206 protein-coding genes, 2 tRNA genes and 1 other RNA gene (1 of these 209 running past the window's edge) are annotated in these 229001 nt (G+C 68.4%); 85 read left to right on the top strand and 124 right to left on the bottom strand.

The genetic code is table 11. The annotated features are described in order from the left end of the window. The 3 genes from ED92_RS35705 to ED92_RS35695 form a co-directional block, all read right to left on the bottom strand. Nucleotides 1-1160 carry the 5' portion of a hypothetical protein gene (locus tag ED92_RS35705; RefSeq protein WP_037346288.1) on the bottom strand. Its footprint begins 634 nt before the window's first position, so only the first 1160 of its 1794 coding nucleotides appear in the window; it begins with the start codon at nucleotides 1158-1160; its stop codon lies off the left edge, out of view. 170 nt (nucleotides 1161-1330) lie between these two features. Continuing rightward, entirely contained in the window at nucleotides 1331-2047 is a 717-nt protein-coding gene (locus ED92_RS35700; protein WP_037346286.1) for a trypsin-like serine protease, read from the bottom strand. 149 nt (nucleotides 2048-2196) lie between these two features. Further along, a complete protein-coding gene (locus ED92_RS35695) occupies nucleotides 2197-3231 on the bottom strand; it encodes a CdaR family transcriptional regulator (protein ID WP_037346283.1) in 1035 nt (344 codons plus the stop codon). 96 nt (nucleotides 3232-3327) lie between these two features. On the opposite strand from ED92_RS35695, the gene ED92_RS35690 reads away from it, so the two are divergent. From ED92_RS35690 to ED92_RS35670, 5 genes are all read left to right on the top strand, one after another. Continuing rightward, nucleotides 3328-4230 (top strand): alpha/beta hydrolase, encoded by a 903-nt coding sequence (locus tag ED92_RS35690; RefSeq protein WP_052121086.1) that lies wholly within the window; start codon nucleotides 3328-3330, stop codon nucleotides 4228-4230. Then, complete coding sequence (locus tag ED92_RS35685) at nucleotides 4227-5969, top strand: ABC transporter ATP-binding protein (protein WP_037346281.1); 1743 nt, start codon at nucleotides 4227-4229, stop codon at nucleotides 5967-5969. The genes ED92_RS35690 and ED92_RS35685 overlap by 4 nt, the downstream gene beginning before the upstream one ends. Further along, nucleotides 5966-7666, top strand: a complete 1701-nt coding sequence (locus tag ED92_RS35680) for an ABC transporter ATP-binding protein (protein WP_037346280.1) — start codon at nucleotides 5966-5968, stop codon at nucleotides 7664-7666. Before ED92_RS35685 ends, ED92_RS35680 begins: the two co-directional genes overlap by 4 nt. A 31-nt stretch (nucleotides 7667-7697) precedes the next feature. Further along, nucleotides 7698-8894, top strand: coding sequence for a GNAT family N-acetyltransferase (locus ED92_RS35675; RefSeq protein WP_037346279.1), 1197 nt, complete (start codon nucleotides 7698-7700; stop codon nucleotides 8892-8894). Between the two features lie 188 nt (nucleotides 8895-9082). Then, entirely contained in the window at nucleotides 9083-10288 is a 1206-nt protein-coding gene (locus tag ED92_RS35670) for an acyl-CoA dehydrogenase family protein (RefSeq protein WP_037346277.1), read from the top strand. Nucleotides 10289-10345: 57 nt separating this feature from the next. Here ED92_RS35670 and ED92_RS35665 read toward each other — a convergent pair whose 3' ends face one another. The 4 genes from ED92_RS35665 to ED92_RS35650 all read right to left on the bottom strand — a co-directional run bounded on the left by ED92_RS35665 (nucleotide 10346) and on the right by ED92_RS35650 (nucleotide 14794). After that, nucleotides 10346-11311, bottom strand: coding sequence for a sporulation protein (locus ED92_RS35665; RefSeq protein WP_037346276.1), 966 nt, complete (start codon nucleotides 11309-11311; stop codon nucleotides 10346-10348). A 120-nt stretch (nucleotides 11312-11431) separates the two neighbouring features. Beyond that, entirely contained in the window at nucleotides 11432-12775 is a 1344-nt protein-coding gene (locus ED92_RS35660) for an erythromycin esterase family protein (protein ID WP_052121085.1), read from the bottom strand. A 192-nt stretch (nucleotides 12776-12967) separates the two neighbouring features. Then, a complete protein-coding gene (locus tag ED92_RS35655) occupies nucleotides 12968-13810 on the bottom strand; it encodes a carbohydrate-binding protein (protein ID WP_037346274.1) in 843 nt (280 codons plus the stop codon). 78 nt (nucleotides 13811-13888) lie between these two features. Further along, on the bottom strand, nucleotides 13889-14794 hold the full coding sequence (locus tag ED92_RS35650; RefSeq protein ID WP_037346272.1) for an AraC family transcriptional regulator: 906 nt from the start codon (nucleotides 14792-14794) through the stop codon (nucleotides 13889-13891). A 134-nt stretch (nucleotides 14795-14928) separates the two neighbouring features. On the opposite strand from ED92_RS35650, the gene ED92_RS35645 reads away from it, so the two are divergent. From ED92_RS35645 to ED92_RS35615, 7 genes are all read left to right on the top strand, one after another. Next, nucleotides 14929-16107 (top strand): glycosyltransferase 87 family protein, encoded by a 1179-nt coding sequence (locus ED92_RS35645; RefSeq protein ID WP_052121083.1) that lies wholly within the window; start codon nucleotides 14929-14931, stop codon nucleotides 16105-16107. Between the two features lie 72 nt (nucleotides 16108-16179). Then, complete coding sequence (locus tag ED92_RS35640) at nucleotides 16180-16572, top strand: GntR family transcriptional regulator (RefSeq protein ID WP_037346270.1); 393 nt, start codon at nucleotides 16180-16182, stop codon at nucleotides 16570-16572. After that, entirely contained in the window at nucleotides 16569-17456 is an 888-nt protein-coding gene (locus tag ED92_RS35635) for an ABC transporter ATP-binding protein (protein ID WP_037346268.1), read from the top strand. Before ED92_RS35640 ends, ED92_RS35635 begins: the two co-directional genes overlap by 4 nt. Further along, complete coding sequence (locus tag ED92_RS35630) at nucleotides 17453-18499, top strand: ABC transporter permease subunit (protein WP_037346267.1); 1047 nt, start codon at nucleotides 17453-17455, stop codon at nucleotides 18497-18499. The genes ED92_RS35635 and ED92_RS35630 overlap by 4 nt, the downstream gene beginning before the upstream one ends. A gap of 10 nt (nucleotides 18500-18509) precedes the next feature. Next, entirely contained in the window at nucleotides 18510-19259 is a 750-nt protein-coding gene (locus ED92_RS35625; RefSeq protein WP_037346266.1) for an SDR family NAD(P)-dependent oxidoreductase, read from the top strand. Between the two features lie 49 nt (nucleotides 19260-19308). Then, the gene (locus ED92_RS35620) at nucleotides 19309-19758 is read left to right on the top strand and encodes a hypothetical protein (RefSeq protein ID WP_200882789.1); all 450 of its coding nucleotides are present in this window, start codon (nucleotides 19309-19311) and stop codon (nucleotides 19756-19758) included. A 44-nt stretch (nucleotides 19759-19802) separates the two neighbouring features. Further along, complete coding sequence (locus ED92_RS35615) at nucleotides 19803-21059, top strand: HNH endonuclease signature motif containing protein (protein WP_037346265.1); 1257 nt, start codon at nucleotides 19803-19805, stop codon at nucleotides 21057-21059. A 20-nt stretch (nucleotides 21060-21079) separates the two neighbouring features. Here ED92_RS35615 and ED92_RS35610 read toward each other — a convergent pair whose 3' ends face one another. Beyond that, entirely contained in the window at nucleotides 21080-22276 is a 1197-nt protein-coding gene (locus ED92_RS35610) for an FAD-dependent monooxygenase (protein ID WP_037346263.1), read from the bottom strand. A gap of 19 nt (nucleotides 22277-22295) precedes the next feature. Then, the gene (locus ED92_RS35605) at nucleotides 22296-22865 is read right to left on the bottom strand and encodes a TetR/AcrR family transcriptional regulator (RefSeq protein WP_037346261.1); all 570 of its coding nucleotides are present in this window, start codon (nucleotides 22863-22865) and stop codon (nucleotides 22296-22298) included. A gap of 189 nt (nucleotides 22866-23054) precedes the next feature. On the opposite strand from ED92_RS35605, the gene ED92_RS35600 reads away from it, so the two are divergent. Further along, the gene (locus ED92_RS35600) at nucleotides 23055-23243 is read left to right on the top strand and encodes a hypothetical protein (RefSeq protein WP_037346258.1); all 189 of its coding nucleotides are present in this window, start codon (nucleotides 23055-23057) and stop codon (nucleotides 23241-23243) included. Between the two features lie 9 nt (nucleotides 23244-23252). Here the strand turns inward: ED92_RS35600 and ED92_RS35595 are convergent, their stop codons facing one another. Next, nucleotides 23253-24209: a GlxA family transcriptional regulator gene (locus ED92_RS35595; RefSeq protein WP_037346256.1), complete on the bottom strand. Its 957-nt coding sequence runs from the start codon at nucleotides 24207-24209 to the stop codon at nucleotides 23253-23255. 86 nt (nucleotides 24210-24295) lie between these two features. Here ED92_RS35595 and ED92_RS43095 point away from each other — a divergent pair, with 86 nt between their 5' ends. Beyond that, on the top strand, nucleotides 24296-24439 hold the full coding sequence (locus tag ED92_RS43095; RefSeq protein WP_162836913.1) for a hypothetical protein: 144 nt from the start codon (nucleotides 24296-24298) through the stop codon (nucleotides 24437-24439). 269 nt (nucleotides 24440-24708) lie between these two features. Then, the gene (locus ED92_RS35590) at nucleotides 24709-26454 is read left to right on the top strand and encodes a BCCT family transporter (RefSeq protein ID WP_037346253.1); all 1746 of its coding nucleotides are present in this window, start codon (nucleotides 24709-24711) and stop codon (nucleotides 26452-26454) included. Between the two features lie 63 nt (nucleotides 26455-26517). On the opposite strand, the gene ED92_RS35585 is transcribed toward ED92_RS35590, so the two are convergent. The 23 genes from ED92_RS35585 to ED92_RS35480 all read right to left on the bottom strand — a co-directional run bounded on the left by ED92_RS35585 (nucleotide 26518) and on the right by ED92_RS35480 (nucleotide 56122). After that, nucleotides 26518-26883 (bottom strand): DoxX family protein, encoded by a 366-nt coding sequence (locus tag ED92_RS35585; RefSeq protein WP_037346251.1) that lies wholly within the window; start codon nucleotides 26881-26883, stop codon nucleotides 26518-26520. Continuing rightward, the gene (locus tag ED92_RS35580) at nucleotides 26883-27359 is read right to left on the bottom strand and encodes a carboxymuconolactone decarboxylase family protein (protein WP_037346248.1); all 477 of its coding nucleotides are present in this window, start codon (nucleotides 27357-27359) and stop codon (nucleotides 26883-26885) included. Before ED92_RS35580 ends, ED92_RS35585 begins: the two co-directional genes overlap by 1 nt. 29 nt (nucleotides 27360-27388) lie before the next feature. Then, on the bottom strand, nucleotides 27389-28252 hold the full coding sequence (locus ED92_RS35575) for a sigma-70 family RNA polymerase sigma factor (RefSeq protein WP_037346246.1): 864 nt from the start codon (nucleotides 28250-28252) through the stop codon (nucleotides 27389-27391). A gap of 72 nt (nucleotides 28253-28324) precedes the next feature. After that, nucleotides 28325-30217 (bottom strand): copper-binding protein, encoded by a 1893-nt coding sequence (locus ED92_RS35570; protein ID WP_037346241.1) that lies wholly within the window; start codon nucleotides 30215-30217, stop codon nucleotides 28325-28327. Between the two features lie 72 nt (nucleotides 30218-30289). After that, nucleotides 30290-34255: a ThuA domain-containing protein gene (locus tag ED92_RS35565; RefSeq protein ID WP_037346239.1), complete on the bottom strand. Its 3966-nt coding sequence runs from the start codon at nucleotides 34253-34255 to the stop codon at nucleotides 30290-30292. 19 nt (nucleotides 34256-34274) lie between these two features. After that, the gene (locus ED92_RS35560) at nucleotides 34275-35291 is read right to left on the bottom strand and encodes a multicopper oxidase domain-containing protein (protein ID WP_037346237.1); all 1017 of its coding nucleotides are present in this window, start codon (nucleotides 35289-35291) and stop codon (nucleotides 34275-34277) included. A 14-nt stretch (nucleotides 35292-35305) separates the two neighbouring features. Then, the gene (locus tag ED92_RS35555) at nucleotides 35306-36193 is read right to left on the bottom strand and encodes a sugar phosphate isomerase/epimerase (RefSeq protein ID WP_037346233.1); all 888 of its coding nucleotides are present in this window, start codon (nucleotides 36191-36193) and stop codon (nucleotides 35306-35308) included. 10 nt (nucleotides 36194-36203) lie between these two features. Beyond that, nucleotides 36204-37208 (bottom strand): sugar phosphate isomerase/epimerase, encoded by a 1005-nt coding sequence (locus ED92_RS35550; RefSeq protein ID WP_037346231.1) that lies wholly within the window; start codon nucleotides 37206-37208, stop codon nucleotides 36204-36206. Beyond that, complete coding sequence (locus ED92_RS35545; RefSeq protein WP_235213458.1) at nucleotides 37205-40264, bottom strand: ThuA domain-containing protein; 3060 nt, start codon at nucleotides 40262-40264, stop codon at nucleotides 37205-37207. Before ED92_RS35545 ends, ED92_RS35550 begins: the two co-directional genes overlap by 4 nt. Nucleotides 40265-40456: 192 nt before the next feature. After that, nucleotides 40457-41830 (bottom strand): alkaline phosphatase family protein, encoded by a 1374-nt coding sequence (locus ED92_RS35540; RefSeq protein ID WP_037346229.1) that lies wholly within the window; start codon nucleotides 41828-41830, stop codon nucleotides 40457-40459. Next, nucleotides 41827-42897 (bottom strand): metabolite traffic protein EboE, encoded by a 1071-nt coding sequence (gene eboE, locus ED92_RS35535; protein ID WP_037346226.1) that lies wholly within the window; start codon nucleotides 42895-42897, stop codon nucleotides 41827-41829. The genes ED92_RS35540 and eboE overlap by 4 nt, the downstream gene beginning before the upstream one ends. After that, nucleotides 42894-43757, bottom strand: a complete 864-nt coding sequence (locus tag ED92_RS35530) for a TatD family hydrolase (protein ID WP_037346221.1) — start codon at nucleotides 43755-43757, stop codon at nucleotides 42894-42896. The genes eboE and ED92_RS35530 overlap by 4 nt, the downstream gene beginning before the upstream one ends. A gap of 4 nt (nucleotides 43758-43761) precedes the next feature. Then, a complete protein-coding gene (locus tag ED92_RS35525) occupies nucleotides 43762-45174 on the bottom strand; it encodes an EboA domain-containing protein (protein ID WP_037346218.1) in 1413 nt (470 codons plus the stop codon). Next, a complete protein-coding gene (locus ED92_RS35520) occupies nucleotides 45171-46019 on the bottom strand; it encodes an SCO3242 family prenyltransferase (RefSeq protein WP_037346214.1) in 849 nt (282 codons plus the stop codon). Before ED92_RS35520 ends, ED92_RS35525 begins: the two co-directional genes overlap by 4 nt. After that, complete coding sequence (locus tag ED92_RS35515) at nucleotides 46016-47173, bottom strand: inositol-3-phosphate synthase (protein ID WP_037346212.1); 1158 nt, start codon at nucleotides 47171-47173, stop codon at nucleotides 46016-46018. Before ED92_RS35515 ends, ED92_RS35520 begins: the two co-directional genes overlap by 4 nt. Before the next feature lie 109 nt (nucleotides 47174-47282). Then, nucleotides 47283-48452, bottom strand: coding sequence for a Gfo/Idh/MocA family protein (locus ED92_RS35510; RefSeq protein WP_037346209.1), 1170 nt, complete (start codon nucleotides 48450-48452; stop codon nucleotides 47283-47285). A 42-nt stretch (nucleotides 48453-48494) separates the two neighbouring features. Continuing rightward, a complete protein-coding gene (locus ED92_RS35505) occupies nucleotides 48495-49547 on the bottom strand; it encodes a substrate-binding domain-containing protein (RefSeq protein ID WP_016331780.1) in 1053 nt (350 codons plus the stop codon). Between the two features lie 22 nt (nucleotides 49548-49569). Then, entirely contained in the window at nucleotides 49570-50547 is a 978-nt protein-coding gene (locus ED92_RS35500) for an ABC transporter permease (protein ID WP_235213457.1), read from the bottom strand. A gap of 35 nt (nucleotides 50548-50582) precedes the next feature. Continuing rightward, entirely contained in the window at nucleotides 50583-52085 is a 1503-nt protein-coding gene (locus ED92_RS35495) for a sugar ABC transporter ATP-binding protein (RefSeq protein WP_037346204.1), read from the bottom strand. Beyond that, nucleotides 52082-53299, bottom strand: coding sequence for an ROK family protein (locus tag ED92_RS35490; RefSeq protein ID WP_235213456.1), 1218 nt, complete (start codon nucleotides 53297-53299; stop codon nucleotides 52082-52084). Before ED92_RS35490 ends, ED92_RS35495 begins: the two co-directional genes overlap by 4 nt. A 341-nt stretch (nucleotides 53300-53640) precedes the next feature. After that, nucleotides 53641-54843 carry an ROK family transcriptional regulator gene (locus tag ED92_RS35485; RefSeq protein ID WP_037346199.1) on the bottom strand — a complete coding sequence of 401 codons (1203 nt, stop codon included), beginning with the start codon at nucleotides 54841-54843 and terminating at the stop codon, nucleotides 53641-53643. Between the two features lie 92 nt (nucleotides 54844-54935). Next, complete coding sequence (locus tag ED92_RS43505; RefSeq protein WP_235213455.1) at nucleotides 54936-55325, bottom strand: hypothetical protein; 390 nt, start codon at nucleotides 55323-55325, stop codon at nucleotides 54936-54938. Beyond that, nucleotides 55322-56122, bottom strand: coding sequence for an MFS transporter (locus tag ED92_RS35480; RefSeq protein WP_235213454.1), 801 nt, complete (start codon nucleotides 56120-56122; stop codon nucleotides 55322-55324). The genes ED92_RS43505 and ED92_RS35480 overlap by 4 nt, the downstream gene beginning before the upstream one ends. A 92-nt stretch (nucleotides 56123-56214) precedes the next feature. Between ED92_RS35480 and ED92_RS35475 the strand changes: the two genes are divergently transcribed. Beyond that, nucleotides 56215-56826 (top strand): TetR/AcrR family transcriptional regulator C-terminal domain-containing protein, encoded by a 612-nt coding sequence (locus ED92_RS35475; RefSeq protein ID WP_235213453.1) that lies wholly within the window; start codon nucleotides 56215-56217, stop codon nucleotides 56824-56826. Here the strand turns inward: ED92_RS35475 and ED92_RS35470 are convergent. Continuing rightward, nucleotides 56777-57439 carry a response regulator gene (locus ED92_RS35470; protein ID WP_037346196.1) on the bottom strand — a complete coding sequence of 221 codons (663 nt, stop codon included), beginning with the start codon at nucleotides 57437-57439 and terminating at the stop codon, nucleotides 56777-56779. The two genes, ED92_RS35475 and ED92_RS35470, sit on opposite strands and share 50 nt — an antisense overlap. Then, the gene (locus tag ED92_RS35465; protein WP_037346194.1) at nucleotides 57436-58968 is read right to left on the bottom strand and encodes a sensor histidine kinase; all 1533 of its coding nucleotides are present in this window, start codon (nucleotides 58966-58968) and stop codon (nucleotides 57436-57438) included. Before ED92_RS35465 ends, ED92_RS35470 begins: the two co-directional genes overlap by 4 nt. Before the next feature lie 132 nt (nucleotides 58969-59100). Between ED92_RS35465 and ED92_RS35460 the strand changes: the two genes are divergently transcribed. The 4 genes from ED92_RS35460 to ED92_RS35445 all read left to right on the top strand — a co-directional run bounded on the left by ED92_RS35460 (nucleotide 59101) and on the right by ED92_RS35445 (nucleotide 63755). Continuing rightward, nucleotides 59101-60069 carry a tripartite tricarboxylate transporter substrate binding protein gene (locus ED92_RS35460; RefSeq protein ID WP_081976006.1) on the top strand — a complete coding sequence of 323 codons (969 nt, stop codon included), beginning with the start codon at nucleotides 59101-59103 and terminating at the stop codon, nucleotides 60067-60069. Further along, nucleotides 60066-60560, top strand: a complete 495-nt coding sequence (locus ED92_RS35455) for a tripartite tricarboxylate transporter TctB family protein (RefSeq protein WP_037346191.1) — start codon at nucleotides 60066-60068, stop codon at nucleotides 60558-60560. The genes ED92_RS35460 and ED92_RS35455 overlap by 4 nt, the downstream gene beginning before the upstream one ends. Continuing rightward, nucleotides 60560-62077, top strand: a complete 1518-nt coding sequence (locus tag ED92_RS35450; RefSeq protein ID WP_037346190.1) for a tripartite tricarboxylate transporter permease — start codon at nucleotides 60560-60562, stop codon at nucleotides 62075-62077. The genes ED92_RS35455 and ED92_RS35450 overlap by 1 nt, the downstream gene beginning before the upstream one ends. Nucleotides 62078-62318: 241 nt before the next feature. Further along, nucleotides 62319-63755 (top strand): DUF1996 domain-containing protein, encoded by a 1437-nt coding sequence (locus ED92_RS35445; protein ID WP_152611108.1) that lies wholly within the window; start codon nucleotides 62319-62321, stop codon nucleotides 63753-63755. A gap of 148 nt (nucleotides 63756-63903) precedes the next feature. Here the strand turns inward: ED92_RS35445 and ED92_RS35440 are convergent, their stop codons facing one another. From ED92_RS35440 to ED92_RS35415, 6 genes are all read right to left on the bottom strand, one after another. Beyond that, the gene (locus ED92_RS35440; protein ID WP_037346187.1) at nucleotides 63904-64593 is read right to left on the bottom strand and encodes a hypothetical protein; all 690 of its coding nucleotides are present in this window, start codon (nucleotides 64591-64593) and stop codon (nucleotides 63904-63906) included. A 121-nt stretch (nucleotides 64594-64714) separates the two neighbouring features. Further along, nucleotides 64715-65416: a Crp/Fnr family transcriptional regulator gene (locus ED92_RS35435; RefSeq protein WP_037346186.1), complete on the bottom strand. Its 702-nt coding sequence runs from the start codon at nucleotides 65414-65416 to the stop codon at nucleotides 64715-64717. Between the two features lie 29 nt (nucleotides 65417-65445). Next, on the bottom strand, nucleotides 65446-65811 hold the full coding sequence (locus tag ED92_RS35430; RefSeq protein ID WP_016331763.1) for a hypothetical protein: 366 nt from the start codon (nucleotides 65809-65811) through the stop codon (nucleotides 65446-65448). A 50-nt stretch (nucleotides 65812-65861) separates the two neighbouring features. Further along, nucleotides 65862-66374: a hypothetical protein gene (locus ED92_RS35425; protein ID WP_037346184.1), complete on the bottom strand. Its 513-nt coding sequence runs from the start codon at nucleotides 66372-66374 to the stop codon at nucleotides 65862-65864. 1 nt (nucleotide 66375) lies between these two features. Beyond that, nucleotides 66376-68130, bottom strand: coding sequence for a substrate-binding and VWA domain-containing protein (locus ED92_RS35420; RefSeq protein WP_037346180.1), 1755 nt, complete (start codon nucleotides 68128-68130; stop codon nucleotides 66376-66378). 36 nt (nucleotides 68131-68166) lie between these two features. Further along, complete coding sequence (locus tag ED92_RS35415) at nucleotides 68167-70788, bottom strand: P-loop NTPase fold protein (RefSeq protein ID WP_037346177.1); 2622 nt, start codon at nucleotides 70786-70788, stop codon at nucleotides 68167-68169. 138 nt (nucleotides 70789-70926) lie between these two features. Between ED92_RS35415 and ED92_RS35410 the strand changes: the two genes are divergently transcribed. Continuing rightward, complete coding sequence (locus tag ED92_RS35410) at nucleotides 70927-71478, top strand: snapalysin family zinc-dependent metalloprotease (RefSeq protein ID WP_037346175.1); 552 nt, start codon at nucleotides 70927-70929, stop codon at nucleotides 71476-71478. A 49-nt stretch (nucleotides 71479-71527) separates the two neighbouring features. Here ED92_RS35410 and ED92_RS35405 read toward each other — a convergent pair whose 3' ends face one another. Together ED92_RS35405 and ED92_RS35400 are read right to left on the bottom strand one after the other, a co-directional pair. Then, the gene (locus ED92_RS35405) at nucleotides 71528-71707 is read right to left on the bottom strand and encodes a ferredoxin (RefSeq protein ID WP_037346172.1); all 180 of its coding nucleotides are present in this window, start codon (nucleotides 71705-71707) and stop codon (nucleotides 71528-71530) included. A 5-nt stretch (nucleotides 71708-71712) separates the two neighbouring features. Continuing rightward, entirely contained in the window at nucleotides 71713-72915 is a 1203-nt protein-coding gene (locus ED92_RS35400; RefSeq protein ID WP_037346169.1) for a cytochrome P450, read from the bottom strand. A 162-nt stretch (nucleotides 72916-73077) separates the two neighbouring features. On the opposite strand from ED92_RS35400, the gene ED92_RS35395 reads away from it, so the two are divergent. Beyond that, a complete protein-coding gene (locus ED92_RS35395) occupies nucleotides 73078-74019 on the top strand; it encodes a helix-turn-helix domain-containing protein (RefSeq protein WP_235213452.1) in 942 nt (313 codons plus the stop codon). Between the two features lie 153 nt (nucleotides 74020-74172). Here the strand turns inward: ED92_RS35395 and ED92_RS35390 are convergent, their stop codons facing one another. The 4 genes from ED92_RS35390 to ED92_RS35375 form a co-directional block, all read right to left on the bottom strand. Further along, a complete protein-coding gene (locus ED92_RS35390; protein ID WP_037346164.1) occupies nucleotides 74173-75396 on the bottom strand; it encodes an HNH endonuclease signature motif containing protein in 1224 nt (407 codons plus the stop codon). Between the two features lie 287 nt (nucleotides 75397-75683). Then, nucleotides 75684-80567, bottom strand: a complete 4884-nt coding sequence (locus ED92_RS35385) for a DNA repair ATPase (protein ID WP_037346162.1) — start codon at nucleotides 80565-80567, stop codon at nucleotides 75684-75686. Next, nucleotides 80564-82510, bottom strand: a complete 1947-nt coding sequence (locus tag ED92_RS35380; RefSeq protein WP_235213451.1) for a flotillin family protein — start codon at nucleotides 82508-82510, stop codon at nucleotides 80564-80566. Before ED92_RS35380 ends, ED92_RS35385 begins: the two co-directional genes overlap by 4 nt. Nucleotides 82511-82590: 80 nt before the next feature. Next, on the bottom strand, nucleotides 82591-83175 hold the full coding sequence (locus ED92_RS35375; RefSeq protein WP_037346159.1) for a hypothetical protein: 585 nt from the start codon (nucleotides 83173-83175) through the stop codon (nucleotides 82591-82593). A gap of 278 nt (nucleotides 83176-83453) precedes the next feature. On the opposite strand from ED92_RS35375, the gene ED92_RS35370 reads away from it, so the two are divergent. From ED92_RS35370 to ED92_RS35335, 8 genes are all read left to right on the top strand, one after another. Further along, a complete protein-coding gene (locus ED92_RS35370) occupies nucleotides 83454-83891 on the top strand; it encodes a hypothetical protein (protein WP_037346155.1) in 438 nt (145 codons plus the stop codon). A gap of 23 nt (nucleotides 83892-83914) precedes the next feature. Beyond that, nucleotides 83915-86014: a (Fe-S)-binding protein gene (locus tag ED92_RS35365; protein ID WP_037346153.1), complete on the top strand. Its 2100-nt coding sequence runs from the start codon at nucleotides 83915-83917 to the stop codon at nucleotides 86012-86014. Between the two features lie 48 nt (nucleotides 86015-86062). After that, complete coding sequence (locus tag ED92_RS35360; protein ID WP_037346152.1) at nucleotides 86063-86977, top strand: metal ABC transporter substrate-binding protein; 915 nt, start codon at nucleotides 86063-86065, stop codon at nucleotides 86975-86977. Next, the gene (locus ED92_RS35355) at nucleotides 86974-87717 is read left to right on the top strand and encodes a metal ABC transporter ATP-binding protein (RefSeq protein ID WP_037346151.1); all 744 of its coding nucleotides are present in this window, start codon (nucleotides 86974-86976) and stop codon (nucleotides 87715-87717) included. The genes ED92_RS35360 and ED92_RS35355 overlap by 4 nt, the downstream gene beginning before the upstream one ends. Then, nucleotides 87714-88583, top strand: a complete 870-nt coding sequence (locus ED92_RS35350; RefSeq protein WP_037346150.1) for a metal ABC transporter permease — start codon at nucleotides 87714-87716, stop codon at nucleotides 88581-88583. The genes ED92_RS35355 and ED92_RS35350 overlap by 4 nt, the downstream gene beginning before the upstream one ends. Nucleotides 88584-88655: 72 nt before the next feature. After that, nucleotides 88656-89471 carry an ABC transporter ATP-binding protein gene (locus tag ED92_RS35345; RefSeq protein WP_037346149.1) on the top strand — a complete coding sequence of 272 codons (816 nt, stop codon included), beginning with the start codon at nucleotides 88656-88658 and terminating at the stop codon, nucleotides 89469-89471. A 17-nt stretch (nucleotides 89472-89488) separates the two neighbouring features. After that, a complete protein-coding gene (locus ED92_RS35340) occupies nucleotides 89489-90466 on the top strand; it encodes an iron-siderophore ABC transporter substrate-binding protein (protein ID WP_037346147.1) in 978 nt (325 codons plus the stop codon). Further along, entirely contained in the window at nucleotides 90466-92481 is a 2016-nt protein-coding gene (locus ED92_RS35335; RefSeq protein WP_037346146.1) for an iron ABC transporter permease, read from the top strand. The genes ED92_RS35340 and ED92_RS35335 overlap by 1 nt, the downstream gene beginning before the upstream one ends. A gap of 404 nt (nucleotides 92482-92885) precedes the next feature. Here ED92_RS35335 and htpG read toward each other — a convergent pair whose 3' ends face one another. From htpG to ED92_RS35320, 3 genes are read right to left on the bottom strand one after another with little or no spacing between them, the layout of a single operon-like run. Then, nucleotides 92886-94751: a molecular chaperone HtpG gene (gene htpG / locus ED92_RS35330; RefSeq protein WP_037346144.1), complete on the bottom strand. Its 1866-nt coding sequence runs from the start codon at nucleotides 94749-94751 to the stop codon at nucleotides 92886-92888. 20 nt (nucleotides 94752-94771) lie between these two features. Next, nucleotides 94772-96367, bottom strand: a complete 1596-nt coding sequence (locus ED92_RS35325; protein WP_037346141.1) for an alkaline phosphatase D family protein — start codon at nucleotides 96365-96367, stop codon at nucleotides 94772-94774. A gap of 51 nt (nucleotides 96368-96418) precedes the next feature. Next, on the bottom strand, nucleotides 96419-97654 hold the full coding sequence (locus tag ED92_RS35320) for a YncE family protein (RefSeq protein ID WP_037346138.1): 1236 nt from the start codon (nucleotides 97652-97654) through the stop codon (nucleotides 96419-96421). A 144-nt stretch (nucleotides 97655-97798) separates the two neighbouring features. Here ED92_RS35320 and ED92_RS35315 point away from each other — a divergent pair, with 144 nt between their 5' ends. Both ED92_RS35315 and ED92_RS35310 read left to right on the top strand, forming a co-directional pair. Continuing rightward, a complete protein-coding gene (locus ED92_RS35315; RefSeq protein WP_037346927.1) occupies nucleotides 97799-98938 on the top strand; it encodes a CdaR family transcriptional regulator in 1140 nt (379 codons plus the stop codon). A gap of 62 nt (nucleotides 98939-99000) precedes the next feature. Continuing rightward, a complete protein-coding gene (locus tag ED92_RS35310; protein WP_052121081.1) occupies nucleotides 99001-100662 on the top strand; it encodes a sulfatase-like hydrolase/transferase in 1662 nt (553 codons plus the stop codon). A gap of 18 nt (nucleotides 100663-100680) precedes the next feature. Here ED92_RS35310 and ED92_RS35305 read toward each other — a convergent pair whose 3' ends face one another. Continuing rightward, the gene (locus ED92_RS35305; RefSeq protein WP_037346923.1) at nucleotides 100681-101640 is read right to left on the bottom strand and encodes a YafY family protein; all 960 of its coding nucleotides are present in this window, start codon (nucleotides 101638-101640) and stop codon (nucleotides 100681-100683) included. Nucleotides 101641-101701: 61 nt separating this feature from the next. Here ED92_RS35305 and ED92_RS35300 point away from each other — a divergent pair, with 61 nt between their 5' ends. Beyond that, the gene (locus tag ED92_RS35300) at nucleotides 101702-102859 is read left to right on the top strand and encodes an epoxide hydrolase family protein (RefSeq protein ID WP_037346136.1); all 1158 of its coding nucleotides are present in this window, start codon (nucleotides 101702-101704) and stop codon (nucleotides 102857-102859) included. 71 nt (nucleotides 102860-102930) lie between these two features. On the opposite strand, the gene ED92_RS35295 is transcribed toward ED92_RS35300, so the two are convergent. Continuing rightward, the gene (locus ED92_RS35295; protein ID WP_037346135.1) at nucleotides 102931-103935 is read right to left on the bottom strand and encodes an aldo/keto reductase; all 1005 of its coding nucleotides are present in this window, start codon (nucleotides 103933-103935) and stop codon (nucleotides 102931-102933) included. A gap of 46 nt (nucleotides 103936-103981) precedes the next feature. Here ED92_RS35295 and ED92_RS35290 point away from each other — a divergent pair, with 46 nt between their 5' ends. Continuing rightward, entirely contained in the window at nucleotides 103982-105331 is a 1350-nt protein-coding gene (locus tag ED92_RS35290) for a PLP-dependent aminotransferase family protein (RefSeq protein ID WP_152611091.1), read from the top strand. Nucleotides 105332-106058: 727 nt separating this feature from the next. On the opposite strand, the gene ED92_RS35285 is transcribed toward ED92_RS35290, so the two are convergent. Beyond that, the gene (locus ED92_RS35285; RefSeq protein ID WP_037346133.1) at nucleotides 106059-106418 is read right to left on the bottom strand and encodes an arsenate reductase family protein; all 360 of its coding nucleotides are present in this window, start codon (nucleotides 106416-106418) and stop codon (nucleotides 106059-106061) included. Nucleotides 106419-106508: 90 nt separating this feature from the next. On the opposite strand from ED92_RS35285, the gene ED92_RS35280 reads away from it, so the two are divergent. After that, the gene (locus tag ED92_RS35280; RefSeq protein ID WP_037346131.1) at nucleotides 106509-107078 is read left to right on the top strand and encodes a YdeI family protein; all 570 of its coding nucleotides are present in this window, start codon (nucleotides 106509-106511) and stop codon (nucleotides 107076-107078) included. Between the two features lies 1 nt (nucleotide 107079). Here the strand turns inward: ED92_RS35280 and ED92_RS35275 are convergent, their stop codons facing one another. After that, on the bottom strand, nucleotides 107080-108285 hold the full coding sequence (locus ED92_RS35275; protein ID WP_037346129.1) for a PP2C family protein-serine/threonine phosphatase: 1206 nt from the start codon (nucleotides 108283-108285) through the stop codon (nucleotides 107080-107082). A gap of 9 nt (nucleotides 108286-108294) precedes the next feature. Next, nucleotides 108295-108990 carry a TetR/AcrR family transcriptional regulator gene (locus tag ED92_RS35270; RefSeq protein ID WP_037346128.1) on the bottom strand — a complete coding sequence of 232 codons (696 nt, stop codon included), beginning with the start codon at nucleotides 108988-108990 and terminating at the stop codon, nucleotides 108295-108297. Nucleotides 108991-109048: 58 nt separating this feature from the next. On the opposite strand from ED92_RS35270, the gene ED92_RS35265 reads away from it, so the two are divergent. From ED92_RS35265 to ED92_RS35225, 9 genes are all read left to right on the top strand, one after another. Then, nucleotides 109049-109846: a thioesterase family protein gene (locus ED92_RS35265; protein ID WP_037346127.1), complete on the top strand. Its 798-nt coding sequence runs from the start codon at nucleotides 109049-109051 to the stop codon at nucleotides 109844-109846. 78 nt (nucleotides 109847-109924) lie between these two features. Further along, nucleotides 109925-111973, top strand: coding sequence for a hypothetical protein (locus ED92_RS35260; protein WP_037346126.1), 2049 nt, complete (start codon nucleotides 109925-109927; stop codon nucleotides 111971-111973). A 277-nt stretch (nucleotides 111974-112250) separates the two neighbouring features. Further along, on the top strand, nucleotides 112251-112658 hold the full coding sequence (locus ED92_RS35255; protein WP_037346125.1) for a DoxX family protein: 408 nt from the start codon (nucleotides 112251-112253) through the stop codon (nucleotides 112656-112658). Nucleotides 112659-112956: 298 nt separating this feature from the next. Next, on the top strand, nucleotides 112957-114249 hold the full coding sequence (locus ED92_RS35250; protein WP_037346124.1) for an extracellular solute-binding protein: 1293 nt from the start codon (nucleotides 112957-112959) through the stop codon (nucleotides 114247-114249). Then, the gene (locus tag ED92_RS35245; RefSeq protein ID WP_037346123.1) at nucleotides 114246-115232 is read left to right on the top strand and encodes a carbohydrate ABC transporter permease; all 987 of its coding nucleotides are present in this window, start codon (nucleotides 114246-114248) and stop codon (nucleotides 115230-115232) included. The genes ED92_RS35250 and ED92_RS35245 overlap by 4 nt, the downstream gene beginning before the upstream one ends. Beyond that, the gene (locus tag ED92_RS35240) at nucleotides 115229-116059 is read left to right on the top strand and encodes a carbohydrate ABC transporter permease (RefSeq protein WP_037346122.1); all 831 of its coding nucleotides are present in this window, start codon (nucleotides 115229-115231) and stop codon (nucleotides 116057-116059) included. Before ED92_RS35245 ends, ED92_RS35240 begins: the two co-directional genes overlap by 4 nt. Before the next feature lie 3 nt (nucleotides 116060-116062). After that, on the top strand, nucleotides 116063-117505 hold the full coding sequence (locus tag ED92_RS35235) for a glycoside hydrolase family 3 protein (RefSeq protein WP_037346120.1): 1443 nt from the start codon (nucleotides 116063-116065) through the stop codon (nucleotides 117503-117505). Nucleotides 117506-117715: 210 nt separating this feature from the next. Continuing rightward, complete coding sequence (locus tag ED92_RS35230) at nucleotides 117716-119617, top strand: translation factor GTPase family protein (protein ID WP_037346117.1); 1902 nt, start codon at nucleotides 117716-117718, stop codon at nucleotides 119615-119617. A gap of 15 nt (nucleotides 119618-119632) precedes the next feature. Further along, nucleotides 119633-120595: an LLM class flavin-dependent oxidoreductase gene (locus ED92_RS35225; RefSeq protein ID WP_037346113.1), complete on the top strand. Its 963-nt coding sequence runs from the start codon at nucleotides 119633-119635 to the stop codon at nucleotides 120593-120595. Nucleotides 120596-120650: 55 nt separating this feature from the next. Here the strand turns inward: ED92_RS35225 and ED92_RS35220 are convergent, their stop codons facing one another. Next, entirely contained in the window at nucleotides 120651-121556 is a 906-nt protein-coding gene (locus tag ED92_RS35220) for an NAD(P)-dependent oxidoreductase (RefSeq protein ID WP_255355407.1), read from the bottom strand. 62 nt (nucleotides 121557-121618) lie between these two features. Between ED92_RS35220 and ED92_RS35215 the strand changes: the two genes are divergently transcribed. Further along, entirely contained in the window at nucleotides 121619-121819 is a 201-nt protein-coding gene (locus ED92_RS35215; protein WP_037346106.1) for a hypothetical protein, read from the top strand. A gap of 5 nt (nucleotides 121820-121824) precedes the next feature. Here the strand turns inward: ED92_RS35215 and ED92_RS35210 are convergent, their stop codons facing one another. The 3 genes from ED92_RS35210 to ED92_RS35200 form a co-directional block, all read right to left on the bottom strand. After that, nucleotides 121825-122562 carry a GNAT family N-acetyltransferase gene (locus ED92_RS35210; protein WP_037346103.1) on the bottom strand — a complete coding sequence of 246 codons (738 nt, stop codon included), beginning with the start codon at nucleotides 122560-122562 and terminating at the stop codon, nucleotides 121825-121827. 55 nt (nucleotides 122563-122617) lie between these two features. Further along, a complete protein-coding gene (locus ED92_RS35205) occupies nucleotides 122618-123712 on the bottom strand; it encodes a glycosyltransferase family 4 protein (RefSeq protein WP_037346100.1) in 1095 nt (364 codons plus the stop codon). Between the two features lie 78 nt (nucleotides 123713-123790). Next, entirely contained in the window at nucleotides 123791-124579 is a 789-nt protein-coding gene (locus ED92_RS35200) for an inositol monophosphatase family protein (protein WP_037346098.1), read from the bottom strand. An 18-nt stretch (nucleotides 124580-124597) separates the two neighbouring features. Between ED92_RS35200 and ED92_RS35195 the strand changes: the two genes are divergently transcribed. Beyond that, nucleotides 124598-125293: a creatininase family protein gene (locus ED92_RS35195; RefSeq protein ID WP_081976022.1), complete on the top strand. Its 696-nt coding sequence runs from the start codon at nucleotides 124598-124600 to the stop codon at nucleotides 125291-125293. Here the strand turns inward: ED92_RS35195 and ribA are convergent. From ribA to ED92_RS35165, 5 genes are read right to left on the bottom strand one after another with little or no spacing between them, the layout of a single operon-like run. After that, on the bottom strand, nucleotides 125249-126841 hold the full coding sequence (gene ribA / locus ED92_RS42180; protein ID WP_081976005.1) for a GTP cyclohydrolase II: 1593 nt from the start codon (nucleotides 126839-126841) through the stop codon (nucleotides 125249-125251). The two genes, ED92_RS35195 and ribA, sit on opposite strands and share 45 nt — an antisense overlap. Then, nucleotides 126838-127656 (bottom strand): class I SAM-dependent methyltransferase, encoded by an 819-nt coding sequence (locus ED92_RS35180; RefSeq protein WP_037346092.1) that lies wholly within the window; start codon nucleotides 127654-127656, stop codon nucleotides 126838-126840. Before ED92_RS35180 ends, ribA begins: the two co-directional genes overlap by 4 nt. Further along, nucleotides 127653-128720, bottom strand: a complete 1068-nt coding sequence (locus ED92_RS35175; protein WP_037346090.1) for a glycosyltransferase family 4 protein — start codon at nucleotides 128718-128720, stop codon at nucleotides 127653-127655. The genes ED92_RS35180 and ED92_RS35175 overlap by 4 nt, the downstream gene beginning before the upstream one ends. Beyond that, a complete protein-coding gene (locus ED92_RS35170; protein WP_016331711.1) occupies nucleotides 128717-129115 on the bottom strand; it encodes a 6-carboxytetrahydropterin synthase in 399 nt (132 codons plus the stop codon). The genes ED92_RS35175 and ED92_RS35170 overlap by 4 nt, the downstream gene beginning before the upstream one ends. 21 nt (nucleotides 129116-129136) lie before the next feature. Beyond that, on the bottom strand, nucleotides 129137-130117 hold the full coding sequence (locus tag ED92_RS35165; protein ID WP_037346087.1) for a zinc-binding alcohol dehydrogenase: 981 nt from the start codon (nucleotides 130115-130117) through the stop codon (nucleotides 129137-129139). A 60-nt stretch (nucleotides 130118-130177) separates the two neighbouring features. On the opposite strand from ED92_RS35165, the gene ED92_RS35160 reads away from it, so the two are divergent. Beyond that, nucleotides 130178-130873, top strand: coding sequence for a CDP-alcohol phosphatidyltransferase family protein (locus tag ED92_RS35160; protein ID WP_037346084.1), 696 nt, complete (start codon nucleotides 130178-130180; stop codon nucleotides 130871-130873). Here ED92_RS35160 and ED92_RS35155 read toward each other — a convergent pair whose 3' ends face one another. The 3 genes from ED92_RS35155 to ED92_RS35145 are packed head-to-tail and all read right to left on the bottom strand — an operon-like array spanning nucleotide 130874 to nucleotide 134449. Then, complete coding sequence (locus ED92_RS35155) at nucleotides 130874-131236, bottom strand: tautomerase family protein (RefSeq protein WP_037346081.1); 363 nt, start codon at nucleotides 131234-131236, stop codon at nucleotides 130874-130876. Between the two features lies 1 nt (nucleotide 131237). After that, entirely contained in the window at nucleotides 131238-131801 is a 564-nt protein-coding gene (locus ED92_RS35150; protein WP_200882787.1) for a TetR/AcrR family transcriptional regulator, read from the bottom strand. A gap of 47 nt (nucleotides 131802-131848) precedes the next feature. Next, nucleotides 131849-134449: an EAL domain-containing protein gene (locus ED92_RS35145; protein WP_037346076.1), complete on the bottom strand. Its 2601-nt coding sequence runs from the start codon at nucleotides 134447-134449 to the stop codon at nucleotides 131849-131851. 134 nt (nucleotides 134450-134583) lie between these two features. Between ED92_RS35145 and ED92_RS35140 the strand changes: the two genes are divergently transcribed. The 3 genes from ED92_RS35140 to ED92_RS35130 all read left to right on the top strand — a co-directional run bounded on the left by ED92_RS35140 (nucleotide 134584) and on the right by ED92_RS35130 (nucleotide 137164). After that, nucleotides 134584-135735, top strand: a complete 1152-nt coding sequence (locus ED92_RS35140; protein WP_037346073.1) for a beta-ketoacyl synthase N-terminal-like domain-containing protein — start codon at nucleotides 134584-134586, stop codon at nucleotides 135733-135735. Between the two features lie 81 nt (nucleotides 135736-135816). Beyond that, nucleotides 135817-136482, top strand: coding sequence for a DUF998 domain-containing protein (locus ED92_RS35135; protein ID WP_037346072.1), 666 nt, complete (start codon nucleotides 135817-135819; stop codon nucleotides 136480-136482). 55 nt (nucleotides 136483-136537) lie between these two features. Then, nucleotides 136538-137164, top strand: a complete 627-nt coding sequence (locus tag ED92_RS35130) for an AAA family ATPase (RefSeq protein WP_037346071.1) — start codon at nucleotides 136538-136540, stop codon at nucleotides 137162-137164. A gap of 147 nt (nucleotides 137165-137311) precedes the next feature. On the opposite strand, the gene ED92_RS35125 is transcribed toward ED92_RS35130, so the two are convergent. The 5 genes from ED92_RS35125 to ED92_RS42830 all read right to left on the bottom strand — a co-directional run bounded on the left by ED92_RS35125 (nucleotide 137312) and on the right by ED92_RS42830 (nucleotide 143164). Further along, complete coding sequence (locus ED92_RS35125) at nucleotides 137312-138466, bottom strand: 4-hydroxybenzoate 3-monooxygenase (protein ID WP_037346069.1); 1155 nt, start codon at nucleotides 138464-138466, stop codon at nucleotides 137312-137314. Nucleotides 138467-138538: 72 nt separating this feature from the next. Further along, the gene (locus ED92_RS35120; protein WP_037346067.1) at nucleotides 138539-139480 is read right to left on the bottom strand and encodes a DNA polymerase domain-containing protein; all 942 of its coding nucleotides are present in this window, start codon (nucleotides 139478-139480) and stop codon (nucleotides 138539-138541) included. A 77-nt stretch (nucleotides 139481-139557) separates the two neighbouring features. Further along, nucleotides 139558-140073 (bottom strand): lytic polysaccharide monooxygenase auxiliary activity family 9 protein, encoded by a 516-nt coding sequence (locus ED92_RS35115; RefSeq protein ID WP_016331699.1) that lies wholly within the window; start codon nucleotides 140071-140073, stop codon nucleotides 139558-139560. A 213-nt stretch (nucleotides 140074-140286) separates the two neighbouring features. Then, complete coding sequence (locus tag ED92_RS35110) at nucleotides 140287-142776, bottom strand: CHAT domain-containing protein (protein ID WP_235213450.1); 2490 nt, start codon at nucleotides 142774-142776, stop codon at nucleotides 140287-140289. Nucleotides 142777-142990: 214 nt separating this feature from the next. Beyond that, a complete protein-coding gene (locus ED92_RS42830) occupies nucleotides 142991-143164 on the bottom strand; it encodes a hypothetical protein (protein ID WP_158073312.1) in 174 nt (57 codons plus the stop codon). A gap of 367 nt (nucleotides 143165-143531) precedes the next feature. Here ED92_RS42830 and ED92_RS35105 point away from each other — a divergent pair, with 367 nt between their 5' ends. Together ED92_RS35105 and ED92_RS35100 are read left to right on the top strand one after the other, a co-directional pair. Then, nucleotides 143532-144164, top strand: coding sequence for a hypothetical protein (locus ED92_RS35105; protein WP_037346061.1), 633 nt, complete (start codon nucleotides 143532-143534; stop codon nucleotides 144162-144164). Next, nucleotides 144121-144504: a hypothetical protein gene (locus tag ED92_RS35100; protein ID WP_235213449.1), complete on the top strand. Its 384-nt coding sequence runs from the start codon at nucleotides 144121-144123 to the stop codon at nucleotides 144502-144504. Before ED92_RS35105 ends, ED92_RS35100 begins: the two co-directional genes overlap by 44 nt. A 39-nt stretch (nucleotides 144505-144543) precedes the next feature. On the opposite strand, the gene ED92_RS35095 is transcribed toward ED92_RS35100, so the two are convergent. Further along, nucleotides 144544-145002 (bottom strand): membrane protein, encoded by a 459-nt coding sequence (locus ED92_RS35095; protein WP_037346056.1) that lies wholly within the window; start codon nucleotides 145000-145002, stop codon nucleotides 144544-144546. A gap of 156 nt (nucleotides 145003-145158) precedes the next feature. On the opposite strand from ED92_RS35095, the gene ED92_RS35090 reads away from it, so the two are divergent. Together ED92_RS35090 and ED92_RS35085 are read left to right on the top strand one after the other, a co-directional pair. After that, nucleotides 145159-146055 (top strand): ABC transporter ATP-binding protein, encoded by an 897-nt coding sequence (locus ED92_RS35090; protein WP_037346917.1) that lies wholly within the window; start codon nucleotides 145159-145161, stop codon nucleotides 146053-146055. Beyond that, nucleotides 146045-146869, top strand: coding sequence for an ABC transporter permease (locus ED92_RS35085; protein ID WP_037346050.1), 825 nt, complete (start codon nucleotides 146045-146047; stop codon nucleotides 146867-146869). Before ED92_RS35090 ends, ED92_RS35085 begins: the two co-directional genes overlap by 11 nt. Before the next feature lie 59 nt (nucleotides 146870-146928). Here the strand turns inward: ED92_RS35085 and ED92_RS35080 are convergent, their stop codons facing one another. From ED92_RS35080 to ED92_RS35070, 3 genes are all read right to left on the bottom strand, one after another. Next, a complete protein-coding gene (locus ED92_RS35080) occupies nucleotides 146929-147786 on the bottom strand; it encodes an aldo/keto reductase family oxidoreductase (RefSeq protein ID WP_037346047.1) in 858 nt (285 codons plus the stop codon). Nucleotides 147787-147872: 86 nt separating this feature from the next. Beyond that, nucleotides 147873-148541, bottom strand: a complete 669-nt coding sequence (locus ED92_RS35075) for a TetR/AcrR family transcriptional regulator (protein ID WP_037346045.1) — start codon at nucleotides 148539-148541, stop codon at nucleotides 147873-147875. 29 nt (nucleotides 148542-148570) lie between these two features. After that, a complete protein-coding gene (locus ED92_RS35070) occupies nucleotides 148571-148984 on the bottom strand; it encodes a PGPGW domain-containing protein (RefSeq protein WP_037346915.1) in 414 nt (137 codons plus the stop codon). Nucleotides 148985-149113: 129 nt separating this feature from the next. On the opposite strand from ED92_RS35070, the gene ED92_RS35065 reads away from it, so the two are divergent. Then, the gene (locus ED92_RS35065) at nucleotides 149114-149455 is read left to right on the top strand and encodes a YciI family protein (protein ID WP_037346043.1); all 342 of its coding nucleotides are present in this window, start codon (nucleotides 149114-149116) and stop codon (nucleotides 149453-149455) included. A 215-nt stretch (nucleotides 149456-149670) separates the two neighbouring features. On the opposite strand, the gene ED92_RS35060 is transcribed toward ED92_RS35065, so the two are convergent. Together ED92_RS35060 and ED92_RS35055 are read right to left on the bottom strand one after the other, a co-directional pair. After that, entirely contained in the window at nucleotides 149671-150252 is a 582-nt protein-coding gene (locus tag ED92_RS35060) for an FMN reductase (RefSeq protein ID WP_037346042.1), read from the bottom strand. After that, a complete protein-coding gene (locus ED92_RS35055) occupies nucleotides 150249-151322 on the bottom strand; it encodes an LLM class flavin-dependent oxidoreductase (RefSeq protein ID WP_037346041.1) in 1074 nt (357 codons plus the stop codon). The genes ED92_RS35060 and ED92_RS35055 overlap by 4 nt, the downstream gene beginning before the upstream one ends. Before the next feature lie 135 nt (nucleotides 151323-151457). Here ED92_RS35055 and ED92_RS35050 point away from each other — a divergent pair, with 135 nt between their 5' ends. Then, nucleotides 151458-152879 (top strand): glycoside hydrolase family 76 protein, encoded by a 1422-nt coding sequence (locus ED92_RS35050; RefSeq protein ID WP_037346040.1) that lies wholly within the window; start codon nucleotides 151458-151460, stop codon nucleotides 152877-152879. Here the strand turns inward: ED92_RS35050 and ED92_RS35045 are convergent. Further along, nucleotides 152863-153756: a hypothetical protein gene (locus ED92_RS35045; protein ID WP_235213448.1), complete on the bottom strand. Its 894-nt coding sequence runs from the start codon at nucleotides 153754-153756 to the stop codon at nucleotides 152863-152865. The two genes, ED92_RS35050 and ED92_RS35045, sit on opposite strands and share 17 nt — an antisense overlap. 278 nt (nucleotides 153757-154034) lie before the next feature. Here ED92_RS35045 and ED92_RS35040 point away from each other — a divergent pair, with 278 nt between their 5' ends. Together ED92_RS35040 and ED92_RS35035 are read left to right on the top strand one after the other, a co-directional pair. Next, nucleotides 154035-156086 carry a type IIA DNA topoisomerase subunit B gene (locus tag ED92_RS35040; RefSeq protein ID WP_037346037.1) on the top strand — a complete coding sequence of 684 codons (2052 nt, stop codon included), beginning with the start codon at nucleotides 154035-154037 and terminating at the stop codon, nucleotides 156084-156086. A 29-nt stretch (nucleotides 156087-156115) separates the two neighbouring features. Further along, the gene (locus tag ED92_RS35035; protein WP_037346035.1) at nucleotides 156116-158602 is read left to right on the top strand and encodes a DNA topoisomerase (ATP-hydrolyzing) subunit A; all 2487 of its coding nucleotides are present in this window, start codon (nucleotides 156116-156118) and stop codon (nucleotides 158600-158602) included. Nucleotides 158603-158805: 203 nt separating this feature from the next. On the opposite strand, the gene ED92_RS35030 is transcribed toward ED92_RS35035, so the two are convergent. From ED92_RS35030 to ED92_RS35010, 5 genes are read right to left on the bottom strand one after another with little or no spacing between them, the layout of a single operon-like run. Then, the gene (locus ED92_RS35030) at nucleotides 158806-160017 is read right to left on the bottom strand and encodes an acyl-CoA dehydrogenase family protein (protein WP_037346033.1); all 1212 of its coding nucleotides are present in this window, start codon (nucleotides 160015-160017) and stop codon (nucleotides 158806-158808) included. After that, complete coding sequence (locus tag ED92_RS35025; protein ID WP_037346031.1) at nucleotides 160014-160883, bottom strand: SDR family oxidoreductase; 870 nt, start codon at nucleotides 160881-160883, stop codon at nucleotides 160014-160016. Before ED92_RS35025 ends, ED92_RS35030 begins: the two co-directional genes overlap by 4 nt. Nucleotides 160884-160893: 10 nt before the next feature. After that, nucleotides 160894-161736 (bottom strand): MaoC/PaaZ C-terminal domain-containing protein, encoded by an 843-nt coding sequence (locus ED92_RS35020; protein WP_037346029.1) that lies wholly within the window; start codon nucleotides 161734-161736, stop codon nucleotides 160894-160896. Then, nucleotides 161733-162164 carry an SRPBCC family protein gene (locus ED92_RS35015; protein WP_016331679.1) on the bottom strand — a complete coding sequence of 144 codons (432 nt, stop codon included), beginning with the start codon at nucleotides 162162-162164 and terminating at the stop codon, nucleotides 161733-161735. The genes ED92_RS35020 and ED92_RS35015 overlap by 4 nt, the downstream gene beginning before the upstream one ends. A gap of 17 nt (nucleotides 162165-162181) precedes the next feature. Further along, nucleotides 162182-163375, bottom strand: coding sequence for a lipid-transfer protein (locus tag ED92_RS35010; protein WP_199755096.1), 1194 nt, complete (start codon nucleotides 163373-163375; stop codon nucleotides 162182-162184). A gap of 182 nt (nucleotides 163376-163557) precedes the next feature. On the opposite strand from ED92_RS35010, the gene ED92_RS35005 reads away from it, so the two are divergent. Together ED92_RS35005 and ED92_RS35000 are read left to right on the top strand one after the other, a co-directional pair. Beyond that, nucleotides 163558-164505, top strand: a complete 948-nt coding sequence (locus ED92_RS35005) for a hypothetical protein (protein WP_200882786.1) — start codon at nucleotides 163558-163560, stop codon at nucleotides 164503-164505. Between the two features lie 9 nt (nucleotides 164506-164514). Beyond that, nucleotides 164515-165222 (top strand): RraA family protein, encoded by a 708-nt coding sequence (locus ED92_RS35000; protein ID WP_037346027.1) that lies wholly within the window; start codon nucleotides 164515-164517, stop codon nucleotides 165220-165222. A gap of 168 nt (nucleotides 165223-165390) precedes the next feature. Here ED92_RS35000 and ED92_RS34995 read toward each other — a convergent pair whose 3' ends face one another. Beyond that, on the bottom strand, nucleotides 165391-166212 hold the full coding sequence (locus ED92_RS34995) for a ThuA domain-containing protein (protein ID WP_037346024.1): 822 nt from the start codon (nucleotides 166210-166212) through the stop codon (nucleotides 165391-165393). A 133-nt stretch (nucleotides 166213-166345) separates the two neighbouring features. Here ED92_RS34995 and ED92_RS34990 point away from each other — a divergent pair, with 133 nt between their 5' ends. Then, a complete protein-coding gene (locus tag ED92_RS34990) occupies nucleotides 166346-167230 on the top strand; it encodes a LysR family transcriptional regulator (protein ID WP_037346021.1) in 885 nt (294 codons plus the stop codon). A gap of 72 nt (nucleotides 167231-167302) precedes the next feature. Here ED92_RS34990 and ED92_RS34985 read toward each other — a convergent pair whose 3' ends face one another. After that, on the bottom strand, nucleotides 167303-168097 hold the full coding sequence (locus ED92_RS34985; RefSeq protein ID WP_037346017.1) for a thioredoxin domain-containing protein: 795 nt from the start codon (nucleotides 168095-168097) through the stop codon (nucleotides 167303-167305). A gap of 2 nt (nucleotides 168098-168099) precedes the next feature. Beyond that, a complete protein-coding gene (locus ED92_RS34980) occupies nucleotides 168100-168588 on the bottom strand; it encodes a MauE/DoxX family redox-associated membrane protein (RefSeq protein WP_037346014.1) in 489 nt (162 codons plus the stop codon). A gap of 91 nt (nucleotides 168589-168679) precedes the next feature. Between ED92_RS34980 and ED92_RS34975 the strand changes: the two genes are divergently transcribed. Together ED92_RS34975 and hrpB are read left to right on the top strand one after the other, a co-directional pair. Then, entirely contained in the window at nucleotides 168680-169507 is an 828-nt protein-coding gene (locus ED92_RS34975) for a glutamate ABC transporter substrate-binding protein (protein ID WP_037346010.1), read from the top strand. Further along, nucleotides 169504-171897 carry an ATP-dependent helicase HrpB gene (gene hrpB, locus ED92_RS34970; RefSeq protein WP_037346009.1) on the top strand — a complete coding sequence of 798 codons (2394 nt, stop codon included), beginning with the start codon at nucleotides 169504-169506 and terminating at the stop codon, nucleotides 171895-171897. The genes ED92_RS34975 and hrpB overlap by 4 nt, the downstream gene beginning before the upstream one ends. On the opposite strand, the gene ED92_RS34965 is transcribed toward hrpB, so the two are convergent. Next, nucleotides 171882-172670, bottom strand: coding sequence for an ion transporter (locus ED92_RS34965; protein WP_037346006.1), 789 nt, complete (start codon nucleotides 172668-172670; stop codon nucleotides 171882-171884). The genes hrpB and ED92_RS34965 overlap by 16 nt on opposite strands. Before the next feature lie 135 nt (nucleotides 172671-172805). On the opposite strand from ED92_RS34965, the gene ED92_RS34960 reads away from it, so the two are divergent. The 3 genes from ED92_RS34960 to ED92_RS34950 are packed head-to-tail and all read left to right on the top strand — an operon-like array spanning nucleotide 172806 to nucleotide 175503. Next, a complete protein-coding gene (locus ED92_RS34960) occupies nucleotides 172806-173723 on the top strand; it encodes an ABC transporter ATP-binding protein (RefSeq protein WP_037346005.1) in 918 nt (305 codons plus the stop codon). Next, nucleotides 173720-174760 (top strand): acetylhydrolase, encoded by a 1041-nt coding sequence (locus ED92_RS34955; RefSeq protein WP_037346002.1) that lies wholly within the window; start codon nucleotides 173720-173722, stop codon nucleotides 174758-174760. Before ED92_RS34960 ends, ED92_RS34955 begins: the two co-directional genes overlap by 4 nt. Next, nucleotides 174757-175503, top strand: coding sequence for an ABC transporter permease (locus ED92_RS34950; protein WP_037346000.1), 747 nt, complete (start codon nucleotides 174757-174759; stop codon nucleotides 175501-175503). The genes ED92_RS34955 and ED92_RS34950 overlap by 4 nt, the downstream gene beginning before the upstream one ends. A 187-nt stretch (nucleotides 175504-175690) precedes the next feature. On the opposite strand, the gene ED92_RS34945 is transcribed toward ED92_RS34950, so the two are convergent. Next, complete coding sequence (locus tag ED92_RS34945; RefSeq protein ID WP_037345997.1) at nucleotides 175691-176236, bottom strand: TetR/AcrR family transcriptional regulator; 546 nt, start codon at nucleotides 176234-176236, stop codon at nucleotides 175691-175693. 43 nt (nucleotides 176237-176279) lie between these two features. Here ED92_RS34945 and ED92_RS34940 point away from each other — a divergent pair, with 43 nt between their 5' ends. Beyond that, on the top strand, nucleotides 176280-177401 hold the full coding sequence (locus ED92_RS34940) for an FAD-dependent monooxygenase (protein ID WP_037345994.1): 1122 nt from the start codon (nucleotides 176280-176282) through the stop codon (nucleotides 177399-177401). Here the strand turns inward: ED92_RS34940 and ED92_RS34935 are convergent. Then, nucleotides 177346-178020, bottom strand: coding sequence for a response regulator transcription factor (locus ED92_RS34935; RefSeq protein ID WP_037345991.1), 675 nt, complete (start codon nucleotides 178018-178020; stop codon nucleotides 177346-177348). The genes ED92_RS34940 and ED92_RS34935 overlap by 56 nt on opposite strands. Then, entirely contained in the window at nucleotides 177995-179575 is a 1581-nt protein-coding gene (locus ED92_RS34930; protein ID WP_052121078.1) for a histidine kinase, read from the bottom strand. The genes ED92_RS34935 and ED92_RS34930 overlap by 26 nt, the downstream gene beginning before the upstream one ends. 139 nt (nucleotides 179576-179714) lie before the next feature. Between ED92_RS34930 and ED92_RS34925 the strand changes: the two genes are divergently transcribed. Both ED92_RS34925 and ED92_RS34920 read left to right on the top strand, forming a co-directional pair. After that, nucleotides 179715-179924, top strand: coding sequence for a hypothetical protein (locus ED92_RS34925; RefSeq protein ID WP_016331662.1), 210 nt, complete (start codon nucleotides 179715-179717; stop codon nucleotides 179922-179924). After that, nucleotides 179921-180679, top strand: a complete 759-nt coding sequence (locus tag ED92_RS34920) for a hypothetical protein (protein ID WP_037345986.1) — start codon at nucleotides 179921-179923, stop codon at nucleotides 180677-180679. The genes ED92_RS34925 and ED92_RS34920 overlap by 4 nt, the downstream gene beginning before the upstream one ends. Nucleotides 180680-180704: 25 nt before the next feature. On the opposite strand, the gene hutI is transcribed toward ED92_RS34920, so the two are convergent. Genes hutI through hutH form a run of 5 tightly spaced genes read right to left on the bottom strand, consistent with a single transcriptional unit; the run spans nucleotide 180705 to nucleotide 187536 of the window. Next, nucleotides 180705-181871 carry an imidazolonepropionase gene (hutI, locus tag ED92_RS34915; RefSeq protein ID WP_037345983.1) on the bottom strand — a complete coding sequence of 389 codons (1167 nt, stop codon included), beginning with the start codon at nucleotides 181869-181871 and terminating at the stop codon, nucleotides 180705-180707. Beyond that, nucleotides 181859-183163, bottom strand: a complete 1305-nt coding sequence (locus tag ED92_RS34910; RefSeq protein WP_037345981.1) for a formimidoylglutamate deiminase — start codon at nucleotides 183161-183163, stop codon at nucleotides 181859-181861. The genes hutI and ED92_RS34910 overlap by 13 nt, the downstream gene beginning before the upstream one ends. Beyond that, nucleotides 183160-184356 carry an allantoate amidohydrolase gene (locus ED92_RS34905; protein WP_037345979.1) on the bottom strand — a complete coding sequence of 399 codons (1197 nt, stop codon included), beginning with the start codon at nucleotides 184354-184356 and terminating at the stop codon, nucleotides 183160-183162. Before ED92_RS34905 ends, ED92_RS34910 begins: the two co-directional genes overlap by 4 nt. After that, the gene (gene hutU / locus ED92_RS34900) at nucleotides 184353-186005 is read right to left on the bottom strand and encodes a urocanate hydratase (RefSeq protein ID WP_037345976.1); all 1653 of its coding nucleotides are present in this window, start codon (nucleotides 186003-186005) and stop codon (nucleotides 184353-184355) included. Before hutU ends, ED92_RS34905 begins: the two co-directional genes overlap by 4 nt. Nucleotides 186006-186009: 4 nt before the next feature. Further along, complete coding sequence (hutH, locus tag ED92_RS34895) at nucleotides 186010-187536, bottom strand: histidine ammonia-lyase (RefSeq protein WP_037345975.1); 1527 nt, start codon at nucleotides 187534-187536, stop codon at nucleotides 186010-186012. A 371-nt stretch (nucleotides 187537-187907) separates the two neighbouring features. Between hutH and ED92_RS34890 the strand changes: the two genes are divergently transcribed. Next, nucleotides 187908-188693 carry an IclR family transcriptional regulator gene (locus ED92_RS34890; protein WP_037345972.1) on the top strand — a complete coding sequence of 262 codons (786 nt, stop codon included), beginning with the start codon at nucleotides 187908-187910 and terminating at the stop codon, nucleotides 188691-188693. Here ED92_RS34890 and ED92_RS42930 read toward each other — a convergent pair. The 4 genes from ED92_RS42930 to ssrA all read right to left on the bottom strand — a co-directional run bounded on the left by ED92_RS42930 (nucleotide 188681) and on the right by ssrA (nucleotide 190767). Then, complete coding sequence (locus ED92_RS42930) at nucleotides 188681-188896, bottom strand: hypothetical protein (protein ID WP_037345970.1); 216 nt, start codon at nucleotides 188894-188896, stop codon at nucleotides 188681-188683. The genes ED92_RS34890 and ED92_RS42930 overlap by 13 nt on opposite strands. A gap of 149 nt (nucleotides 188897-189045) precedes the next feature. After that, the gene (locus tag ED92_RS34880) at nucleotides 189046-189612 is read right to left on the bottom strand and encodes an SRPBCC domain-containing protein (RefSeq protein ID WP_037345968.1); all 567 of its coding nucleotides are present in this window, start codon (nucleotides 189610-189612) and stop codon (nucleotides 189046-189048) included. After that, nucleotides 189609-190250: a TetR/AcrR family transcriptional regulator gene (locus ED92_RS34875; RefSeq protein WP_052121075.1), complete on the bottom strand. Its 642-nt coding sequence runs from the start codon at nucleotides 190248-190250 to the stop codon at nucleotides 189609-189611. The genes ED92_RS34880 and ED92_RS34875 overlap by 4 nt, the downstream gene beginning before the upstream one ends. A 144-nt stretch (nucleotides 190251-190394) precedes the next feature. After that, nucleotides 190395-190767, bottom strand: a transfer-messenger RNA (tmRNA) gene (gene ssrA, locus ED92_RS41675). Between the two features lie 155 nt (nucleotides 190768-190922). Between ssrA and ED92_RS34870 the strand changes: the two genes are divergently transcribed. The 5 genes from ED92_RS34870 to ED92_RS34850 all read left to right on the top strand — a co-directional run bounded on the left by ED92_RS34870 (nucleotide 190923) and on the right by ED92_RS34850 (nucleotide 195166). Continuing rightward, on the top strand, nucleotides 190923-191600 hold the full coding sequence (locus ED92_RS34870) for a sensor domain-containing protein (RefSeq protein WP_037345966.1): 678 nt from the start codon (nucleotides 190923-190925) through the stop codon (nucleotides 191598-191600). Further along, nucleotides 191597-192736, top strand: coding sequence for a sensor histidine kinase (locus tag ED92_RS34865; RefSeq protein ID WP_037345963.1), 1140 nt, complete (start codon nucleotides 191597-191599; stop codon nucleotides 192734-192736). Before ED92_RS34870 ends, ED92_RS34865 begins: the two co-directional genes overlap by 4 nt. A 52-nt stretch (nucleotides 192737-192788) precedes the next feature. Next, nucleotides 192789-193430: a response regulator transcription factor gene (locus tag ED92_RS34860; protein WP_037345960.1), complete on the top strand. Its 642-nt coding sequence runs from the start codon at nucleotides 192789-192791 to the stop codon at nucleotides 193428-193430. A gap of 82 nt (nucleotides 193431-193512) precedes the next feature. Then, complete coding sequence (locus ED92_RS34855; protein WP_037345959.1) at nucleotides 193513-193746, top strand: hypothetical protein; 234 nt, start codon at nucleotides 193513-193515, stop codon at nucleotides 193744-193746. 94 nt (nucleotides 193747-193840) lie between these two features. Beyond that, nucleotides 193841-195166 (top strand): acyltransferase, encoded by a 1326-nt coding sequence (locus ED92_RS34850; RefSeq protein WP_037345957.1) that lies wholly within the window; start codon nucleotides 193841-193843, stop codon nucleotides 195164-195166. Here ED92_RS34850 and ED92_RS34845 read toward each other — a convergent pair. The 8 genes from ED92_RS34845 to ED92_RS34810 all read right to left on the bottom strand — a co-directional run bounded on the left by ED92_RS34845 (nucleotide 195156) and on the right by ED92_RS34810 (nucleotide 201054). After that, nucleotides 195156-196052: an amidohydrolase family protein gene (locus ED92_RS34845; RefSeq protein ID WP_037345955.1), complete on the bottom strand. Its 897-nt coding sequence runs from the start codon at nucleotides 196050-196052 to the stop codon at nucleotides 195156-195158. The genes ED92_RS34850 and ED92_RS34845 overlap by 11 nt on opposite strands. Beyond that, nucleotides 196049-196531: an SsrA-binding protein SmpB gene (gene smpB, locus ED92_RS34840; protein WP_037345953.1), complete on the bottom strand. Its 483-nt coding sequence runs from the start codon at nucleotides 196529-196531 to the stop codon at nucleotides 196049-196051. Before smpB ends, ED92_RS34845 begins: the two co-directional genes overlap by 4 nt. 52 nt (nucleotides 196532-196583) lie before the next feature. Beyond that, entirely contained in the window at nucleotides 196584-197477 is an 894-nt protein-coding gene (ftsX, locus tag ED92_RS34835) for a permease-like cell division protein FtsX (RefSeq protein ID WP_037345952.1), read from the bottom strand. 51 nt (nucleotides 197478-197528) lie between these two features. Continuing rightward, nucleotides 197529-198218, bottom strand: a complete 690-nt coding sequence (gene ftsE, locus ED92_RS34830; protein WP_005168409.1) for a cell division ATP-binding protein FtsE — start codon at nucleotides 198216-198218, stop codon at nucleotides 197529-197531. Nucleotides 198219-198353: 135 nt separating this feature from the next. Further along, nucleotides 198354-199457 carry a peptide chain release factor 2 gene (gene prfB, locus ED92_RS34825; protein WP_037345950.1) on the bottom strand — a complete coding sequence of 368 codons (1104 nt, stop codon included), beginning with the start codon at nucleotides 199455-199457 and terminating at the stop codon, nucleotides 198354-198356. 66 nt (nucleotides 199458-199523) lie between these two features. Further along, nucleotides 199524-200024 (bottom strand): PadR family transcriptional regulator, encoded by a 501-nt coding sequence (locus ED92_RS34820; RefSeq protein WP_037345948.1) that lies wholly within the window; start codon nucleotides 200022-200024, stop codon nucleotides 199524-199526. Nucleotides 200025-200303: 279 nt separating this feature from the next. Then, nucleotides 200304-200377: transfer RNA gene (locus tag ED92_RS34815), tRNA-Met, on the bottom strand. An 83-nt stretch (nucleotides 200378-200460) separates the two neighbouring features. Further along, complete coding sequence (locus ED92_RS34810; RefSeq protein ID WP_037345945.1) at nucleotides 200461-201054, bottom strand: TetR/AcrR family transcriptional regulator C-terminal domain-containing protein; 594 nt, start codon at nucleotides 201052-201054, stop codon at nucleotides 200461-200463. A gap of 92 nt (nucleotides 201055-201146) precedes the next feature. Here ED92_RS34810 and ED92_RS34805 point away from each other — a divergent pair, with 92 nt between their 5' ends. Further along, on the top strand, nucleotides 201147-202598 hold the full coding sequence (locus ED92_RS34805; protein ID WP_037345943.1) for an FAD-dependent monooxygenase: 1452 nt from the start codon (nucleotides 201147-201149) through the stop codon (nucleotides 202596-202598). 196 nt (nucleotides 202599-202794) lie between these two features. Here the strand turns inward: ED92_RS34805 and ED92_RS34800 are convergent. After that, nucleotides 202795-202868, bottom strand: a tRNA-Met gene (locus ED92_RS34800). A gap of 67 nt (nucleotides 202869-202935) precedes the next feature. Next, a complete protein-coding gene (locus tag ED92_RS34795; RefSeq protein WP_037345941.1) occupies nucleotides 202936-205929 on the bottom strand; it encodes a UPF0182 family protein in 2994 nt (997 codons plus the stop codon). 156 nt (nucleotides 205930-206085) lie between these two features. On the opposite strand from ED92_RS34795, the gene ED92_RS34790 reads away from it, so the two are divergent. After that, nucleotides 206086-206634, top strand: a complete 549-nt coding sequence (locus ED92_RS34790) for a PPA1309 family protein (RefSeq protein ID WP_037345940.1) — start codon at nucleotides 206086-206088, stop codon at nucleotides 206632-206634. A gap of 131 nt (nucleotides 206635-206765) precedes the next feature. Here ED92_RS34790 and ED92_RS34785 read toward each other — a convergent pair whose 3' ends face one another. Continuing rightward, complete coding sequence (locus ED92_RS34785; RefSeq protein ID WP_199755109.1) at nucleotides 206766-207770, bottom strand: PDZ domain-containing protein; 1005 nt, start codon at nucleotides 207768-207770, stop codon at nucleotides 206766-206768. A 203-nt stretch (nucleotides 207771-207973) separates the two neighbouring features. Between ED92_RS34785 and ED92_RS34780 the strand changes: the two genes are divergently transcribed. After that, on the top strand, nucleotides 207974-209323 hold the full coding sequence (locus tag ED92_RS34780) for a zinc-dependent metalloprotease (RefSeq protein WP_037345938.1): 1350 nt from the start codon (nucleotides 207974-207976) through the stop codon (nucleotides 209321-209323). A 6-nt stretch (nucleotides 209324-209329) separates the two neighbouring features. Here ED92_RS34780 and ED92_RS34775 read toward each other — a convergent pair whose 3' ends face one another. Further along, nucleotides 209330-209893, bottom strand: a complete 564-nt coding sequence (locus ED92_RS34775) for a M48 family metallopeptidase (protein ID WP_016331633.1) — start codon at nucleotides 209891-209893, stop codon at nucleotides 209330-209332. A 163-nt stretch (nucleotides 209894-210056) separates the two neighbouring features. Between ED92_RS34775 and ED92_RS34770 the strand changes: the two genes are divergently transcribed. The 3 genes from ED92_RS34770 to ED92_RS34760 all read left to right on the top strand — a co-directional run bounded on the left by ED92_RS34770 (nucleotide 210057) and on the right by ED92_RS34760 (nucleotide 213563). Continuing rightward, the gene (locus ED92_RS34770) at nucleotides 210057-211091 is read left to right on the top strand and encodes a hypothetical protein (protein WP_037345937.1); all 1035 of its coding nucleotides are present in this window, start codon (nucleotides 210057-210059) and stop codon (nucleotides 211089-211091) included. Between the two features lie 77 nt (nucleotides 211092-211168). Further along, entirely contained in the window at nucleotides 211169-212509 is a 1341-nt protein-coding gene (locus ED92_RS34765) for an AarF/ABC1/UbiB kinase family protein (RefSeq protein ID WP_037345935.1), read from the top strand. Between the two features lie 142 nt (nucleotides 212510-212651). Next, nucleotides 212652-213563 carry a hypothetical protein gene (locus ED92_RS34760; RefSeq protein WP_037345934.1) on the top strand — a complete coding sequence of 304 codons (912 nt, stop codon included), beginning with the start codon at nucleotides 212652-212654 and terminating at the stop codon, nucleotides 213561-213563. A gap of 5 nt (nucleotides 213564-213568) precedes the next feature. Here the strand turns inward: ED92_RS34760 and ED92_RS34755 are convergent, their stop codons facing one another. From ED92_RS34755 to ED92_RS34730, 6 genes are all read right to left on the bottom strand, one after another. Next, on the bottom strand, nucleotides 213569-213748 hold the full coding sequence (locus ED92_RS34755) for a hypothetical protein (RefSeq protein ID WP_037345931.1): 180 nt from the start codon (nucleotides 213746-213748) through the stop codon (nucleotides 213569-213571). Next, the gene (locus tag ED92_RS34750) at nucleotides 213745-214614 is read right to left on the bottom strand and encodes a bifunctional 2-polyprenyl-6-hydroxyphenol methylase/3-demethylubiquinol 3-O-methyltransferase UbiG (RefSeq protein WP_037345929.1); all 870 of its coding nucleotides are present in this window, start codon (nucleotides 214612-214614) and stop codon (nucleotides 213745-213747) included. The genes ED92_RS34755 and ED92_RS34750 overlap by 4 nt, the downstream gene beginning before the upstream one ends. Nucleotides 214615-214720: 106 nt before the next feature. After that, entirely contained in the window at nucleotides 214721-214972 is a 252-nt protein-coding gene (locus tag ED92_RS34745; RefSeq protein WP_037345928.1) for a hypothetical protein, read from the bottom strand. After that, complete coding sequence (locus ED92_RS34740; protein ID WP_007033873.1) at nucleotides 214969-215352, bottom strand: WhiB family transcriptional regulator; 384 nt, start codon at nucleotides 215350-215352, stop codon at nucleotides 214969-214971. Before ED92_RS34740 ends, ED92_RS34745 begins: the two co-directional genes overlap by 4 nt. A 167-nt stretch (nucleotides 215353-215519) precedes the next feature. Then, entirely contained in the window at nucleotides 215520-215786 is a 267-nt protein-coding gene (locus tag ED92_RS34735; protein WP_037345925.1) for a hypothetical protein, read from the bottom strand. Between the two features lie 216 nt (nucleotides 215787-216002). Further along, a complete protein-coding gene (locus ED92_RS34730; protein WP_037345923.1) occupies nucleotides 216003-218090 on the bottom strand; it encodes an ATP-dependent DNA helicase UvrD2 in 2088 nt (695 codons plus the stop codon). 63 nt (nucleotides 218091-218153) lie between these two features. On the opposite strand from ED92_RS34730, the gene ED92_RS34725 reads away from it, so the two are divergent. Together ED92_RS34725 and ED92_RS34720 are read left to right on the top strand one after the other, a co-directional pair. Next, complete coding sequence (locus tag ED92_RS34725) at nucleotides 218154-218882, top strand: DUF4191 domain-containing protein (RefSeq protein ID WP_016331624.1); 729 nt, start codon at nucleotides 218154-218156, stop codon at nucleotides 218880-218882. A 409-nt stretch (nucleotides 218883-219291) separates the two neighbouring features. Further along, nucleotides 219292-219939 carry a hypothetical protein gene (locus ED92_RS34720; protein WP_235213447.1) on the top strand — a complete coding sequence of 216 codons (648 nt, stop codon included), beginning with the start codon at nucleotides 219292-219294 and terminating at the stop codon, nucleotides 219937-219939. Nucleotides 219940-220002: 63 nt separating this feature from the next. Here ED92_RS34720 and ED92_RS34715 read toward each other — a convergent pair whose 3' ends face one another. Beyond that, on the bottom strand, nucleotides 220003-220488 hold the full coding sequence (locus ED92_RS34715; RefSeq protein ID WP_200882785.1) for an RDD family protein: 486 nt from the start codon (nucleotides 220486-220488) through the stop codon (nucleotides 220003-220005). Between the two features lie 172 nt (nucleotides 220489-220660). Between ED92_RS34715 and glnA the strand changes: the two genes are divergently transcribed. Further along, nucleotides 220661-222085 carry a type I glutamate--ammonia ligase gene (glnA, locus tag ED92_RS34710; protein WP_005167524.1) on the top strand — a complete coding sequence of 475 codons (1425 nt, stop codon included), beginning with the start codon at nucleotides 220661-220663 and terminating at the stop codon, nucleotides 222083-222085. A 93-nt stretch (nucleotides 222086-222178) separates the two neighbouring features. On the opposite strand, the gene ED92_RS34705 is transcribed toward glnA, so the two are convergent. From ED92_RS34705 to ED92_RS34685, 5 genes are all read right to left on the bottom strand, one after another. Then, nucleotides 222179-222613, bottom strand: a complete 435-nt coding sequence (locus ED92_RS34705; protein WP_020633826.1) for a thioesterase family protein — start codon at nucleotides 222611-222613, stop codon at nucleotides 222179-222181. 130 nt (nucleotides 222614-222743) lie between these two features. Further along, nucleotides 222744-225716, bottom strand: a complete 2973-nt coding sequence (locus tag ED92_RS34700) for a bifunctional [glutamine synthetase] adenylyltransferase/[glutamine synthetase]-adenylyl-L-tyrosine phosphorylase (RefSeq protein ID WP_037345918.1) — start codon at nucleotides 225714-225716, stop codon at nucleotides 222744-222746. A 111-nt stretch (nucleotides 225717-225827) separates the two neighbouring features. Beyond that, nucleotides 225828-226946: an inorganic phosphate transporter gene (locus ED92_RS34695; RefSeq protein ID WP_081976004.1), complete on the bottom strand. Its 1119-nt coding sequence runs from the start codon at nucleotides 226944-226946 to the stop codon at nucleotides 225828-225830. Nucleotides 226947-227051: 105 nt separating this feature from the next. After that, nucleotides 227052-227807: a type 1 glutamine amidotransferase gene (locus ED92_RS34690; RefSeq protein ID WP_037345915.1), complete on the bottom strand. Its 756-nt coding sequence runs from the start codon at nucleotides 227805-227807 to the stop codon at nucleotides 227052-227054. 89 nt (nucleotides 227808-227896) lie between these two features. Continuing rightward, nucleotides 227897-228349 carry a rhodanese-like domain-containing protein gene (locus ED92_RS34685; RefSeq protein WP_037345913.1) on the bottom strand — a complete coding sequence of 151 codons (453 nt, stop codon included), beginning with the start codon at nucleotides 228347-228349 and terminating at the stop codon, nucleotides 227897-227899. A gap of 107 nt (nucleotides 228350-228456) precedes the next feature. On the opposite strand from ED92_RS34685, the gene ED92_RS34680 reads away from it, so the two are divergent. Further along, nucleotides 228457-228903 carry an Lrp/AsnC family transcriptional regulator gene (locus ED92_RS34680; protein ID WP_037345910.1) on the top strand — a complete coding sequence of 149 codons (447 nt, stop codon included), beginning with the start codon at nucleotides 228457-228459 and terminating at the stop codon, nucleotides 228901-228903. Nucleotides 228904-229001 lie beyond the last annotated feature (98 nt).

Genomic DNA, 229001 nt, shown 5'->3' with positions numbered 1-229001 from the left:
AGGATGACGTCATCGACCCTGAGCTCGGCTTCTTCGATTTCGATTTCACGCACGCCGCCGAGGGGCGGCGGCCAGACGTCCGGATCGTCCTGTCTCCAGAACGCGAGTGTGCACCGCGTCGGATCAGCGGAAACCGGTTCGAGCATGATCATCAGATGCAGATGGGGGCGGTCCGGAATCGGCGGCCTGGTCAGCCGCTGATGCCCGAGCGCCGGAGCGAGCCGCAGGGACCGGGCCTGGTTCGCCAGCCAGCCCTCGATCATCGCGTCCGCTTTGCCTTCCGCGTTTTCGGCCAGCAGCCCGAGAAAGGTCAGCGCGGGCGGGATGCCGTCCGGTCCCGCGTTGAAGTCCGTGAGCAGCTGAAAGGCTTCCCACGCGTCGGTGACGCCGTCCAGCGGCGGCGGCTGGACCGCGGGGCCGAGCGCACGGCTCACCATGATCGCGAGATTCGGGATCCTCATTCCGGTCAGATGGCGACGCAGGCCCACCAGATCCTTGCGGGGGACCAACTCCAGCACCGGACCGGCCACGTCGGCCGGAAAGAGTTCTTCGGCGCGCACCACGACCGAATCCGCGATGGCTTCCCCGTGCAGCCGTAAATAAGCCATTCCGGTGAACGTCTTCACCGAAACAGGTAGCGGACGGTACAACTCGGGCAACAAACCCGGGTCCTTCTCGATGACGTCCGCGAAGAAACGTTCCGATGAGATGAAGGCGATCATCCGATCGGATTCGGCGAAGGCGTCCTTCACCGGTTGCGCGTCGAGAATGCGGAAAGCGATATCGACCGCGTCCCCGACCCAGCCGTTGTCGTCGCCGATCACTTCGCCGGCGTTGAGGCTCACCCTCAGCCGCATCTGCGCCTGCGGTGTCCGCGTGTGGTTGTACCGGCGGAGGGCGACCCCGAGCCGATCCGGCAGCAGGTCCGCGACCAGGCTTTTGGTCGTACCCGGCGGAAGCAGGACCAGGACGCCGTCGCCGCGGTCCTCGTGCGCGCACGAATCGAAGTCGATACCGCTTTCGGCGAACGCGATCTTCAAGACCTCGTACATGCCCTGGTGCACGGCCAGCCGGTCGAGACGGTTGCGGTCCGGCGCGGTGAACCCCACGACGTCCACCACGACGATCGTGCGGTCGAGAGCCCGCGTCGGTCGCGCCACTGGCCCCCTCCCAAGGTCCACGGCGCCGACCCACCGGCGCCGACCGCCACATTATCGCGTCGACCGGCCCGGAGTTGAGTGTCAATTGACAAATAGGAGGCTGCGGTTCGGTGTTAACGCTCGTGAGTGGTGAGGACGGTTGGAACCGTCCTCACCACTCACGAAAGGGGTCAGACTCCGGCGACCTGCTGGATCCAGCTGCGGTAGCGGGTGATGTTGGTGTACGCGGTGTTGTTCGACCGGTCGCTGGTCGAGGCGACGCCGACCTGACGGCCACCGGAGAACATCGGACCGCCCGAGTCACCGCCGGCGGTGATGCCGTCGACGCGGTTCGCGCAGACCGCGACCCCGCCGTTGTAGTCGCTGCAGCTGACCGAGTTGACCCGGACGGTGGCGACCTTCAGGTAACGGGACTGGCAGTTGATCTCCGAACCGCACTGGCTGGTCGCGCCCCAGCCGTAGACCTGGACGTTCTGCCCGACGGCGACGTTGCTCGTGGTGCCGAGCGGCGAGTAGGTGGCGTTGACCGAACTGGTCAGCCGCACGATGGCGAGGTCCGCGCCCGAGTGGCGGGTGATGCTCGCCGCGGTGGCCATGGTGCCGCCGCTCTGCTGGTCGAGGCTGCCGATGCGGAACGTGTAGCTGCCGCTGCTCGCGACGCAGTGCTTGGCGGTGAGGATGTACTGCGGCGCGATGATCGTGGCGGTGCAGTTCTGCTGGCCGTTCACGAACAGCCGGGCCGCCCAGGGAGCGTTCTGCGCGTACTGACCACCGATGATCATCGGCTGCACACCCGAGGGTTCGGCGGCGGTCGCGGCGGGGGCGGTCGAGCCGAGCAGTGCCATGAAGGCGGTGCCGGCGAGCAGGACAAGGGAGCGCAGTCGCATGTTCCGACTCATTTCTGCGGCGGGGATCCCGCCGCTTCAGTGGGGACGAACGCGCTGATTCTGTGTCGTGCCAAGGGAAGCCGGAAACCGACGAAAGTTCGCGTGGGCTACCTATTTATTTCGAGGGCCCGGCGAAGATCACTAGGTAGTCACTCGCCTAGCAGGCGCCAAGCGGTGAGGGCGAGCCTCACCCGCGTCAGGCCGAGCGGATCGGTCAGATCGACGGACAGGCTTTTGCCGATCTGGGTGAGCCGCCGCGCCACACTGCTGTGGTGCAGGTGCAGGGAATCGGCGGCTTGGCGCACGGAACCCGTGGCGCAGTAGGCGTCGAGCGTCCGCAGGTCCTCCGGATCCGCGGCCAGCTTCGTGATCGCGACGACGTCGGCGTTGGCCCGCGTGTCCTCCTCTGGAATCCGCGCGAGCAGCGCGAGGGCTCCGAGGTCGCGATAGTGGATCACCGGACGGCGCGCGGTCGTGAACCGCAGCGCGGTCGTCGCGTCCAGCCAGGACCGGTGCGGGCATTCGGCGTCACCGATCCCCGCGCGGACGTCTTCGGGGAACCGGGCCGGATCCACCGCGGCGGCCAGGATGATGCCGACGTCGCCGAGTGACGCGGCCTTGACCGGGCGCCCGTGGCAGATCAGGCCCCCGATCTTCTCGAGCGGGAGCCCGGACCGGACGGCGATCACGCGGATCGGCGCGTCACCGGGGAAACCCAGCAGCCGCAAGGCCCGGTTCCTGGCGGCGTCGTCACTGGCGGAGCTGATCACGAGTTCCACCAGCGCCGGATCGGCCATGGTGGTGCGGGCCGGGCCGTAGCGTTCGACGACCGTCGCCACTGCGATCGCGAGGCGGTCCAGCACCGCTTCGTCGAGGGCGGCGGTCTCCCCCTCGCGTTCCAGCCAGACCGTGCCGATCTCCTCGTCGTCGAGGGTGACGGCCATCGTGATGGACGCGGGTACGGAGGCCGGGGCGGCTTCGCGTCCGTCGGGGGCCATGCGGATGGTGCGCCCCGTGCTGTGCAGCCGGATACCCGCCGCGCATTCCGCCAATCCCGCGGTGGCGCGGGCGAGCGCGGGAAGGTCGACCCGGCGCCGCATCAGGGTGTCGTAGAACATCACGACCCGGATCGCGCCCTCTACGTCGGGATCCAAATGCGACAACCGCGCGGCCAATGCCTCCATGCCGGCGAGCCTACGCGGCGATCGTCGCACGAAGGGGCGATCACACGCGACGGATGGCGGCCGCCCTCGGGACCGGAAGCGGGAAGGATCGTCGTCATGGACCCCGAACTCGAAGCCTTCATCGCCCTGTTCCCCGCGGCGAACCTCGACGACCCGATCGCGGACCGCGAGAAGCTCGCGAAGCTGGCCATGTCGGTGCCGCGGCCCGACACCTCGGCCATGCAGGTCGAAGATCGGACCGTGCCCGGCGATCCGGGCGTCCCGATCCGGATCTACCGGCCAGGGGAGGCGCGGGGCGCCATCATCTGGCTGCACGGCGGCGGCTGGGTGATGGGCAACCTGGAGACCGAACACCCTTGGGCGGCGCGGCTCGCCGAGGCGTCCGGCGCGACGGTGATCTCGGTCGAGTACCGGCTGGCGCCGGAGAACCCGTTCCCGGCCGCGTTCGACGACGTCTACACCGTGCTGACCTGGACCGCGGACCACGCGGCCGAACTCGGCGTCTCCCCCGACCGGATCGCGATCGGCGGGCACAGCGCGGGTGGCGGGCTCGCGGCGGCGACGGCCTTGCGTGCCCGCGACGAAGACGGCCCGCGGATCTGCTTCCAGCTGCTCAACCAGCCGGGACTCGACGACCGGCAGGAGTCGTGGTCGGCGCGGAACTTCACCGACACGCCGTGGATGAACCGCGCGAAGATCACCGCCGCGTGGGGGCACTACCTGGCCGGAAAGCCCGCGCCTTCGCCGTATGCCGCCCCTTCGCGGGCCACCGATCTCTCCGGGCTGCCGCCCGCGTACGTGGCCTCCGCCGAGCTCTGCCCCAACCGCGACGAGAACATCGAGTACGCGCTTCGTCTGCTTCAGTCGGGGGTTTCGGTCGAGCTGCACCACTGGCCGGGCACCTTCCACGGGTCACAGGCGATCCTGTCCGCCGAGGTGTCCCGCCGCCAGATCGACGAACTGGGCGGCGTCCTGCGCCGCGCGCTGGCCGAGTCATGACGGCGCCTACGACAGCCCGGCTGCTGCGCCCGTTCGCCGGGAGTTTCGCCGCCGTCGTCGTCCTGCAGATCATCGGCGCCATCTCGGGGTTGGCGCCGCTGCTCGCGGTCGTCGAACTGGGCCGGGCGCTGCTGGCGCCCGGCCCGGTCGACGAAGGCCGGGTCTGGACCGCGGTGATCGTGGGCGCGGCCGGATTGTTCGTCCGGCTGGTGCTCACGGCCGCGTCGTCCGGGATCGGGCATCTGCTCGACGGCCGGGTCCAGCTCACCTTCCGCCGTCTGCTCGCCGAACGCCTCGGCCGCGTGCCGATCGGCTGGTTCTCCGGGCGTCGCACCGGGGAGCTGGCCAAGGTCGTCGGCGAGGACGTCGGCGCCGTGCACCCGTTCATCGCCCACACGCCCGGCGAACTCGTCTCCGCCTTCGTCGTCCCGCTGGTGTCGCTGGGCTACCTGCTCACCATCGACTGGCGGCTCACCCTGATCACGCTGATCCCGGTCGTGCTGGCGGTGGCGCTGGTGCCGTTGATGATGACGCCCTCCCGGCTGCGCGAGCAGGAAGAGTTCGACCGCGGTATGGCGGGGATCTCGGATTCGGTCGTCGAATTCGTCCAGGGCATCGCCGTGGTCAAGGCGTTCGGTGGAGCGGGCCGCGCCCACCGCAGGTTCCGCACCGCCGCGGACGATTTCGTCGCGACCTTCACCCGATGGGTACGAGGGATGGCCGGGCCGGCGGCGGGGATGCAGCTGGCCTTGTCGCCGCCGTTCGTCCTGCTGGTGGTCCTGATCGGCGGCACGCTGCTGATCACCGGCGGCGGCCTCGCCCCGGTCGATCTCCTGCCGTTCCTCGTGCTGGGCCTGGGCTTGACCGCCCCCGTGGCCGCACTCGGCCACGGCTTCGACGACCTTCAGGCCGCCCGGCGCGCGACCGGCCGGATCCGCGACGTGCTCGGCGTGCGACCCCTGCCGGAACCGGAGAATCCCCTTGTGCCAGAAGGGCATCGCGTCGAGCTGCGCGACGTCCGGTTCGGCTACGAGGCCGATCGTGAAGTCCTGCGCGGCATCGACCTGGTCCTCGAACCGGGCACCGTCACCGCCCTCGTCGGCCCGTCCGGCGGCGGGAAGTCCACTTTGGTCAGTTTGCTGCCGAGGTTCTTCGACCCCACCGAAGGAAAGATCCTGCTGGGCGGCGTCGATCTGCGCGAGATCAGTGGCGAGGAGCTGTATCGCAAGGTCTCCTTCGTGTTCCAGGACGTCCGTCTGCTGCGCGCGTCGGTCGCGGAGAACATCGCGCTGGCCGTGCCGCACGCCGATCTCGACGACGTCGTGCGCGCCGCCCGCCTGGCGAACATCCACGACCGGATCCTCGAACTGCCGCGCGGCTACGAAACGGTGCTGCACGAGGAAACCGGCTTGTCGGGCGGGGAAGCCCAGCGGATCTCGCTGGCCCGCGCCCTGCTGGCCGACACGCCCGTCCTGGTGCTCGACGAGGCCACCGCGTTCGCCGATCCGCAGACCGAACTGGCCGTGCGCCGGGCTCTCGCGACCGCACGGGCCGACCGGACGATCCTGGTCATCGCGCACCGGCTGGAAACGGTCGTCGACGCCGACACCGTCGTACTACTGGAGAACGGCGTCATCGCCGAACGCGGCAAGCCCGCGGAGCTGCTGACCCGGAACGGGAAATTCGCCGCCTTCTGGCGTTCCCAGCACGCCGCCGAACCACAGGGGGAACCTCGATGATCCGGATGTTGCTGAGCGTCCTCGGCCCCGACCACGCCCCGCCGGTGCGGCGGACCGTGGCGCTGATGACGGTGACCGGGGTCGTCGAAGGGCTGTCCTACGCGCTGCTGGTCCCCTTGCTGCGGGCGTTGCTCGGGAGCACTCCCGGCGACGCCGTCCCGTGGCTGATCGCGTTCGGCGCGGCCTTCTCGGTGTTCGCGATCCTGCGCTACCGCGCCGACCTCTCCGGCTTCCGCACCGGGACGACGTTGCTGCGCGGGATGTACCACCGGCTCGGCGACCATCTCGCCCGCCTGCCGATGGGCTGGTACGGCGGGAACCGGGTCGGCGAGGTGTCGGCGCTGGCCGGACCGGGTGTCCTGCGGGCGATGAGCGTCATCGCGCATCTGCTGGCCCCGTTCGTGGCCGCCTGCGTCACCCCGCTGACGATCGTGTTCGTGATCCTCGCCTTCGACTGGCGGCTGGGGCTGGCCGCGCTGATCGCCGTGCCGGTCGTGGCGGTGATCCAGGTGCGGACGGGCCGTTCGTCGGCCGCGACCGACGAGGAGGCCGCCCGGCGCGGTACCGAGGCGACCAGCCGGGTGATCGAGTACCTGCAGGCCCAGCCGGTGTTGCGCGCCGGAGGGCGGGCCGAGGAACGATTCCGGCTGCTCGACGACTCGCTGCGGGAGGTTCAGCGGGCGAACCGCCGGTCCACCCTGTCCGCGCTGCCCGGGATCGTGGGGCTGACGTTCACGGTGCAGGCGCTGTTCACCGTCCTGCTGACGCTGGGCGCGTTCCTCGCGCTCGGCGGGCAGATCGGGGCCGCCGAGGTCGTGGCGATCCTCGTCCTGGCCACGCGCTGCGCCGATCCGCTGCTCTCGCTGACCGACATCGGCGGCAAACTCCGCGGCGCGCGTTCGGTGCTGGTGCGGCTCGACGCGCTGCTGCGCACCGAACCGCTGCCGGAACCGCCGGAACCGGTCCGGCCGGAGCGGCACGATCTGGAGTTCGAGTCGGCCGCCTTCACCCGCGGCGGCCGCGCGGTGCTCGACGGCCTGTCGCTGACCGTCCACGAAGGACAGAAGCTCGCCCTCGTCGGCCCTTCGGGCGCCGGGAAGAGCACGGTGCTGCAGCTGCTCGCCCGGTTCCACGACGTGGATTCGGGCGCGGTGCGCGTCGGCGGGGTGGACGTCCGCATGATGAGCACCGACGACCTGATGTCCCGCATCGCGATCGTGTTCCAGGACGTCTACCTCTTCGACGGCACGATCGAGGAGAACGTGCGGCTGGGCCGTCCGGACGCCGGCGACGCCGAGGTGCGGGCCGCGGCGTCGGCGGCCCGCCTCGACGAGGTGATCGAACGGCTGCCCGGCGGCTGGTCCGCGAACGTCGGCGAGGGCGGCGCGTCGCTGTCCGGCGGTGAACGCCAGCGGGTGTCGATCGCGCGCGCCCTGCTGAAGGACGCGCCCATCGTGCTGCTCGACGAGGTGACCTCCGCACTCGATCCGGTCAACGAAGCGGCCGTCCACGAGGGGATCGAGCGGCTCATGGCGGGCCGGACCGTGGTGATGGTGGCGCACCGGCTGCGGACCGTCGAACGTGCGGACCACGTGGTCTTCCTGGACGGCGGCCGGATCGCGGAGGAAGGGAGCCACGGCGAACTGGCCAGGCTCGGCGGCCGGTACGCCGGGTTCCTCGAACCGCAAATCGCTTGACGCCGCCGGGCAAGGGCAATGCACTGTGCCCATGAAGATCCGTTCCACCACCGCCGACGACCGCGCCGTCTTCGTCGACACCATGTTCAGCGCTTTCGCCCGGTTCCCGGACACCGCGGGCGAGACCTGGTCCGCGCTCGAAATGGACCGCGGCCTGCTCGCGGTGTCCGAGGACGGGCGACCGGTCGGCACGGCCGCCGCGTACTCCTTCGAGCTGACGCTGCCCGGTGAGGTCGTCGTGCCGGCCGCGGGGGTGACCGCCGTCGGCGTCCTGCCCTCGCATCGTCGGCAAGGCGTGCTCAGCGCGATGATGCGGCACCAGCTCGCCGACTTCCGGGCCAGGGGCGAATTCCTCTCCGTCCTGCTGGCGTCGGAGGCCCTGATCTACCGCCGGTTCGGCTACGGACCGGCCACCTACACCCGGCGCCTGACGGTGCAGCGCCACCGGGCCGCCCTCGCCGTCCCCCGGGCGGCCGAGGTGGCCAGCGGCTCGATCGAACTGCTGCGCCGGGCCGACTGCGGCGATCTCCTGGAAGCGGTCTACGACCGGTATCGCCGCGCCAGGCCCGGCGCGCTGTCGCGCCCGCACGGCTGGTGGGAAGCGGGGGCCGGGCAACCCCCGATCTCCCGGGCTCAGCGTCACGTCGCCGTGCATCGCGACGCCGACGGCGTCCCGGACGGTTACGCCTCCTATTCACTCACCGAACCCGACACCCTGACCGTCGACGAGACCATCGCCACCGACGACGCGGTGTCGACGGCACTGGCCAGGTTCCTGCTCGGGCACGACCTCGTCAGCGAAGTCGTGTTCAAGCACCGTCCGCTCGACGATCCGCTGCGCTGGCAGCTCGAAGACTTCCGCGCGGGCGAACTCGGCGGCGACACGGACTGGCTGTGGGTGCGGCTGCTCGACGTCCCCCGCGCGCTCACCGCCCGCGGCTGGCCGACCGACGGCGAGCTCGTCCTCGACGTCGGCGACCCGGCGCTCGGCGAGCACGGCCGCCATCTGCTCACCGTCCGGGACGGCGAGGCGGCCTGTGTCCCGACGGAGCGGGAACCCGATCTGTCCCTCGACGTGAGCGATCTGGGCTCGATCTATCTCGGCGGTACCACTCCGAGCACACTCGTGCGGGCGGGCCACATCCGCGCCCATCACCCGGAGGCCGCGGCGATGGCCGACGCTCTGTTCCGCACCGAGCGTCCGCCGCACTGCCTGCACTGGTTCTGATCGCGAGAAGGGCGCGGTCTCAGAGCGCGGACGTTCGTTGACACCCCAAAGTGCCACTGCTCTACTCGGACGCATGCGCTGTACGGCCTGAACAAGTGTCGCTCATCTTAGAGAAACACCCGGAAATTCCGGGCGCTCCGCCCTGCCCGGAATTCCCGTTCGCCCTCGCACAGAACGGAATTCACCCCATGACCACGACCGAGCCCCGGATCCGATCCGCCCATGAATGGCTGTCGGCCGCGAAGGAGGTCGCCGCGGAACTCGCGGTGAACGCGGCCGAGCGCGACCGGAAGAACGAAACGCCCTACGCGGAAGTCCGGCTGCTCAAGGAATCCGGCCTGGTGACGCTGCTCGGCCCGGTCGAGCACGGCGGAGGCGGCCAGAGCTGGGAGACCGCCTATCGCGTCATCCGCGAGGTCGCCCGAGGTGACGGCTCGATCGGCCAATTGCTCGGCTACCACTATCTCTGGGCCTGGGCCGCCCGCCTCGTGGCGACCGACGACCAGATCGCCGCCGTCGAAGAACTGTATACGCGAAACGATTTCTTCTTCGGCGGCGCGGTCAACCCCCGCGATTCCGATCTGAAGATCACCGAAGACGGCGACGAGATCGTCTACAATGGACACAAGTCGTTCTCCACCGGGAGCAAAGTCTCGGATCTGACCGTGCTGGAAGGCGTCCTCGAAGGCACCGAGGACCACATTTTCGCGATCGTCCCGTCCGACCAGGACGGAATCGTCTTCCACGACGACTGGGACAACATCGGCCAGCGGCTCACCGAATCGGGCAGCGTGACCATCACCGACGTGCGCGTCCCCTGGACGAGCGCGGCGGGCTACGTCGACAAGAAGTTCCACCCGCTGACCTACAACACGCTCAACGTCCCGGCGATCCAGCTGGTGTTCGCCAACTTCTATCTCGGCATCGCACAGGGCGCCCTCGAGACCGCGCTGGCGTACACGCGCGAGCACACCCGGGCATGGCCGTACGGCGGCGACAACAAGCCATCCGCCGGCGAGGAGTGGTACATCCTCGACGGCTACGGTGATCTCCAGTCGAAGCTCTGGGCCGCCGAGGCGCTGGTGGACAAGGCCGGCACCGCGATCTCCGCCGTTCTGCACGCTCCGCGCGAGGAACTGACCCCCGAGGCACGCGGCGAGATCGCGGTCCTCATCGCCGCCGCCAAACAGCGCGTGATCGACACCGGCCTCGAAATCGGCACGAAGATCTTCGAGCTGACCGGCGCCCGCGCGAGCGCCACGAAATACGGTCTGGACCGGTTCTGGCGGAATCTGCGGACGCACTCCCTGCACGATCCGGTGGCGTACAAACGCCGGGAAGTCGGTGCTTACGCGCTGCTGAACGAACTCCCGGAGCCCACCTGGTACACCTGAGTCCCGGCGAAGTGACTTCTGGGCACACCGGCGAGCCGGTGTGCCCAGAAGGCCGGATCACTCCTCGAAGCCCTCGTCGCCGCCGTCGAAGACGTCCTCCATGACCTCGCCGAGGATCATGCCGCCGACCACACCGGCCGCGGCACCGGCGACCACACCGCCCATCCCCGGACCACGCCTGCCGTGGTGCCCGTGGTGGTCGTACTCGTGGCCGTAGTGCTCCTGGTGCCCGCCGAACATGGCGTGCCCGCCGCCGGATTCGGCGACCTTGGCCAGCCAGCCGTCGATGGCGGCGGCCCAGTCGGTGCGCAGCGCCTCCTCGTGCGAGACGTGGAAGCGGCCGAAGGAGTCGCCGCCGGAGCGGAACATGCCGCCGCGCTTGTCCGCCTCCAGCACCACCACGAGGTCGTCCGGGCTCGCGACGAAGGTCAGCTCCACCTGGCTGACCCGCCCGGCGTAGCGCGACGGCGGGAAGAACTCGATCTCCTGGAAGAACCCGAGCTCCTGCCGCACGCCGTGCAACCGCCCGGCCTCCACGTCGGCACTGCGGAAGGAGAAGCCCAGCTCGCCGAACGCCTCCAGCACCCGGTCCTGCGATTCCAGCGGCCCGACGAGCACCGGGTCGAGGTCGCCCTTGTCCGGCGCGCCGGCGATGACGAGTTCGGTGCGCACGCCGACGACCATGCCCGGCAGCTCACGCCCGCCCACCGCGCTGATCGGCGTCTCCCACGGCAAGGCGATCTGGAAGGGGACGGTCGTCAGCTGCCCCGCCGTCACCCGTACCTTGCGGCCCGCGCTGACCCGCAGGAACTCCGCGGTCCCGGCCCGCTCGTGGTCGCCGTGCTCGACCTCGACCCTGGTGACCAGCGAAAGCAGGATCTCCTCGATCTGGGCGTCGCTCGAACCGCCCTGGATGCGGACCTGGCCGGTGATCACCTCGCCGGGAACGGCGTGCGGCGAGTCGAGCACGGTGTCGACGGACGGGCCGCCGACCCCGAAGGCGCTGAGCATCCGTTTGAACATCAGGGATTTCCTCCGCTGGGTACTGGAACAGGGGGTACCGGAACACTTCGACTACTACCGAGATCCGTCGCGGCACGCCAGGAAAACCGGGTTAAAAACCCCTAAACGGGCGCGACGTCACTACCTTCTCAGATCGGCCTGGCGGACGTCGTGCAGGTGGATGACGACGTCGTAGGAGCGGCCGAGCGAGATGTCCGCCGGGTCGACGGGGAACAGCGTGCCGATGGTGCGGGTGGGCCGGGCGGTGTCCAGCCAGGCGCGGGCGGCGGGCGGCGCGGTGCGCAGGTCCAGGTAGAAGTCGTCGAACCGGACCCGGTCGAGGGTGTCCTCGTTCGTCCCGGACGGCGCGGCCGGGACGGAGAACGGCTTCCACTCGCCACCGACCGCGGTGTCCTTGGACAGGAAGGAACCCCGGTCGAAGCTGAACCCGATCGGCAGATAGCCGCGGCCCAGCGTCTCGCGCAGGAAGGCGCCTTGGGTCTTCGGGTAGATCGACGGCATGTCGGGGATGTACGCGACGTGGGCGTTGTGCGCGGAAAGCAGGATCTTGTGGCCGGTCCGCCGCTGCCACCAGGCCACGTTCTGCGCCATCGCCTGGTCGCGCAGGATCTGGGCCGCGGGCAGCCCCTTCGGATCCGCGAGATCGACGGCGAGGAAGCGGGCGGTCTGCGCGACGAACCGGGCGTGCTGCTCGGTCCAGCCGTGGGCGTCCGCGCCGGTCAGCCCCTTGACCAGCTCGAAGGCCTGCTCCGCCTGTGTGGCGAGCCGCCGTCGCTCGTCGACGGGTTTACGCACGTAGGCGAACGCGTCGTCGATCGGGCGCAGTCCCGTGTACAGCTCGTTGAGCCGGGGCAGCGCCTCCGGATGATGCCTGCCGATGTAGTCGGTGATCCGCGCGAAGAACGCGTCGTTCACCGAAGGCGCGCCGAGGTCGTCACCGACGAAGTGCACCGTGCGATCGGGATGAGCGCGGTTGTGATCGCGCATCCACCGGATCAGGCTGACGAATTCCTCGCGATCCCACGGGGATCCGGCCAGCGTGCGCTTCGCGATTTCTCGGGCGTCGCCGCGCCCGGTCTGGACGTACTCGTCGATCTCCAGGCCGGCGGACCAGCTGAGCTCCAGCGCGAAGGCCCGGAACCCCTTTTCCTCCACGAGGTAGCGGAACACCCGCTCCTTCATGGTGAAGAACTCGTGGGAGCCGTGGGTCGCCTCGCCGAGGCCGACCACCTTCGCGTCGGCGATCATCCCGCCCAGCGCCCGGAGATCGGCATTGTTGCGGCCAGGTTCGGTCGAGCGCAGCGGATGCGCCGCCCGGTCCAGCGACCGCACCGGATCCCGCCAGGTCGTGGTCGTGTCCGCCGCGAGAGCCGGACTCGTCAAGGGAGCGAGCACCGCTCCCGTCACCACCACGGCGGCGGCCACCACTCCCCGTCTCGCCCACCGTTTCCGGCCGTCCTTCATACCGTTCACCCCTTCGTTCGGCTGTCGAAATCGATCATCGTCGACGGAACGGTGGGGGCGCATTGAAGCAAAGCTCCTACTTGGGGTGGGGTTTTCCTCACCCCACGGGAAGCGGGTGGACCCCGCCGCCGGGGTGTGGGACCCGGCGGCGGGAATCCACCCGCGTTTATCTCCCTCCGCAGCGGCTGTCCGTCACTCCGCGCGCCACAACGCGGGTGTGGACGGCGGCTCCCAGCCGGGCTGGGCGGTGTGCGCCTGCAAGCACACGTAACCGCGACCGCTGTAGGTGACCCGGGCGCCCGCGGAATAGCCGGTTCCCGCCGCCCAGGTCGTCCCGCCGGGCGGGTTGGAGGTCGAAGTCGACGTCGTCGGCGTCGTACTGGTCGGCCGCGAGGTCGACGTCGGCGTCTGCGGCACGTTCAACACGAAGTCGAACGCCGCCTCCTTGGCCGTGCCCGCGTCCCGGACGGTCATCAGCAGCCGGGGATCGAAGATCGTGTCGGTGTTGTTGCGCGGCTCGTTCGGGAAGTAGAGCTGCGTGGTCAGCACCGGCCTGCCGGGCGCCTGGACCTTGACGTGGATGTGCCGCGTACGACCGGGGTACAGGCCGGGCACGATGGTGCTCAGCGAGAACGCGCCCTGGTCGTTCGTGAACTGGTGACCGCGGAAGGTGTACCCCACGTTGTCGTAGGCGCCGTTGACGTCCGCCTGCCAGAAGTCCAGCAGTGCCCGCGCGATCGGCAGGCAGCCGAGCCCGAACACGTAGCCGGACACGGTGAGCCGCGTTCCCGGCGTGCCCGCCGTGACGAGCGAGGTGCGCTGCGGGGAATTCGGCTTGAAATAAGGACCTTCGGTCTGCGGAATGGTCGGGTCGTCCCCGTCGTCGCAGTACGGGGTCAGCTCGGGTGCCTGGCCGCTCGCGACGGTGGTGCGTGCGAGAGCGGGGCCGCCGATCAACGCGACCGGAGCCGCCACACCCGCGGCGATCGCGGCCTTCAGCACGGTCTTCCGGCTGAGCTTGTTCTCTTCGTCCATACCTGCTCCTCGTGGGGGCTTCGGGAATCACCCTCGACGGTATGGAGAAGATCAGCTGCGGACGATGGACTGGGTTGGTCAGTCGTGGTGAATCTCCGGGGGCGCGTCTCCGGTCCGGCGGTAATCACCGGGGCTCAACCCCGTTTCCCGCCGGAAGAACCGGCAGAAATACGCGGGATCCGCGAAACCGACCCGGCTGGCGACCTGCCGCACGGTGAGATCCGTGCCGAGCAGGAACCGTTTCGCCTCCCGCGTCCGCGCCTCGCGCATCAGTTGTGCCGCCGTCCGGCCGGTCGCCGTTTTCACCGCGTCCGTGAGGTATCCCGGCGTGACCCCGATACGTTCCGCGAGCGCGCCGACCGACCAGAGCCCGAGGTCGGGTCTGCCGAGCAACCGGGCGAATTCCGTGCCCACCGCCTGCGCCCTGGCCGGCGGTCGCGGATCCGCCAGGCCGGGAAGCCGTCCCGCCCGCACGATCAGCACGTGCATCAGGGCCCGCAGCACCGAATCGGTTCCCTGCCCGCCACAACGGAATTCCTCGTCGAGTTCGGCGACCAGCCGCGCCGTCTCCTCGGCCGCGCGTTCGTCGAGCCGCCACGGCTGCTGGCTGAGCCTTCGCAGGGTTTCGCGATCCGACGGATGTTCGAGCAGGAAATCGTCGGTGAACAACACGACGAATCCGGTGAGATCGCGGGCATCCCAATGATGCACCTGCCCCGGTGTTATGACCGCGAGTTGCGGCGGCCCCAATTCCCACCGGGTGAAATCGATGACGTGGTCACCGGTGCCGCCGGTGACATGGACGATTTCGTAGAAGGTGTGCCGATGCGGGAACGCCGCCCGCGACATCGGCCCGATCGTGTCGAAGGTGCCGACCGTGAACGGCAGGGCGTCCGGCGCGCGGACCTCCAGCCGATGCAGTGGCAATTCCCCCGCCTTCGGTTTCAGGCAAGGCGTCCTCGGCAACACCGTCGTTCCGCGCATGGATCGGTCCCTTTCACCACACTGGGGAATGAAAAGTCTAGACCAATGTTCGCGCCGTGACTGCCGACGGAAGTCGCTTCTCCCCCGCCGGGTACAGTCGGATCATCGACGCACGTCCGAAGGGTCACCACGCGATGTCTCCCACCAAGTCGCGCGGTCGGGCCCGATGGTCGCTCGGCGCGTTCGCCGCCTTGGCGCTGGCGTGCGCCGTGGCCATGGCGACGGCGGGCACTTCCCACAGCGACCTCGAGATCTACCGTTTCGGCGTCGACACGCTGTGGAGCGGCGGCGATCTCTACGGCGCGTTACCGCTTTCCGACGCCGGCATCCCCCTGCTGTTCATCTACCCGCCGTTCGCCGCGTTGGTGCTCACCCCGCTGGCACTGGTGCCGTGGACAGGCGCGGTACTCCTGCTGTTCGCGCTCAGCCTGGCCGCGCTGGGCATCACCTTCTACGGGATCGTCCGCACGCTGTGGCCGTCCGGGGACCGGCGGAAGGCGTTGCTCGTCGCGTCGCTGGCGATCACCCCGGCGCTCTTCCTCGAACCGGTCCGCCAGACACTCGGTTTCGGCCAGATCAACCTGTTGCTGATGGGTCTCGTGGCGGCCGACTGTCTGCTGGCACGGGGCCGTTACCGGGGCATCGGAGTCGGTCTCGCCGCGGCCGTCAAGCTGACGCCGATGGCGTTCCTGCTGTTCTTCCTGGTGCGCAAGGACTTCCGTGGCGCGCTGACCGCGGTGGGCACGTTCGTGGCCGCCTCGTCCGTCGCGTTCGCGGTCGCACCGGAGGCGTCCGCGCGCTACTGGTTCGGCGGGCTCGCCGGGGCGTCCGGGATCAGCGGCACTTCGTTCCACACCAACCAGACCCTGCAAGCGGTGCTGGCGCGCTTCGGCGTCGAGTCCGCCGCGAAGCCGCTCTGGATCGTCCTCACCGGTGTGCTGCTGGTGCTGGTGACGGTGACCATGTACCGCTCGGCGCCCGTGCCGGCGCTGCTGCTGAACGCGACGTTCGCCCTGCTCATCTCGCCGACGTCGTGGTCGCATCACTGGGTGTGGATCGCCCCGGCGCTGTTCACCACCATCGCCTTCGCCGTGCTCAGGCGTCAGGATCGCCGCAAGGCGGCAGCCTGGCTAGCCGTCACCGGCGTCGTCGCCACGATCTTCGTCGCGGCCCCGTTCCGGTACTTCCCGGCCTTCGACCGGCCGGGCCAGACATGGACGACCGCCCAGCAGTGGCTGGGAAACTGCTACGTCCTCGCGGGCCTGGCCTTCCTCGCCGTCGCCGGTGTGCTCGCGCTACGGAAGCGCGTTTAGCGATCCCTCCGTCTTGACACCGCGCTCCTTCATGTCTCTATAGTACTAGGTAACTAGATAAATGGAGTTACCATGATCGAGTTCCACCTCGAGGACCACTCCGGCCTGTCGCCGTACCTGCAGCTCGTCCGCCAGGTGCGGCAGGCGCTGCGGCTCGGCCTGCTCGCCGAGGGCGACCAGCTGCCGACGGTCAAGGAAGTGGTGGCCCGGCTGGCGATCAACCCCAACACCGTGCTCAAGGCGTATCGCGAGCTCGAACACGAGGGCCTCGTCGCCGCGAGGCCGGGCGTCGGCACCTTCGTGACCGCGACGCTCACCGATGGATCCCTCGCCGCGCATGGCCCCCTGCGGATGGATCTGCAGCGCTGGCTGGCGAAGGCGCGCAAGGCCGGGCTCGACGACGAGAGCATCGAGGCGCTGTTCATGACGACCTTTCGGACCGTCGCCGGAGAGGAAATAGCATGACCGCCGTCCTGCGGACAGAGGGTCTCGGCAAGAGATACGGCAAGAACTGGGCGCTTTCCGAGTGCACGCTGGACATCCCGGCCGGGCACGTGGTCGGGCTGGTGGGCCCCAACGGAGCGGGCAAGACCACGCTGCTGAACATGGCCGCCGGCCAGCTGCCGCCGACCACCGGCCGGATCACCGTGCTGGGCGGGCGTCCCGGCGCCAGCCCGGCCCAGCTCGCCAAGGTCGGCTTCGTCGCGCAGGACACCCCGACCTACGCCGGTCTTTCCGTCGCGGACCACCTGCGGCTCGGCGCACGGCTCAACCCCGGCTGGGACGACGCGCTGGCCAGGGACCGCATCGCCCGGCTCGGTCTCGATCCCGCGCGCAAGGCCGGGAAACTCTCCGGCGGTCAACGCGCCCAGCTCGCCCTCACCCTCGGCGTGGCGAAACGGCCGGAACTGCTGCTCCTCGACGAACCGGTCGCCGCGCTCGATCCCTTGGCGCGCCGCGAATTCCTGCAGGGGCTGCTCGAAGCCACCGTCGAGCAGGAACTGAACGTGGTGCTGTCGTCCCATCTGGTCTCGGATCTGGAACGCGCCTGCGATTTCCTGATCGTGCTCATCGATTCCCGCGTGCAGGTGTCCGGCGAGGTCGAGACCCTGCTCGCCACCCACCACCGTCTCACCGGCCCGTGCCGGGACGCCGCCAGGCTCCCGTCGAGCCAGCACGTCGTCTCGGAAAGCCATACGGACGTCCAAAGCACCTTCGTCGTGCGCACCGAGGAACCGATCCACGATCCGGTGTGGACGGTGAGCAAGCTGAGCCTCGAAGATCTCGTCCTGGCCTACCTGACCAAAACCACCGCGAACCACCGGCGGATCCTGGAGGTCCGGAGATGATCTGGCTGACCTGGCGTCAATTCCGGCTCCCGGCCGCGGCCGTGTTCGGGGCCTTGGCGGTACTAGCGCTCGTCCTGGCCGTCACCGGGCCCGCCATCTCCGGCGAATACGCCACCGGGATCGCGACCTGCGCGGGCGACACCGCCGCCTGCGACGACTTCGTCGAGCGCTTCCTCAACGACCACCAGAACACCTTCCTGGCCGTCACCGCGCTCGTACTCCTGCTGCCCGCGCTCATCGGCCTCTTCTGGGGCGCGCCGCTGTTCACCCGCGAACTCGAAGCCGGGACACACCGGCTGATCTGGAACCAGAGCGTCACCAGGACACGGTGGCTGGCGGTGAAACTCGGGATCACCGGCGTGGCCGCGATGCTCGCCGGCGGCGTGGGCAGCCTGGCGGTGACCTGGTGGGCGACCACCTTCGAAACGGCCGCCGTCAAGGATTTCCCACGGCTTTCGGCGATGGTGTTCGACGCGCGCGGTGTCGTCCCCATCGCGTACTCCGCGTTCGCCTTCGCGCTCGGCGTCACCATCGGCATGCTGGTGCGCCGAAGCCTTCCCGCGATGGCCGTCACGCTGGCCGCGTTCGCGGTGATCCAGGTCGCCGTGCCGATCGTCGTGCGGCCCCATCTGCTGCCCTCGATCGACGCGACCCTCGAACTCTCTCCGTCCACTGTGGATGGAATCGGCCGGAACCCGAACACCGGGGTGCTGCATTTCGAAGCCAAGGCACCGGATCCCGGCGGCTGGCTGCTGGCGGGCGAAACCGTCGACGCTTCCGGCAAACCCGTCGAGAACGTCACCATGCCGACGTCGACCGGCCCGTGTTCGCCCTCGGCGCCACCCGGCGGCCGCGGCACCGGAGCCGACCCGATGGACCTGTGCCTGGCCGAAATCAACCGGCTCGGCTACCGACAGCACGTGATCTACCATCCGCCCACGCGATTCTGGCCGTTCCAATGGATCGAAAGCGCGCTGTATCTGGTGCTCGCCCTCGGTCTCGCGGGATTCTGTTTCTGGTGGATCCGCCGCCGTCTCGCCTGAAAGGACCCCGATGCTCGACCTGACCGGTACCACCACGCTCGTCACCGGGGCCAGCGGCGGGATCGGCCGCGGCATCGCGCTGCGGTTCGCCGAGGCGGGCAGCGCCGTCGCCGTGCACTATCACCGTGACGAGGCCTCGGCGCTCACCGTCGTCGAACGGATCCAGGAGGCGGGCGGCACCGCGAAGACGTTCGTCGCCGACCTCACCGACGACGGCGAATGCCGACGGCTCGTGACGGCTGCCGCCGCCTGGACCGGACGGCTGGACACCCTGGTCAACAACGCCGGCGTGCAGCCGATCGAACCCCTGCCGGAGATGTCGGCGGAAAGCTGGCGCGCCGTCCTCGACGCGAACCTCACCAGCGCGTTCTCGTGCACCCAAGCCGCGGCCGCGGTGATGAACGGCGGCAGCGTCATTCATATCGCCTCGATCGAAGCGACCCAGCCCGCGCCGGGACACGCGCACTACAGCAGCGCGAAGGCCGCCCTGGTCATGCACGCCCGCGCCGCCGCGCTCGAATATGGCCCGCGAGGACTGCGCGTCAACGCCGTCTCCCCCGGCCTGATCGAGCGCCCCGGCCTCGACGACGCCTGGCCGGAGGGCGTCCGCCGCTGGCGACAGGCCGCGCCGTTGGGCAGGCTCGGCACTCCTGGCGACGTCGCGAACGCCTGCCTTTTTCTCGCTTCGCCGCTCGCGTCGTGGATCACGGGGCACAACCTGACGGTGGACGGAGGTGTGTCCGCGCGTCCCACTTGGTGATCGCGGCGTTTCTTGCCCAGGTGACGCGGCTGGCAGGCATGATGTACGGGTGGGACACCTTCCTGTCGATGTACGTGTTTCGCTTCGGTTCTTCGCCTTCTACTTGGCCAACGGCACCATCGACGTCGACTTGCTCGACGGTTTCGACTACCGACCTGCCCTCTTCCAGTTCGGTTCGTCGTTGGAGCAGGTCTTCGCGATCTACGGCAATGTGCTGGAAATTGACGAAGAGGGCAACGTGCTGAACGAGGGGACGCGCAGTACCGTGCCGCCCAGTGGATTCGCCGCCTTTGCGACCCGGCTTACGAGGTCGAGCCACCGTTCGAGCCCTGGGAGACCGAACTCCACGGTCCGTAAGTCCTTTCGGGACAGCGCTGCGACGGCCTGGGGCGGGGCACCCGTATCGCTCCATCGGCTCGGTGAAACGGATGTACGGTACGTGCGATCCTTCAGCACCATCCGGTCAGGACGCCGTTTTATTGAGAACGATATAGTCTGAACGTACGATAGCACGGGTGTTCGAACCTGCGTACCGTTGATCTTGTGTCCAGCGACGATGCATCCCCGAAGACGTCCACCGAGTGGTGGCGCGTCGACACGGCGACGCTGCACGCGCGTAAACAGGAACTCGAAGTTCTTAAGCGCCAACTGGATGCCGAGCAGAACGCGATCCTCGCGGAAATCAACTCGCGCGGGATTCGGGGCTGCAGCGGCCATTCGACGCTGGCCGGGTTGATTCTCGAGGATTTCCTGGTGTCGGACAAGGAAGCCGCCGCCCGCGCCGACCGGGTGCTGGCGCTGCATCCCGGCCCGCCGATCGGTGGTGACCCCGAACCACCGTTGGCACCGTTGACAGCCGAGGCCGCAGCGGAGGGCGCGATCGGTGGTGGCCAGATCGACGCGATCATCAAGACTCTCGCCCGGATCCCGTCCAGTGTTCCTGAGGGCGATGTGCGGGCCGGGGAGAAGATCCTGGTCGAGTTGGCCAGACATGCGGGGCCACGGCAAATCGCTCGCGCCGGACGTCGTCTGCTGGACGAGCTCGACCCGGACGGCAAGGAGCCCCGCAACGACGATCCGAAGGAGGCTCGGCCGGAGCTGCGGTTCATCAAACACCGCGATGGCACCTTGGGCCTCAAGGCGCGCCTGGACCTGGAAACCTACGCCCGCCTGAAATCCGACCTCGATCCGATGGCCAAACCCCACAAAGCCATCGACGGAGTCCGCGACTCCCGCAGCCGGGACGAACGCTACGGCGACGCCTTCACCGACTACGTCCGGTTGAAGACCACCAGCCGGAATCTTCCCGGCCAAGCCGGGGAAGCCACTCACATTCTCGTCACCATGTCCTACGACGACCTGATCCGCGACATCGGCGAAGCCCACCTGGATCTGGTCGGACCGATCAGTGCCACCGACGCCCGGATCCTCGCCTGCGACGCCCGCGTCAGACCCGGCGTCCTCGGCACCGCAGGCGAACCCCTCGACATCGGCCGCTCCAAACGCACCGTCTCCCTCGCCCAGAAATACGCACTCACCCTCCGCGACGGCGGCTGCGCCTTCCCCGGCTGCGACATGCCCGTCCCCCGCTGCACCGCCCACCACATCGTTTTCTGGCGACACCACGGCGAAACGAAAATCGACAACCTCGTCCTGCTCTGCACCAAACACCACCGGCTCATCCACCGCAGCGAATGGAAAGTCCAGATCGCCCAAGACGGACTCCCCCAATTCACCCCACCCGCCTACCTCGACCCGACCGGGTCTACAAGGAGAAACACCATGCACCTCAGGACATAGGCCGACCCCAGCCTCGAAAGTCACCGGCTCCGGATCTCGGCCCCACGCTTCAGATTCGTCACCAGCGCCGTCGATTTACCCGTGACGGCGGCCGCGAGTGGTCGTTCGAGTCCCGGGAGCCGGGCCACGTGAAGGAACACCCTGCGCGCCAGGAGCAGGAACCGGTTGGCGGGCAGGAACCATCGCGCGCCTCGCCGGGCGACTTGCTGCTTCTCGGTCACCACCGGGCGGACCAGACGCTCGTACTCCGCGAGCGCGGCCTCGATCGAGTGCGCCCGGGTGAGTCGCTCGGCCAGAACGAACGCGCCCGCGATACCCAGTGAAGCGCCCTGTCCAGCGAGAAGTGAGACGGCGTAACAAGAATCCCCGACGAGCACGACCCGCCCACGGCTCCAGGAAGACATCTCGATCTGCGCGACCTGGTCGTAGTACACCTCGCCCGGCGGCGGGCACAGACCGAGCGCCTTCGGCACCGCCCAGCCGAGCGAACCGTAAGTCGCGCGCAGTGTCGCCCGCGCGTCGTCCGGCAGGGCCGGATCCGTCGTGCGGTGCACGGCGAACGCCGCGAGTTTGCCGTCGCGGAGACCGTAGAAACCCATCTGCATCCCGACCGTGTCGGTCAGACAGAACCGCTCGCCCACCTGCGCGCGAATTTCCTCGTCCTCGAAAACGAAGGCCGCCGTATGAAAACCGAGATGACGCAAGAACCGGCTCTCTTCACCGAAGACCAGCCGCCGCACGGTCGAATGGATCCCGTCGGCCCCGACCAGCAGATCGACTTCGAGAGTGTCGCCGTCCGCCAAAGTGACCCGCACGCGGTCGCCGAGGTCCTCGACGCCAGTGACCCCGGCACCGAATCGTACGTCCACTGTGGATGGAAGACCGGTACGCAGTACCCGTTCCAGATCCGGCCGCATGATGCTGCAGAGCCGTCCCCGCACCGATTTGGCGAACTGGACGTAGTCGATCGCCGCCCGGCGGCGGCCGCGCTCATCCAGCAAGCTCGCTTCGTCCACCTGATACGCCGCTTCCTCGACCTGGGGCAGCAGTCCCATTTCCTCGACGGCGTCGAACCCTGGGCCGAAGAAGTCGATCATGTAGCCCTGTTGCCGCGGCCCCGCGGCCCGTTCCAGCACCACGACTTCGACATCCAGCGCCGCGAGCCGGTGCGCCAGCGCCAGACCGGTGATCCCGGCCCCGCAGATCGCCACCTTCATGGGGGTCCCTCCCTTTCGTTCAGCCGACCAGCCTGCGCAGGACGACCGGGGAGACGATCCGGCCGGACTCCGGTCCGAGCGCCCGATGCAGCAGAAGCCCGTCCACCGCGGCGAGGAGTGCCGCCGCCGTGTCCTCGGCGTCGGCCACTCCCCGCTCCGCCAGCCACCCGCCCAACCTGGTGCGCAAGCCGGCGAGCAGCTCGCGGATGCCTTGGCGCAAGGTGTCATCGCGGGTCGCGGCGAGATAGGCCTCGGCGAACAGCAACGACATCGGGTCGGTGCCGGAGTATTCGCCGACCGACGCCAGCAGCGCGCCCACCGCGTCGGCCGATGTCTCGACGGACTCCAGCGCCGGCTCGAAAGCGACCGCGACCTCACGCATCGCGCCGAGCACCGCCTCGATCATCAAGGCCTGCAGCGACGGGAAGTGGTAGTGCACGACGCTCGGCGTGACACCCGCGCGCTCGGCCAGGATCCGGGTGCTGACCGCGGACCAGCCGAGTTCGGGCACGAGTGCGACGGCCGCTTCGAGCAACCGTTGCCGGACGAGCTTGCCACGCGCCGCGGCCGGGGATCCTGCCACCGTCATCTCCTAGGGCGTTCGTCCTGTACGACTGCACTGATCGTATGCCCGGATCCGGCCGCGGTGCAAACTCATGCCCTCTTCGGCCCACGCCTGGGGCTCACTCTGAAACCCCCGCACGGGGCAAAAATGACCTCTTCCTCCCCCGGAACGGTCGCGAAGCTTGCTCTTCCGAACCCGTTTCCTGGAGGACACATGGTCTCGAAACCCCGCCTCGCCCTGGGAATGCTCGTCTTGGCCGCCTTGGCGGGCGGGCTGCTCGCCTTGCTCATCTCGCTCGACGTCGGCGCGTTCTGGGCCAAGACGCTGCCGCTCGTCTTCCTGGCCGGTGGCGCGGCGTTCGCGCAATCCCTCGGGTTGTTCAACAAGCCATCGAAGGACTGAGACCGAACGTCAAACCCGCTGCGGCGCGAAGGTTCGTCGGTAGTCCTGCGGGGAAACGCCGACGACCTTGTGGAAATGGTGACGCAGCAAGGCTCCTGAGCCGAAGCCGCAGCGACGCGCGACCTCGTCGATGCTCATCGTCGTCTCTTCGAGCAGCGACCTCGCGTGCAGAACCCGTTGCGTCGAAAGCCATCGGTGCGGTGTGGTGCCCGTCTCCGCGACGAACTTGCGAGCGAAGGTGCGCTCGGACATCCGTGCCCGGCGGGCCAGATCGGCGACGGGATGTTCGTGGTCGATGGTGTCGAGCATCCAGGCGAGCACCGGCTGAAGGCTGTCCCCGGTGCATTCCGGGATCGGCACCTCGACGAACTGGCGTTGCCCGCCTTCCCGTTGCGGGGGCACCACCATGCGCCGGGCGATCGCGGTGGCCGCGGCGGAGCCGAGTTCGCGGCGGACCAGATGCAGGCACGCGTCGATGCCGGCGGCCGTTCCGGCGCTGGTGATGATGTCGCCGTCGTCGACGAAGAGGACGTCCGGATCCAGCTTCGCCTCGGGAAAACGCTTCCGGAACCGCTCGCTGTGCCGCCAGTGGTTCGTGCACCGCCGCCCGTCGAGCAGCCCCGCTGCGCCCAGCACGAACGCGCCGGTGCACACCGAAAGCAGCGTGGCCCCTCGCGCCGAAACCGCACGGAGCGCCTCGAGCACCGCGGGTGGGTATTCGTCGCGCACGTCGCAGGCGGGGACGACGACGAGGTCCGCGTCTTCGGTCGCTTCGAGACCGTGTTCCGGGGTGACCTTGACGCCGTGACCGAGGCTCAGCGGCTCTCCGGCCCGCTCCCCGCACACGCGGAAATCGAGCAGCGGCACGCCGTCATCGGTGCGGTCGTAACCGAACACCTCGCAGACGACACCGAACTCGAACGCGGCGAAGTCGTCCAGCAGCACCACGGCGACGCTCTTCAGCATGCCCGAAGCATAGCTGGCAGGATTTTGTCGCACAACGACAGAACTGCCACTTTTGGCAGGATGTCGAGCGGCGCAAACTTACTGCCATGACCGCAATCATCGTCACCCTCGCCCTGATCGCCCTCGTCACCTACCTGCTGGAGCGCAACCACGCGCGGCAGGGCCGCCCGGACACCGCCGGCGGCGACCCGCTCGGCCGGCCCTTCTGGAGAGGAGGCGCCACGGTCTGAAATCCCCGACGCGCCAAGGAACCCCAGTTCAGCAGGGCTCTCTGCGAAAACTCGGCTCGATCCCCTGACCACCGGTGTCACGAGGGACACGTTCCCCGCCGAGACCGTCGAACGAACGCACATCCGCCGAGGTCAGACCCACAATCACCGGTTTAAACCTCTTCGCCCGCATTTTCTGCCGGTTACCAGTTTTCTGGTTAGGGTGCAGTGGTGCAAACGGGTTAACTCGGGCGGAAGGAGATCGCGCCGTCATCGGCGCGTGTCTGAACATGAGTTCGCAGGACGGTAAACAAGCGGAAGAAGAGGTCGTCGCGGAGACCGCGTCGGACCTCGCCCACGCGCCGGACACGACAGGTCCGGGGCACCCGCCCGATGAGCACGTCCCGCTCGACCTCGCCGCCGAACGACCCGCCGAAACCGACCGTACCGTTTTCGGTGTGGCGGCGGCTCTCGCGCTCGCCATCATCATCTGGGGTGTCCTGTCCCCCGAGAGCCTCGCGAGTGTCGCGTCGACCCTCCTCAACGACGCCGTGATCCCTTACGGCGGCTGGGCCTTTGTGCTGACAGCGAGCGGTTTCGTGCTCTTCGCGGTCTGTCTGGCCATAAGCCGCTACGGCCGGATCCCGCTGGGCGGGGACAAGGAACTCCCCGAATTCCGGACGTCGTCGTGGATCGCGATGATGTTCAGCGCCGGCATGGGCATCGGCCTGATGTTCTTCGGGGTGTACGAACCGGTCTCCCACCTCGCGAGCCCGCCCCCGGGCACCGCGGCCCCGAACTCCGACGAAGCCGTCCACACCGCGATGGCGACGACGTTGTTCCACTGGACCGTGCACCCGTGGGCGATCTACGCCGTCGTCGGTCTCGCGATCGCGTACAGCACCTTCCGGAAGGGCCGCAGCCAGCTGATCAGTTCGGTGTTCGCGCCGCTGATCGGCAAGCGGCGCACCGAAGGCCCGCTGGGCAAGGCGATCGACATCATGGCGATCTTCGCGACCCTGTTCGGTTCGGCCGCTTCGCTCGGTCTCGGCGCGCTCCAGGTGGGTGGCGGTATGGGCGCCGTCGGCTGGATCGACGATCCCGGCAAGGGACTCCTGGTCGCGATCATCGCGATCCTCACCATCGCGTTCATCGCTTCGGCGGTGTCCGGGGTGGCCAAGGGGATCCAGTGGCTGTCCAACATCAACATGGTGCTCGCCGCGGTGCTCGCGGTGTTCGTGCTGGTGGTCGGGCCGACCGTGCTGATCCTCAACATCGTGCCCGGCGCGATCGGCGACTACTTCCGCGAACTGGCGGAGATGTCCGGCCGTACCGGGATGACCGGTGGCGAGGAGATGCAGACCTGGCTCGGTGGCTGGACGGTCTTCTACTGGGCGTGGTGGATCTCGTGGACGCCCTTCGTCGGCATGTTCATCGCGCGGATCTCGCGCGGCCGCACCATCCGGCAGTTCATCTTCGGTGTCATCGCGATCCCGAGCATCGTGAGCCTGATCTGGTTCGCGATCTTCGGCGGCGCGGCGATCAGCAGGCAGCGGGCGGGCACGGACATCGCGGGCGCGGGCAGTGCCCAGTCGGCGACGTTCGAACTGCTCGAGACCCTGCCGTGGTTCGTCCCGATCGCGATCCTGGTGATGATCCTGGTGTCCATCTTCTTCGTCTCCGGCGCGGACGCGGCTTCGGTGGTGATGGGCACCTTGTCCCAGCGCGGGAGCGTGCACCCGAAGAAGGGTGTCGTCATCTTCTGGGGCGTGCTGATGGGCGCCGTCGCGGCGGTGATGCTGCTGGTCGGCGGGGACAAGGCGCTGACCGGGTTGCAGAACCTCACCATCCTGATCGCGGTGCCGTTCGTGTTCGTGATGGTCGGGTTGTGCGTGTCGGTCTGGAAGGACCTGCGCAACGACCCGCTGATGAAGCAGGAAGACGCGATGATGTTGTCGCTGAAGGAACTGCACGAGGAACGCACGAACGGCCACGCCCGCCGTCGTCTCCTCGGACGGTCGAAACAGCGCACCTGAGCTGATCCCGCGTGAAGGCCCCCTTTCCTCGACTGAGCCGAGGGAAGGGGGCCTTCACGTACTTCACGCGCGTCCGATGGCGACGAAAGCGCACAACGCGAGGTACCCCAGGTCCAGCAGCGCGATCAGGGGTTCGCGGCGACGCCACCGGACGACCAGCGCGCCCGCCATGACCAGCGCCAGTCCTAGGGCCGCCAGCGGTACCAGCGCCGGTGCGATGTCGAGCAGCGCGGGAACGACCAGGCCCACCGCGCCCAGGATCTCGACCACCCCGATGAACTTCACCGTGCCCGGGCCGAAATCCAGCACCCATCCCGCACCCGAGGCCACTCCGGCGACCGTTTCCCTGCGCAGGAACAGTTTCCCGACACCGGACACGAGATACATCACGGCCAGCAGACCGGCGACGATCCACAGTGCGGTCTCCATCAGTGCGCCGCGAACTGGCCGGGCGTGTAGTCCCCGGCGGGCTGCCGGGTGATGACGTTCAGCCGGTTGAAGGCGTTGATGAGCGCGATCTGGGCCACCAGCGCGACGAGCTGGTCCTCGTCGTAGTGCTTGGCGGCGGCCTCCCACGCCTCGTCGGTGACACCGCTGCCGTCGGCGAGACGGCAACCCTGCTCGGTGAGTTCCAGCGCGGCGCGTTCGGCCTCGGTGAAGACCGTCGCCTCACGCCAGCAGGCGACCAGGTTCAGCCGGGTCGTGGTCTCCCCCGCGTGCGCCGCGTCTTTGGTGTGCATGTCGAGGCAGCCCGAGCAGCCGTTGATCTGGCTGGCGCGGATGTTCACCAGTTCCCTTGTCGCCAAAGGAAGTTCGCTGCCGTCGAGCACCTTCGCGGCCGAGACGAAGTGCTTCACCAGCTTCGGCGCGAGAGCGGTCTTGAGGAATTCGAGCCTTGCCTGCATGGGATTTCTCCTTCTCGTCGGTCTTTCACTTACTTCGACGAGGAGGACTCCCGAGAGGTAACACCCATGGCCGCGAGGCGACGTGGATCACTGACCGAGTCGATTCCGACGATGCGGCCGTCGACGATGGTGCAGGTCATCACGCCCAGCAGTTTGCCCGTCCGGCTCCACGACACGATTCCCGGTTTGCCGTTGACCAGCGCGGGACGGGTCATACCGGCGGCGCGCGCTCCGCGCTGGACCCGGGTGGCGACCTCGGCCGCACCGAGCCGGACGACCTCGCCGTGACGGCTCTGCGAGCGCCACGTCACGTCGGGGTCGAGCATCTCCATCAGCCGGTCGAAGTCCCCTTCGCGCGCGGCGGCGAGGAACGCGTCGACGACGGCGCGTTGCCGCGGCTCGTCGGCCGGACGCTGTCCCCGCACCTTCCGGCGGGCCCGGCTGGCGAGCATCTTCGCCGCGTCCGCGGATTTGCCGAGGATCTCGCCGATCTCGGCGAACGAGACGGCGAACAGGTCGTGCAGCACGAACGCCAGCCGTTCGGCCGGGCCGAGGGTGTCGAGCACCACGACCAGCGCCACCCCGACCGATTCGGCGAGCAGCGCGTCCTCTTCCGGCGAATCGTCGAGCACCAGCAGCTCGGGCGGCTCGTCGTAGGAGTCTTCGGGGCGGGTCTTGCGGGAGCGCAGGGTGTCGATGCAGACGCGGCCGACGACCGTGGTCAGCCAGCCGGACAGGTTGTCGATCGTGTCGGCGTCCTGGCGCGCGAGCCGCAGCCATGCCTCCTGGACCGCGTCCTCGGCGTCCGCGCGGGAGCCGAGCATCCGCTGGGCCACGGCCACCAGACGCCCGCGCTGCTCCTCGAACGCGCTGGCCAGCGCCTCACCGGTCATGTCGTTACCTTTCTCGCGCCGAACCCGTCATGGACATGACGAGCGCGACGCGAGAAAGGTAACCGACTTCGCTCAGACGTCCCGGATCGGCGTCTTCACGGTCTTCTTCATGCCGGGGTTCTTCGTCTCCGGCTTCTTCTTGCCGGGCTCCGGTTCCGGCTCGGTGGCCGTGCCGCCGATACCGGACTCGATCGCCGCGGTGACGATCAGGTTCCGCTCGTCGGACGAGATGACCTCGCCGTCGAGGAGTTCCTGGGTCACGGCCCGCACGTAGGTCACGAACTGGTCGTTCGACGAGTAGTCCGACTCGTCGTCGATCACGTCGTTGATCGTGCAGCCGTCGCCGGTGTCGCGGTTCTCGACCTGGCTGTCCGCCGTCCCGAGGATCACGGTGTCCCGGAGGTCGGAGTCCGGGCACGCGTCCGGGCCCGGTGGCGCGGCGACGATGGTGAACGCGCCGCCCTGTTCCGCCGAGACGTTGCCGGCCTTGTCCGACGCGCGGTAGGCCAGCGTGTGCGTGCCGAGCGCGGTCACCTTCACCGGCGCGGTGTAGACCGTCCAGGCCCCGCCGTCCAGCCGGTACTCGATCTTGTCCACCCCGGACCCGGCGTCCGTCGCGGTCAGGTTGATGGTCGCGTCCTCGATGTACGACCAGCTTCCGTCCAGATCACCGCTCACCACCACCGAGACGACCGGCGCGGTGTTGTCGTCGCCTTCGACGATGGTGAACGTCGCCGTGCCTTCGGCCGAGACGTTGCCCGCCTTGTCGGTGGCGCGGTACTTCACCGTGTGCGCGCCGACCACGGTCAGCGCGAGCGGCGCCGAGTAGGTGAGCCACGGGCCGCCGTTCAGGTTGTACTCGACCTTGCCGACACCCGAGCCGGCGTCGGTGGCCGTGAGGATCACGGTCGCCTTGCCGACGTAGTTCCCGGCGGTGTCCTTGGTCCCGGTCACCTCGGACGTCACGGTCGGCGCGGTGGTGTCACCGCTGACGATCGTGAAGTGCGCCATGCCTTCCGGCGAGACGTTGCCCGCCTTGTCCGAAGCACGGTAGGAGACCATGTGCATCCCCGGCGCGGTGACCGCGACCGGAGCGGTGTACGCGGTCCACGCGCCTTCGTCCACTTTGTACTCGACCTTGTCGACGCCGGAGCCCGCGTCGGTGGCGGTGAGCTTCACGGTGGCGGTGTCGAGGTAGTTGCCCGCGCCGTCCTTGGTGCCCGTCACCTCGGCCGTCACCGTCGGCGGTGTCGTGTCACCGGGCTGTCCGGTGACGACGGTGAAGGACGACATCCCTTCCGGCGAAACGTTTCCGGCCTTGTCGGTAGCGCGGTAGTGGACCATGTGCGATCCGGCCGCGGTGACCGCCACGGGTGCGGTGTACGCGGTCCACGCGCCGCCGTCGAGCTGGTACTCGACCTTGTCCACGCCGGACTGACTGTCCGAAGCGGACAGATTCACCGTCGCGGAACCGACGTAGTTCCCGGCGGTGTCCTTGGTGCCGGTCACGTTCGCGGTCACGGTCGGCGGGGTGGTGTCGGCGCCGCCGCCGTCGGTGACGACGAACTCGCCCATCATCTTGGTGTGGCCCTGGATCGTGCAGTAGTAGCGGTACTTGCCAGGGGTCAGCGTGACCGTGGCCTCGTGCACGCCGCCCTTGTCGTCGTAGGGGTTGGCGAGGATGTTGAGGTTGACGTCGTGGTTGTAGCCCGGCGTCGAGGTGTCGAACGTCAGCGTGTGCGACATCGTCGAGCCGAGCTCTTCGGTGTTCTTGAAGACGATCGTGGTCTCACCGGCCACCGCGGTCGACGGCGCGCTGAGGTAATGGTCGGTGCTGTCGCCCGCGGTCCATTCCAGGGTCTGGACGGGTGCGGCGGAGGCTGGGGCGGACGAGCCCGGTAACACCAGGCCCGCCAGTGCGAGTGTCGCGGCCACCAGGGCCACGACGAGGGTTCTTGGGGACATCGCAGGGAAACCTTCCGTACAAAGGGAGACCGGCCGGGCACACGGAACCCGCGCGCCCGGCCGGTTTTCGCGCTACAGCTGCCGCACCCGGATGTTGCGGAACTCCATCAGGTCGTTGTCACCGTGGTTCTGCAGACCGATGAACCCGCTGACGAACTGCCGGAAGTCGGTGGACGGGTCGCCCGCCCGAGACGACTGGATCCCCGGCGCGTTCTCGAACTCGTTGATCACCACGCCGTTGCGGATGATCGTGTACTTCTGCCCGACGACCTTGATCTCGTACTCGTTCCAGGTCCCCTTCGGCTTCACACCCGCCTGGTCCAGCGGCCGCGGGTCGAAGTTGTAGATCGACCCGGTCTTCTGCGGCTCACCGGTGGCGCCGTCGTACAGCTGGACTTCGTGGCCGCAGTAGATCGCGACCCAGGCCTGCGAGGTCCTCGCCGAACCGACCGTGCCACAGCTGCCCGGCGGACGCTGCTCCAGCGGGGTGCGCGGATCCGGGAACCGGACGAACACACCGCTGTTGGCGCTGCCGGTCGGCGCGATGTCCTTGAACTGCAGCTTCACCGAGAAGTTGCCGAACTGCCGTGCCGAGTACCACAGCATGCCGAGCCCGCCCGACGGTCGCAGTGACCCGTCCGGCTGGATGGCGAACTGCCCGGACGGCGCCTGCGACCAGTTGCGGAACGATTCGGCCGTGCCGTCGTAGATCGCGTCGTAACCGGTGACGCCCTTGTTGCCGATGGGCGACGCGGCGGCCGCGGCGTTGATCTTGTCCGACTCGGCCGCGTTCAGCACGCCGAGGTCGCCCAGCCGGTCCACGGCCTGGGTGACGTGGTTGACGAAACCGGCGTGGGAGGTCCACGTGCTCTCGTCGTCGATCATGTCGTCGACCGTGCAGCCGCCACCGGCGTTGCGGTTGGTCACCCCGGTGTCGGTGTCGCCGATGGTCACCGTGGCACTGGAATCCGCCACGAGACACCCGACGCTGACCGAGTTCCGCGTGGTCACCGTCTCGCCGTCCGCGTAGGTCACGGTCAGCTTGGCGGTGTACAGACCCGTCCGCGGGTAGGTGTGCCGCGGGTCGGGCTGGGTCGAGATCGTGCCGTCGCCGAACTCCCACTTGTAGGAGACGCCGCCGGACTTCGACCCGGTGAAGGCCGCGGTGAGCGGCTTGTTCTGCACCATGGTCGACGCCGCCGCCGCGGACGGCGTGGCCTCTCCGCCGGTGTAGCTGATCTTCAGCAGCTTCTGGTTGTTGGTCAGGGTGAAGAAGCCGCCGCCGTAGTCGAGCACGTACAGCGCGCCGTCCGGCCCGAACTTGGCGTCCATCCACTGGTTGAGCTTGGTGTCGCCACCGCCGGTCGGGATGATCTGCCGCACCGTCTCGGCGAACACCGGCGGATCCTGCTTCGCGACACCGTTCGGGTCGAGGGTGACCGCGATCCGGTTCTGCCCGTTGCTCTGGTCACCGATGAACCATTTGTCGTTCCAGTACGACGGCCACGCGACGCCGCTGTTGGTGTTGACCAGTTCGCGGTGGTACGTCGGCCCGGTCATGACCGCCTGGCCGCCGCCCTTGAGGTAGGGCTGCGTGTAGGTGGCCTCGGCCGCGTTGTACGTCGGGACGGAGCTGTTGGGGCGGTTGGGGAACACCGGCCCGCCACCGTCCGGCGCGTACCAGATCATGTTCTTCTTGATCGGCGGCAGATTCACCAGGCCGGTGTTGCGCGGCGAGGTGTTGACCGGGTTGTCGCAGTCGTACCAGCCGGTGAGCACCGCGGCGTCGGTGCTGCTGCGGTCGCGGTACGGCTGCTTGTTGCCCATGCAGTACGGCCAGCCGTGGTTACCGGCCTCGGTGATCACCGTCGCGGTCTCGTACTTGGCCGGGCCGAGTTCCGGGCTCGGCGAGGTCGCGTCCGGGCCGACCCAGGCCGCGGTCAGCCAGTTGGTCTTCTTGTCGACTTGCAGACGCGAGATGTTCCGCACGCCCATCACGTAGATCTCGGGCCTGGTCTTGTTCCCGGGGTCGTTGGCCTCGGGGAACAGGTTGCCCGACGGGTTGGTGTAGGTACCGTCCGGTTCCGGGTGGATCCGCAGGATCTTGCCGTTGAGGTCGTTGGTGTTGCCGGCGGTGCGGCGCGCGTCCTGGAACGAGACGCCCTTGTAGTCCTGGGTCCAGTTGTTGCCGGAGTACCCGTTGGAACCCTGCGACGAGTTGCTGTCACCGGAACCGATGTAGAGGTTCCCGTCCTTGTCGAAGTCCATGCCGCCGCCGGCGTGGCAGCAGCTGTGGACCTGGACGTCCCACGACAGCAGGTCCTTGCGGGTCGCCTGGTCCAGCGTCTGGTTCTTCAGGTCGTAGGTGAACCGCGAGACCGTACGCTTGCCGATCCGCTTGTCGATGTCGACCGACGAGTGCGGCATCCAGTAGGCGTACATCCAGCCGTTCTCGCTGAACTTCGGGTCCAGCACGAGACCGAGGAGGCCTTCCTCGTTCTTGACCAGTTCGTCGCCGCTGCCGCGGTTGCCCATCACCTTCAGCGTGGTGAGCAGCTTCGGCTTCTTGGTGACCGGGTCCCACTGGTGGATCGTGCCGCAGCCGGCGCCGATCTCGGGGTTGGTCCAGTCGTTCGGCGCGGGCACCGTGTTGCCGGCGCAGGCGGCGCGGCCGATGTAGAACACCCGGCCGTTCGGCGCGATGGTGAGCCCGTGCGGCTCGCCCATCTGGTCGAGCTGGCCGGGCTGGTTGATCCCGGTCAGGCGTTCGACCTTGTAGTTGGCCGCGATACCCGCCTTGCAGTCACCGCGCACCATGCCGGTGGTCCACTTGAGCGCGCCGAGGATGTGGCTGCGGAACTGGGCCTCACCGTAGCTCGCCTCGGTCCGGCCCATGCCGCTGTAGAAGGAGCGGCCGCCGTCGTAGTCACGGCACCACGAGATCGGGTGGAAGGCGCCGTTCGCGCCGACACCCGGTTTGTAGGTCGATTCCTCGACCTGCGCGACCGTGTGCACGGTCCCGACCGGGTTGACCTCCCAGTTGAGCCACCGGTCGGTGCGCACCCACTTCTGCGGCAGGCCCGCGGTGGCCGGGTTGGCCTTGTCGAGGACGTCGACCGTGGCCTGCGCCGGGTCTGGCTCCGGCGGCGGCGGAGTGGTCGAGTTGTCCTTGAACAGCTTGAAATCGGCCAGCTGGATGAGCGGCTCGCCGCCGTTGGCGGTGATGTTCAGCCGGTAGTTCGAGTACGCCGTGGTGTTGGCGAAGGTGAACGTCCGGCTCACGAACCGGTCCGGGAACGTCTCGTTTGCGCGAGTGTCCAGATCGATCCACGTGGTCCCGTCGTTGGATCCCTGCAGGGTCCAGTTCTTGGGGTCACGACCGGCGTAGTCGTTCGCCGAGACGAGCGCGTAGCTGCTCACGGCCACCGGGGCGGCCAGCTTGTAGGCGACCCAGCCGGTCGGCTGGAAGGCCAGCCACTTCGTGTTCTCGTTGTTGTCGGTGAGCTTTTCCTTGGTCTCGTTGGGCGGGTTCTCCGCGCTCGCGGTGACCGACGCGACGGCCTCCGGCGTGGGACGCGCCCCCACCGGACGAGCACCGATCAGCCCCGAGAACCACTGCGAACCGTCCTGGGCCCGCGCGGCGTCGGACAGGCCGAGGAACCCGCCGCCCGCCTTCATGTAGTTCTGCAGCGAGGTTTCCTGGTCGCGGTTGAGCGTGATGCCCTGCGCGGAAAGGAAAACGACGCCGCGGTACTTCGCGAGGTTGGCCGCGGTGAACACCGCGGGGTCCGAAGAGGACGAAACGGAGATGCCGTTCGCCTGGCCCAGGCTCGCGATCGCGTCCGTGGCCCGCAGGACGGGGTCCTTCTGGTCCGCGGCGGCGCCGTGGAAGACCAGGACGTTGACCGGGACGTTCGTCGCGGCTTCGGCGGTCACCGGTGCGATGGCCAGCGGCAGCCCGGAGGTGACGACGGCGCCGACCGCGAGCGCGGCCAGTGACCGTCTGCGGAGCCGGCGTTGCGAAAATACTCGTCTCAAGTTCTCGCTCCTTTCAAGACTAGTGGTGGTGGGCCGAGGCGCCGGTGGCGTTCGGTGTGGACGTGGTGGTGTGCTGGTGCCCCTTGAAGCGGTCGATCGCCTCCTGGGCGCCCGCGGGCATCCCGCCGTCGGCGTTGCGGACCAGGAACACCCCGGACATGCCGTCGTCCGAGTGCTGCTGGACGTGGCAGTGGTACATCCACGCGCCCGGCCCGACGCCGTCACCGGCGATCACCTGGAACCCGAAGGAGTTGCCGGGGTCCAGGGTCTTGTTGTCGAGGATGGGGGCGTTGTCGGTCGCGCTGGTGAGCATGCCGGTGCGGGTGTCCGCCCAGCGGTGCGCGTGCAGGTGGAAGGTGTGCATCAGGTTGCCGTGCCCGATGCAGATGAACTCGACGCGTTCGCCGAGGTTCGCCTCGAAGATCGGGGTGTTCGGGGCGACCTGGTGGTTGATCCACATTTCGGTGAACACCACGGTGAACTGCTTGCTGGGCAGCAGATCGCCACGTTTGCGCACGATCAGGCCGCCGTAGAGACCCTTCATCAGGCCCGCGGTGCCGTGGTCGCCGCCGAACGCGTGGTCGTGGTAGTGCCAGTACCCCGCGCTGCCGGGCATCCAGAAACCGTTGGCCGCCTGATACGCCGTGCGGGTCTTCCAGGTGTAGGTCTTGGTCTCGTAGGGCTTGTTGAAGGAATCGTTGAACGGCGAGCCGTCGGATTTGGTGTCGTAGTTGACACCGTGCGGGTGGATGGAGAGGCGCTGGTCGGTGTTGTTGACCAGCTCGATCACCAGCGTGTCACCCTCGTAGCACTCCAGGAGCGGCCCGGGGATCGTCGGCTTGCCGGGCTCGAGCCCGTAGCCGACCCGGGTCGTGCCGGGAACGTAGTCGGCGTAAATGGTGATGTTGCGGGTCATCCCGGCCGCGGCGGCCGGTGCCGAACCGGCGCTGGCCGACACCACGACCGGGGCGATCACCCCGGCCGCGGTGCCCGCGAGCATCGATCTGCGGGACAGCCCGCGTTTCTTGTTGTCCATTGTGGATTCCCCAGTTAGAAGCGGACGTTGCGGAGATAGGTGAATCCGGTCTGGGCGGTGCTCAGGGGATCCGTGGGGTTGTCGTGCTCGACGATGTATTCGGCGAGGTGGGGACGGGTGTGGCGGAAGATGCGGGGGAAGTCGATGACGCCCTTGCCGGGGTCGACCATCTCGCCCGCCGCGGTCCGGTCCTTGACGTGGTACTGCACCACGCGCGGACAGTGCTGCCGGTACAGGGAAACCGGGTCCATCCCGCCTTCCACCGCCCAGAACAGGTCGATCTCCAGGTGCACGTACCGCGGGTTCGTGTTCCTGGTGAGCACGTCGTACGGGCGCACGCCGTCGATGGGCGCGAACTCGTGCGCGTGGTTGTGGTAGCCGAGCGGGATACCGGCCTGGCGGAACTTCCGTGCCGCCGCGTCCATCCGGCCGGCGAACTGCTTCCAGCCGTCGATGGTGCCGAAATTCGCCCACGGCACGTTGGCGCGGGTGTTCCCGAGGATCTTCGCGTCCGCGATGGTCTTGTCGAGGTCGCCGTCGATGCCGACGTGGGTGGACGTCGCCTTGATGTGGTTCTTGTCCAGCAGACCGCGGAACTCCTCGGCCGAACGGCCGTAGGTGCCCGCCAGTTCGACCTTCCGGTAGCCGATGTCCGCCAGCGCGGACAGGGTTCCCGGCAGATCGGCCTGCAGCGCGGTGCGCAGGGAGTAGAGCTGGATGCTGATCTTCTCCACCGGGACCCGGCCCCGTCCGTGGTGGCCGGATCCCTGGGACTCCGCCTCGGTGGCCGCACTGGCCACGCTCGGCAGGGCTACCGCCGCGCCGACCGCGACCGCCGCCGTCGCCGCGCCGCGCAAGAGCGCCCGTCGAGAGTGGAACTGCTCAGCTTCTTCACCGCACATGAAACCGCCCTCACTTCTGGTTGCTGAAAGCCGCGTCGAAGGCCGCCGACGGCTTGTCGAACAGGAGCCCCCGCAGAAAGGTCACGGCCTCCGCCGCGCCCCGGAGCCGGTCCATGCCGGCGTCCTCCCACTCCACCGAGATCGGACCGGCGTAGCCGATCGAATTCAGTGCGCGGAAACAGTCCTCCCAGGGCACGTCGCCGTGCCCGGTCGAAACGAAGTCCCAGCCGCGTCGGGGATCTCCCCAGGGGAGATGCGAGCCGAGCCGTCCGTTCCGTCCGTCGAACCGTTTCCTGGTGTCCTTGCAGTCCACGTGGTAGATCCGGTCGGCGAAGTCGAGGATGAAGCCGACCGGGTCGAGGTCCTGCCAGATGAAATGCGAAGGATCCCAATTCAGCCCGAATGCCGGACGGTCGCCGACAGCTTCGAGCGCACGTTTCGTGGTCCAGTAGTCGTAAGCGATCTCCGACGGGTGGACCTCGTGGGCGAACCGCACGCCCACCTCGTCGAAGACGTCGAGGATCGGGTTCCACCGGTCCGCGAAGTCCTGGTAGCCGTCGTCGATGACCGCCTGCGAGACCGGCGGGAACATCGCGACGTACTTCCAGGTCTTCGAGCCGGTGAAGCCGATCACCGTGTCCACACCGAGTTTCGCCGCCGCGCGGGCGGTGTCGGCCATCTCCTTCGCCGCCCGCTGCCGGACGCCTTCGGGCTCACCATCGCCCCACACCCTGGCGGGGATGATGGCCTGGTGGCGTTCGTCGATCGGGTCGTCACAGATGGCCTGCCCGACGAGGTGGTTGGAAATCGCCCACACCTTGAGGCCGTGCTCGGCGAGCAGCTTGAGACGGCCGGGGATGTAGTCCTCTTCGGACAGTGCGCGGTCGACCTCGAAGTGGTCGCCGGAACACGCGATTTCGAGGCCGTCGTAGCCCCATTCACTGGCCAGCCTGCACACCTCGGTGAACGGGAGATCCGCCCACTGGCCGGTGAACAGGGTGATCGGACGGCTCATGCTTGCTCCTCGAAAGTGATCGCGTCGACGTCGAACAAGCCGCCGGAACCGCCCTTGAACACGAGGAACAACGGGCCGGTGCCGCCGGGGTCGGTGATGGCGGAAGCCGGGATGTCGGCGTAGGTGTCCCAGCCGCCGGTGCTGGCGACGGTGACCGTCTGGACCAGCGGTCCGTCCACCGCGCCCGAGCGCACCTCGATCGTGCCGCCCGCGCCGCCGGACGAGACCCGGTAGCCGATGCCGCTGACACCCACGAGGTTCACCGGGTCGAATTTGATCCAGTCGCCGGATTCGATGTGACCGACGCGTTTGCCGCCGCTGGCGCCGGCGTGCGCGACGACCTCGATCCCGCTGGACTGGGTGTAGAACTCGGCCTGCTTCAGCTTGGGCTGCAGGATGGATTCCGCCTCGCCGGTGAGCGCGGGCACGCCGTTGCCGCCGTTGTCGGTGTAGCTGGCGTTGATGACGCCGAAGACGTTGGCGTCCGCGCCGTGTCCTTCGTCGGCGGGCGTGGCGATGGTGCCTTCACAACCGGTCGCGCGGCTCAGCGGATGTCCGTGGCCCTCGTGCCCGAGGATGTATTCGACGGTCACCTTGGAGCAGTCGATCGGGTTGTCCTCGGCGTCGGTCACCTCGACCTTGAACGGGACCATGTCGCCGAAGCTGAACACGCTGCCGTTGACCGGTGTCTTCAGCGTGACCACCGGCGCGGTGTTGCCGACGGTGACCACCACGCTCGCCGAACCGGTCAGCCCGGTGGAATCGGTGACCGAGAGCTTCGCGGTGTACTGGCCGTTCGCGGCGTAGGTGTGGGAAACCGGGGTGGCCTCGGTGGAATCGGTCGTGCCGTTCCCGTCGAAGTCCCAGGCGTAGGTGAGCGCACCGCCGTCGGGGTCGTTCGTCCCGGCCGGGTCGAACTTGACGGTCAGCGGCGCCTGGCCGGACGTCTTGTCCGCGGCCACCTGGGCGACCGGCGTGCGGCGGCCCTTGGTGTAATCGATGCGGTAGACGGCGGATTCCTTGGAGCCGCCGAAGTAGCCGGTGCCGTAGTCGAGGACGTAGAGCGCGCCGTCCGGGCCGAACTCGAGGTTCATCGGGCGGACGAGGTCCATCGAGTCGAAGAACGGCTTGATGGCGCCGCGTTCACCGTTCGGGCCGACAGTGATCTCCTTGATCCAGCCGCGTTCCCATTCGTAGGCGAAGGTCTTGCCGTTGAAGTACTCCGGGAACTTAGTCTGCGACGGGTTCTTCGCGTCGAACTGGTAGACCGGGCCACCCATCGGCGACTCGGGGCCGGTGCCGAACTCGGGCAGCGAACCGCCGTCGTAGGGGATCCACGCCTTCTCCACCGGCGGCAGATCGGTCAGGCCGGTGTTGCGCGGGCTGGTGTTCGTCGGTTTGGCGCAGTCGAAGGCGGCGCCGGACTGCTTGGTGGCGAAGTCGTAGTCGATGAACGGCAGGTTGTCGCCGACGCAGTACGGCCAGCCGAAGTTGCCGGGCTTCTTGATCAGGTTGAACTCGACCGTGCCGCCGGGACCGCGCTTCGGGTCGGCCGCGCCGGCGTCGGGACCGTAGTCGGCCAGGTGGATCCAGCCGGTCTTGCGGTCGACGGCGAACCGGAACGGGTTGCGGAAGCCCATCGCGTAGATCTCGGGCTTGGTCTTGGCCGTGCCCTTGGGGAACAGGTTGCCCTTGGGGATCGTGTACTTGCCTCCCGCGCCGACCTTGATCCGCAGCACCTTGCCGCGCAGATCATTGGTGTTGGCCGAGGTGCGCTGCGCGTCGTACACCGGGTTACGGTCGGCGCGTTCGTCGATCGGGGTGAAACCGTCGGAGGCGAACGGGTTGGAATCGTCCCCTGTGGACAGATAGAGATTGCCCTTGGCGTCGAAGTCGATCTCGCCGCCGGCGTGGCAGCAGATGCCGCGTTCGGCCGGGACCTGGAGGATCTTCTGTTCGCTCGCGAGGTCGAGTTTGTTGTCGGTGCCCAGTTTGAACCGCGAGAGCTGGTTGTACCCCTTGAACGGCTCGAAGTCGGCGAGGGTGCCGTTCTCCGGCGCGTCACCGGCCGGGGTGTTCAGCTTGGGCGCGTAGTACAGGTAGACCCAACGGTTCTTGGCGAAATCCGGGTCGATGGCGACACCCTGAAGGCCGTCCTCGTCGTGGTTGTAGACGGGGATCTGCCCGGCCAGCGACGTCGTCGCCGACGAGCTGGTGTACCAGACACGGCCGTCGCGCGAAGTGTGCAGGACGTCGCGGTTCGGCAGTACGGAAAGCGCGATCGGCTCGCCGGTCTTCTCCTCGCCCTTGGCCAGGGTGATCTGGTCGAAGTCCGCGTCGACCGGGTCTTCCTGGGGCTTGGCGCAGCCCGCCTCGCTCAGCTTGGTGGCGTACTTGATGCCGCCCGCCAGATGCTTGAGGAAGGCCGGCTCGGCGTAAGACGCCTTGGTGTGCCCGCCGCCGGTGTACCAGGAGCGGCCGCCGGAGTTCTCGTGGCACCAGGCGATCGGGTGATCGCCCATCGCGCCGTCGCCGGGCTGGTAGCTCTTCTCGTCCAGGCTCGCGAGCACGTGGACGTTGCTCCGCGGGTTCTCGCGGTAGTTGTACCACTCGTCGGTGCGCGGCCAGGTCTCCGGAAGATCCACAGTGGACACGTGTTCGTGGTCTTCGACCTTGACGTTCGCCTGCTGGATCTGCGGGTGGGACTTGAAGTACGCCCCGACCAGCTCGCCGTACCAGGGCCAGTCGTACTCGGTGTCGGAGGCGGCGTGCACGCCGACGTACCCGCCGCCTCCCTTCACGTACCGCTCGAACGCGGCCTGCTGGTCCGCGTTCAGCACGTCACCGGTGGTGGAAAGCCAGACCACCGCGTCGAACCGCTTGAGGTTCGCATCGGTGAAGGCCGCCGCGTCCTCGGTCGCCTCCACCGCGAAGTGGTTCTGCGCCCCCAAATCCTTGATCGCCTTGATGCCGTCGGGGATCGAATCGTGCCGGAAGCCCGCGGTCTTGGAGAACACGAGCACCGTGGCCGCTTCGTGCGCCGATGCGGTCTGCATCGGTAGCGCGACGCCTGTCAGAGCCGTGACCACGGATGTGACGAGCACACCCAATCGTCGTTTCAAAGACATAGCAGTGGCGATCCTTTCGATGAGCGGCGGCGATCAAGGAAGGACTTGCGTTGGTCGTGAGTGGCGTTTCGGGTTCTAACCCGAAACGCCACTCACGACCCACTGGACCGAGGACCTCCTCTACTTCAGTCCCTGCAGCGACAACAGCAGCGGGTGCACGTCGGTGGCCCCCACACGACCGGACGGCTGGAAGGCCGGATCCGAGCACAGCAACACCGGACCGTCCTCTGTGGAATCGGGCAGCCGTCCGTGCGAGCCGCGCACCCAGCGCGGATCGGTCGGGACGACGTCCATCGCGTACCGGAGCCCGGCGAACTTCTTCGCCAGGTTGAGCCCGGCCCGCGCCTTGGCGAACTTGTCCTCCGGGTCGAAGAACAGCTCGGCGGGGTCGTAACCCGGTTTGCGGTGGATCTCGACGCCGCGCGCGAAGTCGGGCTTCCGTGCGTCGTCGAGCCAGTAGTAGTAGGTGAACCACGAGTCCGGCTCGGCGACCGCGACGAGTTCGCCCGCGCGTTCGTGGTCGATCCCGTACTTGGCCTGTGCCTCACGGTCGAGCACCTCGTCGACGCCGGTCAGCTCGCCGACGATCGAACGCACCCGCTCGAGATCGGCGGAGTCGCGGACGTAGACGTGCGCGACCTGGTGGTCGGCGACGGCGAACGCGCGCGACGCCCACGGGTCGAGGTACTCCATGCCCGCCTGGGTGTAGACCTCCAGCAGACCCTCGCGCCGCAGTGCCCGGTTGATGTCGACCGGCCGGTGCACGTTGGTGATCCCGTACTCGCTGAGCGCGACCACGGTCGCCCCGGCGTTGCGGGCGTCGTCGAGCAACGGCGCCAGCGCGTTGTCCAGTTCCCGCGCGGCCTGCCGTGCCTGCGGCGCGTCGGGGCCGAAGCGCTGCAGGTCGTAGTCGAGATGCGGGACGTAGGTCAGCAGCAGATCCGGTCGCTTCTCCCGCAGGATCTGCCGCGACGCGCCGATGACCCACTTGCTCGATTTGAGCGACGCAGTCGGACCCCAGTACTGGAAGAGCGGGAACTCCCCCAGCGCGCCGGTCAGCTGATCGTGCAATTCCGGCGGGCGCACGTAGGCGTCCGGCGATTTGCGGCCGTCGGCGTGGTAGATCGGCCGCGGGGTCACCGTGACGTCGGTGCTCATCCCCATCGCGTACCACCAGCACACGTTCGCCGACGTGTAGCCGGGGTGCGCCGCCCTCGCGGTCTCCCACAGCTTCTCGCCGCCGACGAGCCGGTTGTGCTGGCGCCACAGGAAGATCTCGCCGAGCTCGCGGAAGTACCAGCCGTTGCCGACGATCCCGTGCTGCGCGGGCATGAGCCCGGTGAGGAACGTCGACTGCGCGCTGCAGGTGACCGCGGGCAGCACCGTGCCCAGTTCGGCCTGCCAGCCGTCGCGGGCGACGGCGGACAGTTTCGGCATGTCCCGCAACGCCTTCGGGGTCAGCCCGACGACGTCGATGACGACCAAGGGTTTCACGCGGACGCCCCTTCCTTGACGAGGTTCGCCTGTACCCATTCGAGTTCCGCGGCGATCCCGCCGACGAGGTCGCCCGCGTCCGGGAGCACGCTCCAGGTGTAGGTCTCGACCTCGATATGCGGTTCGCCGGGCAGCCCGGCGGCAACGGTGCGCAGGACGTCGGTCGTGGTGGACAGCGGCGCGGCCGGCGCCTGGTGCAGCGGCATGTGGAAATGCACGCGCCACGGCCCCTCCCCCGGCAGGTCGGTCCACGCCTCGGGCAGGTCGTCGGCCTTGCGCACGACACCACCCGAAAACTCGCGGACCTGGTGCAGGTATCGCGGTTCGGCGAACGCCGCGAGCGCGTCACGGGCTTCGGCGGGATCTTCGACGTGCAACGCGGCGGAAGCCTGCACCTTCACGATGTCCACATCGGACTCGGCGATCGCCTGGAGCGTCTCCGCCGGGTCGGCGAACGACACCGCGAGATGACAGGTGTCCAGGCACAGCCCGACATACTTCGGGTCGACGCGGCCGGACAGCCAGCCCAGCGCGTCGGCCACGGTGTCGAGCACGCAGCCGGGTTCGGGTTCGACGGCCAGTTTGATCGGCCGGTCACCGATCGCGCGGACGACCTCGGCGAAGGCTTCGGTCGCCCGGCGGTCGTCCTGTTCGCCCCACGGTTCACGCCAAGCCAACGGCAGCGTGGATATGCTGCCGTAAGAAGCATCCTCGGCGAGGAGGTCGGAAAGCACGTTCACACAGTCGATCGTGTAGGCGACCCTGTCAGGGTGTGTCCACTCAGGACGGTAGACCGCGTGCTTGACGACGTCATCGTGGAAGCCGCCGTACGGGAAGGCGTTGAGCGTGTACACCGACAGCCCGCGGGCGTCGAGCTCGGCACGGAAACGCTTGCGCGCCTCGGCGTCTTCGGCGAGCCCGCGCGCGACCGGCGCGGAAAGCCACAGCCCGACGCCGAGCCGGTCGGCGCCCAGCCGCTCACGCACCGGGAGCGCGTACCGCTCCAGCTGCGCGACGATGCCGTCGACGTCCTCGGCCGGGTGGACGTTCGTACAGTAGGAGATCATTTGCGGGCACCTCGCAGCACCGAGTTGCCCTCGAACGTCACGGCCTCGCCGGTGAACCCCGGCAGCGGGTCGAGGGTGAGCCTGCCGCTGAGCCCGTAGAAGTCGACCGGGTTCTGCCACAGCACCTTGTCGACGTCGGCCTCGGTGAACCCGCCGTCGAGCATCGCCTGCCCGGTCTTGGCGGTTTTCAGCGGATCGGACCGGCCCCAGTCGGCGGCCGAGTTGACGATCATCTGGTCCAGTCCGTACTGGCGCAGGATCTCGACCATCCGGTGCTCGTCCATCTTGGTGTCCGGGTAGATGGAGAAACCCATCCAGGCGCCGGAATCCTTGACCAGCTTGACGGTGACCTCGTTGAGGTGGTCGACGACCACGCGCTCCGGCGCGACGCCGGCCTCGCGCACGACGTCGAGCGTGCGCTTGGTGCCTTCCAGCTTGTCGCGGTGCGGGGTGTGCACGAGCACCGGAAGGTCGTGTTCCAGCGCCATCGCCAGCTGCTGGGCGAAGACCTCGTCCTCTTCCTTGGTCATCGAGTCGTAACCGACCTCGCCGACCGCGACCACGCCGTCCTTCGCCAGGTACCGCGGGAGCACGTCGAGCACCTCGCGGCAGCGGGGGTCGTTGGCCTCCTTGGGGTTCAGCGCGATCGTGCAGTGGTGCCGGATGCCGAACTGCGCGGCGCGGAACCGTTCCCAGCCGATGAGCGCGTCGAAGTAGTCGGTGTACGAGCCGACGCTGGTACGGGGCTGCCCCAGCCAGAACGCGGGCTCGACCAGCGCGCGGACACCGGCCGCGTACATGGCTTCGTAGTCGTCGGTGGTCCGGGAGGACATGTGGATGTGGGGATCGAAGATACGCACTGGCTCAGTTCTCCTTGAGGAGTTCGAGGGCGTCGGCGGGTACGTCACGTCCGGCCGCCCTGCGTTCGTCGGCGAAATCGGCGAGCATTCTCCGCAGCTCGTCGTCCGCGCGGGAAGTGAGGTCCGCGACGGCGGCCAGCGGCACACCGACGAAGACGCATTTGAGGACGCCGTGGCGCCACGTGTGGTCGTCCAGGAACCGGGCGAAGGCACCCATGGCGGCGGCGACCAGCCTGATGTCGTTGGCGCGCAAGGCGTCCTCGACCAGCTTGATCCCGGCATCGGTGACTTCGGCGCCCGGCGACTCCAGCGCGGAGAGCGCCCGCAGGACCCCGCGCCGCTCGGCGTCGTCGCCGTAGCGGTAGAGATCGCGCAGTTCCGCGGCCAGCGCCGCGTCGTCGAGGACTTCGGCCAGCACCGACACGAGCCGGACCCGTGCCCGGTCGTCGACCGTGCCGTGGACCAGGCCCTGCGGATCGACGTCGGGGCGCAGCGCCTCCCGGCCGACCTCGCGGCCGACGGCCGGGAAGATCGAACCGATCACCGACGGCTTCTCCCGGATCCGGCGTTCCGCCTTGGTCTGCCATGTCTGCGGCATCGCCGCGGTGAGCGCCTCGAAGGCCCGCCGCGCGGTGTCCGGCGCGGCGTGGCTGTGCCGGGGCAGTTCGACCGCGGCCAGCCCGGTGTAGCCGATCTCCGCCAGCGCGGCGAGCGTCCCCGGCAGATCCAGATGCCCGTCGCCGAACTCCAGATGCTCGTGCACCCTCGGCAGCATGTCGTCCAGCTGCACGTTCCACAGCAGTGGGCCGGCGAGGCGGACGCATTCGGCCGCGTTCACCGGCTCGACGGCGACACAGTGCCCGACGTCCAGCGTGACCCCGAAGAGATCCGGTTCGCCGAGTTCCTTGCGCAGGTCCAGGACCTGGCCCAGATGCTGCACGAGGTGGCCGGGCTCGGGTTCCATCGCCAGCCGCACGTTCAGCCGCGCGGCGTGCTCCAGGACCGCCGCGACCCCTTCACGCAACCGCGACCAGGCCAGGTCGTTGTCCACAGTGGACACGCCAGACCAGAACGACACGCAATCCGCACCGAGGTCCCCGGCGATTTGCAAAGCGCGCGCCAGGAAGTCGATCCGCAACGCGGGGTCGTCCGAAAGCAGCGTCGGCGAGTGCTTGCGCCACGGGTCGAGCAGATACCGCGCGCCGGTCTCGATGACGACCCGGTTCAGGCCGAGCGACGAAAGCCGGGAAGCCACGTGGTCGACCTGCCGCGCCAGATCGTCGGCGAACGGGTCGAGGTGATCGTGGTCCAGCGTCAGCGCCACCCCGGTGTACCCGAGGTCGGCGATCACAGCGAGCGCGTCGTCGAGGCGGTGGTTGGAGAAGCCGTTGGTGCCGTATCCGAGCGAGAACGTCATGTGGGGCTCACCTTCCTCGACAGCTTGCGGGCGATCGGCAGCGCGGCCGCGACCAGCGCCGCCCCCAGTACCGAGCCCTTCGCCGTGACCGCCGCCTGCAGCGGGACCATGCCGTGGATGCCGTTCTTGGTCGCCGACCGCACGGATTTCGCCGACGGGTCGCGGACGGCGTCCGCCTGCGCCCGGCCGACCAGGCCCGCGTAGCCCGAACCGGCGGCCATCGAGGCGGCGCGATGCCAGCCCCCACGGGCCGGTCCGGTCAATGCCAACGTTGTCGCCGCGCAGCTGGTGGCCAGCGCCGCCCGGGCGGTCGCCGGGTTCGCCCCGTGGACCTCGCCGGTGGAAAGCGCGGTGACGCCGAGCGTGTGGACGCCCACCGCCGCCGCGGCCGTGGCTGCCTTCTTCGGCGAATCACCGGCACCCAGCAGGACGTCGAGCGTGCGGCACGCCGCCATCGCCACCGGTCCGGCCGGGGTCGGCTTGAGCACGGTGTCGTAGGCCCACACCGACGCCGCGAGCGGGACCGCGACGCGCATCGCCCGGCGTCCGCCACCGAGCGCGGCCAGGCCGAGTCCGGCCGCGGTCAGCGCGGCACCGGTGGTGAGCGCCGCGCCCGCGCTCACCCGCCCGGACGGGATCGGGCGCTCGGGCCGCTCCACGGCGTCGAGCTTCCGGTCCGCCCAGTCGTTGAGGGCCATCCCGGCCCAGTAGAAGGCGACCGAGGACAGCGGCAGCAGCAGCCGTCGTCCGGTCATTCTGAGCCCCGCCGCTGCGGATCCGGCGACCGTGTCGCCGAGCACCGTCAGCGCCGCGGGCGCCCGGACGAGTTCCACATAGGCCTTCACAGGTCGGCCGCCCAGGTGACCAGGCGGGCGGTCTGCTCGGCGAAGCGGTGTTCGTCGCTGCCCAGCGGATCCTTGAAGAAGAAGCCGAGTTCGGTCAGCGCGCCGCTCTGGCCGGCGGCGTGCGCCGCGGTGACGAAGCGGGCCAGATCCAGGATCAGCGGCGCCGCGAGCGCGGAGTCGTAGCCGGTCCAGGTGAACTGCAGGCTCATGCGCGCGCCGAGGAAACCCTCGAACGACACGTGGTCCCACGCGGTCTTGATCTCGCCGAGGTCGGGCACGTTGTCGATGTGCAGCGGCGCGGTGACGTCCTCGCCGAGCAGAGCCGCGAGCCCGCGTGCCTTGGATTCCAGCTTGCTGTTCGCGGTCACCGGGTCGGCGAGGGTCTCACCGTCGCCACCGCCCAGCAGGTTGGTACCCGCCCAGGAGCGGACCTTCAGCGCCCGCGCGCTGAACATCGGCGCGAGGACGGTGCGCAGCAGCGTCTCGCCGGTCTTGCCGTCGCAGCCCGCGTACGGCAGGCCTTCCCGCTCGGCGAGCTTCCGCAGCGCGGGCAGGGTGATCCCCGCGGACGGCGTGAACTCGACGTACGGGCTTCCCGCCTTCAAGGCCGCGTAGGCCGACAGGGAGCTCGACGGGAGCACCGCCCGCGCGGGGTCGGCGAGCGCCGCCTCGAGCGCGTCGAGGTCGTCGTGTTCGGGCAGGTGGGGGCACGGAGCCTCGGTGGAGGACACGTTGACCACCACGACCCGCGCGAGGTCGTGCCGGTCGGCGAAAGACCGGATGTCCGCCGTGAGCCGGGCGGCCGCGTCGGCCTGGGCACCGGTGTGCGTCGCCGGGTGGTAGCCGTCGCGGATCTCGGCGTCCACCTCGGCCAGTCCGGACCGGACCGCGGAGAACACCGAGTGCCCGAAGACACCGGCGTGCGCCAGCTGTTCGGCGCGCTTCTCCAGCGGGGTGTGCACGATGTCGTGCCCGCCGAGGACCAGATCGTCCCAGCCCGGCAACGGAACCCCGGCGAACGCGGGCAGCTCGGTGACACAGCCGCCACCGCCGGCCACCCCCGCACGGAGCGCGAGGAGCCCGACCGCCGCGGTAGTGGCGACAGACCCCCTCGCCCCGATCAACCAGATGCCCGTACGCTCGTGAGCAGGCATTTCTCCACCTTTCAAGAACCCGAGAACCCCAACCTCCGATGGTCGGATGTTTCGGATCGAACCAAGTCGCAGTGATAGCCGTCATGCGACTTTCGGCTGGATCTACTCCTCAGTTACTCCCCTTCACGGTGACTCCGGGCACAGTGGTCCATCGCGCCTCGTCGGACGCGCTGCGCTCGACCGCGTCCAAGACCTGCTGAACCCTCAATCCGTCCTCGAAGGACGGTTCGGGATCCTTGCCTTCGCCGATCGCGGAGAGCAGATCGGCGACCTCGTTGGTGAAGGTGTGCTCGTAGCCGAGCAGATGGCCCGGCGGCCACCACACCCCGACGTACGGGTGCTCGGGTTCGGTGACCAGGATCCGGCGGAACCCGGCCTCGGTGGGCGGCTGGCCACCGTCGAAGAAGGACAGTTCGTTCATCGACTCGAAGTCGAACGCGAGGCTCGCCTTCGACCCGTTGATCTCCAGCCGCATCGCGTTCTTGCGGCCCAGCGCGAACCGGGTCGCCTCGAAACTCGCCACCGCGCCGCCGGTGAACCGGCCGAGGAACAGCGCGGTGTCGTCGACCGTGACCCGCCCGGTGCCGCCGTCGCCGTCCGGCCGCTCCTTGACGAAGGTGTTGGTCAGCGCGGAAACCCCGGTGATCGTGTCGCCGGTGACGAACTGGGCGGCGTCGACGATGTGCGCGCCGAGGTCGCCCAGCGCGCCGGAGCCCGCCTTGTCCTTGTGCAGCCGCCAGGTCATCGGCGCCTGGGCGTCGGACAACCAGTCCTGCAGGTAGACCGACCGCACGTGGCGGATCTCGCCGAGCGCCCCGCTCGCGACCAGTTTCCTGGCGTGCGCGAGCGCGGGCACCCGACGGTAGTTGAACGCCACCATCGACCGGACGCCGTTGGCCCGCGCCTTCGCCGCCGCCTCGGCCATCGCTTCGGCCTCGGCGAGGGTGTTGGCCAGCGGTTTCTCGCACAGCACGTGCTTGCCCGCTTCGAGCGCGGCGATCGCGATCTCGGCGTGGCTGTCGCCCGGTGTGCAGATGTCGACCAGGTCGACGTCGTCGCGGGCGATCAGCGCGCGCCAGTCCGTCTCGACGTCTTCCCAGCCGAACCGTTCCGCCGCGGCCTTCGCCCGCCCCTCGTCACGGCCGCCGAGCACGGCGAGTCGCGGGATCAGCGGTGGCGTGAAGAACCGGTGCACGCTGCGCCACGCGTGCGAATGCACCGCACCCATGAACGCGTGGCCCACCATGCCGATCCCGATCGTTTCCGTTGCCGTGCTCAATACCCCTCCTATGTCTCCGCTTGCGTGTCGGGTACGCGGGTCTTACGAGTCGAAGCCGACGTCCATGTACTTGTCGACGTTCTCCTTGGTGACCACCGCGGAGTACGTGGTGATCTCGGCGGGGATCTCGTGCTCGGCGAAGTCGCCGGCGCCCTTGCCCTGGCCGAGCAGACGGGCGAGCGAGATCGCCGAGGACGCCATCGACGGGCTGTAGAGCACCGTGGCCTTCAGCGGTTCGGCGTCGGACTTGATCAGGTTCATCGCGTTCTTCGACCCCGCGCCGCCGACCATCAGGAAGTTCTTGCGGTTGGCGTTGTTGATCGCCGCGATGACGCCGACGCCCTGGTCGTCGTCGTGGTTCCACAGAGCGTCCAATTTGGACGCCGACTGCAGCAGGTTCGAGGTCTGCTGCTCGCCCGACTCCGGGGTGAACTGCGCCGAGACCCGCGGGCCGACCGTGAAACCCTGGCGGGTCAAGGCGTCCTTGAAGCCCTTGCTGCGTTCCTGGGTCAGCGGCAGCGAGTCGATGCCCGCGACCTCGCCGATGACCGGGTTGGCGATGTTCTTCGCCTTCATCTGCTGGGCGATGTAGTTGCCGGCGTTGACACCCATGCGGTAGTTGTCGCCGCCGATCCAGGTGCGGTACGCCAGCGGGGTGTCGAAGACGCGGTCCAGGTTGATCACCTGGATCCCGGCGTCCATCGCCTGCTGGCCGACCGCGGTCAGCGCCTTGCCGTCGAACGGCAGGATCACCAGGACGTTGACCTTGGCGTTGATCAAGGTCTCCACCTGGGAGATCTGCTGGTTGACGTCGTTGGTGCCCTCGGTCGCGTTGAGCGTGACCTCACTGAACTTCTGCGCCTGCGCGCGGGCGTTCTTGGTGATGGCCGCCATCCAGCCGTGGTCCGCGGCAGGTGCCGAGAAGCCGATGGTGACAGGGGTTCCGGGCTGCGAGTTCGCCCCGGCGTTGGCCACGTTGGCCGCGTTGTTCTGCGCCGGTGCCTCGTTCGAGGTGCACGCGGTCAGCAACGCACCCGCTCCGACGGCCGCGCCTCCCAGCAGGAAACGGCGGCGGTGCAGGGATTGTTCGGTCATGACGACTCTCCATCCACGGTGATCAAGTACTCGTCTTGGTTTTCTTGACGGAGCGGAACTGCAGCAGCGCGGCCAGGACGATGATCACGCCCTTGGCGATGTTCTGGATGTCGGTGTCCAGGTTGTTGAGCGTGAAGATGTTGGACAGCACGGTGAAGATCAGCACGCCGATCAGGGTGCCGATGAGCGAGCCGCGGCCACCGGTGAGCAGGGTGCCGCCGATGACGACCGCCGCGATGGCGTCGAGTTCGTAGAGCATGCCGTTGGTCGAGGCACCCGCGGTGGTGCGGGCGACGACCATCAGCGCGGCGATACCGCAGCACAGCCCGGCGACGCCGTAGACGAGCGCGGTGTGCCGCTTGACGTTGATGCCCGCCAGCCGCGACGCCTCGGCGTTGCCGCCGACGGCGAAGGTGCGGCGGCCGAACGTGGTTCGGTTCAGCACCACCCAGCCGATCGCGAACACCAGCGCGAACATCCAGATCAGCACCGGGATGCCGAGCAGGTCACCCCGGAAGAAGTCCAGGAATCCCGCTTCGGACACCACCTGCGTGCGGCGGCCGCTGATGCGTTCCGCGAGGCCGCGGGCGGAGACGTACATCGCCAGTGTGGCGATGAACGGCACGATCTTCCCGTAGGAGACCAGGATCCCGTTGATCAGCCCGCAGCCGAGGCCGACCAGGAGTCCACAAAGGACCATCACGAACGGGCCGTAGGACTGGGTGGCCAACGTGGTCAGCCAGACACTGGACAGCGCCACGATCGACCCGACCGAGAGGTCGATGCCGCCGGCGATGATCACGAACGTCATCCCGACGCTGACCACCCCGATGGCCGCGGCGAGCCGCAGGATCGTCGAGATGTTGCCGTCGGTGAAGAACTGGTCGGGCCTGGTCACCTGGCCGACGATGCACAGGATCACCAGCACCCCGGTCAGCCCGAGCAGCCGGGGATCGGCGGTGAATTTGAACCCTGTCTTCTTGGGGGGCAAAGGTTCCACGGCGCTCTCCGTACGCACCGATTCGGCTTGGTCGGTCACGCCGCACTCCCTTCGAGAATCACGTCGAGCACTTCCGCCTCTGTCAGCTCCGCGGACGGCTTTTCAGCCAGGACACGTCCTTCACGCAGCACCAGCACCCGGTCGGACAGGCCGAGTACCTCGGGGATCTCGCTGCTGACGAGCACGATCGCGACCCCGGTCGCGGCCAGTTCCTCGATCAGCCGGTACAGCTCCGCCCGCGCGCCGACGTCGACCCCGCGCGTCGGCTCGTCCAGCAGCAGGACCCGGCAGCCGCGGACCAGCCAGCGCGCCAGCACCGCCTTCTGCTGGTTGCCGCCGGACAGCGTGCGGATGATCCGGTGCGGGTCGGCGGGCCGGAGATCGAGACGCCGCAGGCTTTCCCCGGCGTCGTCGAGTTCCCTGCCCCGTTCGGTGAACCCGAACGTCGCGTACTTGCTCAGGCTCGCCAGGGTCACGTTGTGCACGACGGGCAGGTCCAGCAGCAGCCCCTGGCTCTTGCGTTCCTCGGGCGCCAGCCCGATCCCGGCCTTGACCGCCGCGGACACACTGCCCGGCCGGACGGGTTCGCCGTCGACCGACACCGAACCCGTGTCCTGTTTGCGCGCGCCGAAGATCGTCTCCAGCAGCTCGCTGCGGCCCGAACCGACGAGGCCCGCGATCCCCACGACCTCCCCGGCGTGCACGGTGAAGGTCACGTTCTCGAACTCGCCGACGGTGGTCAGGTTCTCCACCTTGAGAACCTCGTTGTCCGGGTCGACGTGTTCCTGGTGGCGCGGGCCGAAGACGGTTTCGACCTTGCGGCCCGCCATCAGCGCGACGAGGTCGGAGGTCGGCGTCTCCTTGGCGTCGAGGCCGGTGGAGACCGTCTTGCCGTCCTTGAGCACGGTGACGCGGTGGCCGATCCGGCGCAGTTCTTCGAGCCGGTGGGAGATGTAGACGATCGCGACACCTTCGGCGGTCAGCTCGCCGACGATGCGGAACAGGTTGTCGACCTCTTCGCCGGCCAGCGCCGCGGTGGGCTCGTCCATCACCAGCAGCTTCGCGTCGTACGCGAGCGCCCGCGCCATCGAGACCAGCTGCTGACCGGCGGCGGACAGCTTGCCGACCTCGGTCGACGGCGCGATCTCGGGATGCCCGAGCCGCGCCATCAGTTTCGCGGCCTTGTTCCGGGACTCGCTGATCCGCGTGAACCCGAACTTCGCCCGTTCGCGGCCGAGGAAGATGTTGTCCGCCACGGAAAGCCCGGGCACCAGGTCGAGTTCCTGGTACATGGTGGCGATGCCGATCTTCAGCGCGGCGACCGGCGAGGGCAGCGTGACCGGCTCGCCCTGCCAGAAGATCTCGCCACCGTCGGGCCGGTGGGCTCCGGCGAGCGTCTTGATCAGCGTGGACTTGCCCGCGCCGTTCTGGCCGAGCAGACAGTGCACCTCGCCGGGTTCGACGTCGAAGTCGACCCCGTCCAGCGCACGCACCCCGGGGAACGTCTTCACGATCCCCCGGACGGATAGCAGGGTCATGCCGGAGCCTCCTCGGCCGTGGTGGGAACTAGCGTCGGATCGGCGAAAAGCCGTTCGGTGGCGAGATGTGCGGCGCCGCGCAGCGGGGCGGTGGTGCCCAGCGGCGACGGCTCGACGCGGCAGGCGGGCTCGTGCCCGAGCGGACGCGCGGACAGTTCGCGGCGCACCGGCTCGACCAGCCACTCACCCAGTTCGGCGAAGTAGCCGCCGAGCACGACGAGGTCCGGATCGAGCACGTCGACCACGGTGGACACCGCGATGCCGAGCGCGACCCCGAGTTCCGAGACGGCCGCGACCGCGCGCTGGTCACCGCGCTGGACGCGGTGCTTGAGCAGCCCGACCCGGCCGTCGACGCCGAGCGCGGGATCGTGCAGCGGGTCGCCCGGCGAGGCGGCGCCGCGCAGGACGGCGTTGAGCCCGGCCTTGGTCTCCAGGCAGCCGACCCGGCCGCAGGGGCACTGCTCGCCCGACAGGTCGACGGTGATGTGCCCGACCTCGCCCGCGAAACCCCTGGCACCGCGCAAAATCGTGCCACCGGACACGAGCCCGCCGCCGACTCCCGTGCCGCCGCTGAGGTAGAAGAGCTCCCGCACGCCTTTCCCGGCTCCGGCGACGGCCTCGCCGACCGCGCCGAGGTTGGCCTCGTTGTCGACCGTGATGGCTTCGACCGGCAGGCCGAGCCGGGCGGCGAGGAGATCGGCGATCTCGGCGTCGCGCCAGCGCAGGGTCGGCGCGAACCGGAGGACGGCGGCTGCCGAATCGACCAGGCCGGGCACCGAAACGGTGACCCCGACCGGCGTGCCATCCAGCAGCACGGCCCTGGCGAGGAAGGCGAGTTCGTCCATGCTCCGGTGCAGCCCGAGCGCGGCGACGTCGGCGGTCTCGGTGCGCTCGGCGACCACGCGGCCGTCGAGGTTCGTGACGACGGCGGCGAACCGGTCGGCCTCGACGCTGAGCGCGAGCCCGCACGCGCTGGCACCGTTCAGCTCGACCAGCTGGCTGGGCCTGCCGTTGCCGCCGCCCTGGAGTCCGGCGGAGCGGACGAGACCGCGTTCGGACAGTTCGGTGATCAACCCGGAGACGGCCGCCTTGGTGAGCCCGCAGCGTGCCGCGAGCTGGGTGCGCGAGAGCGGCCCCTCGCGCAACGCCCGCAGGAGCGCGGCGAGGTTCGCCGTACGGGGGCTGACTGGGTCGAGCCGCCCGGATTCCGTCACCGCCACACAGTCCCCACTTACGAATCGGCCGTAACAAACTTTGTTACTTAGCCAGCGAAAGTAGGGTGGTGCCCGTCACCCGTCAAGGTGACAACAGGACAGAAATGTCGACTAAAGCCCGCCGTCACCCGATTAGCCGTCCCAAACCGCGCATACTTTCGCACTTTTCGAGCGAAAGTCTGTACGATCTTGACGTTACTAATCGGAATCAGGTGAGTGCCCAACGTGCCGCCGGATGCTCACTCGGCGCTCCGGCCCAGATGTCATGAAAGGGCCGTTCAGGACGTAATTTGTCCTGAACGGCCCTTTCATGACATCCGGAACCGCGGCGGCCTGGCTTCTCAGCTACTGAGCGTGAAAGCGCGGTCCGTAGCGGACCACGCAGCCCCGATGACCCCCGCGGTATCCCCCAGCTCGGACAGCACGATCGGCAGGTTCCCGGTCGCGAGCGGCAGCGACCGCCGGTAGACCGAGCTGCGGATCTCGGCGAGCAGCTGATGCCCGAGCTGCGCCACGCCGCCGCCGATCACGACCATGCCGGGGTTCACGAAACTCACCAGCGACGCGACCACCTGGCCGAGCCGCCGCCCGCCGTCGCGGATCAGGTTGACCGCGCCGAAGTCGCCTGACGCGGCCGCGCGGCCGACATCCTGCGCGGTGATCGCGCCGCGGGCCGCGACGACGTCGGCGAGGTACGTCGACCGGCCGCTGCGCGCGAGCGTCAGCCCGTCGCGGGCCAGCGCGGCGCCGCCGAAGTACGCCTCGAGGCAGCCCGTCTCACCGCAGGCGCAGGTCGGCCCGTAGTCGTCGAGGCGGATGTGCCCGATGTCGCCCGCGGTGCCGGCGACGCCGCGGTACACCTTGCCGCCCAGCACGATCCCGCAGCCGATCCCGGTACCGATCTTGACGAACACCAGGTCGTCGATGGAGCGCGCGACCCCGGCGTGCCGCTCCCCGAGCGCCATCGAGTTCACGTCGTTGTCGACCGTCACCGGGCAGCGCAGCAGTCCGCCGAGATGGTCGCGTACGGAGAACCGGTCCCAGCCGGGCATTATCGGCGGCGCGACCGCCATGCCCTCGGCGAAACTCACCGGCCCCGGCAGGCCGATCCCGGCGGCGATCAGTTTGCCCGGCACCTCTTCGCGGATCTTCTCCGCCAGCGCGACGACGCGTTTGAGCACGGCGTGCGGCCCCTGCCGGACGTCGCAGTCCTCGACGGTGTGCACCAGCACCTCGCACGAAGCGTCGGTGAGCGCGACCCCGACCGACGTCGCGCCGACGTCGACCGACAGCACCCGCAGGTCTCCCGCGAGCCGCACCAACGTGGACCGCCTGCCACCGCGGCTCGCCGACGGACCTGCGGTCTCGACAAGGCCGACCTCGGCCAGCCGCGCGACCTCGGCCCCCACCCGGGCACGCGGCAGCTCCAGCCGCTCCCCCAGTTCGACGCGGGACATCGGTCCCTCATCGCGCAACAGGGTGAGCAACTGGGTCTGGTGCCGGGTTTCGACCGTCGGATGCTCCGACGTGGGTGCCGTGCTCATTCACCTGAGCCTACGGCGTTGTCCACCCGCTGTCCCGGATGACACTGGAAACCTTCACGCCCGCCGGACGGGAACAAACCCACCGGCCCGCTTCAGTCCTTTGTGGACATTTCGGCGCGGACGAGGAACCACGACGGGATCAGCACGATCGCCGTGATCACGGCGATCCACCCGTGTGCGCCCGCGACGGCCGCCGCGGACCCGGGAGCGGCGGCGAGCCGCGCGGCGACGACCGCGGTCAGGACCGACGTGCCGAAGGATCCGCCGATGCGTTGCAGCATGGCGAAGAGCGGCATCGCGTGGGAAATTCGCTCTTTGGGCACCGACACCAGTCCGGTGGCGAGCGCCGGGGTCGTGGTCAGCCCGATGCCGCAGCCGCGGACCACCTGGACGGCCGAGAGCCACCAGTAGTCGTCGGATCCGGTGAGCAGCGCGAGCGGCACCGTCCCGATGATCGTGACGATCAGCCCGGCGAAGATCACCCGCGCGCCGAGGAGAACGTCCGGTCGCGGAACAGCCGCAGGTCGAGCAGTGGTGCCGGCGACCTCAGCGCGGTGACCACGAAGACGGCGAGCAGGAGCGCACCGGCGGCCGCCGCGATCGGGGCGGCTTCGGCGAAGCCGTAAACCAGCAAAGGCAATCCGGTCACGGTGAGCGCCAAGCCACGCCAATCCAGCGGACGGGTGTCGGCGGGACCTTCCCTCGGCAACCGTTTCCGGCCCAGCAGCAGGCAGAGCAGCGCGAGCGGCACGTTCACCAGGAACAGCCACGGCACGCCGAACCGCTCGGCGAGCACGCTGCCCGCCAGGGTGCCGAGTACGGGAGCGAGGTAGATCGGGATGCTCAGCACGGCCATCATCCGGCCGAGCCGTTTCGGTCCCGCCATCGTCGCGAACAGGATCTGTCCCGCCGGGACCAGAAGCCCGCCAGCGGCGCCCTGCAGGACATGGAAGACGATCAGCGCCTCGACCGAGGGCGCCGCCGCGCAGAGTGCGGAAAAGACCGCGAACAGGCCGACGCACACCAGCCACACCCGCGTCGTCCCGAACCGACGGCACGCCCAGCCGCTCACCGGCACCATCGCGGCGAGCGCGAGCAGATAGCCCGTCGCGATCCACTGGGTGGTACCGAGCGATGCACGGAATCCGGCCGCGATCGTACCGAGCGCGACGGTGACGACGGTCGACGTGAACATCGACAGGAATCCGCCGATGGTCAGGATCGCGGCCGTCCCCCACAACGCCGGGGCCAACCGCTCCTCGTCGGGACTTCCGATCATCCTACCTGCCCTTCTTATCACTGTTAAGTTCTTAACAGTGATAAGATACTGCCGAGTTGTCAACTTCGATACGGACCGGCGAAGGTGTGCGCATGGTCGTGAGACGGGATGGCTACGTTCGAGCCGCGCTGGAGCTCCTCGACGAGGTCGGGCTGGACGGGTTGAGCCTGCGCAAGCTCGGGGAGAAGCTCGGCGTGCGCGGTCCCGCGCTCTACACGCATTTCAAGAGCAAGCAGGCGTTGCTCGACCAGATGGCCGAAACGATGCTGGACGACCGGCTCGCCCCGCTCGACGATCCCGCGGCGATGGACGACTGGGCCGAGTGGCTGGCCCGGCGCGCCCGCACCATCCGCGCCACGCTGCTGTCCTACCGGGACGGCGCCCGCCTGCACGCCGGCTCCCGTCCGACCGGCCGGTCGGCGATGACACCGCTGATCAAACCGTTGCTGCGGGCCGGTTTCGCCGAGGAGGACGCGACGCACGCGATCCTCGCGATCAGCCGGTACACCCTCGGCTGCGCGATCGACGAACAGCAGCACGCCGAGGGCGGCCACGACGAGGATCCGGCCGCCTCGTTCGAGTACGGCCTCGCCCGCCTGATCGCCGGGCTCCGCGCCGACGTCGCGCATTCAGAGGACGAAATGCGGGGAGGGGTCACGACCAGAGATAACGGCGTTCGGGCCGTCCCGTCCCACCGTACTTGAGCGTCACCTCGGCCTTCCCCGTCGCCACGAAATGCTCCAGGTACCGGCGCGCGCTCACTCGCGCGACACCGGTCGCCTCCGCGCATTGGCTCGCCGACATCCCGCCGTCCGCGCCCCGCAAGGCGTTCTCCACCAGTCGCGCGGTCTCGGCGGTGAGTCCCTTGGGTAGCACGGGTTTCGCGCTCGGCCGCGCGCCGAAGACCTGGTCGACGTCGGCCTGCCCGGCCTCGGCGAGGCGGTCCAGCCGCCGGTGCAACGACGCGAAATGGGTCAGCTGATCGCGCAGCGACGCGTACTCGAACGGTTTGATCAGATAGTGCAGGACCCCGCCCCGCATCGCCTGCCGCACGGTTTCCACGTCGGTCGCGGCGGTGATCAGGATGACGTCGACGTCCTCGGTCGCGCGCAGTTCCCGCAGCACCGAAAGCCCGTCGACATCGGGAAGATAGACGTCCAGCAGCACCAGATCCGGTTTCAGTTCCCGCGCCAGGCGGATCGCGTCGGCGCCGGTGTGCGCGACCCCGACCACGGCGAACCCCTCCGTACGCGTGACGTATCCACTGTGGACCTTCGCGACCATGAAATCGTCGTCGACGACGAGCACCTTGATCATCGCGGCAACCTCGCCGTGAACACCGCGCCGCCGGAGTTGTGCACCTCGACCGAACCGCCTCGCCGCACGCACGCCTGCCGGATCAGCGCGAGCCCGAGACCGCGCTGGCCGTGCGCGGCGGCCTTCGTCGTGAACCCGTGCTCGAACACTTCCTCCGCGATCTCCGGGGCGACTCCCGGCCCGGAATCACGGACCTCCACCCGCACTTCGTCCTCCTCCTGCCACACGCCGACCTCGATCCAGCCCTGTTCACCACCCAGCGCGTCCAGGGCGTTGTCGACGAGATTTCCCAGCACTGTCACCAAATCCGTGGAAAGGGCGTCATCGACGCGGTCCAGTTCGCTGTCCGGGGCCATCCGCAGCCCGACCCCGCGTTCCGCCGCGAGCGACGCCTTCGCGATCAGCAACGCCGCCACCGCCGGGTCGCCGACGCGCGAGCCGACCTCCGCGCGCCACTCCCCTTGCGCCGAGCTGATCCGGCTGACATAGCCGCGAACCTCTTCGTATTCCCCGAGTTCCAGCAGCCCGGAGATGGTGTGCAGCCGGTTGCTGAACTCGTGCGCCTGCGCCCGCAACGTGTCGGTGGCGTGCCTGCTGGCGTCGAGTTCGTCCCGCAGGGTCATCAGATCGGTGCGGTCCCGCAGGGTGACCACGGCTCCCCGCACGTCGATCGGCATCCGGTTCAGCGTGAGCACCTTCCCCTCCCGCAGCACGATCTGGTCGGCGCCGGTCGCGCGGCCGGTGAGCAGGTCGCGGATGCGTTCGTTGAGGTCGAGGTCCTCGACCGACCGGCCGACCGCGTCGTCCGGCAGCGCCAGCAGTGCGCGCGCCTGATCGTTCACCAGGGTGATCCGGTGCTGCGGATCCAGGCCGACGACGCCCTCCTTGATGCCGTGCAGGAGCGCCTCCCGGTTCTCGACCAGCGCGGTGATCTCGTGCGGTTCCAGGCCGAGCGTCTGGTTCTTCACCCGCCGTGCCAGCAGCAGCGAACCGCTCACCCCGATCACCAGCGCGACTCCCAGCACGCGCAGGGCGTTGTCCGGCGACTCGAGCACTCCGGCGAAGAACCCTGGCGACTTCGAGCCCGCCGCGACCATGCGGACCACCTTGCCGCCCTTCTCGTCGAGCACCGGGACGTGCGCCACGATCGAGCCGTCGAGTTCGCCGACCCACGACCGTCCAGAGAGGACGGTGCTGTCGCCGAGGTCGAGCAGCGTGCGCACCTGCCCCGGATCAGGGGACGCGAGCACATAACGGTCCGCTCCCGCGATCACGACGAAATCGACCCCGGAGAGGCTTCGCGCGGTTTCCGCGGGCGCGTTCAGCTCCCACGGGCCGTTGTCGAGGTCACCCACGATGCCCTGCGCGGCGACACTCTCCGCGACCGAAAGCGCCCGGCGTCCCTCGGTCGTGCGGAAGTTGTTCCCCGCCTGGACGACGGCCAGCACGCCGACCGCGCACAGTAGGCAGCTGACGACTACCAGTTGCCACACGAGGAGCTGGCGGGCCAAGGAACCCCGGGCACCCATCGCCACCTCCTCGTGACCACAAAGAACAAAAGAACCCTTAGGCGTCTAAGCGAGACATCTCTGTTTACACGAGTGCAACATGTCCAACCACGCGGCAGAGAGGCGGGGATCACAGTGAAGCCCAGTAGCTGGTTGGCCATCGCGGCGGCGCTCGTCGCCGTTTTGCTGGTGCCACCGTTGCTCACCCCGGGCAGCGAGGCCGACGAGGGCTCGCAGATCCGGTCGTTGCGGGTACTCGTGCCCAACGCGCCCGGCGGCGGTTACGACATCACGGCGCGGACCGCGACCAAGGCCATGGAGGACGCCGACCTGCTCGGCAACGCGGAGGTGTTCAACCTCCCCGGCGCCGGCGGCACGGTCGGTCTCGGCCGCACGGTGGCCGAACGCGGCAACGGCAAACTCGTCATGTCGATGGGGCTCGGTGTCGTCGGCAGCGTGTTCACGAACAAGTCGCCGTCTTCGCTGCTCGACACCACACCGGTGGCGAAGCTGATCGAAGAGTCGGACATCGTCGTGGTCGGCAAGGATTCGCCGTACCAGAACATCGGCCAGCTGCTCGACGCCTGGAAGCGGGACCCGGGCGCGGTCCAGGTCGGCGGCGGCTCGTCCCCCGGCGGGCCGGACCACCTGGCGCCGATGCTGATGGCGAAGGCGATCGGGCTCGCGCCGAAGACGGTCAACTACGTCCAGTACGACGGCGGCGGCGAACTGCTCGCCTCGGTACTCGGCGGCAAGGTCGCGTTCGGCGTCTCCGGTGTCGGCGAGTACCGCGACCAGATCGCGGCGGGCACGCTCCGGGTCCTGGCGGTGACGAGCGAGAAGCGGCTCCCCGGCATCGACGCGCCGACGCTGACGGAGTCCGGGGTGGACGTGAAGTTCACGAACTGGCGCGGCATCGTCGCGCCGCCGGGTATCACCGAGTCGGACCGGGCGAAGCTGGTGAGCCTGTTCGAGCGGTTGCAGAAGACGCCGCAGTGGCAGGAAGCATTGCAGCGCAACGGATGGACCGGCGCGTTCGCGCCAGGTGAGCAGTTCGGTTCGTTTCTCAAAGAGGAGAACACTCGAGTGGCAACGGTGCTGAAAGAGCTGGGTCTGGCATGACCACGTGGCTGAAAGGGCGCTCCGAACTCGGCGTGAGCGTGGTGCTCGTGGTGCTCGGCGTGCTGGTGCTGACCGACGCGCTGAGCATTCCCACCGACTTCGCCCAGCGCGGTCCCGTCGGGCCGAAGGCGGTCCCGGTCCTGGTCGGCTCGCTGCTGCTGATCGTCGCGGTACTGCTGGCGCGCGACGTCCTGCGCGGTGGCAAGGGCGAGGCCGAGGGCGGCGAGGACATCGACCTCACCGCGCCCGCCGACATGCGCACGGTTCTGTTGCTGTGCGGTGCCTTCCTCGCCAACGCGGCGCTGATCGGCCTCGTCGGGTTCCCGATCTCGGGCGCGATCCTGTTCTGGGGCGCGGCGTTCGCCCTCGGCAGCCGCAACCTGGTGCGTGATCCGCTGATCGCGGCGGGTATGTCGGTCGTGACCTTCCTGATCTTCAACAACCTGCTCGGTGTCCCGCTGCCCGGTGGCCCGTTGATGGAGGTGTTCTGATGCTGCAGCAACTCATCGACGGGTTCGGCACCGCGCTGACCCCGACGCACCTCGCGCTCGCCGCGCTCGGTGTGCTGCTGGGCACCGCGATCGGCGTGCTGCCGGGGATCGGCCCCGCGATGGCGGTGGCCCTGTTGCTGCCGGTGACCTACGGCATGGAGCCGACGGCGGCGTTCATCATGTTCGCCGGCATCTACTACGGCGGCATGTTCGGCGGCTCGACGACGTCGATCCTGCTGAACACCCCGGGTGAGAGCTTCTCCGTGGTCGCCGCGATCGACGGAAACCCCATGGCACGCAAGGGCCGCGGCGCCCAGGCGCTGGCGGCGGCCGCGATCGGGCATTTCGTCGGCGGCATCCTCGGCACGATGGCACTGGTGCTGCTGGCGCCGATCATCGCGAAGTACGCGGTCGACATCGGCGCGCCCGACCTGTTCGCGATCATGGTGCTGGCGTTCATCGGGGTCACCTCGGTGCTCGGCAACTCGCGGATCCGCGGTGTCGCGTCGCTGCTGATCGGCCTCACCATCGGGCTCGTCGGCCTGGACGAGATGACCGGCCAGTCGCGCCTGACCTTCGGTTCGCTGCATCTGGCGGACGGGATCGACGTGGTGATCGTGGCGGTCGCGCTGTTCGCCGTCGGCGAGTCGCTGTGGGTGGCCGCGCATCTGCGGCGCAACACCTTCAAGCCGATCCCGGTCGGCAGGCCGTGGCTCTCGCGCGCCGATCTGAAGCGGACCTGGAAGCCGTGGCTGCGCGGTCCGGTCATCGGGTTCCCGTTCGGTGCCATCCCGGCCGGTGGCGCGGAGATCCCGACGTTCCTCTCGTACCTGACCGAAAAGCGGCTGTCGAAGCACAAGGACGAATTCGGCAAGGGCGCCATCGAAGGGGTCGCGGGCCCGGAAGCGGCCGCGTCGTCCTCGGCGGCGGGCACGCTGGTCTCGATGCTGACGCTGGGCCTGCCGACCACCGCGGTCGCGGCCGTGATGCTGGCGGCGTTCCAGCAGTACGGCATCCAGCCGGGGCCGCTGCTGTTCGAACGCGAGTCGAAGCTGGTGTGGGGCCTGATCGCCTCGCTGTTCGTCGGCCTGACGCTGCTGCTGGTGCTGAACCTGCCGCTGGCGCCGCTGTGGGCGAAGCTGCTGCGCATCCCGCGGCCGTACCTCTACGCGGGCATCCTGTTCTTCGCCAGTGTCGGCGCGTACGCGGTCAACGCGGACATCTTCGACCTGCTGGTGATGTTCGTGATCGGCCTGATCGGGTTCGCGATGCGTCGCTACGGATTGCCGGTGCTGCCGGCGATCATCGGCGTGATCCTCGGCCCGGCCGCCGAACAGCAGATGCGGCGCGCGCTGCAGCTCAGTGACGGCTCGCTGACCGGGCTGGTCAACACGCCGTTCGCGATCGTGGTCTACGTGATCATCCTGGTGATCCTGTTCTTCCCGTTGATCAAGCGTTTCCTTCCGGCTCGTCCCACCGCTCCCGAGGCGGAGCCCAAGGACAAGGTCGACGCCTGAGAAGCGGGAACCGGCCCGGCCTCGACTGCCCCGAGGCCGGGCCTTTTCCTTCTCTGAAGGTAACGAAAAGATAACGGCGAGATCGCTTTTTGAACCGCCTCTCGTTCAGAGCCGTTTCAGCCAACACGGAGTCAGTGACGCCGGCACTCCCGGCGACGCATCCCCCGGGCTCCGGGCAACGACACCGAACGAGGTGAACAAGTTCATGCCCCGTAACCAAAGATCCGCCGGCCGCCATCGCATGGCGCGCCGCACCAAGGTCGCCACGGGCGCCATCGCCCTCGCCCTCGCCGTCGGCGGGATCGTCGTGGTCAACACGACCGGAACCCCAGACGCCGCCAGGGCCGACGGAGCGGACAAGTCGTTCTTCATCGACATCACGAAGGTCCCCCGCGGCAACAACGTCAACCTCGACCTCGCGAAACGAGGCGCACGAGGGACGTTCACCGTGGACTGCGGCCGCAACGAGAACGGCCACTTCAACGGCGACAACTTCATCGCGCAGCCCGGCGTCCGCAATGGAGCCGAGCATCTGCACGACTACGTCGGGAATCTTTCGACCAACGCGGATTCGAACAACAAGAGCCTGCTGCGCGCGGGCACCACCTGCAAGAACGGGGACAAGTCGGCCTACTTCTGGCCGGTCGTCCGGATCAACACCGAGGAAGAGGAAGAAAACGAGGCCGCGAACGAGGAGAAACTCGCCGCCGACCGCGTCGATGCCGCGAAGGACGAGGCGGCCGCCCAGGTCGACTGCCCCGACGTCGCCAGCGAGCTCGAAGAGGTTCCCGACCAGGCCATGCCCGCGATCGACGAGAACCTCGACAAACTCGACCGGGAGTCCGAGAACGCGAACAACCAGCTGGCACAAGGAAAACAAGCCGGCCAGGTGCTCGACGAGCTGAAGAACAAACGGAAGCCGTCGATCAAGCAGATCGGCGACACCATGCGGCAGGCGGGCAAGCCGGTCGCCAAGAACGAGGACCAGCTCGCCGGCTGCGCCGTGAAGCAGAACGGCAAGGGCGGTCTCGACAACGGCGGCGACAACAGCAACGTCAACGCCGCCGGTGATGCCGAGAAGAAGAAGTCCGACGGCAAGGCGGCCGACCTGCCCGGCGTCAATGACAACAACGAGATCGGCAACAACGAAGGCGAGATCCAGCGCGCGGAGAAGGTCGACCTGACCTTCACCAGCGGCGGCGCCCGCCGTGTCGTCGCGATGCCGAAGTTCCTGCGCGTGCTTTACGGCGACGCCAAGCAGAGCACCAACGGCCCGGCCAACGCTCGGCCCAGCTGGACCTGCACCGGCTTCGAGGACCGGCTCACCGAGCTGTACCCGATCTGCCCGCGGGGCAGCAAGGTCACCCGCGTCCACTCGTTCCCGAACTGCTGGGACGGGAAGAACACCGACAGCGCGAACCACCGCACGCATATCGTGTTCTCCGACCGCAACGGGAAATGCCCGCGTGGCTTCAAGAACGTGCCGCAGCTGCGGATCACGCTGGTGTACAACATCCCGTCGAACATCCAGGCCGCCGGGCAATACGCGGTCGACGCCTTCGCCCAGGAGAAGCACAACCCGCGCTCCGACCACGACGACTTCGCGAACGTCATGTCGCAGCGGCTGATGAACCAGCTGGTGAAGTGCATCAACAGCGGCAAGAGGTGCCGCCAGTAGCGGAGCAAGTGGGGGCGCGGCGGGGATGACCCGCGCCCCCACCCCCCGCGCCCGGGGTCCGGTTCCCGGCCCGGCGTAGGGGTACCGGGCCGGGAACCGGCGAGCGATACGGTTTTCCCTCCCTGGAAACCGGACCGCCCGGTCTGGGTCAGGCCGTCGTGGACAACCGGCTCACCCGGTCGAACACGAGCGGCACCGCGACGGCGGGGTTCAGTTCGGCGAGGACCGCTTCCGCGTCCAAACCGGGCAAGTGGATCCACGCGCTGTCGGCGAAGTCCGGGGTCGTGACGCTGATCCGGGCGCAGCGGGCCGGCGGGACCAGCGCGACTCCGAACGGCTCGACCACGTTGCGCCACACGGATTGCGAGACGATCATCCCGGCGCCGAACTTGTCGCCCGTCGGATCCGAACGGCACCAGTAGCCCACGGCGTCGTTGAAGGTCGAGGCGCACAGCAGCCGGGTCAGCGTGATGTACGTGCGGTGGTAGCGGTGGTTGTCCGCCATCGGTCCCATGTGGACCGCCACCCGTGCCCGCATCGGGACCCTGGCGTAGCGGTTGCGTGTCCGGAGCAGATGGTCCAGGTGGAACGCGACCTCGCAGAGCTGCCCGACGGCGTGGTCCGGATACGCGACCATCAGCCCGTCCCCGGTCTCCCGGAAGTGACGCGCTTCCCCCGGGGCGAGCCCCACCGCGTTGAACGAGCGGGAAACCAGCGTTTCCATCTCGGTCTTCATCGGGTCCAGCAGGTCGTCACTGGCCTTGGACGAACCGACGATGTCGACGGAAAGCACGGCGTGGGTGTGCGCGTTGTATCGGCCTGAGGTCAGCACCTGCATCTCTGCGACCCCTCCCCTGATCGGTGAAAACTGGCGGCAGGAAGCAGTGTTCCCACTCCTCACCGGAAGTTCTGTTCGGAACCGAACAAAACGTGACCTCGCGATGGTCAACGCCAGTGAGCTAAGTCACACCTTTTTCCGTGATCACCCGCAATGCCTCGCGGTCGATGACGGTGATCGCACGGCGCGAACTGGCCACAACTCCCGCCTTCCGGAGTTTGTCCAGCGCCTGCGCGACCATGGTCCGGCCCATCGGGATGAACTGCGCGAGTTCGTCCTGGCTCAACGGGATCCCGATCCGCCAGCCGGCGGGTGTCCGGATGCCACAGACGTCGACCAGGTAGTCGAGCCGGGTCGCGACCCGCGCCACCGCCTGCGGTTTCCACGACTGGGTCCGCTGACGCTGGGCGAGCACGAACCGGCGGGCGACACTGACGAGCACTTCGCGCATCGCCGCCGGATGATCCAGCAGGAACCGGTTGAACTCGCTCGCCGCGATGCGCCGGACGTGCACCTCTTCGATGGCGACCACGTCGGCCATCCGGATACCGCCCGCGATCACCGCGATCTCGCCGTGCAGATCGCCGGGTACGCCGACGTCGAGGATGACCGTCGCACCCATCCGGTCGGCGCTGGTCACCTTCACGTAGCCGTACCGCAGCAACATGACGAAGTCGCCGGGTTCGCCCGCCCGCATCAGCGCCTGTCTGGCCTCGTAGGTCTGCGGGGTCCCCATCTCCAGCAACCGGGCGCGGACGGGTTCGTCCAGTCGCTCCAGGAACGGACGTTCTCTTTCTTCGGCGGCCTCTTGGCCCAAACCCACGAAACACCCTCCCAGGCAGTCGTGAACACCTATCGCGGAGAGTAACCGAGTCGGCCACCCGATCCGGCGGCGGAACCGTCGTGGGTGGTGAAGATGCCCAGCCGGACCAGTTCCGATCTGATCCACTCGGCCAGCCGGTGCAACGGTCCGTCTTCGGCCTCGACGAAATAGCTGTCCACGATCTGGTGTCGCCTATCGGCGTGCTTCGCCGCGTAAAGCAGCGCTGACCGTACCTCCGACACCTTCAGCGGAGCGACCTTGATCCCCGGAGCGGGCCGCACGGTGCTTTTGGCGGCCATCACCGCCAGCACGGCCTCCTCCAGGCTGAACCGGTGCTCCACCGGCACGACCACATGTTCCACGCCCTCGACAACCCGGCGCCCGATCAACGGCATGCTGTCAGATCAGCATGACGCACGGCCGTAGTCTGTTCGGCACCGAACACTCAACGCGGTTCGACCGCCCGGAGAGCCTCTTCGAGCGTTTCCCGGTACAGCCCCATCCGTTCGACGAGCATCACCGGATCAGGGTTCTCGTCCCCCGCGTGTCGTTCCAGCCGGTCGGTGGTCTGCTTCACCGTCACCCGCAGTTCGACGACTTCGGGGGTGTCCCGGTTCTTGTGTTCTTCGAGCCGGGCCACCGCCCGGCGGAAGGCTCCGGAAAGCTCGGTCTCGCCAGGCCGCACCGTTTCGATGGCCGTCAGCGCCCGGCCGAGCAGGCTGAAGTGGTCGTAGGGCGGGGGTTGCGGCGCCCGCTTCGTCTCCCGCGCCGGCCTCCGCCGCCTGCCGTTCAGCACGAAGAACGCGGTCTCGGCCGGGACCAGCACGGCCAGCGCGGCGACCGCGCCGAAAAGCCAGGCCTGCGGATGCGGATAGGTCACCGCGCGGCCGATCATCCCGGCGATCAGGCCGAGCACCACCGCGACGACGTGGAACGGCCGGTTGTCGTACTCGGCCATGTCAGAAGTTGCTGAAGACGTTGACGAACATCTTGTCGATGCCGTGCGGGTCGACGGCCTGATAGCTGCGGGCCTTGGACTTCTGCGCGATCTCGTCGAGGACGCGGCTGTCGGCCTGCGCGCCGTAGGCCATGGTGAAGATCCGGACGGAGTTGTCCAGCCGGTCGGCGTCGACGTTCTGCAGCACCTGCTCCTTCGTCCCGGCTTCGGTGTTCTCGCCGTCGGTCAGGAAGACGACGGCGTTGATCAGGTTCGGATCGAACTCCCGCCGCATCTTGTCGTTGGCCGCCATCACCGTCTGGTACAGCGCCGTATCCCCTCGCGGGGTCAGGTTCTCGACCAGCCGGAGCATCGGGTCGCGGACGTTCTTGACCTTGCCGATCGGCATCTTTTCCTCGTACCCGTCCGAAAACGTCCACAGCCCGACCTCGTCCTCGGGATGCAGGTACTCGAGTTGTTTCCGGATCGCGGGTTTCAGCAGGGCGATGCGGCTCTCGGAATACGGTTTGTCCTTGCGGTTCTTGTCGAACGGCTCGTTCATCGAACCGGACAGGTCCAGCACCAGCAGGATCCGGCCGCGCCGCTGCGTGTACTCCCAGCCGTCCAGCATCTTCTGGATCTGCTCGCCGGTGGGGACGCCGATCTTCGGGGGTTCCTGGGTCCCCTGGGTGCCCACGACCCCGGCCAGATCCGGCCCCGGCTTGCCATCGGGGTCGCGGAACCCGAGATCGCGGAACCGCTTCTGCTGCCCCTCTTCCCGCAGGAAGGCGTAGAAGTCCTCGGCCGCGGCCTGCTGGTCCGGCGACGCGTTCGCGGTGGTCAGGAAGGGGTGGTCGATCAGCATCGTCCCCTCCTTGGGGTGCACGGCGACCAGCGGGCGCAGCGGGGCGATGGGGTTCGCGTTCAGCTGCGCCGGATCCCCGGTCGGCACGCCGCGGTTGTAGAGGTAGACCATCTGCTCTTGCATCGCCATCGCGCTGATGTAGGGCGTGGGCTTCTTGCGGTCCTCGTCGTACAGCGTTTTGAGGAAGGCCACCGAATCGTCGCTGTAGTAGGCGACCGACGCCTCGATCCCGCGGACGAACTGCACGGTCTCCGCGGTCCCGATCTTGCCGTAGTCGCCGCCGGTCGCGGCGAAGTAGGTCGCGATGGTCGCCGCGAGCCCGGACGTCGACCGCCGCGGATTGTCCTTGCCGAGCGTGAAGTTGCCCCACTTCGCGTACTCCGCGCCCTTCGAGGCCCAACCACCGTCCCGGTTCACCTGCAGGACGTCACCCCAGCCGAGGGTCTTTTCCGGCCAGCCCATCGCCTTGGCCATCGGTTCCGGCATCGCGATCACCATCGGACTGGTCGCGAGCGACGTCTTCGGCCCGGCCTTGATCCGCTCGCCCTTCCCCCGCTGCCGCAGCAGATCGAGCCAGAGCGAGGAACTCGGCATCCAGACTTGGGGCTCGGGCTGGTGATCGTCGACGTCGTTCCAGCCGTCGGCAATGAGGTCGAGTGTGGCGCCCGAGGTCTTCTTGTGCGCCTCGACCTTCGCGCATTTGCCGCCGTCGAACGTCCGGCCGGTCTCGTTGTACCGTCCGGCCAGTTCGGCGATCAGATCGCCCTTCTCCGTCGAGGAACTGGTGACCAGCCGGACACAGTCTGCCCTGGACGCGTTCGACGGTGCGGTGACCGTGGTCGCGAGCAGGACGATCACGAGCGTCCCGACGAGCGCGCCGAAGACGAGCGAAAGCCAGCCTGATCTCCGCATGCGCCGCCCCCTAGCCGTCGTAGCGGGCAAGTGTAGCTACAACGTGGTTTCCGGTTCCGTCTCCTCGGTCACCAGATCGTAGGTTTCGAAACTGAAGCGCGCGAGAGTGCCCACCCAATTCCGGTAAACCTGTAGATCATCGAAGGATTCGACGTCTAGCCGCCATTCAGGTGGAAAGGCGTCGCGTGACGATTCCCCGGCGGAAAGCGCGATGAACGTCGCACGCGCGGCGGCCGGATCGGCGACCAGCAGGGCGAGCAGGACGAGCACCGCGCGATAGGGGCCGGCGACGAACGCCTCCAGCTCCGCGTCGGGGATTCCGATGCGGACGAGCCGGTAGAGATTGACCAGTTTCCGGATCTCGCGCGGGGTGTTCAGCCTTTTCCGCAGCACGTGGACGAAATCGCGTTCGACCTCGGTGAGCCGCAACCGATCCGGCCGCATGTTGTAGAACGTCGGCGGGGCCGTGTCCTGGACCACGACCTCCGCCTGTTCGCCGCGTTCGGGGGAGCTCTCGTCCTCCGGCCATTCTTCGTGCGCGGACGTCCGCGGTTCCCGTCGCTCGATGGGCATCAGAGCGTCGATGAGCTCGTCCGCCGCGCTTCCCATGGGGCGCAGGGCGAACACGATCTGGAAGATCTTGTCGAGGTACTCCGTCCGGCTCGTCTCCCCCGTGCCGAACAGTTCTTCGTGGTGCTGGTCGAGGCATCGCCGCAACCACCGCGGGTCGACGGCCACCACCACGACGAACGCGGGCAGCGCCAGCAGCAGATGGACCGCGGCCAGCACCTCGATGACCTTCGACGGCGGGCAGCGATCGAGGTCGTCGATGTAGAGGACGATCCGTTCCAGCGGCGGTTTGCCCTTCCCGCCAGCCAGCAGCCATTGCTCCCGCGCGTCGGCCAGATCGGCGCTCAGATCCGCGAGATCCTCCCGGACCCGGGCGAAAACCCCTTGGTAGTCCCCGTATCTCCCGGATTTCGCCTCCTCGATCAGATCGCCGAGCCTGCTTGCCGCGTCCAACCGCCGGAGCCGTTCCTCGGTCTCCCGCACCTCGGTCTCGAAGCGTTCCTCGCGTTTGTCGACGTCGTTCCGCAGTTTGTCCAATGTGGACTTGACCGGCGCGAGGGCGGCCCTGGCGGTGGTGAGTGCCGGGGTCAGCACGGCGCCGAGCGCGACGACGGCACCCGCCGCGGCGAGAATCGCGTTGTGCCACAAGGCCCAGCCGGTGATCGCCGCGGCGATGCCGAGCACACCGGCCACGGCGTAACCCGCCACCGCGAGCCGTCGCCGCCGTCGTTCGGCGCGGTCCACCCCGGAAACCAAGAGCCGCCAACGCCAAGTGAGCGGAGAGTCCGCCTTCACGGCCTTCAGCCCCGCGAGCCGGGTCCGCAATGCTTCGCGTTCGGCGTGGACCTCGCCGGCGTCCGCATGCGCCTCGGGCGCGCCGAGGTTGCGGAACAGATGGTCCACCAGCCCGACCCACAGATGGTCGTCGTGATACTGCCAGGCGTTGAACCGGATCTGCCGGATCTCACCGGCGAACACGCTGGTGGCGGCGTCGCCGCGGGACCGGCTGGCCAGTTCGGCCACCCGGTCCGTCACCTGCCGGACGAAACTCGACTTGCCGGACCCCCAAGGGCCCAGCAGCGCGACGCACAGCGGTGGGCTGGTCTCGCGGTCGGCGATGACCGCGGCGAGCGTGCGCACGTCGTCGTGGAAACCGATCAGATCGACCGGGCTTTCGACGTCGGGCGTGATCCGCGGCCGCGCCCGGCCCGGTTTGGGCTCGACGAACCCGGTGCCGTCGATCTGGTTGCCGAACCGGTCCCACACCCGGATCGTGCGGTCGTCCCCGACCGTGACGATCTTCTCGTTGCCCGCGGTGCAGGCGATCGCCCGGACGTTCCCCTGATGCCCCTTGAGGAGGGTGTAGTCCCGTGGATCGTCGACCTCGCGGACGCGGACCTCGCCGTCGGAACCGCCGGAGAGCACCAGTTTCCCGTCCGCGCCGAAGGCCAGCGCCCGCACCACCCCGGTGTGCGCGGGGAAGACGAGGGCGGGATCGCCGTTGCGGCCCCACAACCGGACCGTCTCGCCGTCGGCGGACAGCACCTGCTCGCCGTCGGGCGAGATCGCGATCACATGGATCGTGCCCGCCCCGCCGAACCGGTAGTGGGAAACGACTTCCCGGTTCCACAGCCGCACGCCCCCGGCGTCGTCCCCGGCGACGACGAACCGGCCGTCCGGGGTCACCGCGACCGACTCGATCTCCGGGCCGCCGGTGCGCAGGCCGCGTACCGTCACGCCGTCCAGCCGCCGGACCTCGACGGTGCTCCCCGCGCCGGACACGACGAACTCCTTCGCCACCGCGACCGCCACGGTCCGCTTGGTGGTCTGGACCTCCGGAGGATGCGCCTCGGTGCCGGAGATCCGCCAGCTCCGCACCGTCGCCCCATCGCAACCGACCACGTGCCGACCCGAGATACCCACCGCCAGCACCGGCCGATCATGGCCGCTCAGCGCGAATCGCTGCGCGCCGGTCTCCAGGTCCCAGACCCGGACCGTCCGGTCCGCACCCCCGGTGACCAGCAGGTTCCCCTTCACCGCGACCGCGAGGATCGGTGCTTCGTGTCCGGTGAAACGTGCCGTCGTCATAACGGCACAGTCTTCCGGTCGCGTCAAGATCATGGTTAACGACAGACGACTATCGGCGGGTACCCCGAGCGCTTCGACAGGTTCAGTGTCGACACTGCTCCGAAATTCCAGCACGCCTTCGACGCGAGGAGTTCAAACGTGCTTCGACGTACCTTCGCCGCGGTGCTCACCGGCGCCGCGCTCTCCATCTCGGCGCTCACGGCACCCTCCGCGGGTGCCGCCGAGATCATGGCGACCACTCTGACCTACGACGACAGCCAGGCCGCGGAGTTCAAGGACGCGGTGGCCGCGGGCGTCAACGTCTGGAACACCAACGTCACCAACGTCCGTCTCGTGAAGGCGACGCCGGGCCAGCGGGTCAACATCCGGATCATCGCCGACAACGGCTGGCCGCGCGCCACCCTCGGTCCCGTTCGCCCGAGCGGCACGGTCACCGTGTGGTACGGCAGGCAGGCCGTCCAGCAGGGTTACAACAAGACCCGCATCGCGTCGCACGAACTGGGCCACAGCCTCGGCCTGCCCGACGTGAAGCCCGGGCCGTGCTCGTCGCTGATGTCCGGCTCGACCGGTGGCGTCAGCTGCGCCAACGTGAACCCCAACGCCCAGGAGAAGGCCAGGGTCCAGCAGCTCTACGCCGGCACCGCCGTGCAGAGCGCCGACGCGGGCAAGGTCCTCGCGGAAATCGGCTGATCCCCGCGCCAGGGGGTGCCCGCCCGGCACCCCCTGGCTTGGGTGTTCTTCAGGCGTTCGCCGTGATCGCCGCCGCCGGGCACAACTGCACGGCGTCGCCGATCTCCGCCGGATCGCGGTCCAGCAACCGGACCCGGCCGTCTTCCTCGTCCTGCGCGAACACCTCCGGCGCGGTCAGCACGCACATTCCGGCGCCCACACAGCGTTCCCGGTCCACTTCGAGCCTCATCGCGATCAGCTCCAGGCCACCGGGAGCGCGTACACCCCGTAGATGTCGGAGTCCGTCCGCATCGGGATCTCGTTCGCCGGAACGGCCAGGCGCAGCTTCGGGAACCGCGCGAGCAGCCCGGTGAAAGCGACCTTCATCTGCACCCGCGCGAGCTGCTGACCGAGGCACTGGTGCACCCCGTGCCCGAAAGTGGCGTGCCCGGCGGCGTTCCGCCGGACGTCGAGCCGGTCGGGTTCCGGGAACTTCAGCGGGTCTCGGTTGGCCGCCTGGGCCGAAAGCGCGACCACTTCGCCGGCTTTGACGAGCTGTCCGCCGATCTCGACGTCTTCGAGCGCGGTGCGCGCCCCGGTGTGCGTGATGGTCAGGTAACGCAGCAGTTCCTCGATCGCGCCGTCGATGAGCTCCGGATCCTCGCGCAGGGCGGCGAGCTGCTCCGGGTGCTGCAGAAGGGCGAAAGTGCCCAGCGCGAGCATGTTGGCCGTGGTGTCGAGACCGGCTCCCAGCAAGAGGAACGCGATGCTGGTCAGCTCCTCGTCGGTGAGCTCCGTGGTCGTCAGCTCGCCGAGGATGTCATCGGTCGGCTCTGCCCGCTTCGCCACGATGAGCTTGTAGAGGTACTCCCCCAACGCGTTGATGGCGGCTTCCTGCTCCTCGGCCGAAGCGTCCGGCAGGTTCAGCGGCATGACGTTGCGGCGGAAGAACTCGTGGTCCTCGTAGGGGACGCCGAGCAGCTCGCAGATCATCAGCGCCGGAATGGGCTGCGCGAAGGCGGGTACCAGATCGGCCGTCGTTCCCTCGCGCTCCATCGCGTCGAGGTACTCGGTGGTCACCTGCTCGACCCGCTCGCCGAGCAGCCGCATCCGGCGGACGGTGAACTTGCCGGTGAGCAACTTACGGTAGCGGCCGTGTTCGGGGTCGTCCATTTTGATGAACATCCCCGGTGCCGCGGGCGGCATCTCCACCATCGCGGCCGCGCCGGGCAGCGGCGAATGCATCAGCTCCTGCCGGGCGCTGAACCGGGGATCCGCGAGGACCGCCCGGGCGATCGCGTGGCCCGTCGCGAGCCACCCTTCGTGCCCGTCGGGGAACGTCAGCCGGACCAGTGGGTGCTCGTCGCGCAGCGTGCCGAGCTCGGCGGGCGGGTCGAACGGGCAGCCCTTCGGGCGTTCGAGGGGCAGCTCGGTGAGATGTGGGACCGAGGTGGTCATTTCTGTTCCTCCCAGTTTTTACCGATGCCCAAAGGCTACGTTGCATTCAGGTTTCCTTCAAAGATAGCTGCTGGTCGTTCTGGTGTTTTTGCTGGTAGATTTCCGTAAATCGTTGCAACGATCTTGTCGGTGAATGCAACGACGTGTTGCAATGATCTGCGGGTGAACGCACAGGAGGTGCCCATGCCGGGCGGCAGACTGACCCAGGAGGACCGTCGGCTGATCGCGACCTGGCTCAAGGACGGCCTCGGTTACGCCGAGATCGGCCGTCGGCTCGGGCGTCCGACGTCGACGATCAGCCGCGAGGTCGCGCGCAACAGCGGCCGATCCGGCTACCGCGCCGAAGAAGCGACCCGGGTGACCGGAGAACGCGCGCGGCGCGGCAAACCCCGGCCGCGCGCCGTCCCCGTCGTCGAAAACGGCTACGGCCGCGACCCCGAAGCCGTCCGCGCCTTCGAAACCGAGTTCGCCGAAATGATCGTCGCGACCGGCCTCCCCCGCATGACCGCCCGGCTGCTCGCGTGTTTGTCGGTCAGCGACGACGGTGTGCTCACCGCCGCCGAACTCGCCCAGCGGCTCCAGGTCAGCCCGGCGTCGATCTCGAACGCCGTCGCCTACCTCGAAGCCCAAGCGATGCTCCGGCGGGAACGGGACGGACGGCGCGAGCGCTACGTCATCGACGAGGAAATGCCGCAACGGGTGTGGGACGAAAGCGTCCGGTCGAATCAGGAATGGGTGCGGATCGCGCGCCGGGGTGCCGAAGTCCTCGGGACCTCGACCCCCGCGGGTGCCCGCATGGACGACCTCTCCCGGTTTCACGCGCGTATCAACGAAATCATGCTCGACGACCGGGTCGCGGTTTTCGCCGGTGACGCCTTGACCGTGCTCGCCGCCCTTCTGCATGCCGACCGGGCGCTTTCCGTTTCGGCCCTCGCCGGCGCGCTGGAGTGGGCGCCTGATCGGGTGGCGGCCGCTTTGCTCGTGGTGGAGGAACATCCGCATATCGCCGGGCCGGTGCGGGTGGATTGCCGTGAGGGGTTGTATCGGGCGGTTCCTTTGGTGGAACGGCTTACGGTGGGGCAGTTGGCGGCTTTGGGGTCTTGAGGGTTGGGGTGTTGCTCTGTCGTCGCTTTTCGGCGACGGTGCTTTGTTGGCAGGCTCAGCTGTCGGCGGCTTGCGATCCTCGCTCGTCGCCGCTCTCCGGCAACTTTCAGCCGACTGCAGCCTTCCGCCCGTCGCCGCTTTTCGGCAACGGGTTCAGAACGGTGGCGGCTCGTCGGCCGCCGGGCGGGGTTCGTGCAGCGGCGGAGGAGCGCTGTCGTAGCGCTGCCCGGTGGGGGTGGTGATCATGAGGGTGCCGTCAGGGTCGAGCCGATAGGTCCAGCCGGGTTCGTCTTTCAACCGGTGGTCGCGGCGGCAGAGATCGATGAGGTCGATATCGGAGGTGTGGCCGCCGTGTTGCCACGGCACCGAATGGTCGATGTCGCAGGCTTGGGCGGGTCGGTGACAGCCGGGTCTTCGGCATTCACGGTCCCGCACTCGCACGAACTCGGCCAGACCAGCTGTCGGCCGGTAGCGGTCGCGGCCGAGGTCAAGCACCTGCCCGGAGAGCGGGTCGGTGATGATCCGCCGTAACACAGTGTTCTGACCGGCGGCGATATGCCTGGCCAGTGCGGCGGGGATCGTGCCATGCCCCGCCAGTTCCGCCGGATCGTCGTTCAGGCCGAGATAGGTGAACAAATCCATGTACAGGAACACTTCGCTGCGTTCGCTCGTGCCGCCCTGGCCGCCGAGCAGCAGATCGAGGGCGACATCGGCCCGTAACTGGTCGAGAGTACGGGTTTCACCACCGGTTCTGAGAGCCCGCGCTTCACGATCGATCCGCTGATACGCGGCAGCGACCTTCTCCACCGGCCCATCCTCGACCTCGATCGACGCCACCCCGGTCTCACCATGCCGCAACGTCAGACGCCGCCCCTCACGATGCCGCTCAGCCCGCTTACCGGCGCCCTCGGGATCGATCGTGTTCGCCGCATGGTTGGCCGCCTTCCGGACCTGATCCGGGTTCTTGCCACCAATCCGATCCTCCAACACGGCGTCGACCGCTTGAGCGTCCTCATCGGACAGCCAGGCAGTGGCCGTCGCGACCTTCATCGCGCTGAACCCACCAAGTTTCCCCTCGTCCATCAGATTCAACGTGCGAGGCAGCCGGGTGGTCAGCGCGTCCGCCGCGGCGACCATGGCGCCCGCATGATTGTCCGTGACAGACAATGCGAACGCGACCTCCTGCGCCACACTCCGCGAACCCTCACGATGACGATTCAACTGCGCCAACGCCCGAAACCGCACCGCCTCCAACCGCGCGATCCCCGCCGACGCCGCCTGCGCCAACGCCACGGAATCCTTGTCATCCAACATATTCGCGGCATCGTTCACCGCGGCCAGCACCTCGGGATCGGTGAGGCCTTCCACAAGCGCCACAGGCGCGGAATGAGTATCCACCCCACGAACATACGACCCACCACCGACAATTCCCGACCCCACGAGCGGCAGACGCATTGCCGATTTTCGGCAACGCACACGACATCAGTAATCACCAGCAAATAACGTGAAACCAATTCCAGCAATGGAGAAAAACGCGTAGACGCCGTCGCCGTTTTTCGGCAACGAGCCTCCTCAGCGCGAGGACTGTCCACCATGGCAACAAAACCGGCGGCCCATCACCGTCTCCCGGTAATGGGCCGCCGCAGTCAAAACCCAAGAAAGCCCTACATCACATCCCGCACAACCATCCGCTCCGAAGCCCGCTCGATAGCCGCCTCGACCGCACCCACCCGATCAGCCAGCAGACCCACAGCGCCGACAGCGCGGCTCATCGGGTCCTCATCGTCCCCGCCCAGCGCTTGCGCACGCAGATAAGCAGCCTTCACGTCCGCCCATCGTTGCGCCTGAGGGGCGGTCAGCCGTCCACGTAGCTCGGCCAGCTTCAACAGGTTGGCTTCGGCGCCCGAAGTGAGCGTCTGCGCTTCGCCGGCGTAGTGGTCGTCGATCAGCGCTTCCAGTTCGGCGTCGTTCATCGCGGGCACGATCCGGCCGGCGAGTTTGTTCATGTTGCGGTATGAGCCTTGGAGCTGGAACGGCGGTTCGACCCGGGACGCGTCCGCTTGCGCGGCGGAGGCGATGTACGCCTGGTTGTTCGTCAGGACGATCTGTTGCACCTTGATCAGCTTTCGCAGCACGGCGAGGATCTGCTCCAACTCAGTCGCCGAGTACGCGTGTTTCAGCTGATCCGCCCGCACCGAGCCGTCGCCGCGGGCCAGCCGGACCAGAACGTCCACATCGGACCGTTCCCGCGAAACCAGCGGGGCCAGCACGGTGTTGGCGGTGAGCGAGTTTTCGATGTAGCTCAGTGCGAACAGGTCTTCCTTGCCCGAGAGCACATCGCCGAGGTTCCACACGTCCGCGCGGTTGGCGAGCATGTCCGGGATCCGGAACCGCTTGCCCTGCTCGGTGTACGGGTTACCGGCCATGCAGACGGCGAACCGCTTGCCGCGCAGGTCATACGTCCGCGTCCGGCCCTCCCAGACGCCTTCCATCCGCCGCTGCGCGTCGCACAGCGAGATGAACTTCTGCAGTAGCTCCGGCGACGTGTGCTGGATATCGTCCAGATACAACAACACGTTGTTGCCCTGCTCCAGCGCGAAAGAGATCTTTTCGACCTCTTGCCGCGCCGTCGCGTTGGGCGCGTCCGCCGGATCCACCGACGTGACCTCGTGCCCGAGCGCCGGTCCGTTCACCTTCACGAAAACCAGCCCGAGACGGCTCGCGACGTACTCCATGAGTGTCGTCTTGCCGTAGCCGGGCGGCGAGATGAGCAGCAGCAGACCGGACTGGTCGGTACGCCGCGCGTCGCCTGTCGCGCCGAGCTGTTTCGCGAGGTTGTCGCCGATCAGCGGCAAGTAGACCTCGTCGAGGAGCCTGTTGCGCACGAAGGCGCTCATCACCTTCGGCTTGTACTCGGCCAGCCGCAGCCTGTCGCGCTCGGCCGCCACCAGGTCGTTGCGCAACCGTTGGTACGCCCGGAAACCGGGGACTCGGTCGCGCCGGAATCGCCGGGTCCTGGCGAGCGTCTCGTCGAGCCGCAGGGTCAGTGACCGGTTGACGATCCGCGGATGCGAGCCGAGCAGACCGTCCACAGTGGCCGAAAGTTCAGCCGAAGAGTCGTACCGCGGCAGGTCGGCCAGTTCGATCGCGACGGCCTCCGCGAGTTCGTCACGAGAAAGACCAGCAGAGTCCACAAAGGACGAAAGCCAGGCCTCGGCGAGCTGATGACGATCCACCAGATCTTCGAGCGCACGCAGGTCTTCGGCGAAGCTCCGGCGGTCCAGCCGGAACTTGTCGAGCAGCGTCCGCGCGCCACCACTGGTGACGAACCCGGGCGACGCGTCGGCCAGTTCCTCGAACAGGTACTCGCCGGCGAGTTCGAGATCCAGCGTCAGCCCCGAGGACGTCGCGAACGCGGCCATCGCGTCGGCGAGTTCCCTTGCCAGCGCGTCGATCGCCGTGGTGTGCCCGAACGCTTCCCGCACCCGCGAGAGCGACGCGGCACGCGTGGTCCAGGCGGACTTCGCCGCCTCTTCGGCGCCGAAAGCCCAGAACAGCTGGGCGGCGGCCCGGGCAGCGGGCGGATACCGCAGCAACCCGGCAGCGGACCGCAGGCGCACCAGCACCGCCAGGATGGCGGCGGCGTCGTGGTCGTGCACGCCACGCGCGTAACCCTCGTCGTAACGATCCCCTGCCGCACGCCGGACGACATCCAGCAGATCGCCGTCCTGCAAGTCCGGCTGTTCGGCCAGGATCGACGTCGCCAGGTACTCGGCGCGGTAGACCTCGGCCGACTCCGAGACCAGCAACTGGTCCCAGTACGACCGCGTCTCCTCGAACGCGGGATCCCGCACCGGCGAACGGTAATCGGTGCCGGTGATCGCGAACTTCATCCCGCCGTCGTGCGGCACCAGGGTGAGGTCGATGTCCTGCGTGTTGACCGCGAACGTGTTGCGGCCCAGGCGGATCGTCTCGCCGCCCTCGCCGTAGAGGTCCAGCCTGTCGCGCAGTGCGCGCCCGGCTTCCTGGCGTGCGGCCTTGACCCGGCCTTCGAGCTCCTCGGCGCGCACCTGATCACCTAGGTCACGCAATTCGGTGACGACACTGCGCAGCTTCGCGACCATCGGATCGGAGGCGAAGTAGGTGTTGATCTCGTCGACCGAGCCGAGCGTGCCGACCCGCCGGGTCACGCTCGTGAGGATCCGCTCGGCCGAATCGACCAGCCGGTCCGCCCTGCGCGCCCGCTCGTCGAGCAGTGCCTGCTTGCGCGAGGAGAACGCCTCGTAGACGTCGGTGCGCTTCTCGCCGAGCGACGCCAGGAAGTCGTCGAACTCCCCGAACCGCGACTCGAGGTTTTCCAGCTGCAGCAGCAACCTGCCGAGCTGTTCGTCGCAGCGGTCGGGCGTGTCCGCGACCGCGAGCCCGCCGGTGATGGCCTGCGCGAGCAGCGCGAACTCGGCGGCGAACTCGGCCCGGCCCTCGGTCTCCAGCAGCTCCTTGCGCCGCGCGTCGAGGGTCGCGCGAGCCCGGTTGACCGCGCCGATGACCTCGCCGACGCGTTCGAGGATCTTCGTGCGCACCACGGCGTCCGCGATCTCCAGCCCGCCGACCACGTCGGTGAGGACTTCGAGCCCGCCGGACTGCTCGTCCAGCCGTTCGGCGACCGGGACCGCTTCGGCGACCGTGGAGATCGCGCCCGCCGCCTCGATGAGGCCGTCGACCTCGGCGTGATAGCTCGTGAACGCGTCCTCGCCCTGCAGGAACCGGACGGCGCGCTGCGCCGCTTCGCTGAAATTCCCGTCGAGATCGGCAATCAGCTTGTCGACGCCGTCGGTGTCGACGTACCGCAGCTCCCGCACGGTGACGAGATGCCCGCGCGCACGGTGCATTTCCGCGAGCCTGCGCACCCACGCGTCGGCCGCGTTCAGCGCCTCGCCGCGGACCTTGCGCACCAGCGACGCGGTCTCGGCTGCCGCTTCTTCGACGGCTTCGGCCGCCTGCGCGGTGAGCGAAGTGACCGTCTCGAACTCGTCGAGCACCTGCTCGGCGGTGACCCGGACGTCGGACAGCGGCGACCGCAGATCGCCGAGTTCGGCCTCGCCGAGCCAGTGGTAGTGGTCGAAGACCCGCGAGCACGCGGCGATCAGCGCCTCGAACACCGCCGCCGACGGCGCCATCTCTTCGACCATCCGGCCGATCGAGAGACAGTCGGAGATGCCGCGGACCAGATCGGCGTTGCCGACCCGCTCCAGCGGCCCCGTCCCGGCCGGCTGCGACGCGGCGTACGTGTCCGACTGGAACGGCGTCCGCCACACCTGCATCGGGTGCACGCGGCTCGGCTCGTCGGACAGCGCGCGGAACAGCACCATCGTGCCGTCGTCGAACAGCGAATACCCGTGGCACGGGATCGGGTTCGAGACCTCTTTGCGGATCACGTTGTACGGCAGGAGCAGTGAGCGTCCGTCGGCCCGCGCGTGGAAGACGTAGAGCACGTCCTCCCCGTTGGGCGAACGGATCACGCGCTCGAATTCGAGACCGTCCACTGTGGTGTCGAACGTCTTGCTGACACCCGTGTCGAGATAGTAGCCGCCGGGGAAGATGATCCCGTGGTCCTCGGGCAGCCGCTGGCACGCCTGCCCGATGCCGTCGAGGCGCACCACGTTCCGGGTGCGGGTGTTGAACACCAGGTACCGGTACTCGGTCTCCTTGTACGGCAGCATCCGCAGCAGGATCAGCGGGCCGATCCTGGCGTAGGAGACCTCGGCGTCGGCCAGGCTCTGCAGTGGCTCGTCGACCGGTTCGGAGTAGACGCCTTCACCGGTCTCGGTGTTGTTCTCGACCTTGATCGTCAGGTTGCCGCCGACGGTCTCGACGAACACCTCGTCCTCGATCGAGATATGCGGATGCCGCCCGAGGACGTGCTGCTCGCGGCCGGTCTCGACCCATTCGAAGTCGTGCGACGGCGGGAACACGTGGTCGCGTTCGCCCCGGCTGTCCACATAGGACACCTTGCCGTCGGCGGCCACGCCCCAGCGCAGCACGCGGATGTCCTCGGTCCGCGGGCCGATCTGGAACACCGCGAGCAGTTTGCCCTCGACCCGCCGCAGCTGCAGCAGTTTCGCCTGCCGGTAGTACCGGTACAGCTCGGCGAAATCGCGGACGAACTGCTCGTCGCGCAACAGCTCCGGCAGCTCCTCGGCCGGCACGTCGTCGAAGCGGAACGCCTCGTCGTCATGGCTGAAACCGTGCAGCGAGAAGACGTCGTCGACCGTCGTCTCCGGTTTGAGGCCGATGAAGACGTTGTAGCCGAACAACATCCGGCCGCCGACCGACACGACGTCGCGCGGTACGCAGTTGTTCGCGGTGCGGATCCGCTCCGTGCCGATCAGCGCGAGCTGCGCGCTGCCGAAGACACCGAGCCGCGCGGTGTTGAGCTCGTCCGCGCGTTTCGCCAGTTCGGCGGCCTGTGCGGCGAGCCGGGCGCGGAGCACCTCGTAGGTGCCCGCGTCCAGCTGCTCCGTTCCTGCCGCCGGCTCGGTCGTCGTCACTGCTTCGCGGGGGCGAGAGCGGCGACGGACGTGTCAGCGAGGCCGAGCCGCTGCGCCATGGCCAGCAGCTCCTGCACCTTGCCGCTGTCCGGGCCGCCCGCCTGCAGCTGCTTGGCCAGGAAGGCCGACAGCGTCAGGTTCTTCACGTCCTCCGTGCTCACCGAGCCGACCAGTTTGGTCAGGTCGTCGGTGAAGCTGCCCGTCCCGTCGAGCCACGATTTCCCGAGCGTCTGGACGACGTCCGAGTGCTCGACGAAACCGTCCACGCTCTTGCCGAGGCCGATCGAGCCGATGACCTTCTCGAAGAACATGGTCTCGCCGCCGACGATGTCGATGTCGGCCTTCTCCAGCCCGATGCCCAGCACCGTGGCCTGTGCCTCGGCGACCTCGCGCTGCACGTTGAGCGCGGCGAGCCGGATCTCCTTCTCGGCCTCCAGGCGCAGGCGGTACTCCTCGTGCTGGCGGCTGGCGGAGTCGAGCGCGGCCATCGCGGCGGCCTTCTCGGTGAGACCTTCGGCCTCGCCCTTGAGCTTGTCGCGCATCGCGTCGGCGAGCACGATCGCCTTCTCGCGTTCGACGATGGCCTCGGCGCGGCCGACCTTCTCCAGCGCGTCGGCGTCGCGTTCCTTGACCTGCGCCGCGGCCAGGCCGACCGCGGCCTCCTCGGCCTGGATGCCTTCGGCCAGGCGGATCTTCGCCCTGGTCTCCAGCTCGGCGGCCTGCTGGCGCGCCTCGGCCAGCGTCAGCTCCTCGCGGGCCTTGTGCTTCGACGCGGCCTCGGCGGCTTCCGCGGCCTTGATGTCCTTGACGAGGTTCTCCTGAGCCTCCGCCTCGGCCCGAATGATGATGGCCTCGCGCTGCCGCTGCGCCTCTTCGACGACGCGGAGCTTCTTGATGTTCTCTTCCTGCTCCGCCACGGTCTTCTCGACCGCGATCCGCTCGCGGATCACCTCGGCGATGGACCGCTTCTCGGTCTCGATCTCCTTGTCCTTGGCGATCCGGGACAGCTCGGTCTCGCGTTCGCGGCCGATGACCTCGAGCAGCCTGTCCTTCTCGATGCGCTCGCTCTCGATGGCGATCACGCGTTCGCGGTTCTTGCCCGCGACCTCGATCTCACGCTGCTGGTTCTGGTGCTGGATGCCGAGCTGCTCGTCGGTGCGCAGTCCGGCGGCCTGCGACTTGAGCCGCTCCTCCGCCTGCACCTTGGCGATCTCGGCCTCTTCGCGGGCACGCATGGTCTCGACCTCGCGGCGCTGCTTGATCTCCGCGTCGGCCTGCCGCCGCTCCAGTTCGAGGATCGCCTCCTTGGCGTCCACGTTCTGGCGGGTGATCTCCTTCTCCTCGCTGCGGCGGAACTCGTTGGTGCGCACGTGCTCGATCGCGGTCAGCTCGGTGATCTTGCGGATACCCTGCGCGTCGAGGATGTTCGCGGAGTCGAGCTGCGCCATCGGCGTCTGCTCGAGGTAGTCGATGGCCGCGTCCTCCAGGCTGTACCCGTTGAGGTCGGTGCCGATGACGCGGATGATCTGATCGCGGAATTCGTGGCGTTTGGTGTAGAGATCCACGAAGTCCAGCTGCTTGCCGACGGTTTTCAACGCCTCGGAGAACTTGGCGTTGAACAGTTCCTGCAGGGTCGCCTCGTGGCTCGCGCGTTCGGTGCCGATGGCCTGCGCGACCTTGATCACGTCCTCGACGGTCTTGTTGACCCGCACGAAGAACGAGATCCGGATGTCGGCGCGGATGTTGTCCCGGCAGATCAGGCCCTCGCGGCCAGTCCGGGTGATCTCCATGGCCTTGACCGAGGTGTCCATGATCTCGGCCTTGTGCAGCACCGGCAGGACGATCGCGCCGGTGAACGTCACGTCGACGCGGCGGACCTTCGAGATGATCAGTGCCTTACCCTGCGGCACCTTCTTGAACAACCTGGTGATCGTGAAGAGCAAGACCAGGAGGATGACAACTACCACGGCGATCAGAACGCCGGCCCCCACGCTGATGGCACCCATAGTGTTCCTTTTCTGCTTCAGATGTCCAAAGACTCGACCCAGAAGAACTCGCGTTCGGAGTCGTAGTCATAGAGAACCACGCGGCTGCCCGCCGTCAGGTTGCCTTGGCCCGCCTGCCGAACGTCCACAATGGCCGTCGACCCGTCGGCGGCGGCGACTTCGGCCTGCCCGAAGTCGTGCGTGACCGACGAGGTGCGGATGACCGCCGCCCTGCCGACGAAGTCCTTCCTGCTCGGTTCCCTCGCGGGACCGAACACCCGGCGTAGTGGCACCACGATCACCCTCGTCCCGAGTGTGCCGAGGACGAGCGCGACGGCGAGCACGCCGACCCCGAACCCGATCCTCGATGGTGTCGAAAGCTCAAGGTCATCGAGAAGAACCGTCCCTGCCAGGCTGGCGAACCAGGTGAATGCGATCAGCAAAGAGAGCGAAATGGACAGTGGGACGCCGCCGAAACCGGCCAGGAGCCCGTCGCCGCCGTCGAAGTCGTCGACATCGACCGCGCCGAGCAGTGCCAGCAGCCAGTAGCCGATCACCACGATCAGCAGGAAGCTGAAGAGCACGGCCGGGAACCCCAGAGCCGCGGTGACGAACCCGCCCATCGCCGTCGTTCCCTCCCCCATTACCCCGGGTCAGGACTATAACCAGCGCGTGACGCCGGGCGGGCCGTTTTCGGCTACGACTGGGTCACGGTGTGCGGAAGCGTGCGCGGCCCCCTCCCCGCATTTAGTCCTCTGAATGCGATCTGGCCTGGAAGCGGAGCGTTACGCCGACCGGCCGCCCGGAAGCCATCCGGTTGGACCTGTCGCGCCATCGGGGCGAGCCCTACTCTCCAGTATTGAGAGTGACACAGGACACACCACGGTCTTGGGAGGCTCCATTGGGTTGGCACGTTCGCGAGACGATCGACGAGGATCAGCGCGAACGGCGGATCCGCCACGTCACCCGGTGCCTGAGTTGCACGCTCACCTGCGTCCATTGTGGACTCCCCGCGCGCTTCTCCGTGCCCGCCGGACATCCCGGGCTCGGCGTCGTCGAACACCTCCCCGGCGTGACCTCCCCCGGTCTCCCCGATCTCGCGCTGCTGCACCGATTCTGCCGGGACAACCTCGCCGCGGAGCCGGGGGTCGCGCTCAGGCGCGCCTATCTCGGCCTGGCGACCGAACTCTTCGAAACGGGACGGCGGATCCGCCGTCACCGCAGGCTCGGCGTGCATCCGCCACGGCCGGGCCATCTGGAGGCCTACCGAAAACGGTGGCGAGTGGCCAAAATGCGGTACGCCTGCAAGGCGTGCCGGTACTACACCGGCTCTCACTGAGCCGATTCTCCCCCGGAGGACTCGTGCTCGTTCGTCTCATCCTCGGTCTGCTCATCACCGTCGCCGGCCTCGCCTTCGCCGCCCGTCGCGCCGTCTGGCTCTACAAACTGATCCGCTCCGGCCAGCCGGACGAGAAACGCTCCGACGTCATGGCCGTCCGCGCGAAAACGCATCTGGCCGAGGTCTTCGGGCAGCGCAAACTGCTCAAATGGTCCGTCCCCGGGCTCGCGCACCTGTTCACGTTCTGGGGTTTCGTGATCCTCGGTTCGGTCTACGTCGAGGCTTACGGCGCCTTGTTCGACCACGACTTCCACATCCCGCTCATCGGGCACTGGGCGGTCCTGGGTTTCCTGCAGGATTTCATCGCGGTCGCGGTGCTCGTCTCGCTCGCGGTCTTCGCGGTCATCCGGATCCGCCAAGCGCCCGAACGGAAGGAGCGCGCGTCGCGGTTCTTCGGCTCGCACACCGGCGGCGCCTGGCTGATCCTGTTCATGATCTTCAACGTGATCTGGACGATGTTCCTCTTCCGCGGCGCTTCGGCGGCGGTCGGCGTCTTCCCGTACGAGTCGGGCGCGTGGGTCTCCCTCGGCGTGGGCGAACTCCTGGAGCCGCTGGGCACGTCGGTCACCGAGCCGCTGGAAACCGTCGGGCTGCTGCTGCACATCGGCGTGATGCTGGCGTTCCTGTCGATCGTGCTCTACTCCAAGCACCTGCACATCTTCCTGGCGCCGGTCAACGTCACCGCGAAACGGCTCCCGGACGCGCTCGGCCCGCTGCTGCCGATGGAATCCGGCGGCAAGCCGATCGACTTCGAGGATCCGGGCGAAGACGACACGTTCGGCCGCGGCAAGATCGAGGACTTCACCTGGAAGGGCATGCTCGATTTCGCCACGTGCACCGAATGCGGCCGCTGCCAGTCGCAGTGCCCGGCGTGGAACACCGGGAAACCGTTGTCCCCCAAGCTGTTGATCATGGATCTGCGAGACCATCTCTTCGAGAAGGCGCCGTACATCCTGGACGGGAAGGAAGCCCCCGAAGAGCGTCCGCTGGTCGGTACCAAGGAGGACTTCGGGGTCATCGACCCGGACGTCCTCTGGTCGTGCACCACCTGCGGCGCGTGCGTCGAGCAGTGCCCGGTCGACATCGAGCACGTGGACCACGTCGTGGACATGCGCCGCTACCAGGTGATGATCGAGTCGGCCTTCCCGAGCGAGCTCGGCGTGCTGTTCAAGAACCTCGAGACCAAGGGAAATCCCTGGGGGCAGAACAACTCCGACCGCCTCGCCTGGACGAAGGACCTCGGCTTCGAGGTACCGGTCTTCGACGGCGAACTCGCCGACGACGTCGAGTACGTCTACTGGGTCGGATGCGCGGGCGCGTTCGACGACAACGCCCGCAAGACCGTCCGCGCCACGGCGGAACTCCTGCATCTCGCCGGGGTGAAGTACACGATCCTGGGCACCGACGAATCGTGCACCGGCGACCCGGCGCGCCGCTCCGGCAACGAATTCCTCTTCCAGATGCTCGCGCAGCAGACCGTCGAGACGCTGAACGCGGTGTTCGAAGGCCGCGAACCGGGGACCCGCAAGATCGTCACCACCTGCCCGCACTGCCTGAACACCCTCGGCCGCGAGTACCCGCAACTGGACGGGCACTACGAGGTCCTGCACCACACTCAGCTGCTGAACCGGCTCGTCCGCGCGGGCAAGCTGACGCCGGTGAAACCGGTCGACGCCGGCCCGGTGACCTACCACGACCCGTGCTACCTCGGCCGCCACAACAAGGTCTACGAGCCGCCGCGCGAACTCGTCGGCGCGACCGGCGCGACGCTCAGCGAGATGCCCCGGCACGCGGACCGCTCGCTGTGCTGCGGCGCCGGTGGCGCGCGGATGTGGATGGAGGAGCAGATCGGCAAGCGCATCAACCTCGAACGCGTCGACGAAGCGCTCGGCACCGACGCCGAAACGATCGTCACCGGCTGCCCGTTCTGCCGCGTGATGCTGAACGACGGTCTCGTGCAGCGGCAGAGCGAAAAGCGTGGCGAGAACGTCACCGTGCGCGACGTTTCCCAGCTACTGCTGGAGTCCGTACGGGAGCGGGACCGGACGGCCACGGAGATTTAAGGCACACGTGAGTTGGAAGTTCGGCATACCGAACTCTAGACTCACGGGATGGCGAATCTGCGCAAGACCGTGTGCGCGCTGGCGGCGTCCGCACTCGTCCTGTCCGCGTGCGGCGGGCCCGCCGGCGGCACGGACGACAAGCGGCCCGTGGTGCTGACGACGTTCACGGTCCTGGCGGACATCGCCTCGAACGTCGCGGGCGACAAGCTGAAGGTCGAGTCGATCACCAAACCCGGCGCGGAGATCCACGGCTACGAGCCCACGCCGGACGACATCAAGAAGGCCGCGAAGGCCGACTTGATCCTCGACAACGGGCTGAACCTGGAGGCGTGGTTCGCCCGGTTCGTCAAGGAGAGCGACGCGCCGCACAAGGTGGTCAGCGAAGGCGTCCAGCCCATCGCCATCGGCGAAGACGCCTATCAGGGAAAGCCGAACCCCCATGCGTGGATGTCCCCGAAAAATGTGGGTATCTACGTGGACAACATGGTGAAGGCGTTCAGCGAGCTCTCCTCCGGCGACGCCGCCGTGTTCAAGGCCAACGGCGACGCCTACAAGGCGAAATTGCAAGGGGTGCAGGACGAGATGACGAACGCGCTGAGCGCACTGCCGAAGAACGAGCGCGCGCTGGTCACCTGCGAAGGCGCCTTCTCCTATCTGGCGCGCGACACCGGGCTCACCGAGCGGTACATCTGGGCGGTCAACGCCGAACAGCAGGCGACCCCGCAGCAGATCACCCGCGCGATCGGGTTCGTCAAGGAGAACAAGGTGCCCGCGGTGTTCTGCGAGTCGACCGTCTCCGACGCCCCGATGCGGCAGGTCGTCTCCGCGACCGGGGCCGCGTTCGGCGGCGTGCTCTTCGTCGACTCCCTGTCCGGGCCGGAAGGTCCGGTGCCGACGTACCTCGACCTCATCCGCCACGACTCGAAGACGATCGTCGCCGCGCTCACCGGGGCGAAGCCGTGACGGCCGCGATCCACGTCGAAGGCGTCACCGTCCACTACGGAGACGTCCTCGCGCTCGACGGTGTCGACGTCACGCTCGATCACGGCCGCGTGTGCGGACTGGTCGGGATGAACGGCTCCGGCAAGTCGACGCTGTTCAAGACGATCATGGGGATGGTCCGGCCGGACACCGGCACGGTGTCGATCGACGGCGGCGCCCCCGCCCGCGCCCGCAAGACCGGCGTGATCGGGTACGTGCCGCAGAGCGAGGACGTCGACTGGTCGTTCCCGCTGTCCGTGCGGGACGTCGTGATGACCGGCCGCTACGGGCGGCTCGGCTTCACGCGCCGCCCGCGCCGCGCCGACCACGAAGCCGTCGACCACGCGCTGGAACGGGTCGAGCTGACCGAACTCGCCGGACGCCAGATCGGTCAGTTGTCCGGCGGGCAGCGCAAACGCGCGTTCGTCGCGCGCGGGATCGCCCAGGGTGCCCGTGTCCTGCTGCTGGACGAGCCGTTCGCCGGGGTGGACAAGCGATCCGAGGCCACGATCACCCGGCTGCTCAAGGAACTCGCGGCCGGCGGTGCCGCGGTCCTGATCTCCACCCACGATCTGCACGCGCTGCCCGGCCTGGCCGACGAGGCGATCCTGCTGATGCGCAAGGTGCTCGCGCACGGCTCCCCCGGTGAGGTGCTCCGGCCCGAGAATCTCGCGCTGGCCTTCGGACTCGATGTCCTGCAACGGGAAGAAGAACTCGCGTGAGTCTGTACGACCTGTTCCTCGAACCGCTGAGCTACGACTTCATGGTGCGGGCGCTGGCGTCCACGGTCATCGCGTCCGCGGTCTGCGCGGTGCTCTCGTGCTGGCTGGTGCTGATCGGCTGGTCGCTGATGGGCGACGCGGTCTCGCACGCGGTGCTGCCCGGTGTCGTGCTCGCCTACGTCCTCGGCGCGCCCTTCGCGCTGGGCGCCGTCGTGTTCGGCTTCCTCGCCGTGGCGCTGATCGGCGTCGTCCGGGACACCAGCCGGGTCAAGGAGGACGCCGCGATCGGCATCGTGTTCACCACGTTGTTCGCGCTCGGTCTGGTGCTGATCTCGGTGACCCCGAGCCAGACCGACCTGAACCACATCATCTTCGGCAACCTGCTCGGCGTCGACACCTCGGATCTGATCCAGATCGGCGTCCTCGGCGCGATCACGCTCACCCTGCTCGTGCTCAAACGCCGTGATTTCACCTTGTACGCCTTCGATCCCACGCACGCGCACGCGATCGGCCTCAACCCGCGGGTGCTCGGCGCCGCGCTGCTCGGCCTGCTCGCGCTGACCGCGGTGGTGGCACTGCAGGTGGTCGGCGTGATCCTGGTGGTGGCGATGCTGATCATCCCCGGCGCGACGGCGTACCTGCTGACCGACCGGTTCGGCCGCATGCTCGTGATCGCGCCGTCGTTCTCGGTTCTCGCGGCGGTGGCCGGGCTGTACCTGAGCTACCACCTCGACACCGCGTCCGGCGGGATGATCGTGCTGGTGCAGGGCGCCGGGTTCACGCTGGTGTACCTGTTCGGGCCGCGGCACGGGATCGTCGGGAAGCGGCTGGCCAAGCGGCGGCGGGAAACGGCACGGGCCGCGTAACCGGACAATCACCCCGCGCTCTGTGTCTCTCGTGACATGGGGCTGAGCCTCGCCTTAGGTTAGGCTCCCCTCATGTCTACGGAAGACGCGCTGCTCACCGGCCATGACCTGGTGCTCGCGCACCAAGAGCGGGCCGTGGTGGACGGGGTGTCCCTGTCCCTGCGCGCCGGTACGGTGACCGCGCTGGTCGGGCCGAACGGCTCCGGCAAGTCGACGCTCCTGCGCTCGCTGGCACGGCTGCACAAGCCCCGCGAGGGCGGCGTCCGGCTCGGAGAACGCGCCGTCTGGGGCGGCAACGCGTTGTCCGGCAAGGAATTCGCCCGCCAGGTCACGCTGCTGACCCAGCACCGGCCCACCCCGAGCGGGGTCTCCGTGCGCGACGTCGTCTCCTACGGCCGGTATCCGTACCGCTCCGGCTGGCGCGGGGTCGACGTCGACGGCGCCGCCGCGGTCCGCCGCGCGATGGAGCTCACCGGCGTGACGGCGATGGCCGAACGCGGGGTCGACGAGCTCTCCGGCGGCGAACTCCAGCGCGTCTGGCTCGCCTCCTGTCTCGCCCAGCAGACCTCCGTGCTGCTGCTCGACGAGCCCACCAACCATCTCGACCTGCGCTATCAGGTCGAGATCCTCGACGTCGTCCGCGATCTGGCAGGAGAAGGCGTCGCGGTCGGCGTGGTGCTGCACGACCTCGACCACGCGGCGATCATCGCCGACGAGGTCGTCCTGCTGAGCGAGGGAACCATCGTGGCCACGGGTGACATCGGGCAGGTGCTCACCTCCGAACACCTCTCCCAGGCCTACGGCGTCACCGTCCACGTCGCGAACGACCCGGTGACGGGCGCGATCCACTGCAGGCCACTCGGGCGGTATTCGCCCAGGCCCGCCTGAGAAATCCAGGAAGAACCATGCGTTTGCCGATCCCCGCCGCCCTCGTCGCGGCGACCGCCCTGCTGCTTTCCGCCTGCGGCACCACGGAGAACACCGCGGCCGCGCCGGGCGAATCCGCCGCCGCGAGCGGACCGGTCACCGTGACCGACGCCCGCGGCAAGGCCGTCACCCTCAAGGCCCCGGCGAAGCGCGTCGTCGCGCTGGAGTGGGGCGAGGCCGAAATGGTCGCGTCGCTCGGTGTCATGCCGGTCGGCGCCGCGGACGTCGCGGGCTACAACGTCTGGGACAAGGCCGCTCCCCTGTCCGCCGAGGTCAAGGACGTCGGCAAGCGCAACGAACCCAGCGTCGACGCGATCGTCGGGCTGAACCCCGACGTCGTCATCATCGCCGACGAGCGCGACTCGACCCTGGTCCCGCAGATCGAGAAGTACGTGCCGGTCGTGGTGACCAAGTCCAGCGACGCGAGCCGGAACTTCGACCGTCTGCGCGAGGACTTCAAGCTGATCGCGAAGACGGTCGGCAAGGAGGCCGACGCGGACAGGCAACTGTCCGAAATGGACGCAAAACTCGCCGAGGGCAAGAAGGCCGTCGAGGCCAAGGGCGCCGCGGGCACCCCGTTCCTGATGGCCGACGGCTACCTCGAAGGCAGCACCGTCAGCATCCGCCCGTTCGGCAAGGGTTCGCTGGTCTCCGACACCGCCGAGGCCGTCGGCCTGAAGAACGCCTGGACCGGCAAGGTCGACCCGCAGTGGGGTCTCGGCCAGACCGACGTCGAGGGCCTGACCGCGATCACCGACCCGAAGACCGTGCTGTTCTACAGCGCGTCCGAAGAGGACGTCTTCACCACCGGGCTCGCGCAGAACGCCGTCTACCAGCGGCTGCCGTTCGTGGTGTCGAAGAAGATCCACAAACTCGAGTCGGGCACGTGGACCTTCGGCGGACCGAAGTCGATCACCCTGACCGCCGACCAGATCGTGAAGGCAGTCACGACCTGATGCGTGCCCGCACCATCGCGGTGTCGGCGGGACTGGTGGTGCTCATCGCCGTCCTCGCCGGCATCCACCTGACGCAGGGCACTTCGACGTCCGGTCCGCTGGACGTGGTGAAGGCGATCTTCGGCCAGGGCGACGCGCAGACCCTCGCGGTACTGGAGGGCGCGCGCGTCCCCCGGCTGCTCGCCGCGTTGCTGCTCGGGATCGCGCTCGGCGTCGCGGGCGCGGGAATGCAGTCCGTGGCAAGGAATCCGCTCGCCTCGCCGGATACGCTCGCGGTCAACGCGGGCGCGCATTTCGCCGTGGTCGCCATCTCCGCGTTCGGGCTCTCGCTGCCGCTCGTGCCGGTGGGCGGGGCCGCGTTCGTGGGCGGGCTCGCCGCGGCCGTCGTCGTCCTCGGTCTCGCGGGCGGCGGTGCCGCGAGCCCTCGGCTGGTGCTCGTCGGTTCGGCGATGCTGCTGGCGCTCCAGTCGGTCACCGTCCTGCTGCTGCTCCTGTTCGAGGAGGAGACGAGCGGGTTGTTCGCCTGGGGCAGCGGTTCGCTGACGGTGGCCGATCTGCGCGCGACCGGCCAGATGACGCCGATCGTGGTGATCGCCGTGGCGGCGCTCATCGCGTTGGCCGGCAGACTCGACATCCTCGCCCTCGGCGACGACAACGCGACCGTGCTCGGCCTGCGCGTCCGCCGGACCAGGGTCACCGCGATCGTGCTGACCGTCGCGCTGACCGCGGCGGCGGTGACCGTCGCCGGCCCGGTCGGGTTCGTCGGGCTGAGCGCGCCGGTGATCACGCGACTGCTGCTGCCGATCGCCAAACATCGCGCCCTGCTGCCGGTTTCCGGACTGGTCGGCGTCGTCACGGTGCTCGGCGCCGACGTCGTCCTGCGGGCGATCATGGGTTCGGCCGCCGCCGTGCGGGTGCCGACCGGGGTGGTGACCACGATCGTCGGCGCCGTCGTGATGGTGTGGCTGGCGCGGCGCGGCCGGGGAAGCGGCTCGCGCCGTCCCGCTCCGGCCGGGCGGGTCGGGGTCGCCGGATCGACCCGGCGGCTCGTGCTCATTTCCGTCGTCCTGGTGGCGCTCCTCGCCGTCGTCCCGGTGGCAGGCCTGATGCTGGGCGACCGCATGGTGCTGCTCGGCGACCTCGCGAACTGGGTCACCGGCAACACCGGGACCGCGCTCACCTTCGTGCTGGACCAACGGCTTCCGCGGGTGCTGGCCGCGCTGCTCGCCGGTGCCGCGCTGGCCGTGTCCGGCTGCGGCATCCAGTCGGTCAGCCGCAACCCGCTCGCCGAACCCGGCCTGCTCGGCATCACCGCGGGCGCCGGACTCGGCGCGATCACGCTGATCACCATCGTCCCCGCGGTCGGCGCCTGGTCGATCGCCGGTGCCGCCGGCGTCGGCGCGACCGTGGTGTTCCTGCTGGTCTACGGGCTGGCGTGGCGGTCGGGACTCGATTCGGACCGGCTGGTGATCATCGGCATCGCGGTCTGGTCGGCCGGGATGGCGCTGATCACGCTGCTGATCGTGGTCTCCGACCCGTGGAACTCGGCCAAGGCGCTGACCTGGCTGTCCGGCTCGACCTACGGCCGCACGCTGGAACAGGTCGTGCCGGTGGCGCTCGCGCTCGTCGCGCTGACGCCGTTGCTGTGGATCAAGCACCGCGAACTCGACCTGCACGCCCTCGACGAGGACACCCCGCGCGTGCTCGGGATGCGCATCGAACGGTCACGTCTGGTGGTGCTGGCGGCGTCCGGGATCCTGGCGGCCACCGCGGTGTCCGCCATCGGCGTGGTCGTCTTCGTCGGCCTGGTCGCACCGCATCTGGCGCGCTCGCTGGTCGGGGGGCGGCACGGCCGGATCGTCCCGGTGGCCGCGGCGCTCGGTGCGCTGCTGGTGAGCGTCGCGGACACGCTGGGGCGGACGGTCATCGCGCCCGCCCAGATCCCGGCGGGTCTGGTCATCGCGATGGTCGGGACGCCGTACTTCGTGCTGGTGCTCTGGAAGACCCGGCCGTAATGGGCCTCGTCAGGACGCCGGTGACGGTGAAGGTGCGTGTTCTGGACGGGCTGTCGACCTTGAGTCGGCGGTGCAAGCGGGCTCACCACTGAGGCCTAGCCCTACGACTGTCCAAAAAGGTCACTTTTCGAGGTCAACGCGTCCGATTTAGGCACTTTGCGCAGTATTGCGCGGGGGTCGTGAGTGGCAATGGTCGTTCTAACCCTCTTTGCCACTCACGACTCCCCGCGAAACCGGACTTACCGGCACAAAGCAGGCGTATGCCGCCCGGAAAGTGACCACTGTGGACACCTAGGACCCCAGGCGACACAACGCGTCACCTTTGACTTACTCCTCGGGTCTCCTGGGCTGAAGGGGCCCTTCATGGCGTCCGATGCGGGGAAAGTCCCCTTCAGCCCACGGGACTACAGGGTCTTCTGCAGGTGCGTCGCGAGCAGCTTGGTGAAGCGCGCCGGGTCGGCCAGTTCGCCGCCTTCGGCGAGCAAAGCCATGCCGTACAACAGTTCCGCGGTCTCCGCGAGCCCTTCGGACTCGCCCTTCTCGGTGAACGAGGACCGCAGCCCGGACACCAGCGGGTGCCCCGGGTTCAGTTCCAGGATCCGCTTGATCTGCGGCAGTTCCTGGCCCATCGCGCGGTACATCTTCTCCAGCGTCGGGGTGACGTCGTTCGTGTCGCCGACGATGCAGGCGGGCGACGTCGTCAGCCGCGACGAGAGCCGGACCTCCTTGACCTGCTCCGACAGCGTCGTCGTCAGCCAGGTCAGCAGGCCGGAGAACTCCTCCTTCTGCTCGTCGGTGGTGTCGGAGTCGAGTTCGACCTCGCCCTTCGCGACCGACTGGAACTGCTTCTCCTCGTAGCCCGAGACGGCGTCGACCCACATCTCGTCGATCGGGTCGGTGAGCACGAGCACCTCGTAACCCTTGGCCTGGAAGGCTTCCAGATGCGGGGAGTTCTCGATGCTCTGCCGCGATTCGCCGGTCAGGTAGTAGATGTGCTCCTGGCCGTCCTTCATCCGCTCGACGTACTCACGCAGCGATGTGAGCTTCTCCGGGTCGTTCGTCGAGGCGAACGAGCAGATGTCGAGGATCGCGGTGCGGTTCTCGTGGTCGTCCAGCAGGCCTTCCTTGACGGCCCGGCCGAACTCCTTCCAGAAGGTGTCGTACTTGTAGCGGTTCTCGTCGGCCATCAGGGTCTTGACCGTCGACAGCACCTTCTTGACCAGGCGACGGCGGATCAGCTGGATCTGCCGGTCCTGCTGCAGGATCTCGCGCGAGACGTTGAGCGAGAGGTCCTGCGCGTCGACGACGCCCTTCACGAAGCGCAGGTACTCCGGCATCAGCGCTTCGCAGTCGTCCATGATGAAGACGCGCTTCACGTACAGCTGGACACCGCGTTTGCGCTCCCGCATGAACAGGTCGAGCGGCGCGTGGCCGGGCAGGAACAGCAGCGCCTGGTACTCGAAGGTGCCCTCGGCCTGGAGCCGGATCGTCTCCAGCGGGTCGTTCCAGTCGTGCGCGACGTGCTTGTAGAACTCGTTGTACTCGTCCTCGGTGACGTCGGACGACGGGCGGGCCCACAGCGCCTTCATCGAGTTGACCGTGACGACCTCTTCGCCTTCGGTCATCCGGATGGGCCAGGTGATGAAGTCCGAGTACTTCTTGACGATCTGCTTGATCTTCGTGGCCGAGGTGTAGTCGAAGAGCTGGTCTTCGGCGTCCTCGGGTTTGAGGTGCAGGACGACCGACGTGCCCTGCGGCAGGTCCGGGACCGTCTCGATGGTGTACGTGCCTTCGCCCTCGGATTCCCAGCGGACGCCCTCGTCCGATCCGGCGCGGCGGGTCAGCAGCGTGACCTTGTCGGCCACCATGAAGCTGGCGTAGAAGCCGATGCCGAATTGGCCGATCAGATCCTGCGAGGCCGCGGAATCCTTGGTCTCCTTCAATTTCTTCAGGAATTCGGCGGTGCCGGATTTCGCGATCGTGCCGATCAGCGCCACGACGTCGTCCCGGCTCATCCCGATTCCGTTGTCCCGCACGGTGAGGGTGCGGTTTTCGGGGTCGGTCGCGATCTCGATGTGGAGATCGTCGGTGTCCGCCTGGAGTTCCTTGTCGCGGAACGCTTCGAGGCGGAGTTTGTCCAGTGCGTCGGAGGCGTTGGACACCAGTTCCCGCAGGAAGGTGTCCTTGTTCGAGTAGATCGAGTGGATCATCAGCTGAAGCAGCTGACGTGCCTCCGACTGGAACTCGAGTGTTTCGGCAGAGGTTGTCACGGGCCGATATTACCCAGCGGCTATTCGGCCCGGGTAAGCCTCTGTCGGGCCACTTCGACCAGTCCGTCGCCGGTCGCCTGCTCGATCGTCGTGACGCACGCCCGGCCCTCGGTCTCGACCGTGGCGATGACGTTGCCGAAATGCGGTCCGGACACCTTGGTCCAGGTCAGTGGATCGGGCGCGACGCCGCCCCGGTCGGCCCAGCGGCGCGCGAGGGACGCCAGCGCGGCCGACCACGTGCCGGCGAAAGCCCATCGGAGGAAACGCGGCATGGCGTTGTGGACCGGAGAGCAGGTGAGCTGGAAGACGGTCGAAGTCACCGGCTCGGGGTAGTGCGCCTCGGCGATGTAGGCGTGGTGGACGTCGCCCGAAAGCACCGCGATGGTGGCGGGCGGATCGTCCCGCCGTCCCTCGCGGGCGATCATCGCGGACAACCGCTCGAACGAGGCCCGAAACGCGGCCCAGTGTTCGAGGTCGGCGGCTTGGCGGATCTTCTCCGCGAGCCTGCCGCGCCATCCGGGACGGTCGCAGGCACGTTCGTTCAGCGACTGCAGGTGGGAGATGACCGGCGGCAGCAGCCAGGGCAGCGACGAGCCGATCAGCAGGTGGTCGCACGGCGCGGCGGCGTTCTCCTCGATCCAGTCGAATTCGTCGTCGTCGACCATGGACCGCGCGCCGCCCGCCAGGATCCGCCCCGCCCGGCTGTCGATGACCAGCAACCGCACGCCGCCGAAGTCGCGGCGATAGCTCCACCGCGCGCCTTTGGTGCCGTCGCGCTCGTTGTCGGCTTCATCAGCGAACGCGGAGAGCAGATCGGCGTTGTCACCGCCGGAACCGATCGCCTGCTGGAAGGTGGCGTCTTCGGCGAGTTCCGCGGGGCCGAGATTCCCCAGGTGCTGGTAGACCCAGTAGGACATGATCGCGCCGCGCAGCCGTTCCCGCCACCACGGCTGCGCGCGCATCCGCCGCTGCCAGGCGAGGGAGGTGTTCCAGTCGTCGCGGACGTCGTGGTCGTCGAAGATCATCGACGTCGGCACGGTGGACAGCAGCCAGCGGATCGCCGGTTCGCCCCAGGCCTCGAAGTACAGATGGGTGTATTCCTCGAAGTCCATCACCTCGGTACCCGGTGGGCGGGAGGTGTCCCGGCGCCGTTTCAGCCATTCCTGCGTCTCGTCGGTGGTCTCGTCGGCGTAGACCTGGTCGCCCAGCATCAGCAACGCCTGCGGCCACTCGGTTTCCTCGCCCGCGGCCATCCGGCGGGCGTACGCGGCCAGCGCGTCCGGGCCGTAGGTGTCGCCGTCGTGCGGTTTGCGGCACGAGCCGAAGACGAGCCGGACCCTCGACTCCTCCTCGGGCAGCGTCCGGATCCGGCTCGGCGGGAACTCGGAATCGGCCGGAGGCCACACCTTTTCGCCGTCGACGCGTACTTCGTATTCGACGCACGAGCCGGGTTCGAGACCGGTCAGCACCAGCAGGGCGTAGTGGTGACCCTTGATCTCGAACGTCCTCGCGGTGGTGCCGAGCACCTCGACCTCACCGGCTGTGCCGGTCTCGACCCACACCGTCGCCGACGTTTCGTCGACATGCCGCAGCAAGGGCCCCAGACGCAGACTCATTCCTGAAACGGTGCCACAGCGGAGCCAAGATCGTGCGCTGAGCGGCGCGGGTCACCGGCCGGCGGGCCCCGCCCAGCCCTCGGGCACATGGCCGATCCGGATCCGCTGCGGGTGGTCCCCGACCGGGACGGACTTCACCTTCGCGCCGGTCGCGAAGTCGATCGCGGTCACCTGGTCCGAGCCGCTTTCCGAGATGACGCAATGCCTTCCGTCACCGCTCACGGTCGCCCAGTACGGCTTCGCCGCCGTCACGAGCTGCGCCTCCCGCAGGCTGGCGCGGTCCACAATGGTCGCGTAGTCGTCCATCGTCCCGGCGACGCAGAGCTTGTCACCCGCCGGGCTCATCGAAAGCCCGTGGTGCCGCGAGTCGTTGACCCAGGTGGTGCGGTCCTCACTCGTGTTCGGGTTCTTCGGCAGCGTCTTCGACCGCGTGATCCGGTCGGTGGCGACGTCGTATTCGAGAAGGCCGTTGAAGAACGACACCTGGAAGTACAGCTTCGACTCGTCGGGGGTGAAGGCCACCGGCCGGACGGCGTCGGAGAGATCGCCACGCCCGAAGGCGTCCAAGCGCTCGCGCATGTCGATCACCTTCACCTGCTTGAAGGTGGTCGCGTCGACGACGGTGAGCCGACGGTCGCCCTTGGTGAAGTCCTGCCACGGCGCGTCGAGCGCGGTGTTGACCTCGCCGATCGAGCTGTTCCAGAGGTAGCGGCCGCCGTCGGTGTAGGTGTTCTCGTGCGGTTTGTCGCCGGTCTTGAACGAGCCGAGCTGCCGTCCGGTCTCGATGTCGAGCACGTGGACGGTGTTCGACGTCGAGGCCGACACCGCGATGCTGCGGCCGTCCGGCGAAACGGCCATGTGGTCGGAGCGGAAACCCGACACCGGGAACCGCCAGTTGACGCGGCCGGTGGCGAGGTCGATCGACACGACGTCGGCGAAACTCGGGCGGGACGCGACCACCGCGCGGCCGTCCGGCGTGGTGTAGAGGTCGTCGACGAGCTGGTCGTGTCCCTCGCCGACGCCGTTGCGGATGCCGAGGAAGAAGGCGAGCTTGATCGGGTTCAGGTAGATCTCGGTGAGCCGCTCGGCCTTGTCCGGCACCATGTCGACGCGCGCGATCTTCGCGTAGTCGCCGGAGGGCGCGATGACGTCCGCGGTCCCCTCCCAGTTGTTGCCCACGAACAGCACCTGCCGCAGGCCGTCTTCCGCCGCGGCGGCGGGCGCCGAGCCCAGTGCCGCGGCGAGGCAGGTCACGAGGACGGTGTTCAGCAGCCGGCGTTTCCGCATCACGCGCACCTTTCGGCGAGGGCCTGTTACCTTTCGGTAGCTCACAGGAAACCAACCGGCCGGACACCCTCGGTAGGGGACGGTCGCCAAGGACCGCCGGTTTCGTTGTGCACCGGGCACAATCCGCGCGGGAAGGCGGTGGCGATGGCGCACCGGTCGCTCCACGAGGTGCTGGCCGCGATGGCCGCCGACGCCGATGTCGTCGACGAAGTGGTCCGGGCCGCCCGCACGGAGTCGCCGGAAGTCGCGAGCCTGCCGGTGGACGAGAACCGGCGGCATGTCGCGATCGTGCTCGCCGCCGGGCTCGCCTCGTTCGACCGGCCGGGCGGGACCGGGGAGCAGGACTACGCCGCGGCCGCCGTCCTCGGCGCGGACCGGGCCGCACAGGGGGTCCCGCTCGCCGCGCTGCTGCGCGGGGTGCAGGCCGGCCGCAGCCGCGCGGTCGAGATCGCCGTCGAGCGCGGCAAGGCGGCCGGGGTGCCGGACGACGTCATGCTGGCGGCACTGGTCGACTTCGACCGGAACACGCGGGCGCTCGAACGGCAGGTCATCGCCGGCTATCACGAGGCCGAACTCGAACTCTCCCGCACGGTGCACGACAGCCGGGCCCGGGTGCTGCGGCGGTTGCTGGGCGGCGACACGGCCGCGCCCTCGGCCGAGGAGGTCGCGAACGTCGGGCTGAACCCGGGAGGGCGCTATCACTGTCTGCTCTCCGACGTCGGCGATCCGTATCAAGCGCGGGTCGTCGAGCGACGGCTCGGCACGACGGGTGGTGTCTTCGGCCTGGTCGACGGGCGGCTGACCGGGCTGGCACCGCGGCTTCCCACCCCGTCGGCGCTCGGGGACGACGTCCTGATGGTGGTCTCCCCCGCCGTCCCGCTCGCGGAGATCCGCGGGATGCACGCGCTGTGCGTGATGGCCCTGCCGACGGCCGCGCGATCCCGCGGTCTGCACGCGGTGGCCGATCTGGCCGTCGAGACCGCGCTCGCCGCCCAGCCGGGGCTCGCCGCGCTGCTCGGTGACACCCTGCTGAGCGCGCTGACGCCGGGCGATGACTTCCACGAGCAACTCGTCTCGACCGCGCTGGCCTACCTCGACCACGGGCGGCGGCTCGACCAGACCGCCGCGGCGTTGCACGTCCACGCGAACACCGTGCGGTACCGGCTCGCCCGGCTCGGCGAGATCACCGGGGCGTCGCTCGATCCGCCGGACGACGACGGCGGTACCCATGTGCGGCACACCGTCGGCTGGTGGTGGGCGCTGCGCACCTGGCGCTCGGGCTGAACCGCCGGGGTCCGTCGTCCGTGTAACCCGGTGAAGGCTTCTCCACCCGGAAGGAACCCGCCTTGTCGGTTTTCACGCGCCCCGCCCTCGTGGGCCTGCCCGGCGACCGGACGGCCGCCCGTGAGATCGCGTCCAGCGCGGTGACCCCCCTGTCCGCCGTTCTCGTGCTGTTCGCGCTGCTCGCGCCGGCCGACCTCGACGCGCTGACACCCGAGGCGTTCGTGCGGTTGCCGGTGGAGGCGCTGCTCGGGGTGGCGGTGGTGCTCATGCTGCGCGACGGCGCCCGGCGGATCGTCGCGGTGTCCGCCGGCGCGATCCTCGGGCTGCTGACCGTGTTCAAGGCCATCGACATCGGTTTCGGGCTCGCGCTGAACCGGCGGTTCAATCCGGTTTTCGACTGGGGTGTGCTCGGCAACGGCGTCGACCTGCTCGGCACGTCGATCGGCCGGACCGGCGCGATCGCGTCGTTCATCGGGCTGACGCTGCTCGCGGTGGTGGTGATCGTGCTGATGGCGCTGGCCGTGCTGCGGTTGAGCCGGGTGGTCGCCGGACGGCGCACGGCGTCGACCAGGGTGACGGCCGTGCTCAGCGTGGTCTGGATGGTGTGCGCGGTCTCCGGCGCGCAACTCGCTCCGGGGCAGCCCCTGGCTTCGCGCAGCGCGGTCGCCTTCGCCTACGACGACCTCCGCCAGGTTCGGGCCGGAATCCGGGACAGGCAGGCCTTCGCCGGGGAAGTCGCCGTCGACGCCTTCCGTGACACGCCGTCTTCCGGGCTGCTGAACGCGTTGCGCGGCAAGGACGTCCTGTTCACCTTCATCGAAAGCTACGGCCGGGTGGCCGTCCAGGACTCGGACATCGCCCCCAAGGTCGACGCGGTCCTCGACGCCGGGACCGCGCGGCTGAAGAACGCCGGCTACGGCTCGCGCAGCGCGTTCCTGACGTCGCCGACGACGAGCGCGGGCAGCTGGCTGGCGCACTCGACGTTTCAATCCGGGGTGTGGGTCGACAGCCAGCACCGCTACGACGACTTCGTGAAGACCGACCGGTTCACTCTGGGCGGCGCGTTCAAACGCGCGGGCTGGGAGACCGTCGGTGTCGTCCCGGCGCATACCGAGGACTGGCCGGAGGGCAAGGTCTACGGCTACGACCGCTACTACGACTCGCGAAGCATCGGCTATCACGGCCCGCAGTTCTCCTACGCCACGATGCCGGACCAGTTCACGCTTTCGGCGTTCCAGCGGGCCGAACGCGGGAAGCCGGACCGACCGCCGATGATGGCGGAGATCGACCTCGTCACCAGTCACTGGCCGTGGACGCCGCTGCCCCGCATGGTCGACTGGGCCGCCGTCGGCGACGGATCGATCTACGATCCCATGCCCTCGCAAGGGAAAACGCCCGAAGAGGTCTTCACCGACCCCGCCAAGGTGCGCGGCGCGTACGGCGACTCGATCGCGTATTCGCTGAACTCGCTCATCTCGTACGTGGAGACGTACGGCGACGACGATCTCGTGCTCGTGTTCCTGGGCGACCACCAGCCGAACCCGATCGTCGCCGGTGCGGGCGCGGATCACGACGTCCCGATCACCGTGGTCACGCGGGACAAGGCCGTGCTCGACAAGGTCGCGGCGTGGCACTGGCAGGACGGCCTGCACCCGGACCGGAACGCGCCGGTGTGGCGGATGGACACGTTCCGGGACCGGTTCCTGACCACCTTCGCCCGCTGAAACCCCGCATTCAGAGGACTAAATGCGGGTGGCGTCGCGATACCGGTCGGCGAGCTCGCGCAAGTAGTCGACTAATTGCGGGGGTTCGGTGACGCGGAAGGGGGCGTTGAGGAGTCCTAAGTGGACAGCCATCGTCTCGATGCTGTCCGCGCCGGTGTGCAGGACGCAGGTGTTCGCGTCGACGGCCTCCACCGTCCCGACGGCCGGATTGATCCGCGCGGTCACCTCTTCGGCGGACGCGTGCACGGTGACGTCGGCCCGGTAGCGCCAAGCGGCGGACGACACCCCGCGCCGCACGCGATCGGTGACGTCCTCGGGCAGCTCGCGCGCGGTGAACCGCGGGCCGGTGGGGACGCGCGGGGTCAGCCTGTCGACGCGGAAGGTGCGCCAGTCGCCGCGGTCGAGGTCCCAGGCGACGAGGTACCAACGGCGTCCCCAGTTCACCAGGCGATACGGCTCGACCTTGCGGACGGTTTCCGAACCGTCATGGGTCCGGTAGCCGAACCGCAGCACCTCGCGATCCCGGCAACAGGCCGTCAGCACGGTGAGCGTCTCGGCGGTGACGCGCGGGCCGGGCTCGTCCCTCGGCACCGGGACCGTGTACGCCTGCAAGGCGTTCACGCGGCGGCGCAACCGGGACGGCAGCACCTGCTCCAGTTTGGCGAGCGCGCGCAACGACGTCTCCTCCACACCCGCGATGGTGCCGCCCGCCGCGGTGCGCAGGCCGATGGCGACCGCGACGGCCTCCTCGTCGTCCAGGAGCAACGGCGGCAGGTCGGCCCCCGCGCCGAGCCGGTAACCGCCGACGGAACCGCGGGTCGCGTTCACCGGGTACCCGAGCGCGCGGAGGCGCTCGACGTCGTTGCGGATCGTGCGGGCGCTGACCTCCAGGCGTTCCGCCAGTTCGGTGCCGGTCCAGTCACGGGGAGTCTGCAGAAGGGAGAGCAAACGGAGCAATCTTGCCGAGGTTTCCAACATTTCTTCAGGCTGCTCCTCCATTAGGAACGGGATGTTCCTAATGGCACTCTACCTTGGTCTCATGAGCGAAAACACCGAGATCAAGCCCTTCCGCGTCGAGGTCCCGCAGGCCGAACTGGACGACCTCGCCGACCGGCTGGCCCGCGTCCGCTGGGCGAACGAACTGCCCGCCGACCAGGTGACCGACGGGGTGCAGCGCGGACCGGTCACGCCGGGCTGGGAGTACGGCGTGCCGCTGGAGTACGTGCGACGGCTGGTCTCGTACTGGCGCGAGGGCTACGACTGGCGGAAGTGGGAGGCGAAGCTCAACGAGTACCCGCAGTTCACCACGGAGATCGACGGGCAGAACATCCACTTCCTGCACGTCCGCTCGCCGGAGCCGGACGCGACGCCGCTGATCCTCACGCACGGCTGGCCGAACTCGGTCTTCGAGTACCTCGACCTGATCGACCAGCTGACGGACCCGCGTTCTCACGGGGGCGACGCGGCGGACGCGTTCCACGTGGTGATCCCGTCGCTGCCCGGGTTCGGTTTCTCCGGCCCGACGCGCGAGAAGGGCTGGAACCGGTACCGCACGGCTCAGGCGTGGGCCGAGCTGATGCGCCGCCTCGGCTACGAGCGCTACGGCACGCACGGCAACGACGCCGGTTCGTTCGTCGCCCCCGAGGTCGGCCGGATCGACGCCGAGCACGTGCTCGGTGTGCACGTGACGCAGCTGTTCTCGTTCCCCAGCGGCGACCCGGCGGAGTTCGAGGGCATGACCGAGAAGGAACTGGAGTACCTGCAGTTCCTCCAGTCCTTCAACGACGACATGTCCGGCTACGCGAAACTCCAGGAGAGCGCGCCGCAGAACCTCGCGCACGCGTTGGCCGACTCGCCGACCGGGCAGCTGGCTTGGAGCGCGCAGCTGCTGTCGGCCACGAGCGACGACCACGTGCTCACCAACGCCACGCTGTACTGGCTCACCAACACCGCGGCTTCGGCGGCGCGGTTCTACTACGAGGACAAGCACAGCGAGCACCCGGCCGAGCCGACGACCGCGCCGACCGGGCTGGCCAGTTTCGCCTACGACTTCCGGCCGCTGCGGCGTTTCGCCGAGCGGGACCACGCGAACATCGTTTCGTGGCAGGAATTCGACCGCGGCAGCCACTGGGCGACGCAGGACGCGCCGGACCTTTTGGTGGGGGACATCCGGGCGTTCTTCCGCAAGCTTTCCTGAGCTTCCGAAAGTCCGTGAAGGCCTCCTTCCCTACCCTGAAAGTAGGGAAGGAGGCCTTCACGGACCGGGCCTCAGGCGCCGGCGCCGTCCAGTACCGCCATGGCCTCCGCGCTCAGCTCCAGCGTGAAGGCCGGCCGGATCGCCTCGTAGTGTTCCCAGGTCCGCGGCCCGATCAGCGGCAGCACCCGCGGCGACGTCTGGCGCAGCAGCCACGCCAGCGCGACCTGGTTCCCGGTCGCCCCCACCTCCCGCGCCACGGTCTCGACGGCGGCCATCCGTGCCTCGCCGTCCGCGCCGGCGTAGGTCTGCCAGACGGGATGCGCCAGCCGCCGCGCGGAGTCGTCGTAGATCCCGCGCAGGATCGACGAGTACGCGGCGAGCGCGATGTCTTCGTTGTCCCGCAGGAAGTCGAGCATGTCCCCGGTGGCCAGCGACGCCGAATCGGCCACCGGCCGCAGGTACGAATGCTGCAACTGGACGGCCACCGGCGAGGCCCAGCCGTGCCGCTCCGCGAGCGCGCGGATCCGTTCCAGCCGCCAGGTGCGGACGTTGCTCCAGCCGATCTGCCGCACCTTCCCCGCGCGGACGATCTCGTCGAGCGCGGCCAGCGTCTCCTCCAGCGGGGTCGCCCGGTCGTCGACGTGGACGTAGTACAGGTCGATGTGGTCGGTGCCGAGCCGCCGCAGGCTTTCGTCGACGCCGCGCCGGATCACGTCGCCGCCCGCGCCCTCGAAATGCCGTCCGATGTAGTCCCAGTCCGCGGTGCCGTCGTCGTGGTACCCCTTGCGCGCGCTGTCGGCGTCGGCGACCGCGGCCGACACCTTCGTCGCGAGGAAGACCTTGTCCCGCCTGCCTTTCAGCAGCTTCCCGAGCAGTTCCTCGCTCTCCCCGCCCGTCGCGCCGGGCACCCACCACGAGTAGCAGTTCGCGGTGTCGAGGAAGTCGCCGCCGTCGTCGAGGTACGCGTCCAGGATCCGCGCCGAGGTCCGCTCGTCGGTGGCGGTGCCCATCGTCATGCACCCGAGCGAGACCTGGCTGACCTTCCGGCCGGTCCGGCCGAGTTCCACCTTTTCCATGGTCTGGACCTTATGCGCGATCGGTCCGGTACTACAGTCCGTTCACATGACCGGATCCCGGACCAATCTGGCTTGGGACGTGCTTCTCGACCTCTCCGGGCCGGGCCCCAGGCACGAACGGCTCACCAGGGCCCTGCGCACCGTGATCCGCGACGGCACGCTCGGCTCCGGCGCCGCGCTGCCGCCCAGCCGCACCCTCGCCGCGGATCTGGGTTGCTCCCGCTGGGTGATCACGCAGGCGTACGAGCAACTGATCGCGGAGGGCTACCTCGCCGCGCGCACCGGATCGGGCACCGTCGTGCGCTGGTCCGCGTCGGGCGCCGAGCCCGCGAAACCCGCCGTACGCAAGGTGTCGCCGCCCGAGATCGACCTCGCGCCCGGCCTGCCCGATCTACGGCACTTCCCTCGGACGCGCTGGGCGGAGGCGGTCCGCGAGGTACTCGTGAACGCGCCCCACGGCGAGTTCGGCTATCCCGTCCCCGGCGGGCATCCGCGGCTCCGCGCCGTACTCGCCGACCACCTCCGCCGCTGCCGGGGTGCGGTCGTCGACGACGTGCGGATCGCGTCCGGCGTCACCGACGCGTTCGGCCGCCTGTGCCGGGCGCTGCTCGCGGCCGGGATCACCCGCGTCGCGGCCGAAGACCCCGGCTGGCACACCCTGCGCCGCGTCGCGACCCACGCCGGGCTCGACGTCGTCGGCGTCCCGGTCGACGAAGACGGGCTCCGCGTCGAGGAGATCCCTCCCGGCGTCCGGGCCGTTCTCGTGACCCCGGCGCACCAATTCCCCACCGGCACCGTCTTGTCACCCGCCCGCCGCGCCGGACTGCTGGCCTGGGCGCACGAAGCCGACGGCCTGATCATCGAAGACGATTACGACGCCGAGTTCCGCTACGACCGGCGTCCGGTCGGGACGGTGCAGGGCATGGATCCGGCGAGGGTCGCGCTGCTCGGTTCGGTCAGCAAGACCCTCAGTCCCGCGCTCGGCCTCGGCTGGTACGCCGTCCCTCCACAGTGGACGGATCGGGTCGAGCTCTCGCCCACTCCGCCGGCACTGGACCAGCTGGCGTTCGCGGCCTTCCTCGAACGCGGCTCGTACGACCGGCATCTGCGCGCGGCCCGGCGCCGCTACCGCGCCCGGCGCGACGCCCTGGTCGACGCGCTCGGCCCGGCGCGTCTGTCCGGCGTCGCCGCCGGCCTGCACCTCGTACTGGAACTCCCCGGCGGATCCGCCTCCGCGGTGGTGGAACGGGCGGCGGCCAAAGGCTTGCGCGTGGCCGATCTCGACGACTACCGCGTGGCGCCCGGCGAACCCGGGCTGGTCCTCGGCTACGGCAACCTCGCGGACGGCTCCGTGGGCACCGCGGCCCGCCTGTTGCGGGAAGCCATCGCGCGATGACGGTTCCGGTGAGGGGTAAGTGTCCACAGTGGTCACTTTCGGGCAGCGGGGAGTCGTGAGTGGCAAAGAGGGTTAGAACGACCATTACCACTCACGACCCCCGGCCAATACCGCGCAAAGCACCCAAATCGGGCGCGCTGACCTCAAAGAGTGTCTCTTTGGACAGTCCGAGGAAGGTGTCAGGCATCGGCGGCGAGGACGGTTCCGCTGAGAAGCAAGTCAAAGGTGGCGCATCGTGCCGCCTGAGGACGTTGGTGTCCACAGTGGTCACTTTCCGCGCAGCACGCGCCCGCTTCATGCCGGTAAGTCCGGTTTCACGGGGAGTCGTGAGTGGTAAAGAGGGTTAGAACGACCATTGCCACTCACGACCCCCGGCCAATACTGCACAAAAGCACCCAAATCGGACCCCTCGACCACAAGAAGTGTCCTTTTTGGACAACCTGAGGGGGTTCAGGCCTCGGCGACGAGGAAGGTTCCAGCGAGAAGCAAGTCAAAGGTGGCGCGTTGTGCCACCTGAGGACTTTGGTGTCCACAGTGGTCACTTTCCGCGCAGCGCGCGCCCGCTTTATGCGGGTAAGTCCGGTTTCACAGGGAGTCGTGAGTGGTAAAGAGGGGTTAGAACGACCATTACCACTCACGACCCCCCCGGCCAACACTGCACAAAGACCCCAAATCGGACCCTTGATCCCCAACAGTGTCCTTTTTGGACGTCCAAGGGGCGAGGCGGTCAGTCCGGAAGTACCGACTGAACGGCCTCCGGGGTCCGCCCGACCACGGTCGTGCCGTCGTCGGCGGTGATGATCGGCCGCTGGATCAGCTTCGGATGCGTGGCCAGCGCCTCGATCCACCGTTCACGGTCGGCGGGGGTGCGACCCCAGGTCTTGAGTTCGAGTTCCTTCGCGATCGGCTCGGCGGTGCGGGTGATGTCCCACGGCTCGAGCCCCAGCCGCTTGAGGACGGCCTTCAGTTCCTTCGCCGTCGGCGGCTCCTCGAGGTACTTCCGCACGGTGTACTCGGCCCCAGCCTCGTCCAGCATCGACACCGCGGTCCGGCATTTGGAACACGCCGGGTTCACCCAGATTTCCATCCGGGGCCACCTCCCTTCGAAAAGTGCTCACTCGATGAGCACTTTGCTTCCGATGATGGTCGTAGACGTTACGACGAAAGGAACCCGGCCATGGACGAGACCATCTTCAGCGCCGCCTCCCCCGCCGAGTGGCGCGCCTGGCTGGCCGAGCACGCCGGAACCGAAAAGGAGGTCTGGCTGGTCATCCGGCACAAGGACAGCGGCGTCCCCAGCGTCCGGATCGAAGAGGCGATGGAGCAGGCCCTGTGCTTCGGCTGGATCGACGGGCTGCACCGCAAGAACGACGCCACCAGCTCGCGGCTGCGGTTCACCCCGCGCAATCCCCGGAGCACGTGGAGCCGGGTCAACCGCGAGCGGGCCGCCCGCCTCATCGCCGAAGGACAGATGACCGAACGCGGTCAGGCGATGATCGACCTCGCCAAAGCGAAGGGCCGCTGGCAGGTCGTGCCGGACGGCGACGGTGTCCCGGAGGACCTGCGCGCCCGGCTCGACGCCGACGAGGCCGCCCGCACCCATTTCGAGAAGTTCCCGCCGTCGTCGAAGCGGCTGATCCTGGAATGGATCCTCACGGCGAAGAAGCCGGAGACCCGGGAGCGGCGAATCAGCAAGACCGTCGAACTCGCGGCCGTGAACGTCCGCGCGAATCACCCGGTCCGGTGACTCAGTTCGGTTCGCAACGGGCGACGAGGAGGGCGATGTCGTCCTGAGCCGGGGTGTTGCCGACGAGCGCGGCCATCACGCGTGCGCAGACCACGCCGGGCTGGTCCGCGGAGACCACGCCCGCGAGCCGCTGCAGGCCGACGTCGATCAGCTGGTCCCGGCGCTCGACGAGACCGTCGGTGTAGAAGGCGAGCACGGCGCCGGGCGGCAGTTCGACGACGGTTCTCCGGCGCCGCGGCCCGGTCACCCCGATGGGCGGATCGACCGGCGCGTCGACGAACACCGACGGACCGCCGGGCGTCGCGAGTATCGGTGGCAGATGCCCGGCCAGTGAGATCGCCATGCTGTCGCGCGAAGCCGTCACCAGTCCGTACACGACGGTGGCCAGCGAACCCGGCTCGAAATGCTGCACCTTCCGGTCCAGTTTGGACAGTACTTCCGCCGGGTCGTCCGATTCGAGCGCGTAGGCGCGCAGCGCGCTGCGCAACCGCCCCATGATCACGGCGGCGTTGAGGCCGTGCCCGGCGACGTCGCCCATCACGATGCCGAGCCGGTCGCCCGGCAGTGAGAACAGGTCGTACCAGTCGCCGCCGACCCCGGGTTCGGTACCCGGGACGTATCGCGCGGAGAACTGGATGCCCGGCACGGCGGGCAACCGCGCGGGCACCAGGCTGCGCTGCAGCGCGGCGGCGGCCGCGCGATCGGTCGACGAGAGTTCGATCTGCGCCGCCAGCGCGAGCCGCGCGGCCACCAGCTGCAGCAGGTCGATGTCGGTCTCGGAGAACTCCCTCGGCGTCACCGACCCGACGTGCAGGACGCCGATCAGCTCGTCGCCCGCGAGCATCGGCACGCCGAGCAGCGTGCGCAGCCCCCGTTCCCACAGGAGCGCGTTCACCACCGTGGTCTCGTCGACGTGGTCGATGATCACCGGACGGCGTTGCGCGGCCACCCGGCCCGCGAAGCCAGCGCCGACGGGCACCCGGACGTCCTGGTAGACCTCTTCCTCGATCCCGGAAGCGGCGATCGCCAGCAGTTGCTGGGCCGAGGGGTCGTGCCGCAGCACCGTGGCGGTGTCGACGCCGAGAACCTCGCGCACGCGCGCGAGGATCGTGGCCATCACCTTGTCCTGGCCTAGGTGCCCCAGCGCCGTGTCGGTGATGGCTTCGAGCACCTGGAGCCGATCGGCGGCTGTCGGGGTCTCGGGCATGCGCTGAGCCTAACCAGTCCGGTCGGCGGCCACCTCCCAGCCCGCCACCAGTCCGTCGAGGTCGTCCGCCAGTACGGCACTCGGCGGAATGGCGTCCCTCGGGACGCGGCAGGCGAGCGCCGTGCCGAGCCCGGCCATCCGGATGACGGTGTCGATCAGCGCTTCCGGCTCATCCGGCCAGTCGAACCCCGGCTGGGCGATCAGCAGGCTCACGCAACCGTGCATCGCCGACCAGAGGCCCATCGCGAGGACCTCCGGTTCGCCGCGCAGGATCCCGGCCCGTACGCAGGCGGCGGTCGCGTCGGCGAGGTACCGGAAACAGGCGACCGCGCCGGGCGACGAGCCGCCGGAGGGCCGCATCAGGAGCACGCGGTACTGCACCGGATGGTCGAGGGCGAACCGGGCGTACACCCGTGCGCGACGGCTGAGCGCGCGCATCGGATCGGCGACCTCGACGGCGTGCTCGCGCATACGGCGCGCGAGCTCGCCCCACACCCGAAGGCAGACCGCCTCCAGCAACGCGTCCCGGCTGGGGAAGTGCGCGTAGACCGACGGCGTGGAGACGCCGGTGCGGCGCGCGACGGCTCGCAGCGTCAGCGCCTCGTCGGTACCCGCCTCGCCGAGCAGGGCGTCGGCGGCCGACAAGATCTCGCCGCGCAGCTTGTCCCCTTCACCCGGCCGCGCCTTCGTCCGCTTCGCGCCCATGCCGTGATGCTGCCAGCATTGACTTGACACCGTCAACTTGACGGTGTCAGCTTGAGGCATGGCGCATTTCCGGACCGCGACCGCGCTGGGTCGCCGAGGCGACGACCCGGTCTTCGACATCGAGCTCGATCCACAGTGGACGATCGGGACGAAGCTGCACGGCGGCTATCTCCTCGCCGTACTCGCCAGGGCGGCCGCCGAGGTCTCCTCGCATCCGCATCTGACCGCGATCAGCGGCTCGTTCTCGGTGGCGCCCGAGCCCGGCCCCGCGGTCGTCGAGGTCGAGGTGCTGCGCGAGGGCCGCGGCCTCACCCAGCTGCGCGCGCGGCTGAGCCAGGGCGGCGCGCCCTGCACGGAGGCGCTGATCACCCAAGGCGTCCTGACCGACGGCGACGCGTGGTGGTCCGGAGTGGACCCGGTCGAGCTCCCGCCGGAGCAGGACTGCCTGCCCGTGCCCGCCGACGGTGGTGGCGGATTCCGCATCGGCCTGATGGACGTCGTCGAGCAGCGTCTCGACCCGGCGGCGGCCGGTTTCGCGGTGGGACAGCCGTCCCGGAAGGGCGTCATCTCGTCCTGGCTGCGGCTCGCCGACGGCATCGACTGGGACCCGGTGAGCCTGCTCGTCGCGCTCGATCCGGTGCCGCCGATCTCCTACGACCTGGGCATCGCGGGCTGGGCGCCGACCATCCAGTTCACCGCGTACCTGCGCGGGCTCCCGGCGCCGGGTCCGGTGCGGGTGCGGATGCGCGCGGGCGAACTCGGCGGCGACCGGATGGACGAGGTCGCGGAGCTTTGGGACGAGAAGAACCGGCTGATCGGACAAGCGACCCAGATCGCCGCCTTACGTCTCCCCTGAACCACCCGAAAGCGGGTTCATGACGCGGCGCCGGGAGTTAAGATCCGGCGTCTACGTCATTGTTCTGGGGGCAGGACCATGGAAGCGGAACCACTCCGCGCGGGCGAGAACGATTCCGCCGGCGCCGAGATCACCCGGCTCTGCCGGACCCTGGTACCACTGGCCGCCGCCGGCAAATACGCCGAGGCCGCGTCGACCTATCGCTGGGTGAGCCGGGCTTCGTCCGGCGATCCGATCCGGTACGGCGATCACGCGTCGCGGCTGGAATTCTGCGCCCTCACCGGCAACGAGCACACCGGTCTCGATCTTCTGTCGCTTTTGGACGGTGTCGGCGACCATTCGGACGCCGTCGGCAGGCTCGAGTTCTTCGCCTCGGCGGCGCTGCTCACCCGCCGGTTGACGGAAACCGGATACGGCGAGATCCCGTTCGTTCTCAACGGTCCGTACGACGGCGTCTCCCTGAGCAGGCTGCACGAGCGGATGCGGGCGGCGGCCCTCGTCGAAGCCGAGGAACTCGACGGACGCGAGCACTCCGGATACTTCACCGTCTACGCCGAACGGAAGATGGCCGCGAAACCGGTGGCGGACTTCGTCCCGCTCCTGCCGTCGGCGCTCCCCCGGGTCCCGATCCTGCCGCCGCCGGGGCTGTCCGCCGAGGAACTCATCGTCCGGGCGGAGATCCACAATCACCGGTGCGAACCGGAGGAGGCGCGAGCCTGCCTCGAAGCGATCGACGATGTCCCGGACGAGCTCGCACCGCGGCTGAGCGAGCTGCGCGCGATCTTCTTCCAGGGCGAGGACACCGAGGAACGGCTGCGTCACGCGGCCGCCGGATTCCGGGGCCAGGGCGACGAAATCCGCTTCCTGCTCAACCAATGCTGGCTCGGCCTGTGGCTCGTCTTCGACGATCAGGTCGAGACCGGGGTCGCGCTGACGACGGTGGCCGCGGCCCGCTTGCGCGCCGGGACGGACGAACGCGCGGCCTGCTGGGGCGAATACTGGCTGGCGCACGTGCTTTCCGGGCAGGGCCGTACTGCCGAGGCGTACGAGGCCTTGCGACGGGGTGCCGAGCGAGCCGGTGAGGCGGGTGATCCCTTGCTCCTCGGGACACTTCTGTGTCTCGAAGCGTCGTTGCGGAACGGCGACGGCGAGGATCCGGTGACCACACTGGAACTCGCGCGGTCGGCGACGGACGCCTTCATCGTCGGGAACGTCGGCGAGAAGGCGGTCGAAGCGGTCGAACAGGTCCGGATCGCTTACGAGCGCACGGGATCGCTCGACGAACTGGACGTCTTCGTGGAGCATCTGCTGGCGACGCTGCCCGTAGGCGGTCCGGAACGGTTGCGCGGGCATCTCCGCCACCTTCGGGCGCTGTCGCTGATCGGCACCGGCAGGTTCGCCGAAGCCGTCGACGACGCCTACGCGTCTCTCGGTGTCTCCGCGTCGAAAGGCAAGGACACCGCGGAACATTGGTACGTCCTCGTCACCGCGTTGCACGGCGCCGGCCGCTATGACGAGGTGCTCGACGTCGCGCCCCGCACCATCACCCTGCTCGCCACGTCACCGGACTGGGGCCACCGCTGCCGGTGGATGTACGCCGACAGCTACCGCGCGCTCGGCGAATCTTCGCGTGCCTTCGACGAATACGCCGTCCTCGCCGAAATCCTCCACGACTCGGGCGACACCGGGCATTCGTACATCTCGGTGAGCATGGCCGCCGCCGAACAGCTCGATCTGCTCGGCTACGGCGCGAACGCCGCGGATTTCTACGCGCGGGCCGCCGACGCGGCCTTGGCGATCGGCGGCGGCTACGTGGCCGCCACTTGCCGTAACGCGGCGACGCTTTCCCGGCTGCGGTCCGGCGACGTCGACGCGGCACTGAGCGCGCTCGACGCCGCGGAAACCGCCGTGCACGCGGTGGAAACCGAAACCGCGCCCGCGAGGGAACATCTCGTCGCGCAGCTCGACCACGTCGCCGCCCACGTGCTCAGCGCCGCCGGCCGCGTCCGCGAGGCCGCCCGCCGCGCGCTCCGTGCCGCCGAAACGTTCCACCGGATAGGCGAAGCCGAGTCCGCCCGCGACGTCGACCTGCTGCTCGAACAGATACTCCTCGGCGACCAGAACTGACGTGCCGCCTCGGCGTGATTGGGCGGACGGCACGTGTGATCCGACGGACGACACACGTGATCAGATGGACGACACGCTCGCGGCGAAGCTTTCGCCGTGAGTCGTCCGTCCAGACACGTGTGTCGTCCGTCTGATCACGTGTGCCGTCCATCCAGTCACACAAGACCGCCAGTAGGTACTCAGGAGACGGTTGGTTCTGACCCGAATCGCCACTCACGACCCACTGGACCGACTTCACGCCTTGCCAGCCTCCCTCACCAGGAGAAGGATCCCCGGCATGTCCGGACGAAGCCTGCCCATCGGCTCGATCGTGCTGTGGGTCGTGCGCGTGGCGCTCGCCGCCGAGTTCCTCTACAGCGGCTACCTGCTGTTCTCCGGTGGCCACACCGAACAGGTCTTCGCCGAGATCGGACTCGGGCAGTGGCTGCGGTACGTCACCGGTGTGGTCGAGGTCGCCGGCGCGATCGGCCTGCTGTTCCCCCGCTTCGGCGGCCCGTCGGCACTGCTGCTGGCCGGGGTCATGGTGGGCGCGAGCGCCACGGAGCTGTTCATCCTCGCCAACGGCGGCCCGGTCCTCCCGCTGATCCTGCTGATCGTCTGCGCGACGCTGGCGTGGTTCCTCCAGGATCAGACGCGCGCGGTGCTCGGGATCAAGCCTCCCCAAGACACCGAGGACGACCTCTAGGCGAACGCGCGCCACCCTTACACCGAACGGCGCAAAGATCACCCGCCGAATGCCCCGATCACCGGGACGGACAAAGAAAAACCGCATGTCAGCCCGCCTCGCGAGGCGCTGACGAGCACGCCGAAAACTGATCATCAGCGTGATCGAACGCTCACTCAAGGTGAAAGATTGCGGCTCGTTTACAACGAACCGGCCACCCGCTTGACAGTCGGAGTGGTACGTACCACGCTGCCCGCATTGGTCTACACCATTTTGTGGGAGCTCGGCATGGTGGCCGGGCATCGAAAGGACGGCACGAGTGAAGCGCTGGCTCAAGATGGCTGCGGGCGCCGCCGCCATCACCCTCGCGACGGCGGGCTGCGCCGGTTCCGGCAGTGGCGACAGCACGAATTCGAGCGCTGCGGCCTCGAACGGCTCGCTCACGGTCTGGCTCATGACGGGGACCGCCCCCGAAGCACTGACGAACTCGCTCCACAAGGAATTCGAAGACGCGCACCCCGGCGTCAAGGTCAAGTACGAGATCCAGCAGTGGAACGGCATCCAGCAGAAGCTGACCACCGCGCTGGCGAGTGACAACCCGCCGGACGTGATCGAGCTGGGCAACACCCAGACCCCCGCGTTCGCGAACCAGGGCGTGCTCGCCGACCTCACCTCCAGCGTGAACGACTTCAACGGCGCGCAGTGGCTGCAGGGCCTCAAGGCTTCTGGCGAGTTCGACGGCAAGACCTACGGCGTCCCGTTCTACGCGGCGAACCGTGAGGTCATCTACCGCAAGGACATGTTCGAGCAGGCGGGCATCACCGCGACGCCGAAGACGCGCACGGAGTGGCTCGACGCGATCACCAAGCTCAAGGCGAAGTTCGGCAGCGACCCCGAGTTCCAGGCCCTCTACCACCCCGGCCAGAACTGGTACGAGCTGCTGTCCTACATCTGGGACGAGGGCGGCGACATCGCCCAGGCCAACGGCAAGTCCTTCAAGTCGACCCTGGACACCCCGCAGGCGAAGGCCGGGCTGGAGTTCTACAAGCAGCTCACCGACGCTTCGGGCACCAAGGCCCCGAAGGACGCCGACGAGGCCACGCCGCAGCAGGCGGGCATCTACGGCGCCGGCAAGGTCGCGATGATGATCGGTGTCCCGGGTGAGGTCGACACCGCGGCGAAGACCGACCCGAAGATCAAGGAGAAGTCGGGCGCCTTCGCGATCCCGGGCAAGACCGCCGACAAGTCGGCCCCGGTCTTCCTGGGCGGCTCGAACCTGGTCATCCCGGCCAACAGCAAGAACGCGGCCGCGGCGAAGGACTACGTCAAGCTGTTCTCCACCCCGAAGTACCAGACCGAGCTGGCCAAGGCCGGTTACGTCCCCGGTACCTCGACCGACGTGTCCGCGCTCGACGCGAACCCGCTCACCAAGGTGATGGCCGAGGCTTCCAAGAACGGCCGTGCCGTGCCGACCAGCCCCAAGTGGGGTGACGTCGAGTCCGGTCAGAACCCGATCAAGGACATGCTGACCGCCTACCTGACCGGAACGAAGACGCTCGACCAGGCGACCGCCGACGCCAACGCAGCGCTCGACAAGCTCATCGGCGGATGACCACGACGAAAGATGTGACGATGCCGGCGGGGGCCACCCCGCCGGCATCGCCGCGCATCAAACCCCCGAAATCCAATCGGCGCCTCCGCCTCGGCGAGCGGACGGCGCCGTACCTGCTGATCCTTCCCGCTCTGGTCGCGATCCTGGTCCTGCTGGGCTGGCCGACGATGCAGCTGATCGGGATCAGTCTCCGCAAACTCGACCTCCGTGAGCTGGTCTCCGGGGAGATGGTCTGGGTCGGATTCGAGAACTTCTCCGAGATCCTGTCCGATTCGGAGTTCTGGGAGATCACCGTCCGGACGCTGGTGTTCACCGCGTCGGTCGTGATCCTCACCCTGCTGCTCGCGCTGCTCATGGCGGTGCTGATGCGGCATCTCAACCCGGTGGTCCGGGTGATCGTGCAGGTCGCGCTGATCCTCGCGTGGGCGACGCCGGTGGTCGCGACGACCACGGTGTTCCAGTGGATCTTCGACCAGCAGTACGGCATCTTGAACAAGACGCTCGCGAAGCTCGGTTTCGAGAGCTTCATCGGGCATTCCTGGTTCTCCACCGGCCCGAGCACGCTCACCGTCATCGGGATCCTGGTGGTCTGGCAGGCGGTGCCGTTCGTGGCCTTCACGCTCTACGCGGGGCTCCTGGGCGTCCCGAAGGAGCAGTACGAGGCCGCGGGTATCGACGGCGCCAACGCCTGGCAGGCGTTCTGGGCGGTCAGCTGGCCGGCGATCCGGCCGATCCTGACCATGGTCACGTTCCTGTCGGTGCTGTGGGACTTCAAGTTGTTCGCCCAGGTGTGGGCGATCCGTCAAGGCGGGCCGGACGGCGCCAGCACGACGCTGCCGGTCTACATGTACCTCAAGGGCCTCGCGGGCAACCACTTCGGCCTGGCGGCCACCGCCGCCCTGCTGATGATGCTCGTGCTGATCCTGCTCACCGCCCGGTACGTCCAGCTGCTGGTGCGCACGAAGGAGGCCGACCTGTCATGAGGAAGTCCCTGACCCAGCGGATCGGCCTCGGCACGCTCGGCGTGGTGGTGGCGCTGCTGTTCGTCTTCCCGACGTACTGGATGTTCACCTCCTCGCTGAAGACACCGGGCCAGGTCCTGTCCCCGGACTACGACCTCGTCCCGCTTTCGGTGACGTTCGACAACTTCGTCTCGGCGCTGACGAAACCCGGTTTCACCACGTACCTCACCAACAGCCTGATCGTCACGCTCGGCGCGGTGCTGTGTTCGCTCGTCGCGGGTGTGCTGGCCGCGGTTCCCTTGTCCCGTATGCGTTTCCGCGGGCGCAAGGGATTCCTGCTGCTGGTGCTCGTCGCCCAGCTGGCGCCGTTCGAAGCGCTGCTGATCCCGATGTACCTGCTGATGCGCGACGCCGGGCTGCTCAACCAGCTGCCTTCGCTGCTGCTGGTGTACTTCGCGGCGACGCTGCCCTTCACGTGCTGGATGCTCTACGGCTTCGTCAACGGCATCCCGTACGACCTCGAAGAGGCCGCGATGATCGACGGTTGCAGCCGGGCGGGTGCCTTCCGCCGGGTGACGCTGCCGCTGCTCGCGCCCGGCCTGGTGACCACCTCGGTGTTCAGCTTCATCACCGCGTGGAACGAGTTCCTGTTCGCGTTCGTGTTCATGCGCGACCAGAACAAGCAGACGCTGCCGGTGTGGCTGTCGTCGTTCCGGACGGCGTTCTCCGTGGACTGGGGCGGCATCATGGCGGCGTCGGTCATCTACGCCGTGCCCGCGCTGGTGTTCTTCATCATCGTCCAGCGCAAGCTCGTGTCCAACCTGACCGCAGGCGCAGTGAAGGGGTAATCCTTGTCTTCACCGGAAAAGCTCGCCGCGTCCGTTCTCGTATCGGGCTTCGACGGCACCACCGCGCCGGATTGGCTGCGCCGCAAGGTGGCGGACGGCCTCGGCGGCGCGATCCTGTTCGGCCGCAACGTGGTCGACGACGAGCAGGTGGCCGCGCTGAGCGCGCAGCTGCGGGCGGAACGGCCCGACGTGCTCGTCGGCATCGACGAGGAGGGCGGTGACGTCACGCGGCTCGACGTCGCCACCGGCTCGTTCGTGCCGGGACCACTCGCACTCGGCGCCGCGGACGACGTCGAGCTGACGGCCTCGGTCGCGGCGGCACTCGGCGAGCGGCTGGCCGCGTGCGGGGTGACGATCAGTTTCGCCCCGTGCGCGGATCTCACGCTGGCGGCGGAGGATCCCTCGATCGGGGTCCGGGCGTTCGGTTCGGATCCGGTGAAGGCGTCGCCGCATGTGGCGGCGTTCATCACCGGGCTGCAGAAGTACGGCGTGGCGGCGTCGGCCAAGCATTTCCCCGGGCACGGGGCGGCGACGGACGATTCGCACCACGCGCTGCCGGTGCTGCCCCGGACCGAGGCGGAACTGCACGAGATCGAACTGGTCCCGTTCAAGGCGGCGATCACGGCCGGGGTGCGCGCGGTGATGACCGGGCACCTCGTCGTGCCCGCGTGGGGTGAACTGCCCGCGACGCTCAACCCGAAGGCGCTCACCGACGTGCTGCGCGGCGAGCTCGGCTTCACCGGCGCGGTCATCACCGACGCGCTGGACATGGGCGCCGTCGCGGGCGAACTCGGCAAGACCGAGGGCGTCGGACGGGCGTCGGTACGGGCGCTGATCGCCGGCGCGGACGCGCTCTGCCTCGGCGGGGTGTCGTTCGAAGAGGACGAGCTGAACCGGATCGCGGCGGTCATCGCGGCCGCCGTCGAGTCCGGTGAGCTGCCGATGGAGCGGCTGGTGGAGGCGTCGGAGCGGGTCGCCGCGCTCGGCACTCCCCCGGTGTCGACGCCGATCTCGCCGGTGGATCACCGCCTCGGCCTGGAGGCGGCGCGGAAGGCGTTGCGGATCCAGGGTTCGCCGAAGCTGGGCGGCCCGCCGCTGGTGATCGACATCGAGACCGAGCCGATCATCGCGGCCGGGCCGATGCCGTGGGGGCTCGGCTCGCATCTGACCGAACTCGTGCCCGGCACCCGGGCGCTCAAGGTCGGCGCGGACGGGATCGCGACCGCGATCGAGGCCGTCCACGGCGCCCGTGACCTCGTGGTGGTGACGCGCGAGGCGCACCGGCACCCCGAGGTCCGCGAGTTCCTCAGCTGGCTGCGAGAGTCCACTGTGGACTACATCCGGGTCGAGACCGGCGTTCCGGGCCCGGAGACCGAGGGTCCGCGGATCGACACGTTCAGCGGGTCCTACGTCAGCCTCCGCGCCGCCGCGGAGTACCTGGCCTGACCCACCCCTCTCGCATTTCGTCCTCTGGATGCGGTACTTGCACACGCAACTACCGCATTCAGAGGACGAATTGCGTTATTCGGTTGCGGGGGCCGAGGCGGGGGTGTTGTAGTCGGGAAGATCGGTTCCCGGCCTAGGAGATGATCGTCTTGCGAGTGACCACGTCCTTCCATCAGGTAATTCCCGCCTACCTCGAGGACGAGATCACTCGTGAAGACCCTCAATCTGGGGATTCTGGCGCATGTTGACGCCGGGAAGACGAGCCTGACCGAGCGTCTGTTGCACACCGCCGGGATCATCGGCGAGCTGGGCAGCGTCGACGACGGCAGCACGCAGACCGACACGCTGGCGCTCGAACGCGCCCGCGGCATCACCATCAAGGCGGCCGTGGTGTCGTTCGCCCTCGGCGACGTCACCGTCAACCTGATCGACACCCCCGGCCACCCCGATTTCATCGCCGAGGTCGAACGCGCGCTCGGCGTGCTCGACGGCGCGGTGCTGGTGCTGTCGGCGGTCGAAGGCGTCCAAGCCCAGACCCGTGTCCTCATGCGGACCTTGCGGCGGCTGGGCATCCCGGTGCTGCTGTTCGTGAACAAACTGGATCGCCGCGGCGCCGATCCGGAGCGCGTATTCCGTGAGATCACCGAGAAACTCACGCCGTCGGCGATCACGATGGACCCCGATCGGGTGATCGATCTGCTGGCGACGCTCGACGAGGACTTCCTCACCGGATACCTCACCGAGCCGGACGCGTTCACGCCGTCGCGGCTCCGCGCCGAACTCGCCGCGAAAGTCGCCGAAGGTCGCGCTCATCCGGTCTACTTCGGGTCCGCGATCACTGGCGCCGGGATCGACGCGCTCCGCGACGGCATCGAGAACCTGTTGCCCGCCAAGGAAGCCGACGTCCACGCGCCGCTGTCCGGGACGGTCTTCAAGGTCGAGCGCGCGCCGGGTGGCGAGAAGATCGCGTACGTACGGCTGTTCTCCGGCAGCGTCGCCGTGCGCGACAAGGTCCCGCTCGGCGACGGCGAAGGCAAGGTCACCGCGATCAGCGTTTTCGACAACGGCTCGGCCGTGCCGTCCGCGTCGGCCGAAGCCGGGCGGATCGCGAAGATCTCAGGACTCGACGTCCGGATCGGAGACGTGCTCGGGGCCCGGCCGCGGATGCGGGAGGCGCGGTTCTCGCCGCCGACGCTGGAAACCGTCGTCTCGCCGGTGCGCCCGGCCGATCGCGGACCGCTGCACCAGGCGCTCACCCGGCTGACCGAACAGGATCCGCTGATCGGCCTGCGGCACGACGAGGTCCGCCAGGAGACTTCCGTTTCGCTGTACGGAGAAGTGCAGAAGGAGGTCATACAGGCGACGCTCGCGGACGAGTACGGCATCGACGTCACGTTCAGCGAGACGACCACGATCTGCGTGGAACGCGTCGACGGCACCGGATCGGCCGCCGAACTCATCGGCACGGCGTCGAATCCCTTTCTGGCCACGGTCGGGCTGCGCGTCGAACCCGGGAGCGGGATCTCATTCCGCCTGGAGGTCGAACTCGGCTCGATGCCGTACTCCTTCATCAAGGCCGTGGAGGACACGGTGAAGGAGACGCTGCGCGAAGGCATCCACGGCTGGGAGGTGCGCGACTGTGCGGTGACGATGACGCATTCCGGCTACTACGCCAGGCAAAGCCACGCTCACGGCACGTTCGACAAGAGCATGTCCAGCACCGCGGGCGATTTCCGCGATCTGACGCCGTTGGTGCTGATGGCCGCGCTGCGCGAGGCCGGGACGACCGTGCACGAACCCCTGCACCGGTTCACCCTCCAGACCCCGGCCGACACACTCGGCCCGGTGACCGCGCTGCTGGCGCGGGCTCGCGCCGTCCCGCGGACGACGCTCACGAAGGGCGGGACGGCCGAGCTGGAAGGCGAGATCCCGGCGGCGAAAACCCATGAGGTACACCAGCTCCTGCCCTCGGCGACCCGAGGGGAAGGCGCGCTGGAGACGTCGTTCCACGGCTACCGGCCCGTCCGGGGACCGGCGCCGTCACGATCGAGGACCGATCACAACCCGTCGGACCGCAAGGAATATCTGTTACGCGTGCTGCGGCGCGTTTGAGGAACGGAGGACGTCATGGTTTCACGGCTCGGGGTCAGGATCCCTCGCGAGCTGCCCGCCGCCCGGCTGACCGGCCTCGCCCGGCGCGCGGAGCGGGAGGGGTTGGACGAGGTCTGGATCGTCGAGGACTGTTTCTACGCGGGCGGGATCGCCACGGCGTCGGCGGTGCTGGCGGCGACCGAGAAGATCACGCTCGGCATCGGCATCATGCCCGCCGTGGCGCGGAACCCCGCCATCGCGGCGATGGAGATCGCGGCGCTGGCGGAGCTGTACCCGGGGCGGCTGATCGCCGGGTTCGGGCACGGCGTGCCGAGCTGGATGCGGCAGATCGACGCGTGGCCGAAGTCGGCGCTCGCCGCATTCGAGGAGACGCTGACGGTCATCCGGCGGCTCCTGGCGGGTGAGCGCGTTTCCTTCGAGGGCAAGCACGTCCGGCTCGACGAGGTCGAATTGGAGTTCCCGCCCGCGCTCCCGCCGAAGCTCGTCGCCGGCGTCCGCGGCCCGAAGTCGCTCGCGGCGGCGGGCCGGGTCGCCGACGGGACGCTCCTGGCCGAACCGGCGACCCCGGAGTACGTCCGCGCGACGCGGGACCTGATCGGCGTCGAAAGCCATTCGATCGCCACCTACAACTGGCTGGCCCTCGACGCCGATCCCGAGCGGGCCCGCGAACGCGCGCGGTCCGACGTCGCGTCCGCGATCGGGCCGAACTCCGGTCCGGCGCTGGAGCCGCTGGACTTCGGCGCCGAACTGCTCGCCGAGGTCAAGGCCGCTAGCGACCGCAAGGACCTGTCCCGGCGGTTGCGGCCGGAGTGGATCGACCGGCTGAGCATCAGCGGCCCGCTCGACCGGTGCGTCGAGCAGATCCGCGCGCTGTACGCGGCCGGGACCGAGTCCGTCATCCTGCTCCCCCTGCTCGGCGAGCCGGAAGAGGAGTCCTTCGCCGCGGCGGGCCGGATCGCCTCCGCCCTCCGCGGCTGACCCCCTTCCGCATTTCGTCCTCTAAATGCGGTCCTTGCACACGCAACGATCGCGTTTAGTCCTCTGGATGCGGGTGGGTGTCGAGCGCTTTGACGACGGCGACCATGTCCTCCTCGCCGAGACCGAGCCGCGCGGTCTCGGCGTAGAGGGCACGGGACGCCTCGATCAGCGGCAGCTTCAGGCCCGCGTCCCCGGCCGCCGCCGCGATCAGCTCGACGTTGGCCAGCACGTTCGCGATCGAGGCCTGCGGCGCGAAATCCTCTTCGACCAGCTTGGGCGCCTTGACCCGCAGGATCGGGCTGGCGAGCTGCCCCGCGCCGAGCACGTCGGCAAGCAGACCGAGATCCAGCCCGTGCGCCCGGCCGAAATGCACCGTCTCGGCCAGCGAAGTCACGACCGCGGTCAGGTGCACGTTGACCGCCAGCTTCATCAGGAGCCCGTTGGGAACCGGCCCGCAGTACACGGTTTCCCGGCACATCGGCCCGAACAGCTCCCGGACCTCCTCGACCGCACCGGGGTCGCCCGCGAGCATCGCGACCAGCTCCCCCGCCTCCGCCGGGACCCGCGAACCCGAAACCGGCGCCTCCACGTACTTCGCCCCCGCCGCGACGAGGTCCGCCTCCAGCGCGCGGGAATGCCCTGGTGCCGTCGTTCCCATGTGGACGATCGTGCGGCCCGCCACCCGGTCGGCGAACTCGGGCCCGCCGCGCCCGAGTACCGCATCGACGGCGGCCGCGTCCTTGAGCATCAGGATCACGACGTCGCAGCGCGCGAAGAGTTCGGCGACGTCGGCCACCTGGTCGGCCTTGCCCGGCGTGCGGTTCCAGCGGAGCACCGGGATCCCGGCCCGCACCAGGTTCCGCGCCATCGGCTCGCCCATACTGCCCAGCCCGGCGAAACCGACTCGTTCGAGGTTCATGGGCTTTACTTTGCGGCACCGGCGGGCGACGCCGGACCCGATGCGACGATCGCGGCGGAAATCGCGAGGAATGCCCCGCGACGCGATGACGAGGAGTGAGCACGATGGCCTGGCCTGAGAAGGACACCCGTCGGGTCTCGCTGCGCAACGGGCAGTCGTTCCTCTGGCATCTCGACGCCGACTGGGAACACACGACGCGCGCGATCCGCGTCAAGGAAGACGGCACCGACGGTCAGATTCTCGTCCTGGACCCCTACCACCACGCCTTCCTGCCGACGCAGACGCAGGTCCGCCGCGAAGACTGAGCCGATCAGAACGGGTGCTCCATCCACACGTTCGCCTCCACGTACACCCCGCAGTCCCGCTCGACGTTCGCGTGCACCGGCGCGATCCCGCCGGGGATCACGTTGTCGCCGTCGACGAGGTCGACACCGCTCCACTCCTTCCAGTCCGCGATCGAGCCCGAAATGGTCACCGCGAACGGGCACACCTTGATCATCCGCGCGCCGAGCCGTTCGTGGGTACGCAGCCAGCGGTCGGCGAACAGCCCGTCCTCGCGCCGCCGGAGGGCGTAGTCCTCCATGAGGACGTCGGGTTCGTCCTCCTTGCCGATCGGGCGCACGGAGACGATCAACCGCTTCAGCCCCGTCTCGGCCGCACGCGCTTTCAGCGCCTTGAGCATCGGCGTGGACAGGCCGGTCCCGCGCATTCGCGGCGCCACGACGACTTCGAGCGCGCACAAGGTGTCCGGCGCACGGCCGTCCATGAGATCCTGCGCGGCCCACTGGATCGCCTCGTCCCATCCGTGCGACGGCAGCTCGTGGCGGTCTTCGGCCGGATAGGTCAGCGGGACCGACAGCGCCCGCGCGATCGGTTCACCGTCGTCATCCAAGGCGATCAGGAAATACCGGGACCAGTGGCGCAGGAACCGGTCCGGCGTGATCATCTTGCCGCTGAACCCGGCGTAGATGAACTCACCGCCGACGTCGCCGAGGTTCAGCGCGGCATCGAGGAGATCGGGACGGGACGCAAGATCGACGATTCGCATGCCGCCCAGTCAACCGATCCGGTGATCTCTCCCGATAGCTGCTTCCGGGCGATGATCAAACCGGCTGACGCGGCGCCGCCTGCAGCCGGGAGAGCACGTCGGTGAGCCTGCCCGCGGCGACGTCCCATTCTTCGAGGGCGCTGCTGCGCGCGAGCGCCGACGTCCGCAGGGAATGACGGAGTTCGGCGTCGAGCGACCAGCGCAGCAACGCCGCCGCGAGCGCCGACGGGTTGTTCGGCGGCACCAGCATGCCGGGCACGCCGCCGCCGGGCGCGGTGCCGAGCGCGTCGTGCGCGCCGGCGGTTTCCGTGGCCACCACGGGGATCCCGCGCGCCAGCGCCTCGGCGACGACCAGTCCGGAGGTGCCGCCGCGCGCGGGCAGGACGAGCAGATCCGCGCCGTCGTAGACCAGGTCGAGGTCGTCCGGCGGCTGGATGAGGCTGATCCGGGAGCCGAGCCCGAGCCGTTCGACCGTCCAGCGCAGTTCGTCGACGTACGCGGGGTCGTGGTGCGTCGCGCCGGCGAACACGCATTTGAACGCCAGTTCGTCGACCATCGAAAGCGCCCGGATGAGCACGTCCTGACCGTGGCGCGCGGTCATGGGCGCGAGACACAGCAGCCGCGAGACGCCGTCGGCCCCGGCGGCGAGCGGCGCCGCGTCCGTGCCCGGAGTCGCCACGTACACCCGGGTCGGGTCGAGGTCGTGCCGGTCGATCAGCTGCCGCGCGAGCCACGGCCCGGTGGCGACGATCATCCCGGTCAGCCGCAGGGTCTCCCGTTCGCAGGCGTCGAGTTCGGCGGCCTGCGCCGGGTCGAGCGCGGGATCGTCGGCGAGCGGCCGGTGGACCAGGACGGCCAGCCGGAGCCGCCGCGCGTGCGGGACCACGATCTCCGGGACCCCGCAGGCGACCGTGCCGTCGATCAGGACGACGGTGTCGTCGGGCAGCGCGGCGAGCGAACGGGCCAGTCTCGACCGCGACAGCGGCCCCGGCATCGGCCATTCCCCGGCGATCGGCAGTTCCAGCAGCGGGAGGCCGGTGGCCGGGAGGTTCTGGCACATCCGGCGGTCGTATTCACCGCTGACGTCCTCGGTTTCGCCCGGCAGGACGAAGACGACCGGTTCGGTCACGCGGACATTCGAGGTGAACACGGTTACCTCCAGATGCGGGCGCCTTATCAGGAGACACGGATACGGCGCCCGTCCGGTTCATTTCCCGGGTGACAAAGTTCAGCCCGCCACACGCGCGATCGACGCGACGAGCTCGTCACGCAGCCAGGCGCCGACCGCGATCGTGGCCGCCGAACGCACGGTGTGGTCGCCGCCGTCGAGGTCGACGACCGCTCCCCCGGCCTCGCGCACCAGCAGGACCCCCGCCATCGTGTCCCACGGTTTGTTGGCGAGGATGACGCTCGCGTCGAGTTTGCCGTCCGCGACCCACGCCAGATCGATCGCCGCGGAGCCGAGAAACCGGACCCGCTGCACGCGGCCGCCGAGTTCGGCCAGCAACGCCATCCGGACGCGGTTCTTGACCTCCGCGCCCTCGCCGACCGCGAAGTCGCCGATACTCACGATCGCGTCGGACAACTTCGTCGCTTTCGACGCCGTAAGACGCTCTTCGCCCGCGTACGCGCCCTGGCCCGCCACTGCGGTGTAGGTGACGTCGAGAAACGGCAGGGAGATCACCGCGACCGTGCTGTTCAGCCCGTCGACGAGGCCGAGCGAGACACCGCACAGCGGGATCCCGCGCGCGAAATTCGCCGTACCGTCGACGGGGTCGAGCGCCCACCACAGGTCCTCGTTCCCCTCATGCCCGCGCTCCTCGCCGAGGATGCCGATCTCCGGCGTTTCGCGCGCCAGGAATTCGCGGACGGCGTCCTCGACGGCGAGGTCGACGTCGGTCACCATGTCGCGATCACCTTTGGCGGCAACGGAAAACGACGTCATCGAGCGGATGATCGCGGTCGCCTTGGCGACGGCCTCGCGGGCCACGGACAACAATGCGGCGTGGTCGGTCATATGGGTACCGTAGCCCGCGTGAACCTGTTCCCGACGGCCACGACGGCCGACGAAAGCGCCCGCGGCGCCGAGGTCGCGGTGCTGCCCGTCGGCAGTTTCGAACAGCACGGAGCGCACCTCCCGCTCGCCACCGACGCGGTGATCGCGACGACGATCGCCGACGCCCTCGCCGCGGCGTATCCGGTGCTGCGGCTCCCGCCGATCACGATCGGCTGCTCCCACGAACACGCCGATTGGGCGGGCACGGTCAGCATCTCCGCCGCGACGCTGTACGCCGTGGTGAACGACGTCGCCGCGTCGCTGCGCCGGTCCGGCGTCCCGAAACTGGTGCTGGTGAACGCGCACGGCGGCAACTACGTCCTGTCCAACGTGGTCCAGGAGTCGACGTCGCCGATGGCGCTCTTCCCCGGCGTCGAAGGCTGGCAGGCGGCGCACGCCGCGGCCGGGCTGGAGACGTCGCTGGACAGCGACATGCACGCCGGCGAACTGGAGACCTCCCTGTTGCTGCACGCGCACCCGTCACTGGTCCGGCCCGGGTTCACCGAGGCGGATCACCTCGCCGACGACAGGCGGCACCTGCTGACGGTGGGCCTGCGCCCGTACGCGGAATCCGGCGTGGTCGGGCGGCCTTCGCTGGCGACGGCGGAGAAGGGACGGCTGATGCTGGAGTCACTGGTGGAGAGCTTCGGGGACACCTTGGCCGTGCTCGGCTGACTCGATCAGGTCCAGATGCGGCAGGAAATGGTGCATCCGTTCCTGTTTGGTCCGCAGGTACCGCAGGTTCTCGTCGTTCGGCGTGACCAGCAGCGGCACCCGCTCGCTGATCCGCACACCGTGCCGTTCCAGCTGGTCGACCTTCGCCGGGTTGTTGGACAGCAGCCGCACCGACCGCACGCCGAGATCGTTCAGGATCTCCGCCGCGGCGCGGTAGTCGCGGGCGTCCACCGGCAGCCCGAGCGCGATGTTCGCCTCGACGGTGTCGAGCCCTTCGTCCTGTAGCCGCATCGCCTTCAGCTTCGCGAGCAGGCCGATTCCGCGTCCTTCGTGGCCCTGGGCGTACACGAGGATTCCGGCGCCCTCGTCGACGATCGCCCGCAACGCGGCGGCCAGCTGGTCGCCGCATTCGCAGTGCATCGAGCTGAACACGTCGCCGGTGAGGCATTCCGAATGGACCCGTGCCAGCGTGCCGGAGGTCGCGATGTCGCCGTGCACCAGCGCCATCTGTTCGGTGCCGTCGGCGTCCAGGTAGCCGTACGCGCGGAAAACGCCGTACCGGGTGGGCAGTCTGGTCTCAACGACCCTCTCGACGGTCATCGGGCTTCTCCTGTCTGTTCGGTGACTCTTGACAGAACGCGCGAGCAGGACGCCCGCACCGGGAAGGCTGGAGACGAGCGCGAGCACGCCGTAGACGACGGCCACGGTGACGCCCTGCGCCGAGCCGAGGCCCGCGGCGCCGAACAGCAGCGCGCAAACGCCTTCGCGCGGGCCCCACCCGCCGATGTTCAGCGGCAGCCCCATCGCGAGCAGGGCGAGGATCATCAGCGGCAGCAGGTCGCCGACCGGCGCGGTGACGCCCGCCGCGCGCGCGGCGACGACGAACAGGGCGAGGTGCCCGGCGAGGGTGGCGACCGAGAGCAGGCCCACCCCCGGCCAGGTTTCCTTGGTCAGCAGGCCGAGCCGGACGTCGGCGAGGGACACGGCGAACCCGCGTCGCCATTTCGATCCACTGTGGATCCATCGCCGCCCGGCCGTCATCCCGGTGACGACGGCCGCGAGCGCGAGCCCGACCACGGCGATCCCGGCGGCCGTCACCACGTGGTCGATGGGCGGCGGCACCACGGAAGGCACGCTGAGCACGACGACGACCGAAGCGCCGATCACCACGATCTGCCCGGCCGTGCGCTCCAGCACCACCGCGCGGACGCCGCGCGGCACGTCACCGGCTTCGCGTCCGTGCTGCACGGCGCGGTCGACGTCGCCGAGGACGCCCGCCGGCAGCACACCGTTGAGGAACAACGCGCGGTAGTACTCGCCGATGGCAGTCCCCAACGAGAGCTCGAGACTGAGCCGCCGGGCGATCAGGCGCCAGCGCGAGGCGCTGAGAACCGTGGTGGCGAAACCGATCCCGAGCGCGGCGGCGATCCCGCCCGCGTCGACCTCGCGCAGACCTTCGAGGAACGCGCCGGTACCCAGTTGCCAGACGAGCGCACCGAGGATCGCGAACGCGCCGACGATCCGAAGCCAGGGCCAGAGCCGTTTCACGCGGGCACCACCAGGAGGTCTTCGTGCTGGATCACCGCGTTCAGCTCGCCTGCCGCGCACTGCGCGAGCCGCCATCGCAGGTAGGAGTCGCCGTCCACCGCGAGTTCCGGCCGCTGTTCGCAAGCGGCGCCGACCCAGCCGGTGAGCCATTCCGCGGTCAGCGCGGCCTGATCCGCCCCGAGCCGCCACGGGCTCGGCGCGCGCCGCACGGTGGCGCCGAGGCGTTCGAAGACTCCGAAGGCGACGTCCACCGCGTCCGGTCCGAGCAGCCACCGGCCGCCGGTCACCCGGCGCTGATGCGCGTTGAAGGCGTCGGAGATCTCGATGTCGAACTTGTCCTTGGGCGAAAGCACGACCCGGCCCGAAACGCTCAGCGTGAACAGGACCGCGCAGCGCGCCTCGACGCACGCCTCAGCCAGCCGGGACATCTCCTCGGCGGTGAGCAGGTCGAGCAGTGCCGACGCCGCCACCAGCGAGGTTCCGGCGAGGTCCTCCGCGCGTAACTCGGTGATGTCACGCTGTTCGGTGACGACGGTGATTTCGCTTCCGTCCAAAGCGTGATCCGGACGGCTGGTGCGCGCCAGCGCGTGGGTGAGCAGGTCCGGATCGCGGTCGTGCAGGATCCAGCGCTGGCGTCCCGGCAACCGCCTGGCCAGCCAGCGGCCGAGCGAACCGGTGCCGCAGCCGAGATCCCGGATGACGACCGCGTCCTGTTCCTGCAAGAAGGACCGCACCGGCTCGATCAGCTCGGTCGCACGAGCGGCGGCGTCGGCGTCCTCACGCAGCTGGAGCCAGCTGGGGGCGTACTTCGTCATGCCGCCGTCCGTTCGGTCAGCAGTACGGCGGCGACGCCACGGGCCGTCTCGTCCCAGCCGGTCAGCGTCTCGCGGCGCAGGCGGGCGGAGGCGCGAAGGCGGTCACGCAGGTCGGGTTCGGTGAGCCAGCGGCGCAGGGCCGCGGCCAGCGCGTTGACGTCCTCACCGGGGACGAGCAGCCCGGGCACACTGCCGTCGGACGCCTGGCCGAGCGTGTCCGGCAGGGCGTCGACGGCCGTCGTGAGCACGGGGATGCCGTGCGCGAGCGCCTCGGTGACGACCATGCCGTACGTCTCCGCGCGCGAAGGCAGCACGAGAAGGTCTGCGGCCGCGTACGTCGCTTCGAGTGCTTCGCCGGACCGGGGGCCGGTGAGGGTGAAGCGGTCGCCGAGCGAGTGTCGCCGCAGGCGTTCGACGTAGCGGGTCTCGCGCCGGATCGCGCCGACGCACTCACAGGTCCACGGGAGATCCTTCAGCGACTTCAACGCGTCCGCGAGCAGGCCCTGTCCTTTGCGCGGCGTCACGTTGGCGACGCAGACCAGACGCGTCCCGTCCAGGCTCCCGGACGCGACTTCGGCCTTGTCGACGCCGGGCGGCACCACGTGCACGCGATGCGCGGCGAGGCCGTGGTGCCCGATCAGCCGTCGAGCCGCCCATTCGCTGGTCACGACCACGGCGTCGACCGCGGCCAGCGTCTCGCGTTCCAGCCGGTCCAGTTCGGCGGCGAGCGAAGGCGAAAGTCCCGTTTCGTCGGCCAGCGGCAGATGCACCAGCACCGCGATCGACAGCCGCCGTGCCGCCGGGGCGATCACCTCGGGCACCCCGCAGGCCACCAGCCCGTCGAGCAGCACCGCGGCGCCGTCGGGCAGTTCGGCCAGCTTGCGCGCCAGCACCTTGCGCGCTTCGGTGTCGGGCCGCGGCCAGCTCCCGCGCACGGGGATCTCGTGGACCTCCACCGCCTCGGCGGCGAGGCCGTCACACAGCCGGCGGTCGTAGACGTTGCCGCCGCTCGGCGCGCTCACGTCGTCGATGTCATTGGGCAGGACGACGTGGAGGCGGCTCACAGGGCACGCTCGTAGCTCGCCCACGCGACGTGGGATTCGTGCAGCGAAACGGTGAGCCCTTCGAGGCCGCGCGCCCCTTCACCGAGCGCTCCCGAGTGGACGCGGTCGGCGAGCCGGTCCGCGATGACCTTGGCGAGGAACTCGGTCGAGGTGTTGATCCCGGCGAACTCGGGCACGTCGTCGAGGTTGCGGTAGTTCAGATCGGCGAGCACCGCTTTGAGCTCTTCGGTCGCCTTGCCGATGTCGACGACGATGTTGTCGGCGTCCAGTTCGGACCGGCGGAACGTCGCGTCCACCAGGAAGGTCGCGCCGTGCAGCCGCTGTGCTGGGCCGAAGACCTCGCCGCGGAAGCTGTGGGCGACCATGACGTGGTCGCGGACGGTGATACTGAACAACGGACCTCCCGGGTCGAACCCTTAACGCGTGTCCTCCATCTGATAGGTGACACGGAGGCAGAGCGTTCCTGGTTCATTCGCGGCCAGACGCGGCAAGACATCCGGCAGTTCACGGAACTGACATTCCCCGCTGACCAGCACTTCGAATCCTGGATCGGCGAGAAGACGCAAAGCGAGCGCCAAGCGGTCGGCGTAGGTCCGGTTCAGCCGGCGGGACGGCGAGACCATGCCGACCTGGCTGCTGCGGATCGCCAGCCGCCGGGAGTGGAAGTTCTCGCCGAGCGGGACGCTGATCCGCCGGTCGCCGTACCAGCTCAGCTCGATGACCTCGCCTTCCGGCGCGAGCAGCTCCAGCGAACGGGCGAGCCCCGCTTCGCTCGCGCTGGCGTGCACGACGAGGTCGCAGTCACCCAGGGCGTCCTCGGGTGTCGAGAAGTCGACACTGAGCGCTTCGGCGACCTTCGCGCGCTCCGGATCGACGTCGATCAGCTGCACCCTGGCCGCGGGGAAACCGGCCAGCAGTTTCGCGACGCTGCTGCCGACCATCCCGGCGCCGACCACGGCGATCCGGTCGCCGATTTTCGGCGACGCGTCCCAGACGGCGTTGACCGCGGTCTCGATCGTGCCCGCGAGGATCGCGCGTTCCGGCGGGACCTCGTCCGGTACCGGCGTGACGGCCGACGCCGGGACGACATAGCGCGTCTGATGGGGATACAGGCAGAAGACGACCTGCCCGACGAGGTTCTCCGGACCGCGTTCGACCACGCCGACGTTGAGGTACCCGTACTTCACGGGACCGGGGAAATCGCCTTCCTGGAACGGCGCGCGCATGGCCGCACGTTGACTCGGCGGGACCTCGCCACGGAAGACGAGCGTCTCGGTGCCGCGGCTCACGCCCGTGTACAGGGTGCGGACCAGCACTTCGTCATCGCCGACCGGAGGGAGCGTGACGGGCCGGAGCTCACCGTCGCCGGAACCACTGAACCAGAAGGCGCGTTCCATCGTGTCCTCTCATGTCGGACCCTGGAAGCGGGGTCACCGCCACCATAACGAGGAGGCCTCGTGATCAACCCCGGTATTTTCCTGGGGGTCCTCGTCCAGCTGGCGCTGCTGGGGACGCTGGACGCCGTCACCGGACTGGGCCCGCTGGGCTGGCTCGCCGGAGCGGCCTACGGCCTCGCCGTGGGCGGATTCCTGACCTACGGCCTGAACCGGAGCACCGCGCGCTCCCTGGGCCCCGCCGACGCCGTGACACTCGCCCGGTCCGGGCTGGTCGGCTGCGTGACCGCGCTCGTCGTCGACACCGCGGGCCGGGAGATCGTCGCGATGGTCGTCATCGCGTCGGTCGCGCTCGCCCTGGACGCCGTCGACGGCCAGGTCGCCCGCCGCACCGGGACGGCGTCGCCGTTGGGCGCGCGGTTCGACATGGAGGTCGACGCGTATCTGATCCTGATCCTGAGCGTGGTCGTCGCACAGTCGCTGGGCCCGTGGGTGCTCACGATCGGCGCGATGCGCTACGTCTTCGTCGTGGCGGGCAAGCTGTGGCCGTGGCTGAACACGCCGCTTCCGCCGAGCATGGCGCGCAAGACGGTCGCGGCGGTCCAGGGCATCGCGCTGGTCGTGGTGGCCTCGACGATCCTGCCGCTCTGGGCCGGTTTCGTGGTCACGCTGGGCGCGCTGGCGCTGCTGACCTGGTCGTTCGGACGCGACACGTGGTGGCTGCTGGAGCAGCACGCCTTCACCCCCGCGCCCGCGTGATCACGCGTACTGCGCTTCGCCGTTCCCGATCGACCAGTCGACGGGGTTGTTCTCGGTGATCGTGACGAGCACGTTCCGGGGCTCGGTCCCCGCGTACTCCTCGGCGAGCTCCGCGATCCGCCGGTACAGCGCCTTCTTCTGCTCGTCGGTCCGCCCCTGCCGCATGGTGATCGTGACGAACACGACCCCTTCGTCGCGATGGATCCCCAGGTAGTCGTCGTATTTCAGGATGTTCTGGCCGTTGAGGACCTGGAAGCGGTCGTCGGCCGGGATGCCGATCGTCTCGACCAGCGCGTCGTGGACGGCGTTGCCGAGGGCGTCGAGCTTCTCAGTCCCGATGGTGTCGATGCGGACGAAGGGCATGTCAGTTCTCCTTGGTGGTCAGCAGGCCGAGGGCACCGTCGACGGCTTTCGCGAACACGTCCGGGGAGCCGGCGGCGCGGGCGAGGATGTAGCCGCCCTGCAGCACCGCGACCAGCGCGGTCGCCGTGGTGAGCGGGTCGAGTGCCTGGTCGAGCTCACCGGCCGCGCGGCCCTCTTCGAGCAACTCGGCGAGGCGCCCGGTGAGCCAGCCGAAGTACTCCTCGACCGGCTTTCGCAGCTCCGCGTCGGCCATCACGTCGGGATCCTGGGCGAGCCTGCCGACCGGGCAGCCCTTGAGCACGGTGCGCTCGCGGCGCAGGTAGACGGTGATGCGCTCGACGACCGAACCGGGCCCGGAGAACTCGGCCTCCGCCTTGGCGCGCAGATCGTCGGCGCTGCGGCCGATCGCGGCGAGCGCGAGTTCGGACTTGCCCTGGAAGTGGTGGTACATGCTGCCCTGGCCGGCGCCGGAGCGCTCCTGGATCGCCTTCGGGCTGGTGCCGACGTACCCGCGCTCCCACAGCAGCTCGCGAGTGCTCTCGATGAGCCTTTCCCTCTTGTCCACGTCCTGACCGTACATACTAGTAGGTACAGAGACAAGCTTCCTGTACTTCAAGCATTTAGAGGACTAACTGCGCCCCGCACCACGTGTTCGTACGCGGGCTTCAGGTCTTCGACCCGGCCCGGCGGAGCCACCAGGGGCCCCTTCGCCCAATCGCAGCCGAGTTCGTGCAGCACCTCGAGTTGCCGCGCGGTCTCGACCCCTTCCGCGACGACCATCAGGTCGACGGCGTGCGCCATCGCCATGATCCCGGCGACGATCGGTTCGGCGTCGCTCGATCGCCCGAGGTCGGCCACGAACGACCGGTCGATCTCGATCACGCTGAGATCGAGCCTGCACAGCTGCGCGAGCGAGGAATACCCGGCGCCGAACCGTTCCGCGGTCACCCGCACCCCGGTCTTCCGCAGCGCGTCGACGGCGTCGGCCGCGTCCTTCAGCGCCGTCTCGTCGACATCGAGACTCAGGTCCTGCGGCCCGAGACCGGCGTCCTCCAACGTTGTCTGAACCACTTGCAGCAACGTGGGATCGCCCAGTTGGCGGACCGAAAGGCTCACATTCACATTACAGTGCACACCATGATCGGCACGCCATCGAGCGATCTCGCGGGCGGCCTTGGCGAGAACCTCCGCCCCGATGACCGTCAAAAGATCGCCGTCGTCGGCGAGTTCGGCCAATTCCGCCGGATCGATCGGCCCGCGAACGGGATGGTCCCAACAGGACTTCGCCTTCACCGCGACCATGTCGCCGGTCCGCAAATCGACGACGGGCTGATAAACGGTCTCGACCAGCCCTTCCGCGACGGCGTTCCGCAGATCCTGTTCCAACGCGAAACGGTCTCGTACTCGTTTCCGCATGATCGGCGCATAGAACGCGTAACGACCGGGGCCGAAGGTTTTCGCCTGATACATCGCCAAATCGGCGTCTTCCAGCAATTCGTCGGCGGTGCGCCGGTCGCCCGGTTCGGCGATCACTATTCCAATGCTCGTATTGATATGCAGTTCTCGGCCGTGCACGGTCAGCGATTCGGCGAGCCGCCGCTGGAGATGATCGGCCAGCGCCCGCACCTCGGCGGCTTCGGTATAACCGGTGGTGATGACCAGGAACTCGTCCCCGCCGAGCCGTCCGACCAGGTCGGAAGGCCCGGCGGCGGCCCGCAGCCGGTCGCCGATGATGCGCAGCACCTGGTCGCCGACGGTATGACCGAGCGAATCGTTGATGATCTTGAACTTGTCGAGGTCGATGAACATCACGGTGGTCGTGGCCGCCGGGTCGGCGATCGTCCGGCGCAGGTGGTTCAGCGCGTACGTGCGGTTCGCGAGCCTGGTCAGCGGGTCATGGGTGGCCTCGTAGGCCAGCCGCTCGCTGATCGCCCGTCGTTCGGTGATGTCGGCGAACGACGTCAGCACCGAGGGCACGCTCTGGCCGGGCGCCATCAGCGGCCCGGAGGTCAGCGAAAGCCATCGATGCGCGCCGTCACGCCGCCGCACCTGCACGACCCGCCCGGTCTCGACCTTCCCGGACCGGCGCACCCGCGCGGACGGCAGATCGTCGACGGGCACCGGGACACCTTGTTCGTCGTGCAGCCGCAGGGTCCGGCTCTCCAGGCCGACCAGCGATCCCGGCGGCACGCCGGCGATCCGGTGCGCCGCGGAGTTCGCCAGCTCGATCCGTCCGCCGGGGCCCACCAGCAGCACTCCCTCGTCGAGCGTCTCGACGACGGTGGCGAATTCGGCCTCGGCCCGGCGCTGCGCGGTCTCGTCGGCGCACAGCAGCACGTAGCCGTCGAACATCTCGGCCGCGGAGACGCGCACCGCCAGCGCCGTGCCGTCGGCGCTGTAATGCGTCGCCTGCACGACACCGCCTGCCGCGACGACCTCCCGCGGGCTCATCGGCGCGCCGACCACCTCGGCCACCGGAACCCCGATGACCTGGTCGAGGTCGTGCCCGTAGACGGCCTCGGCCGCCGGGTTCCAGCTCGTCACCAGCCCGTCGGGCGAGGTCGCGATGATCGCGTCGCTCGCGTGGCCGACCAGCGCCGCCTGGAACCGCAGGCCGGCCTCGGCCGCCTTCTGCGTGGTCAGATCGCGCATGATCACCTGGTACGCGGGCTTGCCCTCCCAGGTGGTGAGCACCGCCTGGGATTCGACGGTGACGCTGCGGCCCTGGAGGGTCCTCAGGGTCATCTCCGTCGGTTCGCTGAACGAGCCGGGCGAGGCCAGCGAACCGATCCGCGCCAGCAGCGCGTCCTGCGAACCCGCGTCGACCAGATCCGTGATGTGCATCCCGATGATCTCGGTCGACACCTTCGCGCCGACGAACCGCATGGTGGCCGAGTTCACGAACACGACTTTGCCCCGCTGATGGACACAGATGCCGTACGGGCTCGCCTCCACCATCGTGAGATATTGCGTTCCCAAAGTCCCGCTGTCGGAATTTTGCTCCAAAAGGCGGTACCCCTGGCCGAGAAAAGCGAGCGCGGGTTCGCCGCGCCGATCCCTCTCGGCGGACAACTCGGTCAGCAGACGGACGAGCGACGCGTGCCGGTCGGTTTTTCCCACCGTGCGGGTCGCGGTGCCGTTCGCTGGCGAGGAATCCTGATCCGAGGGCCGGTGGGTGTCGGGAGTCCCACCGTCGAGATCGTCAGGATCCATCTGATCCAAACCCCCTACTCGACTGATGTAGCTTCCGATTAGATCACTAAATCGACGTAGCCGTCCTCCCCGGACAGCTGATCGGTGCGGCTATTCCACCCCAGCGTTGACTGAATGTAGTTGAAGGGAAACACGTGCGGAGCAAAACAGACATCTGCGGCATCGGCGCCGTAACCGCCTACGGCTGGGGGCGCGAATCACTCTGGGAGGGCCTGGCGAGCGGCGTCCCCTGCGCCCAATTCACCGACGGCTTCGGGGAGACCCCGGATCTGCCCGGCTGGGTCGCGCACATCCCCGAGGGCGGCAAGGCGAGGGACGGCAGCCTGCACGCGCGCGCCCTGCTCGCCGCGGCACGGGAGGCGATCGAAGACGCGGGCTCGCGAGGCTGGACGCCAGGACGAAGGGTCGGGGTCATCTCCGGCGGCGTCCGCGAAGACCTGCGCACCTGGGACAGGCTCACCGAACTCGGTGAACAGTTGATGTACCGGCGCGAATTCATCGGCATGATGCCCTCGACCCCGATCGCCACGCTGATGTCGGAGTTCGGCTTCCACGGCCCCTCCATGGCCACCTCCGCGATGTGCGCGACCGGAAGCGCCGCCGTGCTCACCGCGAAGATGTGGCTGGACGCGGACATGGCCGACGACGTCGTCGTGGTCACCACCGATCTGTCCGCCACCAGGCCGATGGTGCGCAACTTCGTGCACTGCGGGGTGGCGATCACCGACGTGCCCCCGCTCGAAGCCTGCCGGCCTTTCCAAGAGGGCACAAAGGGTTTCACCTTCTCCGAGGCCGCGGTCGCGGTCGTGCTGACCCAGCGGAAGACCGATTCGTACGCGACGCTGCGAGGCGGCGCGATGACGCACGAAGCACACAACGCGATGGCGCTCGACCCCGATTCGACGAGCGCGATCGAAGCGGTGACGAGCGCGCTGGAGAACGCGACCGCCGCGCCGTCGGACGTCCGTTACCTGAACGCGCACGGGACGGGCACGAAACTCTGCCACCGCACAGAATCCCAAATCCTCGAAGCGGTCTTCCCACGCGAGACCGGGATCTACTCGATCAAACCGCTGACCGGGCACAGCCAGTCGGGCAGCGCGCTGACCGAGATCGCGGCGATCTGCCTCGCGGCCGAACGGGATCTGGTCCCGGCACCGAAACCGGTGGCGGACGGGCATCCGCAGCTGCTGGACGGACCGTCCCGGCCGGAAAGCGGGCTCACCGTCAAGACGTCGATCGGGATGGGCGGCTACGTCGCGGCTGTCGTACTGGAGACTCCCTAGCGAGCAATTCGATAACACACGGTCCCACTGTCGTCACGAGCTGTCATTATCTAGCGACCAGCTCTGAGCACGGAGGCGACCATGGGCCTGCGAACGGCATCCGACAATCTCGTCCACAACTACCTGTTCTTGCGGCGCGCCATAGGTTTCCTCGGGATCGGGCTGCCTTTCGTACTGGTCTTCGGGAAGATGGTCGTCGACGGTGGCGGCCTGCTCAATTCGATCAGCGGCTACTACTACTCGGGAATGCGTGACGTCTGGGTCGGCGTCATGTGCGCCATCGGCGTCTTCCTGTTGTCGTACCGGGGTTACGGCCGGGTCGACGACATCGCCGGGAACATCGCGGCGGTGGCCGCCGTCGGGGTGGCGCTCTTCCCCACGACACCGGCGAACGGCGACCGCTCGGACGAGATCATCGGGCTGCTGCACCTCGGCTTCGCCGCGGTCTTCTTCCTCACCTTGGCGTTCTTCTGCATCGTGCTGTTCACCAAGTCGGACAAGGAGATCCCCGGCGCCCGCAAACCCGAGCGGAACCGGCTGTACGTCGCGTCGGGCGTGATCATGCTGGTGTGCCTGGCGTTGATCGTGCTCTGCGGGCTGGTGTTCGACGACCTGACGAAGGACCTCTACCCGGCGCTGTGGCTGGAGTCGGTGGCAATCCTCGCGTTCGGTGTCGCGTGGCTCACCAAGGGCGGAACGCTGTTGCCGGACAAGACCGCGCTGCCGGGAACGCGCGTGACGGCCTGACCTGTGCCGATCAAGGTAAAGGAACCTTTATCCTCGGCCGGGTCGTTGAGGCCGTATGACCGATCGCATCGCATTCCGGCTCGGCCGTCGCGACCTGCTGGTGGTGGCGGGGATTCCCGGGGCGGGCAAGACCACCCTGCTGTCCCGGGCGGCGACCGGCGCGCTACCGGTACTCGATTCCGACCAGGTCCGCACGCGGCTGCGGGCACGGCTGCCGCCCGCGCTGCCGTACCGGATCTACCGGCCGCTGGTCCATGTTTGGCATCGCATGCGGGTCGTCCGCTCCGCGCTGGCGGACTGCGGCCCGCTCGTCGTGCACGAACCGTCGACCAGGGCCACCACCCGCGGCCTGCTGGCCCTGCTCGGCCTGCTGAGCCGCCGTCCGGTCCGGTTGCTGTGGCTCGACGTGGCCCCGGAAGACGCCCGCGCGGGCCAAGTCGCGCGCGGGCGGGTCATCCGGCGGCATTCGTTCGCCCGCCACGTCAAACGGGCCGAGAAGGTCCGCCGCGCCCTGCGTGAAGGCTGGGTCCCGGCGGGCTGGCACAGCGCCCGGATGGTGACCCGCGAGGTCACCGGGGCGCTGCGCTTCGTCACCGAGGAGGAGCCGGGGAGACAGCGCTCAGGCGATGTCCGGCTCCTCCGCGTCGAGCGCCCCGCCGCACACACAGTCCGCGCGGGCTAGCGGTTCCGGCTCGGGTTCGTCCGCGGGGCCGGGACGGTTCGGGTGCGGGTTCGACGGCGTCCAGCGGATGCGTACCGGCATCGTCGTTCGTCCTTTCACTCCGCGACATCCTCTTTCCCCGGAGTACGGACGCGACGGACGTCCGGTTCAGATGCCCACGTAGTTTTCGGCGAAGAAGTCTTGGTGCGCACGGGAAACCCGCAGGCTCTCCAACCGCGCGTCCCGCAGTGCCCGCTGGAAGACGGCCTCGTCGTCGTATCCCGCCGGGCCGTGCAGCAGATTGATCATCCAGAGCGAGAACTCCTGCGCCCGCCAGATCCGCGGCAGGCAGTCGGCGGAATAGCGATCGAGCGCCGTCGTGTCGCCCTCGGTATGGGCTTCGATCAACGCGTGCGCGAGGATCTCGGCCTCCATCAGCGCGAGATTCGCGCCCTTCGCGGCGGCGGGACTGATGAGGCTCGCCGCGTCCCCCGCGAGGAACAGGTTCCCCCGCTGGATCGTGTCCATCACCCGCGAGGCCATGTCCACGATCCGGCGCTCGATGATGGCGCCGCGTTTGAGCTCGCCGTAGCGATCGGAGCGCATCCGCACGTGCAGTTCGTCCCAGATCCGGTCGTCTCCCCAGTCTTCCGGATCCTCCCCGCGCGGGACTTCGAGGTAATAGCGCGTCACCGTCGGCGTCCTCGCCATATGCCCGGCGAAACCCCGTTCGTGGATCGCGTACCCGATCGCGGACATGCTCGGCGGCGCCTCGGCGAGGATCGCGAGCCACGAGATGTCGTGATCCCGCCGGAAGACCCGCGCGGGGACGGATTTCAGCGAAACACCGCGCCTGCCGTCGCAGCCGGCGATGTACTTGGCGCGCAACAGAAGATCATCGGCGATGACCGTCGCATCCATGCCCGACACCGACGAGACCTCGGTGCCGAACCTGATCTCCCCGCCGCGGGCGAGGAATTCCGCGATCAGGTCGGTGACCAGGAACTGTTGCGGGTAAACGGTGTGCACCTCACCGTTCCCCCGTTCGCTGTACTTGAGCTCGAATTCGGCCTGATCGTTGCGAAAGGCGCAGGTGTCGTGCCTCGCGCCCTTCTCGATCAGCCCGGCGGCGAGCCCGTTCTCGGTGAGCACGCGGACGCTGTTCGCGGCGAGGAAACCCGCCCTCGCCCGGTTTTCGACATGCTCACGGCTTTGCCGTTCGAGGATCAGGCAGTCGATCCCGGCCGCCCGCAACAGGTTCCCCAGCACGAGCCCCGCCGGACCGGCCCCCACGATCACCACGTCGGCATCGATCTTTCCCACGAAAGCCCCCAGTACCTTCGCCCGCCCCCAGCGCGGTCCAAGGTACACAAAACACCGTGACGCCGTGGGCGTTCAGTCCTTCCGGTCGCGCGCCCGCGCCCGGCGTTTCCCCTCGTGCATCGCCACCACCCGGGCGATCGGGATCGTGTGCCCCTCCTCGACGAGGTCGGCGGGCAAGGTCTGCGGTTCCGGCATCGACTCGGCCCAGGGGTCCTTGCCGCCAAGGAGATCGAGCGCCGTGTGCACGGTGAAATCGGCGGGGACCACGTTCTCGAGGTCGTCCCAGGCCACCGGGAACGACACCGGCAGCCCCGGCCGCAGGCGCGGGCTGTACGCCGCCGCGACCGTGTTGCCGCCCGCCCGCGTCGAATCGAGGTACACCTTGCCCTCGCGGTCTTCCACGATGTACGCGGTCGTCGCGATCGACGGGTCGAGCCGCTCCGCGCGGGCGGCCAGCGCGCGGGTCGCGGCGAAGACGTCTTCGAAGCCTTGTCCCGGCACCAGCGGGACGAAGATGTGCACTCCCTTGGAACCGCTGGTCTTCACCGTCCCGACGAGCCCGGATTCGGCGAGCGCCTGGCGCACCAGCACGGCGGCCTTCACGACATGCGCGAAATCGTCGCCGGCGGGCGGATCCAGGTCCAGCACGAGATGAGTGGGCCCCGCGTCGACGTCCGTGGTCATCAACGTCGGGTGGTATTCGACGGCGCGCTGGTTCGCGAACCACAGCAGCGTGCGGCGGTCGTCGCAAAGCGCGTACGACACCTGCCGCTTCGACGTCTCCGCCCACATCCCGTACCGCTTCACCCAGTCGGGCGTGTACTTGGGCAGGTTCTTCTGCATGAACGGGTCTTGGCCGCGCAGGATCCGGATCACCGAAAGCGGCCTGTTCGCCAGCACCGGGACGAGGCGGTCCGCGACGGCGTCCAGATAATCCACCAGGTCGCGTTTGGTCGCGCCCTCGAACAAGGGCTGGTCGAGATTGGTCAGCTTGACGCCGTCCCGTTCGCACATGGGACGAGCCTGACACAAAAGCCTCGTGAGTGGTAACGACGGTTAGAGCCGTCATTACCACTCACGAGCGCCACTACCTAGCTGATGTTGGCGTCGATGCAGGCGTAGAACGCGTTCGCCGTGTCGTAGACGTTCCAGCGGGCGAGGATCTTGTGCCGCCCGCTCTGCTGCAGGTTCACGCTGTGGGTGACCGTGGCACCCGGCTGCGCGCCACCGTCGTTGAAGCTGGCGACCTTGGCACCGTCGACGAAGTACTCCCAAGTGCTGGTGCGGTGGCGAGCCGTCAGCGTCCACCGGAACGTGGTGGTACGGCCGAGGGAGTGCACCTTCCAGCCCTTGCTGTCATCGTTGAGGTCCGCGAAACGGCCGACCCCGCCGTTACAGCTCATGAGACCCTTGGGGCCTTCGACACTTTGCGGCTCCCATTTGATGGAGCCACAGGAAACGGTGTTCTGCGCGCATTGCGCCTGCCTGCTCGCGGGCGAGGAAACGTAGCCGTGCGCGCTGGCGGTGCCCGCCGGGATCGCGACCAGGGCCGCCGGCACCATCGCCGCACCGGCCGCCAGGGTCAAAAGCCGTCGTTTGAAGCTCATGCCTACCCCTTTCCCAATCTCTACACCCACCGCGGACTCGAGATTCCTGGGTCACAGCGAGCGAAATACCAATGAAGGTGGGGAACACATCCGCCGAAGCGCCGAGCCGGCGAATGTGGTCTAGACCATAATTGGTTCAGACGACTCGGTCAAGAGTAACCAACCGGGCACTTGGAGTCGTGAAGATCGAACAGGGGTTGTCAAGCCGGAGGATCAGCCCGCACCCAAACAGACGAACGGTCGCCGGAACGGATCAACGGCGATGGTGTCCGCCAGCGCGGTCGCCGGTCCGGCCCCGCCCGCGAGACCGCGGTGGTAATCGTCCATCGCGGCCGCCGCGGCCTCGTCACCGACTCGGCTCAACGGCGCGATCACCGTCCGCGAACCGCTCGCGAGCAACGCACTGGCGAAACCGAGGACCTCGTCCCCTGGCCGGATCCGGTTCAGCGCCAGTTCGCACGCCGCGAAGACGACCTGTGTCGGCGGCTGCGCCAGCCCGGCCATCTCGTGGGCGAAGAGCGCGCCGTCGGCCAATTCCAGCCGGGAGAACAAGGCGTTCTCGGGCTCGTGCGCGCCGTGCGCGGCGATGTGCGCGAGCTTCGCCCCGTCCAGCGCGCGCAAAACGGCGGACACGGTCGCCTCGGCGCCGGCCAGCGTCCGCGCGGTCCGGTAATGCACGGCAAGTTTGTCGAGCTCACCACGGGTTCCGACAAGTCCGGGGCCCCGGACGAGAACGACCTTCCGCGCGCGGGACACCGCCGCCCGCGCCGCCCCCAGCCAGGCCGTCGCCGACGGGGCGACGACGATCGGCCGCGACCGCAACGCCGGCAGCACTCCCCACGGCACGGCGAACAACGGGCCGGTCGGCACGACGATCAGGCCGCGGTCGCCGAGCAGCGCTTCGAGCGGCCGGATCAGCTGGGTGTCCAGCCGTTCGGCCTGTTTCCGTGCCGAACCGAGCACCGACTGGACCAGGGGCGCCGGCAGCCGATCCGGCGCGAGGGCGTCGAGGTCGACGTTCAGCATCCGCGCGGATTCCGCCGCCCGCGCGGCCGAACCGAGCCGCACCAGCTCGCATCGGCCCTCGACGACGACCATCGCCACCAGGTCGTCCCCCGACGACGCGAAACTCACCAGCGCGCGTTCGCCCAGCTCGTCGGCGACCTCCGCGAGCCGCGCGACCGGCCGGGGCCTGCCCCAGCGACCCGTATGCCAGCCGAGCCGATGCGCCTCGCGCAACCGCTCGGCGTGCTTCGTCCGCAAGGCCGCCGTCGGATGCCCCTCGTGCTGCGCCTGATGGATCGCCTGATCGAGTCCCCGGACCTCGCCGACCCGCTCGGCGAGCTCCGGATCGGTCGCGACAACCGGTTCGTACCGGTAACTTTGCGCGCGGGTCCGCTCCGTCCAGCCGAACAACCGGGCCGCGTCGGCCCGCTCCAGCACGATCTTGACGGCCAGATCCGCCAGCTCCCTGCCGTGCAGCGCCGTACCGGACACCAGCTCGATGCCGCCCATCCGGTCGCGGACGCGGTCGAGTTCGGTGAGCCCGGCCCGGATCTCCGCCAGCGCCTTGGCCTTGTCCCCCTCGGCCACCGCGAGTTCCGCGCGGCAAAGCCTGCGCAGCATCCGATAATCGACGGAGGTCAGCCGCCCCGGCTGCGGAATCCGCGCGAGCAGCTCGGCGGCGCGTTTGCGTTTCCCCTTCCGCAGCTCGACACGGACCGCCAGCATCCGCGCCAGCGCGGCCTGATCGGCGAGCCGCGGCATCGGCATCCCGTTCGCCGCCCGCAACGCGCGCGAGGTCAGGGAGGGCGGGATTTCGTTGGTGCGCAGGGCTTCCTGCACGTCGGCGCGGAGGCCGACGATGGTCGCGTTGGCGACGCAGGTCTGGCAGCCCCAGCGGAGCGTACGACGCCGGGCCGAAGCGGCGTAGGTCCGCGCGAGCTCCAGATCATCGGTCATCAGCGCCGCGGACGCGCGGAACAATTCCACCCCGCCCAGGTCCCTGGTGATACTCCGCTGTTCCAGCATCACCGGCAGGATCTCGTCGAGATGGGCTCCGGCCTCTTCGGCAAGACCCGCGGTCAACAGCGCTTCGGCCCGCTCCCACCTCAGCAGCGGCGGGATGTCCAGGTCGAGCGAGCGGTAGATCCGCTCGCTCTCCTCGTAGAGCCGCAGCGCGGCGGGTACGTTCCCGACCCGGAGTTCGAGCGTGCCCAGCGGGCGGCGGACGTCCGCGGCCTGAGCCCGCAGACCGTTCCGTTCCGCGAGTTCCACGGCGTTGACGAGGTCTCGCCTGGCCCGCCGCACGTCGCCGAGCCTGGTGTACGCCAGCCCGCGAGTGGTCAACGTGCCCAGGTAAGGGTCGAGCGATGTCGAGGGATCCTTCGACATCGCGAGCGCGGCCTCTTTGTGCGCCAGGGACGAATCGAAATACGCCGTGCTTTCCTCGTTCCGGCCCACCGCCATGAGCAGGAGTCCGTAATTGTGGTCGAGCTGACCGCGTAATTCCGCGTAGAGACGGGGGTCGTCCACCGCTTTCAGCAACAGTCGTACGTCGTCCAGACCGGCGAGCCCGGAAGCGACGCCCCCACTGGTCTCCGACCCCACGGTCGCGATACTGGAAGCCAGCCGGATCCGGGCGGCGAGCCAGTCGTGCCGCATCCGTTCGGCGACCGGATGAATGGAATCGAGCAACGCCATGCCCCGGCGGAGCAGAAGGATTCCTTCGCGTTGACGGGCCGAACACGCGGCATCGATACCGGCACGCTGGAGTTCGCGCGCTTTGCGAATGACCTCGATTTGATCGAGCTGTGTTACCGCCACTGATCTATGACAGCACACTCCGTAGCCGAGAGTCGCCCGCCACCGGTTCGAAACCGGGTGACGGGCGTACCTCTTCGACCAGGAGCATCGCTCAGGGAGTGGGCGGCGGCGTCTGGGCGCATCCGCCGGGGCAGTCGCGGACCCGTTCGTTCTGGTGCTCACAATCGGGACTGTGCCGGTGTTCTCCCTGGTCGGGCTTGGGCTGAGCCGGGTCGACCGGCTCCTCCTCGCCGATGGGGTCCTTGACGTCCGTAGGCGTCGACATTTGACGATCTCCTCCCCTGATGATCTTTTCTGTCGTACCAGGCAGCCCCATTACGGCGGCCCCCTCCGTTCGCAGGCCCTCTTCCTGCGAACGGGGCAATAGTGCCACAACGGAGCAGTGATCGGGAGTTTTTACCTACACTGAGTCATCGGCGGCACCCAATAGGGGGACGCTTGATTAGCGAGCCTCACGATCTCCGCCCAATGGACGCACAGGCGTCCGCGAAGCGGCGTAAAAGAGATCATTTCACTGGGCCATCCGGCCTAAGATCCAAAACTTCTTGCGGCACAAGGGTTTCCGGCCGAAAAAGCGGGGAACTCACCGCCTGTCGGGGGATGACCGGCGAATATCCGGAGGAGAGATAACGATGCCCACGTGGTTGGTCATCATCATCGTCATCGCCGCGATCCTGGTGGTGGGAGCGGCCGCTTGGTTCGTCATCGAAGGACAACGCAGGCGGCGATTGCGCGAGACGTTCGGACCCGAATACGACCGGGCCGTCAAAGAGCACGAAAGCCCGCGAGAAGCCGAACGTGAGCTTTCGTCGCGGATGAAACGACATTCGGATCTCGACATCCGGCCGTTGCCGGAGACCACAAAGGACCGGTACGCGCAGGAATGGGCGCTGATCCAGGAACAGTTCGTCGACCGCCCGTCCGGCGCCGTCGTCGAGGCGGACCGGGTGCTGGTCTCGTTGATGGCCGAGCGCGGCTACCCGACCGAAGGGTACGACCAGCAGCTCGCGGATCTGTCCGTCCGGCACGCCAACGCGTTGCGGCACTACCGCGCCGGGCACGACACGCTGGTGCGCCACCGGGAATCCGAAATGTCCACAGAGGACCTGCGGGAAGCGATGAAGCACTACCGCGAAGTGTTCGAAGATCTGTTGACCGATGCCGGCGAAGGAGCGGAAACCCATGGAAAGCAGGCCACTGGAAACCGAGGGAACGGAACGCGTGGCGGGGACGACGGAACGGCCCGACGAGGATCGGACCACTGACGGCGACGCCGGCCGTCCCCTGGGCACCGAGGACCTGGTGGCCACCGATTCCCAGCGCACCAACGAAGACGACGCGCAGACGCTGTTCGAAAACGTCGACGTCGAGCGGTTCCGCGACAGCTGGCAAGGCATCCAGACGGCCTTTGTGGACGATCCGCGGCGAGCGGTCAAGGAAGCCGACGAACTCGTCGCGGTGGTGATCCAGAACCTGGCGACGACCTTCGCGGACCACAAGAAGGAACTGGAATCCGCGTGGAGCCAGGGCGAACCGGCCACCGAAGACCTCCGGATCGCGCTTCGCCGCTACCGGTCGTTCTTCAACCAGTTGCTGAGCGCCTGACCGAAGCCTCGTGAGTGGCCATCCACTCACGAGGCTTTTTCAGGCCCCGGTGGTCGACCCGGGCCGTACGATCATCAGCACCGTCACCACGGCCCACAGCAGATTGAACATCCCGGTGTACATCGCCACCCGCCCGGCCGTGACCGGCGCCGACGGCGGCTCCGCGTCCAGCGCGGCGAGGATCGCGTTCTGCCCGGGCAGTACCAGCAATGCCAGCACACCGGCGGCCGCGGCGGTCAGCACGATCGACACGATCACCCACGCGTCGCCGAAGACCCGCATGCTTCCCGCCGTCGCCAGCCCGAAGAACGGCACCGCGATACCGAAAATCGCGTAGACGCGGCAGATCCGGTTGAGCGCGCGCAGCACGGACAGCCCGGAACCCGGTTCGGCGAAGGCTTTTCGCGCCGCGGCGGGGAACATGCTCGCCGCGACGGTGACCGGGCCGACCGCGATGACGGCGGCGAGCACGTGGAGGATCAAGAGGATTTTCGACACGCCACCGAGCCTATGATCATCGCCGCGGTGTCCGGTACCGGTGTTTTCGACAGATGTCGCAGGATTCCGGCCATCCGGCTACGTCCGATGACGTACGCGGAGTGCCGCTCGTGAACGGATGTGGTGCAGGCCTCCCCCGCGACACCATTCGTCACCATGAACCTTCCCGTGGACACAGACGAACTCACGAAACGGTACGGCGAACAGCTCGCCGTGGACCGGATGAAACTGACCGTGCTGCCCGGCGAGATCTACGGTTTCCTCGGCCCGAACGGCGCGGGCAAGACGACGACGTTGCGGATGCTGCTGGGCCTCGTCCGGCCGACCTCCGGCAGCGTCCGGCTGTTCGGCAGGCCGCCCGGTGACCTCGCCGGGGTCGGGGCGCTGATCGAATCGCCGGGGTTCTACCCGTACCTCTCCGGCTCGGACAATCTCAAGGTACTGGCCCGCTACAGCGGAACGGATCCGCTCCGCGTCGGCGAAGTGCTCGCGATGGTCGACCTCGCCGATCGAGGCAAGGACCGGTACTCCACCTACTCCCTCGGCATGAAACAGCGGCTCGGTGTCGCGGCCGCGCTGTTGAAGGATCCGAGGTTGCTGATCCTCGACGAGCCGACCAACGGGCTCGACCCGGCCGGGATGGCGGACATGCGGGTGCTGATCCGGCGGCTCGGCGCGGAGGGCTGCACAGTGCTGCTGTCAAGCCACCTGCTGGGCGAGGTCCAGCAGATCTGCGACCGCGTCGGCGTCGTCTCCCGCGGCCGGCTGGTCGCGGAGAACACCGTCGCCGAACTCCGCGGCGGCACGGTGCTGCACATCGAGTCCGACGAGATCACGCGTGCCGCCGATCTGGTGCGGCGCCGGATCGGCGCGGAGAACGTGCGCGAGAGCGGGACCGGGCTCGATCTGACCGTCGACCCGGATCGCGCGTCGTGGCTGAACCGCGAACTCGTCACGGAAGGGATCGCGGTGCGTGAACTGCACGTCCGCGAACGGGATCTGGAACAGGTCTTCTTCGAGCTCACCGGAGAGGTGGCAGGTCATGTGGGGTAGCTGCACCGCCGAGCTGGCGAAACTCGTCCGGCGTCCGGCGAACTGGTTCATGCTGGGGATCGCGGTCGTACTCGGCCTGACGTTCACCTACCTGCTGCCGCTCGCGGGCGCGGCGGGCTCGTCGAGCGGAGCTCCCGGTACCGATCGCGGACTGGCCTCGACCCTGCCGTCCAACCTGGTCGGCAACGCGATCGGCGGACTGCCGGTGTTCCTCGGGGCGATCCTGCTCGTGCTCGGGGTGCTGGCCGTCGGCTCCGAATACGGCTGGAGCACCTGGAAGACCGTTCTGACGCAAGGACCTTCACGGCTGACCGTCTACAGTGGAAAGTTGTTCGCGCTGGCCGTCGCGTCGCTGACCGTCGTGGTGGCGAGCTTCGCGACCGGCGCGATCACGAGCGCGCTCATCGCGTCTTCGGAGGGCGAGCCGATGAACTGGCCGTCGTTCGGATCGCTGCTGACGGGGATCGGCGCCGGTTGGCTGATCGCGATGACCTGGGCGGCACTCGGCGCGGCGCTCGCCATCGCGATGCGCGGGGTCGCGCTGCCGATCGGGCTCGGCCTGGTGTGGCTGCTGGTGGTGCAGAACCTGCTGTTCGGGGTCGCGGCCCCGCTGGTGGACTGGGTCGGCACGCTTCAGCAGGCGCTGCCGGGAGCCAACGCCGGTTCGCTGGCGGCGTCGCTCGGTGCTTCGGGCGCGACGCCGGGCGTCGGGGAACTCGTCAGCGTCTCCCAGGCGACGCTGGTGGTGGCCGGCTACCTGGTGGTCTTCGCCGGTCTCGGCGGCTGGCTGCTGCGGCGCCGGGATGTCCTCTGAAAGTCCGTGAAGGCCTCCTTCCCTACCCTCAAGGTAGTGAAGGAGGCCTTCACGGACGGCTAGGCGAGGGCGTCGAGATCGGCCAGGACGTCCGCGGGCAGCTCCAGGTCCGCGGCTGCGACGTTCTCCCGCAGGTGCGCGGGCGAGGACGTGCCCGGGATCAGCAGGATGTTCGGCGACCGCTGGAGCAGCCACGCGAGCGCGACCTGCATCGGCGTCGCGTCGACCCGGCGGGCGCAGTCGTCGAGCACGCCGGACTGCAGCGGCGTGAACCCGCCGAGCGGGAAGTACGGCACGAACGGGATGTTGATGGCCGCGAGGGCGTCGAGGAGCCCGTCGTTGGCGCGGTTCGCGACGTTGTACTCGTTCTGCACGCAGACGACCGGCGCGATGGCGCGCGCCTCCTTGACCTGTTCCGCCGACACGTGGCTCAGGCCGAGGTGCCGGATCAGGCCCTGCTGCTGAAGCTCGGCGAGCACCTCGAACGGCTCCGTGATCGAGACCGGGATCGGGAAGACGCCGTGCTCCCCCGCGAGCCGCAGGTTGACCACGTCGAGGACGTCGAGGCCGAGGTTGCGCAGGTTGTCGTGGACCGCGGAGGTCAGCTCCTCGCGCGAGAGCGCCGACGGCCAGCCCTTGTCCGGAGACCGCTTCGCGCCGACCTTCGTGACGATGTGCAGCTCGTCCGGGTACGGGTGCAGGGCCTCGCGGATCAGCTCGTTGGTCGTGTGCGGACCGTAGAAGTCGCTCGTGTCGATGTGGGTCACGCCCAGCTCGACCGCCTCGCGGAGGACCGCGATCGCGGCGTCGCGGTCGCTCGGCGGACCCCAGATGCCGGGGCCGGACAGCCGCATGGCGCCGTAGCCCATCCGGCTCACGGTGAGATCGCCGAGGGTGTGGGTGCCGCCTGGGCTCATGATCGCTCCTTGTGCAAGTGGGTTCCGCTCACCTTAGGCAGGTTGTCCCCGACCGGCGCGTGCGGGAAGGGAGCAAGGGACCTTTGCTACCACTCGGGGCGCTGACCTGCGCGAACAGCCAGGCCGACCAGCTGGTTCGCCAGCCCCTCGGTCAACCCGTCGACGAACATCGCGTGGCCGGTGGGCGCTCCGCGCTCGGCCAGGACCGTCGCCACGGCCTCCCCTGGGTTCGCGTAGGGCCACAGTCCAGCGACGAGGATGAAGACGGCCTTCGCGAAGTAGCCTGCCGCTTCGCCGTCCAACGCGACTTGAGTGCGGACGATGTCGGCGAGCCGTTCGGTCCGCTCGCCGGCCCGCGTCTTGAACGTCCGCGCGGTCTCGACGGAGATGTTGCGTTCCAGCACGGCGGCCATCGTGCTGATCAGCTCGCACAGCAGGCGCTGCCGCGAGATCGACGTCGCGATGACGGTGGCGACTCGCTCGTAGCCGGGGCCGTCGAGGGCGCTCAGCTCGCCTTCGAGCTCGTCGAGCCACGAGACCCAGACCGAGTCCAAGACCTCCAGGAAAATCGCCTCCCGGCTGTCGAAGTACCGCAGCACGTTCGACTTCGCCAGGCCCACCCGATCGCTCAGCTCCCGCAGGCTGATCCGGGAGACGGGCCGTTCGGCCAGGAGTTCGCGCGCCACGCCGAGGATCGCCGCGCGCCGGGCCTCGACCTGTTCCGGCCGCCGTGCGCGCTGGAAGTCGGGTGCCACGCGGCGCACGGTACCAGACCACCCGGCTGTTATTCGGCGTTCGCGGACCTCCGCGCCTGCACCCGCTTGTAGCTCCAGATCAGCAACGCGAACAGGATGAGCCCGGAAAGGATCAAGCTCGACCCGGTGCTCCAGCCCGCGAGCGGCAGGCCCGGCACCAGGCCCCAGACGATCCCGGCGGCCAGCAACCCCAGCCCCGCCAGCACCGAACCGGCGATGCGCAGCGGGGACGAAACGCTGTCCTCGGCCGCCTTCATCGCCCTGTCGCGGATCGGATCGACGTACTTCTCCACCGCGGGGAACTCCGAGGCCAGCACGAGCAGACCCGCGAGCACCAGCAGCAACCCCGGCCCGGGCAGCACGAGCAGCGCGATACCGACCGCCAGCAGGATGATGCCCGCGATCAGGATGAGGGCCTGCTTCACGGGTTTTCCGATGCCCACCGTCGTCTCCTCGCCGTCGTCCCTTTCCGTCGATTGTGCCGGTCGGGACGGGAAGGCGCTGGTCATGACGGTCTGTTTCGGAGGAGACCGTTCGTCGGGGTGATGAACTGATCGACCGAAGGAGGACCGATGCGCTACATGTTGCTGATCTGCGGGACGCCGTTCCCCGGCGCGGACGACTGCGAAGACCCGCTGGACGCGCGGACCCAGGAATGGGTCGACGAGATGACCGCTCGCGGAGTGCGGTTGTCCGGCAGCAGGCTCCGGTCGGCGGCCACCGCGACCACCGTGCGCCACCGCGACGGCGAACTGCTCGTCTCGGACGGGCCGTTCGCGGAGACGAAGGAACAGATCCTCGGTTACGACCTGATCGAGTGCGCCGATCTCGACGAGGCGATCGAGGTCGTGGCGAAGCATCCGGTCGCGAAGTTCGCGACCATCGAGATCCGGCCGGTCTGGCCGACCCCCTGAACACGTCTCGTGACGTGGCCGGCGGGTGTGAATGTCACCACGAGTGAGGGGTGTGTGGATATGGGGACATTCAACGTCCCTATCTCCACACACCCCGTCGTGACAGGACCGGTCGCGGAGGGACTGTGTGGATTTCTGGTCATCCAACGCCCCAAAATCCACACAGTCGACCCCTGAACACGCCTTGAGAGCACAAGAGAGCAAAGGTCCCTTGCTCACCCACCGGCCAGCAGCTGCTCGAACGGCACGAACCCACTCTCCGGAGCCCCGGCCGGCGAATCCGAAGACAGCCGCGAAGCGAGCTCCCGCCCGGCCCGCGACGCCCGCTTGTCGAGGTCGCCCGGAGACGCCCAGTCCGACGAAGCCGCGTAAACCGCCGTCGCGACGGGCTCGGCGCGAAGGTAGGCGAAGAGCGGACGCAGCGCGAAGTCGAGCACCAGCGAGTGCCGTTCGGTCCCGCCGGTGGCACCGATCAGCACCGGCTTCCCGTCGAGCGCCTTCTGGTCCAGCACGTCGAAGAACGACTTGAACAGCCCGCTGTACGACGCGGTGAACACCGGTGTCACGGCGATCAGGGCGTCCGCGGTGGTCACCGTGTCGATGGCCGCCCGCAGGGCCGGCGAGGGGAACCCCGTCAGCATGTTCTTCGTGACGTCGACGGCCAGATCGCGGAGTTCGATCACCTCGATCCTCACGTCCGGCAGCGCGACGGAAACCGCCGCGGCGAGTTTGTCGGCGAGCAGCCGCGTCGAGGACGGCTGGCTCAACCCCGCGGTGACGACAGCGATCGTGGTCATGCCAGGACCTCCAAACGAGAAGCGTGCGTAGGGGCCTCGGGCACGTGCGCCGGCCGAAGCGAGTCGAGTTCCTTGCGCAGCACCGGGATCACGTGCTCGCCCAGGAGGTCGAGCTGTTCCAGCACGGTCTTCAGCGGCAAGCCGGCGTGGTCCATCAGGAACAGCTGACGCTGGTAGTCGCCGAAGTGCTCACGGAAGCTCAGCGTCTTGTCGATCACCTCTTGCGGGCTGCCGACGGTCAGCGGCGTCTGCTCGGTGAACTCCTCCAGCGACGGCCCGTGCCCGTACACCGGCGCGTTGTCGAAGTACGGCCGGAACTCCCGCACCGCGTCCTGCGACTTGGGCCGCAGGAACACCTGGCCACCCAGTCCGACGATGGCCTGGTCCGCCTTGCCGTGCCCGTAGTGCTCGTACCGCTCGCGGTACAGGTTGATCAGCGCCTGGAAGTGTTCCTTCGGCCAGAAGATGTGGTTCGCGAAGAACCCGTCGCCGTAGTAGGCGGCCTGTTCCGCGATCTCCGGGCTGCGGATCGAGCCGTGCCAGACGAACGGCGGGACACCGTCGAGCGGCCGCGGGGTCGAGGTGAACTCCTGCAGCGGCGTCCGGAACTTGCCGGACCAGCTGACCACGTCCTCGCGCCACAACCGGTGCAGCAGGTGGTAGTTCTCGATGGCCAGCGGAATGCCCTGGCGGATGTCCTGCCCGAACCACGGGTACACCGGGCCGGTGTTGCCGCGCCCCATCATCAGGTCGACGCGGCCGTCGGCCAGATGCTGCAGCATCGCGAAGTCCTCGGCGATCTTCACCGGGTCGTTCGTGGTGATCAGCGTGGTCGAGGTGGAAAGGATGATCTTCGACGTCTGCGCGGCGATGTAGCCGAGCATCGTCGTCGGCGACGAAGGCACGAAGGGCGGGTTGTGGTGCTCGCCGGTCGCGAAGACGTCGAGGCCGACCTCTTCGGCCTTGAGCGCGATCCGCACCATCGCCTTGATCCGCTCGTACTCGCTGGGCGCCTCCCCGGTGGTCGGGTCGGTCGTCACATCGCCCACCGTGAAGATTCCGAACTGCATGACCTGCTCCCTAGGCCGGGGTTACGTTGCTTGAGCGTTCAACTTCACGCACGCAAGAAGTATTCCAGACCATCGACGCGGGCTGAAAGGGTGACTTGATCGGCCCGGAAAGTGACCGCCCCCACACTCGAATCCATGTGGCTCACCTCCCTGCTTGTGACAACGTTGACATTCGCTCTCACGCCGGCCACCACTCCCGAACCCACCGTCCAGGCGACGATCTGCGCCAAGTACTGCGACAGCCGCGACCCCGCTTTGGCCGTCGGCGAAAGAAGGCCCGGCACGGCCTCCATCTGGGGTCGCGCCATCACGCTGCACCTCTCCGACGGCGACAACATGGGCTGGGGCAGCATCACCAACGGAAACCCGGGCGACGAAGTCTGGCTCGACCGCTCCTTCGACGGCGGCCGCACCTGGGCGGGCGACAGCCGGATCGGCGACACGAAAATCCCGTCCGGTCAACGCGGCTGGCGCACCCTGATGTTCAACGTCGACGACCCCGCCACCCACCGTTTCGGCGCCCTGCGCGCCTGCGGAAAGGCGGGCGACCGGCCGGAAATCGCGTGCACGCCGTGGTTCCGCACCACGGTCGCCGCCAAGGACCGCGCCGAAGCCGCGGCCACCGCGCTCATGCAGTTCTACGACAACGGCACGGGACTCTGGCAGACCACGGGCTGGTGGAACTCGGCGAACGCGCTCACCGCGATCCTCGACTACAGCACGCGAACCGGTTCGCAGAACTACCGCTACGCCATCGGAAACACCTTCGACCGCAACCGCGGCGACAACTTCACGAACGAATACATCGACGACACCGGCTGGTGGGCGCTCGCCTGGATCCGCGCCTACGACCTCACGAAGGACCGCCGCTACCTCGACACCGCCGTCATCGCGGCGGACTACATGTACTCCTACCGCGACGGGACCTGCGGCGGCGGACTCTGGTGGTCGACGGCGAAGACGTACAAGAACGCCGTCACCAACGAGCTGTACGTCAAGGTGGCCGCGTCACTGCACAACCGGATCCCCGGCGACACCCGTCAGCTCGCGCGGGCACGCGAGGTCTGGGACTGGTTCCGCGCGAGCGGCATGATCAACGGAAGCGCCCTGATCAACGACGGACTGAACGCCTCCTGCGCCAACAACGGCCAGGCCGTCTGGAGTTACAACCAGGGCATCGTCCTCGGCGCGCTGGTCGAACTGCGGCGCGCGACCGGTGACGCCGCCCTGCTCACCACGGCCCGGCGGCTCGCGGACGCCTCCACCACGACGTCGCTCCTGCACGCGAACGGGATCCTGCGCGACCCGTGCGAGTCCGGCGACTGCGGGGCCGACGGGCCGTCGTTCAAGGGCGCGTACGCCAGGGGGCTCGGCGAGCTCGACCGGGCGCTGGCGGGCAGGCCGTACCGCGCTTACCTGACGCGCCAAGCGAACTCGACGATCGCGAACAACCGCACGTCGCTCGATCAGCACGGCCTGCGCTGGGCGGGGCCGGTCGACAAGGTCGACGCCGCCCGTCAGCACAGCGCGCTGGAGGTCCTCACGGCAGCTCTCTGAACACCGGATCCGGGACGTGCAGCCAGGCGCGGACCTCGGTCTCCTTCTCGTGCACGAGCACCTGCCGGTAGCTCATCGTGTCGAGACCGGGGCCGCCCTGGTCCTGGACGTCCTCGTGGAACCGGTCCGACACGAGCACCACCACGGGCGACTCGTCCGGCGCTTCGGTGAGCGCGTCCCGCAGCACGCGCGAGTCCAGCAGCCGGGCGAGCAGCACCTTCGGCCGCCCCGTCACGCCGTACTCGTCGAGCGCGATCTCGCCGGCGTGGATCGCCACCCGGACCCGGATCCGCAGGGCGGGCTCGGTGCCGACGTTGTACCTGGCCAGCTCGGCGGCCAGCCGGGACACCAGCGGGTACACCAGGCGGAACTTCGGGAAATGCGGCGGGACCACGACGATCATGCCGTCCCCGGTGTCGCGCTTCAGGCACGCCTCCCAGGCGATCCCGCTGGCCTCGAAGGCGGTGGAGAGAACGCCGAAGAGCATCCGCCGGACCTGGACGAAGATCTCGCTGCTGCGGCCGACCTGGCCGAACCCGGAGATGTCGATCGAGAACAGCCCGCAGTGCATGCCGGACTCGACCCACGCCGTCGGCGGCGGGTAGAGGATCTTCTTCCGCAGCAGCGCGAGATGGACGCAGGACACGGTGATCAACAGGATCGTGCCGAAGAACCACGAGAGGGCCATGACCGTCCCGACCGTGCCCTCCGTCTCCTCGAGGGAGAGCAGATAGAGCAGACCGTAGGAGACCCCGCCGTAGAGGAACACGTACAGCACCACGAACGTGCGGCGCAGCCGGATGGCCGCGTGCACGAACGGCAGCGGCGCGAGCAGGCCGAGCGAGCCGATGACCACCACGAAATACCAGAGACTCACGACGCGTTGTGCGGTCGAGACGCGTGTGGGACCGGTTCCGACGGCCACCTTGTTCCCCCCGTCACCCTGTGACACCGGAAACGATAACGCCTCATCCGAGCCTTGAGGAAGTCGCTTTCCCCAGCCGTGACCCGCCCATCGGGACAGGGTGATGCGCCACACGCGGGGCTCGGGAGAACGAAGCTGTCGGAGGGGACGGATATCCTCCAGTACGGTGTCGCGTTGAACACCACCTCCACGAGCTAGTTCGCGAGCCACGACTCCAGGAGAAGTACCCAGTGACTGCTGAGACCCTGTACGGGGCCGACGACCTGACGCATCTCGAGGGTCTGGAAGCGGTCCGCAAGCGCCCCGGTATGTACATCGGCTCCACCGACAGCCGCGGCATCAACCACCTGTTCTCCGAGGTCGTGGACAACTCGACCGACGAGGGCGTGGCGGGTCACGCCACGAAGATCGTGGTCACCCTGCACGCCGACGGCAGCGTCCAGGTCGACGACGACGGGCGCGGCATCCCCACCGGAACGCACGCCAAATCCGGTTTGTCCGGTGTCGAGCTGGTGCTGACCAGGCTGCACGCGGGCGGCAAGTTCGGCGGCTCGGGCTACAAGACCTCCGGCGGTCTGCACGGTGTCGGCGCCTCGGCGGTGAACGCGCTGTCGCACCGCTTCGACGTCACGGTGAAGCAGAGCGGCAAGGTCCACCAGATGTCGTTCGCGCACGGCGTCCCCGGCGTGTTCGACGGGCCCGGCCCGAAGGCCAAGTTCACCCGCAAGTCCGGGCTGAACGTCACCGGCAAGATGAAGCGCGGCGAGCGCTCCGGCACGTCGATCCGCTACTGGTACGACTCGCGCTACTTCGAGAGCGGAGCCGCGCTCGACGTCGAGGGTGTCCGCGCGAAGATGCGCAACACCGCGTTCCTGGTCCCCGGCGTCACGTACGTGCTGCGCACCGCCGTCGACGACTCGATCAGCGAAGAGACCTTCCACTTCCCCAACGGCCTCGCCGACATGGTCGACTTCCTCGCCCCGGACAGCGAGAAACCCGTCTGCGGCACGTTGATCATCAACGGCGAAGGCACGTACAAGGAGAACGCGGCCGACGCCAGCGGTGTCATGCAGTCCAATGTGGTGCGTCACGCCGAGGTCGAGGTCGCGCTGCGCTGGGGCACCGGCTACGAGCGAACGGTGGAGTGCTTCACCAACACCATCCGCAACGTGCACGGCGGCACCCATCGCCGCGGTTTCGACCGCGCGGTGCTGAAAGCCTTGCAGGACGCCATTTCCAAAACCCGCGGGCTGCTCAAGCCCAAGGAGGACATGCCGACCGTCGAGGACGTGCTCGAAGGGATGACGGCGGTCGTCCACGTCCGGCTGCCGGAGCCGCAGTTCACCTCGCAGACCAAGGACGAGCTGTCCACCGCCGGCATCACCCGCGTCATCCAGGGCATCGTCGACAAGCACATCCGGTCGTGGACCGAAGAGCGCAAGACCAAGTCCGAGGCGAAGATCGTGCTGCAGAAGGTGGTCGACGCGGCACGCGTCCGGCTCACCCAGAAGCAGCAGAAGGACGCGGCCCGGCGCAAGACCGCGCTCGAAGGCGCGGCGATGCCGCCGAAGCTGGTCGACTGCCGCACCACCGGCGTCTCCCGCAGTGAGCTGTTCCTCGTCGAGGGTGACAGCGCCCTCGGTTCGGCGCGGATGGCGCGCGTCTCGGAGTACCAGGCGCTGCTTCCCTTGCGCGGCAAGATCCTCAACGTCCAGAAGGCGTCGCTCGGCGACACCTTGAAGAACGCCGAGATCGCCTCCATCGTGCAGGTGCTCGGCGCGGGCAGCGGGCGCACGTTCGATCTGTCGACCATGCGCTACGGCCGGGTGATCCTGATGGCCGACGCGGACGTCGACGGTTCGCATATCCGCACGCTGCTGATCACGCTGTTCGCCAAGTACATGCGGCCGGTCATCGAGGACGGCAGGCTCTACGCCGCGATGCCGCCGCTGCACAAACTGGTCACCAAGGGCCGCAACCCGGAAACCCACTTCACCTTCACCCAGAAGGAGATGGAGACCAAGTTCGCGGAGCTGGAACGCGCCGGCAAGCAGATCGTCACACCGGTGCCGCGGTTCAAGGGTCTCGGCGAGATGGACGCCGACGAACTGTGGGACACCACGATGAACCCGGCCACCCGCTCGGTCCGCCGCATCACCCTCGACGACGTCGAAGCCGCGGAGAACGCGCTCGAACTGTTGATGGGCGAGAAGGTCGAGCCGCGCCGCAACTGGCTGGTCGAATCCTCCGACCGGGTCGACCGCGAAGCCATCGACGCCTGATTTCGTTGCTATTCAAGGAGCTTTGAGCAATGGCACGCCGTAAGGGCACCACGACCAAGGTCGACCCGTCAGCGTTCGACAAACCAGGCGCGAACGTCTTCGACAACTCGCTGAAGACGGAGATCGAGGATTCGTACCTGGAGTACGCGTATTCGGTCATCCACTCGCGGGCGCTCCCGGACGCGCGGGACGGGCTGAAGCCGGTGCACCGCCGGATCATGTACTCGATGAACGAGAACGGCTACCGGCCGACGCACGCGTACGTGAAGTCGTCCCGCGTGGTCGGCGACGTGATGGGCAAGTACCACCCGCACGGCGACACGGCGATCTACGACGCCATGGTCCGGCTCGCGCAGGACTTCTCGCTCAACGTCCCGCTGGTCGACGGGCACGGCAACTTCGGCTCCCCCGACGACGGCCCGGCCGCCTCGCGGTACACCGAGGCGCGGCTCTCCCCCGAGGCGATGTTGCTGGTCGGTGAGCTCGGTGAGGACACCGTCGACTTCCGGCCGAACTACGACGGCTCGCTCGAAGAGCCGTCCGTGCTGCCCGCGGCGTTCCCGAACCTGCTGGTCAACGGCACGTCCGGGATCGCGGTCGGGATGGCGACCAACATGATCCCGCACAACCTGTCCGAGGTCATCGGCGCGGCGCGGTGGCTGATCAACCACCCGAACGCCACGCTGGACAAGCTGATGGAGTACGTCCCGGGGCCCGACCTGCCGACCGGTGGTTCGCTGCTGGGGCTGGACGAGGTCCGCCGCGCGTACGAGACCGGCCGCGGGGTGGTGCGCATGCGCGCCAGCGCCGAGACCGGGCCGCTGGAGGGCAGCCGCGGCCGTCAGGCCATCACCATCACCGAACTGCCGTACGGCGTCGGCCCGGAGAAGGTGATCGAGAAGATCACCGACGAGGTCAACAAGTCCAAGCGGCTCACCGGTATCGCCGACGTCAAGGACCTCACCGACCGCGAGAACGGCACGCGGCTGGTCATCGAATGCAAGGTCGGCGTGAACCCGCAGGCGCTGCTGGCGGATCTGTACCGGCTCACGCCGCTGGAGCAGTCGTTCGGCATCAACAACCTGGTGCTGGTGGACGGGCAGCCGCAGACGCTGGGGCTCAAGGCGCTGCTGGAGGTCTTCCTCAGCCACCGCTACGAGGTCGTCACCCGCCGCACGCGGTACCGGCGCCGCAAACGCGAAGAGCGGCTGCACCTGGTCGACGGTCTGCTGATCGCCCTGCTCAACATCGACAAGGTGATCAAGCTGATCCGCGAGAGCGAGAACGCCGCGGCCGCGAAGGACGGCCTGATGAAGCGGTTCAAGCTCTCGGAGATCCAGGCGACCTACATCCTGGACACCCCGCTGCGGCGGCTCACGAAGTACGACCGGATCGAGCTCGAATCCGAGCAGGACAAGCTGCGCGAGGAGATCGCCGAGCTGTCGAAGATCCTCGACGACGAGTCGGTGCTGAAGAAGGTCGTCTCGGCCGAGCTGGCCAAGATCGCCAAGGACCACCCGACCGAACGCCGCACCGCGCTGATCGACGGCGACCTCAAAGAGGTCCTCGCCGCGTCGAAGCCGTCGGGTCCGCTGGAGGTCGCCGACGATCCGTGCCAGGTGATCCTGTCGGCCACCGGGCTGGTCGCGCGTACGGCCGCGGAATCGGAGGAGGCGTCGGAGGTGCGGCGCCGCAACGGCCGCGTCAAACACGACTCGGTGGCCGCGGTGGTCCATTCGACCGCCCGCGGGCAGGTGCTGCTGGTGACCAACCGCGGCCGCGCCTTCAAGACCGACGTGCTGCCGCTGCCGGTGCTGCCCGAGCAAGCGGGCACGGTGTCGCTTCGCGGCGGGATGGCCGCGAAGGAACTGGTGCCGCTGGAAAAGGGCGAGCGCGTCATCGGCCTGGCCCCGCTCGGCGAACAGGCCGCCGGCTCCCCCGGCCTCGCGCTCGGCACGAAGCACGGTGTCGTGAAGGTGTGCGCGCCGGAATGGCCGGTCCGTTCCGACGAGTTCGACGTGATCAGCCTGAAGGACGGCGATGAGGTCGTCGGCGCCACCTGGCTCACCGACGGCAACGAGACGCTGGCGTTCCTGTCGTCCGAAGCGTCACTGCTGCGCTACGCCGCTTCGCTCGTGCGGCCGCAGGGTCTCAAGGGTGGTGGCATGGCGGGCATCGCCGTGCGCGGCGAGGCGGAAGTGGTCTTCTTCGGCGCGATCCGCACCGACGACGCCGAACACGGCGAGCCGATGGTCGTCACCGCGACCGGCGCGAGCGTGAAGGTGACCCCGTTCAGCGAGTACCCGGCCAAGGGCCGCGCGACCGGCGGCGTCCGGGCGCAGCGGTTCCTCAAGGGCGAAACGCGGCTGATCGTCGGCTGGATCGGCCCGCGCCCCGCCGGTGCCGCCCGCAACGGCGACCCGGTGGAACTCCCCGAAGTCGACCTCCGTCGCGACGGCTCCGGCCACGCCCACCCCGGCCCGGAGGTCGTCGGTCACCTGATCGAACGCGACTGACCCCGCACTCACGTGATCGGGCGCGGAACTCGCGTGTTTGGAGCCGGAACGCCCCCAAACACGCGAGTTCCGGCCCCGATCACGCGAGTTCCGCCTCCAATCACGCGTGTCGTCCGTCTGATCACGCGTGTCGTCCGCCCAAGCACGGGAGTCGTCCGTCGGGGAGCCGGACCCCTGCGTGGTAGCAAAGGTCCCTTGCTCCCTCAGCGACCCAGCAGGCCCTTCGCGATATGCGTCACCTGGATCTCGTTGCTCCCCGCGTAGATCATCAGCGACTTCGCGTCCCGCGCCAGCTGCTCCACCCGGTACTCCGCCATGTACCCGTTGCCGCCGAAGAGCTGCACGGCCTCCATCGCGACCTCGGTGGCCGCCTCCGACGAGTACAGCTTCATCGCCGAAGCTTCGGCCAGCGTCGGCATCTTGCCCGCGCGCAGGGTCTCGATCAGCTGGAAGACCATGTTCTGCACGTTGATCCGCGCGACCTCCATCTTCGCCAGCTTGAGCTGGATCAGCTGGAACCGTCCGATCTCCTGGCCCCACAGCTTCCGGTTCTTCGCGTAGTCCACGCACAGCCGATGGCATTCGTTGATGATCCCGAGCGCCAGCGCCGCGACCCCGATCCTCTCGACGGCGAACCCGGACTTCACCTCGGCCTTGCTGTCGCCGTCGCGGCCGGTCTCGGACTCGCCGAGCAGCCTGTCCCGCCCGAGCCGGACGTCGCTGAAGAACAGCTCGCCGGTCGGCGACGACATCATGCCCATCTTCTTGAACGGTTTGCCCTGCGTGAGTCCCGGCATGCCCTTGTCCAGCACGAACGTCAGCACCTTGCGGTCCCGGACCTCCGAGCCGTCGTCCAGCTTGGCGTACACGATGATCGTGTCGGCGTAGGGCCCGTTGGTGATGAACGTCTTCTGTCCATTGAGGACGTACTCGTCACCGTCGCGCCGCACCGACGTCTTCATGCCACCGAAAGCGTCCGAACCGGAGTCGGGTTCGGTGATCGCCCACGCCCCGACCTTCTCGAACGTCGCCAGCCCGGGCAGCCAGCGCTCCTTCTGCGCTTGCGTACCCTTCGTCAGGATCGTCTGCGCGGTCAGCCCGATGCTCACGCCGAGCGAAGCGACGATGCCGAGGCTGACCCCCGCCAGCTCGCTCACCGCGATGAGCGCCATCGCCTCCTGCCCACCGAACGCCAGGCCGCCACCCGAACCGGATCCAGGAGACTTCGACAGCAGCTTCGACACCGATTCCCGGGCGAGCGCGTCGATGCCGAAGGACGCGAACATCTTCCGGATGATGTCGTACGGCGGCAGCGTCCCGCTTTCCAGCGCGTCGAGGTGCGGCCGGATCTCCTTGTCGACGAACTCCCGGATCGCGTCCCTGATCAGCAGTTCGGTCTCGGACCACTCGATCACGGGAGCCTCGCGGCGATGTCGTCGATCTCCCAGGCGGCCTCGGTTTCGATCACCTTGACGTCGTGCCAGCCCGCGAGTTCGGAGATCGCGCCGCCCTGGACCGCGAACACCTTGCCGGTGAGCGGGCATTTCTCGGTCGCGAGGTAGGCCACCAGCGGCGAGATGTTCGCCGGGGAGAACGCGTCGAACTCCCCCTCTTCCACCTCTTGGGCGAAGATCGCGCCCATTCCCGGCGTCGCCAGGGTGAGCCGCGTGCGCGCGATCGGCGCGATCGCGTTCACCCGCACGCCATAGCGTTCCAGCTCCTCGGCGGCGACCAGCGTCAGCGCGGCGATTCCCGCCTTCGCCGCGCCATAGTTCGCCTGTCCCGCGTTCGGCAGCGTGGTCCCGGACGCCGAGGCGGTGTTGATCACCGAGCCCGCCACCGGCTCGCCCGCCTTGCTCGTGGCCTTCCAGTAGGCGGCCGCGTGCCGCAGCACCGCCGCGTGCCCCTTCAAATGCACGGCGATCACGGAATCCCATTGGGACTCCTCGAGACCGGCGATGAACGCGTCGCGCAGGATGCCGGCGTTGTTCACGACGACGTCGAGCTTGCCGAATTCCTCCACCGCCTGCGTCACCAGCTCGGCGGCACCCGCCCAGTCGGCGACGTTGGCCGTGTTCGCCACCGCCTTCCCGCCCGCCGCGCGGATCTCGTCGACGACCTCCTGCGCGGGCCCGGCGTCGCTGCCGCTGCCGTCGTTCGCCCCGCCGAGGTCGTTGACCACGACGCTCGCGCCCTCGCGCGCGAACAGCAGCGCGTGCTCGCGGCCGATCCCGCGTCCGGCGCCGGTGATGACGGCGACGCGTCCGTCGAGTGCTCCCATGGCTTTGCTCCTACTCCGCGAATTCCGCGAGACCGTCTTTGATCACGACGGTTTCGCCGACGGTGGTTTCGAACGCGTAGCTCCCGGCGCCCGCGCGCCAGATCCGCGTCGTCAGGTCCTGGCCGGGCAGCACCGGCTTGGCGAACCGGACGGCGAACCGCTTCAGTCTGTCCACATCGGACCCGGCGACCTCGGTCAGCAGCGCCCACGAAGTGAACGCCATCGTGCACAGGCCGTGCGCGATGATCCCCGGCAGCCCCGAATCCTTCGCGACCTCTTCGTCGAGATGGATCGGCATCGGGTCGCCGGCGGCGGGCGCGTACCGATACGTCTGGTCGTCGTCGATGTGCTGATTCACCTTCGCCACCGGCGCCTGCGCACGAAGGCCTTCGTCGAACTTGTGGTCCGGCCCGAGTTCGCCGCGGGTCTCCCCGGTGTCGAACCCGCGCACGAACAGCGTCACGTACTGCTCGTTGACCAGGTCACCCTCGTCGGTCCGGCATTCGAGATGGATCGTGCCGCGGGTGCCGTTCGGCAGGCCCTCGTAACCGGTCATCCGCGCCCGCGACACGAGTTTGTCGCCGGGGCGGATCGGCCGGTGGAACCGGAACTCCTGTTCCCCGTGCACGATCCGGCCGAACAAGCCGACCGGGACGACTTCGAGCGCGGGTTCCATCAGCGACTCGAACACCGGCACGATCGCGAACACGGGGCTCGCGACGTCACCGGCGAGATGCGCCGGGATCGGGTCGTTGGTGGCTTTCGCGTACTCGATCAGCCGCTCGCGCGTGACCTCGAACCGCGACTCGTCGGTCCATTTGCCGAGCCCGCCGGGGTCGAACCGCTCGGTCACGAGACCAGCGCCTTGAAGTTCTCGAGGGAGGCGTCGAGGTTCTTCTTGCCGTCCTTCTCGACGGCCTTGCCGAGCGCGCCGACGATCATCTGACCGGCGAACTCCGCGTCGATGCTGGCGAGCGAACCGTCTCCGGACGCCTCCACCGACAGCTCGAACTTGACCTTCACCCCGGCCATCCCGGTCCCGGAGATCGCCAGCTTCGACGGCGCCTCGAACTCGTCTACGGTCCAGGTGATCGTGTTCGGCATCCCGAGCATCGTGACGACCTCGGAAGCCTGTGCTCCCTTGGAGAATTCGGCCGGGACCTCACCCTTCCACTTGGTGTGGATGGTCAGCCACTTCTCGAAGTTGTTGGGGTTGGAGAACTCCGCCCACACCTTGTCGGGAGCGGCGGGGAGTTCGACGGAGGCACTGATCTTGCCCATGGTTCTTCCTTTCGGGATCAGCGCTCGGCGCGCTGGTAGGCGGTGACGACGGCGGCGCCGCCGAGTCCGATGTTGTGCTGCAGCGCGGCCTGAACGCCGTCGACCTGGCGTTTGTCGGCGGTCCCGCGCAGCTGCCAGGTCAGTTCGGCGCATTGCGCGAGGCCGGTGGCGCCGAGCGGATGTCCCTTGGAGATCAGCCCGCCGGACGGGTTGACGACCCACTTCCCGCCGTAGGTGGTGTCTCCGGAGTCGACGAGCTTCCCGGCCTCCCCTTCGGCGCAGAGTCCGAGCGCTTCGTAGAGCAGGAGTTCGTTGGCGGAGAAGCAATCGTGCAGCTCGATGACCTGGAAGTCCTCCGCGCCGAGCCCGGCCTGGTCGTACACCTGGCGCGCGGCCTGGACGTTCATGTCGTAGCCGATGATGTTCTTCGCGGTCCCGTCGAAGGTGCTGGCGAAGTCGGTGGTCATCGCCTGCCCGACGATCTCCACGGCCTGCCCGGCCAGCCCATGCGAGTCCACAAAGGACTCGCTGGCGAGGATCGCCGCGCCGGAACCGTCCGAGGTCGGCGAGCACTGGAGTTTCGTGAGCGGGTCGTAGATCATCCGCGAGTCGAGGATGTCCTGCAGCGAATAGCTTTCCTGGAACTGCGCGTACGGATTGTTCACCGAATGCCGGTGGTTCTTCTCGCCGATCTTGGCGAAGTGCTCGGCGGTGGTGCCGTAGGTCTTCATGTGTTCACGGCCGGCCGCGCCGAACATCCACGGCGCGGGCGGGAAGAGCACCTCGGAGATTTCGGCGAGCGCCTGGATGTGCCTGCCCATCGGCTGCTCGCGGTCGTCGTAGGTCGAGCCGAGCGATCCGGGCTGCATCTTCTCGAAGCCGAGCGCGAGCGCGCAGTCCGCACGGCCGCCCCGGATCGCTTCCGCGGCCAGGTACAGCGCGGTCGACCCGGTCGAGCAGTTGTTGTTGACGTTGACGACCGGGATCCCGGTCATGCCGAGTTCGTAGACCGCGCGCTGCCCCGAGGTCGACTCGCCGTAGACGTAGCCGACGTAGGCCTGCCGCACCTCGTCGAAGGAGATCCCGGCGTCGGCGAGCGCCTTGGTCCCGGATTCCTTGGCCATCTGCGGGTAGTCCCAGCCCTCACGGCGGCCGGGTTTCTCGAACTTCGTCATGCCCACGCCGACGACGTACACCTTGTTGGCCACCACGACGCTCCTTGTCGTTGCCGGGTCGCTGCTGCCACTGAAGATACAGACAGGTTTGTATTTATCAACCCCTTACATACAGGTCTGAACGGATGTTACTTACGGCACCTTGCGTGTCAGGTGACGCAGACGGGCGAGCCGCACCCCCGTTAAACAGGGAGAACACGACTCACAGGGGGTTAACGATGAAACGGACGAGCTTGGTCTTGGCAGCCACCGTCGCCGCCGGACTGGTGTCGGCGGGCACGGCGTCGGCGAGCGGCTGGACGATGAGCTACCTGCGGCCGCCGGGCGGAGACGCCATCCGGGTGGTGGCCACCGATGGGGCCGGAAGCTACGCGGGGCACTCCGACCGGGGACTGCTCACCTGGTCGGGCTGGAGGGTGCGCAACCACGGCTTCCCGGCGGGCTACGGCTCGGTCGAAGCCGTGGACGAGAACACGTCGAAGGCGATTCTCGCGAACGGATACGCGAGCTCGACGGGGACCAAACGCTCGTTCGTCCACCAGGACGGCGGGTTCCAGCTCCTGGAAACGGTCCCGGGATATGCCCAGACGGTCGTCACCGGGATGAACAACCGCGGCGACATCGTCGGCCGCGTGTACAACGATCCTCGCTATGGCTCATGGGCGGCGTTCTGGCCGGCCGGCGACCGCGCGCACCCGGTCCTCCTGGACTCCCCGCCGCTGCTCAGCCCGGTGGACATCGACCACGACGGCACGATCCTGATGCAGGAACAGTTCGGCGGCGTCTGGCTCTGGAAGGACGGCGCGGCACGGCAACTGGTCCTTCCCGAGGGCGTCCGCGAAGCACGCGCCCTCGCGATCCGGGACGGCAAGGTGCTGGCCGACCTCCAAGGGGGCCAACGGCTTTGGACGGCCCCTGACACCTCCATCCCGGTACCCGAGACCATGACGGTGACCGCGCTCAACGGGTCGGGACTCCTCACCGGCTGCTTGCGGACCATGGGCACCGCCACGATTCCCGCGGCGTGGACGCCGGGCGGCCCGGTCGAGACGCTTCCCGCCCCCTCCAGCGGGTGCGGCGCGATCGTGGGCGACAACGGGGAGATCATGGGAACTCTGCAGGACGACGACTACTACGACAAGCTCGTGGTGTGGCGCCGTGGCTAAAGTCGGGGCATGGATCCCGAAGAGCTTCGGCAGCGGTTCTCCCTGCTGACCACCGCGCATCTGACCGACGGCTGTGTGCGCGCCGGCGTTCAGGTCCGGTGCGCGCCCGCGGGCACGCACTCGGTCGTGCCCGGCGCCCGCGTGGCCGGGCGGGTCACCCCCGCCCGCCACGTCGGCAGCGTCGATGTCTTCCTGGAGGCGTATGAAATCGCGAACCCCGGCGACGTCCTCGTCGTCGACAACGGCGGCAGGCTCGACGAGAGCTGCGTCGGGGACCTCGCGGTCCTCGAAGCGGAGGCGGCCGGGCTGAGCGGTGTGGTGATCTGGGGGCTGCACCGCGACACCGCCGACATCAAGAAGATCGGGCTGCCGGTGTTCAGCCTCGGTTCGATCCCGACCGGCCCGCTCTCGGTCTCCGCCCGCCCGGACGGCGCGCTCGAATCGGCCGTCGTCGGGGACTGGACGGTGACGCGGGAAGACCTCGTGTTCGGCGACGAGGACGGCGTCCTGTTCGTCCCCACCGACCGGGCGGACGAGGTCCTCGACCGCGCCGAAGGCATCCGCGACACCGAGCGGCGCCAGGCCGACCGGATACGCGGCGGAGAGTCCCTTCGCGAACAGGTCCGCTTCGCCGACTTCCTCGCGGAGCGGGCGAAGTCGCCTTCGCTGACGTTCCGGCAGCATCTGCGGGCGGTCGGGGGCGCCATCGAGGAGTAGCAAGGGACCTTTGCTACCACCCGGCTCTGGGCACACCGCGGGCCGTCCGTGAAGGCCTCCTTCACTACCTTCAGGGTAGGCAAGGAGGCCTTCACGGCACCGCGGGAGAGCAAGGGACCTTTGCTACCACCGACGCCTCTGACCTGCGGAAAGAGCGCAGGGCCCGGCTCATCCTCGCGCGGTTTGCCTTCCACCGAGCCACAGCAGACCGTCGACGACGAAGCGGTTCTGCACCTCACTGCCGAAGGTCGACGAAAGCGGCTGGTTCGTCTCGTAGTTCATCTTGTTGTGCCCGAAGTTGGCGTAGAGCATCTTGTACTTGGCGTTGGTCCAGAGGATCGGGTAGTACCCGCTGTACCAGGACTGGTTCGGATCGGTCCCGAGCGGGAAGCTCACCGGGTCCACCGACGCGAGGATCCGGATGTCCGGGTTCTTGCGCAGGTCGCTGGTCCAGGCGTACCACTCGCTCACCGACGAGGTGAACGTCGCGGGCAGCCGCGTGGTCGAGGGATGCGGCCGGTTCTCCACCTTCAGCGTCGCCGTCGTCGGCCCCCAGGTGTTGGATTTGAACGCACCCGTGCCGAGGAATCTGTTGTGGTACCAGTCCCAAGTGGATGGATTGGTGGTGAACGCGGCCACGTGGAAGCCGAAGAACGCGCCGCCCGCGTTCATGTAGCGCTCGAAGCCCGAGCGTTGCGAGGAGGTCTGCGGCAGGTCGTCCAGGAACAGCACGACCTGATACTGCGACGGCTGCAGCGAGCTCAGCCGGTTCCAGTCGTTGGTCGCGGTGTAGCTGAAGTTGTTCTGCCAAGCGGTTTTCGGGAACCACTGGTTGGCTTCCTTGACGAAGCTGATGTGCGCCGCGTCGTAGGTGCCGTTGTAGAACGCGAGCACCTTGAACGCGGGTGCCGCCTGCGCCGCCACCGGCGCCGACGCCAGCGCGAGACACGAAACGAACAGCAGAGCGAGCCGGACCACGAATTTCGTCATACCTCACCACCCATGCCGAGAACGCGTAAATTCATTGCTTGAATTAACACATGACACAGCATCGATGGTCTAGACCTGCGAGAAATACGGTTCCCGGTGACCGGTACCGGCCCTTATCGATAACCTGGAGATTATGGAACTGCGGGATATCGAGATCTTCCTGACGCTGGCCGACGAGCTGCATTTCGGCCGCACCGCGGAGCGTCTGCACGTCTCGCAGGCGAGGGTGAGCCAGTCGATCAAGCAGGTTGAGCGCCGGATCGGGGTACCGCTGTTCGCCCGCACCAGCCGACGGGTCCGGCTCACGCCGATCGGCGAACGGCTTCGGGACGACCTCGGCCCCGCCTACCGCGCGCTGCACGAGGGCGTCGACCGCGCGATCGCGGCCGGCCGCGGGATCGGCGGCGTGCTGCGGCTGGGCTTCGAGGCACCCGGCGTCGCCGACCTGACCGAAGAGCTGCTCGACCGTTTCCGGCAGCGTTACCCGGACACCGAACTGCTCATTCGCGAGGCTGATTTCGCCGACCCGTTCGCGATGCTGCGATCGGGTGAGATCGACGTGCTGGTGACACTGCTTCCAGTCGACGAACCCGATCTTACGACCGGACCGGCCGTGTACACCGAACCGATGGTGCTCGCGGTGTCGTCGAAACACCCTTTCGCGCGACGGAAGTCAGTCACCCTCGATGACCTCGCCCGCGACACCGTCCTTCGCGCGGCTCACCCGCCGGAGCCGTACTGGATCGAAGAACCGCGACAGTGGCTGACGCCCGCCGGGCATCCCGTAAGCCGGGGAACGCCCTTCGCGACGTTTCAAGAGCTACTCGCCGCGATCGCCACCGGTGCCGGTATCTGCCCGCTCGCCGCACACGCGCGGGAGTACTTCAGCCACCCGCGGATCCGCTTCGTGCCCTTCGCCGGCTCACCCGACGTCGAGTGGGGCCTCGTCTGGCCGCGCTCCGCGGAGACAGCGCGCGTACAGGCCTTCGCCGCCGTCGCCGCCGCTTCGCACCCCTGACACGCCCGCAATTAGTCCTCTGAATGCGGTACTTGCACACGCAACCAACGCATTCAGAGGACTAAATGCGAACTAGCTGACGACCTTCTTCACCCAGTCCTGCTCGAGCTTCACGACCTGCCCGTTCGAAGTGACGGTCGGCGTGCCGAAACCGGGGCCGTTGCCGAAGTCCTGCTGCAGCGACGGGTCCGTGGAGATCTTCTTGTACGCGTCCTGGATCTCCTGCTCGTACGCGCCGCTGTTGACCTTGACCACGAAGGTCGGGTCGGTGATGCCGACGTCCTGGCCGAGCTTGATCAGCTGCGCCTTGTCGAACCCGCGACCGCCTTCCTCCGGCTGGTCCTTGAACAGCGCGTCGTGGAAGGCGAGGAACTTGCCGGCGTCGGCCGCAGCGAGGGAGGCGTTGGCGGAGTCCAGCGAGTAGCCGGGCGGGTCGGAACGCTGGTTCAGCATCGGCAGCATGTGGTACCGGACCTGCAGGGTCCCGTTGTTCACCTGCTCCTCGATCTGCCCCTTGAAGGTCTCCTCGAACTGCTTGCAGACCGGGCACAGGAAGTCGGCGTAGACGTCGATGGTCTTCTTCGCCTCGGGCTTGCCGACGGTCACGACGGCCCCGTCGCGTTTCTCGACGACACCGGGCGCCGATGTGCCCGTCTGCGCGCCGATCACCTTGCCCTCGGTGCTGTCCTTGCTGGACGTCGTCCAGATGACGCCACCGATCACCAGCGCGGCGAGGACGACCACCGCGACGGTGATCGCGACGACCTTCTTCTTGTCGCCGCCCGCGACGCCCCTGGCCTGTGCCACCGAACGCGCCGCCGTCTGCTGCTGTTTGCGTTTCCGAGCGTTGCGCTCAGCTCCACCCACGATTATTCGTTCCCTTCAGCGATACCCACATAGTCGTCGTCGGCGGAGGCGCGAGAGTTCCCGAGCCAGCCGTCCACGGAAAGCCAGGTCCGCGGCCGCACGATCAGCCAGACCCCCAGGAGCGCGAATCCGAGGTCCCTGGCGATCTCCTGCGGATACCGCGTCTGGTCCGCGGCGATCTGACCGCCGCCGCCGAAACAGCCGCAATCGATGCTCAGCCCGCGCGCCCAGGATTGGGCGATCGCGGCGATGAGCACCGCGAGCAGCAGCACCGACAGCACCGACACCCACCGGGTGACGAACCCGGCGAGCAGGAACAGGCCGAGCGCCAGTTCGACGAGCGGCATCCCGATCGCGACCGGGCGGACGAGCCCGTCCGGCAGGACATCGAACGCCTGGACCGCGATGTAGGTCTGCCCCGGGGCGCTGATCTTCAGCGCTCCGGAAACCAACCAGACGGCGGCCAGTCCGAGCCGGGCGAGTGTGCCCACGGCGTCGAGTACGACTTGGGGCGGTCTACGCACGGGCCTAGGCTAACCGCCGACCCTGAGAACAACGTGAGGCGGCGGACGGAGGCACCCGATGAGGGGACGCGCCCTGCTGGTGGTCTGCTTGATGCTGGTCACAGCGGCGGCCTGCGGCGAAGAGGCCGGTCCGGCGGATTCCCTCGTCGCGCGCGCCGTCGCGTCCAACAAGCTCACCATCGGCATCCGCTTCGACCAGCCGGGCCTTTCCAAGCGGACGGTCGACGGCCGGTACGTCGGCTTCGACGTCGACGTGGCGAAGTACGTGGCGAGCGAATTGGGCGTCGACGAGGATCACATCACCTGGCACGACAGCAGACCGTCGTCCCGCGAGACGGACATCACCTCGGGGATCACGGATCTGATGGTGGCGACCTACTCGATCACCGAAAAACGCAAACAGGTGGTCGCGTTCGCCGGCCCCTATTTCGACACCGGCCAGGATCTCCTCGTCCGCCTCCGGTCGACCGACATCACCGGCCCCGAGAACCTCAACGGCCGCAAGCTGTGCGCCGTGGGCGGCACCACCTCCGCCGAGCAGGTGCGCGACAAGTTCGCCCAGGCCGTGCAGCTCGTCGAGTACCCGCGCTACCAGGACTGCGTCACGGCGTTGCTCGCCGGGCAGGTGGACGCGGTGACCACCGACGACGTCATCCTCGCCGGTTACGTGGCGCAGAACCCGGAACTGCTGAGGGTCGTCGGCAAGCCCTTCTCGAAGGAGAAGTACGGCGTCGGCCTGCGCAAGGACGACGTCGAGGGCCGCGCGGCGGTGGCCAAGGCGATCCAGAAGATGATTTCGTCCGGGGAATGGCTCGATTCGCTGAACCGCAACATCGGCCCGTCCGGCTACCGGATCCCGCCTCCGCCACAGGTCACCGAGCGGTGACCCTTCCCGATCTGCCGGTTCGCGCCGTCCTGCCCGAACTCGAAGCCGCGCTCGACGCCCACGGCACCGCGGTCCTCGTCGCGCCCCCTGGCACCGGAAAGACCACTTTGGTGCCGCTGGCGCTGGACAACGGTGAAGGCCGGGTGATCGTCGCCGAACCGCGGCGGCTCGCCGCACGGGCCGCGGCGGCGAGGATGGCGTCCCTGCTCGGCGAACGGGTCGGTGAAACGGTCGGCTATTCGGTCCGCGGCGATCGGAAGGTGTCTTCTTCGACGCGGATCGAAGTGGTCACCTCGGGACTGCTGGTCCGGCGGGTGCAGGGCGATCCCGAGCTGGCCGGGGTGTCGACCGTCCTGCTCGACGAATGCCACGAACGCCATCTCGACGCGGACCTCCTGCTCGCGCTGCTGCTGGACGTGCGCGCCGGGCTGCGGGACGACCTGCGGCTGCTCGCGACGTCCGCCACGGTGGCCTCCGGACGGCTGGCGGCCCTGCTCGGCGACGCGCCGGTGATCACCGCGCACGCGAGGACGTATCCGGTCGAGGTCTCGTACTCCCCGCCCGCGCGCGGCGAGCGGATCGAGGCGACCGTGGCCCGCGTGATCCACAAAGCACTGTCCGAAGGGGACGGTGACGTCCTCGCCTTCCTGCCCGGCGCCGGGGAGATCGCCAGAGTGAGCGGACTTCTCAACGGCCTCGACGCCGACGTGCTGCCCTTGCACGGACGGCTTTCGGCGGCGAGCCAGGACGACGCGCTGCGCCCGCGCGACCGTCGCAGGGTGGTGCTCTCGACGTCGGTCGCCGAGTCCAGCCTGACCGTGCCGGGGGTGCGCGCGGTGGTGGACTGCGGACTTTCCCGCGTTCCCCGCGTCGATCACCGGCGCGGCCTGCCCGGATTGGCGACGGTCCGCGTTTCGGCCGCGGTCGCCGAACAGCGAGCCGGTCGCGCCGGACGTGAGGCGCCGGGCCGCGCGTACCGGTGCTGGGCCGCGCACGAGCAGGGTTCGCTGCCCGCCTATCCCGAACCCGAGATCCGGACGGCGGAACTGGCGCGGTTCGCCCTCGAACTCGCCTGCTGGTCCACTCCGGACGGTTCCGGCCTCGCCTGGTGGGACCCGCCCGGCGAAGGCGCGCTGGCCGCCGGGCGCGCGTTGCTGACCACGCTCGGGGCGACCGCGGAGGACGGCACGGTCACCGAGCGCGGCCGGAAGATGGCCGGGCTGGGCCTGCATCCGCGGCTGGCGAGGGCGTTGCTGGACGGCGCGGCGCGGACCAACGCGCGCTCTGCCGCCGAAGTCGTCGCGCTGCTGGACAGCGGCGGCACCCTGACCGACCTCGAAGCCGAGCTGCGCCGGGTGCGTGGTGACGAGCGCTGGAAGCGTGACGTGCGACGGCTTTCCCGGCTGGTGCCCGATGGCGGCAACGCGTCCGATCCGGCGCTGGTGGTGGCGCTGGCGCATCCCGAGCGGCTCGCGCGACGGCGTGCCGCGGGGACGCCGGTGTATCTGATGGCGGGCGGAACCGCGGCCGAACTCCCGCGCGGCAGCGGACTCGCCGACGTCGAATGGCTGGCCGTGGCCGAAGCGACCCGCGATCCCGGCCGCGCACAGGGCGTCATCCGGCTGGCCGCCCCCGCCGACGAGGACCTCGCCGTGCGCGCGGCACCGAATCTGGTGTCCTCAGAGGACGAAGTGCGCTGGTCTTCGGGTGACGTCGTCGCTCGTTCGGTGCGGCGGCTCGGGGCGATCGTGCTCGCGGAGAAACCGTTGCGCTCACCCGCGCCGGACGCGATCCGCGCCGCGCTGCTGGACGGTTTGCGCACCGAAGGACTCGGCCTGCTCCGCTGGTCGGAAGACGGGAAGCGATTACGCGAGCGACTGTCTTTCCTGCATCGAGTACTGGGGCCGCCTTGGCCTTCGGTCGCCGACGCGGACTTGTTGTCCACTGTGGACAGCTGGCTGGACCTCGGCTCGGCTCGCCGCCGATCGGACCTGGCATCGCTGGACGCGGGCGCCGCGCTGCGTGGATTGCTGCCCTGGCCCGAGGCGTCGCGTTTGGACGAACTGGCGCCGGATCGGCTGGAGGTGCCGTCGGGTTCGCGGATCCGGGTCGACTATTCGAGCGAGCAGCCGGTGCTGGCCGTGAAACTGCAGGAGACCTTCGGCTGGCTCGCGACGCCGGAGCTGGCGGGTGTCCCGGTGGTGCTGCACCTGCTCTCCCCCGCCGGACGGCCCGCCGCCGTCACCGCCGATCTGGAATCGTTCTGGCGCAACGGGTACGCGGCCGTGCGCGCCGATCTTCGCGGTCGCTATCCGAAACACCCGTGGCCGGAGGATCCGCTGACCGCCGCGCCCACCCGGCGTACCTCAAGAGGTCAGTCCATCAGCTGATGCTGCGGCCTGGTCGGCAACCGCGCCGCCAGTTCCTCGTCGTCCTCACGCTCGTTCAGCCCCAGCTGCACGGCGCTGCGGATCTGCTCCCGGTTCTCCCGCACCACATGCGCGAAGAATTCGTCGATCCGCGGGTCGGTCAGTACTTCGAGGATCACGCGCATCGCGGTGTCGATCACCGAACGCACCACCTCGTCGTGGAACGGCAGTTTCGAAAGCCGTCCGGCCTGCGGATCGTTCTTGAGCTTCTCCGCGATGATCCCCCGCAGCAGGGTCTGGTTCTCGCCGAGTGAGCGCGCGAGGTTCTGCGGATAGTTCCCGGTCTCCAGCACCTTCACGACCTCGTCGAGCACCGCGATCGTGATCGGCTTCTTGATCGCCAGCACGATCGGCCGCGAAAGCCGTTCGACCAGCCGCTGGGTGAACCGCTCCCCGAACGCCCGGTCCGCCGTACGGGCGAGCCGGACCAGCACCACGATGATCCGCAACAGCCGGAAGCCGCGCAGCGCCGGATGCGCGATGGGGATCATGCCGAGGATTTCGTACCAGTTGCGCAGCGGGAACCGCTTCTCCCAGCCGTTGCGCCGCCACCGCCAGAGGAATTCCAGCGCGAAGATCCCGCACACCGTCGTGTCGATGACGAAGACACGGTGCGCCGTCTCCGCCGAATGCGGGAAGAACGTCACGTAGGCGAGCAGCCCGACCGAGAACACGGCGAGGACGAGCATCACCAGGTCGAGCGGATTCACGCGCCGTTGTTCGCGGGTGGTCATGGCGCCGATTGTGCCTTTCCGCGCTGACTCGTGCCGAGCGGCACCTGCCGAAAGTAAGGGGTGGCCGATGACTTCGGGGCAATGCCCCCGGGTGTCCCCGCGTCGGAGGATTCAGGGACACGAAGGAGGACGCGGATGATCACGCTTCGAGGACTCACGAAGCGCTATGGCGAGAAGACGGTGGTCGATGGGCTCACCTTCGCCGTCGAGCCGGGCAAGGTGACCGGTTTCCTCGGTCCCAACGGCGCGGGTAAGTCGACGACCATGCGGATGACGCTCGGTCTCGACGCGCCGAACGACGGTGAAGTCCGCATCGACGGCAAGAGGTACGAGGACCTGCGCTTCCCGCTGCGCGAGGTCGGCGCGCTGCTGGAGGCGAAGGCGCTGCACCCCGGCCGGAGCGCGGGCAAACACCTTCTGGCGATGGCGCGCAGCAACGGGATCCCGGCGAGCCGGGTCGACGAGGTGCTCGCGACGGTCGGCCTCAGCGACGTCGCGGGCAAACGCGCCGGAACGTTCTCCCTCGGCATGGGGCAACGGCTCGGGATCGCCGGCGCCCTGCTGGGTGACCCCGGCGTGCTGATGTTCGACGAGCCGGTGAACGGCCTCGACCCCGACGGCGTCCGCTGGGTGCGGCACCTGATGCGTTCGCTCGCGGAGGAGGGCCGCACGGTGTTCGTGTCGAGCCACCTGATGAGCGAGATGCAGCTGACCGCGGACCGGCTCGTCGTCATCGGCAAGGGGAAGCTCCTCGCCGACGCGCCGGTCGACGAATTCATCGCGGGCAATTCGCGGACCTCGGTCGTGGTGCGGGTGCCCGCCCCCGCCGATCTGCATGTCCTCGAACAGCGCCTGCACGCGCTCGGCGCGACCACGGAAGCCGATCAGGGCGAACTGGTCGTGCACGACCTGCCCATTCATCTCGTCGGCGACGCGGTGCACGAACTCGGGATCCGCGTGCACGGGCTGACCGAACGGACCGCCTCGCTCGAACAGGCGTACATGGAACTGACCGCGTCGTCGGTCGAATACGGAACGGGAGTCGCGGCATGAAATCACTCGTGGTCATGGTGGCGGTGATCGCCGGCCTGCTGGGGGTGCCGGCGGCCGCGTCGGCGGCACCGGCTCCGGCGCTGTCGCTGCCCGCGCCGGACGGCCCGTTCCCGATCGGGCTGCGCACGCTGCATCTCACCGATCAGCGGAGAGCCGATCCCTGGGTGCCCGAAAAGCGCCGCGAACTGATGGTCAACGTCTGGTACCCGGCCGTCCCGATCGGCCGCGCGCCGCTGTACATGACGAAGGCGGAATCGGCGGCCGCGGTCGCCGGGCGGAAGCTCGACCTGCCGCCGGACGCGCTGAGCAAGGTGCGGGTCCACTCGCGGGAGAACGCGCCCTCCCTGCCGGGACGGCGTCCGCTGGTGGTGCTTTCGCCGGGCGCGGGCAACAACCGGATCACGTTGACCTCGGTGGCCGAACACCTTGCCGCACAAGGTTTCGTGGTCGCCGGGGTGGACCACGCCTACGAAGCCTGGGCGACGGAATTCCCCGACGGGCTGCGCCAGTGTGTCGCTTGTGGACTGTCGGGTGAGCCGTGGCCCTCCGCGATCGCGAACCGTGCCGTGGACACGACGTTCGTCGTCGACACGCTGCTGAAGGACCGGCGCTGGTCGATCGACGCGACGAAGATCGGGATGGCCGGTCACTCCGCCGGGGGTTCGGCGACCGCCGCCGCGATGACCGCCGACCGCCGGATCAAGGCGGGCGTGAACGTCGACGGCCCGTTCTACGGCGACGTCTCGATCGACCGGCCGTTCCTGCTGCTGACCAGCCCGACCGGCGAGAAGTACTTCCGCGCGTCCTGGGACGAGACCTGGCCACGGCTCACCGGCCCGAAGAGGCAGGACCTGGTCGAGAACAGCGGTCATTCGTCGGTGACCGACGCGGCGATCCTGATCGACCAGCTGGGACTGCGCCCGCAGCTGCCGCCGACCGAGATCGAAAACCAGTACGGCTCGATCGACTCGCGGAAGGCGCTGGAGTTCTTCCGTGCCGAGCTGACCGGCTTCTTCAAGCAGTGGAGCACACGATGAACACGATCTCTTCGGAATGGACCAAGTTCTGGTCGGTCCGGTCGACCTGGTGGTGCCTGATCAGCGGGGTCTTCCTGATGCTCGCCTACTCGGCGGCTCTCGGCTTCGCGCTCCAGGACGGCAGCGACCGCCCGATGGCCCCGCACGCCGTGGTGACCGGGGCGGCGTTCTATCTCACGCAGTTCGCCGTCGTCGCGCTGGCGACGCTGTTCATCACGAGCGAATACGCCAGCGGCGGCATCCGTTCGACGCTGCAGTGGGTCCCGGTGCGGAACCGGGTCCTCGCCGCGAAGTCGGCCGTCCTGCTGCCGGTGCTGTTCGGCTACGGCGTGCTGAACACGCTCGCCGGCGTGGCGGTCTCGGCGCCACTGATCCCCGCGCCCGACTCGTCAGTGGGCGAGGTGCTCGCGACCGCGGCCGGCATGGGCGCCTACTTCGCGCTGCTGGGCCTGCTCTGTCTCGGGCTGGGGACGGCGCTGCGCTCGACGGCGGGGACGATCGTGACGGTCTTCGTGCTGCTGGTGATGATCCCGATGTTCGCCGGTTCGCTGGGCTGGGAGGACCTCGTGAACTACTTCCCCGGCTTCGCGGGGGTCAACGCGATGGTCACTCCTGGGCAGCGTAATCCGATCTTCGGCGGCATCGCGCCCTACGCGCCTTGGGTCGGCGTCGCGCTCTGTGCGGCTTGGGCCGCGGCCGGTCTTGCCACCGGTTCCACCGTGCTGCGGCGGCGCGACGCCTGACGGGGAGCAAGGGACCTTTGCTACCACCCGCGCCGGCCGCACGTCGCGAAAGCCACTTTCAGGACGTCAGATGTCCCGAAAGTGGCTTTCGCGACTTCTCGCTCCAGGACCGGCGCCCCAGGTGGTAGCAAAGGTCCCCTGCTCCCTTTCCGCAGGTCAGCGCCCAAGTGGTAGCAAAGGTCCCTTGCTACCCCGCCACCCCGAGCCCCGCCAAAACCTCCCGCGCCCCCCGCGTCAGCTCCTCCAGCCCCGGCGGCCGCAGCGACCCCGTCCCGGCCAGCGCGTCGAAGACCGTCCCCTCCAGCCACGCGACGAGCACCCGCGCGTGCCGCTCGGGCTCCGCCGATCCGCACGCCGTGAGCACCTCCGCGCACCTCCGCCGGATCACCAGCCCACCCCGGTCGTAGGCCTCCCGCAGCTCCGGCCGCCGCGTCGCCTCCAGCGCGAACTCGTACCGCGCGAGCATCCGCGTCCGCCCCTTCGTGATCGCCGCGTGCGCGAACCCCGCCACGTACTCGGCCAGCCGCCCGGGCGGCGGGTCGAGGGTGACCTCGTCGAGTTCGACCATCCGCGAGATCGCCAGCTCCAGCAGCGCCGCCCGCGTCCGCGCGTAGTACGAGGTCGAACCCGGCGGCAGCCCGGCGAACCGGTCGACCGCGCGATGCGTCAGCCCCCGCATCCCCTCGGCCGCGATGACCTCGATGGCCGCGTCCCCGATCGTCGCCTTTCGCACTCTACAAGTGTAGTAGTACTCTACAAGTGTAGAGGAGGTCGACATGCGCGAAGCGATCGTGATCGGCGGGGGCATCGGCGGACTGAGCGCCGCCATCGGGCTGCACGGCATCGGCTGGGAGGTCACCGTCCTCGAACAGGCACCGGCACTCACCGCCGCCGGCGCGGGCATCTCCCTGTGGCCGAACGCGCTGCGGTCACTCGAGACGCTGGGCGTGCACCTCGGCAAGCTGCGGGAACAAGCGTCCGGCGGTCTCCACGACCGCGACGGCCGCCGCATCACCCGTTGGGATGCCGAGGCGTTCCGCCGTCATCACGGCCGCCCGCTCGCCGCCATCCACCGCGCGGATCTCATCGGCGCGCTCCACGACGCCCTTCCCGAAGGTTGCGTCCGCACCGGCGTCGAGGTCACCCGCCTCGACGACCTCGACGCCGACGTCATCGTCGCCGCGGACGGGATCCACAGCATGGCCCGCAAGCAGCTGTGGCCACGACAACCCGAACCGGTCTACAGCGGCAGCACGGCCTTCCGCGCGGTGACCACCCTCCCTCATCCCACAGAACTCAGCACGAGCTGGGACGACGGCGCCGAGATCGGCGTCATCCCGTTGCACGACGACAGCGTCTACTGGTGGGCGAGTTACGTCGCCGAAGCGGGCGTCCGTCACGAGGATCCGAAGGCGTATCTGCGAGACCGCTTCGGCGGCTGGCACGACCCCATTCCCGAACTCATCGAAGCGACCGCGCCCGAGACCCTGCTCCACCACGATCTCTACCTGCTCGGCACTCCCCTGCCCTCATACGTGAAAGGCCGCGTCGCGCTGCTCGGCGACGCGGCCCACGCGATGCCGCCGTTCCTTGGCCAGGGCGGCTGCCAGGCGATCGAAGACGCCGTCGTCCTCGCCGCCGCGCTCAGCACCACCGATGACGTCGACGCGGCATTGAAGAGTTACGACGAGCAGCGCCGTCCGCGCAGCCAAGGCGTCGTGAAAGCCTCGGTCCAGGCGGGAAAAGTCGGGCCGCAGCTGCGCAATCCGCTCGCCGTGGCCGTCCGCAACGGTGTGTTCCGGCTGCTCCCCGGGGCACTCACCGCACGCATCGGCGCCGGCGTCAGCGGCTGGACTCCTCCCGTCCTCCGCCGACGAGCCCCGCCTCGTACGCGGTGATCGCGGCCTGCACCCGGTTCCGCGCGCCGAGCCGGTTGAGGATCGTGCTCACGTAGGCCTTCACTGTGCCCTCGACGACGAACAGTTTCGCGGCGATGTCCGCATTGGACAGTCCTGAACCCAGCAGCGCCAATACTTCCTGCTCACGCGGGGTCAGTTTCTCGATCAGCGCCTTCGCCTCTTCCGCGCGGGACACCTGATTGCCGGAGAAGCGCGCGATGACCCGCTGTGCGACCTTCGGCGAAAGGAACGCCGCCCCACCCGCGACCGCGTGGATACCGCCGAGCAGCTCGCGGGGATCGCCGGACTTCAGCAGGAAACCGCTCGCGCCCAGGCCGAGCGCGCGTTCGATGTAGGCGTCCTCGCCGAACGTCGTCAGCATGATCACGCCGACCTCGGGCAGCAGCCGCCGGATCTCCTCGGCCGCCTTGAGTCCGTCCATGACCGGCATCCGGATGTCGAGGAGCACGACGTCCGGCCTGGTCGCGCGGACCTGCTCGACGGCGGCGCGCCCGTCCTCGGCCTCCGCGACCACCTCGATCCCGGCGTCCGCGGCCAGGATCGCCGACACCCCGGCGCGGATCATCGCCTCGTCATCGGCCAGCACCACCCGGATCATCCGGGTCCCCCTTTTGCTCGTCTTCACTGATCAAGTCCTTCGCCACGAGTTTCCCCTCGGCGAAGCACAGCCTGTAGGCCTCGTAGTTCAAGTTGAACACGCTGCGCTCGGTGCCGTAGTACTCGCATGTCGCCCCCGGCGGCACGGGGGACTCCACCGTGCGCGGTCGCGCGATCCGCTGACCGCTCGGCAAAAGAGAGGCGATCTCCGCGCGGGTCTGTCCGACATGGATGCGGGCGTAGTCCCCACCGGGGAGTTCGGAGCCGTACCACTGCACCAGGAACACGGCCCCGCTGATTCCGACCACCACGCCGAAGAGCCCGATCGGCACGACGATCGCCTGGATCAGGCTGCGCCGGACGTCCCGGCGGGCGCGTTCCAGTTCCCTCGCCGACGTCGACTGCCCCACCTCGGCGTCCATCGCCGCCTGGCTCTCGGGCGATTCCTCCGACGGCGCCGCGTCGTGCGGCAAGGTCGCGCTGACCTCGAATCCGCCGTCACGGGGGCCTGCGCGCAGAGTTCCGCCGACGAGACGGACCCGTTCGCGCAGGCCGATCAGCCCGCGTTTGCCCGATGCCCTGCCCGGCAGCGGTCCCGCGGGCGGCGCGGAGTTGGTGACCACGACGTCCGTCTGCCCTTCGGACCGCACGACCCGGACCGTGACCGCGGCACCCGGCGCGTGTTTCACCACGTTCGTGACCGATTCCTGGACCACGCGGTACGCGGCCCGGTCGACCATCTGCGGCTCGCCCTCGAGCGGTTCGTCCACTGAGGACTCGATCAGCACGCCCGAAGCCCTGGTCCGGTCGAGCAGTTCGTCGATGCTCTCGTGCACCGGCTCGGTCGGCGCGTCGTCCTCACGCAGGACGCCGATGATCTCGCGCAGCCGTTCGGTCGCCGTCGCGGCGCTCTGCCGCAGCTCGCCCGCGGCGCGTCGCTGTGGTTCGTCGAGTCCGCCCGCGACCTCCAGCGCCGCCGCGCGCACCGCGATCAGGCTCAGCTCGTGGCCCAGCGAATCGTGCATGTCACTGGCGATCCGGGTGCGCTCGCGCAACCGCGCGCGATCGGCGACGAGCCGCTGACGGCTCTCCATCTCCTCGGCGCGACGCCAGCCATCGCGCGCCATGTCCTCGCGCTGCCGGACGTACCTGCCCAGCAGCCACGGCGTCACCCCCGCGAAGACGAGGACGCCGAGCAACGCACCCCAGGACGCGAAGCCGTCCTTGCTCCACAGCAGCGCGACAGGGACAGCAAGCACCGAAACGGCGGCGAAGAGGCGCAGCATCGGTTTCGCGACCGGTTGCCGATAGCCGGCGAGGTAACCGACCGCGACGAGGACGAAGCCTTCCCAGATCGGCACCCGGCCGCCGAAGCTCCCCATCACCACGAAACTGGCGACCATCGCGATGGCGAGCGACACGAGCGGATACCGGCGCGCGGTCGCGATCGCGGCGGTGGTCGCGGCGAGCCCGGCGAGCAGCTCCCAGTGCCTCGTGCTGGATCCGGCGTCGATGACCACCCAGCCGCAGAGCCCGAGCCACAAGGCGACGTCCATGACCAGCCGTCGCCCACGCCGTACGGGCTCCTCAGCGTCCTTCACACGACAGGACGCTACAAGCCGCGACGAGCGGTCCGCCATGGACGAAAGTAAAGGTCCCCTGCTTCCCCGGCCTGATGAGGCATGATGATCGACCATGGCCGAGCGCACACTCACCGGTCAGCTAGGCGGTCCTGTCCCGGCAGGCATCGAAGCGCTGGCCGACCACGAGAAACAGGACCTCTCCGACGCGTTGCGGGACGCGCGCCACCGCCAGGCCAAGGCCTTGGCCGAAGCGGGCGAAGAGGGCCTGAAGTACGTACCCGCGCTTCTGCGCGGCGCCGTTCGGAAGGTGGTGGGCCTGTGACCACCGAAAGCTTCGCTTCGCAGGCGGAGATCCTCAAACTCGCCCGCGTCCTCGGCACCACCCCGGAACGGCTCTCGTACCTGGAGAACGTCGACGCCGCCGAGCTCCAGGCGTTCCGCGAGCAGGTCACGGACACGCTGTTCGACGCCAACCTCGCCGCCCTGGAGCGGATGGCGATGGCGAGCAAGCTCGTCCCGAGCCCGATTCTCGCGAAGATCGCCGAGAAGGTCTTCGGCCCGCTTCTGTGCGCGCGGATCGCCGGGCTGGTCGACGTCTCCCGGGGCGTCGATGTCGCGAAGCGGCTGAAGCCGCCGTTCCTGGCCGACGTCGCGGCCGAACTGGACCCGCGCCGGGCGAGCGCGATCATCGCGCGGATCCCGCTCGACACCGTCGTCGAGGTGGCCGGTGAGCTGGTGCGCCGCGAGGACTGGATCACCGTCGGCCGGTTCGTCGGTCACCTGCCCGATCCGACGGTGCGCCGGGCGCTGGCCGTCATCGGTGACGAGGCGCTGATCCGGATCGCGTTCGTCCTCGACGACAAGAGGCGGATCGATCACGTCCTCGGGCTGCTGCCCGAAGCCCGGTTCCGCGGTCTCCTGGGCGTCGCGGCCGCCGACGAGGACCTGTGGGCGCCGGTGCTCGATCTGCTCACGCACCTGAGCGAGAAGCGGGTCGAGCAGTGGGCCCACCTGCTCGACGAACTCCCGCCCGCCTTGCGCGAACGCGTCCAGGAGACCCTCGGCCAAGCCTCCTGACCCGCGGGGGAGCAAGGGACCTTTGCTACCACTTTGAGGCGAAACCGCTGGTCAGACGCCTTCCGCGCCGCCACACCCCGGCCGTCAACGGCACCCCGGGCCGGTACGCGAGGTGCGTCGTCGAAGGTGCCTCCAGCACGTGAAGGTCGGCACGCGCCCCAGGCCGCACGAAGCCCACGTCGTCACGCCGCAGGGCCCGGGCACCGCCCGCCGTCGCCGACCACACCGCCTCGTCGATCGTCATCCGCATCTGCAGCACCGCGGTCGTCACGCAGAACGCCATCGACGTCGTGTACGAGCTGCCCGGATTCGCGTTGCTGGCCAGCGCCACCGTCGCCCCCGCGTCGAGAAGCCGCCTCGCCGGCGCCAGCGGCTGCCGCGTCGAGAGATCGCACGCCGGCAGCAAGGTCGCGACAGTGTCCGAAGCAGCGAGAGCCTCGACGTCCGCTTCGCTCAGGTAGGTGCAGTGGTCGACACTCGCCGCCCCCAGCTCGACGGCGAGCCGCACACCCGGCCCCTCCCCCAGCTGGTTCCCGTGCACCCGCAGCCCGAGCCCGCGCTCCCGCGCCGCCTTGAGCACCCGTCCGGACTGCGCCTCGTCGAACGCGCCGGTCTCGCAGAACACGTCGGCCCACCGCACGAGCGGCGCCACGGCGTCGAGCATGTCACCGCACACCAGGTCCACATAGGACTCCGCGTCCGCACCCGGCGGCACCAGATGCGCACCGAGGAACGTGACCTCGTCGGCCACCTCGGCCGCGATTCGCGCCGAACGAGCCTCGTCTTCGACGTTGAGCCCGTATCCGGTCTTCGTCTCCAGGCAGGTCGTGCCCTGCCTCGCCGCTTCGTCCACGTGACGCCGCAGGTTCGCCGCCAGCTGCTCGTCGGAAGCAGTCCGCGTCGCGTCCACCGTGACCGCGATGCCCCCGGCGCTGTACGCCTTCCCGGCCATCCGCGCCTCGAACTCGGCCGTCCGGTCCCCGGCGAAGACCAAGTGCGTGTGACTGTCCACCCAACCGGGCAGCACCGCACGCCCTTCGACGTCGACCCGCTCGTCCGCGTCGGGCGCGTCCGCCGCCGAACCGACCCACGCGATCGCTTCGTCCTCGATGACGACGGCCGCGTCGCGGAGTTTGCCCAGTTCGGCGTCGTTCGTCGTGAGCTCGCCGATTCCCGTGATCAGGACTGCCACAATGCCTCGATCTCCTTGGCCAAGACCGTTTCCGGCCGGTCGATCAGCTGATGCACGCCGCCGCGGACGATCTCACGCCCGGCGACGACGACGTCCCGTACGTCCGCACCCGAAGCGGCGAAGACCACCCCGGACGGCTCGATCCCCGCGGTCCGCACCGACCCGAACCCGACCGTGACCAGGTCCGCGCCCGCGCCCGGAGCCAGCGCGCCGACCTCGTCCCAGCCGACCGCGCCGTGATCCGTCGCGGCCGCCAGCAGTTCCTCGGCGGTGAACCGGCCACGCCTCTCGCTGGCTAGCCGCTCGTTCAGTTCCAGCGCCCTGGTCTCCTCGAACGCGTCGACCACCGCGTTGCTGTCGCTGCCGATCGACAGCCGCACCCCCGCGTCCAGCAGCGTCCGCGCGGGGCCGATGCCGTCGCCGAGATCCCGTTCGGTCGTCGGGCAGAAACAGGCGCGACTCCCCGCCTCACCGAGCCACTTGATGTCCCCTGGCGTCAGGTGCGTCGCATGCACCGCGGTGAGCCGCTCAGTGAGCACACCGTTGTCCCAGAGCAGCCCTGTCGGAGTCCAGTGATAAGCCGCCATGCACTGCTCGTTCTCGGCCCGCTGCTCGGAAAGATGGATGTGCAGCGGACGATCCTCGGGCGTCCCGTTGTCCACTTCGGACAATTCGTCCTCGGGGACGGCGCGTACCGAGTGAATCGCGCCCCCAACCCGGAACGTCCCGTCCTCACGCAATTCGCCGACTCGTTGCGCCCATTTGGTGGCCGTCCCGTCGGAGAACCGCCGCTGCACCTCATCGGGTTCGATGCCGATCCCGCCCGCGAGGTAACAGGTGTCGAGCAACGTCAGCCGGATCCCGGCGTCCCTGGCGGCCTGCCGCAACGCCTCGCCCATCGCGTTCGGCTCGGCGTAAGGCTTTCCGCCCGGCGCATGGTGCAGGTAGTGGAACTCGCCGACGCTCGTGTACCCGGCCAGCACCATCTCCGCATAGACCCCGCGCGCCAACCGGTAATACGAGTCCGGATCCAGCCGGGACGCGAGCGAGTACATCCGCTCGCGCCACGTCCAGAAGGTGCCGCGGTCGTGGTGCGTCCGCCCGCGCAACGCACGGTGGAACGCGTGCGAGTGCCCGTTCGCGAAACCCGGCAAGGTCAGTCCATTCAGGACAGTCCCTTCACGAGGCGCGTTCGCCGTCACGGACGCGATCTTGCCACCGTCGACCTCGATCCGGACGGCTCCGGCGATCCCGTCCGGCAGCCAGGCACGTTCACACCAATATGTCGTCATGTCGACAGTTTCTCCAGGACGTCCGCGAGCGCGCGGGCACCGTGGTCGACGTCCTCCGCTTCGGAGAATTCCTCCGGGGAATGGCTGATCCCGGTGGGGTTACGCACGTAGAGCATTCCGGACGGGACGAACCCGGCGAGGATCGCCGCGTCGTGTCCGGCGCCGGTCGGCAGTTCCGGCGGCCCGCCCAGCCAGGTGCCCAGATCACGGCGCAGCGCGTCGTCGAAGATCACGTCGTCGGAGTACGACTCCCTGGAGACCTCGACCCGGCATCCTTCCTGTCCGGCCGCCTCTTCCGCCAGCTTCGCGATTTCCGCGACCAGCTCGGGCGTATCCGTGCCCGGCACCCGCGCGTCCAACCACAGGTCCACAGTGGACGCGATGACGTTCGTCCCGCCGGGAACCGGCACGAGCCTGCCGACGGTGGCCCTCGCGTCAGCGGTCGCCTTCGCCAGTTTCCGCACGGCGAGCACGGTCTCCGCCGCCGGGATCATCGGGTCACGACGATCGCCGATCAACGTCGCACCGGCGTGGTTTCCCTGCCCCTGGAAGGAGAACCGCCATCGTCCATGCGCGATCACGGCGTTGCCGACGGCGACCGGCGAGCCGAGGTCGATCAGCCCGCGCCCCTGCTCCACGTGCAGTTCCAGGAACCGCCCGATCAACCCGAGCCGCTCGGAGTCCCGGCCGATCCGCTCGGGATCGAGGCCGGATTTCGCCGCCGCTTCGGCGAACGTGACACCGTCCGGGTCGCGCAGACCGCGTGCCTTGTCCGCGTCGATCGTCCCGGTCAGCAGGCGCGATCCGAGGCACGGCACGCCGAATCGGCCGCCTTCCTCTTCCGCGAACACCACCACCGCGAACGGCTTGGCCGGACGGAATCCCTTGGCCTGCAAGATCTCCACCGCCTCGAGCGCGCTGGCGACACCCAGCGGACCGTCGAAGGCACCGCCGCCGGGCACCGAGTCGAGATGGCTCCCGGTGACGACCGCGTCCGGTCCGGGTGTTCCCCACCAGGCCCAGATGTTGCCGTTGCGGTCGGTCTCGACGCCCAGTCCCAGCCGTCCGGCGCGCTCGACGAACCATGCGCGCAGTTCGGTTTCGGCCGCGTCGAAGGCGTGGCGGGAATAGCCGCCACGCTTCGGGTCGCGGCCGACGTCCGAGATCTCCTCCAGCAGCGAGGACGCGGTCACTCGGCGTCCCGCATCGGCACCCGCACGCCGCGCTCGTCGGCGACGTCGGCGGCACGGTCGTAGCCCGCGTCGACGTGCCGGATGACGCCCATACCCGGGTCGTTGGTGAGCACGCGCTCGAGTTTCTGCGCCGCCAGCGGGGTTCCGTCGGCCACGCTGACCTGGCCGGCGTGGATGGAGCGGCCCATGCCGACGCCGCCGCCGTGGTGGATCGACACCCAACTGGCGCCCGACGAGGTGTTGACCAGCGCGTTCAGCAGCGGCCAGTCGGCGATCGCGTCGGAACCGTCGGCCATGCCCTCGGTCTCGCGGTACGGCGAGGCGACACTGCCCGAGTCGAGGTGGTCGCGGCCGATGACGACCGGCGCCTTCAGCTCGCCGCTGGCGACCATCTCGTTGAACCGCAGCCCCGCGAGGTGCCGCTCGCCGTAGCCGAGCCAGCAGATCCGCGACGGAAGCCCCTGGAAGGCCACGCGTTCCCCGGCGAGCCGGATCCAGCGCGCGAGGGATTCGTTCTCCGGGAACAGTTCCAGCATCGCGCGGTCGGTCGCCGCGATGTCCTCGGGATCGCCGGACAGCGCCGCCCAGCGGAACGGGCCGTTGCCCTCGCAGAACAGCGGGCGGATGTAGGCCGGCACGAATCCCGGGAAGTCGAACGCGCGCTCGCAGCCGCCGAGTTTCGCCTCGCCGCGCAGGGAGTTGCCGTAGTCGAAGACCTCGGCGCCCTTGTCGAGGAAGCCGAGCATCGCGTCGACGTGCTCCGCCATCGACTCGCGGGCGCGTTCGGTGAACTCGTCGGGTTTCTTGTCCGCGTAGTCCTGCCACTCGTCGACGCCGATTCCCTTGGGCAGATAGGAAAGCGGGTCGTGCGCGGAGGTCTGGTCGGTGACGATGTCGACCTCGACACCACGGCGCAGCAGTTCGGGCAGCACCTCGGCGGCGTTGCCGACCACGCCGACCGACAGCGCGCGCTTCTCCTTTTTCGCGGCCTCCACCCGGCGGATCGCGTCGTCGAGGTCGTCGGCGACCTCGTCGAGGTAGCGGGTCTCGACACGGCGGTGCGCGCGCTGCGGGTCGCACTCGATGACGAGCGCGACACCGTCGTTCATCGTGACCGCGAGCGGCTGCGCGCCGCCCATGCCGCCGAGACCGGCGGTGACGGTGAGCGTGCCCTTGAGGCTGCCACCGAACCGCTTCTTCGCGACGGCGGCGAAAGTCTCGTACGTGCCCTGCAGGATTCCCTGGGTGCCGATGTAGATCCAGGACCCCGCGGTCATCTGGCCGTACATGGTCAGGCCCTGGGCCTCCAGCCGGCGGAACTCCGGCCACGTCGCCCAGTCGCCGACGAGGTTGGAGTTCGCGATGAGCACTCGCGGCGCCCATTCGTGCGTGCGGAACACGCCGACCGGCTTGCCGGACTGGACGAGCAGCGTCTCGTCCTGCTCCAAAGCGGTCAGTTCGCGGGTGATCGCGTCGAAGCTGGCCCAGTTGCGGGCGGCCTTGCCGGTGCCGCCGTAGACCACCAGGTCCTCGGGGCGCTCGGCGACCTCGGGGTCGAGGTTGTTGTGGAACATCCGCAGCGCGGCTTCGGTCTGCCAGTTCTTCGCGGTGAGCGTGGTGCCTCGGGCGGCACGGACCGTGCGGGTCATGGGCTCAGACCTCCAGTTGGGCCGCGGCGAGGACGGCACCCGACGCGACGAGTTCTTCGGCGGCGGCGATCTCCGGCGCCAGATGACGGTCGGGGCCGGGGCCCTCGACCTTGGTGCGGACGAGATCCCGGACCCGGCCGGTTACCGGCGACGGGACCAGGGGCGCGCGCATGTCGAGGGCGCGCGCGGCGGTGAGCAGTTCGATGGCGAGGACGGTGTTGAGGCCCTCGACGGCCTTGCGCAGCTTGCGGGCGGCGGACCAGCCCATGGAGACGTGGTCCTCCTGCATGGCGCTGCTCGGGATCGAGTCGACCGACGCCGGCACCGCGAGCCGCTTGAGCTCGCTGACCACGGCCGCCTGCGTGTACTGGGCGATCATGTGGCCGGAATCGACGCCGGGGTCGAACGCAAGGAACGGCGGCAGGCCGTGCGAACGGGCCTTGTCGAGCATGCGGTCCGTGCGGCGCTCGGCGATGCTCGCGACGTCCGCGAGCGGGATGGCGAGGAAGTCGAGCACGTACGCGACCGGGGCGCCGTGGAAGTTGCCGTTGGACTCGACGCGACCGTCGGACAACACGACCGGGTTGTCGACCGCGGACTGGAGCTCACGCCCGGCGACGAGTTCGGCGTGCGTGAGGCTGTCCCGCGCGCCGCCGTGCACCTGGGGCGCGCAGCGAAGCGAGTACGCGTCCTGGACGCGGTTGCAGTCCGGGCCGCGGTGGCTCTCGACGATCTTCGAATCCTGCAGCGCCGTCCACATGCGTAGCGCGCTCCTTGCTTGCCCGGGGTGCGGGCGCAGCGCCTGAAGATCAGCCGCGAAGGCGCGGTCGGTGCCGAGGAGCGCTTCGACGCTCATCGCCGCGGTGATGTCGGCGGTGTCGAGCAGCTTGCGCAGATCGGCGGCGGCCAGGAGGAGCATGCCGAGCATGCCGTCGGTCCCGTTAGTGAGAGCGAGGCCCTCCTTCTCCGCGAGAACGACCGGCTCGATCCCGGCGTGCTTCAGCGCTACGGCGGCCTGGACGACTTCGCCGTTGTACTCGACTTCGCCCTCCCCCATCAGCGCGAGCGCGACAGCGGCGAGGGGCGCGAGGTCGCCGGAGCAGCCGAGGCTGCCGTACTCGTGAACGAGCGGAGTGATCCCGGCGTTGAGCATGGCCGCAAGCGCTTGCGCGGTCTGCGGACGGATGCCGGTGTACCCGCTGGCGAGGGTGCGGAGGCGCAGCAACATCAGCGCGCGGACGACCTCGGTCTCCACGACCGGGCCCGCGCCAGCCGCGTGCGACCGGATCAGCGACCGCTGGAGCGCGGTGCGGCTCTCGAGCGGGATGTGCCTGGTGGCAAGCGCCCCGAAGCCCGTCGAAACGCCGTACGTCGGCGTCTCGGCGTGCGCGAGGTCGTCGATGTGCTGACGCGTCGCGGCAAGGTTCTTCTCGGCCGCTTCGCTGACCGCGACGGGCGAGTGGTCACGGGCGACCGCGACGACCTGTTCGGGCCGAAGCGGTTCGGACCCCAGAAGTACGGTTTCCGGCATGGCCCCATTGGACAACGCCATGCCCGCTGGTGGGCGGCGCCAACCGGTGGTTGTGTCTGGTATCCAAGACACGCACGGTGGGAGCAAGGGACCTTTGCTACCACGGGTCGCCGCCGGACAGGGGGTGTGTGGATATAGAGACGTTGAGTGTCCCTATATCCACACACCCCCTACCCCGCGTAGCGACGACTACCGACTGTGTGGATTTTGGTGCGTCGGACGACCTGAAATCCACACAGTCACCGCTCCCACCTGCGAAAAGGGAGCAAGGGACCTTTGCTACCACTCGTCTCGACATTGCGAGAAGTGGTAGCAAAGGTCCCTTGCTCCCCCGCCGCACGAACAGCCGCACAAACCGAAGGAGGCCGGCCATGGGCGAGAGCAGCGAAGTACCAGCCCTACGCCGCGGCCTCGGCATCCTCCGCGCCCTCGCCGCGCGGCCCGGCCCGGTGTCCGCGGCCGCGATCGCGCGCGAACTCGGCCTCCCGCGCTCGACGACGTATCACCTGCTCGCCGAACTCGAAGCCGCCGGTTTCGTGACGCACCTGCCCGCCGAGCGCCGCTACGGCCTCGGCATCGCCGCGTTCGAACTCGGCTCGGCCTACCTGCGGCACGACCCGCTGGAACGACTAGCGGTCCCGCTGCTGCGCAAACTCGCCGACCGCGTCGGCCACACCGCACATCTCGGCGTGCTGCACGGCAACGAGTCGCTCTACCTGGTCAAAGAACGCCCCACCCGCCCGGAAACCCTGGTGACCGAGGTGGGCGTCCGGCTCCCGGGCCAGCTCACGGCGTCGGGCAGGGCGATCCTGCGGCATCTGCCGTCGCCGCATGTGCGCGCGCTCTTCCCGGCCGCGTCGGCGTTCGTCCTGCGCACCGGTCGCGGTCCGCGCACCCTCGCCGAACTGCGCCGCACGCTGAACGCGGAGGGCAGGCTCGGCTGGGCGGTCGAAGACGGTCACGTCACCGAAGGATTCGCCTCGGTGGCCTGCCCGGTCTTCGACCACGGCGGCCGGCCGATGGCCGCGATCAGCGTGACCCTCCGCCACCTCTGCCCAGGGGCCGGGGGATGCGAGGAGACTTGGCCCGATCTCGCCGAAGAGGTCCGTCTGACCGCGGCCGAATTGACCACCCGGATCGGGGGTCAGGTGCGCTGAGCGTGCTTCTTCTGGACTCCCTCGAGTCCGAGCATCGCCAGCAGTTCCGCGCAGTCGATGGCATCCGAGGCGTGCCCTGCGACGGTTCGAGCTGCTCTGCCGTTCTGCAGGGTGAGGCGGACTTCTTCCTCCGCGCGCACACCTGCCATCCGGCTCTGGTCTTCAGCGGGGTCGGGACGACTGGAATGCCTGGCCCAGGTCATCTGCCACCTTCTTCCGGCCCTCCGGCGACACGGGGTCGTTTCGAAAGAGAGCCATGGTCGGACACACAGCATGACACTTCACCGGAACAAGATCGCCATTGCGGGTGAATCGAGATGGAATCGACCCTGCTTCAGCTACTCTCCGTGATTCAACTGGGGAGAGCCGTCGCCCGCTGAGCCAGCGCCCGGTTCAACGCCTCGAACTGCGGCAACGTGTCTGCCCGCAGGCTGCTCACCACGAACGGCACCAGCGCACCGGTGAACCGCTCGCTCTGCACCAGCAGGGTCCGGCCGGGGCCGAGCGGACGCAGTTCGAACCGGTGCTCGCCGTCGAAGATCAGTCCGGGCCCGATCCGCCCGAGCCAGCGCAGTTCCCGTTCCGGTGTCACCGCGAGCACGGTCGGGGTGAACGTGGTGTCGCCGGTCTTGTCGCGCAGGACATTGCGCAGGGTGGCTCCCTCCTTGAGCGTGCCACCGTCCGAGGTCACCTCCGCCGAGATGACGAACGGGTTCCAGGCCGGATAGGCGCGGAGATCGGTGAGCACCTGCCACACCCTGTCCGCCGGGGCGTCGATCTCGATCGAGGAGTTCAGGTCGACCGGGCGCAGGTTGCTCCAGGTGACATAGCCGGCCAGCACGGCGAGCACGATCCCCCCGATGAGCGCGATCCGGTGACGGCGGGACATCCGGACTCTTGACGAAGACGTGGTGGTCATGACGTGGTCCTTTTCACTGGAAGGGTTGGGGAGATTCCACTGAGCGCGGTACCGACCAACGTGCGCACATACGCCGGTCCGATCGGATTTCCGGTGATCAGCAGCCGGTAATAGAGCGCCCCGGCGAGCTGATCGAACAGCGCCTCCGGGTCGACTTCTTGCGGCAGGTCGCCGCGCTCACGCGCCCGGCGGATGAGGCTGATCGGCAGGGTGTTGCGGCGCGCGAAGAGTTGCCCCACCGCGGCGCCGATGTCCGGATGCCGGGCGGCGGCAGCGGCGATCTCGGCGACCAGCCCGGCGGACCGGTCGCTCGCCTCTTTGGACCTGGCGGCCTTGCGCATCCGGTTCAGTCCGGCGGCGATCTCGGTGAGGTAGCCGACCAGGTCCGCGCGCAGATCGCCGGTGTCGACCACCGGCACCTCGTCCTGCATCTTGGCCACCACCGCCACGATCACGTGGTCTTTGGTCGGCCAACGCCGGTACAGCGTGGTCTTGGCGACCCCGGCCATCGCGGCGACCGTGTCGATGGAGAACCGGTCGTATCCGTTCTCCAGCAACACTTCCAGTGCGGCGTCGAGAATCCGCCCATCGGCCTGCTCGTCCCTCGGCCGCCCCCGGCGCTTCTCCTCGGCTGACATCGCACTCCTTTTCGCTACGGCCGTTTCGCAAATGAACCCTAGCGGTCCCCGAAGTGATTACGCAACTGCCGTAGCGAAACTCGGCTCAGACCTCACATAGAAGAAGCGGCCCCACCCCTGAGGGGTAGGGCCGCTTCGGCGAAACGGTGGAGGTGCCGGGAATTGAACCCGGGTCCTCTGGCGAATCATCAGGGCTTCTCCGTGCGCAGTCCGCTATGTCTCTACTTGGCCCCTTCAGTCACGCGAACAAGCTGAAGTGACGAGCCCAGCCACTGTTTGTTTCCCAATCACACCCCGTAGCCGAGTGTGACGGTAAGCCTCCTAGCTGATGCCGGTGACCGGGTCGGAGGCGACCCCGGACCGACAGAGTTGCTCTACTGCTTAGGCAGCAAGAGCGAACTCGCGCTGGCTCTTAGGCTCGGCGCTTATTGGTTTGCGATGACGCTTACGGTGGTCTCTCGCCTGCACCGGCACGCTTCTCCTGATTCAACGTCCAAAGTCGAAACCGTTCACCCCCTTGGTGGGACACAACCTGTACATCATAACGCGGGCGGCAACCGGGTTAATCCCGCAGGTGGGGCTAGCCCTACCTGGGAGATGCCCGCGAGCACCATGTCAGCGGACGTCCTCGGGCGCGATGCTTGACTCCTCGAACAGGAGAGGAGCACGACCATGAGTTCGCTGGCGGCCGAGCGGGAGCTGAGCAGGTCCGATCCGTCGTTCGGCGGCTCGCTGGTCTACCTGCTGATGAACCTGCCGATGGGCGTACTGGCCTTCGCGCTCCTGACGTCCTTCATCTCGGCGGGCGTCGGCACGGCGGTCGTCTGGATCGGGTTGCCCATCCTCGCGCTGGTGATCCTGACGGTCCGCGGCGCGGCCCGGATGGAGCGCGCCAGGGTGTACGCGCTGCTCGACCGCTACATCGACCTGCCGTACCTCCCGCTGCCCGTCGCCGGCCAGTCCGTGCGCTGGAAGGCGCGCCTGAAGGACGGCTCGACGTGGCGCGACCTCGGCTACTTCTTCCTGCTCTTCCCGCTCGGGATCATCGAGTTCGTCCTGGTCACGGTGTTCTGGTCGACCAGTCTCGGCCTCGCCGGGCTGCCGATCTACTACCGCTTCCTGCCCGGCGGCGAGTACCGCTTCCCGACCTGGGAGAACGCGTGGTTCACCGTCGATTCGACGGTCTCGGCGCTGCCTTGGGCGGCGCTCGGAGTGCTCTGCGTCGCGCTCTCGGTAGCGTTGACGAAGGCGCTGGCCGGGATGCATGCCCGGCTGGCGACGGCGTTGCTCGGGCCGACCTACGCCCAGCGTCGCCGTCTGGAAGATTCTTGGGGCGAGGTTCACGGATGACGATCGACCAGCAGGTACAGCAGGTGGGGATCCCGCGGCCGCGGCCGATGCGAACGATCGCCTACATGTTCGTCAGCTTCTTCTTCCGGCTGCTCCAGTTCATCCTCATCGTCGTCGGGCTGGCGGTCGGCATCGCGACCGCGGTGGTGTGGATCGGCTTCCCGATCCTGATGGCCACGACCAGCTTCATCCGCTGGTCCGCCGACCGGGAGCGGGGCTGGGCGCGGACGATGCTCGAAACCCCGCTGGAGCCGGTCGAGCGGCTCCCCCTCGAAGGACTTTCGCTGGTCAAGCGCTGGCTGACCCGCCTGACCGACGCGACGACCTGGCGCGACCTCGCCTACCTCATGGCGGCGTTCCCCCTGGCCTGCCTGGAGCTGCCGATCGCGATCGCGTCGGTCGTGCTGCTGCCGATGGCGATCTGGGTGACCCCGTGGGTCGGATGGCTGCACGGCAACCTGGCGTACTCGCTGCTCGGCCCGAACCGCGCCGCGAAACTGGAGCAGAAGGCCGAGCGCCTGCAGGCGTCGCGGGCTCGCGGTGTCGACGCCGCCGAGGCCGAACGCCGCCGCATCGAGCGCGACCTGCACGACGGGGCCCAGCAGCGGCTGGTCGCCGTCGCGATGAGCCTCGGCCGCGCGAAGTCGAAGTTCGACCAGGACCCGAACGCCGTGCGCGAGCTGATCGACGAAGCCCATCTCGACGCCAAGCTCGCGGTATCGGAACTGCGCGACCTCGCCCGCGGGATCTACCCGGCCGTCCTCGGCGACCGCGGTCTCGACGCCGCCTTGTCCGCGCAGGCCGCGAAATCGCCGATCCACGTCGACGTCGAGGTGGACGTCGAGCCGCGACCGCCTGCCGCGGTCGAGACGACGGCGTACTTCATCGTCGGCGAGACGCTGACCAACATCGCGAAGCACTCGGGCGCGACCGAAGCGGGCGTGAAGGTGTGGCGCACCGAGTCGATGGTCATCGTCGAGATCACCGACAACGGGCACGGCGGCGCCGAAGTCCGGCCAGGTGGCGGCCTCGCCGGGCTCGCCGACCGCGCGGCCACGATCGACGGCGTGATCACCGTCGTCAGCCCGCCCGGCGGCCCGACGGTGATTCGCGCGGACCTGCCGTGCCAATGGTGACCCGCTCGTGAGTGAATAGGCTCTGCCATTCACTCACGACGCTGGGGGCAGCATGCGGGTTGTCATCGCCGAAGACGCGGTTCTGTTGCGCGCGGGGGTGATCCGACTGCTCGCCGACGAGGACATCGAGACGGTCGCCGCCGTGGACAACGGCGACGACCTGCTGGTCGCGGTCAAGGAGCACCAGCCGGACCTCGCGATCGTCGATGTCCGCATGCCGCCCACCTTCACCGACGAGGGCCTGCGGGCGGCGCTGGGCGCCCGTGAGGCCGTTCCCGGTCTTCCGGTCCTCGTGCTTTCCCAGTACGTCGAAGAGAGCTACGCCGTCGAGCTGCTGTCCGGTGGCGCGGGCGGAGTCGGTTACCTGCTCAAGGAACGCGTCGCCGACGTCGGGGACTTCCTCGACGCGGTCAAGCGGGTCGCCGGCGGCGGCACGGCCATCGATCCGGACGTCATCGCGCAGCTCATGGCTCGGGGCCGCAAGAACCCGCTCGACGCGCTCACCGCCCGCGAGTCCGAGGTGCTGGGGTTGATGGCGCAGGGCCTGTCGAACACCGCGATCGCGAACTCGCTCGTCGTCTCGCACGGAGCGGTCGAGAAGCACATCGGCAACATCTTCTCGAAGCTCGGGCTCGAAGCGAGTTCGGTGGAGCACCGCCGGGTCCGCGCGGTGCTCACTTATTTAGGACGCTGAAGTAGCTCTTGGTGGCGAAGCCGTCACTCACCTAACATGGGCAGACTGTTGGTGGGGAAACGAGCCGAGCCGAGGAGGCCCCATGACCGACCGGACCTCCCGCAGCGTCCGCTTCTTCGGCGGGCCGCTCGACGGTCGCGTCCAAGAGCTCGGTGACACGGAGCCGATCGTGGGCACCGTCCTCAAACACGTCCATCTGCACGACGGGCCCAAAATCGAAACCCGGTACGAACTCGGCCGCGCCGAAGACGACTGCTGGGAGTTCCGGCTGTGCTCCGCCCCGCTCCCGGAGCCCGAGACCGACGGCGTGGGGTAGGGAAAACTCCACCTTCCGGGGGCGAAAACCCCGAAGATCGATACGGCGGCCCGCACCACTGTTTTCGCGGCCCCGAAGCACCAGGCTCTTTTCCATGCACACAAGCGGGAAACAGGGCCGTGACAGGTTCCTGGACATCGTCCGAGCGGTCGCGATCCTCGCGGTCGTCGTCCAGCACTGGGGAATGCCGGTGCTCTCCTACGCCGACGGCCATCTCTCGACCGGGAACGCCCTCGCGACGCCCGGCTGGTGGATCATCACCTGGCTCAGCCAGGTCATGCCGCTCGTCTTCTTCGCCGGCGGCGCGGCGAACCTGATCTCGTTGAGCCGGGCGGAAAGTTCCCGTTCCTGGCTCGCGGCGCGCCTCAAGCGGCTGATGATCCCGGTGCTGCCGCTGGTGGCCGTCTGGCTGTTCGTCCCGGACATCCTGCGCGGTATGGGCGTTCCGGAGCAGCCGTTGCAGGTCGGCGGCGCGATCGCCGCCCAGTTGCTGTGGTTCCTCGCCGTGTACGTGCTCACCGTGCTGCTCACCCCGATGCTCGCCGCGGCCCATCGCCGCTGGGGCCTGAAGGTCCCGCTCGTGATGCTCGCCGCCGCCGTGCTCGTGGACGTCGCCCGCTTCAACGACCTCGGCCTGATCGGGTTCGCGAACGCCGTCTTCGTCTGGATGGCCGTGCACCAGCTCGGTTTCCACTACACGCAGGGACGTCTCGGGTCGCTGAGCCGCAACGCCGCGCTGGGCATGTCCGCAGCCGGTTTCGGCATCACCGCGCTGATGGTCGCCTTCGGCCCGTACCCGGCGAGCATGATCGGCATGCCGGGCGCCCCGGTGTCGAACATGAGCCCGCCGACCGTGCTGCTGGCCTTCCTCGCGATCGGCCAGATTGGACTCCTGCTGGCCTTCAAGCCCCAGCTGAACGCCTTGGCCGCCCGGCCGAACCTCGACGCCGCGCTGAAGTGGATCGGCCCGCGGTTCATGAGCGTCTACCTGTGGCACATGCCGGCGCTGATCGTCGTCTCCGGTGTCGCGGTCTACGGCCTCGGTTACGAAACCCCCGAACCGGGTTCCGTGCTGTGGCTGACGATGCTCCCGGCCTGGCTCGGTGCCTGCGGGCTCGTGCTCCTCGGCCTGCTGCGGATGTTCGCCCGCTTCGAGTCGCAGGGTTCCGGCCCCGCGTCGACCGCGCACACACCTCAGCTCGTGGTGGCCGGGCTGGCGATCGCCGGGGGCCTGCTCGGCCTCGCCGCGCACGGTTTCGCCCCGCTGAGCGATGGTCTGGCGCAGGGCCCGGCGCCGTGGGTGGCGCTGGCGACGGGTGGATTCCTGCTGGCGGGCAAGCAGATCCCGGTCTCGGAGCTGGGGACGCGGCTGCTCGGCCGCGCCGTCTCGGTCACCGAGGTGGCCCAGCTCAAACGCTGAGCAGTTTCGCGGGGGTGTCGTGCAGCACCGCCCGCAGGAACGGCTCACCCAGGCGATCGTCGGCGGCCCAGCCGGCGATCGCCTGCAGCTGTGTGGCGTACGAGTACGGGATGTTGGGGAAATCGGTGCCGAGCACGACGCGATCCGGGAACTCTGCCAGCAGGTCCTGCCAGTCCGGCGGAAGCGGATTGCCGCGCAGGGTGAACTCCACCCCGACCATCGTGGTGTCGAGGTACACGCGCGGATACTTCCCGGCCAGCTCGAAGGCGAAGTCGATCTCGGGCATGCCGGCGTGTGCGAGCACCAGCGTCAGGCTGGGATGCCGCACCAGGATCTCTTCGAACAACCGTAGCCCGGTGTAGGCACCCCTCAACGGACCGTGTCCACAGTGGACGACCACGGGAACGCCCGCGTCCGCCAGCGCTCCCCAGACGCCGTCGAGCAGCTCGTCACGCGGGTCGTAGGCGCCGACCTGGACGTGCGCCTTGAAACACCGGGCGCCCGCGCGCAGCGCACCGTCCACAACGGACAGCGCACCGGGCTCCGGGTAGAACGTGCCGGTCGGCACCGCCTCCGGGACGCGGTCCGCGAACTCCAGCGCCCATGACGTCAGCCATTCGGCCATACCGGGCTTGTGCGGATACACCAGCGGCGCGAACCTGCGCACGCCGAAGGACCGCAGGGTTTCGACGCGCTCTTCTTCGGTGGTGCGGTAATGCACCGGCCAGGCCATGCCGTAGTGCTCCTCGGCCTGGTCGAAATAGGCCCACACCTTGTCCATGACCGGCTTCGGCAGGAAATGCAGGTGAAGGTCCACGAGCCCGTCGATGCCCAGCGCCGAGAGCCAGCCGGGGATCTCGGCGTCCGACGCGGGCCCGTGGATCAATCGGTGTACCGGCCCTTGAGCGCCCGGCCCATGGCCCGGCTGATGGTGCGCTGCGCGTCCCGCTTGGCGATGTCCTGCCGCTTGTCGTAGGACTTCTTGCCCTTCGCCAGCGCGATCTCGACTTTGACCTTGCCGTCCTTGAAGTACATCGACAGCGGGACCAGCGAAAGACCGCTCTCCTTGGTCTTGCCGATGAGCTTCTCGATCTCCTGGCGGTGCAGCAGCAGTTTCCGGGTGCGCCGCGGCGTGTGGTTCGTCCACGTGCCCTGCACGTACTCCGGGATGTGCACGTTGCGGAGCCAGACCTCGCCGTCGTCCACCGTGGCGAACGCGTCGGCCAGCGATGCCCGTCCTTCACGCAGGCTCTTCACCTCGGTACCGACGAGCACGAGACCGGCTTCGTAGGTGTCGAGGATGGAGTAATCGTGGCGAGCCTTGCGGTTCGACACGATCACCTTGTGTCCACGTTCCTTGGGCATAGCGGCGACTCTACGTGAGTTTCTGTGTTCGGGCAGGTGGTTATCGGGGCGGCTAGTGGCGCACGTACAGGCGCAGCGTCACGTAGCCGGTGATCGCCGAGATGACGATCGAGACGGCGAGCAGGATCGGCGCCACCGGGAACAGCAATTCGAGCATGCCGACCGCGGGGAACACGTCACCGGTGAGCACCAAGTCGAGCAACAGCACCTTGGTGAGCACCAGGAAGACGATACCGATGATGGCACCGACCAGGCCGGCGACCACCGCCTCCAGGAGGAACGGCAGCTGCGTGTACCAGCGGGTCGCACCGACGAGCCGCATGATGCCGACCTCGGTGCGCCGGGTGAACGCCGACACCTGGATCGTGTTGGCGATCAGCAACAGCGCGGCGATGGCCATGATCAGCGCGGCGCCGAAGGCCAGGTTCCGCACCCCGTTGAGCGCGTTGAACACGCGGTCCAGCGCCTTCTGCTGGTCGTCGACCTTGGAGACGCCGGGCTTGCCGGTGTACTCCTGGATGATCGCCTGGCTGCGCTCGGGGTTCTTCAGCTTGACGTGCAGCGACGCGGGCAGCGCCTCCGGCCCGGTGAGCGCGAGCAGTTCCGGCTGGCTCTCGAACATCTTCTTGAACCGCTCGTAGGACTGCTCGCGGTTCTCGAAGACGACCGACTCGACGCCTTCGTTGCCCTGCAGTTGCTGACGCAGTGTCTGGCAGGCGGACTGCGAGCAGTTCGGGTCACCCGCGCTGATGTCGTTGACCAGATAGACCGAAACCTCGACGTCGGCGAGGAAGTTGGCCTTCATCTTGTCGATCGTGCCGACGGCCAGCAGGCCGAAGCCGAGCATGGCGAGGGAGACCGCGGTGGTGAGGATCATCGCGATGGTCATCGTGACGTTCCGGCGCAAGCCGGTGACTACCTCGCTGAAGACGAAACTGGCGCGCATCGGGGTTGATGTCCCTTGGAAGTCGTGGGTTACGGAAAAGGGCGGGGCCGGTCAGCGGCCGATGCCGTAGACGCCTCGGGCGTCGTCACGGATGACCTTGCCGAGCTGGAGCTCGACGACCCTTCGCCGCATCGAGTCCACGATCGAATGGTCGTGGGTGGCCATCAGCACCGTCGTGCCGGTGCGGTTGATCCGCTCCAGCAGCAACATGATGTCCTGGCTGGTGTCGGGGTCCAGGTTCCCGGTCGGCTCGTCGGCGAGCAGCACGAGCGGGCGGTTCACGAACGCGCGGGCGATCGCGACGCGCTGCTGCTCACCACCGGAGAGTTCGTTGGGGAGACGGTCGGCCTTGCCGTCGAGGCCGACGAGTTCGAGCACCTCGGGCACGACCTTGCGGATCGTGGGGCGCGGCTTGCCGATGACTTCGAGCGCGAAGGCGACGTTCTCGGCGACGGTCTTGTTCGACAGCAGACGGAAGTCCTGGAAGACGCAGCCGATGGTCTGCCGCAGCCGCGGCACCCGGCGACGGGCGAGCTTGGCGACGTCGAAGTTGGAGACCATGACGCGACCCTTGCTCGGCACCTCTTCGCGCAGCAGGAGACGCAGGAAGGTCGACTTCCCGGATCCCGAGGGACCGATCAGGAAGACGAACTCGCCTTTGTCGATCTCGACCGACACCCGCTCAAGGGCGGGACGGGTCGAGGTCTTGTAGACCTTGGAAACCTCTTCGAGCCGGATCACGGTTCGGCATACTACCCATGCCCGCCGTTAAGCCCGGGTAGCCCGGTACCGGCGGCCAAGCGAGCAAGGGACCTTTGCTATCACTCTCTTTCGGAAAGTGGTAGCAAAGGTCCCTTCCTCTCTCACGCAGGGTTGTTACGCGGCTCCGGACTGCTTGCGCCAGCGGATGCCGGCCTCCAGGAAGCCGTCGATCTCGCCGTCGAGCACGGACGACGGGTTGCCGACCTCGAACTCGGTCCGCAGGTCCTTGACCATCTGGTACGGGTGCAGCACGTAGGAGCGCATCTGGTTGCCCCAGCTGGAGCCGCCGTCCTTGAGCGCGTCCATCTCGGCGCGCTCCTCTTCCTTCTTCCGCTGCAGCAGCCGCGCCTGGAGGACCTTCATCGCGGCCGCCTTGTTCTGCAGCTGCGACTTTTCATTCTGACACGAAACGACCACGCCGGTCGGGATGTGGGTGATCCGCACCGCCGAGTCCGTCGTGTTGACGCTCTGGCCGCCGGGCCCGGACGAGCGGTACACGTCGACGCGGATGTCCTTCTCGGGGATGTCGACGTGGTCGACCTCCTCGACCTCGGGCATCACCTCGACGTGCGCGAAGGAGGTCTGGCGACGGCTCTGGTTGTCGAACGGCGAGATGCGCACCAGCCGGTGCGTGCCCTGCTCGACCGAGAGCGTGCCGTAGACGTACGGGGCGCTCACCTTGAAGGTGGCGGACTTGATACCCGCTTCTTCGGCGTAGGAGATGTCGTAGACGTCCGTCGGGTAGTTGTGGCGTTCCGCCCACCGCAGGTACATCCGGAGCAGCATCTCGGCCCAGTCGGCGGCGTCGACACCGCCCGCTTCGGACCGGATGGTGACCACGGCGTTCCGCGGGTCGTATTCACCCGACAGCAGGGTGCGGACCTCGAGCCCGTCGATGTCCTTGGTGAGCGCCGTGAGCTCGGACTCGGACTCGGCCACACTGGCGGAGTCGCCCTCGGCCTCGGCCAGTTCATAGAGGACGCCCAGGTCGTCGAGCCGCTGCCGCAGCTCGGAAATGCGTCGCAGCTCACTCTGCCGGTGGGACAACTGGCTGGTGACCTTCTGCGCCGCTTCGGGGTCGTCCCAGAGGTTCGGGCTGGATGCCTGTTCCTCCAGCTCGGCCACCTGGGCACGCAGCGCATCCAGGTCCATCACCGACTCGATCTGCGTCAGCTTGCCGGCCAGGTCCTTCAGTGCCGCATCGAACTCATCACTCACGTCGGCCAAGGTTACGGCAAAACCCACGACCGGTTGCGGGGAACCGGCCGTGGGCACCTGTCCGGGTCAGGACTGGGGGATGGAATCCAGCAGTTTCAGTGCGGCTTTGGCCTGCGCCTGAGCGAACTCGGCGACCGCCTTGGCGTACGGGCCGTCGGCGGCCTTGCTGGCGGCCTTGGCCTCGTCGAGCTGCTGCGTGTAGCTCCCGCGGGCCGATTCGAGGAGGGTCGCGCGCTGCTTCACCGTCAACGAACCGGCGTGCACGAGACGGAGGATCAGCGGGCTGCGGAGGTGGTCAGGACCGGCTTCGGAGGACAGCCACGTCTTGAACGCCTTCTTGCCCGCCGCGGTGATGAGGTACTGCTGGCTCGACCGCGGCCCCTGCTTGCCGAGGCGGACGAGGCCCTCCTTCGACAAGGCGGGGAGCTCCCGGTACACCTGGCTGCGAGTCACGCTGAAGAAGGCGCCGAAACGCTCACCCGCCCCCGCGACCAGTTGCCCGCCCGTGGCGGGACCGTCGTGGAGAAGACCGAGCAGTGCGGCGGCTGTTGCATTCAATTCGGACACGTCCTCTACGGTCCCACTTTTCGGAACCTGTGTCCACTGTGGTCAACACATCTGTCCATTGTGGCTAGTGATATGCGCTCATTCGGCCCAACGCACTACGCCTGTCCACAATGGACCGAACACGCTACGCAACCGGCCTTCGCCACGGACAGCGGTACGCGTCCCCCGCCCCGACCAACAACGGGGAGTGATCGCCCCGGAGGGCGCACGGGCGACGGAACCGGAAAACGAAGAAGCGCGGATCTGCGATTTCCGCAGATCCGCGCTTCGTTTTCACAGTAGCGGGGACAGGATTTGAACCTGCGACCTCTGGGTTATGAGCCCAGCGAGCTACCGAGCTGCTCCACCCCGCGTCGTTGTGTTAATAGATTACACGGGGGCGAAACCGGGTTTCAGGCGGGTGCCCTTAACTTCCCAAAGCACCCTTGACCTGCCCTTATGGCGAGACTTTGTCATCCAGCCAGGCGAAGACGCCGTCGAGCACCATGGTCAGCCCGTCACCGAATCTGCCCTCGACGTCCTCGTCGAAGACCCACGCGGTGGGCGTGACGTCGTAGCGCGGGTCCCGCTCGCCCGGAATCGGATAAACGGCCTGTTCTTCGATGGTGAAGCCGACGACGTAGCTGTAAACGGTGAACAACGCTCGTCCAGCCAGGTACGGTTCGAGCCCCGCGTCGACGCGCGCCTGAAGCGGGTTGTCACCGAGCAAGCCGTCGTCCGTCATGAAGGTCCCGGAGAAGACCTTTGCCCCGTCACGGTAAGCGAGCATCATCCGGCGCATAGCCCGTGACGCCACCTCGAGGGATTTCCGCTCCCCCAGGCCTTCCGGCACCCGGCCCGGCATCGCGTCGGCGTACATCTGCGTCGCCATCTCGTCGAGCAGCTCCTGTTTGTTCTTCACGTGCCAGTACAGCGCCGGCGCTTTGACATCGAGTTCCTGCGCGATCAGGCGGAGCGTCAGCCCGTTGAGCCCGACGTCGTTGAGCAGCCGCAGCCCGGCGCGGACGATGTCCTGCCTGGTCAGACCCACTTTTACCTTCTTCCCAGCGGTAACGCCTTGACAATTTAACGATGTTAAGGGCACTCTGTCCACAGGTCAATTTAACGTTGTTAAGGAGTGGTATGGACAACCTGGGGACGGACGTGGTCGTGGCCGGGGCGGGGCCGACCGGGCTGATGCTGGCCAACGAACTCGCACTCGCCGGCGTCGATGTCGTGGTACTGGAACGGCTTCCCGAGCGCACGGGACTGTCGAAAGCGCTGAACCTGCAACCGCGGACAGCGGAAATACTGGAGCTGCGCGGACTTCTGGACGGCGCCGAAGAGCGTTCGTTCACGACGGTGCAGGACGGACACTTCGCGATGATCCCGGTCGACTACCACTGCTGGGACACTCGATTTCCCTTCCAGCTGGGGATTCCGCAGGCCCAGGTCGAGGAGTACCTGGAAGAACGGCTTGCCGCGCAAGGAACGAAGGTAGTGCGAGGAGCCGAAGTAATCGATTTCGTTCAGGACAAAGACTCTGTCTCTGTCCGGTACCGAACAGACGGTGGCGAAACCCGGCTGCGCGCGAAGTACCTCGTCGGCTGCGACGGCTCTCGAAGTGTTGTACGCAAAGGACTGAACGTGGACTTTCCCGGTGTGGACGGTCAAGGCTTCGGCGTGGTCGCGGACGTCCTGTTCGACAGAATCCCTGACGGTGCGCAAAAACAGTGGCGAACGATGCGGAACATCGGCGAGCCGACCGGTGCGACCACGTTCAAAGGCTTGATTCCGTTGGGAGAACCGGGTCTCTACCGTTTCGTCTACGGTGACAGGGCCTCGCGCCCCAAGAACATCCGGTCCGCCATCTCGCACGAGGAGGTCCGGCAGGCACTGCTCGACTCGTACGGTGAGACAGCGACGGTGTCGGAAATCCGGTGGGCGTCACAGTTCTCGGACGCCGCGCGACAGGCGGAGCACTACCGCGTCGGACGGGTGCTACTGGCAGGCGACGCGGCGCACATCCATTTCCCGGCAGGCGGCCAGGGGTTGAACCTGGGTGTGCAGGACGCCATGAACCTGGGCTGGAAGCTCGCCGCGAACGTGCGTGGCTGGGCCGGTGACGCCCTGCTGGACACCTACGAGGCCGAACGGCACCCTGTCGGCGCTCAGGTGCTGCACAACGTCGCGGCTCAGCTGGGGCTGACTCCGCGGTCTCACGAGTCTCGCGCGCTTCGCGACCTTTTCGCCGACCTGGTCACGCTGCCTGAGGTAAATCGGCATTTGGGGGGCATGGTCTCCGGTCTCGGGATCCGCTACATGACCTACGGGACGTCGCACCCGGCGCTGGGCTCGCGACTGAATGACCAGGAACTCGACACCGAAGCCGGCCCGATTCGCCCGAGCACGCTCTTTCACGACGGTGGCTTCGTGCTCCTGACGACCACTCCGGCCCACGTCGACGCCGCCCGGGCCCAGGCCCGCTCGCCGCGCCTGACCACCCAGCTGGTCACGTCCCTGCCGTGGCCCGCCACCGAAGCCGTCCTGTACCGCCCCGATGGCTACGCCTGCTGGACCGCCCCCACGCGGTAGCAAAGGTCCCCCGCTCCCCACCTGGTAGCAAAGGTCCCCCGCTACCACCGTCACCCTGGGCACCGAGGCGACCCACTCACTCCGGGGGTCCAGGGGGCGGAGCCCTCCTGGCGGGGGTCCGGGGGTTCGACCCCCGGGACAAATGCGAAGGAGGCCCGTGTCTGCGCTTTCCGCAGACACGGGCCTCCAACCTCTGTAGCGGGGACAGGATTTGAACCTGCGACCTCTGGGTTATGAGCCCAGCGAGCTACCGAGCTGCTCCACCCCGCGTCGTGACACCTACCTTACGCCTGCGTTTCGAGCAGGCGCAAAGCAGGTGCCCTTTAGGTAAGCGACGTCACCCTCCGGGCTGGCCGGAGGTCGGGGGCGCACCGGACGCCGGCGGGTTGGCCTTGGCCGACTCGTAGGCCTTCGAAGCGGCTTCGAGTGCGGCCAGGGCGGCACCCTGGTCGGCGTAGTTGCCGGATTGCTGGGCGGCGCGGAACTTGACCCAGGCGTCGTGCATGTCGCCCGCGGCCTTGTCGAGCGCCGGGTTGCCGGTGGCAGGCGGCTGCGGCGTCGTGGTGCCCGGGGGCGGTGTGGTCGTTCCGGGCGTGCCTCCGGTCTGCGGCGGCGTGACCCCGGAACCCGTGCCCGGCCCGAAGACCTGATCCAGGGCTTCGTTGAGCGTCGGCGCGAAACCGATCTTGGTGCCGTAGGAGACCAGGACCCGGGCCAGCTGCGGATAGCTCAGCTGGTTCCGCTGCCGGATGTAGACCGGTTCCACGTAAAGGAAGCCGTTCGCGACGGGCAGGGTGATCAGGTTTCCGTACGTGACGGTGACGTTCGGGTTGTTGAACAGGGTCCGGTCCTGCGCGACCCGCGGGTCACTTTGGAATCTGTTCTGGACCTGGACGGGACCGTCCACCTGGGTCGATCCGCTGGCGCCTGTCGGCAGTCTCAGGACGCGCATCTTCCCGTAGTCCTCGGGATCCGAGGACACCGACATCCAGGCCGCCAGGTACTGCCGTTGGAGACCGGTCAGCGAACTGGTGAGCTGGAATCGCGATTTGTTGTCTCCCGGCGCGGTGGCCAGGACGTAGTAGCCGGGCTGGTTCGCGACACCGGAGGCGGACGCGTTCACGCCGCCTTCCTGCGTCGGGTCCTGGGGAACGCTCCAGAAGGCCTGCTGCGCGTAGAACTCCGCCGGGTTGTTCACGTGGTACTTCGACAGGAGTTCCCGCTGCACCTTGAAGAGGTCTTCGGGGTAGCGGAAGTGCGACCGCAGGTCCGGCGAGATCTCGCTGCTCGGCTTGACCAGGCCGGGGAAGACGTTCTTCCAGGCGTTCAACACCGGCTCGTTGTCCTCGACCCCGTACAGGGTCACGGTGCCGTCGAACGCGTCGACGGTGGCCTTGACCGAGTTTCGGATGTAGTTGAGCGAGGAGTTCGCCTGGCGGGTGGTGCCGCTGAGCGAGTCGTTGGTCGCCTGGCCGAGCTGGGTCTGCTGGGCGTACGGGAAGTTGTTCATCGTGGTGTAGCCGTCGACGATCCAGATGATCTTGCCGTTGACGACCGCCGGATACGGGTCACCGTCGAGGGTCAGCCACGGGGCGACCTTGGCGACACGATCCCGAGGCTCACGGTTGAACATGATCTTGGATCCGTCGCCGATGGCGTCGGAGAAGAGGATGTTCCGCTCGCCGTACTCGGCGGCGAAGACGAGCCGGTTGAACCAGTTGTCGATCGGCACGCCGCCGGAGCCCTTGTAGATGTAGCCGCGGTCGACGGCGGTGTCGTACTCGCCGGGCGCCTGTCCCGCCTTGCCGCCGACGATCGCGTACGCGGCGTCGGTCGCCAGCTCGCCGTAGTAGATGCGCGGCTCGTCCACCTTGATGCCCGGCTTGTTCGGGTCGGTCGAACCGGCGCCCGTCGGGTTCTGGGTGTCGCTGGTGGTGGCGATCGGGTAACCGCCGTCGGAGTTGGCGTCCTTCAGCGCGCGGTCGATCGTGTTGGCCGGCGCGGCGACGAAGCCGTTTCCGTGCGTGTAGACGAGGTGCTTGTTGATCCAGTTCGTCTGGTTGCCGGTCAGGCCCTCGGTCTTGATCTCCTTGGCCGCGACGATGTAGTCCTGCGTGACCCCGTTGAGGGTGTAGCGGTCGATGTCCAGCTTCGACGGGAAGCCGTAGAAGTTCTCACGGCCGACGCGCTGGGTGAAGGTGTCGCTGAGGATGTTCGGGTCGAGGAGCCGGATGTTCGGGACGGTCCCCTTGTCCGCCTTGATCTCCGCGGAGGTCGCCTCAGACTTTCCGGTGTAGTCCTTGTATTCGACGTTGGTCAGGCCGAACGCCTGGCGGGTCGCGTCCATGTTGCGCTGGATCGACGCGGACTCCTTCTCGTTCGCGTTGGGGCGCACCGAGAACTGGTCGAGCACGGCGGGCCACGCGACGCCGACGAGCACGTTCGACAGGATCAGCAGCACCAGCGCGATCGCGGGGAGCTGCAGGTTGCGCAGGAACGCGCCGGCGAAGAAGGCGACGGCGCAGATCACCGAGATGCACAGAAGGATCAGCTTCGCGGGCAGGACCGCGTTCAGGTCGGTGTAGGTCGCACCGACGAAGAGCGGCGCCCCCCTATCGGAGAGCAGCAGGTTGTAGCGATCGAAGAAGTACTCGACCGCCTTCAGCAGCACGAAGATGCCGATGGTGATCGCGAGCTGGGCACGAGTCGGGCCGGCGAGCTGGCCGCCCTTACCCGCGAGCCGGATGCCACCGAAGATGTAGTGGGAGATCAACGCGCCGAAGAACGCGATGACGACGGAGATGAACAGCCAGCCCAGGAGCCAGTTGTAGAACGGCAGGTCGAAGGCGTAGAAGCCGACGTCGTTGCCGAATTCGGGATCGGTCTGCCCGAAGCGCGTGCCGTTCAGGAACAGCTGTACGACCTGCCAGTCGCCCTGCGCGGACGCGCCGGCGATGAGCCCGGTGAGCACCGGGATGCCGATACCGAAAAGCCGGATCCGGCCGACGATCGCCGACCGATAGCGCGCGAGCGGGTCGTCGTTGCCGGAAATCGGCACGAAGACGGGCCTCGACCGGTACGCGATCATCAAACTGATCGCGAGCGAGCCTCCCACCAGGAGCCCGACGGCGAAGAACAAGACGACACGGGTGATCAACACCGTGCTGAAGACCGTCCGGGCGCCGACCTCGCCGAACCACAACCAGTCGACATAGGTGTCCAGCAGTCTCGCGCCCAGCAGCAGGGCCAGGATGACTACGGCGGCGATGATGAGCAGGATCCGGCTGCGCCGGGACAGCTTCGGCAGGCTCACGGGGGGCCGAGTGGCCACTGCACACGCTCCTGGTTTGGTGAACTTTTCGCAGGGGCGCGCGTACCGCGTGCGGCCCCTGATGCTCTAACTCTACGGATGCCGTCGGAAGTTCCCGGAACCCGCCCAAACCGGACTCGGGACGCCGCCGTCCCGGCCGCCTGGAACGATGTGGCAATGGCACCGAGTGAGCAGCAGGGCGTGGCCGGCCTGGCCCGCGAAGTCGAGGAGTTCGTCGCCTCCGGAGGATGGGATCAGCCGCCGCAGTTGTTCGCGCTGGTCCCGACCGCGGCGCTGCTGGACGAGCAGCCCGAACTGGCCGGACAGCTCGATCCGTCGGCCCCGCTGACGCCGGTCGCGCAGGAGTCGCTGCCGGATGGTGACCTGGGTGAGGCGCTGGCTCAGATCGCGTGGCCCGATCTGGTCCTGGGCTGCGCGCTCGCGCAGGAGATCATCGTGCTGCCGCCGGACGCCGAAGCCGAGCTTCCCGTCGTGCCCGAGACCGATGCCGAACGCCTGCGTCAGGCGGCCGCCGACCACCCGCGCCGGACCGAGGCCCGGCTCGTCGCGGCCGTCCTGCGGGATGGCGCCGGAGCCTGCGTCATGCGGCTTCGCGGCGCGGGGAAGGCCGAAGAACCCGGCGACGTCCCTGTCGACGAGATCATCGAGAACCCGGAGCTGGCGCCCAACCTGCTGGAAGCCCTGAAGGCAACCCTGCTCCCCTGACCAGCGAAAAGAGAGCAAGGGACCTTTGCTACCACCCGGCCCGAGACGCACATCGGGCGATAGCAAAGGTCCCTTGCTCTCTTCAGTCAGCCCTGCGGGGTGGTAGCAAAGGTCCCTTGCTCCCCCGGCGGTCAGCAGGAGGCGGTGGGCCGTCCCGCCTTGAGGTTCTCGAGCTGAGTGATCGCCTCGTCCAGCGTGGAAACCTTGATCAGGTTCAGGCCATCGGGCGCGGCGGTCTTCGCCTCGGCGCAGTTGTGCGCGGGCACGAGGAAGTCGGTCGCGCCGGCCTCGCGGGCGCCGACCACCTTGAACGAGATGCCGCCGATCGCGCCGACGACGCCCTTCTCCGAGATCTCGCCCGTTCCGGCGATGTGCCTGCCACCGGCGAGGTCGCCGGGCTCCATCTTGTCGACAATCGCGAGCGCGAACATCAGCCCCGCCGACGGGCCGCCGACGTCCTGCAGCGAGATCTTCACGTCGAAGGGAACGTCCGCGCGATCCACGGCGGTCAGGCCCATGAAGCCTTCCGGCCCGTCGGGCCGCTGAGCGAGCGTGAGCGGCACGGTGCGTTCGGCCTGCCCATCGGATTTGAAAGTGATCTGGACCGTCTGTCCGGGCTTCGTGCCGTTCAGAGCGGCCCGCACGTCGGTCGCTTCCTTGACCGTCGCCCCGTTGACCACCAGCAGCCGGTCCCCCGGGGCGAGCACCTTGTCCGCGGGGCTGCCGGAGACGATCGTTTTCGCGAGCACCTTCACCGGGAACTTGCGCCGCAGCGCGGCGACCTGGGCGGCAGTCTGCGAGTCCTGCAGCTGCTGGATGTTCTCCTGGCGGACCTGCTCGTTGGTCTCGCCGGGCTTGAAGTACTCCTCGCGCGGCGCCAGGGCGTACCGGCCGCTCGCCCAGAGCCCGAGCGCGTTGAACAGCGTGATGCCGCCATCGCGCAGGGAGACCGTCGTCATCCGCAGCTCGCCGGATGTCTGGAAGATCTCGTGCCCGTTGACCTGGATCACGGACTGCCCGGCGGCGTCCTTGCCGAGCGTGTCATAGGTCGGGCCGGGACTGATCGCCACATACGGCACCGGGATGAAGAACCCGACCAGCGCGAAGGCGACGAACAACGCGCCGCTGACCAGCAGCGTCCAGCCGCGCCGGGTCAGCCGCCGTTCGGAGCGGTCCTGGTCACCCGCGGAGCCCGAACGGCTCCGCGCTCCTGTGGTCTCCTCCGAGGGCTCTGTCACGCGTGACAGCGTACGGTGACTGTGTTCGCTTCTCGGTGAAGGCCACGCTCATCACTCCACTTGACGAGCTGTGAATCCCGGGACCCGCGTACGGTGGTGCCATGAGCAAACCCCCGTTCGGCTTCGGACCGCCCGATCCCGACAAACGAGGCGAGAACGAGCCGTCGGATTCCGGCGGCCAGCCCTCCGGCGCCGAGGCCTTCAATCAGCTCGGTCAGATGCTCAGCCAGCTGGGCCAGATGCTCAGCCAGGCCGGCAGCTCGACCGGGCCGGTCAACTACGACCTGGCGAAACAGATCGCGTTGCAGAACCTCAGCAGCAGCGACAGCGGAGACGTCAAGCTCGGCTTCTCGTCGTCCAGTGGCGGTGACTCGAGCACGGCCGTCCGTGACGCCGCCCACCTGGCCGAGCTGTGGCTCGACGCCGCGACGATCCTGCCCGCCGGAGCCACCTCGACCGTCGCATGGTCCGCGCGCACCTGGGTCGAGAAGACCCTGCCGACCTGGCAGCGCCTCTGCGACCCCGTCGCCCAGCAGGTTTCGGGTGCGTGGGTCCAGGCCCTGCCCGAAGAGGCCAAGCAGGCCGCAGGTCCTCTGCTCTCGATGATGGGGCAGATGGGCGGAATGGCCTTCGGCTCCCAGCTCGGCAACGCCTTGGCTCAGTTGGCTTCCGAAGTGCTCACCTCCACCGAGGTCGGCCTTCCGCTGGGCCCAGCGGCCACTTCCGCGCTGTTGCCTGCCAACATCGAGAAGTTCACCGAGGGCCTGGAGCTGCCGACCAGCGAGGTGCTGGTCTTCATCGCCGCACGCGAGGCCGCCCACCAGCGGCTGTTCGCCCACGTGCCCTGGCTGCGGCAGCGGCTGCTGGCCACGGTCGAGGAGTTCGCGAACGGCATCTCCGTCGACACGTCGGCGCTCGAACAGCTCGCCGGCCGGATCGACCCGTCGAACCCGGCCAGCATCGAAGAGGCCATGTCCTCCGGCCTGCTCGAGCCGCAGACCTCACCTGAGCAGAAGGCGGCGCTGAACCGCCTGGAAACCCTGCTCGCACTGGTCGAAGGCTGGGTCGACGTCGTGGTCGCCGAGGCCATCGGCGACCGGCTGCCGGGCGCGGACGCGCTCCGGGAGACGCTGCGCCGCCGCCGGGCCACCGGTGGCCCCGCCGAGCAGACCTTCGCCACCTTGGTCGGGCTCGAACTCCGGCCCAGGCGGATGCGGGCGGCTTCCTCGTTGTGGAAGCTCGTCGGCGACCAGCACGGCATCGAGAAGCGGGACGGCCTCTGGTCCCACCCCGACCTGATGCCGACCGCCGAAGACCTCGACGAGCCGCTCGACTTCTCCGAACGCCTCGGCGATGGCGAGTCGACGCTCGAAGGCATCGACCCGATCGCCGAGATCGAACGCGCCGAGCGCGAGAAGAACAAGCCCAAGGGCGACGAAGACGAGAGCTGAGGCACGTCAGTCCTCCGCCGCGATGCCCCAACCGGCGGCGGAGGACAGGCCCTCCAGATAGCCGATGGCGCGTTCGGTCTTGGGATAACGGCGAACGAGCTCCCAGAACGCCGCGTTGTGCCCTGGTTCCTTCAAATGCGCGAGTTCGTGCACGAGGACGTAGTCCAGCACCCATCCCGGCACCCGGCGCAGACGATCGCTGACCCTGATCGTCGCGTCGACCGGCGTGCAGGACGCCCACCTCGTCCTCATCGGCGGCACCCAGCGAACGCTCGCGGGTATCGCCTTTCCGTCCAGATACTTCGCCGAGAGCACGGCGCAGCGCGCCAGCAGCGCCTCGTCGGAGGCCTTCGGCGGCGCGGCCTGCCGCGGGCCCTTGCGCAGCAGCTTGCGCTGCATCTCGGCAACCCAGTGCTTCTCCTCGGCCCGGGTCATCCGGGCAGGGATCAGCACGACGAGGGTGTCCTCGTCCCAGTACGCGGTGACGGTCCGGTGACGGCGTTGGCTACGCCGTACCTCGACCTTGTGTTCGGGAGTGTCCGACGGATTCGTCGTGTCCCGGCCCCTCAACGAGGGCGTCCGTGCTTCGACCACTCGACCACGGTAAGGCCAGTCACCGACAACTCCGAGAGCCGAAAGGTCACAGCCTCCAGTTGTCCACAACGGGGCCAACCTGTGGATAACTCGCGTTCTTTCGGGCGGCGAGGCGGCGGGCGGGTGCGATCCTGCGATCATGAACCTGCGCGAACCTGATCTGCGATCGATCATCCTTCCCGCTTTCCCCGCCCTGCTTCCCGGCCTGGATGTGCTGGAACGCGGGAACGGCGAGATCCAGATCGGCCTCGACCCCGCCCACGCCGTGGTCGTCGCCGGCGTCGCCACCGAGGTGGCCACGGCACTGCGCGACCTGGACGGAAACCGGGCCGCGGACGAAATCGTGCTCGCGCAGAGCGAACACGACGAACAGCTGCGGGACCTGATGACGGACCTGACGGCCCGAGGGCTCGTGACCGACGCGGGACGATCAGACGGGTATCCGAGACCGAGAACGGAAACAGGGCTCTGGTCGCTACGAGCCCGCCATCATCAGGCGGCCATGACCGCACGCCGCAAGCGCACCGCGGTGGCGATCCACGGCGACGGCAGGCTGGCCGCGGCCCTCGCCGTCCTGCTCGCCAAAGGCGGCGTCGGGCATATCGACGTCCGGGCTTCGGGCGTCGTCGGTGAGGGCGACCTCGGCTCGGGCTACACCGAAGCCGAGATCGGCATGCCACGCCGGGACGCGCTGGCCCAGGTGGTGCACCGTGCGGGCACGGACATCGCGACCACCAGGCTCTACTCGGATCGCCACCCGGAACTCGTCCTGCTCACCGACGCCGTCGTACCGGCTCCCGAGCTGGTCGAGGGACTCGTCCGCGACGGGATCAATCACCTGCCGGTGCGCGTCCGGGACGGGATCGGCATCGTCGGACCGCTCGTGGTGCCCGGACGCAGCAGTTGCCTGCGCTGCGCCGATCTCCACCGTGCCGGCCGTGACGATTCCTGGCCGAGGGTGGCGAGCCAGCTCGCGGGCCGGGTGCAACAGCCGGACCTCGGTGCCGTCCACGCGTGTGCCGCACTGGCCGCCGCACAGGCCCTCCGGCTTCTGTCGCCCGGCGACCAGGCTCCACCCGCCTGGAACGCGACACTGGAGATCGACTTCTTCGACGGCACGATCCGGCACCGCGACTGGCCGCCGCACACCGGATGCGGATGCGGCGCCCGGTGATACGGCGAGCGATGTAGCCCACACCCACTCCCTCAACAGGCTGCGCGGGCGCGGTGAATCAAGGCAGAATCGCGAAGGTGACCGACTCCCGCAACGCCGAGGACCGTGACGCCGCCATCCCCCGGAACGGGGCCGCGCGAACGGCGAAGCTGGCCAGTATCCCCCTCGGCATAGCGGGACGGGCCGTCGGCGGCTGGGGCAGGCGGCTGACCGGGCAAAGCGCCGAAGAGGTCAACGCGACACTGTCGGCCAAGGCGGCGGAGCAGCTTTTCGAGGTTCTCGGCACGCTCAAGGGCGGCGCGATGAAGTTCGGCCAGGCGCTGAGCGTCTTCGAGGCCGCGGTACCGGACGAGATGGCGAAGCCCTATCGCGAGGCCCTGACGAAGCTTCAGGCGGCCGCGCCGCCCATGCCCACCCGGCAGACCCATCGGGTCCTCGCCGAGCAGCTGGGGCGCACTTGGCGGCAGCGCTTCGCCGCCTTCGACGACGAGCCAGCCGCGTCCGCGAGCATCGGCCAGGTCCACCGTGCGACCTGGCACGACGGTCGCGAAGTCGCCGTCAAGGTGCAATACCCGGGAGCCGACGACGCCTTGCGGAGCGACCTTCGGCAACTCCAGCGTTTCAGCAGGTTGTTCCAGGCCTTCGTGCCGGGAACCGAGGTGAAACCGCTCCTGGCGGAACTCGCCGAACGAATGAACGAAGAGCTCGATTACCAGGCGGAAGCCCAGAACCAGCGCGACTTCGTGAAGGCGTTCGAAGGCGTCCCCGGGTTCCTGATCCCCCGCGTGGTCGCCAGCGCGCCGAAGGTAGTCGTCACGGAGTGGGCCACCGGCACTCCGCTCTCAAAGATCATCGCCGACGGCGACAAGGAGACGCGGGACCGCGCCGGCCGCCTGCTCACCGAGTTCCACTACTCGTCCCCTGAACGAGCCCGGCTCCTGCATTCGGACCCCCATCCCGGCAACTTCATGCTGACCGCCGACGGCAGGCTGTGCGTGATCGACTTCGGCGGGGTGTCCCGGCTGCCCGAAGGGATTCCGCAGCATCTGGGCGAGATGACCCGGCTGGCGCTCGACGGCGAGTCCACGAAACTGATGCGGCTGCTCAGGGAGTCCGGCTTCATCCGGGTCGACGCGGATCTGCGGGCAGACGACGTACTCGCCTACCTCGCCCCGTTCACCGAACCGCTGGCAGGCGACACGTTCCACTTCACCCGCCGCTGGATGCAGCGACAGGCGGGCCGGGTCGGCGACACCCGCGGCCGGGATTTCCGGATCGGCCGCTCCCTCAACCTCCCGCCCGAGTACCTGATGATCCACCGCGTGACCGCCGGATCGACCGGCATCCTCTGCCAGCTCGACGCCGAGATCCCCGCCCGCGCGATCGTCGAACGCTGGCAGCCGGGCTTCGCGGCCTGAGAAGTTATCCACAGGGAACGGTGCGACTGAGCGGAAAACGGGCTCGCCCGGGCGAGTTGTCCACAAGTTCGGGGAAGTGGTTCCACCCGGTCGGCCCAGCGGTCATCCTCGATTCATGACCACTACACGAAGCGCCCGACTCATGGCGCTCAGTAACACCAGCGAGTCAGGGATCATCACCAGCCGCGAGCTGCGCAAGGCGGGCGTCACCGCGCGCTACGCCGCGAAGCTCTGTGGCCCGGGCGGCCCCTGGCGAAGGCTGATGCCGGGTGTGATCCTGTTGCGCGACACCGCGCCCACCCGCCTTCAGCTGCTGCAAGCCGCCGTAGCGCGGTTCGGGCCGGACGTGGCGGTGACGGGTGCCGACGCGCTACGCGCACGAGGCGTCGACTGCCCGGTCACACGGGAGGTCCATCTCCTTGTCCCCGACTACCGGCGCGTTCCGGCGGAGCCCGGCATGCTGCCGCGAAGAACCACGCGGATGCCGCCGCCGACTTTGATCGACGGTGTTCCGTTCGCCCCACCGGCCAGGGCCGCGCTCGATCTGGCCCGGCTGGAGCTCGATCCGTCGCGAATAGACGAGCTGATCGCGCTCCCGCTGTATTGGGGCCTGTGCACGCTCGAGGAACTCAACGGGGAGCTCGATTCCGGCAACCGACGGGGCTCAGCCGCGGTGCGGGCGGCCTTGCGGCGTGTCGATCCCGAAGAGACGTACGCGCATGGGCTGGCGAAGAAGGTCCTCAGCGGCTGCCCACTGCCCTCGCCGTCCTGGAACACGACGCTCTGCGACCGACGAGGGCGCCCCATCGGCACCGCCGACGCCTGGTGGGACGACATCGGCATGGCGTGGCAGTTCCGTGCCCCGAAACAAGGCGCCGCCAATTTCCATCCACTGGCGCTGACCGCGACCGGGACCGTGCTGGTCCGCTGCACCATCGACCAGCTGAAGAAGGTTCCGATGGAGGTCGCGGCCGAGCTCGTCAGGGCGTTCGCCGAAGCGGCGCGGACACCGAGGCCGAAGGTTCGCACGATCGGCCGGATCGACGCCGCCTGAGTGATTCACCAGTACTCGTCCGGCAGCTTTCCCTCGATGTCGCGGGTGTGGCGGCGAGCGCAGGCGGGGCACATCCAGCGCACGACGTTCTTTTCGCGGGTGGAAACCCAGGCGAGCGTCTGCGCCGGCTCCTCGTCGACGCCGCGGATCCGACCGCACAACGAGCAGCCGACCGGGTCGTTCACGATCGCCGTCCGCAGTGGATCGTCTTCGCCCCTTGCAGGAACAGATCCTGGCGTGCACCGAGGAAGGCGGGGTTCGCCGGATCCACCAACGCGGCCACGGTCTCGTGGTCGTCATCGGCGAGGCGATCATTCGCTACCTCGTTCAGCCAGGTCAGCCGCTCGATGATGAATTCGCGCAGCAGTTCCGGTCCGGGCGCCGGATGGTGGATGAGCACGCCGAAGGAATCGACGTCGGCGAGACCGGCCCGCTGCAGCGCGATGTTCCAGCCGTAGGGCATGGGAACGGAGCCGGGGATCCCTGCCCGCATCTCGGCGAACCACTCACCGCGCGCGGCGAGCAGACGCTCTTCCAGCCCGGGCCGGCCGATGCCGAGATCCCAGGGGAGACAGTCGAAGTCCAAGCCGCCTTCGGAGATGGCGACCAAGCCACCGGCGCGGGCTAAGCGGGCGAGGGTGTCGATGGCCGCCTGCTGATCGGGCAGGTGATGGACCACGCGGGAGGCCCAGACCAGATCGGCGGGCGGAAGCTTGGCGGCCAGCCCGCCGTCGGCCACGTCGGCGTGGATCGTCTCGACCGTGGCCTTGTCGCCTGCGGCCGCGCGGACGACGCGATGCGCTTCGGCGAGCAGATGCTCGGTCGCGTCGACCAGCACGATCTTGGCACCGGCGGAAGCGAGCTCTTCGGCGAAGAGCACGCTCATCCCGCCCGCACCGCAGCCAACGTCGAGGATGGTCGGGCTATCCGGCATGCCCTTCAGCAGCCGTCGAGCCGCCTCCCGCATCGGCTCGGCGTCGAGCGCCTCAGCCATGCGAAGCGATCGAAGCCGATCAGCCCAGTCGATGTCGTCGTGCGTGTGTACGGCCATTCCCCCAGTGAACACCAAGCCGCCCCACCCCACGCCCCAAAAGGGAGCGGGGGACCTTTGCTACCACCGTGCGGTGGTAGCAAAGGTCCCCCGCTCCCCCGAGTGGTCAGGCCTGAAGGCGCTCAGCTCGCCGGGTCGCCCAACGGGCGACCTTGGTCCACCTGCGTGCGGCGCGTGGGCCGCTTCGAGCCCGCTGAGCGCGGACTCCCTCCTCGAGGTCTCGTATTCGGGCCCTGGACAGTTCTTCATAAAGCAACATTTCGCTGGTCTCCTCGACCTTGATCTCGTTCAGTTCGACCGGCGCGTGAATTCCCGTCCGCGCCTCGTAATCCCTGGTGGTGATGAGTTCGACGGTCATGCCGCAGCGCTCCGCTCGACCTTGCGCGCGACCGGGCGAGCCTCGGCGGCGGGCTCGACGACCGGGTTCTTCCGGGGGCGGCCACGGGGCCGCTTCCGCGCGACGACAACGCCGCGTTCGAAGATCTCGCCACCCCAGACACCCCACGGCTCACGCCGGGAAAGGGCACCCGCGAGGCAAGCGGAACGGACCGGGCAGTCCGCGCAGAACGCCTTCGCCCGCTCGAGCTCTGCCGGCGACTCGGCGAACCAAAGGTCCGCGTCGCCCGAACGGCAGGGAAGCATCGACTCAGGCGAGTCGATGGCGTCGAGCAGGTCTACGACGCCGGCGTCGGCGAAAGGCAGAGCCTCCCCCGGCGCGAAAGCTATGGCCGATGACATAAGTGCACTCCTCTGTCCCGTAACGGATTTCGTACTCACGGTGGAACTGGACAACGCTGAACCCCAATTAGGTTGTGCAGCCAACTTGTTTGTGCAGCAAAAACACGAAGGCCGCGGATCCGGTAACCCGGTTCCGCGGCCTTCGTGAGCCTCTGGTCCTGACTAGGTCAGGAACTTCGCTCCCGTATGGACAACGGAACACGGAACTGCTTGATGACCGGCAGATCGACGCCACCGTTCTCGTACGCCCCACCGAAGGCGGCAGCGTGCGAGAAGGTCTTTTCAGCGGCGATCCGGCCGAGGTCGAAACGCTGGGTGCCGCGGGCGGCGAGGATGCTCACAGGCACAACGGTGCCCTGGCGCTGAGCCTGCGGGACTTCCGCGACGCAGGACAGACGGGTGCCAGGGTTCGTGAGCATCATGTTGATCGTCATTTCACCGGCACCACCTTTCTCTGTCGCGCGCGAACCGCCCTGCGGTCTACGCTGTGTTGTAGATGTTCTTCCCCAGTCCGGGCTCTTCCCGCCCGGTACCTGCAGGTTATTGCCCCCGGCCGCACCGGGGCAACTTATTTTCCAGAAAATCCGTCGAAGTTGCGAAGATCGGCTCTGAGCAGCGGGTTCGCCGCGTGGATCATGCCTGGAACGCGGTCAAGACCCCACCGAGGCCCGCACGACGTCGAGAACCTCCGCCCCGAAGCGTTCGAGCTTCGTCGCGCCGATTCCGGAGATGGCGCACAACGCCGTGTCGTCGGTCGGCCGCTGCTCGGCGATGGCGACCAGCGTCGCGTCCGTGAAAACGACGAAGGCCGGCACCTTGAGCTCACGCGAGCGTTCCCCACGCCAGGACTTCAGCTTCTCGAGCAGTTGCTCGTCCACGTTGGACGGGCAACGCGAGCAACGGCCCAGTTTGATGTCGAGCGTCTCCGGCAATGGCCCGCCGCACACCCGGCACCGGGCCTTGTTGCCGGACTGCTTCGGCTGCTGCGAGCGGGCCACCCGCGCCGCCGGATGGTCTTCGGGGATGAGGCCGTAGAGGAAGCGGCTGCGTCGCCGATTGCGACGGTTTCCCGACGTCCTGGCCAAAGCCCACGAGAGCGAGAGGTGCTCTCGCGCCCGAGTGACGCCGACGTAGAAGAGACGGCGCTCTTCCTCGATGGCCGCGTCGTCGCCGTCGGCATGGAGGATCGGCATGGTCCCTTCGGCGAGCCCCACGAGGAACACAGCGTCCCATTCGAGACCCTTCGCCGCGTGAAGCGAGGCCAGGGTGATGCCCTCCACCGTCGGCGGATGCTGCGCTGTCGCCCGCTGCTCGAGCTCCGCGACGAAACGCGGCAGATCCGCGTCGTCGACAGTGGAAGCCAGTTCCTCGGCCAGCTCGACGATCGAGAGAAGCGCGTCCCACCGCTCTTTCGCCGCGCCTCCGGCGGGAGGCTGGTCCGTGAGCCCTACCTTCGCGAGCACGGAGCGGACCCGGGTCACCAGCTCGCCGGTGTCGGCGTCGGTCGACGCCATCCGCAACGCGGACATCGCCTGCCGGACCTCCGCCCTCGCGAAGAACCGCTCGCCGCCACGAACCAGATACGGGATGCCCAACTCGGCCAGCGCCTGCTCGTAAGCCTCCGACTGGGCGTTGACACGGTAGAGCACCGCGATCTCGCTCGCCGTCACTCCGCTGTCGAGCAGATCGCGGATCCTGCGGGCGACGGCCGCGGCCTCGGCGGTCTCGTCGTCATACTCGGCGAACCGCGGGGCCGGCCCGGAAGGACGCTGGCCGATCAGTTTCAGCCTCGAGCCCGCAGGACGGCCGCGCGCGGCACCGATCACTTGGTTGGCGAGAGCCACGACCTCTGGAGTCGAGCGGTAGTCCCGCTCGAGCCGCACGACCGTCGCCTCGGGAAACCTCCGGGTGAATTCCAGCAACGGCCGGGGGGAAGCACCACCGAACGAATAGATGGTCTGGTTGGCGTCGCCGACGACGGTCAGGTCGTCGCGGCCGCCGAGCCAGGCGTCGAGCAACCGCTGCTGCAGCGGAGTGACGTCCTGGTACTCGTCGACGACGAAGCAGCGGTAGCGCTCGCGGAACTCCTGGGCCACCACCGTGTGCTCCTCGAGAACCGCGGTGGTGTGCAGGAGCAGGTCGTCGAAGTCGAGCACCTGCGCGGCGTTCTTGACCTTCTCGTAGTTGCGGTAGACCTCCGCGACCTGCGACGCCGGCGCCGGTGTGTCCCGCTGCGTACGCGCTGCGACCGCCGGATAGTCGTCCGGTGATACCAAAGAGGCCTTGCTCCACTCGATCTCACTGGCAAGGTCGCGCAGGAGCTCCGTCTCGGTGCCGAGCCCCGCCTTGTTGGCGGCTTGGCTGATGTAGCGGAACTTGTTCTCGAGGAGCTCCCACGGCCGGTCACCGACCACCTGCGGCCAGAAATAGCGAAGCTGGCGGCGGGCGGCGGCGTGGAAGGTGAGCGCCTGGGCGGCGTCGACACCCAGCCCCCGAAGACGCGTGCGCATCTCACCCGCCGCACGAGTCGTGAAGGTGACCGCGAGAACCTGACCAGCGGCGACGTGTCCGGAACGGACCAGGTGGGCGATGCGGTGCGTGATCGTCCGCGTCTTGCCGGTCCCCGCACCCGCGAGGACACAGACCGGCCCCCTCGGGGCGCAGGCGGCGGCGCGCTGCTCGGGATCGAGCCCATCGAGCAGGCCTGGACGACTCTTCGGGGACGATGCGCTAACCACGCCCCGATCCTCGCAGAGGGCCCGACGGGATCGGCGCAGGGCACGCGGCCGTATCCTGGTCACATGGCGGGAAAGCAGGACAAGGAAGCAGCGAAGCTGGCCAAGAAGGAGAAGCGCGCCGCGAGCAAGGCTCGCCGCGGGCAGATCTTCGAGGCCTTCAAGATGCAGCGCAAGGAAGACAAGGCGCTCATCCCCTGGATGGTCGGATCGCTCCTGGTCATCACCGGTGTCGTGTTCGGCATCGGGTTCATCTTCGACGTCCACTGGGTCGTGCTGCCGCTGGGCATTCTGCTCGGCGCGCTCGCCGCTGTGATCATCTTCGGCAGGCGGGTTCAGAAGACCGTGTACTCGAAGGCCGACGGGCAGCCCGGCGCCGCGGCCTGGGCACTCGAGAACATGCGGGGCCGCTGGAAGGTGACGCCGACCGTGGCGGCCACGACCCAGCTCGACGCCGTGCACCGGGTGCTCGGCGGGCCGGGTGTCGTGCTCGTAGCCGAGGGGGCGCCGCACCGCGTGAAGTCCCTGCTCGCGCAGGAGAAGAAGCGTGTGTCCCGCCTGATCGGTGAGACCCCGATCTACAACGTGATCATCGGCAACGAAGAGCAGCAGGTGCCACTGAAGAAGCTCCAGGGCTACCTGATGAAGCTTCCGCGCAACCTCAAGCCCGCCCAGGTCGACGCGCTGGAAGCGAAGCTGGCCGCCCTCGGCAGCCGTGGTGCCGCCATGCCTAAGGGCCCGATGCCCGCCGGCGCGAAGATGCGCAACGTCCAGCGCACCATCCGCCGCCGCTGACCAAACGAGTATCAGGGGTCCTTTGCTGCCGCTAGGTGGTAGCAAAGGACCCCTGATCCGTCTTGGGGCGAAAACTGTCGGTGGGTGGTCGCATGATCACTGTGTGGACAGAACCTCGAACGCCCGCCGGAAAGTGCTGGCAGCGATGTTCCCGGACGGCGTGGCCGCCCGGGCGAAACTTGTCGCCCTGGGGTACTCACACTCCTCGATCTCTCGGTATTGCCGAGAAGGCGGGCCGTGGAGGCGTCCAATACCCGGCGTCATCCTCCTGACCAACGCCACACCGACCAAGCACCAGCTCTTGAAGGTCGCACTGACTCACGCTGGCCCTGAGGCGATGCTCACCGGCGTGCAAGCCGCCAGGTTGTACGGAGTGCGAAGACTTCCGCCGGAAAGACGTGCGCACACCTTGATCCCTCACCGGAGCGAGGTCGCCACCTGGGGATTCGCCGTCGTAGAACGAACGATCCACCTGCCGGAACCAGTGGAGATCGACGGCCTGCCCGTCGCCCCGCTCGCCCGGGCCCTGATCGACGCGGCGCGACGTATGGACGAACTCAACTCGGTGCGGGCCATGATCCACGATGCTGTCCATCGCGGGCTCTGCACGCCTGAGGAACTTCGAGACGAGCTTGCCCAGGCCAGCACGATCGGCTCCGCGCTCCCCCGAATCGTCGTCAACGCCCTCCAAGATGGGGTCGACTCCGCCGTCGAGCAGTGGTTGGAGTCCGTCCTCGAGCGCAGCGGCTTGCCCCGGCCCACGCGGAGCGCGGAGTTGCGGACTTCGGACGGGGCGGTGGTCGGAGTCGCCGACGCCTGGTGGTCGCAGGTCGGCGTCGCATTGCAGATCCGCCACGACGAGGTCACTCTCGAACCGGACAAGTTGCCCACGATGCCGGCACTGGTCGCCCCAGGTCTCATCGTCGTCCAGATAAGCCCCGCACAGCTGCGTGACGAGCCACTGGTGGTGATCCAGGACCTGCGTGCGGCACACCGCCGCGCTCGGCAACGACCGCCTCCAAACCTCGGGAGCGTTCCCGCAGCACCGGCTGCCTGACCACGGCCGGTCCTGCAGCGGCACCTCCCGGCGAGAGCAAAGGTCCCTTGCTCCCCTCCGAGGTCAGCGCATGCGGATGACGACGGTCCCGGTCAGCCGGTCGAGCCAGCTTCGGCCGTCGATGTTGCGGATCGCGGCAGGAATGATCAGAAAGGTGAGTGCCGCGCGCACGACCGCGCGCCACACGCCGACCATTTGCGCGCCGTCGAGCCTGGCGACGCGGATACCGACCACTGCCATACCAGGCGTGAAGCCGAAGAAGGACGCGGGAATGACCGTGATCGCCGCCCAGACGCCGACCGACCAGAGGTTGAAGGTCTGCATGACGGCCGGATCCTGAAGACTGGGAGTCACGAAAAGGGTCGTGACGAGTGAAGCGAGCACCAAGTCGATGATCAGCCCGAGAAGACGTGCGCCGCCGCCCGCTACTGAGCCGACACCCGATTGGGGCAAGCCGAGTCGCTCGCCACGCCACCGCTGCGTACCCTCGCCACCGGCAGTCGTCTCGTCACCGGCTCCGGGCAGCCATTCTCCGGTCCATCTCGCCACCCATCCAGGGTATGCCGGTGGCGCCGGCCACATTCGCCCTGGTCGACTACCCGATATCGCCGCCCCGTTAACACCGGCGAAACATACGGGTGACGGTCGGGCAACACCGCGCTCTTAGCGTGAGCCGAAGAGAGTACTGCCGCCGGCAACGAACGAGAAGGAGTCACCGAGGGTGCCCACTACTCCAGACGACATTCAGCGCCTTATCGCCGACGAGAACGTAGAGGTCGTCGACGTCAGGTTCTGCGACCTGCCCGGCGTTATGCAGCACTTCACCGTTCCGGCGAAGGCGTTCAACGAAGAAGCCTACGAAGAAGGCCTGGCCTTCGACGGCTCCTCGGTGCGTGGTTTCCAGTCGATCCACGAATCCGACATGCTGCTCCTCCCGGACCCCGAGACCGCGCGTATCGACCCGTTCCGCAAGGCGAAGACGCTCTCGCTGAACTTCTTCGTGCACGACCCGTTCACCCGTGAGGCGTACAGCCGCGACCCGCGCAACATCGCGCGCAAGGCCGAGCAGTACATCTCCGAGTACGGCGTCGCCGACAACGTGTTCTTCGGCCCGGAGGCCGAGTTCTACATCTTCGACTCGATCCGGTTCGACTCGGCCGAGCACGCCTCGTTCCACGAGATCGACTCCGTCGAGGGCTGGTGGAACACCGGCGCCGACGTGCCGGGCGGTAACCAGGGCTACAAGACGAAGTTCAAGGGCGGCTACTTCCCGGTCCCGCCGGTCGACCACTTCGCCGACCTGCGCGACGAGATCGTCCGCAACCTGCAGGGCTCCGGTTTCGAGATCGAGCGCGCGCACCACGAGGTGGGCACCGCCGGCCAGACCGAGATCAACTACAAGTTCAACACGCTGCTGCACGCTGCCGATGACCTGCAGCTGTTCAAGTACATCGTGAAGAACACCGTGTTCGCCGCCGGCAAGACCGCGACCTTCATGCCGAAGCCGCTCGCCGGTGACAACGGCTCGGGCATGCACTGCCACCAGTCGCTGTGGAAGGACGGCACGCCGCTGTTCCACGACGAGTCGGGGTACGCGGGCCTGTCCGACACCGCCCGCCACTACATCGGCGGCCTGCTCAAGCACGCGCCGAGCCTGCTGGCCTTCACCAACCCGACCGTCAACTCGTACCACCGGCTCGTGCCGGGCTTCGAGGCGCCGGTCAGCCTGGTGTACTCGCAGCGGAACCGGTCGGCTTGTGTCCGTATCCCGATCACCGGCAACAACCCGAAGGCCAAGCGCGCCGAGTTCCGGTGCCCGGACTCGTCCGGTAACCCGTACCTCGCGTTCTCGGCGATGATGATGGCCGGTCTCGACGGCATCAAGAACAAGATCGAGCCGCCGGAGCCCATCGATAAGGACCTCTACGAGCTTCCGCCCGAGGAGGCCCAGAACGTCAAGCTCGTTCCTGGCGACCTCGGCGCGGTTCTCGACACGCTGGAAGCGGACCACGACTACCTGCTCGAGGGTGGCGTGTTCACTCCCGACGTGATCGACACGTGGATCTCCTACAAGCGTGAGAACGAGATCGACCCGCTGCGGCTGCGCCCGCACCCGTACGAGTTCTCGCTGTACTACGACGTGTGATCGTGCTGTAGGCAACACCAAGAGCACGCCGGTGGTGAGGTGCGGAAGCGCCCTCACCACCGGCGTTTCTTATTCCGGTCTTTCGCGGTACGGCTACTCCGAAGTGGAAAGAACCTTCAGATCGACGCCTGCCCGCTCGATGCGGCCACGCGGGTCGTCCACCAGTTTGCGGCGCTCGAGATCCATCAGCCCCAGCGTGCACGTGATCTCCGCGGAGAGGGTGCCGTCGACCTTGTAGATGTTCGAGTCCATGTGGAAGGTCTTGCCGGTGCCGAACTTGGCGTCGCAGGTCACGTCGACGACATCGCCCGCACGGAGCTCGCGCCGGAACACGATATGGGACTCGAGCAGCACGAAGGCAAGGTTCGCGTCGCGCATACCGGAGTTGAGGCCGCCGGCGAGCTCCATCAGCTCGAGTCTGGAGACCTCGCCGTAGGAGTGGTAGACGGCGTGGTTGAGATGGCCAAGGGTGTCCAGCTCGTAATGACGCACCTTGATCCGGGTGCGAAATGGCTCGCGCACAGTCACCGGTCCACTGTAAGGGCCACTTACCGTCCGCGACCCCGAGTGTGAGCAAGGGACCTTTGCTGCCACCTCGTCCGTTCCGGGCGGGGCGGTAGCAAAGGCCCCTTGCTCACTTACCGCAGGTCAGAGCGGGTCAGCCCTGGTAGAAGAGTGTCTCGACGACCGCATGAGCACGTCGCGTCGTCCGCCTATAGGCGTCGAGGAACTCGCCTGGATCGTCATCGGCCGAGTAACCGAGCACGCGCGCGACCGCGGCCAGGTCTCGACCGGAGCTGGGGATCTCGTCGACGGCCTTACCTCGGACCAGCATCCCGGCATTGCGGACACGCGTCGCCAAAAGCCAGGCTTCGGTCAAGGACTCGATCTCGGCGGGCTCGGCGAGCCCCGCCTCAGCCGCCGCTTTCAGAGCCTCGATCGTCGAGGTGGTGCGAAGCCCCGCGACTTCATGCCCGTGACGCAGCTGCATGAGCTGCACAGTCCACTCCACATCGGCGAGCCCTCCGCGGCCGAGCTTCGTGTGCCGTGTCGGATCGGCGCCCTTGGGCATCCGCTCCGTCTCCACCCGGGCCTTGATCCGCCTGATCTCCCGCACCCGAACCGCGTCGAGGCCTTGTTGCGGGTACCGAATGGGGTCGATCATCTCGATGAACCGATCGCCAAGGTCCTCGTCACCGGCGATGAACCGGGCTCGGAGCAGCGCTTGCGATTCCCAGACCTCCGCCCAACGACCGTAGTAGCTGCGGTAAGACTCGAGAGTCCGCACCAACGGGCCGCTCCGCCCTTCCGGACGGAGATCGGCGTCGACGACCAGAGCAGGGTCGGGGCTCGGGGCACCGAGGATCTTGCGCACCGTCTCGGCGACCGAAGAAGCGAACTTCGCTGCTTCGGAGTCCGACACTCCTTCGGCCGGCTCGCACACGAAAAGAACATCCGCGTCTGATCCGTAGCCGAGTTCGGCCCCACCCAGGCGCCCCATACCGATGACAGCGATCTTCGCGGGAGTCTGGCCGAGCTCGGCCTGACGCTGGCGGAAAGCAGCGGCCAAAGCACCTTGAAGCACGGCGACCCACACACTCGACAGCGCGGCGCAGACCGCTGGGACATCCAGCAACCCCAGCAGATCTGCCGACGCGATTCGCAGCATCTCGTGCCGTCGGAGCGATCTCGCGGCCGCGACCGCGGCGTTCAAACCCGGTTGCCGCCGCACTGCGGCTCGCAGCGAGGTAGCCACCTCTGCCGGGGTACGCCCGGCCAGCCGTGCGGGATCACCGAGCAGTTGCAGGACTTCAGGCGCTCTCGCCAGTAGGTCAGGCACCAGTCGCGAAGTACCCAGCAGAAAAGCGAGCCGCTCGACGACTGCGCCCTCGTCCCGGAGAACCCTGAGGTACCAAGGTGTTGCCTCAAGCGCTTCGGAGACCTTCCGATAAGACAGCAGCCCGCGGTCAGGGTCCGGAGTGTCGGCGAGGAGGTCCAGCAAAACCGGCAGCAGAGCCTGCTGGATGGCCGCCCGGCGCGACATTCCCGCGGTCAACGCCTTGATGTGCTGCAGGGCACCGTCCGGAGCGGCATAGCCGAGCGCGGCGAGACGACTCTCGGCCTGTTTCGTGGTCAGCCGGAGCGCTTCGGTCGGCACGTTCGCGACAGACTGCAGCAGAGGCCGGTAGAAGAGCTTTTCGTGAAGCCGCCGGATGCTCTGCAGGTGGCGGCGGAATTCCGCCACCAGGACGTCCCCTTCGCTCTTGCCCCGAGCCGGCCGCACACCACTCGCTCGCGCGATCGTTCGCAACTCGCTGACATCCGAAGCAGCAGGGAACAGGTGCGTGCGCCGGAGCCTGCGAAGCTGAAGCCGGTGTTCGATGGTCCGGAGAAACTCGTATGACGATGCCAGCTCCGCGGCATCCTTCCGGCCGACGTAGCCGCCGTCACCCAGGGCGGCGAGTGCGTCCATCGTGGACGGAGAACGCAACTCCGCGTCGATCCGGCCGTGGACCAGTTGCAGCAACTGCACCGCGAACTCGACGTCCCGGAGACCTCCGCGCCCCAGCTTCAGCTCTCGTTCGGCGTGCGCGGAAGGCACATGACCTTCGACCCGGCGCCGCATCTTCTGGACCTCGGGGACGAAATTCTCGCGATCGGCCGCTGCCCACACCTTCGGCGCGACCATCTCCGCGTACTGACGCCCGAGCTCGGCGTCGCCTGCCACCGGGCGCGCTTTGAGCAAGGCCTGGAACTCCCAGGTCTTGGCCCACTTCTGGTAGTAAGCGGCATGTCCGTCGAGGGTCCGGACCAAGGCGCCCGCCTTGCCCTCCGGACGCAGCGCCGCGTCGACCTCGAAACAGGCCTTGCCGACCACGCGCATCATCGTGCTGGCCAACCGCGTGGAGACCGACAGATCTCCATCGCCGACGAAGATGACGTCCACGTCGCTCACATAGTTCAGCTCTCGACCACCGCATTTGCCCATCGCGATCACGGCGAGCAGGCCTTCGGCGCTGGCACCCACCTCGGACTCCGCGACAAGCAGCCCTACTGTCAGCGCGGCCTCCGCCAGCGTGGTGAGCTGGGCTCCGATCTCGACATAAGGGGGCTGGCGAAGGCCAGGCTCGACCAGATGACCGAGGTCGGCCGCTGCGATGCCGAGGAGCAGCTCGCGGTAGCCGACGCGAAGAGCCTGCTCCGCTTCAAGCCCGGTGAGCACTTCACCTTCCGGCCGTAGGTGGCCGAGAAGACTGCTCACGTATTGATCCGGCTCAGTGCTCTTCTGCCCCACAAGGGTCTTCCAGCAGCCCGTGTTCGAGACCATGAAGTCCGCGAGTGCGCTCGAGGTGCCCAAGACACCGAGCATCCGGCCGCGGAACGTGCGATTGGTGCGCAGCGCCTGGTCGAGCCCGTTCCAGGCGGCCGGGTCGATTTCCCTGATCCGGTCCAGGCCGCTCAGTGCGAGATCGGGGTCCGCGGCGCGGGAAAGTGCGGACAACACGTCGGCGGCGGAGCCGTCCGGGCCGGATTCGGTCCACCAACCGGCAGCACGCAGCTGCCCGTCGGCACGGGGATCGGTGAAGCCGTATCTCGCCACGGAAGCGGTCGGCCTGGCGCGCTCAACCATCGGCTTCCACCGTAGTCGCCCTTCCGCCCAGGGCCAGATGGACGCGCACGGGAGCAAGGGACCTTTGCTACCACTTCGGCTCGCGCGGTAGCAAAGGTCCCTTGCTCCCTGCTAAGCGGCGATCTTGCCGACTTCCTGTTCAGGGATGGGCGGGGCGGGGCTGGTGAAGCTGCTGGCGTTGACGGGGCTCCGCCGCGAAAGGAGGTAGATCCCAATGCCGATCGCGAGGCCCGCGACGCCTACGGCGATCGTCCCCACCGTGCCGGTCGAGGTCACGAGGCCGGCACCGGCGCCGACGATGGCGGCCGCCGGAAGTGTGAACAGCCACGCGACCACCATGCGACCGGCCGTGCGCCAGCGAACCGGTGACTCATTCCTCCCCACTCCGGAGCCGACGATGCCTCCGGAGCAGACGTGAGTCGTCGAAAGCGGAAAGCCGAAGTTGGTCGAGGCGAGAATGACGGCCGCCGAACTGGTCTGCGCGGCGAAGCCCTGCGGGCCATCGATATCCGTCAGGCCTTTACCCAGCGTGAAGGTGATGCGCCAGCCGCCTAGATATGTGCCGAGCGCGAGCGCCAACGCCGCACTGACGATCACCCAGAGCGGCGGCCCTGCCCCGGCGGGAAGGGTGCCGGCGGTGATCATCGTCAGGGTGATGACACCCATGGTCTTCTGCGCATCGTTCGTGCCGTGGGCGAGTGACACCAGCGAAGCCGAGATGATCTGGCCGACTCTGAAGCCGGCAGTGCGGCCGCGGCGAACGAAGATCCGATAGACGAAGTACGTCACGATCATCGCGACGAGTCCGGCCAAGACAGGCGACAGCGCCGCCGGGACGAGGACCTTCTCGACGATCTTTCCGAAGTGGACGGAGTCCGTTCCGGCGGACACCCACGTGGCGCCGATCAGGCCGCCGAACAGCGCGTGGGACGAGCTGGACGGTAGTCCGACGAACCAGGTGACCAGGTTCCACACGATCGCCCCGACCAGGCCGCCGAAAACGATCGCAGGTCCGATCTTGGTGTCGTCGACCAGTCCATTCGAGATGGTCTTTGCCACTTCGACCGACAGGAAGGCGCCGACCAGGTTCAGGACCGCGGAGATCGTCACCGCGACCTTGGGACGCAACGCCCCGGTGGCGATCGACGTCGCCATCGAGTTGGCCGTGTCATGGAACCCGTTTGTGAAATCGAAAATTAGGGCCGTGACGACGACGAGCACGACCAACACTGAGGGCTCCACCCCGACCTCCGAACCCTTCGAAACTCCCTTCGCAAGGTACCTGACAGGTAGACCCGAGTGTTAACAACCCATACGTATTTGAGACATAAGTCGTTAAGCCATCGGCAAAGTACGTTGACGGTGCGCAGCCGGAGCGAGGTCACCGGACACCAGTCGGACGAAGCGCTGGGCGAACGGCCGCCAGGTTTCGGTGATATCGGCATGCACCCGAGCCAGATTTTCCGGGGTCAGTACGTCCGGCCGGGTGAGTTCCGCCATTTCCGGTGCCTGCCGTGCCCAGTCGAGGACCACATCGGGCGTCGTCTCGATGTGGAACTGGACACCGTAGGCACAACGGTCGAATCGGAAAGCCTGGTAGGGATACCGCGGCGAGGAGGCGAGAAGCTCGGCTCCAGCGGGCAGCCGGGTGATCGCGTCGTTGTGGAACTGCAGGACGTCCTGCATGAGCGGCAGATCCGCGAACAGCGGGTCGGTCCAGGCAGCGTCCTTCTTGGACACAAGCCCCGGGCCGACCTCGGGTCCTTGATCGCCCGTGGCGACGCTGCCGCCCAGCGCCACCGCCAGGAGTTGGCTGCCGAGGCAGATCGCTAGCGTCGGGATCCGCGCGCCGGCGGCCTTCGAAAGAAGCTTCCGCACGTCCGCGAGCCACGGATGGGCTTCGTCGTCGTTGGCGCCCATCCCGCCGCCAAGGCATACGACACCGGCGTATCCGTCAAGATCGGTGGGGAGACTCTGATCGGGCAGCAACCGGATGTCGAGCTCGGCACCTGCCTCGGTGAGCCAGTCGCCGAGGGGGCCGATCGGATCTGATTCATCCGGCTGGATGACGAGCAACTTGGGAGCGGTCACCTCCCCAGCCTACGACCGCACCGACAGCAGGGGACCTTTGCTACCACGCGAGGAGGCGGCGGTAGCAAAGGTCCCTTGCTCCTCAGCGGTCAGCAGGCGCAGCGCGGGACGGGTGCGGAGGTGTGTGCGGAAGGCAGAGTGTCTCGCTCAACGGGATAGCCGGCCGCTTGCCAGGCGGTGATACCGCCGGAGAGGCGTTTGACTTTGAAGCCGAGCTCCGCGAGTTTCAGAGCTCCTTTGGTCGCGGCGTTGCAGTGGATGCTCTCGCAGTAGCAGATGTAGACGAGTTCGCGGTCCAGCCCGCTGACCGACTCCGCAGTCATGTCCCGGTAAGGGAGATTGATCGCGCCGGGGATGCGAGCGGACGCGAAGGCGTCGGGGGCTCTGGTCTCGACGACCACGTATCCCTGCTGGGCGCCGGAGGTGAGATCTCGGACCAGGTCGTCCGGGTCGACCTCGAGAGCGAGTTCGGCCCGGAGGTGCGCGGCGGCGGTCGCGCTGTCCAGAGCCGGAAACGTCAGTGCGCGGGGTTCGGTCGTCATGGCTCAATCTTCGTGGTCAGTGATCATCCGCGACATCGGAGAATCCAGGTCTCGGGGGCGGCTAGCCTGGAGATCCCTGGCAGGTATGACGATCGACCTGGAGTTTTGTGAACCTCGATGATCTCGACTGGCAGCTGCTCGAACTGCTCCAGTCCGACGGCCGGCTGACCTATTCGGAACTCGGCCGGCGGGTGTCGTTGTCCGCGCCCGCGGTGACCGAGCGGGTTCGTCGGCTCGAGGAGAAGGGGATCATCACCGGGTACTCGGCGAGTGTCGATTTGACGAAGCTCGGGCTTCCGATTGAGGCGATGGTCCGGGCGAAAGTACGCAGCCTGGACACGTCACGCTTCCGCGAAACCATCCTCGCGTTACCGCAGGTGCTCGACGCCGACCACGTCACGGGTGACGAGTGCTGGCTGGTGCGGGTCGCCTGCCGGAACACGGCGGAGCTGGAGGAACTCGTAGAGCGGATGCAGCGCTATGGCGAGACGACCACTTCGCTGGTCTTCTCGTCGCCTGTGCGCCGGCGCGCGGTCCGCCGGGATAGCTGCTGAGCTCCCCCGCGGGGAGCAAGGGACCTTTGCTACCACTCGGCGAGGGCAGACACGAAAAAAGGGCTTGGGCCCCGGGAGAACTCGTGGTTCTCGACCGG

This window comes from Amycolatopsis sp. MJM2582 (genome assembly GCF_000754115.1).
Classification (GTDB): Bacteria; Actinomycetota; Actinomycetes; order Mycobacteriales; family Pseudonocardiaceae; genus Amycolatopsis; species Amycolatopsis japonica.
Note: the sequence above shows the minus strand (reverse complement) of the source record. Positions and strands in the feature narration are given on the sequence as shown.

Excerpts from the sequence above, each read along its gene's own strand:
- eboE (WP_037346226.1), bottom strand. The coding sequence starts at position 42,897 with ATGATCTCCTACTGTACGAACGTCCACCCGGCCGAGGACGTCGACGGC.
- ED92_RS35675 (WP_037346279.1), top strand. The coding sequence starts at position 7,698 with ATGAAGATCCGTTCCACCACCGCCGACGACCGCGCCGTCTTCGTCGAC.
- ED92_RS34955 (WP_037346002.1), top strand. The coding sequence starts at position 173,720 with ATGAAATCACTCGTGGTCATGGTGGCGGTGATCGCCGGCCTGCTGGGG.
- ED92_RS35440 (WP_037346187.1), bottom strand. The coding sequence starts at position 64,593 with ATGCAGGTGCTGACCTCAGGCCGATACAACGCGCACACCCACGCCGTG.
- ED92_RS35375 (WP_037346159.1), bottom strand. The coding sequence starts at position 83,175 with ATGGGCGGGTTCGTCACCGCGGCTCTGGGGTTCCCGGCCGTGCTCTTC.
- ED92_RS34745 (WP_037345928.1), bottom strand. The coding sequence starts at position 214,972 with ATGACCGTCGAACTCATCACCACCAGGGATTACGAGGCGCGGACGGGA.
- ED92_RS34750 (WP_037345929.1), bottom strand. The coding sequence starts at position 214,614 with ATGGCCGTACACACGCACGACGACATCGACTGGGCTGATCGGCTTCGA.
- ED92_RS34780 (WP_037345938.1), top strand. The coding sequence starts at position 207,974 with ATGAGCAAACCCCCGTTCGGCTTCGGACCGCCCGATCCCGACAAACGA.
- ED92_RS34760 (WP_037345934.1), top strand. The coding sequence starts at position 212,652 with ATGGCGCTCAGTAACACCAGCGAGTCAGGGATCATCACCAGCCGCGAG.
- ED92_RS35130 (WP_037346071.1), top strand. The coding sequence starts at position 136,538 with ATGACCGATCGCATCGCATTCCGGCTCGGCCGTCGCGACCTGCTGGTG.
- ED92_RS35415 (WP_037346177.1), bottom strand. The coding sequence starts at position 70,788 with ATGACGACGGCACGTTTCACCGGACACGAAGCACCGATCCTCGCGGTC.
- ED92_RS35200 (WP_037346098.1), bottom strand. The coding sequence starts at position 124,579 with ATGACCGACCACGCCGCATTGTTGTCCGTGGCCCGCGAGGCCGTCGCC.
- ED92_RS35155 (WP_037346081.1), bottom strand. The coding sequence starts at position 131,236 with ATGCCCTTCGTCCGCATCGACACCATCGGGACTGAGAAGCTCGACGCC.
- ED92_RS35005 (WP_200882786.1), top strand. The coding sequence starts at position 163,558 with ATGAAACGGACGAGCTTGGTCTTGGCAGCCACCGTCGCCGCCGGACTG.
- ED92_RS35245 (WP_037346123.1), top strand. The coding sequence starts at position 114,246 with ATGACCACGACGAAAGATGTGACGATGCCGGCGGGGGCCACCCCGCCG.
- ED92_RS34960 (WP_037346005.1), top strand. The coding sequence starts at position 172,806 with ATGATCACGCTTCGAGGACTCACGAAGCGCTATGGCGAGAAGACGGTG.
- ED92_RS35455 (WP_037346191.1), top strand. The coding sequence starts at position 60,066 with ATGACCACGTGGCTGAAAGGGCGCTCCGAACTCGGCGTGAGCGTGGTG.
- ED92_RS35120 (WP_037346067.1), bottom strand. The coding sequence starts at position 139,480 with ATGTGCGAACGGGACGGCGTCAAGCTGACCAATCTCGACCAGCCCTTG.
- ED92_RS35210 (WP_037346103.1), bottom strand. The coding sequence starts at position 122,562 with ATGCGAATCGTCGATCTTGCGTCCCGTCCCGATCTCCTCGATGCCGCG.
- ED92_RS35495 (WP_037346204.1), bottom strand. The coding sequence starts at position 52,085 with ATGACCCTGCTATCCGTCCGGGGGATCGTGAAGACGTTCCCCGGGGTG.
- ED92_RS35665 (WP_037346276.1), bottom strand. The coding sequence starts at position 11,311 with ATGTTCAAACGGATGCTCAGCGCCTTCGGGGTCGGCGGCCCGTCCGTC.
- ED92_RS34725 (WP_016331624.1), top strand. The coding sequence starts at position 218,154 with ATGGCGGGAAAGCAGGACAAGGAAGCAGCGAAGCTGGCCAAGAAGGAG.
- ED92_RS34935 (WP_037345991.1), bottom strand. The coding sequence starts at position 178,020 with ATGATCCGGGTGGTGCTGGCCGATGACGAGGCGATGATCCGCGCCGGG.
- ED92_RS35265 (WP_037346127.1), top strand. The coding sequence starts at position 109,049 with ATGGCGCATTTCCGGACCGCGACCGCGCTGGGTCGCCGAGGCGACGAC.
- ED92_RS35025 (WP_037346031.1), bottom strand. The coding sequence starts at position 160,883 with ATGGGAGCACTCGACGGACGCGTCGCCGTCATCACCGGCGCCGGACGC.
- ED92_RS34995 (WP_037346024.1), bottom strand. The coding sequence starts at position 166,212 with ATGACGAAATTCGTGGTCCGGCTCGCTCTGCTGTTCGTTTCGTGTCTC.
- ED92_RS35630 (WP_037346267.1), top strand. The coding sequence starts at position 17,453 with ATGATCTGGCTGACCTGGCGTCAATTCCGGCTCCCGGCCGCGGCCGTG.
- ED92_RS42830 (WP_158073312.1), bottom strand. The coding sequence starts at position 143,164 with ATGTCGACGCCTACGGACGTCAAGGACCCCATCGGCGAGGAGGAGCCG.
- ED92_RS35660 (WP_052121085.1), bottom strand. The coding sequence starts at position 12,775 with ATGAAGGACGGCCGGAAACGGTGGGCGAGACGGGGAGTGGTGGCCGCC.
- ED92_RS35105 (WP_037346061.1), top strand. The coding sequence starts at position 143,532 with ATGCCCACGTGGTTGGTCATCATCATCGTCATCGCCGCGATCCTGGTG.
- ED92_RS35055 (WP_037346041.1), bottom strand. The coding sequence starts at position 151,322 with ATGCAGTTCGGAATCTTCACGGTGGGCGATGTGACGACCGACCCGACC.
- ED92_RS35515 (WP_037346212.1), bottom strand. The coding sequence starts at position 47,173 with ATGCCTGCTCACGAGCGTACGGGCATCTGGTTGATCGGGGCGAGGGGG.
- ED92_RS35325 (WP_037346141.1), bottom strand. The coding sequence starts at position 96,367 with ATGAGTCTGCGTCTGGGGCCCTTGCTGCGGCATGTCGACGAAACGTCG.
- ED92_RS34950 (WP_037346000.1), top strand. The coding sequence starts at position 174,757 with ATGAACACGATCTCTTCGGAATGGACCAAGTTCTGGTCGGTCCGGTCG.
- ED92_RS35470 (WP_037346196.1), bottom strand. The coding sequence starts at position 57,439 with ATGATCAAGGTGCTCGTCGTCGACGACGATTTCATGGTCGCGAAGGTC.
- ED92_RS35690 (WP_052121086.1), top strand. The coding sequence starts at position 3,328 with ATGGACCCCGAACTCGAAGCCTTCATCGCCCTGTTCCCCGCGGCGAAC.
- ED92_RS35450 (WP_037346190.1), top strand. The coding sequence starts at position 60,560 with ATGCTGCAGCAACTCATCGACGGGTTCGGCACCGCGCTGACCCCGACG.
- ED92_RS34910 (WP_037345981.1), bottom strand. The coding sequence starts at position 183,163 with ATGACGACATATTGGTGTGAACGTGCCTGGCTGCCGGACGGGATCGCC.
- ED92_RS35215 (WP_037346106.1), top strand. The coding sequence starts at position 121,619 with ATGGCCTGGCCTGAGAAGGACACCCGTCGGGTCTCGCTGCGCAACGGG.
- ED92_RS35585 (WP_037346251.1), bottom strand. The coding sequence starts at position 26,883 with ATGGAGACCGCACTGTGGATCGTCGCCGGTCTGCTGGCCGTGATGTAT.
- ED92_RS35145 (WP_037346076.1), bottom strand. The coding sequence starts at position 134,449 with ATGGATCCTGACGATCTCGACGGTGGGACTCCCGACACCCACCGGCCC.
- ED92_RS34975 (WP_037346010.1), top strand. The coding sequence starts at position 168,680 with ATGAGGGGACGCGCCCTGCTGGTGGTCTGCTTGATGCTGGTCACAGCG.
- ED92_RS35295 (WP_037346135.1), bottom strand. The coding sequence starts at position 103,935 with ATGGAAAAGGTGGAACTCGGCCGGACCGGCCGGAAGGTCAGCCAGGTC.
- ED92_RS35465 (WP_037346194.1), bottom strand. The coding sequence starts at position 58,968 with ATGGGTGCCCGGGGTTCCTTGGCCCGCCAGCTCCTCGTGTGGCAACTG.
- ED92_RS35475 (WP_235213453.1), top strand. The coding sequence starts at position 56,215 with ATGGTCGTGAGACGGGATGGCTACGTTCGAGCCGCGCTGGAGCTCCTC.
- ED92_RS35605 (WP_037346261.1), bottom strand. The coding sequence starts at position 22,865 with ATGACGGTGGCAGGATCCCCGGCCGCGGCGCGTGGCAAGCTCGTCCGG.
- ED92_RS35035 (WP_037346035.1), top strand. The coding sequence starts at position 156,116 with ATGGCACGCCGTAAGGGCACCACGACCAAGGTCGACCCGTCAGCGTTC.
- ED92_RS34870 (WP_037345966.1), top strand. The coding sequence starts at position 190,923 with ATGAGTTCGCTGGCGGCCGAGCGGGAGCTGAGCAGGTCCGATCCGTCG.
- ED92_RS35505 (WP_016331780.1), bottom strand. The coding sequence starts at position 49,547 with ATGACCGAACAATCCCTGCACCGCCGCCGTTTCCTGCTGGGAGGCGCG.
- ED92_RS35115 (WP_016331699.1), bottom strand. The coding sequence starts at position 140,073 with ATGAGCTTCAAACGACGGCTTTTGACCCTGGCGGCCGGTGCGGCGATG.
- ED92_RS35345 (WP_037346149.1), top strand. The coding sequence starts at position 88,656 with ATGTCTACGGAAGACGCGCTGCTCACCGGCCATGACCTGGTGCTCGCG.
- ED92_RS35360 (WP_037346152.1), top strand. The coding sequence starts at position 86,063 with ATGGCGAATCTGCGCAAGACCGTGTGCGCGCTGGCGGCGTCCGCACTC.
- ED92_RS35275 (WP_037346129.1), bottom strand. The coding sequence starts at position 108,285 with ATGCCCGAGACCCCGACAGCCGCCGATCGGCTCCAGGTGCTCGAAGCC.
- ED92_RS35065 (WP_037346043.1), top strand. The coding sequence starts at position 149,114 with ATGCGCTACATGTTGCTGATCTGCGGGACGCCGTTCCCCGGCGCGGAC.
- ED92_RS34850 (WP_037345957.1), top strand. The coding sequence starts at position 193,841 with ATGCACACAAGCGGGAAACAGGGCCGTGACAGGTTCCTGGACATCGTC.
- ED92_RS34990 (WP_037346021.1), top strand. The coding sequence starts at position 166,346 with ATGGAACTGCGGGATATCGAGATCTTCCTGACGCTGGCCGACGAGCTG.
- ED92_RS34865 (WP_037345963.1), top strand. The coding sequence starts at position 191,597 with ATGACGATCGACCAGCAGGTACAGCAGGTGGGGATCCCGCGGCCGCGG.
- ED92_RS34930 (WP_052121078.1), bottom strand. The coding sequence starts at position 179,575 with ATGGACGTCGCCTTGTGGCTCGGGCTCTGCGGCTGGGTGGTCATCGAC.
- ED92_RS35580 (WP_037346248.1), bottom strand. The coding sequence starts at position 27,359 with ATGCAGGCAAGGCTCGAATTCCTCAAGACCGCTCTCGCGCCGAAGCTG.
- ED92_RS35600 (WP_037346258.1), top strand. The coding sequence starts at position 23,055 with ATGGTCTCGAAACCCCGCCTCGCCCTGGGAATGCTCGTCTTGGCCGCC.
- smpB (WP_037345953.1), bottom strand. The coding sequence starts at position 196,531 with ATGCCCAAGGAACGTGGACACAAGGTGATCGTGTCGAACCGCAAGGCT.
- ED92_RS34740 (WP_007033873.1), bottom strand. The coding sequence starts at position 215,352 with ATGTCATCGGCCATAGCTTTCGCGCCGGGGGAGGCTCTGCCTTTCGCC.
- ED92_RS35085 (WP_037346050.1), top strand. The coding sequence starts at position 146,045 with ATGTGGGGTAGCTGCACCGCCGAGCTGGCGAAACTCGTCCGGCGTCCG.
- ED92_RS35570 (WP_037346241.1), bottom strand. The coding sequence starts at position 30,217 with ATGTCCCCAAGAACCCTCGTCGTGGCCCTGGTGGCCGCGACACTCGCA.
- ED92_RS35050 (WP_037346040.1), top strand. The coding sequence starts at position 151,458 with ATGTGGCTCACCTCCCTGCTTGTGACAACGTTGACATTCGCTCTCACG.
- ED92_RS34965 (WP_037346006.1), bottom strand. The coding sequence starts at position 172,670 with ATGACCACCCGCGAACAACGGCGCGTGAATCCGCTCGACCTGGTGATG.
- ED92_RS35480 (WP_235213454.1), bottom strand. The coding sequence starts at position 56,122 with ATGATCGGAAGTCCCGACGAGGAGCGGTTGGCCCCGGCGTTGTGGGGG.
- ED92_RS35525 (WP_037346218.1), bottom strand. The coding sequence starts at position 45,174 with ATGACGTTCTCGCTCGGATACGGCACCAACGGCTTCTCCAACCACCGC.
- ED92_RS35685 (WP_037346281.1), top strand. The coding sequence starts at position 4,227 with ATGACGGCGCCTACGACAGCCCGGCTGCTGCGCCCGTTCGCCGGGAGT.
- ED92_RS35060 (WP_037346042.1), bottom strand. The coding sequence starts at position 150,252 with ATGACCACGATCGCTGTCGTCACCGCGGGGTTGAGCCAGCCGTCCTCG.
- ED92_RS43095 (WP_162836913.1), top strand. The coding sequence starts at position 24,296 with ATGACCGCAATCATCGTCACCCTCGCCCTGATCGCCCTCGTCACCTAC.
- ED92_RS34805 (WP_037345943.1), top strand. The coding sequence starts at position 201,147 with ATGGACAACCTGGGGACGGACGTGGTCGTGGCCGGGGCGGGGCCGACC.
- ED92_RS35610 (WP_037346263.1), bottom strand. The coding sequence starts at position 22,276 with ATGAAGGTGGCGATCTGCGGGGCCGGGATCACCGGTCTGGCGCTGGCG.
- ED92_RS35280 (WP_037346131.1), top strand. The coding sequence starts at position 106,509 with ATGGACGAGACCATCTTCAGCGCCGCCTCCCCCGCCGAGTGGCGCGCC.
- hutU (WP_037345976.1), bottom strand. The coding sequence starts at position 186,005 with ATGACCCGCACGGTCCGTGCCGCCCGAGGCACCACGCTCACCGCGAAG.
- ED92_RS34700 (WP_037345918.1), bottom strand. The coding sequence starts at position 225,716 with ATGGTTGAGCGCGCCAGGCCGACCGCTTCCGTGGCGAGATACGGCTTC.
- ED92_RS34855 (WP_037345959.1), top strand. The coding sequence starts at position 193,513 with ATGACCGACCGGACCTCCCGCAGCGTCCGCTTCTTCGGCGGGCCGCTC.
- ED92_RS34880 (WP_037345968.1), bottom strand. The coding sequence starts at position 189,612 with ATGACCACCACGTCTTCGTCAAGAGTCCGGATGTCCCGCCGTCACCGG.
- ED92_RS35645 (WP_052121083.1), top strand. The coding sequence starts at position 14,929 with ATGTCTCCCACCAAGTCGCGCGGTCGGGCCCGATGGTCGCTCGGCGCG.
- ED92_RS35300 (WP_037346136.1), top strand. The coding sequence starts at position 101,702 with ATGAGCGAAAACACCGAGATCAAGCCCTTCCGCGTCGAGGTCCCGCAG.
- ED92_RS35590 (WP_037346253.1), top strand. The coding sequence starts at position 24,709 with ATGAGTTCGCAGGACGGTAAACAAGCGGAAGAAGAGGTCGTCGCGGAG.
- ED92_RS35090 (WP_037346917.1), top strand. The coding sequence starts at position 145,159 with ATGAACCTTCCCGTGGACACAGACGAACTCACGAAACGGTACGGCGAA.
- ED92_RS35180 (WP_037346092.1), bottom strand. The coding sequence starts at position 127,656 with ATGACGAAGTACGCCCCCAGCTGGCTCCAGCTGCGTGAGGACGCCGAC.
- ED92_RS35680 (WP_037346280.1), top strand. The coding sequence starts at position 5,966 with ATGATCCGGATGTTGCTGAGCGTCCTCGGCCCCGACCACGCCCCGCCG.
- ED92_RS42930 (WP_037345970.1), bottom strand. The coding sequence starts at position 188,896 with ATGACCTGGGCCAGGCATTCCAGTCGTCCCGACCCCGCTGAAGACCAG.
- ED92_RS35650 (WP_037346272.1), bottom strand. The coding sequence starts at position 14,794 with ATGCGCGGAACGACGGTGTTGCCGAGGACGCCTTGCCTGAAACCGAAG.
- ED92_RS35305 (WP_037346923.1), bottom strand. The coding sequence starts at position 101,640 with ATGTTGGAAACCTCGGCAAGATTGCTCCGTTTGCTCTCCCTTCTGCAG.
- hutH (WP_037345975.1), bottom strand. The coding sequence starts at position 187,536 with ATGCCGGAAACCGTACTTCTGGGGTCCGAACCGCTTCGGCCCGAACAG.
- ED92_RS35320 (WP_037346138.1), bottom strand. The coding sequence starts at position 97,654 with ATGCGGAAACGCCGGCTGCTGAACACCGTCCTCGTGACCTGCCTCGCC.
- ED92_RS35135 (WP_037346072.1), top strand. The coding sequence starts at position 135,817 with ATGGGCCTGCGAACGGCATCCGACAATCTCGTCCACAACTACCTGTTC.
- ED92_RS34940 (WP_037345994.1), top strand. The coding sequence starts at position 176,280 with ATGCGCGAAGCGATCGTGATCGGCGGGGGCATCGGCGGACTGAGCGCC.
- ED92_RS35110 (WP_235213450.1), bottom strand. The coding sequence starts at position 142,776 with ATGGCGTTGCTCGATTCCATTCATCCGGTCGCCGAACGGATGCGGCAC.
- ED92_RS35595 (WP_037346256.1), bottom strand. The coding sequence starts at position 24,209 with ATGCTGAAGAGCGTCGCCGTGGTGCTGCTGGACGACTTCGCCGCGTTC.
- ED92_RS35255 (WP_037346125.1), top strand. The coding sequence starts at position 112,251 with ATGTCCGGACGAAGCCTGCCCATCGGCTCGATCGTGCTGTGGGTCGTG.
- ED92_RS35655 (WP_037346274.1), bottom strand. The coding sequence starts at position 13,810 with ATGGACGAAGAGAACAAGCTCAGCCGGAAGACCGTGCTGAAGGCCGCG.
- ftsX (WP_037345952.1), bottom strand. The coding sequence starts at position 197,477 with ATGCGCGCCAGTTTCGTCTTCAGCGAGGTAGTCACCGGCTTGCGCCGG.
- ED92_RS35700 (WP_037346286.1), bottom strand. The coding sequence starts at position 2,047 with ATGCGACTGCGCTCCCTTGTCCTGCTCGCCGGCACCGCCTTCATGGCA.
- ED92_RS35425 (WP_037346184.1), bottom strand. The coding sequence starts at position 66,374 with ATGGCCGAGTACGACAACCGGCCGTTCCACGTCGTCGCGGTGGTGCTC.
- ED92_RS35545 (WP_235213458.1), bottom strand. The coding sequence starts at position 40,264 with ATGCAGACCGCATCGGCGCACGAAGCGGCCACGGTGCTCGTGTTCTCC.
- ED92_RS35285 (WP_037346133.1), bottom strand. The coding sequence starts at position 106,418 with ATGGAAATCTGGGTGAACCCGGCGTGTTCCAAATGCCGGACCGCGGTG.
- ED92_RS35260 (WP_037346126.1), top strand. The coding sequence starts at position 109,925 with ATGGAAGCGGAACCACTCCGCGCGGGCGAGAACGATTCCGCCGGCGCC.
- ED92_RS35335 (WP_037346146.1), top strand. The coding sequence starts at position 90,466 with ATGCGTGCCCGCACCATCGCGGTGTCGGCGGGACTGGTGGTGCTCATC.
- ED92_RS35270 (WP_037346128.1), bottom strand. The coding sequence starts at position 108,990 with ATGGGCGCGAAGCGGACGAAGGCGCGGCCGGGTGAAGGGGACAAGCTG.
- ED92_RS34925 (WP_016331662.1), top strand. The coding sequence starts at position 179,715 with ATGGCCGAGCGCACACTCACCGGTCAGCTAGGCGGTCCTGTCCCGGCA.
- ED92_RS35575 (WP_037346246.1), bottom strand. The coding sequence starts at position 28,252 with ATGACCGGTGAGGCGCTGGCCAGCGCGTTCGAGGAGCAGCGCGGGCGT.
- ED92_RS34875 (WP_052121075.1), bottom strand. The coding sequence starts at position 190,250 with ATGTCAGCCGAGGAGAAGCGCCGGGGGCGGCCGAGGGACGAGCAGGCC.
- ED92_RS35640 (WP_037346270.1), top strand. The coding sequence starts at position 16,180 with ATGATCGAGTTCCACCTCGAGGACCACTCCGGCCTGTCGCCGTACCTG.
- ED92_RS35635 (WP_037346268.1), top strand. The coding sequence starts at position 16,569 with ATGACCGCCGTCCTGCGGACAGAGGGTCTCGGCAAGAGATACGGCAAG.
- ED92_RS35165 (WP_037346087.1), bottom strand. The coding sequence starts at position 130,117 with ATGGAACGCGCCTTCTGGTTCAGTGGTTCCGGCGACGGTGAGCTCCGG.
- ED92_RS35485 (WP_037346199.1), bottom strand. The coding sequence starts at position 54,843 with ATGAGCACGGCACCCACGTCGGAGCATCCGACGGTCGAAACCCGGCAC.
- ED92_RS35695 (WP_037346283.1), bottom strand. The coding sequence starts at position 3,231 with ATGGAGGCATTGGCCGCGCGGTTGTCGCATTTGGATCCCGACGTAGAG.
- ED92_RS35555 (WP_037346233.1), bottom strand. The coding sequence starts at position 36,193 with ATGTGCGGTGAAGAAGCTGAGCAGTTCCACTCTCGACGGGCGCTCTTG.
- ED92_RS35290 (WP_152611091.1), top strand. The coding sequence starts at position 103,982 with ATGACCGGATCCCGGACCAATCTGGCTTGGGACGTGCTTCTCGACCTC.
- ED92_RS35405 (WP_037346172.1), bottom strand. The coding sequence starts at position 71,707 with ATGAGGCTCGAAGTGGACCGGGAACGCTGTGTGGGCGCCGGAATGTGC.
- ED92_RS35445 (WP_152611108.1), top strand. The coding sequence starts at position 62,319 with ATGGCGCGCCGCACCAAGGTCGCCACGGGCGCCATCGCCCTCGCCCTC.
- ED92_RS34770 (WP_037345937.1), top strand. The coding sequence starts at position 210,057 with ATGAACCTGCGCGAACCTGATCTGCGATCGATCATCCTTCCCGCTTTC.
- ED92_RS35625 (WP_037346266.1), top strand. The coding sequence starts at position 18,510 with ATGCTCGACCTGACCGGTACCACCACGCTCGTCACCGGGGCCAGCGGC.
- ED92_RS35315 (WP_037346927.1), top strand. The coding sequence starts at position 97,799 with ATGGCGCACCGGTCGCTCCACGAGGTGCTGGCCGCGATGGCCGCCGAC.
- ED92_RS34685 (WP_037345913.1), bottom strand. The coding sequence starts at position 228,349 with ATGACGACCGAACCCCGCGCACTGACGTTTCCGGCTCTGGACAGCGCG.
- ED92_RS35340 (WP_037346147.1), top strand. The coding sequence starts at position 89,489 with ATGCGTTTGCCGATCCCCGCCGCCCTCGTCGCGGCGACCGCCCTGCTG.
- ED92_RS35015 (WP_016331679.1), bottom strand. The coding sequence starts at position 162,164 with ATGGGCAAGATCAGTGCCTCCGTCGAACTCCCCGCCGCTCCCGACAAG.
- ED92_RS35240 (WP_037346122.1), top strand. The coding sequence starts at position 115,229 with ATGAGGAAGTCCCTGACCCAGCGGATCGGCCTCGGCACGCTCGGCGTG.
- ED92_RS34860 (WP_037345960.1), top strand. The coding sequence starts at position 192,789 with ATGCGGGTTGTCATCGCCGAAGACGCGGTTCTGTTGCGCGCGGGGGTG.
- ED92_RS34890 (WP_037345972.1), top strand. The coding sequence starts at position 187,908 with ATGGGCGAGAGCAGCGAAGTACCAGCCCTACGCCGCGGCCTCGGCATC.
- ED92_RS35670 (WP_037346277.1), top strand. The coding sequence starts at position 9,083 with ATGACCACGACCGAGCCCCGGATCCGATCCGCCCATGAATGGCTGTCG.
- ED92_RS35560 (WP_037346237.1), bottom strand. The coding sequence starts at position 35,291 with ATGGACAACAAGAAACGCGGGCTGTCCCGCAGATCGATGCTCGCGGGC.
- ED92_RS35000 (WP_037346027.1), top strand. The coding sequence starts at position 164,515 with ATGGATCCCGAAGAGCTTCGGCAGCGGTTCTCCCTGCTGACCACCGCG.
- ED92_RS35225 (WP_037346113.1), top strand. The coding sequence starts at position 119,633 with ATGGTTTCACGGCTCGGGGTCAGGATCCCTCGCGAGCTGCCCGCCGCC.
- ED92_RS34735 (WP_037345925.1), bottom strand. The coding sequence starts at position 215,786 with ATGACGATCAACATGATGCTCACGAACCCTGGCACCCGTCTGTCCTGC.
- ED92_RS35420 (WP_037346180.1), bottom strand. The coding sequence starts at position 68,130 with ATGCGGAGATCAGGCTGGCTTTCGCTCGTCTTCGGCGCGCTCGTCGGG.
- ED92_RS35550 (WP_037346231.1), bottom strand. The coding sequence starts at position 37,208 with ATGAGCCGTCCGATCACCCTGTTCACCGGCCAGTGGGCGGATCTCCCG.
- ED92_RS34790 (WP_037345940.1), top strand. The coding sequence starts at position 206,086 with ATGGCACCGAGTGAGCAGCAGGGCGTGGCCGGCCTGGCCCGCGAAGTC.
- ED92_RS35080 (WP_037346047.1), bottom strand. The coding sequence starts at position 147,786 with ATGAGCCCAGGCGGCACCCACACCCTCGGCGATCTCACCGTGAGCCGG.
- ED92_RS35430 (WP_016331763.1), bottom strand. The coding sequence starts at position 65,811 with ATGCCGTTGATCGGGCGCCGGGTTGTCGAGGGCGTGGAACATGTGGTC.
- ED92_RS35400 (WP_037346169.1), bottom strand. The coding sequence starts at position 72,915 with ATGACCACCTCGGTCCCACATCTCACCGAGCTGCCCCTCGAACGCCCG.